Origin of the sequence: Gilliamella sp. W8128, assembly GCF_016100545.1 — a bacterium.
GTDB classification, from domain to species: Bacteria; Pseudomonadota; Gammaproteobacteria; order Enterobacterales; family Orbaceae; genus Gilliamella; species Gilliamella apis.
In genome coordinates this window covers 1-230,686 of the sequence record NZ_JACFSE010000005.1, presented here as the reverse complement: position 1 = coordinate 230,686, position 230,686 = coordinate 1, and the positions used below count along the sequence as shown (strand labels likewise).

195 protein-coding genes, 1 tRNA gene, 1 other RNA gene, 2 pseudogenes and 2 riboswitches are annotated in these 230,686 nt (G+C 34.8%); of the genes and pseudogenes, 106 read left to right on the top strand and 93 right to left on the bottom strand.

The genetic code is table 11. The features are described from left to right. The first annotated feature begins 68 nt into the window (after window positions 1–68). From H3U97_RS06900 to H3U97_RS06845, 12 genes are all read left to right on the top strand, one after another. Complete coding sequence (locus H3U97_RS06900; protein WP_065578480.1) at window positions 69–1,427, top strand: hypothetical protein; 1,359 nt, start codon at window positions 69–71, stop codon at window positions 1,425–1,427. A gap of 377 nt (window positions 1,428–1,804) precedes the next feature. Then, on the top strand, window positions 1,805–3,391 hold the full coding sequence (locus H3U97_RS06895; protein WP_065650977.1) for a PT domain-containing protein: 1,587 nt from the start codon (window positions 1,805–1,807) through the stop codon (window positions 3,389–3,391). 33 nt (window positions 3,392–3,424) lie between these two features. Next, the gene (locus H3U97_RS06890; protein WP_198196496.1) at window positions 3,425–3,928 is read left to right on the top strand and encodes a hypothetical protein; all 504 of its coding nucleotides are present in this window, start codon (window positions 3,425–3,427) and stop codon (window positions 3,926–3,928) included. A 251-nt stretch (window positions 3,929–4,179) separates the two neighbouring features. Continuing rightward, the gene (rnr, locus tag H3U97_RS06885) at window positions 4,180–6,618 is read left to right on the top strand and encodes a ribonuclease R (RefSeq protein WP_198198584.1); all 2,439 of its coding nucleotides are present in this window, start codon (window positions 4,180–4,182) and stop codon (window positions 6,616–6,618) included. Window positions 6,619–6,625: 7 nt separating this feature from the next. Beyond that, window positions 6,626–7,378: a 23S rRNA (guanosine(2251)-2'-O)-methyltransferase RlmB gene (gene rlmB / locus H3U97_RS06880; protein ID WP_065650974.1), complete on the top strand. Its 753-nt coding sequence runs from the start codon at window positions 6,626–6,628 to the stop codon at window positions 7,376–7,378. Between the two features lie 13 nt (window positions 7,379–7,391). After that, window positions 7,392–7,985, top strand: a complete 594-nt coding sequence (locus tag H3U97_RS06875; RefSeq protein ID WP_034901813.1) for a hypothetical protein — start codon at window positions 7,392–7,394, stop codon at window positions 7,983–7,985. A 278-nt stretch (window positions 7,986–8,263) separates the two neighbouring features. Next, window positions 8,264–10,360, top strand: a complete 2,097-nt coding sequence (locus tag H3U97_RS06870; protein WP_198198583.1) for a PTS sugar transporter subunit IIA — start codon at window positions 8,264–8,266, stop codon at window positions 10,358–10,360. Between the two features lie 21 nt (window positions 10,361–10,381). After that, entirely contained in the window at window positions 10,382–10,684 is a 303-nt protein-coding gene (locus H3U97_RS06865) for a PTS sugar transporter subunit IIB (protein WP_034882681.1), read from the top strand. Window positions 10,685–10,704: 20 nt separating this feature from the next. Next, window positions 10,705–11,994, top strand: a complete 1,290-nt coding sequence (locus tag H3U97_RS06860) for a PTS sugar transporter subunit IIC (RefSeq protein ID WP_086320981.1) — start codon at window positions 10,705–10,707, stop codon at window positions 11,992–11,994. 13 nt (window positions 11,995–12,007) lie between these two features. Continuing rightward, window positions 12,008–12,409, top strand: coding sequence for a hypothetical protein (locus tag H3U97_RS06855; protein WP_198198582.1), 402 nt, complete (start codon window positions 12,008–12,010; stop codon window positions 12,407–12,409). Window positions 12,410–12,420: 11 nt separating this feature from the next. Further along, window positions 12,421–13,278 carry a class II fructose-bisphosphate aldolase gene (locus H3U97_RS06850; RefSeq protein ID WP_065578474.1) on the top strand — a complete coding sequence of 286 codons (858 nt, stop codon included), beginning with the start codon at window positions 12,421–12,423 and terminating at the stop codon, window positions 13,276–13,278. Window positions 13,279–13,289: 11 nt separating this feature from the next. After that, a complete protein-coding gene (locus H3U97_RS06845) occupies window positions 13,290–13,898 on the top strand; it encodes a zeta toxin family protein (RefSeq protein ID WP_110453670.1) in 609 nt (202 codons plus the stop codon). Between the two features lie 31 nt (window positions 13,899–13,929). Here the strand turns inward: H3U97_RS06845 and H3U97_RS06840 are convergent, their stop codons facing one another. The 13 genes from H3U97_RS06840 to H3U97_RS06780 form a co-directional block, all read right to left on the bottom strand. Further along, a complete protein-coding gene (locus H3U97_RS06840) occupies window positions 13,930–14,469 on the bottom strand; it encodes a 5-formyltetrahydrofolate cyclo-ligase (RefSeq protein ID WP_198198581.1) in 540 nt (179 codons plus the stop codon). Window positions 14,470–14,498: 29 nt separating this feature from the next. Further along, window positions 14,499–14,681, bottom strand: a non-coding RNA gene (gene ssrS, locus H3U97_RS06835) — 6S RNA. 65 nt (window positions 14,682–14,746) lie between these two features. Then, entirely contained in the window at window positions 14,747–15,031 is a 285-nt protein-coding gene (gene zapA, locus H3U97_RS06830; RefSeq protein ID WP_034903801.1) for a cell division protein ZapA, read from the bottom strand. 7 nt (window positions 15,032–15,038) lie between these two features. Next, the gene (dxs, locus tag H3U97_RS06825; RefSeq protein ID WP_370545678.1) at window positions 15,039–16,904 is read right to left on the bottom strand and encodes a 1-deoxy-D-xylulose-5-phosphate synthase; all 1,866 of its coding nucleotides are present in this window, start codon (window positions 16,902–16,904) and stop codon (window positions 15,039–15,041) included. Between the two features lie 12 nt (window positions 16,905–16,916). Continuing rightward, the gene (gene ispA / locus H3U97_RS06820) at window positions 16,917–17,789 is read right to left on the bottom strand and encodes a (2E,6E)-farnesyl diphosphate synthase (RefSeq protein ID WP_370531059.1); all 873 of its coding nucleotides are present in this window, start codon (window positions 17,787–17,789) and stop codon (window positions 16,917–16,919) included. Further along, window positions 17,779–18,024, bottom strand: coding sequence for an exodeoxyribonuclease VII small subunit (gene xseB, locus H3U97_RS06815; RefSeq protein ID WP_065578470.1), 246 nt, complete (start codon window positions 18,022–18,024; stop codon window positions 17,779–17,781). Before xseB ends, ispA begins: the two co-directional genes overlap by 11 nt. Before the next feature lie 118 nt (window positions 18,025–18,142). After that, complete coding sequence (gene rmuC, locus H3U97_RS06810) at window positions 18,143–19,516, bottom strand: DNA recombination protein RmuC (protein ID WP_065650968.1); 1,374 nt, start codon at window positions 19,514–19,516, stop codon at window positions 18,143–18,145. A gap of 2 nt (window positions 19,517–19,518) precedes the next feature. Continuing rightward, on the bottom strand, window positions 19,519–20,493 hold the full coding sequence (epmA, locus tag H3U97_RS06805; protein ID WP_198198580.1) for an elongation factor P--(R)-beta-lysine ligase: 975 nt from the start codon (window positions 20,491–20,493) through the stop codon (window positions 19,519–19,521). Window positions 20,494–20,556: 63 nt separating this feature from the next. Continuing rightward, the gene (gene mdoH, locus H3U97_RS06800) at window positions 20,557–22,917 is read right to left on the bottom strand and encodes a glucans biosynthesis glucosyltransferase MdoH (RefSeq protein WP_110453666.1); all 2,361 of its coding nucleotides are present in this window, start codon (window positions 22,915–22,917) and stop codon (window positions 20,557–20,559) included. 21 nt (window positions 22,918–22,938) lie between these two features. Then, on the bottom strand, window positions 22,939–24,447 hold the full coding sequence (locus H3U97_RS06795) for a glucan biosynthesis protein G (RefSeq protein ID WP_065578513.1): 1,509 nt from the start codon (window positions 24,445–24,447) through the stop codon (window positions 22,939–22,941). A 71-nt stretch (window positions 24,448–24,518) separates the two neighbouring features. Continuing rightward, window positions 24,519–25,184 carry a hypothetical protein gene (locus tag H3U97_RS06790; protein WP_086320990.1) on the bottom strand — a complete coding sequence of 222 codons (666 nt, stop codon included), beginning with the start codon at window positions 25,182–25,184 and terminating at the stop codon, window positions 24,519–24,521. A 168-nt stretch (window positions 25,185–25,352) separates the two neighbouring features. Then, entirely contained in the window at window positions 25,353–25,595 is a 243-nt protein-coding gene (locus H3U97_RS06785; RefSeq protein ID WP_065578465.1) for a YecH family metal-binding protein, read from the bottom strand. A gap of 187 nt (window positions 25,596–25,782) precedes the next feature. Then, window positions 25,783–27,723 carry an exoribonuclease II gene (locus H3U97_RS06780; RefSeq protein WP_198198579.1) on the bottom strand — a complete coding sequence of 647 codons (1,941 nt, stop codon included), beginning with the start codon at window positions 27,721–27,723 and terminating at the stop codon, window positions 25,783–25,785. Window positions 27,724–27,844: 121 nt separating this feature from the next. Here H3U97_RS06780 and H3U97_RS06775 point away from each other — a divergent pair, with 121 nt between their 5' ends. Continuing rightward, the gene (locus tag H3U97_RS06775; protein WP_086356787.1) at window positions 27,845–28,594 is read left to right on the top strand and encodes an alpha/beta fold hydrolase; all 750 of its coding nucleotides are present in this window, start codon (window positions 27,845–27,847) and stop codon (window positions 28,592–28,594) included. Window positions 28,595–28,885: 291 nt separating this feature from the next. On the opposite strand, the gene H3U97_RS06770 is transcribed toward H3U97_RS06775, so the two are convergent. From H3U97_RS06770 to H3U97_RS06755, 4 genes are read right to left on the bottom strand one after another with little or no spacing between them, the layout of a single operon-like run. After that, window positions 28,886–29,209, bottom strand: a complete 324-nt coding sequence (locus tag H3U97_RS06770; RefSeq protein ID WP_198198578.1) for a prepilin-type N-terminal cleavage/methylation domain-containing protein — start codon at window positions 29,207–29,209, stop codon at window positions 28,886–28,888. After that, window positions 29,202–29,582: a DUF2509 family protein gene (locus H3U97_RS06765; protein ID WP_165596322.1), complete on the bottom strand. Its 381-nt coding sequence runs from the start codon at window positions 29,580–29,582 to the stop codon at window positions 29,202–29,204. The genes H3U97_RS06770 and H3U97_RS06765 overlap by 8 nt, the downstream gene beginning before the upstream one ends. A 40-nt stretch (window positions 29,583–29,622) precedes the next feature. Beyond that, complete coding sequence (locus tag H3U97_RS06760) at window positions 29,623–30,186, bottom strand: prepilin peptidase-dependent protein (RefSeq protein WP_198198577.1); 564 nt, start codon at window positions 30,184–30,186, stop codon at window positions 29,623–29,625. After that, complete coding sequence (locus tag H3U97_RS06755; RefSeq protein ID WP_110453663.1) at window positions 30,180–30,656, bottom strand: prepilin-type N-terminal cleavage/methylation domain-containing protein; 477 nt, start codon at window positions 30,654–30,656, stop codon at window positions 30,180–30,182. The genes H3U97_RS06760 and H3U97_RS06755 overlap by 7 nt, the downstream gene beginning before the upstream one ends. Window positions 30,657–30,875: 219 nt before the next feature. Between H3U97_RS06755 and dapD the strand changes: the two genes are divergently transcribed. The 7 genes from dapD (at window position 30,876) to H3U97_RS06720 (ending at window position 41,660) form a co-directional block, all read left to right on the top strand. Beyond that, the gene (gene dapD, locus H3U97_RS06750) at window positions 30,876–31,700 is read left to right on the top strand and encodes a 2,3,4,5-tetrahydropyridine-2,6-dicarboxylate N-succinyltransferase (RefSeq protein WP_065578459.1); all 825 of its coding nucleotides are present in this window, start codon (window positions 30,876–30,878) and stop codon (window positions 31,698–31,700) included. Window positions 31,701–31,803: 103 nt separating this feature from the next. Further along, window positions 31,804–32,295, top strand: coding sequence for a YajQ family cyclic di-GMP-binding protein (locus H3U97_RS06745; protein WP_034903574.1), 492 nt, complete (start codon window positions 31,804–31,806; stop codon window positions 32,293–32,295). Between the two features lie 260 nt (window positions 32,296–32,555). Beyond that, window positions 32,556–34,832 (top strand): beta-glucosidase BglX, encoded by a 2,277-nt coding sequence (gene bglX / locus H3U97_RS06740; RefSeq protein ID WP_198198576.1) that lies wholly within the window; start codon window positions 32,556–32,558, stop codon window positions 34,830–34,832. A 53-nt stretch (window positions 34,833–34,885) separates the two neighbouring features. Then, window positions 34,886–36,580 (top strand): sensor histidine kinase, encoded by a 1,695-nt coding sequence (locus H3U97_RS06735; RefSeq protein ID WP_198198575.1) that lies wholly within the window; start codon window positions 34,886–34,888, stop codon window positions 36,578–36,580. Next, window positions 36,580–37,299, top strand: a complete 720-nt coding sequence (btsR, locus tag H3U97_RS06730) for a two-component system response regulator BtsR (protein ID WP_086360527.1) — start codon at window positions 36,580–36,582, stop codon at window positions 37,297–37,299. The genes H3U97_RS06735 and btsR overlap by 1 nt, the downstream gene beginning before the upstream one ends. A gap of 286 nt (window positions 37,300–37,585) precedes the next feature. Further along, complete coding sequence (locus tag H3U97_RS06725; RefSeq protein ID WP_232343767.1) at window positions 37,586–39,733, top strand: carbon starvation CstA family protein; 2,148 nt, start codon at window positions 37,586–37,588, stop codon at window positions 39,731–39,733. 247 nt (window positions 39,734–39,980) lie between these two features. Continuing rightward, the gene (locus H3U97_RS06720; protein WP_198198574.1) at window positions 39,981–41,660 is read left to right on the top strand and encodes a bifunctional UDP-sugar hydrolase/5'-nucleotidase; all 1,680 of its coding nucleotides are present in this window, start codon (window positions 39,981–39,983) and stop codon (window positions 41,658–41,660) included. Between the two features lie 229 nt (window positions 41,661–41,889). Here the strand turns inward: H3U97_RS06720 and H3U97_RS06715 are convergent, their stop codons facing one another. Both H3U97_RS06715 and H3U97_RS06710 read right to left on the bottom strand, forming a co-directional pair. Continuing rightward, a complete protein-coding gene (locus H3U97_RS06715) occupies window positions 41,890–42,354 on the bottom strand; it encodes an NfeD family protein (protein WP_198198573.1) in 465 nt (154 codons plus the stop codon). Window positions 42,355–42,457: 103 nt separating this feature from the next. Continuing rightward, entirely contained in the window at window positions 42,458–43,366 is a 909-nt protein-coding gene (locus tag H3U97_RS06710) for an SPFH domain-containing protein (RefSeq protein ID WP_065578455.1), read from the bottom strand. Between the two features lie 403 nt (window positions 43,367–43,769). Between H3U97_RS06710 and H3U97_RS06705 the strand changes: the two genes are divergently transcribed. The 11 genes from H3U97_RS06705 to truB all read left to right on the top strand — a co-directional run bounded on the left by H3U97_RS06705 (window position 43,770) and on the right by truB (window position 56,901). Next, complete coding sequence (locus tag H3U97_RS06705) at window positions 43,770–45,332, top strand: anthranilate synthase component 1 (protein ID WP_198198572.1); 1,563 nt, start codon at window positions 43,770–43,772, stop codon at window positions 45,330–45,332. Next, entirely contained in the window at window positions 45,332–46,963 is a 1,632-nt protein-coding gene (trpD, locus tag H3U97_RS06700) for a bifunctional anthranilate synthase glutamate amidotransferase component TrpG/anthranilate phosphoribosyltransferase TrpD (protein ID WP_198198571.1), read from the top strand. The genes H3U97_RS06705 and trpD overlap by 1 nt, the downstream gene beginning before the upstream one ends. A 15-nt stretch (window positions 46,964–46,978) precedes the next feature. Beyond that, complete coding sequence (gene trpCF, locus H3U97_RS06695; RefSeq protein WP_232343766.1) at window positions 46,979–48,361, top strand: bifunctional indole-3-glycerol-phosphate synthase TrpC/phosphoribosylanthranilate isomerase TrpF; 1,383 nt, start codon at window positions 46,979–46,981, stop codon at window positions 48,359–48,361. A gap of 23 nt (window positions 48,362–48,384) precedes the next feature. Further along, window positions 48,385–49,578 (top strand): tryptophan synthase subunit beta, encoded by a 1,194-nt coding sequence (trpB, locus tag H3U97_RS06690; protein WP_232343765.1) that lies wholly within the window; start codon window positions 48,385–48,387, stop codon window positions 49,576–49,578. Next, window positions 49,575–50,384 carry a tryptophan synthase subunit alpha gene (trpA, locus tag H3U97_RS06685; RefSeq protein WP_198198569.1) on the top strand — a complete coding sequence of 270 codons (810 nt, stop codon included), beginning with the start codon at window positions 49,575–49,577 and terminating at the stop codon, window positions 50,382–50,384. Before trpB ends, trpA begins: the two co-directional genes overlap by 4 nt. A gap of 214 nt (window positions 50,385–50,598) precedes the next feature. After that, window positions 50,599–50,675: transfer RNA gene (locus H3U97_RS06680), tRNA-Met, on the top strand. A gap of 190 nt (window positions 50,676–50,865) precedes the next feature. Then, entirely contained in the window at window positions 50,866–51,327 is a 462-nt protein-coding gene (gene rimP / locus H3U97_RS06675; RefSeq protein ID WP_065578449.1) for a ribosome maturation factor RimP, read from the top strand. Between the two features lie 16 nt (window positions 51,328–51,343). Further along, on the top strand, window positions 51,344–52,819 hold the full coding sequence (gene nusA / locus H3U97_RS06670) for a transcription termination factor NusA (RefSeq protein WP_198192943.1): 1,476 nt from the start codon (window positions 51,344–51,346) through the stop codon (window positions 52,817–52,819). Between the two features lie 17 nt (window positions 52,820–52,836). Further along, on the top strand, window positions 52,837–55,488 hold the full coding sequence (infB, locus tag H3U97_RS06665; RefSeq protein WP_065650951.1) for a translation initiation factor IF-2: 2,652 nt from the start codon (window positions 52,837–52,839) through the stop codon (window positions 55,486–55,488). Between the two features lie 66 nt (window positions 55,489–55,554). Then, window positions 55,555–55,932, top strand: a complete 378-nt coding sequence (gene rbfA, locus H3U97_RS06660; RefSeq protein ID WP_034882735.1) for a 30S ribosome-binding factor RbfA — start codon at window positions 55,555–55,557, stop codon at window positions 55,930–55,932. Between the two features lie 66 nt (window positions 55,933–55,998). Beyond that, the gene (gene truB, locus H3U97_RS06655) at window positions 55,999–56,901 is read left to right on the top strand and encodes a tRNA pseudouridine(55) synthase TruB (RefSeq protein WP_198198568.1); all 903 of its coding nucleotides are present in this window, start codon (window positions 55,999–56,001) and stop codon (window positions 56,899–56,901) included. 30 nt (window positions 56,902–56,931) lie between these two features. Here truB and H3U97_RS06650 read toward each other — a convergent pair whose 3' ends face one another. Next, complete coding sequence (locus tag H3U97_RS06650; protein ID WP_198198567.1) at window positions 56,932–57,981, bottom strand: LacI family DNA-binding transcriptional regulator; 1,050 nt, start codon at window positions 57,979–57,981, stop codon at window positions 56,932–56,934. A gap of 177 nt (window positions 57,982–58,158) precedes the next feature. Here H3U97_RS06650 and H3U97_RS06645 point away from each other — a divergent pair, with 177 nt between their 5' ends. From H3U97_RS06645 to dnaB, 3 genes are read left to right on the top strand one after another with little or no spacing between them, the layout of a single operon-like run. Beyond that, window positions 58,159–59,166: an aspartate-semialdehyde dehydrogenase gene (locus H3U97_RS06645; RefSeq protein WP_198198566.1), complete on the top strand. Its 1,008-nt coding sequence runs from the start codon at window positions 58,159–58,161 to the stop codon at window positions 59,164–59,166. Then, a complete protein-coding gene (truA, locus tag H3U97_RS06640; RefSeq protein WP_198198565.1) occupies window positions 59,153–59,944 on the top strand; it encodes a tRNA pseudouridine(38-40) synthase TruA in 792 nt (263 codons plus the stop codon). The genes H3U97_RS06645 and truA overlap by 14 nt, the downstream gene beginning before the upstream one ends. A 49-nt stretch (window positions 59,945–59,993) precedes the next feature. Beyond that, window positions 59,994–61,418, top strand: a complete 1,425-nt coding sequence (gene dnaB, locus H3U97_RS06635; protein ID WP_086321043.1) for a replicative DNA helicase — start codon at window positions 59,994–59,996, stop codon at window positions 61,416–61,418. A gap of 59 nt (window positions 61,419–61,477) precedes the next feature. Here the strand turns inward: dnaB and H3U97_RS06630 are convergent, their stop codons facing one another. From H3U97_RS06630 to H3U97_RS06615, 4 genes are read right to left on the bottom strand one after another with little or no spacing between them, the layout of a single operon-like run. Continuing rightward, window positions 61,478–62,314, bottom strand: a complete 837-nt coding sequence (locus H3U97_RS06630; RefSeq protein WP_065650945.1) for a metal ABC transporter permease — start codon at window positions 62,312–62,314, stop codon at window positions 61,478–61,480. After that, window positions 62,311–63,177: a metal ABC transporter permease gene (locus H3U97_RS06625; protein WP_198198564.1), complete on the bottom strand. Its 867-nt coding sequence runs from the start codon at window positions 63,175–63,177 to the stop codon at window positions 62,311–62,313. Before H3U97_RS06625 ends, H3U97_RS06630 begins: the two co-directional genes overlap by 4 nt. Then, a complete protein-coding gene (locus tag H3U97_RS06620) occupies window positions 63,178–64,074 on the bottom strand; it encodes a manganese/iron ABC transporter ATP-binding protein (protein WP_086360513.1) in 897 nt (298 codons plus the stop codon). Continuing rightward, window positions 64,074–64,952 (bottom strand): metal ABC transporter substrate-binding protein, encoded by an 879-nt coding sequence (locus H3U97_RS06615; RefSeq protein WP_086321044.1) that lies wholly within the window; start codon window positions 64,950–64,952, stop codon window positions 64,074–64,076. Before H3U97_RS06615 ends, H3U97_RS06620 begins: the two co-directional genes overlap by 1 nt. A gap of 378 nt (window positions 64,953–65,330) precedes the next feature. Between H3U97_RS06615 and H3U97_RS06610 the strand changes: the two genes are divergently transcribed. Together H3U97_RS06610 and H3U97_RS06605 are read left to right on the top strand one after the other, a co-directional pair. After that, entirely contained in the window at window positions 65,331–66,254 is a 924-nt protein-coding gene (locus H3U97_RS06610; RefSeq protein ID WP_198198563.1) for an L-lactate dehydrogenase, read from the top strand. A 514-nt stretch (window positions 66,255–66,768) separates the two neighbouring features. After that, window positions 66,769–67,419: a hypothetical protein gene (locus H3U97_RS06605; RefSeq protein WP_086362385.1), complete on the top strand. Its 651-nt coding sequence runs from the start codon at window positions 66,769–66,771 to the stop codon at window positions 67,417–67,419. A 61-nt stretch (window positions 67,420–67,480) separates the two neighbouring features. Here the strand turns inward: H3U97_RS06605 and H3U97_RS11620 are convergent, their stop codons facing one another. Next, window positions 67,481–67,621: a CbrC family protein gene (locus H3U97_RS11620; RefSeq protein WP_081300002.1), complete on the bottom strand. Its 141-nt coding sequence runs from the start codon at window positions 67,619–67,621 to the stop codon at window positions 67,481–67,483. Window positions 67,622–68,621: 1,000 nt separating this feature from the next. Here H3U97_RS11620 and H3U97_RS06595 point away from each other — a divergent pair. Beyond that, entirely contained in the window at window positions 68,622–70,010 is a 1,389-nt protein-coding gene (locus H3U97_RS06595) for a hypothetical protein (RefSeq protein ID WP_232343763.1), read from the top strand. Window positions 70,011–71,029: 1,019 nt separating this feature from the next. Here H3U97_RS06595 and ilvA read toward each other — a convergent pair. The 5 genes from ilvA to ilvG all read right to left on the bottom strand — a co-directional run bounded on the left by ilvA (window position 71,030) and on the right by ilvG (window position 77,539). After that, window positions 71,030–72,568, bottom strand: a complete 1,539-nt coding sequence (ilvA, locus tag H3U97_RS06590) for a threonine ammonia-lyase, biosynthetic (RefSeq protein WP_370545677.1) — start codon at window positions 72,566–72,568, stop codon at window positions 71,030–71,032. A 1-nt stretch (window position 72,569) separates the two neighbouring features. After that, on the bottom strand, window positions 72,570–74,420 hold the full coding sequence (gene ilvD, locus H3U97_RS06585) for a dihydroxy-acid dehydratase (RefSeq protein WP_065578434.1): 1,851 nt from the start codon (window positions 74,418–74,420) through the stop codon (window positions 72,570–72,572). Between the two features lie 123 nt (window positions 74,421–74,543). Continuing rightward, window positions 74,544–75,473, bottom strand: a complete 930-nt coding sequence (locus tag H3U97_RS06580; RefSeq protein ID WP_198198560.1) for a branched-chain amino acid transaminase — start codon at window positions 75,471–75,473, stop codon at window positions 74,544–74,546. Between the two features lie 155 nt (window positions 75,474–75,628). Next, window positions 75,629–75,859: an acetolactate synthase 2 small subunit gene (ilvM, locus tag H3U97_RS06575; RefSeq protein WP_065578432.1), complete on the bottom strand. Its 231-nt coding sequence runs from the start codon at window positions 75,857–75,859 to the stop codon at window positions 75,629–75,631. A 3-nt stretch (window positions 75,860–75,862) separates the two neighbouring features. Beyond that, window positions 75,863–77,539 carry an acetolactate synthase 2 catalytic subunit gene (ilvG, locus tag H3U97_RS06570; protein WP_198198559.1) on the bottom strand — a complete coding sequence of 559 codons (1,677 nt, stop codon included), beginning with the start codon at window positions 77,537–77,539 and terminating at the stop codon, window positions 75,863–75,865. 492 nt (window positions 77,540–78,031) lie between these two features. On the opposite strand from ilvG, the gene H3U97_RS06565 reads away from it, so the two are divergent. From H3U97_RS06565 to H3U97_RS06555, 3 genes are all read left to right on the top strand, one after another. After that, entirely contained in the window at window positions 78,032–78,469 is a 438-nt protein-coding gene (locus H3U97_RS06565) for a hypothetical protein (RefSeq protein ID WP_198198558.1), read from the top strand. A 418-nt stretch (window positions 78,470–78,887) separates the two neighbouring features. After that, window positions 78,888–79,775: an SDR family oxidoreductase gene (locus tag H3U97_RS06560; protein ID WP_086321015.1), complete on the top strand. Its 888-nt coding sequence runs from the start codon at window positions 78,888–78,890 to the stop codon at window positions 79,773–79,775. 180 nt (window positions 79,776–79,955) lie between these two features. Further along, window positions 79,956–80,435: a hypothetical protein gene (locus H3U97_RS06555; protein WP_034901625.1), complete on the top strand. Its 480-nt coding sequence runs from the start codon at window positions 79,956–79,958 to the stop codon at window positions 80,433–80,435. 61 nt (window positions 80,436–80,496) lie between these two features. On the opposite strand, the gene H3U97_RS06550 is transcribed toward H3U97_RS06555, so the two are convergent. From H3U97_RS06550 to H3U97_RS06525, 6 genes are all read right to left on the bottom strand, one after another. Further along, a complete protein-coding gene (locus tag H3U97_RS06550) occupies window positions 80,497–81,738 on the bottom strand; it encodes an MFS transporter (RefSeq protein ID WP_065614104.1) in 1,242 nt (413 codons plus the stop codon). A gap of 290 nt (window positions 81,739–82,028) precedes the next feature. Further along, window positions 82,029–83,141, bottom strand: a complete 1,113-nt coding sequence (locus H3U97_RS06545; protein ID WP_086354087.1) for a cupin domain-containing protein — start codon at window positions 83,139–83,141, stop codon at window positions 82,029–82,031. Then, entirely contained in the window at window positions 83,134–83,916 is a 783-nt protein-coding gene (locus H3U97_RS06540; RefSeq protein ID WP_065578426.1) for a YchF/TatD family DNA exonuclease, read from the bottom strand. The genes H3U97_RS06545 and H3U97_RS06540 overlap by 8 nt, the downstream gene beginning before the upstream one ends. An 11-nt stretch (window positions 83,917–83,927) precedes the next feature. After that, entirely contained in the window at window positions 83,928–85,106 is a 1,179-nt protein-coding gene (gene lapB / locus H3U97_RS06535; protein WP_198198557.1) for a lipopolysaccharide assembly protein LapB, read from the bottom strand. An 11-nt stretch (window positions 85,107–85,117) separates the two neighbouring features. Beyond that, window positions 85,118–85,423, bottom strand: a complete 306-nt coding sequence (locus H3U97_RS06530) for a LapA family protein (RefSeq protein WP_034901614.1) — start codon at window positions 85,421–85,423, stop codon at window positions 85,118–85,120. Between the two features lie 77 nt (window positions 85,424–85,500). Further along, window positions 85,501–86,220, bottom strand: a complete 720-nt coding sequence (locus H3U97_RS06525; RefSeq protein WP_086365074.1) for a phosphatase PAP2 family protein — start codon at window positions 86,218–86,220, stop codon at window positions 85,501–85,503. A gap of 101 nt (window positions 86,221–86,321) precedes the next feature. Between H3U97_RS06525 and ribA the strand changes: the two genes are divergently transcribed. Further along, a complete protein-coding gene (ribA, locus tag H3U97_RS06520; protein ID WP_034901611.1) occupies window positions 86,322–86,927 on the top strand; it encodes a GTP cyclohydrolase II in 606 nt (201 codons plus the stop codon). A 128-nt stretch (window positions 86,928–87,055) separates the two neighbouring features. Here the strand turns inward: ribA and H3U97_RS06515 are convergent, their stop codons facing one another. The 4 genes from H3U97_RS06515 to zipA form a co-directional block, all read right to left on the bottom strand. Further along, window positions 87,056–87,244 carry a 2-hydroxymuconate tautomerase gene (locus H3U97_RS06515; RefSeq protein ID WP_034901609.1) on the bottom strand — a complete coding sequence of 63 codons (189 nt, stop codon included), beginning with the start codon at window positions 87,242–87,244 and terminating at the stop codon, window positions 87,056–87,058. Between the two features lie 9 nt (window positions 87,245–87,253). Continuing rightward, complete coding sequence (gene luxS, locus H3U97_RS06510) at window positions 87,254–87,769, bottom strand: S-ribosylhomocysteine lyase (protein ID WP_198198556.1); 516 nt, start codon at window positions 87,767–87,769, stop codon at window positions 87,254–87,256. Window positions 87,770–87,838: 69 nt separating this feature from the next. Then, a complete protein-coding gene (ligA, locus tag H3U97_RS06505) occupies window positions 87,839–89,911 on the bottom strand; it encodes an NAD-dependent DNA ligase LigA (RefSeq protein ID WP_198198555.1) in 2,073 nt (690 codons plus the stop codon). A 177-nt stretch (window positions 89,912–90,088) separates the two neighbouring features. Then, on the bottom strand, window positions 90,089–91,018 hold the full coding sequence (gene zipA, locus H3U97_RS06500) for a cell division protein ZipA (RefSeq protein ID WP_370545679.1): 930 nt from the start codon (window positions 91,016–91,018) through the stop codon (window positions 90,089–90,091). Between the two features lie 377 nt (window positions 91,019–91,395). Here zipA and H3U97_RS06495 point away from each other — a divergent pair, with 377 nt between their 5' ends. Continuing rightward, window positions 91,396–92,592: an efflux RND transporter periplasmic adaptor subunit gene (locus tag H3U97_RS06495; protein WP_065650931.1), complete on the top strand. Its 1,197-nt coding sequence runs from the start codon at window positions 91,396–91,398 to the stop codon at window positions 92,590–92,592. 19 nt (window positions 92,593–92,611) lie between these two features. Next, window positions 92,612–95,821, top strand: a complete 3,210-nt coding sequence (locus tag H3U97_RS06490) for an efflux RND transporter permease subunit (protein WP_065650930.1) — start codon at window positions 92,612–92,614, stop codon at window positions 95,819–95,821. 179 nt (window positions 95,822–96,000) lie between these two features. On the opposite strand, the gene ruvC is transcribed toward H3U97_RS06490, so the two are convergent. The 7 genes from ruvC to H3U97_RS06455 form a co-directional block, all read right to left on the bottom strand. Then, window positions 96,001–96,489, bottom strand: a complete 489-nt coding sequence (gene ruvC, locus H3U97_RS06485; RefSeq protein ID WP_034901596.1) for a crossover junction endodeoxyribonuclease RuvC — start codon at window positions 96,487–96,489, stop codon at window positions 96,001–96,003. Beyond that, complete coding sequence (locus tag H3U97_RS06480; protein ID WP_034901594.1) at window positions 96,489–97,232, bottom strand: YebC/PmpR family DNA-binding transcriptional regulator; 744 nt, start codon at window positions 97,230–97,232, stop codon at window positions 96,489–96,491. Before H3U97_RS06480 ends, ruvC begins: the two co-directional genes overlap by 1 nt. Window positions 97,233–97,520: 288 nt before the next feature. After that, on the bottom strand, window positions 97,521–97,817 hold the full coding sequence (gene fis, locus H3U97_RS06475; RefSeq protein ID WP_034883623.1) for a DNA-binding transcriptional regulator Fis: 297 nt from the start codon (window positions 97,815–97,817) through the stop codon (window positions 97,521–97,523). Between the two features lie 16 nt (window positions 97,818–97,833). Next, window positions 97,834–98,832: a tRNA dihydrouridine synthase DusB gene (gene dusB, locus H3U97_RS06470; RefSeq protein ID WP_034901591.1), complete on the bottom strand. Its 999-nt coding sequence runs from the start codon at window positions 98,830–98,832 to the stop codon at window positions 97,834–97,836. A 35-nt stretch (window positions 98,833–98,867) separates the two neighbouring features. Beyond that, the gene (gene prmA / locus H3U97_RS06465) at window positions 98,868–99,734 is read right to left on the bottom strand and encodes a 50S ribosomal protein L11 methyltransferase (RefSeq protein ID WP_198198553.1); all 867 of its coding nucleotides are present in this window, start codon (window positions 99,732–99,734) and stop codon (window positions 98,868–98,870) included. After that, window positions 99,709–101,160, bottom strand: coding sequence for a sodium/pantothenate symporter (gene panF / locus H3U97_RS06460; protein ID WP_198198552.1), 1,452 nt, complete (start codon window positions 101,158–101,160; stop codon window positions 99,709–99,711). Before panF ends, prmA begins: the two co-directional genes overlap by 26 nt. An 11-nt stretch (window positions 101,161–101,171) precedes the next feature. Continuing rightward, window positions 101,172–101,399, bottom strand: a complete 228-nt coding sequence (locus tag H3U97_RS06455) for a YhdT family protein (RefSeq protein ID WP_198198551.1) — start codon at window positions 101,397–101,399, stop codon at window positions 101,172–101,174. A gap of 177 nt (window positions 101,400–101,576) precedes the next feature. Here H3U97_RS06455 and ilvC point away from each other — a divergent pair, with 177 nt between their 5' ends. Beyond that, the gene (ilvC, locus tag H3U97_RS06450) at window positions 101,577–103,055 is read left to right on the top strand and encodes a ketol-acid reductoisomerase (protein WP_065614117.1); all 1,479 of its coding nucleotides are present in this window, start codon (window positions 101,577–101,579) and stop codon (window positions 103,053–103,055) included. 293 nt (window positions 103,056–103,348) lie between these two features. Beyond that, window positions 103,349–103,930, top strand: coding sequence for a cell division protein ZapC (locus tag H3U97_RS06445; protein ID WP_081300010.1), 582 nt, complete (start codon window positions 103,349–103,351; stop codon window positions 103,928–103,930). A gap of 227 nt (window positions 103,931–104,157) precedes the next feature. On the opposite strand, the gene H3U97_RS06440 is transcribed toward H3U97_RS06445, so the two are convergent. Together H3U97_RS06440 and greB are read right to left on the bottom strand one after the other, a co-directional pair. Then, window positions 104,158–105,258 carry a YcbX family protein gene (locus tag H3U97_RS06440; protein ID WP_198198550.1) on the bottom strand — a complete coding sequence of 367 codons (1,101 nt, stop codon included), beginning with the start codon at window positions 105,256–105,258 and terminating at the stop codon, window positions 104,158–104,160. Window positions 105,259–105,350: 92 nt separating this feature from the next. Beyond that, window positions 105,351–105,836, bottom strand: coding sequence for a transcription elongation factor GreB (gene greB, locus H3U97_RS06435; protein ID WP_198198549.1), 486 nt, complete (start codon window positions 105,834–105,836; stop codon window positions 105,351–105,353). 44 nt (window positions 105,837–105,880) lie between these two features. Between greB and H3U97_RS06430 the strand changes: the two are divergent. Together H3U97_RS06430 and H3U97_RS06425 are read left to right on the top strand one after the other, a co-directional pair. Further along, window positions 105,881–108,046 (top strand): annotated as a pseudogene (locus H3U97_RS06430) (Tex family protein); the annotation flags it as partial. Window positions 108,047–108,685: 639 nt separating this feature from the next. Beyond that, window positions 108,686–110,170, top strand: a complete 1,485-nt coding sequence (locus H3U97_RS06425; protein WP_133052212.1) for a hypothetical protein — start codon at window positions 108,686–108,688, stop codon at window positions 110,168–110,170. A gap of 212 nt (window positions 110,171–110,382) precedes the next feature. On the opposite strand, the gene H3U97_RS06420 is transcribed toward H3U97_RS06425, so the two are convergent. The 10 genes from H3U97_RS06420 to H3U97_RS06375 form a co-directional block, all read right to left on the bottom strand. Further along, a complete protein-coding gene (locus H3U97_RS06420; protein WP_198198547.1) occupies window positions 110,383–111,249 on the bottom strand; it encodes a YjjW family glycine radical enzyme activase in 867 nt (288 codons plus the stop codon). Beyond that, window positions 111,224–112,771: a YjjI family glycine radical enzyme gene (locus H3U97_RS06415; protein WP_198198546.1), complete on the bottom strand. Its 1,548-nt coding sequence runs from the start codon at window positions 112,769–112,771 to the stop codon at window positions 111,224–111,226. Before H3U97_RS06415 ends, H3U97_RS06420 begins: the two co-directional genes overlap by 26 nt. Before the next feature lie 130 nt (window positions 112,772–112,901). Further along, complete coding sequence (gene ushA / locus H3U97_RS06410) at window positions 112,902–114,587, bottom strand: bifunctional UDP-sugar hydrolase/5'-nucleotidase UshA (protein ID WP_065650921.1); 1,686 nt, start codon at window positions 114,585–114,587, stop codon at window positions 112,902–112,904. A gap of 29 nt (window positions 114,588–114,616) precedes the next feature. Then, entirely contained in the window at window positions 114,617–115,918 is a 1,302-nt protein-coding gene (locus tag H3U97_RS06405) for a pyrimidine-nucleoside phosphorylase (RefSeq protein WP_086354181.1), read from the bottom strand. Window positions 115,919–116,074: 156 nt separating this feature from the next. Then, window positions 116,075–116,470 carry a cytidine deaminase gene (locus tag H3U97_RS06400; protein WP_065614178.1) on the bottom strand — a complete coding sequence of 132 codons (396 nt, stop codon included), beginning with the start codon at window positions 116,468–116,470 and terminating at the stop codon, window positions 116,075–116,077. Window positions 116,471–116,498: 28 nt separating this feature from the next. Further along, entirely contained in the window at window positions 116,499–118,475 is a 1,977-nt protein-coding gene (locus H3U97_RS06395; RefSeq protein ID WP_198198545.1) for a bifunctional 2',3'-cyclic-nucleotide 2'-phosphodiesterase/3'-nucleotidase, read from the bottom strand. Window positions 118,476–118,501: 26 nt separating this feature from the next. Beyond that, the gene (gene add, locus H3U97_RS06390; RefSeq protein WP_081300009.1) at window positions 118,502–119,671 is read right to left on the bottom strand and encodes an adenosine deaminase; all 1,170 of its coding nucleotides are present in this window, start codon (window positions 119,669–119,671) and stop codon (window positions 118,502–118,504) included. A gap of 302 nt (window positions 119,672–119,973) precedes the next feature. Further along, window positions 119,974–121,227, bottom strand: a complete 1,254-nt coding sequence (locus H3U97_RS06385) for a nucleoside permease (RefSeq protein ID WP_065578321.1) — start codon at window positions 121,225–121,227, stop codon at window positions 119,974–119,976. 199 nt (window positions 121,228–121,426) lie between these two features. After that, window positions 121,427–122,140, bottom strand: coding sequence for a purine-nucleoside phosphorylase (gene deoD, locus H3U97_RS06380; RefSeq protein ID WP_198198544.1), 714 nt, complete (start codon window positions 122,138–122,140; stop codon window positions 121,427–121,429). Window positions 122,141–122,197: 57 nt separating this feature from the next. After that, window positions 122,198–123,427, bottom strand: a complete 1,230-nt coding sequence (locus H3U97_RS06375; protein WP_198198543.1) for a phosphopentomutase — start codon at window positions 123,425–123,427, stop codon at window positions 122,198–122,200. A 482-nt stretch (window positions 123,428–123,909) separates the two neighbouring features. Between H3U97_RS06375 and murB the strand changes: the two genes are divergently transcribed. From murB to birA, 3 genes are read left to right on the top strand one after another with little or no spacing between them, the layout of a single operon-like run. Then, window positions 123,910–124,920, top strand: a complete 1,011-nt coding sequence (gene murB, locus H3U97_RS06370; protein ID WP_065578324.1) for a UDP-N-acetylmuramate dehydrogenase — start codon at window positions 123,910–123,912, stop codon at window positions 124,918–124,920. Between the two features lie 36 nt (window positions 124,921–124,956). Further along, window positions 124,957–126,069: an MFS transporter gene (locus H3U97_RS06365; RefSeq protein WP_198198542.1), complete on the top strand. Its 1,113-nt coding sequence runs from the start codon at window positions 124,957–124,959 to the stop codon at window positions 126,067–126,069. A 7-nt stretch (window positions 126,070–126,076) separates the two neighbouring features. Further along, a complete protein-coding gene (gene birA, locus H3U97_RS06360; protein ID WP_198198541.1) occupies window positions 126,077–127,030 on the top strand; it encodes a bifunctional biotin--[acetyl-CoA-carboxylase] ligase/biotin operon repressor BirA in 954 nt (317 codons plus the stop codon). A 67-nt stretch (window positions 127,031–127,097) separates the two neighbouring features. Here birA and H3U97_RS06355 read toward each other — a convergent pair whose 3' ends face one another. After that, window positions 127,098–129,407: a zinc/cadmium/mercury/lead-transporting ATPase gene (locus tag H3U97_RS06355; protein ID WP_198198540.1), complete on the bottom strand. Its 2,310-nt coding sequence runs from the start codon at window positions 129,405–129,407 to the stop codon at window positions 127,098–127,100. Window positions 129,408–130,530: 1,123 nt separating this feature from the next. Here H3U97_RS06355 and H3U97_RS06350 point away from each other — a divergent pair. Continuing rightward, the gene (locus tag H3U97_RS06350; RefSeq protein ID WP_198198539.1) at window positions 130,531–131,712 is read left to right on the top strand and encodes a sugar efflux transporter; all 1,182 of its coding nucleotides are present in this window, start codon (window positions 130,531–130,533) and stop codon (window positions 131,710–131,712) included. An 85-nt stretch (window positions 131,713–131,797) separates the two neighbouring features. Here the strand turns inward: H3U97_RS06350 and surE are convergent, their stop codons facing one another. Together surE and H3U97_RS06340 are read right to left on the bottom strand one after the other, a co-directional pair. After that, window positions 131,798–132,577 carry a 5'/3'-nucleotidase SurE gene (gene surE, locus H3U97_RS06345; RefSeq protein WP_065650911.1) on the bottom strand — a complete coding sequence of 260 codons (780 nt, stop codon included), beginning with the start codon at window positions 132,575–132,577 and terminating at the stop codon, window positions 131,798–131,800. A gap of 22 nt (window positions 132,578–132,599) precedes the next feature. Continuing rightward, window positions 132,600–133,469 (bottom strand): neutral zinc metallopeptidase, encoded by an 870-nt coding sequence (locus H3U97_RS06340; RefSeq protein WP_198198538.1) that lies wholly within the window; start codon window positions 133,467–133,469, stop codon window positions 132,600–132,602. Between the two features lie 482 nt (window positions 133,470–133,951). On the opposite strand from H3U97_RS06340, the gene proP reads away from it, so the two are divergent. Next, on the top strand, window positions 133,952–135,460 hold the full coding sequence (gene proP, locus H3U97_RS06335) for a glycine betaine/L-proline transporter ProP (protein ID WP_198198537.1): 1,509 nt from the start codon (window positions 133,952–133,954) through the stop codon (window positions 135,458–135,460). A 127-nt stretch (window positions 135,461–135,587) separates the two neighbouring features. Here the strand turns inward: proP and H3U97_RS06330 are convergent, their stop codons facing one another. Both H3U97_RS06330 and H3U97_RS06325 read right to left on the bottom strand, forming a co-directional pair. Continuing rightward, the gene (locus tag H3U97_RS06330; RefSeq protein WP_198198536.1) at window positions 135,588–135,959 is read right to left on the bottom strand and encodes a hypothetical protein; all 372 of its coding nucleotides are present in this window, start codon (window positions 135,957–135,959) and stop codon (window positions 135,588–135,590) included. Window positions 135,960–136,125: 166 nt separating this feature from the next. Next, on the bottom strand, window positions 136,126–137,964 hold the full coding sequence (locus H3U97_RS06325) for a DUF262 domain-containing protein (RefSeq protein ID WP_198198535.1): 1,839 nt from the start codon (window positions 137,962–137,964) through the stop codon (window positions 136,126–136,128). A 231-nt stretch (window positions 137,965–138,195) separates the two neighbouring features. On the opposite strand from H3U97_RS06325, the gene H3U97_RS06320 reads away from it, so the two are divergent. Both H3U97_RS06320 and dld read left to right on the top strand, forming a co-directional pair. Further along, complete coding sequence (locus tag H3U97_RS06320) at window positions 138,196–138,576, top strand: hypothetical protein (protein ID WP_198198534.1); 381 nt, start codon at window positions 138,196–138,198, stop codon at window positions 138,574–138,576. Window positions 138,577–138,819: 243 nt separating this feature from the next. After that, window positions 138,820–140,532, top strand: coding sequence for a D-lactate dehydrogenase (gene dld, locus H3U97_RS06315; RefSeq protein WP_065650905.1), 1,713 nt, complete (start codon window positions 138,820–138,822; stop codon window positions 140,530–140,532). A gap of 83 nt (window positions 140,533–140,615) precedes the next feature. On the opposite strand, the gene mutS is transcribed toward dld, so the two are convergent. Then, on the bottom strand, window positions 140,616–143,174 hold the full coding sequence (gene mutS, locus H3U97_RS06310; protein WP_198198533.1) for a DNA mismatch repair protein MutS: 2,559 nt from the start codon (window positions 143,172–143,174) through the stop codon (window positions 140,616–140,618). 454 nt (window positions 143,175–143,628) lie between these two features. On the opposite strand from mutS, the gene gapA reads away from it, so the two are divergent. Beyond that, the gene (gapA, locus tag H3U97_RS06305; protein WP_034903096.1) at window positions 143,629–144,624 is read left to right on the top strand and encodes a glyceraldehyde-3-phosphate dehydrogenase; all 996 of its coding nucleotides are present in this window, start codon (window positions 143,629–143,631) and stop codon (window positions 144,622–144,624) included. 140 nt (window positions 144,625–144,764) lie between these two features. Here gapA and H3U97_RS06300 read toward each other — a convergent pair whose 3' ends face one another. The 3 genes from H3U97_RS06300 to yjgA all read right to left on the bottom strand — a co-directional run bounded on the left by H3U97_RS06300 (window position 144,765) and on the right by yjgA (window position 146,507). Then, the gene (locus H3U97_RS06300) at window positions 144,765–144,974 is read right to left on the bottom strand and encodes a cold shock domain-containing protein (protein WP_025315032.1); all 210 of its coding nucleotides are present in this window, start codon (window positions 144,972–144,974) and stop codon (window positions 144,765–144,767) included. Window positions 144,975–145,370: 396 nt separating this feature from the next. Further along, window positions 145,371–145,901 (bottom strand): inorganic diphosphatase, encoded by a 531-nt coding sequence (gene ppa / locus H3U97_RS06295; protein ID WP_065578025.1) that lies wholly within the window; start codon window positions 145,899–145,901, stop codon window positions 145,371–145,373. A gap of 69 nt (window positions 145,902–145,970) precedes the next feature. Beyond that, window positions 145,971–146,507, bottom strand: coding sequence for a ribosome biogenesis factor YjgA (gene yjgA, locus H3U97_RS06290; RefSeq protein ID WP_065578024.1), 537 nt, complete (start codon window positions 146,505–146,507; stop codon window positions 145,971–145,973). Window positions 146,508–146,584: 77 nt separating this feature from the next. Between yjgA and pmbA the strand changes: the two genes are divergently transcribed. The 6 genes from pmbA to recG all read left to right on the top strand — a co-directional run bounded on the left by pmbA (window position 146,585) and on the right by recG (window position 155,595). Continuing rightward, window positions 146,585–147,937, top strand: a complete 1,353-nt coding sequence (gene pmbA, locus H3U97_RS06285) for a metalloprotease PmbA (protein ID WP_198198532.1) — start codon at window positions 146,585–146,587, stop codon at window positions 147,935–147,937. Between the two features lie 6 nt (window positions 147,938–147,943). Continuing rightward, a complete protein-coding gene (locus H3U97_RS06280; protein WP_198198531.1) occupies window positions 147,944–149,680 on the top strand; it encodes a SulP family inorganic anion transporter in 1,737 nt (578 codons plus the stop codon). A 37-nt stretch (window positions 149,681–149,717) separates the two neighbouring features. Continuing rightward, window positions 149,718–150,938, top strand: coding sequence for a CinA family nicotinamide mononucleotide deamidase-related protein (locus H3U97_RS06275; RefSeq protein WP_198198530.1), 1,221 nt, complete (start codon window positions 149,718–149,720; stop codon window positions 150,936–150,938). Between the two features lie 139 nt (window positions 150,939–151,077). Continuing rightward, the gene (rpoZ, locus tag H3U97_RS06270) at window positions 151,078–151,368 is read left to right on the top strand and encodes a DNA-directed RNA polymerase subunit omega (protein WP_034903119.1); all 291 of its coding nucleotides are present in this window, start codon (window positions 151,078–151,080) and stop codon (window positions 151,366–151,368) included. Between the two features lie 19 nt (window positions 151,369–151,387). After that, complete coding sequence (gene spoT, locus H3U97_RS06265; RefSeq protein WP_065614313.1) at window positions 151,388–153,496, top strand: bifunctional GTP diphosphokinase/guanosine-3',5'-bis pyrophosphate 3'-pyrophosphohydrolase; 2,109 nt, start codon at window positions 151,388–151,390, stop codon at window positions 153,494–153,496. A gap of 5 nt (window positions 153,497–153,501) precedes the next feature. Continuing rightward, window positions 153,502–155,595, top strand: a complete 2,094-nt coding sequence (gene recG / locus H3U97_RS06260; RefSeq protein WP_198198529.1) for an ATP-dependent DNA helicase RecG — start codon at window positions 153,502–153,504, stop codon at window positions 155,593–155,595. A gap of 154 nt (window positions 155,596–155,749) precedes the next feature. Here recG and ulaG read toward each other — a convergent pair whose 3' ends face one another. Next, on the bottom strand, window positions 155,750–156,817 hold the full coding sequence (ulaG, locus tag H3U97_RS06255) for an L-ascorbate 6-phosphate lactonase (RefSeq protein ID WP_198198528.1): 1,068 nt from the start codon (window positions 156,815–156,817) through the stop codon (window positions 155,750–155,752). A gap of 26 nt (window positions 156,818–156,843) precedes the next feature. After that, window positions 156,844–157,605 (bottom strand): HTH-type transcriptional regulator UlaR, encoded by a 762-nt coding sequence (gene ulaR, locus H3U97_RS06250; RefSeq protein WP_034901429.1) that lies wholly within the window; start codon window positions 157,603–157,605, stop codon window positions 156,844–156,846. 424 nt (window positions 157,606–158,029) lie between these two features. Here ulaR and H3U97_RS06245 point away from each other — a divergent pair, with 424 nt between their 5' ends. The 12 genes from H3U97_RS06245 (at window position 158,030) to uvrD (ending at window position 170,192) form a co-directional block, all read left to right on the top strand. Further along, on the top strand, window positions 158,030–159,793 hold the full coding sequence (locus H3U97_RS06245; RefSeq protein WP_034901427.1) for a PTS ascorbate-specific subunit IIBC: 1,764 nt from the start codon (window positions 158,030–158,032) through the stop codon (window positions 159,791–159,793). Between the two features lie 25 nt (window positions 159,794–159,818). After that, the gene (locus H3U97_RS06240; RefSeq protein WP_198198527.1) at window positions 159,819–160,292 is read left to right on the top strand and encodes a PTS sugar transporter subunit IIA; all 474 of its coding nucleotides are present in this window, start codon (window positions 159,819–159,821) and stop codon (window positions 160,290–160,292) included. A gap of 3 nt (window positions 160,293–160,295) precedes the next feature. Continuing rightward, window positions 160,296–160,994 carry an L-ribulose-5-phosphate 4-epimerase gene (locus tag H3U97_RS06235; RefSeq protein ID WP_198198595.1) on the top strand — a complete coding sequence of 233 codons (699 nt, stop codon included), beginning with the start codon at window positions 160,296–160,298 and terminating at the stop codon, window positions 160,992–160,994. 14 nt (window positions 160,995–161,008) lie between these two features. After that, window positions 161,009–161,653, top strand: a complete 645-nt coding sequence (locus H3U97_RS06230) for a 3-keto-L-gulonate-6-phosphate decarboxylase UlaD (protein WP_034901424.1) — start codon at window positions 161,009–161,011, stop codon at window positions 161,651–161,653. Window positions 161,654–161,720: 67 nt separating this feature from the next. Then, window positions 161,721–162,611, top strand: a complete 891-nt coding sequence (locus H3U97_RS06225; RefSeq protein WP_086362161.1) for an L-ribulose-5-phosphate 3-epimerase — start codon at window positions 161,721–161,723, stop codon at window positions 162,609–162,611. A gap of 390 nt (window positions 162,612–163,001) precedes the next feature. Further along, window positions 163,002–163,142: a lipoprotein gene (locus H3U97_RS06220; protein ID WP_108720888.1), complete on the top strand. Its 141-nt coding sequence runs from the start codon at window positions 163,002–163,004 to the stop codon at window positions 163,140–163,142. Between the two features lie 12 nt (window positions 163,143–163,154). Further along, window positions 163,155–164,408 carry a diaminopimelate decarboxylase gene (lysA, locus tag H3U97_RS06215; protein WP_034901421.1) on the top strand — a complete coding sequence of 418 codons (1,254 nt, stop codon included), beginning with the start codon at window positions 163,155–163,157 and terminating at the stop codon, window positions 164,406–164,408. A gap of 117 nt (window positions 164,409–164,525) precedes the next feature. Beyond that, window positions 164,526–165,350, top strand: coding sequence for a diaminopimelate epimerase (gene dapF / locus H3U97_RS06210; protein WP_065650897.1), 825 nt, complete (start codon window positions 164,526–164,528; stop codon window positions 165,348–165,350). Between the two features lie 58 nt (window positions 165,351–165,408). Further along, the gene (locus tag H3U97_RS06205; RefSeq protein ID WP_086320380.1) at window positions 165,409–166,143 is read left to right on the top strand and encodes a DUF484 family protein; all 735 of its coding nucleotides are present in this window, start codon (window positions 165,409–165,411) and stop codon (window positions 166,141–166,143) included. 9 nt (window positions 166,144–166,152) lie between these two features. Beyond that, window positions 166,153–167,076, top strand: a complete 924-nt coding sequence (gene xerC, locus H3U97_RS06200) for a tyrosine recombinase XerC (protein ID WP_198198526.1) — start codon at window positions 166,153–166,155, stop codon at window positions 167,074–167,076. Then, complete coding sequence (gene yigB / locus H3U97_RS06195) at window positions 167,076–167,789, top strand: 5-amino-6-(5-phospho-D-ribitylamino)uracil phosphatase YigB (protein ID WP_065578012.1); 714 nt, start codon at window positions 167,076–167,078, stop codon at window positions 167,787–167,789. Before xerC ends, yigB begins: the two co-directional genes overlap by 1 nt. A gap of 183 nt (window positions 167,790–167,972) precedes the next feature. After that, window positions 167,973–170,192, top strand: a complete 2,220-nt coding sequence (gene uvrD / locus H3U97_RS06190; protein WP_065650895.1) for a DNA helicase II — start codon at window positions 167,973–167,975, stop codon at window positions 170,190–170,192. Between the two features lie 60 nt (window positions 170,193–170,252). Here uvrD and cyaY read toward each other — a convergent pair whose 3' ends face one another. From cyaY to H3U97_RS06160, 6 genes are all read right to left on the bottom strand, one after another. Continuing rightward, window positions 170,253–170,564: an iron donor protein CyaY gene (cyaY, locus tag H3U97_RS06185; protein WP_065578010.1), complete on the bottom strand. Its 312-nt coding sequence runs from the start codon at window positions 170,562–170,564 to the stop codon at window positions 170,253–170,255. A gap of 102 nt (window positions 170,565–170,666) precedes the next feature. Beyond that, window positions 170,667–171,182 (bottom strand): surface-adhesin E family protein, encoded by a 516-nt coding sequence (locus H3U97_RS06180; protein WP_065578009.1) that lies wholly within the window; start codon window positions 171,180–171,182, stop codon window positions 170,667–170,669. Next, the gene (locus tag H3U97_RS06175; RefSeq protein ID WP_065614304.1) at window positions 171,183–171,980 is read right to left on the bottom strand and encodes a hypothetical protein; all 798 of its coding nucleotides are present in this window, start codon (window positions 171,978–171,980) and stop codon (window positions 171,183–171,185) included. A 76-nt stretch (window positions 171,981–172,056) separates the two neighbouring features. After that, entirely contained in the window at window positions 172,057–172,686 is a 630-nt protein-coding gene (locus H3U97_RS06170; RefSeq protein WP_198198525.1) for a thiamine diphosphokinase, read from the bottom strand. 21 nt (window positions 172,687–172,707) lie between these two features. Next, window positions 172,708–173,169: a ribosomal protein S18-alanine N-acetyltransferase gene (gene rimI, locus H3U97_RS06165; RefSeq protein WP_086354204.1), complete on the bottom strand. Its 462-nt coding sequence runs from the start codon at window positions 173,167–173,169 to the stop codon at window positions 172,708–172,710. Then, a complete protein-coding gene (locus H3U97_RS06160) occupies window positions 173,144–173,545 on the bottom strand; it encodes a DNA polymerase III subunit psi (protein WP_034901402.1) in 402 nt (133 codons plus the stop codon). The genes rimI and H3U97_RS06160 overlap by 26 nt, the downstream gene beginning before the upstream one ends. A gap of 86 nt (window positions 173,546–173,631) precedes the next feature. Between H3U97_RS06160 and rsmC the strand changes: the two genes are divergently transcribed. Then, window positions 173,632–174,672: a 16S rRNA (guanine(1207)-N(2))-methyltransferase RsmC gene (rsmC, locus tag H3U97_RS06155; RefSeq protein WP_065614300.1), complete on the top strand. Its 1,041-nt coding sequence runs from the start codon at window positions 173,632–173,634 to the stop codon at window positions 174,670–174,672. A 45-nt stretch (window positions 174,673–174,717) separates the two neighbouring features. On the opposite strand, the gene hemN is transcribed toward rsmC, so the two are convergent. Both hemN and yihI read right to left on the bottom strand, forming a co-directional pair. Beyond that, the gene (gene hemN / locus H3U97_RS06150) at window positions 174,718–176,115 is read right to left on the bottom strand and encodes an oxygen-independent coproporphyrinogen III oxidase (RefSeq protein ID WP_198198524.1); all 1,398 of its coding nucleotides are present in this window, start codon (window positions 176,113–176,115) and stop codon (window positions 174,718–174,720) included. A gap of 223 nt (window positions 176,116–176,338) precedes the next feature. Next, window positions 176,339–176,839 (bottom strand): Der GTPase-activating protein YihI, encoded by a 501-nt coding sequence (gene yihI, locus H3U97_RS06145; RefSeq protein ID WP_198198523.1) that lies wholly within the window; start codon window positions 176,837–176,839, stop codon window positions 176,339–176,341. A 166-nt stretch (window positions 176,840–177,005) separates the two neighbouring features. Between yihI and coaA the strand changes: the two genes are divergently transcribed. The 8 genes from coaA (at window position 177,006) to ndk (ending at window position 188,702) form a co-directional block, all read left to right on the top strand. Continuing rightward, the gene (gene coaA, locus H3U97_RS06140) at window positions 177,006–177,941 is read left to right on the top strand and encodes a type I pantothenate kinase (RefSeq protein WP_198198522.1); all 936 of its coding nucleotides are present in this window, start codon (window positions 177,006–177,008) and stop codon (window positions 177,939–177,941) included. Window positions 177,942–177,958: 17 nt separating this feature from the next. Continuing rightward, window positions 177,959–178,414, top strand: a complete 456-nt coding sequence (locus H3U97_RS06135) for a DUF1090 domain-containing protein (protein ID WP_034901394.1) — start codon at window positions 177,959–177,961, stop codon at window positions 178,412–178,414. Window positions 178,415–178,570: 156 nt separating this feature from the next. Beyond that, a riboswitch (PreQ1 riboswitch) is annotated at window positions 178,571–178,615 on the top strand. A gap of 2 nt (window positions 178,616–178,617) precedes the next feature. Continuing rightward, window positions 178,618–179,091 (top strand): preQ(1) synthase, encoded by a 474-nt coding sequence (gene queF / locus H3U97_RS06130; protein ID WP_065578003.1) that lies wholly within the window; start codon window positions 178,618–178,620, stop codon window positions 179,089–179,091. Window positions 179,092–179,114: 23 nt separating this feature from the next. Beyond that, window positions 179,115–179,771, top strand: a complete 657-nt coding sequence (gene queC / locus H3U97_RS06125) for a 7-cyano-7-deazaguanine synthase QueC (RefSeq protein WP_198198521.1) — start codon at window positions 179,115–179,117, stop codon at window positions 179,769–179,771. Window positions 179,772–179,815: 44 nt separating this feature from the next. Continuing rightward, the gene (locus tag H3U97_RS06120; RefSeq protein WP_065578001.1) at window positions 179,816–180,487 is read left to right on the top strand and encodes a 7-cyano-7-deazaguanine/7-aminomethyl-7-deazaguanine transporter; all 672 of its coding nucleotides are present in this window, start codon (window positions 179,816–179,818) and stop codon (window positions 180,485–180,487) included. Between the two features lie 255 nt (window positions 180,488–180,742). Next, a complete protein-coding gene (locus tag H3U97_RS06115; protein ID WP_198198520.1) occupies window positions 180,743–185,869 on the top strand; it encodes an alpha-2-macroglobulin in 5,127 nt (1,708 codons plus the stop codon). A gap of 97 nt (window positions 185,870–185,966) precedes the next feature. Continuing rightward, the gene (gene pbpC / locus H3U97_RS06110) at window positions 185,967–188,264 is read left to right on the top strand and encodes a penicillin-binding protein 1C (RefSeq protein ID WP_198198519.1); all 2,298 of its coding nucleotides are present in this window, start codon (window positions 185,967–185,969) and stop codon (window positions 188,262–188,264) included. A 15-nt stretch (window positions 188,265–188,279) separates the two neighbouring features. Then, on the top strand, window positions 188,280–188,702 hold the full coding sequence (gene ndk / locus H3U97_RS06105) for a nucleoside-diphosphate kinase (RefSeq protein WP_086357045.1): 423 nt from the start codon (window positions 188,280–188,282) through the stop codon (window positions 188,700–188,702). Window positions 188,703–188,768: 66 nt separating this feature from the next. Here the strand turns inward: ndk and H3U97_RS06100 are convergent, their stop codons facing one another. From H3U97_RS06100 to H3U97_RS06090, 3 genes are read right to left on the bottom strand one after another with little or no spacing between them, the layout of a single operon-like run. Next, a complete protein-coding gene (locus tag H3U97_RS06100) occupies window positions 188,769–189,530 on the bottom strand; it encodes a DeoR/GlpR family DNA-binding transcription regulator (RefSeq protein ID WP_086357046.1) in 762 nt (253 codons plus the stop codon). Window positions 189,531–189,575: 45 nt separating this feature from the next. Continuing rightward, the gene (pdxA, locus tag H3U97_RS06095) at window positions 189,576–190,556 is read right to left on the bottom strand and encodes a 4-hydroxythreonine-4-phosphate dehydrogenase PdxA (protein WP_065577998.1); all 981 of its coding nucleotides are present in this window, start codon (window positions 190,554–190,556) and stop codon (window positions 189,576–189,578) included. A gap of 12 nt (window positions 190,557–190,568) precedes the next feature. Next, on the bottom strand, window positions 190,569–191,831 hold the full coding sequence (locus H3U97_RS06090) for a four-carbon acid sugar kinase family protein (RefSeq protein ID WP_110453606.1): 1,263 nt from the start codon (window positions 191,829–191,831) through the stop codon (window positions 190,569–190,571). Window positions 191,832–192,058: 227 nt separating this feature from the next. Here H3U97_RS06090 and H3U97_RS06085 point away from each other — a divergent pair, with 227 nt between their 5' ends. The 10 genes from H3U97_RS06085 to pmrB all read left to right on the top strand — a co-directional run bounded on the left by H3U97_RS06085 (window position 192,059) and on the right by pmrB (window position 201,412). After that, window positions 192,059–193,195: an iron-containing alcohol dehydrogenase gene (locus H3U97_RS06085; protein ID WP_198198518.1), complete on the top strand. Its 1,137-nt coding sequence runs from the start codon at window positions 192,059–192,061 to the stop codon at window positions 193,193–193,195. Window positions 193,196–193,221: 26 nt separating this feature from the next. Continuing rightward, entirely contained in the window at window positions 193,222–194,100 is an 879-nt protein-coding gene (locus tag H3U97_RS06080; RefSeq protein ID WP_065650883.1) for a dihydrodipicolinate synthase family protein, read from the top strand. 82 nt (window positions 194,101–194,182) lie between these two features. Continuing rightward, window positions 194,183–195,133 (top strand): phosphoglycerate dehydrogenase, encoded by a 951-nt coding sequence (locus H3U97_RS06075; RefSeq protein WP_198198517.1) that lies wholly within the window; start codon window positions 194,183–194,185, stop codon window positions 195,131–195,133. A gap of 32 nt (window positions 195,134–195,165) precedes the next feature. Beyond that, window positions 195,166–196,446, top strand: a complete 1,281-nt coding sequence (locus tag H3U97_RS06070) for an MFS transporter (RefSeq protein WP_065650881.1) — start codon at window positions 195,166–195,168, stop codon at window positions 196,444–196,446. 173 nt (window positions 196,447–196,619) lie between these two features. After that, on the top strand, window positions 196,620–197,447 hold the full coding sequence (locus H3U97_RS06065; protein ID WP_065577995.1) for an ABC transporter substrate-binding protein: 828 nt from the start codon (window positions 196,620–196,622) through the stop codon (window positions 197,445–197,447). A gap of 5 nt (window positions 197,448–197,452) precedes the next feature. Beyond that, the gene (locus H3U97_RS06060) at window positions 197,453–198,178 is read left to right on the top strand and encodes an amino acid ABC transporter permease (RefSeq protein ID WP_034901374.1); all 726 of its coding nucleotides are present in this window, start codon (window positions 197,453–197,455) and stop codon (window positions 198,176–198,178) included. A gap of 6 nt (window positions 198,179–198,184) precedes the next feature. Continuing rightward, window positions 198,185–198,871, top strand: coding sequence for an amino acid ABC transporter permease (locus H3U97_RS06055; RefSeq protein WP_198198516.1), 687 nt, complete (start codon window positions 198,185–198,187; stop codon window positions 198,869–198,871). Window positions 198,872–198,993: 122 nt separating this feature from the next. Further along, complete coding sequence (locus tag H3U97_RS11615; protein WP_370528020.1) at window positions 198,994–199,530, top strand: phosphatase PAP2 family protein; 537 nt, start codon at window positions 198,994–198,996, stop codon at window positions 199,528–199,530. 89 nt (window positions 199,531–199,619) lie between these two features. Beyond that, the gene (gene pmrA / locus H3U97_RS06045; protein WP_034901372.1) at window positions 199,620–200,282 is read left to right on the top strand and encodes a two-component system response regulator PmrA; all 663 of its coding nucleotides are present in this window, start codon (window positions 199,620–199,622) and stop codon (window positions 200,280–200,282) included. Window positions 200,283–200,314: 32 nt separating this feature from the next. After that, complete coding sequence (gene pmrB / locus H3U97_RS06040) at window positions 200,315–201,412, top strand: two-component system sensor histidine kinase PmrB (RefSeq protein WP_198198514.1); 1,098 nt, start codon at window positions 200,315–200,317, stop codon at window positions 201,410–201,412. On the opposite strand, the gene H3U97_RS06035 is transcribed toward pmrB, so the two are convergent. Beyond that, the gene (locus tag H3U97_RS06035) at window positions 201,384–202,004 is read right to left on the bottom strand and encodes a YrbL family protein (protein WP_065577991.1); all 621 of its coding nucleotides are present in this window, start codon (window positions 202,002–202,004) and stop codon (window positions 201,384–201,386) included. The two genes, pmrB and H3U97_RS06035, sit on opposite strands and share 29 nt — an antisense overlap. Before the next feature lie 275 nt (window positions 202,005–202,279). Here H3U97_RS06035 and rplM point away from each other — a divergent pair, with 275 nt between their 5' ends. The 8 genes from rplM to glnE all read left to right on the top strand — a co-directional run bounded on the left by rplM (window position 202,280) and on the right by glnE (window position 213,355). Further along, entirely contained in the window at window positions 202,280–202,708 is a 429-nt protein-coding gene (rplM, locus tag H3U97_RS06030; protein WP_034901369.1) for a 50S ribosomal protein L13, read from the top strand. A gap of 11 nt (window positions 202,709–202,719) precedes the next feature. Continuing rightward, a complete protein-coding gene (gene rpsI, locus H3U97_RS06025) occupies window positions 202,720–203,112 on the top strand; it encodes a 30S ribosomal protein S9 (protein WP_034901366.1) in 393 nt (130 codons plus the stop codon). 303 nt (window positions 203,113–203,415) lie between these two features. Further along, complete coding sequence (locus tag H3U97_RS06020; protein ID WP_065577990.1) at window positions 203,416–204,048, top strand: glutathione S-transferase N-terminal domain-containing protein; 633 nt, start codon at window positions 203,416–203,418, stop codon at window positions 204,046–204,048. A gap of 51 nt (window positions 204,049–204,099) precedes the next feature. Next, a complete protein-coding gene (locus H3U97_RS06015; RefSeq protein ID WP_198198513.1) occupies window positions 204,100–204,510 on the top strand; it encodes a ClpXP protease specificity-enhancing factor in 411 nt (136 codons plus the stop codon). 204 nt (window positions 204,511–204,714) lie between these two features. Beyond that, window positions 204,715–206,580, top strand: coding sequence for an ABC transporter ATP-binding protein (locus tag H3U97_RS06010; protein ID WP_198198512.1), 1,866 nt, complete (start codon window positions 204,715–204,717; stop codon window positions 206,578–206,580). Further along, window positions 206,567–208,303 (top strand): ABC transporter ATP-binding protein, encoded by a 1,737-nt coding sequence (locus tag H3U97_RS06005; RefSeq protein ID WP_370545676.1) that lies wholly within the window; start codon window positions 206,567–206,569, stop codon window positions 208,301–208,303. The genes H3U97_RS06010 and H3U97_RS06005 overlap by 14 nt, the downstream gene beginning before the upstream one ends. Before the next feature lie 67 nt (window positions 208,304–208,370). After that, complete coding sequence (locus H3U97_RS06000) at window positions 208,371–209,288, top strand: inorganic triphosphatase (protein ID WP_198198510.1); 918 nt, start codon at window positions 208,371–208,373, stop codon at window positions 209,286–209,288. 1,229 nt (window positions 209,289–210,517) lie between these two features. Beyond that, a complete protein-coding gene (gene glnE / locus H3U97_RS05995) occupies window positions 210,518–213,355 on the top strand; it encodes a bifunctional [glutamate--ammonia ligase]-adenylyl-L-tyrosine phosphorylase/[glutamate--ammonia-ligase] adenylyltransferase (RefSeq protein WP_198198509.1) in 2,838 nt (945 codons plus the stop codon). Between the two features lie 120 nt (window positions 213,356–213,475). On the opposite strand, the gene ttcA is transcribed toward glnE, so the two are convergent. Both ttcA and yeiP read right to left on the bottom strand, forming a co-directional pair. Further along, window positions 213,476–214,372, bottom strand: a complete 897-nt coding sequence (gene ttcA / locus H3U97_RS05990; protein WP_034901359.1) for a tRNA 2-thiocytidine(32) synthetase TtcA — start codon at window positions 214,370–214,372, stop codon at window positions 213,476–213,478. 14 nt (window positions 214,373–214,386) lie between these two features. Then, entirely contained in the window at window positions 214,387–214,959 is a 573-nt protein-coding gene (gene yeiP, locus H3U97_RS05985) for an elongation factor P-like protein YeiP (RefSeq protein ID WP_034884126.1), read from the bottom strand. 12 nt (window positions 214,960–214,971) lie between these two features. On the opposite strand from yeiP, the gene H3U97_RS05980 reads away from it, so the two are divergent. Beyond that, a complete protein-coding gene (locus H3U97_RS05980) occupies window positions 214,972–215,337 on the top strand; it encodes a YkgJ family cysteine cluster protein (RefSeq protein WP_217332406.1) in 366 nt (121 codons plus the stop codon). Between the two features lie 178 nt (window positions 215,338–215,515). Then, a complete protein-coding gene (locus tag H3U97_RS05975; protein WP_255548130.1) occupies window positions 215,516–216,982 on the top strand; it encodes an amino acid permease in 1,467 nt (488 codons plus the stop codon). A gap of 127 nt (window positions 216,983–217,109) precedes the next feature. On the opposite strand, the gene infA is transcribed toward H3U97_RS05975, so the two are convergent. From infA to bamD, 6 genes and pseudogenes are all read right to left on the bottom strand, one after another. Then, on the bottom strand, window positions 217,110–217,328 hold the full coding sequence (gene infA / locus H3U97_RS05970; protein WP_025315083.1) for a translation initiation factor IF-1: 219 nt from the start codon (window positions 217,326–217,328) through the stop codon (window positions 217,110–217,112). Window positions 217,329–217,563: 235 nt separating this feature from the next. Next, window positions 217,564–218,220, bottom strand: a complete 657-nt coding sequence (gene nadD, locus H3U97_RS05965; protein ID WP_034903002.1) for a nicotinate-nucleotide adenylyltransferase — start codon at window positions 218,218–218,220, stop codon at window positions 217,564–217,566. Beyond that, window positions 218,214–219,218, bottom strand: coding sequence for a DNA polymerase III subunit delta (gene holA, locus H3U97_RS05960; RefSeq protein ID WP_086354334.1), 1,005 nt, complete (start codon window positions 219,216–219,218; stop codon window positions 218,214–218,216). Before holA ends, nadD begins: the two co-directional genes overlap by 7 nt. A 9-nt stretch (window positions 219,219–219,227) precedes the next feature. Continuing rightward, window positions 219,228–219,719 (bottom strand): LPS assembly lipoprotein LptE, encoded by a 492-nt coding sequence (lptE, locus tag H3U97_RS05955; protein ID WP_065577982.1) that lies wholly within the window; start codon window positions 219,717–219,719, stop codon window positions 219,228–219,230. A gap of 38 nt (window positions 219,720–219,757) precedes the next feature. Next, the gene (leuS, locus tag H3U97_RS05950) at window positions 219,758–222,340 is read right to left on the bottom strand and encodes a leucine--tRNA ligase (protein ID WP_198198507.1); all 2,583 of its coding nucleotides are present in this window, start codon (window positions 222,338–222,340) and stop codon (window positions 219,758–219,760) included. A 255-nt stretch (window positions 222,341–222,595) separates the two neighbouring features. After that, window positions 222,596–223,318: pseudogene (gene bamD, locus H3U97_RS05945) on the bottom strand (outer membrane protein assembly factor BamD); the annotation flags it as partial. Window positions 223,319–223,411: 93 nt separating this feature from the next. Here bamD and rluD point away from each other — a divergent pair. Together rluD and pgeF are read left to right on the top strand one after the other, a co-directional pair. Beyond that, window positions 223,412–224,386, top strand: a complete 975-nt coding sequence (gene rluD / locus H3U97_RS05940; protein ID WP_198198506.1) for a 23S rRNA pseudouridine(1911/1915/1917) synthase RluD — start codon at window positions 223,412–223,414, stop codon at window positions 224,384–224,386. Between the two features lie 8 nt (window positions 224,387–224,394). Next, a complete protein-coding gene (pgeF, locus tag H3U97_RS05935) occupies window positions 224,395–225,162 on the top strand; it encodes a peptidoglycan editing factor PgeF (RefSeq protein ID WP_086320218.1) in 768 nt (255 codons plus the stop codon). Window positions 225,163–225,366: 204 nt separating this feature from the next. Here pgeF and H3U97_RS05930 read toward each other — a convergent pair whose 3' ends face one another. Both H3U97_RS05930 and queD read right to left on the bottom strand, forming a co-directional pair. After that, the gene (locus H3U97_RS05930; RefSeq protein ID WP_086354333.1) at window positions 225,367–225,981 is read right to left on the bottom strand and encodes a 7-carboxy-7-deazaguanine synthase QueE; all 615 of its coding nucleotides are present in this window, start codon (window positions 225,979–225,981) and stop codon (window positions 225,367–225,369) included. Next, the gene (queD, locus tag H3U97_RS05925; protein ID WP_034903021.1) at window positions 225,978–226,406 is read right to left on the bottom strand and encodes a 6-carboxytetrahydropterin synthase QueD; all 429 of its coding nucleotides are present in this window, start codon (window positions 226,404–226,406) and stop codon (window positions 225,978–225,980) included. The genes H3U97_RS05930 and queD overlap by 4 nt, the downstream gene beginning before the upstream one ends. 3 nt (window positions 226,407–226,409) lie before the next feature. Further along, window positions 226,410–226,455, bottom strand: a riboswitch (PreQ1 riboswitch). Between the two features lie 274 nt (window positions 226,456–226,729). On the opposite strand from queD, the gene clpB reads away from it, so the two are divergent. Next, window positions 226,730–229,300 carry an ATP-dependent chaperone ClpB gene (clpB, locus tag H3U97_RS05920; protein WP_198198505.1) on the top strand — a complete coding sequence of 857 codons (2,571 nt, stop codon included), beginning with the start codon at window positions 226,730–226,732 and terminating at the stop codon, window positions 229,298–229,300. A 285-nt stretch (window positions 229,301–229,585) separates the two neighbouring features. Here clpB and H3U97_RS05915 read toward each other — a convergent pair whose 3' ends face one another. Continuing rightward, window positions 229,586–230,191: a hypothetical protein gene (locus H3U97_RS05915; RefSeq protein ID WP_198198504.1), complete on the bottom strand. Its 606-nt coding sequence runs from the start codon at window positions 230,189–230,191 to the stop codon at window positions 229,586–229,588. A 258-nt stretch (window positions 230,192–230,449) separates the two neighbouring features. Between H3U97_RS05915 and H3U97_RS11610 the strand changes: the two genes are divergently transcribed. Beyond that, window positions 230,450–230,539, top strand: coding sequence for an HAD hydrolase family protein (locus H3U97_RS11610; protein WP_198192863.1), 90 nt, complete (start codon window positions 230,450–230,452; stop codon window positions 230,537–230,539). The last annotated feature ends 147 nt before the right edge of the window (window positions 230,540–230,686 follow it).

Here is a 230,686-nt window from a genome sequence, read left to right as displayed (position 1 = left end):
TAAGAAATTTTTTTAGTCCGATTTTAATTAAGCCAATTTTTTCGGTATTAGCACTTGTTTTATTGCTAATGTTATCATTTAGTAGTCAGTCTTTAACCGCTAGAACAACTCATATTATTCATGGTAATGCGCCATACTTAACTTTTGATGGTGGTCAGACTCGAGTTACTGATACAACTAAATTATTAGGTATTATTTTATCGGATGGAAGAACGTTTACAGCAAATAATAATTCGTCAATAACACCAATAATCTTGCCAAATCTTGGTGAAACTTTAGCTAATGTAGATATGCTGGTACCAATTGGTGCAGATTCAATTTCATTAACTTCAATTATTGGTTCGCCTTATAATTATTGGGGGGATGATGACGGTGATGGTCAGGAAAATAATGGTATCTCTGCTACAGGTTATTTAAGTTTAACTATTACTGACAAAGATAATCAAACTGTATCTCGTAATTCAACTTTAGATATTTGTAGAGCACCTTATAAAATCACATTAACCAGTAATGATGGTATACTAAGTACCCAGTATGGCGTACCTAGTAGTAGCTATTTTACAGGTAGTCATGCGACGTATTACATTAATCCCAACGAATCATCAAAAGTTTGCTTTGTTGCTCCAATATTATTTCCTGGTTCAAATACAGAGGTTAATGGTATCGATTTTCGAGGGCCACCTTCTATATGGCTTGCCAATAAGGGGTTTATTCCTCAGTCTACAACGCTATCAACTTACAATTTGAATTTTCCTACTACAGGAATGCATGATTTGTACTTTGACCTAGATATTGGAGGAGCAAGAGTTTTAACATGGGACTCGGTCGAACGGGGGGGAATTACCGCGACGTTAATCCCTGATTCAACAGGTTCACGTGTTACTGTCAAATTAACGGGGCCCAGTGCAAAAGATTTTCAATTAAATTCTGATTTACCCGGTAGTGTAGCAAAGCCTGTATTACCACAAACATTTGAGTTAGTTGGTAAAGATAGTCAAGGTAATCCTTTGATAAAATATGGTTTTCAATTAAAACAATGGTATGTCCATCGAGGTGCAAATAATTACTATACTTATCCAAGTACCTTATCATGGTGCAGTAATATTGGTTATCGTCTTCCTCAAATTAAAGATTTAACTAATGCTATTTGTGCAGGACCTTGGTGGGATGAGGAATGTCAAGGTTCGGTTAGTGCAACTCCATCTTCAAACGGTAATAACTTTCAACGTGTAATTGGCGGAGGATTCTTCTCGGAGTGGGGACAAATGGACAAATATATTAGTAGTTTTTATGATAATCACAATTACTGGACCATCGATTTTGTAGAAACAGATCGTTTAAGCCATTTTTCCGTTCACTCGAATAATGGTCACATTGCTCGGCATAAAAATGAAGTTGTACTCAGAGGTATGTGTACTACCCCTTAATTTTTTGTTAGAAAAATATAAGAGAGTACTAGCAAATTGCTAGAGAATTTCAACTATTCAGGAGATTAAAATCACATAGCCTTCAGTTTTACCTGAGGGTTTAAACAAGAAAGTTGAGGAACGGGGTTTTTTGAGCACTAAATGTCCACAAATTTTAGATTTTAATTAAAATTTTGCTAAGAAATAATGGTTTTGATATCTGATATATTATTTTTTAATTACTAAAATATTTTGAGTCAATTATTGTTTACATATCTTAACAATTTATCATTAAGCAACATTTGTCAAAATTGATAAATTTATTTATAATTTTTCAATAAGGAAATATATTTTTATTGTTATAAAATAATTGGATACATTGACAAAGGACTGAAAATATGTTAAAATACAGTTGTTTAGAGGCCAGCCAGCCAGCCAGCCAGCCAGCCAGCCAGCCAGCCAGCCAGCCAGCCAGCCAGCCAGCCAGCCAGCCAGCCAGCCAAAATAATATTGTAGCCATTTTTCAGGCTAAACAAGTTTTACAATTAAAATCTACCATAAACTTATCTTTCTATAATCTAAAAACTTATATAGCAAACATCGCGTTAAATATTCAGCAACATAAAAATAGACAAAAAGCGACAAATTTAACTAGGTATCAAACACTATTTGCACAAGTAATTTTTATTCTAAGTAGTCTGCTATTGGTAAATAATGTATGGGCTTTATCTTTATATTCGGCTCAAACAGAAAAAATGATAACCGGTAATTCGCCGTATATTTTATTAGCTGATGGCGTAACACCATTAACCGATTTACGGCAAATTATGGGGATTAATTTTCCAAATCGTAATGGACAAGGCGGTACTGAATGGATCAGTGCCTGGGATACTGATCTTACCTTGCGAGCACCTAAAGGAATGCATTTCAATGATGTTTGGGCTTTTGCTACCCCTACGGATGGAGTTGCACATAATCCATCAGCACTTAAGGTTGATGATATTGATGGTGATCAAGTTGGCGGTTATGTCACTGGAACAATTAAAGCAACTTGGTTTGAGAATGGTATTCAAATACCTAATGATAAGTTAAGTTGGGAGCTTTGGAATTGTGGCGGACCTTATAAATTACGCGTAGAAGTCTCGAATATTCAGGCCAATACTCAATATGGTTTACCTAGAAATCGTTACTATGGCAGTAGTTCGGTAGAGTATAGGATAATTCCAAATGGGCAAATATGTTATTTACGACCGAATGAAATGACTCACTTTGGTGATCATGATCCAAATGTCTTTAATAATACCTATGGTTTTTCTCGAAGTAGTGGTTTTCCAACAACTGGTTTTCAGAATGCAGCTTTTACCTTAGTCGGTAGCGGATCGGATCAAAGTCGTTATCGTTGCTATACGTCTAATGGTGGTGGCAAAATAAACTTATCGACAATTGGTGGTTTTGGTTCAAATTGTACGATAAATTACATCGCTGAGCAAAAAAGCCAATTTATTCAAAATGGAACGCCAACAATAACAATGGAATATTATAACGGTCGTTATTGGGAATGGTTCGATAATTTTACTATTCCTGTGCCTAAAAAATGGCCTAGGAAAGGAACAGGTAAGGCAATTGTGTTTAGTGATTCAAAGTATGTAAGTATGTCTAGAGGATTTAATGTATTAAGTTTTTGTAGCGGGATAAATAAAGTTACTCAAGCGCAAGCATTGAATAGCGATTTTCGGTTAAAATATTTATATACAACTTCTGAACTGACTAATAATGGTTCTCATTTTATAAGGGCAGTGGGTACATTTATGAGTGAATGGGGTATTACGAAAAACTATGGTGGAGTTTGGCGTCCTGATGGTGATTTATGGACTGCTGAGCTATTGCGAAATCAGTTAGTTTACCGAGTAAGGGGTAAGACAGGTCAAATTGATATTCAGGAGCCAAGATATCCAAGCACAACCGGTGTTTGTCGTGGTGATTAAAATATATTTATTTAATATGAAAAATCTAAATTTATGAATATAGAACAAAAATTAAAATTAAGCCAACAAACTGATTATATCTACTTTTTCCGAGAAGGTATCTTTGCTCAGCTTTATGGCGTATCCCTTTATCTCGCCGTGACTCGGTTAAATTTGGATCTTAATTTGTGCCTTTATAAATATAAAAGTTTATCTAATCAAAAAATATTACGTGCTGGGTTACCAACCAAAAAATTGGAAAGTTTGTTGCCGAATGGTTTAGCTAATTGCCAATTTGGTTATAGCTATAAAAATCTTTGGCATGTCGATAGAAATTCTTATAACCGTTGGTATAAAAAGAATACTTCAGAATTATTATCAATAAATTGCAAAAATAAGCATTCTAAAGATTTTTTAAGTAAGGAATTAATTCCATTATGGTTGACTGAAGAAGAGCGTCAATTTTTGCTTAATTGGCAAAAAGATAAATATGGACAATCAACTGAACAACAGTTTATAGATACGCTACAAAGAAAAATTGTTTCCAGTTACGCGTAGCGTACTGGGGCAATTTTTTCGCTCAAAAAATAAGCAAATAAAACTAAATAACAGGTATAAATTATATTTATACTTTATCTTGATAAAGTACCTTATCAGCATCTCCTATTTATTAATCATAAATCTTAAGAGTTAATAATTATAAACATGTTGTGAATAAAGAATTTTGCACTGCAAAAAAGTAATCTTGATTTTAAGTTATGCAACTCTATGCTATGCTTAACCTAATATTCGATCAAAGGACGTTCCATATGATAAAAGATCCATTTTATGATCGTGAGGCGCAAAAATATGATTCGCCGATCGCCAGCCGTGAGCTGATTTTGGACTATCTCACCAAAGAAGCAAAACCTGCTAATTTAGATAAAATAGCCCAAGCAGTATCAATTAAGAATGATGAACAAAAAGAAGCATTACATCGAAGATTGCGGGCGATGGAACGTGATGGCCAAGTGGTGTTTACACGTCGTAAGTGTTATGCCTTACCGGAAAAATTCGATATGGTTAAGGGTAGTGTGATTGCACATCGTGATGGCTATGGTTTTCTGCGAGTGGAAGGTAAGCCGGAAGACTATTTCTTGTCACATGAGCAGATGAAAAAAGTTTTACAAGGTGATGTTATATTGGCTCAGCCAATCAATAGCCAATACCGAGGTAAGACCGAAGCGCGCGTAGTGCGGATTTTAGAACCCCGCACTAATCAAATTGTTGGTCGTTATTTTATTGAGCAGGGCGTTGGCTTTGTGGTGCCGGATGACAGTCGTTTGAATTTTGATATTTTAATCGCAGGTAAGCCAAATCGAACTGTCAGAATGGGCTCAGTGGTAGTGGTTGAATTACAGCAACGACCTGAGCGACGTCAAAAAGCGGTCGGCGTGATTAAGGAAGTACTTGGCGAAATTATGGGAACCAATTTAGCTATCGATATTTCATTACGTAATCATGAAATCCCTTATGAATTTCCTAAAGTGGTTGAAAAAGAGGCCAGCAAATTTAGTGAGCAAGTACCAGAAAGCGCCAAAAAAGGCCGTAAAGATCTACGCGAGTTGCCGTTAGTAACCATTGATGGTGAAGATGCCCGTGATTTTGATGATGCGGTTTATTGTCAAAAAAATCGTGGCGGTGGCTATCGATTATGGGTAGCAATTGCTGATGTGAGTTATTATGTTCGCAACGGTAAAGCTTTAGATAAAGAGGCTTGCTTACGAGGTACGTCAGTCTATTTTCCATCACGAGTGGTGCCAATGTTACCAGAAGTGTTATCTAATGGCCTTTGTTCTCTCAATCCACAAGTTGATCGTTTATGTTTAGTCTGTGAAATGACAGTGTCAAATAAAGGACGTTTAACTGGTTATCAATTTTATGAAGCAGTAATGAACTCTCATGCACGCTTAACTTATACTAAGGTTGCCAAAATTTTAGAAGGTGATAAAGAGTTACGTGAGCATTATCGAGAGTTAGTACCTCATCTTGAAAATCTTTATGGCTTATATAAGGTATTAGATAATGCTCGAGTTACTCGTGGCGCGATTGGTTTTGAGTCAGAAGAGCCAAAATTCATTTTTAATGCAGATAAACGTATTGAGAGTATTGAATTAGTCCAGCGTAATGAAGCACATAAAATTATTGAGGAGTGTATGATTTTAGCCAATGTTGCTGCGGCAAAATTGGTCATTAATGCTGAAATTCCGTCTTTATTCCGCGTGCATGATAGACCGGATGAAGATCGCATGAATAATTTACGCAGTATTTTAAGTGAACTTGGTTTATCACTTGGCGGTGGTGCAAATCCAACACCTAAAGATATTGCCAAATTAATGGTTGATGTTGAAGCAAGACCCGATCATGAGATGTTACAGACTGTAATTTTACGCTCAATGAAGCAAGCAATTTATGATCCCGAAAATCGTGGTCATTTTGGCCTAGCGCTTGACGAATATGCCCATTTCACCTCGCCAATTCGTCGTTATCCTGATTTATTATTACATCGTGCTATTAAATGGGTACTGGCGAATGAACAACATAAAACCAGTAAAACTGGTGGGCATCGTTATACCACTAGCGAAATGCTTTATTTTGGTGAGCACTGTTCGATGACTGAGCGCCGTGCGGATGAAGCTGTTCGTGATGTGGTTGACTGGTTAAAATGTGATTATATGCAAGATCATGTTGGCGAGGTGTTTAATGGAACTATTTCGAGTGTGGTTAACTTCGGCTTTTTTGTTCGATTAGATGATCTGTTTATTGATGGTCTGGTACATGTTTCGTCGCTAGAAAATGATTATTATATTTATGACGCATCGCGTAATCGTTTAATTGGTGAAAATACTCGCTTTACATATCGTTTAGGTGATAAAGTTCAAGTAAAGGTCGAAAATGTTAATCCTGAAGAACGTAAAATTGATTTTTCATTGGTAGACAGTGATAATAAGCCACAACGTCAAGGTAAAACAGCAAAAGATAAAGCTAATAAAGCTGATATAAGTTTTGCTACTGATTTACCAGTAAAACGCAAAGCTAAAAGTCCACCAGATAGCAAAAAGAAAAAAGCGAACGCTAAAGTAGCAAATAAAGCAGAAGCTAAAGTGAAAAGTAAAAAACGAACAAAAGCTAAAGCAAAATCTAAAGCGGCATCTAAGACTAAATCTAAATCAGCATCGACATCAAGTAATAAGAGAAAAAAAGAGTAATTAACAGATGAGTGAAACAGTATACGGTATCCATGCGATTGAAGCTTTGTTAACGCGTGCGCCTGAAAGAATTATTGAAGTTTTTATCGCTAAAGGCCGAGAAGATAAGCGCCTAAATGCCCTTGTTCATGAGTTAGAACAGTTGGGTTTAGCGGTGAAAGTGACCAATAGACAGTACTTAGATGAAAAAACCAGAAATGGCGTGCATCAAGGTATTTTGGCAATGGTTAAACCAAACCGTGGTTATCAGGAAAATGATATCCCATTATTGATGGAACAACATCCCAATCCGGTTATTTTAATTTTAGATGGTGTGACCGATCCGCATAATTTAGGTGCCTGCATTCGTACCGCTGACGCTGCAGGCGTGAGTTTTATTATTGTGCCAAAGGATCGCTCTGCACCACTTAACTCAACCGCACAAAAAGTTGCTTGTGGAGCCGCAGAAAGTGTGCCTGTAGTTAGAGTTACCAATTTAGCTCGAACTATGCGGATGTTACAAGATGAATACCAAGTTTGGATTGTGGGCACCGCTGGCGAAGCGACAAGTACACTTTATCAAACCGATTTTTATAAAAATTCAAACGCCTTGCCACTGGCATTAGTAATGGGCGCAGAAGGTGAAGGTATGCGCCGATTAACTAAAGAGCATTGCGATGAGTTGGTGAGTATACCAATGGCGGGGATTGTTTCTTCGCTTAATGTGTCGGTTGCCACTGGCGTTTGTTTATTTGAAATAGTTAGACAAAAAAATAGATAGTAAGAGTTATAACATGTTAGGATTATTGAAAAAACAGAGTGAGCCAACGCTTTCAGAGCGAGATTTGAATGGACGTAATCATGTCGGTTATCCGACTATGCAATTATCTCGTGAAATTGATAAGTTAGTTAAAGCAAAATACGCGCCAATTAAACGGATCGTTAAATTCTACATAGCTATGCTATTTTTTAAATGGGGCCCAAGTGTTATCAATACTACGTTATCCGATGAACAGTTGGCTAACTTGTCAGGTCGCAACGTTCAAATGGTCTATTTGTTGTTGTTCCGAGACATGTTAAGACATATTTCAAGCTTAGCTAAATTAAAGCATTTTGCCGAAGATTGGCCAGAACAATTTGCTCAAGAGATATTAGAAAACTGCAACATGCTTAGCGACAGTGATGATGTCGATATTGCCAAAAAAGAGGCGTTATTCGCTAATACCCAGCTATTTGATATTGATAATACGATCGATCCTGATCACTTAGAAAACACCGTCATTCCTGATTGGACGATACCTTTGGCAGAGTTGATTATGTTAAAGCCGGCGACAATCTATCATTGTCACCGTCCTTTGATGGCGGTGATTTTGAAAAAGAAAAAATGATTTAGCCTATCATTTATTCAATTTTATTTAGTGGCAAATGCATAATTTTTTGATTCATTTGCCATAAATTTGCCTTCGATATGGCATAGTTAGTATGCCGTTATTGATATATTCTCCTGCCTTTAAATCACCTTATTGTTAAAAAAACACCGCCATCTTAACTTTAAATACCTAATCCATAATTAATTTTTGCAATGATTATTTGCAAAAATACCAACTAGGTATGTCACTATCACTCACTTATACTAAATTTATGAAGTAAATAGGTGAATGGTTTTATGCGAACAAGAACAATTGCAGTATTTAGAAAATTCATATCTATTGATTATCCATTAACTATTGATACATTGTCGGAAGAGTTTCAGATAAGTACTCGTACAATGCGAAATGAGATACGAGAAATAAATGATTTTTTACATAAAAGGGCGTTGCCGCTTATCTCCTCAATCCGTAATAAAGGTTTTATTATCAAGGGTACTAATGAACAAAAGCAATTAGTTAAGATTGCCTTACAACAATTACCCGTTTCCCCCATTTTAAGCAAAGAAGAACGTCAATTTGATCTATTGTTAGCTATTGCTTTTTCAGTTACACCTATCATTTTAAGCCAAAAAGAGAATAGTTATTATGTTTCTAAAAGTGTGTTAGACGAAGATATTCGTAAACTTAAATTGCGTTTAAAAAAATATGATATTGAGTTGGTGAGTCAACCTAAATTAGGAATGCAATTAGTTGGATTAGAACGTTCAATTCGTTTAATGATGTATGAGGTGATAAATCAATATGCTAGTAATCTCAATTATGAGCAGCCGTTAAAAGAGTTAAATTTAATTCAACAGTTGTTATTTAGTTACATTCCGCAGATGTTGATTAATAAATTATTTGAACTTGCTGAACAAACAATGAGCCAAGTTCATGATGAAATTTATAAACAGCAAATTGTTATTTTTACTGCAATTTGGGTTATTCGTAATCAACAACATCACCATCTCACTAAGATTCGATCTGATTTTATTCATAATGATTCCGGCAGTATTAGCCAATTTATTCGGTTGGTTTGTCAGCACGCAGCTTTACAAGTTAGTCGTCAAGAACAGCAATATATCATTTATATGTTAGAGACCTTTAATACTAAGGATATCAATAATTCTATCGATTGGTTAAATGCACAATTATTGGCGATTAAATTGGTCAATTATGTTGAGGAAAAGACACAAATTCCGTTTTCTATTAAACAAGAACAGTTATACGAAAATTTATGTAAGCATTTAGCCGGGTTAATTGCACGGGTGAGCAATAATATCCATATTATTAATCCGTTATTGGATAATATCAAACAGAACTATGGTGTTATCTATTCGGCTATTGCACAATTTATCCTAAATCTTGAGAGCACTTTAAGCAATAAAGTATCTGAAGACGAAGTTGCTTTTTTAACCATTCATTTTTCTGCTTTCGCCAGTGAGATCAACCAAGAGCGAAGTTACTATTTTAAAGCGGTGGTCATTTGTGATCATGGTATTGCGACCTCTAATCTTTTAGCCCAATCACTTAAAGAATTTTTCAATATCGAGATTTTGGCTATTTTGGCTCGTAATGATCAGCATTTATTGCAGCAACTTGATTTCGATTTGATTTTTTCGACTTTTCCATTATCACATTATGAACATCCTGTTTTGGTGTTAGAACCCATATTAAAAGAAAAAAATCACCCTATCATTACAGATTTTTTAGCTAAAAATCGTGATCACCAACGTATGGTTAATCACTGCACTGATGCCACTGATCTTTTTTATGCTTTAGTTAATTTAATTGAAGAGAGTGGCGGTGTGGTGTCTGCACCAATTTATAACCAATTGGAGAAGTGTTTAGCTATTAATAATCTTAAAATCAATAAAAGGAAAATCCAACCTATGTTGAAAGATATTCTTACCGATGATGACATTATATTGCAACAAACTTGCTCTAATTGGCAGCAAGCTATCACTTTTGTTGCTCAACCGCTTTTGCAGAAAAACTATATTTCAAAAAATTATGTCGATGCCATGATTAGCTCGCTTGAACAATATGGTCCGTATATCGTTATCGGCAAAAATTTGGCATTAGCGCATGCTCGGCCTGAAGATGGTGTTAATCAATTAGGACTTAGTGTGATGACCATGCGTGATCCTGTCGATTTTGGTAATCAGGATATGGGGCCAGTTAAGATTATATTTTGTCTGGCGGCTATCGATTCTTTTTCTCACCTCAATATTATGCGCAGTTTGATCGAACTGATTAATGATGAAAGTAAGCTTGAACGCTTATTAATGTGTGATTGTGTCTCGCAATTTAAAGCGATTTTATTTAATGAACCAACCCCAGCTTTAACTTAATAAGCTATAGGAGGATCCCCGATGAGTCAGTTATCTATTTTATTTGTTTGTGGTGCCGGTCTTGGTAGTAGTTTTGCTGCCCAAATGGCAACTGAAGATGTACTAAAAGCTAAAGGTATTGATGCCAAGTTAGATCATACGGATATTTCTTCTGCCGCGTCGATGAATGTCGACATTATTATTACCGCAGAAAATTTTCGTTCGCAATTTGCTAAATTTAATATTAGTGACCACACCTCGATTGTATACCTAAAAAATATCGTTTCGAAGTCGGAAATTGATGAAAAATTAAGTCCGGTCTTGCAAGAGAAAGGATTGCTTTAATTAGCAAAAAGGAGAGCATTATGAACGTAATTAACTTCATTATTGATAATATTCTAACTCAAGCATCTATCACAATTAGTTTAATTGCTATGCTTGGTCTTATTCTACAAAAAAAATCGGTAGGGCAAACCATATCAGGAACACTAAAAACCCTACTTGGTTTTCAAGTGCTCAATGCCGGATCAAGTATTATTGTTGGTAGTTTGAGTTATTTTGGTCAAATTTTTACAGCTGGCTTTGATATGCAAGGCATTATTCCTTCCATTGAGGCAATCAATGGTCAAGCCATGAATCAATTAGGTTTGGGTAGAGATATTGCCTTAACCTTTTTAATGATATTTATTTTTAATATTTTAATTGCCCGTTTTACGCGTTTTAAATATATCTTTTTAACTGGTCAGGCTATTCTTTGGATGGCAACCATGACAACCGTATTCGGTAGTTTTGCAGGTCTTTCAGGTGTGAGCTTGATTTTAGTCGGTGGTGTTATTGGTGCACTTTTTGCCGTCTTTATGCCAGCGATTGCCCAACCTATTATTCGTAAAGTTACTGGTTCGAATGATATCGCACTTGGGCATTTTTGTACTATTGGTTATCTGTTCGAAGCGGGTGTTGCTTATGTTGTTGGTGAGAAAGGGGAAAATAAACGCTCAATTGAAGATATAAAATTACCAAAATCGTTTGAGTTTTTACAAGATACCTATTTATCAGTTATGGTGGTAATGCTGCCTTTATATATTATCACCGTGCTTTTTGCGGGTGAAGAATATGCTTCGACACTATCTGGCGGTCAAAACTATATCATTTATGCATTTACTCAAGCAATCATATTTGTAGTTGGTATTTATGTGTTATTAGCCGGAGTTAGGTTATTACTGGGTGAAATCGTGCCAGCTTTTAGAGGGATCGCCATGAAGATTGTTCCTAATGCAATACCTGCGCTTGATTGTCCAGTGTTTTTCCCCTATAGCCCTAATGCTGTTATTCTTGGTTTTATTACGACCACTATTGGTACGGTAATTGCGATGTTAACTTTACCTTTCTTTGGCCTTGCGATGATTCTTCCTGGCATGCTAACTAACTTTTTTGCTGGTGGTACCGCGGGGATCTTTGGTAATGCCGTAGGTGGACGTCGTGGCGCTTTAATTGGTGGAATAGCTCATGGCATATTTATCACTTTATTACCCGCGCTGTTAGTCACTATCTTTAATCAAATGGGATTTGTTAATGCCACAGCGACTGATGTGGATACCGTTACGGTGGCCTTGCTTTATGCTTGGATTTTGAGCCCATTATTGAAGAATTTTTAATTAAGAGGTGACCATGTTTAACTTTTTTAAAAAGAATAAACCATCTGTTCAAATAGAACCATCAACTTTAAGAGAGCTTACAGCTGATGAGATTGCTCAAATTGAACATCAGATTAATGAACTCAAACAACAGCTTACCTATACCGATGATGTTCAATTATTGGCCAGTTGTAATGAACAAATAGGAATACTGTATAACCAGTTAAGGCGTGTTGATTTGGCTATGGAGTATTTAGAAACCAGCATGCAACAAAAGAGATCAATTGGTGAAGGATATAAAATCCTAATGAGTTTGTATAACCATAAACGTGCAGAGGCAGCAAAATCAGGATCAATTACCGATATCGACTTTTGGATGAATAAAATGGATGAAATGCGCAATATTGCCAAATTAGCTACAATTCAACGAAATTAAAGGAAAAAGTTATGTACACTACACTTAAAGCGGTAACCGAATTAGCGACTAAACTTAATTTTACTGTTGGCGCATTTAACACACATAATTTAGAAATGCTACCCGACATGCTTCGAGCAGCGAAAGAGGTTGGCGCACCGATTATTATCCAGACAAGTGTTGATACCGCTCGTTATATTGGTTTTAAAGTCTTGGTCAATACCATAAAAGCCATCGCTGATGAAGAAATTGTCGATGCGGTTTTGCACCTCGATCATGCTAAAAATTTTGATGATATCAAACAGGCGATTGATAGTGGGTTTACCTCGGTAATGTTTGATGGTTCATCTTTACCGTTTAAAGAGAATATACTAAAAACTCGAGCTGTGGTTGAATATGCCCATGCTCGAGGTGTGTCGGTAGAAGGCGAGCTTGGCACTATTGGTGGCACCGAAGAGGGCATTCACGTTGAAGTTAACGATAAAGTTTACACTAGACCTAGTGATGCTTTGGCCTTTGTACAGGCCACGGGAATTGATGCTTTAGCGGTAGCAATCGGGACTAATCACGGTCAGTTTAAATCGAAAACTGAAGTCAATATTCCGTTACTTAAAGAGATTCATGCAATGGTTGATATTCCATTAGTTATTCACGGTGGTACCGGTGTGAAGGAGGAAGATTACCCTGAGCTGATTAACAACGGCATTCGTAAATTCAATGTCGGTACTGAGTTGTTAGTTAATTGGACACAAGTTGCTAAAGATCAGTTTGCTCAAACTGAAGTTAATAAGTCGCTAAGGCATAATGTGATTCCTGCTAATCAAGCAGTTAAAGATATTGTCAAACATAAAATGAGTTTGTTTCTCAATGTTAATCAACGTATTAACTAAGGTAATCTTATATGCCCAAATATCTGATCTTACTTGCTGGTTGTCCTTGTACCGGAAAAACATATTTGATCCATCTATTGCAGCAACAATTCACCAACAGTTTGCTGTTGACGCCCGATGAAGCAAAGGAGTTGTATGCCGACTCCGTTGGGTTTAATTCACTTGCTGAGAAAAATGTCTTAGAACAAAAAGTTTGGCATTTTTATTACGGGGTGTTGCAGTGGTATATGGATGCTGGCAAGAAGATCATTATTTCGGAATATCCATTTAGCGATAAGCAAAAAAATCAGTTAAACGATTTTGCTAATCGCTACCATTATCAGGTAATAACCATTCGCTTGGTGGCTAATTTTGATATTCTTTGGCAACGCCGATATAAGCGTGATCGCTCTTTAGAACGTCATTTATCGCATATTATGACCCACTATCATTATGGTGACGAATTAGCTGATCGTAATCTTGCCGATGATTTGATAACCAAAGAAAAGTTTTATCAAATTTGCCATGATAGACAATATGATAAATTTGCATTAGGGACATTGTTTGAAATGAATGTAGATGATTTTAGTAAAGTAAATTATGCTGATTTATTGAATAAATTGAAAAAGATTATCACCTAATGAAATATAGAGGACGAATTACCTTTAGCCTTTAAGCATAAATTATTTCTGGCAATTTAATATCCCAAGGTTGATTATCAATCTTGGCCAATTTTTGGCAGGCAAATGCGAGCCCAATCGGTAAGATTTGCTGCTTTTGGTAATTGGCTAATGCTCGGTCATAATAGCCTCCACCCATCCCCATGCGATAACCGCGCTCGTCAAAAGCCACCAGTGGGGTAAAGACAATATCAAGTTGCTCTATCGTTATGCTACTGGTTTCATTGATTGCTGGTTCTAAAATGCCGAATTTATTTTTTATCAATGGTGTATTCGGCGAGTAATTTAAAAAGAGTAGTTGCTGTTCAGCTATCGGTACCGGTAAATAGACCGATTTGTTTTGTTGCCATAGATATTCAATAATCGGTTTAGTATCGACTTCTCCATCAAATGACAAAAAAATAGCGATGTTTTTAGCTTGATTTAAAGCTAGATGAGTTTCAATTTTTTGATAAATAATTTGCTGCGCATCACTGCGTTGTTGTGGAGATAATTCACGTCTTTTTTGACGTATCGCTTGCCGAATATTCATTAGTTATCGATTGAAAAAGAAAAGTAAAGAAGCACTCCAAGATGTCGTTAGGGTCGTAACCCTTGAACCCAAGGTTCAAGGTGAGTTGCATGTTTTAATTTTTAGGTTTCCTAAATAAATTAGGCATACACACCAATTAAAAATCATACCACTCTAAATTAAAGAATATCGGCTCAGGGGACTAACCCTTATCCCGAGCATCTCAGAGATAATTAATATAATACAAAATTTAGAAAATCATACAATAGTCTTTGTTGAATATTTACGTTTAAGCTAACTAATTGTTGGTATTTAAAGCGGAATCAAGTAACTGCTGTAGCATTTTTAATCTATTAGCGAACTCGTCGCTTTTTTCTTTCTCTTTCGTTAGTTCATAAGATATATTTAGCGCAGCAGTCATGATTAGTTGATCACTACCAACTTGTGGTGATTTTTCTCGTAAATTTGTTAAGCGTGCATCTAAATCTTTAGCCGCATTTGTGAGTGCGTCAACTTCTTCGACAGGGCAATTAAACTTTAACGTTCGCCCAAAAATCTGAACCGTGACAGCTTGAGTTTCCATATTTAACCTATAGTTTTATAAATGTATTAATTTTGTCGATTATATGTTTGGCGTTTAATCCAACTTCATCACGCATTTCTTGTTGCGATCCTTGTGGAATAAACACATCAGGCAATCCGATGTTTAAAATATCACATTTTATTTTTTTCGATAACAAAAATTCATTGACGGCGCTTCCAGCCCCACCTTTGATACTGTTCTCCTCAATGGTGACAAGTATATTATGGCTTTGACTAATGTGCAAAAGGACTTTTTCATCTAGTGGTTTTACAAAACGCATATCTATCACTGTAGCATTTATTTGATCAGCTGCTTGTAAAGCTTCAGGTAATAATGTGCCAAAATTGAGTAAAGCAATATTTTCACCTTCTCGACAGTATTTCGATTGTCCCAATGGTATTGGAGAGAGTGGTTGTAAGCTAGCACCACATCCTTCACCACGAGGATAACGTACCGCTGATGGGCCATTATGTAAATAACCTGTATAAAGCATTTGTCGACATTCGTTTTCATCACTCGGAGTCATAATAATAAGATTAGGAATACAGCGTAGAAAACTTAAATCGAAAGCGCCTTGATGGGTTTCACCATCAGCACCAACAATACCTGCTCTATCTATAGCTAACAGGACAGGTAAATTTTGGATAGCAATATCATGGATCACTTGATCATATGCACGTTGCAAAAAAGTAGAATAGATAGCTACTACCGGTTTTAATTCACTAATAGCAAAGCCAGCGGCTAACGTTACCGCATGTTGCTCGGCAATGGCCACATCGAAAAATTGATTGGGATAGCGTTTTGCAAATTCAGTCATACCAGAGCCTTCGCCCATGGCAGGAGTAATTGCCATTAAACGTTTATCATTTTCGGCCATTTCACACAGCCAATCACCGAATATCTTGGAATAGGTTGGGGCAATTTTATTGGCCTTAGGTAATACCCCTTCATTCGGATTAAATTTTGGTACACCATGCCATAAGGTTGGGTTTTGTTCGGCAGGCGCATAACCTTTACCTTTTTGGGTGATAACATGTAGTAATTGTGGCCCTTTCAGTTGTCTAACTTTTTGTAGGGTGGCAACTAATGTTCCAACATCATGTCCATCAACTGGACCAATATAGTTAAAGCCTAATTCTTCAAATAAAATAGCGGGGGTAACCAGACCTTTAAGATGCTCTTCAGTTTTTTTGAATAATTCTTTTAATGGCGGAATATTCGAAAGGACTTTTTTACCACTTTCACGAAAAGAGGTATAAGCTTTACTTGATAAAATTTGCGCTAAATGCTGATTAAGTGCGCCGGTGTTTTCAGAAATCGACATATCGTTATCATTAACAATGACTAACATATCAGGTTTTATATGACCTGCGTGATTCATTGCTTCAAATGCCATACCAGCGGTTAATGCACCATCACCAATAATTGCTGCTACTTTTTGTCCTGATTGCTTTTGTTGTTCAGCAATAGCAATACCTAGCGCAGCACTAATAGATGTTGATGAATGGCCAGTAGTTAACACATCGAATGCACTTTCCTGACGATGAGGAAAAGGGTGCAATCCACCTTTTTGGCGAATGGTTAGCATCTGATCACGTCGACCAGTAAGGATTTTATGCGGATAAGCTTGATGTCCTACATCCCATATAATTTTATCAAATGGTGTGTTATAGACGTAATGTAAAGCGACGGTTAATTCGACTACACCTAAACCTGAAGCTAAATGACCACTAGATTGACTAACACTATCTAATAAAAATTGTCGTAATTCCTGACAAATCTCTGGCAATTGTGATAGCGGATAACGTTTAAGATCCGTGGGAAAATTGATTTGCTTTAATAAAGGAAATTTATCTAAATTCATTTTTATCATCTAGTTATTAGGTTAACTATTTCGATTAATAATAAAACCAGCAAGATCTTGTAATGGTTGGCTATTATAAGGTATTTGCCGCAGACTATCGATAGCTTGCCGATATAATGTGTTTGTCATTTCAATTGCATTTTGTAAGCCAACTAATGCCGGATAAGTACTTTTTTCAAGTGCAATATCTGAACCCTGTGGTTTGCCCATTAGTTCTTGTTCACCAATAACATCTAAAATGTCATCTTGAATTTGAAATGCTAATCCAATAGCTTGAGCATAGTCATCTAAGATTTGATAATAGGGTTTGGCTACCTCACCACTAGCATAAGCTCCAAGCCTAACTGCTGCTTGAATTAAAGCACCGGTTTTATAATTATGGATATTTTGTAAATGTTCAAGGGTTACCTTTTGATGTTCTGCTTGCAAATCAAGTGATTGACCTAAGCACATACCTGTAAGTCCACTGGCGTTAGCGAGTTCGCTAATCATATTAATTTTACTTTGGTTATCAATATGTTGATTTTCGCATAATAAACTGAAAGCTAGCGATTGTAAGGCATCGCCAGCAAGAATGGCTTCTGCTTGACCGAATTGAATATGACAAGTAGGTTTTCCCCGCCTGAGGTTGTCATTATCCATGGCAGGTAGATCATCATGAATTAAAGAATAAGTATGCATTGATTCGATAGCAGCTGCAATAGGATCAAGTTTATCTAAAGGACAATTAAACATCTGCCCAGTTAGATAAACTAGAATAGGGCGGATTCGTTTGCCTCCGGCAAGCAGACTATAGCTCATCGCCTGTTGCAAGTTTGAAGGGGCAAATTGCGAAATATATGTTGTTAAATAATTATCAATACGTTCTTGTAATGGTTTTGTGCTATTCATTATTATCAATTGAAAATTCAGATAATTGAGCATCACTATTTTCAGATAACAAAATTTGGATGCGTTGTTCAGCCTCATTAAGTTGTTTTTGACCAGAACGGGCTAATTTGATGCCTTTTTCAAACTCATTTAAAGCTTCATCTAATGGTAAATCACCATTTTCAAGTTGAGTGACAATTGCTTCAAGTTGTTGGATAGTTTCTTCAAAACTTGCTTCTTTATCTTGTTTTTTTGCCATATCGTCCCCCTTTGTGTTAAATGAGTATACACGTATTTTTTCTGATGGTGAATTAAGATATTTAAGTTAAATTATTACATTAATTAAAACATCATTAACCAATGAGTTGCGATTAGTTTTATTGAGTATCGTGGCAAGATGGATAATCTTCTTGTTCACGTTCAAGTTCATCAACTGATAGTTGGGCTATATCAGGATTGATCGGTTTTTTAACTTCAATTCCTAATTCTCTGAATCGTTCTATTTGACCAATAACATTACCTCGTCCTTTAGATAGTTTGTTCATTGAATTTTGATAGGTCTGTTGTGCTTTATCTAAACAGTTACCTAGGTTTTCCATATCCTCAATAAAACCGCGAACTTTATCATATAGTTTACTTGCTCTATCAGCAATAAGTTCGGCATTACGATTTTGGTATTCAAATCGCCATAAATTATGAATAGTTCTTAACGCTACCAATAAGGTTGTTGGACTAACAATCATAATATTATTTTTTAAAGCATCATTAATTAATGACGGATCTTGATCAATTGCTGACAAAAATGCTGGTTCAACTGGAATAAACATTAATACATAATCTAATGAATTGATACCAATTAGTTTGTGATAATCTTTTTGGCTAAGCTGTTTTAGATGATTACGTACTGAAGCTAAATGATCGGCAATAGCCTTAGTTCTAATATCATCATCATCGCTGTTAAAATAACGTTCATAGGCAACTAAAGTAACTTTTGAATCAATGACAACATCACCGCCTTGAGGTAAATGAACAATTACATCTGGTTGTAATCGTTGATTATTTTCATTGGTTAAATTAACCTGAGTGTGATACTCATGTCCTAAGCGGAGTCCTGAGTTATCCAAAATTTGACTAAGAATGAACTCTCCCCAATTACCTTGAGTTTTATTATTGCCTTTTAGTGCATTAGTTAAATTAGTGGCTTCCTTAGTCATTAATTCATTAAGCTGTTGCAAATTGCGGATTTCATGGGTGAGAGTATGACGCTCTTTGGCTTCTTGTCCAAAGCTGTCTTGAACCTGCTTTTGAAAGCCTTCTAGTTGTTGTTTTAGTGGTGAAAGTAGAAAATCTAAACTTTGTTTATTTTGCTGCTCAATCTTTTTGCCACTTTGCTCAAAAATTCGATTAGCCAAATTTTCGAACTGAGTTGTTAAACGTTGCTCACTTTGTTCTAGAATGGTTTGCCGTTGGTGAGCGGCATTCATCGTCTCTTCTAAACGTGTTTGCAATTCGCTAATTTTAATATTTTGGGCGATATTTTGTTGTTGGTATTGATTTAACTCTTGTTCCAACTGTGTTATTTGATTATTTAAAACCTGATTTTCTTGTTTTTTCTGATTCAGTTGTAAATCAAATAAGGCATGTAGATTATTAGCTCTAAATTGAGTTTTTAATAAAGCGATTAATAAAGCAATGGCGATAATAGCAATTATTATCGCTATCCATTCACTTAAGTCTAAACTTCCAAACATGATCAAGCCCTTGCAAAAGTGAATGAAATGACATCATCTAAATTCATGGCATCAAGTGCTAACATAATTAAGCGGTCAAGTCCTACGGCAACACCGGCACAATCAGGCAAACCTGCTTCCATAGCCGCAATTAACTCAATATCAATATTTTGTGGTGGTAAGTTTTGATTTGCCCGATCAATATTATTTTGTTCAAAACGCATCTTTTGTTCTTGTGGATTGGTTAACTCTTTAAATCCATTAGCTAGTTCTATCCCTTTATAATAAAACTCAAAACGGCTGGCGACTCGATGGTCTTCTGGACTGATCGCTGCTAATGCTGCTTGAGATGCTGGAAAATTATATACTGCAACGGGCTTTTCTTGACCAATATGAGGTTCGACGCCAAAACTAAATAAGCATTGTAATAAAGTGTCTCGATCAAAATCATCAGTATTAAGCTCGATATTAAGCTTTTTAATCGCATCAATTAGGCTTGCTTGATCAGCTTCCAATGGGTCAATATTTAGATGACGTTGAAATGCTTTTTGATAGGAGATACGCTCGGCTGGTTCGCAATCTAGAACGTTTTGTAATAGATCGTCTACCTCATTAATCATTTGCATCATATCAAATTGGATACGATACCACTCAAGCATAGTAAATTCAGGGTTATGATAGCGACTCACTTCTTCATGATTACGAAAACATTTACAGATTTGATAAATAGGGCCACTGCCAGCCGCTAATAAACGCTTCATATGATATTCAGGGCTGGTGATTAATGACATTTTCTGCCCTTGTTGTTCATTGGTTTCACCAGGTTTTAAAAATAAGGTATGAAATGAGCTAAGATGCACATCTGTTACTGCATATTGGCTTAAGGTTGGCGTCTCGACTTCTAATATACAGCGATCAGCGAAAAACTGTCTTACTTGAGATACAATTTTAGCGCGCTTAAGTAAATTATTAATTGATGCAGTAGGTTGCCAAGTCATAAAAAATATCCATGGATTTTGATTAATTACTAAAAGAAGACATAGGGCATTAAGCCCTATCTCTTATTGCTGGCGTTCATTTTGCCATAATGAGAACAAATTGTCGTATTTTTCTTGTTGATGCCAGATGTGACAATGAAGTGCAGAAAGAATAATAGGGTCTTCTAAAATTGCTAATTGTTGTTCTTTACTGATTTTTTCTAAATCCACTTGCTGATAGTGCTCAATCAGTTGTTGGCGCAATTGCTGATTTTTTGTATTAGGTAAATGACGAGAAGTCGATAATGCACAGGCTAATGCATTATAAATAGGATCGACAAGTGCCATAACAAAGCCATGTTCCATAAAAGCAGCTTCGGTTTGCGTTAAATAGTCACCAGTGAGTTTTACTGCACGTGAAGGGTGGGTTTCTTCAGGAGTTAAAAATAACCCTGCTTGTTTAGCTTTCATACCAATACTAGATAATCCAGAAACGCGAATTACCAGTGGTGAAATAGTTAATGGGATTAAAATTGCGATATACCAATAGGTAAATTGTGGATTTAACCAAATAATCACGCATAACCACACAATCCCTAATAATGATAAAGGCCAACAAAAATAGAATGATTCCCCCCAAGTTAAGGCATCATCACTTCGTGATGGTGACTTCCATTGAATTTTGCTACCAAGCCATGCTTTAACAACGAATTTGCTATGGAAGATCATACGGATTGGTGCAAGGATCATTGACCACACCATTTCAATAAGAATTGATAAGGTTAGTTTAAATATCCCGCCTACATCTTTTGCCCCTGTTCTGGCTATAATAATTCCGTAGCTAAATAATTTAGGTGCAAACAACAATACCATCGTAGTTGAAAGTAGTTGAATAGCTAATTGTTCATCCCACCTTGGCCAGGTTGGGTAAAATTGGTTGGGTTGGAAAAAATATTGTGGTTCAGAAATATTGAACACTAATAATAATAGTGTGGAGAAAATTAAAAATATCAACCACAATAATGATGAAATATAAGCCATACCACTGGTTAAAAACATAACTCGGTGGGTTAAAGTAATGCCACTTTTGAATATTAAGCGAAGATTGATCAGATTACCCATACACCAACGATTATCTCGTTTGAGATCTTCTATCATGTTTCCTGGTAACTCTTCATAACTACCATTCATATCATACGCAATCCATACGCCATAACCAGCTCGGCGCATTAAAGTTGCTTCAACCAGATCATGCGATAAGATATGAATCGGGCCTTTACGTTTTTGCAATGGTGATAAAATACAGTGTTCAATAAAGGGTTTGAGGCGAATCATAGCATTGTGACCCCAATATTGGGCTTCACTTAGTTGCCAGAAGTGAGTGCCAGAGCAAAAAATATCGCTATAAATCTGATTGGCAAATTGTTGAATACGGCCGTATAAGGTTGTCATTCTGACCGATTTTGGTGGTGATTGTAATATACCTGCTGTCGGATTCATTTCCATCATGGCAACCATTTTTAAGATACAATCGCCAGTCATAATACTATCAGCATCAAGAATCATCATGTACTCATATTGATGTCCCCAGCGACGACAAAAGTCATCAATATTACCGCTTTTACGTTTCACACGACGTTTACGATGACGATAGAAAATATTACAACCATTATCTGCTTTTTTAGCATTAAAATCAGCCCAAGCCTTTAATTCATTAACATACAAATCAGGATCGTTTGTGTCGCTAAGAATATAAAAATCACAACATTGAGCATGTCCCGTTTCAACCAGCGATTCATAGGTAGCTTCAAGTCCTGCGAATACTCGTGAAACATCTTCATTACAAATAGGCATGACTAATGCCGTACGATGTTTTGCGTCAATATGGGATGCAGGATCGTTAGGAATAGCAATGGTATAACGGTCTTTTTTTATCACCGCTAAAATAAGGCCCATGATACTGGTCCAAAAACCGATTGAAATCCAACAAAATAATATAGCAAAGAGACCAATAATAAAACCTTGTATGATATAAGGGATGATACTATAGATAGCCAGTTCCGGATTGATTTCCCAATTTGCCATAAAACTAATCTTTTGCCAGCTTTGATACGGCAAAAGTGATGATAAATAAGTCGTACCATAGTAAGTTTGCACGGCAATAAGCGCAAACATAATTAAACGACGAATAAGTGCGATAATATTTACACGTGGTTTTGATTTAGCTGTATAGTGTTCATCCCAAATTTGTGGTTGTACTGATACACGTTCAACTTTGGGATAACTAGGTTGTTGTTGTCTTGTTTCATTAAAATATTCAGTATTGCCGACTTGATTCAATCGATATTTTAAGAATTCGACATCATTGACAAGTGAGTTATTGTTTTCCGATTTCTGACGCCAAATTTCGGCGTCAGGTAGATTTTCGAAGTAATCTTTTTTCATATTATTGGCTGATTTTTATAATTATTGAGCAGGATATTGCCCGCTCCAAGTTTCGGACAATACTTCACCCGTTTGAGAAGCGAGCTGAACTCGCAAATCGGTTGCTTTTTTGTTATCTTCAACATTAAACCGTATAATAACACGCCAACCTTTAGTCACCGAATTGTATTGAGTGTCGCAACTAACAATTGATCCGTTATTAATACTTGAAATAACTTTAACAGGCTTTTTGTCTGATAACTGAGGACCAGTAAAATCAATAACATAAGCATTAGAACCATCAAGTTTACGAATTAAATTAGCTTGTTTGATATCACCTAGCGATAAACGTGTACTTTCAGCTCTAGCGACGTTAGCTGGATAGCGATTTTGTTCGTTTAGTGTGTAGTGTAATCGATATTTAAAAGTAAGTTGATCTCCACTTTTGTATTGTTTTTCCGGAACCCAGAAGGAAACAATATTATCATTGGTTTCATCTGCAGTTGGAATTTCGACAAGTTCAACTCGTCCTTTTTGCCAATCATTTAAGATTTCAACCCAAACACTTGGTCTTAGTTCGTAATGGTCATCTAAATCTTGATAATCATCAAAACCTTTATCTCGTTGGATTAGGCCAAAGCCTTTCGGATTTTCTAAACTATATGATGAAAACGATAAACGTTTTGGATTGTTTAAAGGGCGCCAAATCCACTCATTGTTATTGGCCAAAATAGATAACCCGTTTGAGTCATGCATTGCTGGACGATAATTAAGTAGTGGTGAAGGTTGATTTGGACCATATAAGAACATACTAGTTAATGGCGCAATACCTAATTTTTTAACTGAATCACGGAAAAATACTTTAGCTTCTACAGTGACTGTTGTATCAATACTTGGTACTAAAGTAATTTTATAAGCACCTGTCACACTTTGAGAGTCGAGTAATGCATAAATGACTAAATGCTTTTGGTTTGGGTCTGGACGTTCAATCCAATATTCTTTAAATCGAGGAAATTCCTCTCCTGACATTTCACCTGTATCGATGGCAAGCCCCCTTGCAGAAAGGCCATAACGTTGATCTTTACCAACGGCACGGAAGTAACTACCACCAAGCGCGGTAAATATTTCATCATCGGTTTTCGTTGGTTTATTAATTGGATAATGAACTTTAAAACCGGCAAAACCAAGATTTTTGGTGTTTAAATTATCTAAATTGAGTTTGCTCAAGTCAAAATAATCTGGATTGTATTTTATTTCATTAACTTGATTATTGACAATTTCGTTAATTTTAACCGGCGTGTCGAAATACATACCTTCATGATAAAACTCAAGTTTAAAACGACTCTTACGATCATTCCAATAAGCTTTATCATGTTTAAAAGAAATTTTTTGATAATCAGCAAATTGTAGTGAAGATAGCTCACTAGGAATATTTTTAGATGGTTGGACATAAGACTTTTTTGATAATTTTTCTGCTTTTGCCACTACATCATTAAAAGTAAAAGCCCATGAAGAAAAACTCAAACAAGATATCGATGCTATGCATAACATCTTACAAGTTAATGTTTTACTAAATCGACTAATAGGTAATAAATTGTACATAAAAAAGACTCACTTAAGTATTATCTAAAAATATTAATGTAATTGATAATATTGTCTTTAGGACTACTTAAACAATTTTCAAGATAATCGGTTTTCATTTCGTCAAGAATACTTGGATTTTCATCAATTAAAAAATGTGAGTAATTATCTTTGAGAATTTTAGTTTGTAATGCAGCCAAATCTTGTTCTGACATTCTAAATAATGGTTGATAGCGATTAGTTATATTTTCTGTATCTTTGCTGTAAACTGCTGCAACAAAATCTGCTGACCATTGACAGTAATTGTTTAGATTATTGTCGGTTGGATTAATTTTCTTTAACTCAATTTTATGTTCGGCTTGATTTTCTTCAATCACTTTTTTGAGTTGAATATCATATTTTAACTTATAAAATTCGTTAAGATAAAAATTTAACACACAGGAAGATTCGTTACTGTCATCTTTACAGTCTAAAATACCGTGTTTTTTTATATAACTGTCAAACTGTTTATCGCCAACTAATTGAAGTAATTGATTTTTGGCATTAGATACAAACGGATTATTTTGTTCTGTTTGTTCTTGTAATATTGCTAACGAATCGACTTCAATATTTTTGCCATTATTTTTTGTTTTAGACATATTGTTTTTTACACAGCCTGTGGCAAGAATAAAGACAATGGCACATGTAAGGATATTACTTATTTTCATATATCAAATTCCATGAACATATTCTTGAGTTGAAAATTCAGGTTGAGCAACTTAACACTTTCTAGTGAAGTCGTAACGCGAAATTATATACTCTTATTCTTTTAAAAACACTAGATGATTACATTAATTTAGTAAAAAACGCACTAAATATTCTTTTGCTGATTTTGTTTAATGTCGGCACATTTTTTTTATATCAACAGTAAATTGTGAATCATCGGTTAAAGCTGGCTTAAATTTTCCTTTTGCTTTTAAAAAAGCAATAAGCTGCTCGGCATTCATATCGGAGTTAGAACAGGTATGAAATCTAGCTTCGGTACCAAACTTTTCATTGATAGCATTAAGTAAAGATGATTCGGTATAATCGTTTCCATCCATCATCTGTAGTACTTCATGACCGTGAATTGATATCATTTCCCTCTCCTAGATTGTTTTTTATCTCGCGCTAATTATTATTTTTAAGCGGTGAAAGATAGCAGATATTTTTAATAAAAAAAAGAGGTTAAATATTAAAAATATCATTAATTGTATTTAGATTAACCCTGATTATTATCAGGGCTAAATAATTAGTGTGAAAAAGGTTAAATTGATAAGATAATCTTTATTTATTTTCATCGATTTTTACAATAATCGAGTTGCTTTCAGTTTTAACCTGTTGAAGCACAACTGATATTGTATCAGCTAGTTTAAGGACAAGCTCATCTTTAATTTTAATTGAACCCTCATCAAGATTTAAGGTTATTTCATCACGAACGTTATGAATCATGGAGAGAGGTAAAAATGCGAATGCCCCTATCTCGGTCAATCGGACTCGAGCACCACCTCGGTTAATATCAATTATTTCAGCATTAAAGCGTTTTCCTTGTTTATTTGTTAGGTATTGGCTATAAAGATTTTCGGCGATATCACGTTCAGCTAAACGTAATTTTTTTCGACGATCAGACATACTTTGTAGTTGTTCTGAAGTTGGCGCAATGAATGGTTGCTCTTTAAGCGAAGCTTTAAGTAAACGATGGTTTATCATATCACCATATTTGCGAATTGGTGATGTCCAGGTTGCATAAGCTGTAAATCCTAAGCCAAAGTGTGGTTCTGGTGTTAATGAAAAATCAGCTGGAGTTTGGAATTTTCTTAACCTTGCCGATAGGAAGTCATTATCATCAATTAATCGACGTAATTTGACATATCCTGCAAATGTCATTAGTGATTCTTTATCGAAATCAGTGATGCCATTATCGGCTAATATTTTTAAGATCTGTTCAATGTATTTGCTATCAAAACCTGAATGGGTATTAAACACCCCAGTGCCTACTTTTTCTTGCAAATACATAGTTAGAGCTAAATTGGCAATAATCATCACTTCTTCAACAATGTTATTACCAATACCACGTAATTCTTTAATGATGTTTTTTACCTGGCGATTATCATCTAGTACGAATCGATAATCATTATTGGCTTTAAATACTAACGCATTTTGTTGTCGCCAATTTATACGTGCTTTTGCTAGTTCTGATAGTAATTTAAGTTGTTTTTTTATCATGGCGTCATCGATATTTAAATCACTTCGACCTTCTAAGAAATCAGAAACATTGTTGTAAGCAAGTTTAGCTTTCGATTCAATCCATGCAGGAGTGAAACTAATATCATCATTAGCAAATTGACCATTTTTATCAATGTTAATTTTACAAACCATGGCTGGTCGTTTTTCATTGGCTTTTAATGAACATAGATTGTCCGCCAACTGTGTTGATAACATAGGAATATTAAAGTCTGGTAGATAAGTGGTGAAGTTTCGAATTTTAGCGATATTATCGACTTCACTATCTTGAGGAATATACGCGGTAGGGTCGGCGATGGCGATCATTAGCTGATAGTTACCAATTTCATCTTGAGAAATGGCAATGGCATCATCCATATCTTCGGTATTTTCATTATCAACCGTGAAAAATGGTACATCAGTTAACTCTTGACGATTTTCCTGTTCAGACTCTGATATTGTGAAAGCTTCCTCTTGAGGTGCTTTATCTTCTAAATCGTAACGCGCCAAAGTTTTGAGCCATAATTGATAAATTGAATCAGAACTAGCGATAAATTTGGTTACTTCAGCAGAAAAATGATTTTTATCTTTTTCTAATGGATGTGATTGCAATGTAGCAACAACCCAATCACCTTCTTTTAATTTTTGCGCAACTTGAGGATTAACTTTACAGCGTATGGCAAAATTTGTTGGCATATTTTCTGGATAAATCACCATAGCGCGATCTAAAAAGCCGATTTTACCAATAAATTTTTGTAAGCTACTTTCAATTAATGTTTCAGGTTCAAATGACTCTTTATCATTATTGCTGATGATAGTTCCCGATACTTTATCTCCATGGCAAAGCTGCTTCATTTTGGCAACCGGAATAAAATAATTGGTTTTATTATCAACATCTAAAAAACCAAATCCTTTTTCGTGCGCTCGGACGATACCTTCAACACGCGGTTTTTGTTCGTATAATTCTTGTTTAAGTTGGGCGAGTAATGGGTTATTTTGAAACATATGGCTTAATATTAATTGAAAAATTTAGACTAAATTCTATCATAGTTATGCTTTTAGGAGTTATTGAATTGTTCATCAATGACTGGCTATTGGAGTCAGTTGCAATAAATAGAGTTAAAACATGAAATTAAATTATAAATTACAAGGCAATAAACAACCGATTTTATTAATGCATGGGCTATTTGGTAGTTTAGATAACTTAAACATGCTAGCTAAAGACCTCGTTGCAAATTATCAAACTATACAAGTTGATTTACGTAATCATGGCCAATCGCCATGGTCAAATATCATGAACTATCAAGCTATGGCGGAAGATATCGTGGAACTCTGCCATGATTTGCAATTACAAAACTTAATCTTAATTGGTCATTCGATGGGGGGGAAAGTTGCTTTGCAACTAAGCCAATTGATTCCACAACAAATTGCTAAAATCTGTGTAATTGATATTGCGCCAGTTAAATATACTCAAACAATTAATACTCCGGTCATAAAAGCATTGGCACAATGCATTGTTCAACAATTAGTTGATAGAAAGCAAATCGCTGAAGTCATGAGACAACATGGCTTAAGTGAACCAACGATTTTATTTTTGCTCAAATCCTTTAAACATGAGCGTTGGCTATTTAATGCTGATGTAATTATTAATCAGTATGACAATATTTGTGATTGGCAAATTATTTCAGCTTGTGATATTCCTACTTTATTTATTCGTGGAGGAAATTCTAACTATATTACTGATAAGGATTATCCTGCTATTTTTAGCCAATTTCCTAATGCGCAAATTGAAACAGTAGCCGGTGCTGGCCATAATGTTCATGCGGAAAAAACAGAGCAAGTATTGCAACTTTTATATCCTTGGTTAGCTGACTGATCATAATTATTTCATTAATAAAAATTAATCAGAAGCACCATTGTTTAATTGATGGTTGCTGATTTTTATTTTTTTCATTTAAACTAAAGATTGCTAGATTAAATAAGCAATAATACTAAAAAATAAGATTGTTGTTTGGTAAATTCAATCACAACCAACATGCATAGCTATTTTTATCTAAAGGAGTGAAACTCATCACGCTAGAATTAGCGCAAACGGGATGGGATATTGCCGTAGCATGGAATGAAAAAATAGAAAATAAACAGCGTGATCTATTTTTAGCAATGAACATTAATCACATAGTAAACGTTGCTGTTTAATTGTTTTATAATTAGGAGGAATAACATTAATAAAAACTATCCGACAAGATGTACTATAAGGTTGGCTATAAACTTGATATTGCCAATTATTCGGTATTATTTGCGGTACAGTATGAGGATAACTATCAAGTAAAGCAAAGGCGATTTGCTCCGCTTTAAACTGTTTTTGGAAATAGTGGTGTTGACTAATAATTGCAGTTAAATAACCACTAAAACCTAGCATAATGATGGCAAACATTAAGCATGATATCATGACTTCAATTAAGCTAAATCCAGCTATGTTTTTTCTATTCACAATCAACTAACCTTTTTTCTGGACAATAATCTAGCCAATGTCCTTTTTCAATAATCAAGTGATTATCTGCAAAATGCGTTAACATATAAAGATAATAGTCATCAGCTTGGGCGCGTACTAAGGTATAGTTATCCACTTTTAATCGTGATTTTTTTATACATGCTGTTAAATGATATTGCGCATCAGATAAGCATTGCCACTCTTCGGTCGGAAGTTGCCAGGTCTGCTGAGTTGCCCAATTTAAACTAGAGCTCGCTAGGTTAAACTGGCGATAATATTGAATCTCAATTAAATAGTTTTTTTTTAATGAATTAACTATAGCTTGAAAACCAGTTAATAAAATGAGTCCGACTATGGTTAAAATAATTACCATTATTAGCGTGCTAAAGCCATCTATCTGTGTTGTTTTTTTATTAAAATGGATTTTCATTCTTGATAATGGTTACCGTTTGATAGATTATTTTTTTGTTTTTCTTTAATTGAGCAGCAATTTTTATTACAAAATAGTTATTTTGCTGTTTTATTGAAAATTGCGTTATTTTAATGTCATGTGGATCGAATATTTTCTCCCAATTTACACCCTCACAACTTATTGAACCAACTTTATATTCCAAATTATTTTTGTAGAAACGATAAGCAAAAATGTCTGATTTACTTGGCGCATTATGATCATAAATCCAATCATTGCGAATCTCACTATCATAACGAAAAATATAACAATTGTTTGAAGTATTGATTTCAATTGGATGTTGTTTCATTTTTTCGGGGCTATTGGCAATAAAACCAGCACGTTTTAGATCTTTGGTTATACTAACTAACCCTTGATGGATATTCTTTTCTAAATGAATATGTAGATTTTTCTCCAGTAATATAGTTTGTAATTTACTATAGAATGAGGTGATACCAATAAAAATTAGACTAGAAAAAGCTATACTCAACAATATTTCAAATAATGAAAATCCATTTTGTTTTAACATCTAGGTAGTCCTGGTAAATAACTATTCTTTTTACAAAATCGAATTCGTCCACGATATGAAATGATAATTTGCGTGGTACCAATGGCGTTGTGTAATTCGATTGTACCTGTTTGCGCCATATTTTTCCGGCCCCAAAAGGAGATAGCTTTTTTATCAGTTAAATCACTTAATTCAACGGAATTGTTAGGCTTCATAAAATAGGTGGTGCCTTCTTGGCAAGTGGCTGGTTTTTCCCCTTTGCTGATACTTAAACACCAAGGCTGAAAAAAATAATATACGTGATAGTTTTCGTTAGTATTGTAAGCTCTGGCTTGAGCCTCTTCTAAAAAATAGGCTAGCTGTTTTGTGGTGGTTGCTAGTTCATTACGCAGTTGTAACTCTTGCCAATGTTGTACACCAATTGCGGCCAAAATAGCACTAATACTGATAACAAATAAAAGCTCTAATAAAGAAAATCCGCTGTTTTGCATTATTTTTTTATTAAGAAATTTAACGAGAATTAAACTTTATATCTAAATAAAATCACGCTATTAACTTTTACTAAGATTTTGTGAAAGGCATTCCAAATAATTAACTTTTTTTGAGAGATCTTAATGATACGATAAACCACTTAAAAATAGTGGCATATTATATTATACTGTTAGGCCAATTAAATTTGCTAACGGACTTAAAGTTAAAGGAAACAAGAAATGCAACAATTACAAACTATTATTGAGGCAGCATTTGAACGTCGTGCTGAAATTACTCCTTCAAATGTTGATACAGTGACGCGTGATGCGATCAACCAATGTATCGCTTTATTAGACAGCGGTAAAATGCGTGTCGCAGAAAAGATTAATGGCGATTGGGTAACTCATCAATGGTTAAAAAAAGCAGTGTTGCTTTCATTCCGTATTAATGAAAATCAACTTATTGATGGTGGCGCAACTAATTACTATGACAAAGTACCGTTGAAATTTGCTGAGTATGATGAAGCGCGTTTCCAACAAGAAGGTTTCCGTGTAGTTCCATCAGCAATTGCACGTAAAGGTGCTTATGTAGCTCGTAATACAGTATTAATGCCTTCATATGTCAACATCGGTGCTTATGTTGATGAGGGGACTATGGTTGATACATGGGTAACCGTTGGTTCATGTGCGCAAATTGGTAAAAATGTTCACTTATCAGGTGGTGTTGGAATCGGTGGCGTATTAGAGCCGTTACAAGCAAACCCAACTATTATTGAAGATAACTGTTTTATCGGCGCTCGTAGTGAAATTGTTGAAGGTGTGATTGTCGAAGAGGGCAGCGTTATCTCAATGGGTGTATTTATTGGTCAAAGTACTAAAATTTATGATCGTGCAACTGGTGAAGTTCACTATGGTCGCGTACCGGCTGGTTCTGTGGTGGTATCAGGTAACTTACCAACTAAAGATGGTAAATACAGCCTTTATTGTGCAGTAATCGTTAAAAAAGTAGATGCTAAAACGTTAGGTAAAGTCGGTATTAACGAATTACTTCGTACTATTGATTAATTTTATTAATCTATCTATTAAAGCTACCGTAAATGTTACGGTAGCAATAAAATGAGTTGTTTAAAGTAAGTTATATTTTATAACGATTAGAAGAGGAAAATTTATGCCTTCTTTTGATATTGTGTCAGAAATTCAAATGCCAGAAGTCAAAAATGGGGTCGACAATGCGACTCGTGAATTGGCAACACGTTGGGATTTCAAAAATGTCGAAGCATCATTTGAGCTTAATGAGAAAAATGAAACTATCAAAGCGACGAGCCAATCAGATTTCCAAGTACAACAGTTACTGGATATTTTACGTGATAAGTTAGCTAAGCGTGGTATTGATGGTGGTGCGCTAGAAATTCCAGAAGAGATGGAACATAGTGGTAAGTTTTATAGTATTACAGTTAAGCTTAAACAAGGTATCGATAAAGAATTAGCTAAAAAAATAGTTAAATTAATCAAAGATAGTAAAATTAAAGTCCAAGCGCAAGTACAAGGTGACCAAGTTCGCGTTACTGGAAAATCACGTGATGATTTACAAGCAACTATGGCACTAGTTAAAAATGGTGAGTTAGGTCAACCATTTCAATTTACTAATTTCCGCGACTAATCAATCATTCCAATCTTTATTATTGCCGACATTATTTTTGACAACATTTGGATAAAATTTTTCGGCAATATGTTTTTGCTTATCCACAGAATCAACTTTTAAAAATATTGAGGAAAGCACTTTTTTGCGGCTAAATTTTTAATAATATGTGCTTTTATTTTTATTTTTGGTGAGGCATTATTTCAAATAACGAGATTTTTTTAACTAAATACGTTATTCTATCACCTTGTCTATCCTCTTATATTATAACAATACTTATTATGCTGAAAAAATTAGTTTTCTTTTTTGTTTTTTTTATTTTTTCATGTCCTTTATTTGCACAAAATCCCAATGATGAAGATAAGAAAGTATTTATTGATAACTTATTATCAAAAATGACTATTAAAGAAAAAGTGGGACAATTGCGGTTAATCAGTGTCGGCGGAGATCTAACCTTAGACAAAGTACTTGATCAAATCGAAGCGGGTGAAATCGGTGGCATTTTTAATACTGTTGTGGAACCCGATCTATCCAGAATGCAGGAAAGAGCTTTAAGATCACCAAACCAAATTCCGGTTTATTTTGGTTTTGATATTGTCCATGGCCATCGTACAGTATTTCCAATTAATTTAGGTTTAGCAGCAACTTGGGATCGTAATGCCTTCGCTAAAGTGGCTGAGGTATCAGCTGATGAAGCAACGTCTGATGGACTTAACGTTACTTGGGCGCCAATGGTGGATATTACCCGTGATCCTAGATGGGGACGAGTTTCGGAAGGATTTGGAGAAGATCCTTATTTAGCTTCAGAAGCTGGGCGAATTTTTGTTGAAAAAATGCAAAAACAATCCTTAGCTGATAAAAAATCATTAGTCACAACAGTTAAACATTTCGCACTTTATGGGGCGGTTGAAGCTGGGCGTGAATATAACAGCACCGATATGAGTGAACGCAAAATGTTCCAAGAATATCTTGTGCCTTATAAAGCGGCTATTGATGCCGGCAGCCGAGCGGTTATGGTTGCTCTTGTTAGTGTAAATGGTATTCCTGCTACAGCTAATCATTGGTTATTAACTGATGTATTACGTAACCAATGGCATTTTGATGGAGTGGTTGTTAGTGACCATGGCGCTATCCGTGAATTAATTAATCACGGCGTTGCAACTGATGCAAAAGATGCAGTACGCATTGCCATCAAAGCGGGTATTGATGTGAGTATGAATGATGAATACTTTTTACAGTTTTTACCTGAATTGGTTGATGAAGGTGCTATCTCAGAAGATCTGATTAATCAAGCTTGTCGCCATGTGTTAGAGCTTAAATATGATATGGGGTTGTTTAAAAATCCCCATCGAAATTTAGATCCTAATTTTGATATTGAGACTATGTTTGCTAACGATCGCCTACATCGTACTGAAGCCAGAGATGTAGCTCGTCGTAGTATTGTATTGTTAAAAAATAAAAATAATTTATTACCGTTAGACAAAAATAAAAAAATAGCTGTCATTGGACCATTGGCTGATTCAAAACGAGATATTTTAGGTAGCTGGTCAGGTGCTGGGCGTGCTAATTTAGCGGTAACACCGTTGCAAGGCATTAAAAATGCCATCGCAAATCCCAAATTAGTGAGTTACGCATGGGGTGCGAATCTTTCGGATGATCCTAACCTTGATAAATTTTTAAATTTATATGGTGAGAGCAGCAAATTTGATAAACGACCAGCTAATAAGATGATAGCCGAAGCTGTTGCTCAAGCTAAAAAATCAGATGTTGTTGTAGTTTTTGTTGGCGAAGCACAAGGCATGGCACATGAATCATCAAGCCGAACCGATCTTAATCTTCAAGCTAGTCAAAAACGATTAATTAAAGCATTAAAAGCTACTGGTAAACCACTGATCATTGCTTTAATGAATGGCCGTCCACTTACTGTGAAAGAAGAATATCAGCAAGCTGATGCTATGCTTGAAACGTGGTTTTTAGGTACTGAAGGGGGGAATGCTGTGGCTGATGTGCTGTTTGGAGACTATAATCCATCAGCTAAATTACCGATGTCTTTCCCTGATAATGTTGGCCAAATTCCTGTTTATTATAGCCATTTAAAAACAGGTCGACCACATGGTACGGTTAATATGGGTAAATACACAACATCTTATTTTGATAGCCCTAATGAGCCTTTATTTCCATTTGGTTTTGGCTTAAGTTATACTGATTTTACTATTGATTTTTCATTATCAAAAACTGAAATGTCACCAAATGGAGAAATTGAAGTTATTGCTAATGTGGAAAATACTGGTGAAAGAGAAGGTTCACAAGTGGTGCAGTTCTATTTGCAAGATGTGACAGCATCAGTAAGCCGACCGGTAAAAGAATTAATTGGTTTTGAATCTATTACTCTTAAACCGCATGAAAAAGGTCAAGTGAAATTTGTTATCAAATATGACATGTTAAAATTCTGGAATGATAAAATGCAATATGTTGCAGAACCTGGTAAATTTAATGTGTTTGTAGGCGCTGATTCTACAACTAAAGATAAGCAAACATTTACTTTACTTGATAATTAAAGTTAGCATTCTCCGTCGACTTCGGTCGGCGGTTTTGTGCCGTGGTTCTTGTTATGTTTGAGTTTGATCTTGTACTACAGCTTTTGCAACAGATGTGCGTATATTTGGTTATAGCTTATTTGTTGAGTAAAACCCCGATTGTCATTCCTTTAATGCAAGTCACTATCCATTTACCTCATAAATTAGTCTGTTATTTTATTTTTTCATTATTTTGCATTATGGGTAGCTATTTTGGTTTACATATTGAAGATACTATTGCCAATACTCGTGCTATTGGAGCTATTTTAGGCGGGTTGCTTGGTGGTCCGGTAGTAGGGCTTTTAGTTGGTTTAACTGGCGGTATTCATCGTTATACATTAGGTGGTATTACGGCTGAAAGTTGTATGTTATCGACTATCTTGACTGGTTTAATTAGTGGATTACTTCATTATACTTTAATGAAAAAAGGCCGAATTGATTTAGTTTATAATCCCTTTTTAGTTGGGGTATTAGGTGTTCTGGTTGAATCATTAGAAATGATTCAAGTACTATTAATATCGAGACCTTTTGATGTTGTTTTACATGCAGTGCGAAGCATTGCTGCACCAATGATTGTGGCCAATAGTATTGGAGCGGCAATGTTTATGCGAATTTTACTAGATAGACGGGCGATTTTCGAACGCTATACATCGGCTTTTTCGGCCAAAGCTCTTAAAATCGCAGTGAGTACTGAAGGTCTATTGCGTGAAGGTTTCAATCAAGAAAATAGTACCAAAGTGGCAGAAATTATTTATCAACAATTAGATCTTGGTGCTGTAGCCATAACAGATCGAGAAAAAATTCTCGCTTTTATTGGTGTTGGTGATGATCATCACTTACCGGGTACTCGAATTACTTCAAATGTTACTTTAGAAGCGATTGAGCAAAATGATATTAAATATCTTGACGGTACACATCAACCTTATCAATGTTCAATCAATAAAAATTGTCGTTTAGGGGCAACTCTGGTTATTCCTCTTCGTGGTGAAAATAATAATGTAGTTGGCACCATTAAACTTTATGAAGCTAAAAATACATTATTTAGCTCAATAAATAGAACTTTAGGTGAAGGTATTGCTAGCTTATTATCTGCGCAAATATTGGCCGGGCAAAATGAGTACTACAAACAGTTATTGTCTAAAACTGAGATTAAACTATTACATGCCCAAGTAAATCCTCACTTCTTATTTAATGCCTTAAATACTTTACTGGCTATTATTAGGCGTGATAAAGAACAAGCATCGCAATTAGTGCAAAACTTATCAACTTTTTTCCGTAAAAACTTAAAACGTACTGATGAAATAGTAACGTTAAAAGATGAAATAGAGCATGTAAATGCTTACCTACAGATCGAAAAAATGCGTTTTATGGAGCAATTAAGTATAAATTTTGATATTCCTGAACAACTCGAATATGCGCAATTACCAGCATTTTCATTACAACCAATTGTTGAAAATGCCATTAAACATGGTACATCACAATTAATTAGTCAAGGAGAAGTAACGATTAGAGCCTATGCAAATGACCAGACTTTAATTTTAGAGGTTATTGATAATGCAGGTAATTATCGAGAAAATAAAAAAGATAATAAAGGACTTGGTCTTAATTTAGTGGATAAACGAATTAAGATCCGCTATGGTGAAAACTATGGTATAAAGATAATCTGTAAACCAGACGAATATACAAATGTAATGTTATCTTTGCCTTTGCTAGAGGATGTCGTAGTTTAATGTTAAATGTGATTATTGTTGATGATGAATTACTTGCTCGCGAAAATTTACGTTGTTTGCTAGAAAACGATAGCCAAATTAATATTGTCGCAGAATGTAATAATGCCATGGATGCTATACGTGAAATTCATCGATTAGCACCTGATGTCGTTTTTCTTGATATTCAAATGCCAAAAATAAATGGTCTTGAAATGTTATCAATGCTTGATCCACAAACTATGCCTCATATTGTTTTTTTAACTGCTTATAGCGAGTTTGCTGTAAAAGCTTTTGAAGAACAAGCTTTTGATTATCTATTAAAACCTATTGAACAAGATAGGCTAAATAAAACATTAAGCCGTTTGCATAAAAAATGTCCTGTAGCTGATATAAATCAATTATCAGGTATTGATCAACAGTTAAAATATATACCTTGTATTGGCCATAATCGAATCTATTTGCTATCTAATGATGATGTTTTTTATATTTCATCTAAAGTTTGTGGTATTTATGTTTTTAATCAAAATAATAATGAATATTTTACTGAACTGACACTAAAAACCTTAGAAGATAAAACCTCGCTTATTCGTTGCCATAGACAATATTTAGTTAATTTAAAAAAATTAAAAGAAATTCGCTTTAATGAAGCGGGTAGCGTTGATATTATTTTAAATAATGATGTTGCTGTACCTGTGAGTCGTCGATATTTAAAATCACTTAAAGAGATATTAGGACTATAATCATTTATCCGGGTTTATTTCATCGATTGAGATACCGCTTAACAACCATTTTTAACCACTCATATAGTCGTTTTAACCTGTAACTAAATTTCCTATACCATTCAATTAACTAAAAAATTACTATACCCTTGAGCATAAAGTAAGCTTTATCTCATGATTCAATACAACCAAATTCAAAAACAATTTGCAGTTAATATCCATCAATTTCATCAATCTTTGTAACTAAATAACAAGATTAAAAAGATTGTAAGGTGATATTAATTTTAAAGCGATAAAGAGAATTATTATGAATAATAGAATACTTAAGCATATACCTTGGATCATTTTGGCCATCGTTGGTGCTTGCTGTTTAGCAGTCATAGCACTACGCCGAGGTGAACACATTAGTGCATTGTGGATTATTGCCGCTGCGGTGTCTGTCTATCTAGTTGCTTATCGATATTATAGTTTGTATATCGCCAATAAAGTAATGCAGTTAGATCCAACACGGGCGACGCCAGCTGTGATTAACAATGATGGTTTAAATTTTGTGCCAACCAATAAATATGTCTTATTTGGACACCATTTTGCGGCAATAGCCGGTGCTGGACCACTTGTAGGCCCTGTACTTGCTGCACAAGTAGGTTATTTACCGGGTACTCTATGGTTATTGGCTGGTGTGGTATTTGCTGGTGCAGTACAAGACTTTATGGTGCTATTTTTATCATCACGCCGTAATGGTTCATCTTTAGGTGAAATGATAAAAGAAGAGATGGGACCAATTCCTGGAACAATTGCCTTATTTGGTTGTTTCTTAATCATGTTAATTATTTTAGCCGTATTAGCATTGATTGTTGTTAAAGCATTAGCTGAAAGCCCGTGGGGTGTATTTACTGTTTGTTCTACAGTGCCAATCGCCCTATTTATGGGTATTTATATGCGATACCTCAGACCAGGCCGTGTTTTAGAAGTTTCAATAATTGGTATTGTATTACTCATCTTATCTATCTGGTTTGGTGGTGTAATTGCTCATGACCCATATTGGGGACCAGCATTAACTTTCAAAGCAACCACGATTACTTTTACTTTAGTTGGTTATGCCTTAGTTTCTGCGATGTTGCCTGTATGGTTAATTTTAGCACCGCGTGATTATCTCGCCACTTTCTTAAAAATTGGTGTAATTGTTGGTTTAGCTATTGGTATTGTTATTTTAAATCCTGATTTAAAAATGCCAGATGTAACTAAATATGTGGATGGCACAGGCCCTGTTTGGAAAGGTTCTTTATTCCCATTCTTATTTATTACTATTGCTTGTGGCGCCGTTTCTGGTTTCCACGCCTTAATTTCATCAGGTACAACACCAAAATTACTTGCTAATGAAACGGATGCTCGTTTTATCGGCTATGGTGCTATGTTAATGGAGTCTTTCGTGGCTATTATGGCTTTAGTGGCTGCATCAATTATTGAGCCAGGTTTATATTTTGCTATGAATACTCCACCAGCTGCGTTAGGAATAACTATGCCTGATTTACATAAATTAGGTACTGGCGATGCGGCGATGATAATGTCTCAACTACAAGATGTGACAGCACATGCGGCGGCTACAGTTAGTTCGTGGGGATTTGTGATTTCACCTGAGCAAATTTTACAAACAGCCAAAGATATTGGCGAACCATCAGTATTAAATCGTGCCGGTGGTGCACCAACTTTAGCCGTAGGTATTGCGCATGTGTTCCATCAAATTCTTCCAGGCGCAAATATGGGCTTCTGGTATCACTTCGGTATCTTATTTGAAGCACTATTTATTCTAACAGCGCTTGATGCAGGAACTCGTTCTGGACGTTTCATGTTACAAGACTTATTAGGTAACTTTATACCATTCTTGAAAAAAACCGATTCACTTATTGCGGGCTTTATTGGTACTTTAGGATGTGTTGGTTTATGGGGATATCTACTTTACCAAGGTGTGGTTGATCCATTAGGCGGTGTTAAGAGCTTATGGCCATTATTTGGTATTTCAAACCAAATGTTAGCAGCCGTAGCATTAGTATTAGCAACTGTGGTATTAATTAAAATGAAACGAGCTCAATTTGTTTGGGTGACTATTATTCCTGCCGTTTGGTTATTGATTTGTACTACTTGGGCATTGGCACTTAAACTATTTAGTAATGATCCTAATTTAGAAGGATTCTTCTATTTAGCAAATGAGTATAATCGTCGTATTGCCGAAGGCAGCGAATTAACTGCACAACAAATTGATAATATGCATCATATTGTCATTAATAACTACACTAACGCCGGTTTAAGTATCTTGTTCTTAGTGGTTGTGTATAGCATTATCTTCTTTGGTATTAAAACTGCACTTAAAGTGCGTAATAATAAACAAAGAACTGATAAAGAAACCGCTTATGTGCCTATTCCTGAAGGTGGTGTTAAAACTACGATGTCACATTAATTAACAGTAAACAGAATGTTAAATTAAAGTAACATTCTGTCTATTTATGGAAATAACTTTCATACTCCTTATTTTGCCTAACAATAGTCACTATCGTTAGGCATTTTTTATCACTGATTAAGCATCTTGTTTTTTATAAAAACGCTTTAATTGAAAAAATAATAATTTAGAATAATAGACTGTTTTTATAAAAACGATTTAAATTAATTAGGATGTTAATTTTACATAATAGTGATAGGAGATAAGGATGTTGGTAAGCAAAAAAAGTGCTTTGTTAAGCGGTTTATTCATATTAGGTTGTGTATTTCAGGTTAATGCAAAAGAAGTTGGTGTTTCTATTTTAGCAACGTCAGATGTGCATGGGCGAATGTTGCCATGGGATTATGGTACTGACAAAGCAGACTCTTCAGGCTCTTATGCGCAGATATCTTCGTTTTTAAAGGAGTACCGTTCACTACATGAAAATGTCATAGTGGTTGATGCTGGTGATATTATTCAAGATAATCAAATTGAACGATTTTATAATGTGCAAAATCATCCGGCTATTGCGGCATTAAATGCCATGCATTATGACATTATGGTACTTGGCAATCATGAATTTAATTTTGGTATGCCGATAGTCGATAAAGTAATTTCTGAATTTAAAGGCCAATCTTTAGCAGCTAATATTTATTATAAAGATTCCGGTAAACCTTATTTACCCGCCACAACCATTATTGAGAAAGGAGGTATTAAAATTGGCTTTATTGGTGCAACTACACCTTTTGTTCCAGAATACGAGAATAAAACTGGCTATGTAAATCAAATGGAATTTACCATGCCAATACCGGAAATAAAAAAACAAATTGCTAATCTCAAACAACAATCAGTTGATGCTATTGTTTTAGTTACCCATATGGGATTAGATAATGAAAACAATAAACCTGGTACAGGTGTTGCCGATGTTGCTAATCAATTACCCGAACTTGACATAATTATTGCCGGACATAATCATCAAAATATTAGTGAAAAAGTCATTAATAATGTTGTTATTACTGAACCTCATCGCTATGGAACAGTAGTATCGGTGGTTGATCTTAAATTTGATATTGATGGCAATAAAAAAACGTTAAAAGCGAAAAAATCGCAAACATTACCAGTAAAAACTTATCCAGCTGATCCTGAAATCGAAAAAATTTATTCGCCTTATCATCAACAATTAAGAGAGATTTCTAATCAAGTTATTGGTGAAACAGATCAAGATCTTGTACCACAAGAGATAATACATGGTATACCAGCGGTTTACTTGCAAGAAAGTGGTTTAACTAATTTACTTAATTCTGTACAACTGTATTACAGTGGCGCCGATGTGACTGCTGTTTTAGTCGATAATAAAAAAGCGATATTAAATAAAGGGCCAATCGCTCGCAAAGATATTGCTAACAATTATCAATATACTGCTGGTGAAACCTCTATTTTTGAAGTTACCGGAAAGGATCTTAAAGATTATATGGAATGGTCAGCGGCATATTTTGCTCAAGTACAACCAACGGATAAAAATTATCAATATGATTCAGTGCGAGGCGCATCTAAATATATGACTTATGATATGTTTGGTGGCGTTAAATATATTATTGATTTAAGTGAACCAGTAGGGCATCGAATTAAAAATCTAACACTTTTAAATGGTAAAGTTATTACTGATGATATGAAACTCAAACTAGGTATGAATGCTTATCGTTATGAAATGTTGGTGAAAAAAGGTGGTCCATTAGAAGGGCGCCGAGTCGAGCCAATTTGGAATTCTCGTACCGCTTTAGGTGATGAAGAAGGCACCATTCGTAATATGACCATTAAATATATTACTGATGTGAAGAAAGGTAAGATTACCGATGAATCAAATAATAATTGGCAAGTTATTGGTATTGATCCTAAACAATCGAATTAGTGTTAGCATTCTTATTGGCTTATGTTTACACTAGTTTTTAGTAAAATGATAATTACTGTTATAAGCTCTTTAAATTCTATATTGGAGCTGGATTAACGGTAATTATCTTATTGTGATAATTACCAATATTTTTTACTGTAAAGGATATTTAGTAATCGATTTATCTAATTGATTATGTTTTATGATAAACAAAAAAATACGAGCCATTGACTCGTATTTAATTATTGATTTATTTATTGAGTGCCTTTACTTTCAGTATTATGCCCTCAACTGCAACAACTTCAACTGGATGACCTACTTCTAGATCTTGATTACATTTCGCTGACCATGTGCCGTCTTTTATTTTTACTCGTCCAGAACCATTAGTAATGGCATCAGTAACGATTGTCCTAATACCAATTAGTTCTTGTTGTGGTTGATTGATTTCAACTTTATTAGATTTGTTGTTATCGCGTCTTTTTAACCATACCCACCAAAGATAAGCAGATATTAACGTAAAAATAGCAAACAAAATCCATAAAACAGACCAAGACAGCGGTAAAACCCAAGCAATTAAACCAACGATAATGGCAGCAATCCCACTCCAAAGTGCATATCCACCGGTTCCTAATAACTCAGCAATCAGCAAAATACCACCTAAAGCAATAAATATCCAGTGAGGAGAATTATAAATAACCATTAAAAAATCTGTCATTGGTTGTTACCTATTATTAATTGAATTATATTTCCTATCATATTCCTAACCAATTTATTATCAGTTAGGGAATATGATTTACTTAAATTTAATTTAGTACAGCCTATTTAGTATTTTTGATTAATTCAGCAATACCACCAATGCTACCCATTAAGCTAGATGCATCAAGTGGCATCATTACCACTTTGCTGTTATCTGAAGCTCCAATTTGTTGTAACGCTTCAGTATATTTTTGCGCAACAAAGTAGTTGATGGCATTAATATTACCAGCTGCAATAGCGTCCGAAACCATTTGTGTTGCTTTAGCTTCCGCTTCGGCTGCACGTTCGCGTGCTTCAGCTTGTAAAAATGCTGCTTGTTTTTCACCTTCAGCTTTTAAAATTTCTGACTGTTTTTCACCTTCAGATCGTAAAATAGCCGCTTGACGAACACCTTCTGCTTCAAGAATTTCTGCACGTTTATTACGTTCAGCTTTCATCTGCGCATTCATGGCTGCAATTAGTTCTGCCGGTGGACGAACATCACGAATTTCAATACGGGTAATTTTTATTCCCCATGGGCTAGTTGCATCATCGACAATACTAAGTAGTTTTGAGTTAATATGGTCACGTTGTGATAACATCTCATCAAGCTCCATACTACCAAGTACAGTACGGATATTCGTCATCATTAAATTAATCACTGCACGTTCAAGTTGATTAACTTGATAAGCGGCTCTTGCTGCTTCTTGTACTTGAATAAAGCAAACAGCGTCAATTTGCACATTTGCATTATCTTTAGAAATAACTTCTTGTGATGGAATATCAAGCACTTGTTCCATCATATTAATTTTACGGCCTACACCATCCATAAAAGGAATAATAATATTTAAACCCGGTTCTAAGGTATGAGTATATTTACCGAAACGCTCGATAGTATATTGGTATCCTTGTGGAACAATAGTGATAGCTTTAAAAACTGTTACAACTGCAAGTAAAACGATTACTGCAATAAGAATAAAAAAGATTGGCATAGATCAAAATCTCTAATTTTTATTAATAATTTATCGGAGTTGCTCATTTTAAAGACTAAAATCTTGTTTGGCTAGTTTTAATTCGTTTATTAAAAAATAGAAAACTGTTTACTGTGTAAAGACATTCTGATTGGTACAGGTAGACTTAATTTAAATGTACACAAAATATTCACTTGACAACACACCAATGAACTAGTTTAATAGTACAAAATCTTTTTTAGCAGATACAATAATGATAAATCAGCAATCCATATTAACTCATTGTCAACAAACTACCGTTTTGGGTTGGTGGCGCATCACTTTTTGCGGGTGATGTGATGATGTCCTATTTTCATAATACCCGCTCAGTGCGGGTTTTTTAGTTTTGCAAAGATAAAAATAATTTTATAAAAGAGAGTCAACAATGAATAAGCCTACATTAACACAGATAATTAAAACCATTGGTTATTATCAGGATCCGACTCAGGTATTTTATCAACTTTGTGATAACAAACCGGCAACATTGTTACTGGAATCAGCCGAAATTGATAACAAGCAAGGTATTAAAAGTGTAATGATAGTTGATAGCGCTTTGACTATTTCTGCACTCAATAACCAAGTCACTTTTCAAGCTTTAACCAGTAACGGACAAAAATTATTACCTTTATTACAACAAGCTTTTCCTGATAACGTCGCTAAAACACAATTAGATGAAAATAATCTTAAATTAGTTTTTCCGGCTATTGATAATTTGCAAGATGAAGATTCTCGCTTAAAGTCATTATCAATTTTTGATGCACTAAGAACATTATTAAACATCGTTAATATCCCACAACAAGCGAGTTCTGATGCAGTGTTTGTCGGTGGTTTATTTGCTTATGATCTTGTTGCTGGCTTTGAGGATTTACCTCTGTTACCAACCGAACAACGTTGCCAAGACTTTCGCTTTTATTTAGCTGAAACATTACTGGAAATTAATCATAAAGATCGTGTTTCATTGTTAAAAGCTACGGCATTTACTTCTTGTCCTGATGAGACAAAACGCTTGAATCAACGCTTAATTGAGTTGCACAGTAAACTTAATCAACCGATGAAAGCGATTAAGACTCAATCTTTAGCAGAAATAAATGTTTCATGTAATAAGAGTGATGATGATTTCAATACCATAGTTAAAAAAATGCAGGATGCTATCCAACAAGGTGAAATTTTCCAAGCCGTTCCTTCAAGACGTTTTTCATTACCATGCCCTGAACCATTATCTGCTTACCAAGTGTTAAAAAATACCAATCCAAGTCCATATATGTTTTATATGCAAGATAGCGATTTTGTTCTGTTTGGTGCATCACCGGAAAGTGCCCTTAAATATAACAAGACCAATAATCAAGTTGAAATTTACCCTATTGCTGGTACTCGACCTCGTGGTTTAACCGCAAGTGGTGAGATTGATTATGATTTGGATAGCCGACTAGAACTTGAAATGCGCACTGATAAAAAAGAGTTGGCTGAACACTTAATGCTGGTTGATTTAGCCCGTAATGATTTAGCTCGTATTTGCCAGCCGGGCACTCGTTATACTAAAGAGTTATTAAAAGTTGACCGTTATTCGTGTGTTATGCACCTTGTTTCAAGAATAGTTGGCCAGTTACGGACTGATCTTGATGCACTACATGCTTATCAAGCAACAATGAATATGGGAACACTAACTGGTGCACCCAAAGTAAGAGCAATGCAACTAATTGCTGAATCGGAAAAAATAAAACGTGGTAGTTATGGTGGAGCAGTGGGGTATTTAACCGCTAGTGGTGATTTGGATACCTGTATTGTTATCCGTAGTGCTTATGTTGAAGATGGCATTGCCACGGTGCAAGCAGGTGGTGGGGTAGTTTTAGACTCAGAACCACAATCAGAATCGGACGAATCACGTAACAAAGCTCGTGCTGTTGTTCGCGCGATTATGGCAGCGCATAATGTAGAAGGTGTATTCTAATGGCTAATATCTTATTTATTGATAATGTTGATTCGTTTACTTATAACTTGGTTGATCAGTTACGTCATAATCAACATAACGTGACAATTTATCGCAACACTATTCCTGCCGATGTGATTATTGAAAAATTATCACAAATGCAAAATCCTATTTTAATGTTATCACCAGGGCCGGGAGCGCCAAGTGAAGCAGGTTCAATGCCGGAACTACTCAAACGTTTAAAAGGAAAATTACCGATCATTGGTATCTGTCTTGGACATCAAGCCATAGTAGAATCTTATGGCGGTATGATTGTGCCCGCTGGTGATATCTTGCATGGTAAAGCCTCATTAATTGAACATGATGAGCAAGCGATGTTTAAAGGTTTACCCAATCCATTACCAGTAGCGCGCTATCACTCATTAAAAGGTGAAAATATTCCAAAAACACTAACCGTTAATGCCATGTGTAATAATATCGTTATGGCGGTACGTAATGATGAAGATCGGGTTTGTGGTTTTCAATTTCATCCTGAATCGATTTTAACCATTCAAGGGGTAAAATTATTAGAGCAAACCATTGAATGGGCACTTAATCCAGTCCAAAAACAACCACAGGCAAGACAAGAGGCAATTGTCGATAAGCAAGAATACAATATTCAACCGATTTTAAATAAATTGTACTTAGGACAAGTATTGTCACAAGAAGAAAGCAAAATACTATTTAACTTAATTATTCAAGGTAAGATTGAACCAACAGTTTTGGCAACTGCGATTATAAGTATGAAAGTACGAGGTGAAAAACCGGATGAAATTGCTGGTGCTGCGCAAGCCTTACTTGAAAATGCTGATGCTTTTGAAGCTCCTGATTATGATTTTACCGATATTGTTGGTACCGGTGGTGATGGCACTAATAGTATTAATATATCAACAGCTAGTGCTTTTGTTACTGCAGCCTTAGGGTATAAAGTTGCTAAACATGGTAATCGAGGGGTATCAAGTAAATCAGGATCTTCCGATGTACTATCTGCTTTAGGTATCAAATTAAACATGTCAGCGGAAGCCTCACGTAAAGCGCTTGATGAATTAGGAGTATGTTTCTTATTTGCTCAACAATATCATTCAGGCTTTCGTCATGCTGCTCCAGTGCGTCAGCAATTAAAAACACGGACAATTTTTAATGTGCTAGGACCGTTGATAAATCCATCACGACCAAAACGTATTTTACTCGGTGTTTATCATCCTGATTTGATAAAACCGATTGCAGAAACATTAAAAATGTTGAACTATACCCATGCTTATGTGGTACACGGTGCCGGTATGGATGAAGTGGCTATTCATGGCGAAACCCAAGTTGCTGAAGTAAAAAACGGCGAAATTCGCTATTTCACCCTGACACCACAAGATTTTGGTTTACAACAGTATACTTTAAAAGATATTGAAGGTGGTACACCGGAAATGAATCGTGATTTGTTGTTAGCTATTTTACAAGGACATGGTAAACCAGCTCATGAAGCGGCTATCGCGGCTAATGTAGCAATGTTAATTAGCTTATTTGGTGAACCAGACTTAAAACAAAATGCTCAACGTGCAATTGAATTGATGCATAGTGGCAAGGCTTATGAGCTATTACAAAAGTTAGCAGCAAGATAATAAGTGGAGAATAACATGGCAATTGCAGCATTAACCGAAAATGTTGAAATGGCAACAGTATTAAAAAAAATTATTGCAGATAAACAACTATGGCTGGCTGAACAGCAAGCTAAAAATCCACTGGCTAACTTTAAAAGCAAAGTTGTACCGAGTGATCGTGATTTTTATCAAGCATTAACACAACCGAAAACGGTATTTATCTTAGAATGTAAAAAAGCGTCACCATCTAAAGGCTTAATTCGTGATGATTTTGATCCGGCAACTATTGCTAAAGTTTATAAAGATTATGCTTCAGCGATTTCAGTTTTAACTGATGAAAAATATTTTCGAGGTAGCTTTGAATTTTTGCCTATGGTACGTAATGAAGTCACACAACCAGTACTTTGCAAAGATTTTATTATCGATGAATATCAAATTTACTTAGCGCGATATTATCAAGCGGATGCTATCTTATTAATGTTATCAGTGGTAAATGATGATGAGTATCGCCATCTTAGCCAAATTGCTCATCAACTTAATATGGGAATTTTGACTGAAGCCAGTACGGAACAAGAAGTTGAGCGAGCCATTAATCTTGGCGCCAAAGTTATTGGTATTAATAATCGTAATCTTCGTGATCTGTCAGTAGATTTAAATCGAGTAAAAACATTATCTAAATCTATCCCTGATGATCGAATTATTATCAGTGAATCGGGTATTTACACTCATAATCAAGTTAAAGATCTTAGCCATTATGCTAACGGTTTTTTAATTGGTAGCGCGTTAATGTCTGAGTCAAATTTAAACCTAGCTATTCGTAAAGTGATGTTAGGTGAAAATAAAGTCTGTGGTTTAACCAGAGCGCAGGACGCAATAACTGTCTATCAAGCTGGCGCGATTTATGGCGGATTAATTTTTGTCTCTAATTCACCAAGATATATTACACCAACTAAAGCACGAAGTGTTATAGCAGCAGCTCCGCTAAATTGGGTGGGTGTTTTTAAAAATAGCGATATAGACGAAGTTTGCCAGATAGCGCAACAATTATCACTTTTCGCAGTGCAATTACATGGTCATGAGGATGATAATTATATTCAAACACTTCGCCAAAAATTGCCAGCAGCCTGTCAAATTTGGAAAGCATTAAGTATTAGTGATAGTATTCCGAACCATGATAATCCATTAGTCTCTCGTTATATATTTGATAATGGCGCCGGTGGAACAGGTAAAAGTTTTAATTGGTCGCTATTACGTGGCAAAGATTTAAGTAACGTCATTTTAGCTGGTGGTATTAATCCACAAAATGTAAGTGAAGCACTCGCTACTGATGTTGTTGGTGTTGACCTTAACTCGGGCGTTGAAGTTTCACCCGGAATTAAAGATAAACAAAAAATTACAGCAGTATTTGAACAAATTTAACTAATTATATTGAAGGAATGGTTATGTCTAAATTAAATCCTTATTTTGGCGAGTTTGGTGGTCAATATGTACCGCAAATATTAATGCCAGTACTAGAACAACTTGAGGATGCTTTTATATCGGCGATACACGATCCGAGTTTTCAAAAAGAATTTAATGACCTTTTGGTTAACTATGCAGGTCGCCCAACCGCATTAACATTGTGTAAAAATCTTACTGCAGGTACCAAAACAAAACTATATTTAAAACGAGAAGATTTAGTTCATGGTGGAGCCCATAAAACTAACCAAGTCCTAGGCCAAGCATTACTAGCTAAAAGAATGGGTAAAACCGAAATTATTGCCGAAACTGGTGCTGGTCAGCACGGTGTCGCTTCAGCATTAGCTTGCGCATTATTAGGTTTAAAATGCCGAATCTACATGGGTGCAAAAGATGTTCAACGCCAAGCTCCAAATGTATTTAGAATGCGATTAATGGGGGCTACCGTCATTCCAGTTGAAACGGGCTCTGCCACGTTAAAAGATGCTTGTAATGAAGCATTACGCGATTGGTCTGGTAGTTATGAAACCGCACACTATATGTTAGGTACAGCTGCTGGACCTCATCCATTTCCGACCATTGTGCGTGAATTTCAACAAATGATTAGCCGTGAAGCAAAACAACAAATTTTGGAAAAAGAAGGGCGATTACCAGATGCCGTTATTGCTTGTGTTGGTGGTGGTTCAAACGCTATTGGTATGTTTGCTAATTTTATTGATGATAAATCAGTCAGATTAATTGGTGTTGAGCCAGGTGGGCATGGTATTGAAAGTGGTGAACATGGCGCATCACTTAAACATGGCAAACTAGGCATCTACTTCGGTATGAAAACCCCAATGATGCAAACCGACGAAGGGCAAATTGAAGAGTCTTATTCGATTTCCGCAGGGCTTGATTTTCCAGCGGTAGGCCCACAACATGCATATTTAGATAGTATTGGGCGAGCAGAATATGTCTCTGCCACTGATGACGAAGCCCTTGAAGCCTTCAAAGCATTATCTCGTAGTGAAGGCATTATTCCTGCATTAGAGTCATCACATGCATTAGCTTATGCACTGAAAATGATTAAAGAAAATCCAAACAAAGAACAACTATTAATTGTCAATCTATCTGGTCGTGGTGATAAAGATATCTTTACGGTTTATGATATATTAAAAGCAAAAGGAGAAATAGAATGAGTCGTTATCAAAAACTGTTTGACCGCTTAACAGTCGAAAAACGAGGTGCATTTGTTCCTTTTGTTCCTGTTGGTGACCCAAATCCACAACTTTCAAGTCAAATTATTCAAACCATGATTGATGCAGGGGCTGATGCGTTAGAATTAGGTATTCCTTTTTCTGACCCAATGGCGGATGGACCAACAATTCAAAATGCTAATATTCGTGCTTTTAATGGTGGTATAAGCGTTGAGAAATGCTTCGAAATCTTAACTAACATTCGAACTAGTAATCCAGATATTCCTATTGGATTATTAATCTATGCCAATTTGGTTTTTAAAAATGGTATTGACAACTTTTATGCTAAATGCGCCAAAGCTGGTGTTGATTCTGTATTAGTTGCCGATTTACCGGTTGAATATGCACAAGAGTTTACTGGTGTTGCAGAAAAACATGGCATAGCTCCGATATTTATCTGTCCACCTAATGCTGATGATGAGGTGATAACAAATATTGCTAAGCATGGTAAAGGTTATACTTATTTAGTCTCACGAGCTGGGGTAACTGGTACGGAAAATCGAGCTAATAAACCACTTACACATTTACTAGAAAAATTGACAGAGTTTAAAGCACCGCCTGCGATTCAAGGATTTGGTATTTCAGAACCGGCTCAGGTCAGTGAAGCGATTAAATCGGGTGCCGCTGGCGCAATTGCCGGTTCAGCAACGGTCAAAATTATTGAAAATAACCTTAATAATCCAACCAAAATGTTGAGCGAACTAGCGAGTTTCGTTAAAACGATGAAAGCTGCAACGCAAAAACAATAACAGTAAAACTATCCGCTGATTATTCAGCGGAATTTATTACTTGAAAAAACAATAATTGTACTTATATTAACCTTAACTTGAGATTAATTGTAATTAGTTGCGACACAAAATCATAGCAATTTAGTTTTCAATAACTTTAAGGTCTTTTTGTTAATTATGCTATGATTTTCGGTTGCAATTTTTACAAAAGACAGTATAATCTTCAGCCATCTATCGCGGGGTGGAGCAGCTTGGTAGCTCGTCGGGCTCATAACCCGAAGGTCGTTGGTTCAAATCCAGCCCCCGCAACCACTTAAATTTTCATTCATATTAATCTATCCCATTTTTATTGTCTGAAAGTTCGAATCAAGTGGCTTCATTATATTAAATTTTAAATGTAGCCTCGCTTGTCGGGGTTTTTTTATATGTTATGATTTAAACGCAAGTTTAAAAGGAATGTTGGGCTTTATGCCCTTTTTTATTTTCTGCAGTGGAGGTTTGTTTGGCTAATTTAGAACAGCAATTGACCGATATCATTCAAGAACCAGTTAATGCACTTGGTTTTGAGCTAGTTGGTATTGAATATATTCGTGGTCGTTATCCCGTTTTACGCGTATATATTGATAGTGAAAATGGTATTACCGTTGATGATTGTGCTGATGTTAGTCGACAAATTAGTGCGGTACTTGATGTTGAAGACCCTATTACAGATGCCTACAATCTTGAAGTTTCATCTCCAGGTATGGATAGGCCTTTGTTTACGCTTGAACACTATCAACGTTTTGTTGGTGAAGAAGTCATCGTCAGTTTGCGTATTCCGGTTGCCAATCGCCGCAAGTGGAAAGGACAGATTAAATCCATTGAGAATGAAATGATTACGTTTAATGTAGATGGAAATGATGAAGTGTTTGCTTTTAGTAATATTCAAAAAGCAAACATTGTACCAAATTTTAACCTTAAATAGAGTACAGGTGTAAAGGATGAATAAAGAAATTTTAGCTGTTGTTGAAGCAGTATCTAATGAAAAAGCTCTTACCCGAGATAAGATTTTCGAAGCGTTAGAAACCGCATTAGCGACAGCCACTAAAAAGAAACATACTGTTGATATCGATGTTATTGTAAAAATCGATCATAAAACTGGCGATTATGATACGTTTCGTCGTTGGTTAGTAGTGAATGAAGTCACTCAACCCACTAAAGAAATAACCCTTGAAGCAGCACAGTTTGAAGATCCTGATGTAAAATTAGGTGATTATGTAGAAGAACAAATTGAGTCAGTCGCGTTTGACCGTATTACAACCCAAACCGCTAAACAAGTTATTGTCCAAAAAGTACGTGAAGCTGAGCGTGCAATGGTAATTGACATGTTTAGAAACCGTATCGGTGATATCGTGACTGGTATTGTTAAAAAGACCAATCGTGATAGTGTTATCCTTGATTTAGGTAATAACGCTGATGCAATGATGTCTCGCCATGATATGTTACCTCGTGAAAATTTCCGAATTGGTGATCGTGTACGTGGTATTTTATATCTTGTTGAACAAGATAATAAACCAGCACAACTTTGTGTTAGTCGTTCAAATCCACAAATGATGGAAGAGTTATTCCGCATTGAAGTGCCGGAAATCGGTGAAGAGATGATAGACATTAAAGGTGTATCTCGTGATCCTGGTTCCCGTGCTAAAATTGCGGTTAGCAGTAATGACCGTCGTATTGATCCTGTTGGTGCTTGTGTTGGTATGCGAGGCGCACGTGTTCAAGCGGTTTCAAATGAATTTGGTGGTGAGCGTATCGATATCGTTCTTTGGGATGATAATCCTGCACAATATGTTATCAATGCTATGGCGCCAGCCGATGTTGTGTCAATCGTGGTTGATGAAGATAAACACACTATGGATGTCGCAGTTAATGCTGAAACATTACCACAAGCTATTGGTCGTAACGGACAAAATATTCGTTTAGCATCACAACTTACTGGTTGGACGTTAAATGTCATGAGCACAGAAGATTTGCAAGAAAAACATCAAGCTGAATCTTTTGCAGCAATTAATAATCTAATGAAACATTTAGATATTGAAGAAGATCTTGCCCAGCTTTTAGTTGAAGAAGGTTTTACTTCATTAGAAGAACTAGCTTATGTACCAGTTGAAGAGTTATTAGAAATTGATGAACTTGATGAAGAGCTGGTTGAAGCATTAAGAAATCGAGCAAAAGATGCATTAACAACTATTGCTCTTGCGCATAGTGGTGATAAACGACCTGCTCAAGATTTATTAGAACTACCAGGTATGACACAAGAATTAGCCTATCAATTAGCACAACGAGATGTAGTAACTTTAGAAGATTTAGCTGAACAAGGTACAGATGATCTTGCGGATATTGAAGGCTTAACAAGCACACAAGCTGGCGATTTTATTATGGCTGCCCGTAATATTTGTTGGTTTGCAAATGAATAATTGAGGGAAAGTAATACATGACCAAAGTATCAATCGAAACACTGGCTCAAGAGATAAAAACTCCAGTGGAAACGCTTTTGCAACAGTTTGCTGATGCTGGTATGAAAAAAACCGCATCTGACACTGTGACTCAAAAGGAAAAAGAAGCTTTGCTTGCGCATTTAAAACCTCAGCAAGGCCCAACAAAATTAACTTTGCAACGTAAAACACATTCAACACTTAATGTGTCAAGTGGCGGTGGTAAAAGCAAAGAAATTAAAGTTGAAGTTCGTAAAAAACGAACTATTGTTAAACAAGATCCCGCTGAGTTAGAAAAAGCACGTCTTGAAGCGGAACAAAAAGCCAAACAAGAAGCTGAATTAAAAGCGCGTAAAGAAGTCGAACAAAAGGCAAAATTAGCTGCTGAAGAACAAAAGAAACGTGAAGAAGCAGAAGCTAAAAAGCGTAGTCAAGAACAAAAAGCTAAAGCTGCTCAAGAACAAGCCGCTGATCCAAAAGTGAAAAAAGCACAGGAAGAAAAAGCACGTTTAGAAGCTGAAGCTAACGAAATTAAACGTAAAGCTGAAGAAGAAAACCGCCGTAAACTTGAAGAAGAAGCTAAACGTATGGCGGAAGAAGCGCGCAAACTTGCTGAACAATATAACGAAACAGAAGAAACCAATAATAACAGTGATGATGAAGATTATCACGTAACTACCTCTAAATATGCTCGTGCGGCTGAAGATGATACCGATCGTGAAGTCGAAGGTGGTCGAGGTCGTGGTCGTGGTACTAAACAGACTAAACAGAAAAAAGCTAGCAAATTATCTGAAGGTAAAGCTGAACGTGAAGAAGCTCGAGCTGTAACTCGTGGTAACCACAAGAAAAAAGGCAAAAGTACTTTACAACAAGGTTTTAACAAACCAGTTCAGGCTGTTAACCGAGATGTAATTATTGGTGAAACCATCACTGTTGCCGAGCTAGCCAACAAAATGGCTGTAAAAGGCTCAGAAGTTATCAAAACCATGATGAAAATGGGGGCAATGGCAACTATTAATCAGGTTATTGACCAAGAAACAGCACAATTGGTAGCTGAAGAAATGGGACACAAAGTGGTACTTCGTCGTGAAAACGAACTTGAAGAATCACTAATGAGCGACCGTGATACAGGTGCTGAAAAAGTATCACGCGCTCCAGTTGTGACTATCATGGGACACGTTGACCATGGTAAAACATCACTTCTTGACTATATTCGTAAAGCGAAAGTTGCTTCAGGTGAAGCCGGTGGTATTACTCAGCATATTGGTGCTTACCATGTTAAAACCTCAAGTGGTGAAATCACTTTCTTAGATACTCCTGGCCATGCTGCATTTACTTCAATGCGTGCTCGTGGTGCTAAAGCAACGGATATCGTGGTACTTGTTGTTGCTGCTGATGATGGTGTAATGCCACAAACAATTGAAGCTATTCAGCATGCTAAAGCTGCGAATGTGCCAATCGTTGTTGCTGTAAATAAGATTGATAAACCAGAAGCCGATCCTGAGCGCGTGAAAGGTGAACTGGCTCAATATGGCGTTATGTCAGAAGATTGGGGTGGTGATACTCAGTTTGTTCATGTTTCAGCTAAAGCAGGTACAGGTATCGACCAACTACTTGAAGCGATCTTATTACAAGCTGAAGTACTTGAATTAACTGCCTACGAAACTGGAATGGCAAGCGGTGTTGTTATTGAGTCATTCCTTGATAAAGGTCGTGGTTCTGTTGCTACCGTACTAGTTCAATCAGGTACACTACGTAAAGGCGATATTGTACTGTGTGGTTTCGAATATGGACGTATTCGTGCGATGCGTAACGAATTAGGTAAAGAAGTTACTGAAGCTGGTCCTTCAATTCCGGTAGAGATTTTAGGTCTTTCTGGTGTACCGTCAGCTGGTGATGAAGCGACGGTTGTGCGTGATGAAAAGAAAGCTCGTGAAGTAGCCTTATATCGTCAAGGTAAATTCCGTGATGTTAAACTAGCTCGTCAACAGAAAGCTAAACTTGAAAACATGTTTACTAACATGACTGAAGGTGATGTATCTGAACTTAATATCGTCCTTAAAGCTGACGTACAAGGTTCTGTTGAAGCAATTTCTGATTCATTACTTAAACTATCTACTGATGAAGTTAAAGTTAAAATTATTGGTTCAGGTGTAGGTGGTATTACTGAAACTGACGCATCACTTGCTGCAGCATCTAATGCAATTATTTTAGGTTTCAACGTTCGTGCTGATGCATCTGCGCGTAAAGTTGTCGAAGCAGAAAACTTAGATCTCCGTTACTATTCGGTTATTTATGACCTAATTGATGAAGTTAAACAAGCAATGAGCGGTATGCTTGCCCCAGAATATAAGCAAGAAATTATTGGCCTTGCTGAAGTACGTGATGTATTTAAATCACCTAAATTTGGTGCAATCGCTGGTTGTATGGTAACTGAAGGTGTAGTTAAACGTCATAATCCAATTCGTGTATTGCGTGATAACGTGGTTATCTATGAAGGCGAACTTGAATCACTACGTCGCTTCAAAGATGACGTTAACGAAGTTCGTAACGGTATGGAATGTGGTATTGGTGTTCGTAACTATAACGATGTTCGGGTAGGTGATACTATCGAAGTCTTTGAAACTGTCGAAATCAAACGTACTATTTAATTAATACGTTAACATGTTATAAGCAAGGTTTTAGCCTTGCTTATTCACATTTTAAGGAAAATAGATATGGCAAAAGCATTTAATCGATCATCTCGAGTTGGACATGAATTACAAAAAGAGATTGCGATTATTTTACAGCGTGAAATCAAAGATCCACGCTTAGGCATGGTGACTGTTTCTGGTGTAGATATTTCACGTGATCTCTCTTATGCCAAAGTATTTGTCACTTTTTTAAATGATGATGATCCACAAGTTATTGAACAAGGATTGAATGTCTTAAATGATGCAAAAGGGTATATTCGAACGTTGATCGGTAAAGCTATGCGTTTACGAATTATTCCTGAAATTAAATTCTTTTATGATGAATCGCTTGTTAAAGGTATGCAGATGTCTAGTTTAGTCTCTGATGTGATTAAACAAGACAACGAACGTCATAAAGATTAATAATTAAAAGCACTCAATTTTTGTAAAAAATATTGAGGAGTGTTATCCGTTTCAATTTAAATATCTATGATGAATATAAAGAAAATTCGCCGTGATGTTCACGGCGTTTTGTTATTAGACAAACCACAAGGCATGACATCAAATGATGCCTTACAAAAAGTGAAAAGACTATTTAATGCTAAAAAGGCAGGTCATACTGGTGCTCTCGATCCTTTAGCAACCGGAATGCTACCGATTTGTTTTGGCGAAGCAACTAAATTTTCACAATACTTATTAGATTCTGACAAGCGTTATCGAGTAATTGCTAAATTGGGTGAGCGCACAGACACATCTGATGCTGATGGACAAATAATCTGTACTAAACCTGTTGATGTTACTCAACTTCAAATAGAGCAAGCATTAACTCATTTTCGCGGTGACATTTTACAAGTTCCAACCATGTTTTCGGCTTTAAAATATCAAGGTAAGCCGCTTTATGAATATGCTCGTCAAGGTATTGTCATTGAGCGAGAAGCCAGACCGATCAAGGTTTACGAAAACCAGTTTATTCAATACGATTCGGCTAAACAGGAATTAACGTTAGAGATCCATTGTTCAAAAGGGACTTATATCCGTACTATCATTGATGATTTAGGTGAGTTACTAGGTTGTGGAGCTCATGTGATTTATTTAAGACGTTTGCAAGTGTCAAATTATCCAATCGATAAAATGATTAGCTTGGATGAGTTAGAAAATATTACTGATAAAACACAATTACTCATGCCGGTAGATAGTCCATTACAAGATAGCCCGAAAGTGCAATTGAATGATAGCCAAGGTAGCGATATCTTATTAGGTAGAACAATTAAATTAGCTGACAGTGTAGCAGTAGAAACTTTAGTTAGAATATATCAAGATCAACAATTTATTGGTGCTGGTATTCAACTATTGGATAAATTGTCACCTAAAAGATTGATTTCAACTTCCTAACTTTTTTAACTATCTTTTATTAACAAATAATTAGTTGATAAAAAAAGCCTCGGTTTCAATAATATGGCATCGTGCTAACGATGTCATATTTTGTTTAAGTAAATCACAAAGTAAATATGCTGATTTATTGCCCATCTCATAGAGTGGTTTATTAATTCTATTCAGTTTATCCAACTCATTATATTGATATTCATTGCTATGGCTAATATAAGCAATTGACAGTGGTTTTAACAGATTTGATTGGCTTTTATTAGCTTGATGTAAGGCTCCAAATAGAGAACGATAACAAGATAAATAATTTTGTGCATGATAGCTATCTGAATCGAAGAAGGACAAACTGCTTAAATCTTCAAAAATAATAGCTGTTGGTGGTTTATTACTATTTAATAAGGTTTTAATTGCATCTCGTCCATGTTCATAAGTTAAACAGCCTTGAATGATATAGTCGGAATCAATTGGTAAATTATATCGTTGAAAGGATTGTTGATAACCTTGGAGGAAAAAAGATGAGTTAATACTTTTATCGCTATTAACAAAAATAGCGATCCGTTGGTTACCTTTTTTAATTAACTGTTGGGTTGTTTTAAAACCAATTGTGAGATGATCAAAATAGACACAAGAAAAATTATGTTTGTAATGATTTACAAATACCATTGGCGGTAATGATTTTTTATAACTATATAGATTCTCTAAATAAGGTGCTTGATTAATTATTAAAATACCAATAAAGCGATTTTGAGTAATGTAATGAACCAAATGATAAATATCACTATCGTCTTGGTAAGAAAATTGTAGATAGCAAAATTGTAATTTGACTGCATATAAAGCTTGTTCAATACCGTAATTGATTAAACTTTTTGAAATGAGTTGATTATCAATAATTAATATTCTATTACTGGTATGATCTAGTTGGTAGTCTTTCAAGTTTTCTGACAGATCAACATTTAAGGCTTTCATTGCTTGATAAACAACAGATTGGGTTTGTGACGATGTCATATTAGGTGTTCTTAGTACTCTAGATACAGATGCCACTGAGACCTTAGCTTTTTTCGCAATCGCTGATAATGTAATTTTTGCCATAATTCTTACTGAAACCGAACAAGAGATATAATTACTTTAACGAAGAACAGCGAAATTGTAATTAGCTAATATCTATTTTTTCGAGCAAGATTCCAAAGTTAGAAAACATCTTTTTGCGAAATATTTGGCAATATAGTGGTATAATTGCCACTAAATTTTTTAATTCGGGTTTATCATATGTCTGCATGGAATATTGCCATTGTTGGTGCGACAGGACAAGTGGGTTCTGCGCTAATTGAGTTATTAAATAACTCAAAAACTATTGAAATTGAAAATCTCTATTTAGTCGGTAGCGACAACAGCGCCGGTGAAGTTGTGCGCTTTACGGGTAAAAATTTAACGGTAATTGATAGTGAGCAGATGGATTGGAGCCAATGCCATTTTGCTTTTTTTGTTGCCGGCAGTAAAACCAGCGAAAAATATGCTCAAACAGCCGCACAAGCAGGTTGTATTGTTATCGATGCTAGTGGCTTTTTTGCTGATCAAGATCATATTCCATTAATTGTACCGAAAGTAAATAACAGTGTACTAACCGAATATCGCAATGAAAACATCATTGCTGTAGCTAGCCCAACGGTATCTCAATTATTGCGCTGCGTGGCGTCATTAGTTGATATCCAGTTGTTAACTAATCTACATGTAAGTAGCTTTATTCCATCATCACTATATGGCAAACCCGGTGTTGACGAACTTGCTGGGCAAAGTGCTCGGTTACTAAATGGTATGCCTGTTGATAATCAATTGTTTGACAATCAACTTGCTTTTAACTTATTACCTGTTTCCCATGAGTCTGACCACCTAAGTTTAGGTGAACACTCACAAATTAATCAAATCCGTAAAGTGATAAGCAATTATGATTTACCTATCTCTATTGAATCAGTTATTGTTCCGGTATTTTATGGATTGGCTCAAGCGGTTAATGTTTCAAGCAGTTTACCAATTGAATTAGATATGGCTCGTTTTGATGAATTTGGCGTTGAAGTAAAAAGTGAAGATTTACCAACACCGGTAACCGAAGTAAATACTGATGCTGAAAGTAATCTGACGATCAAACTCGCTAATTTACGACACAGCTATGGTAATTATGAGCAAATCCAATTTTGGTCAGTGGCGGATAATGTCCGTTATTTAGGTGGTTTAATGTTAATCGAGACGTTAGAGATCTTAATTAATGACTACCTGTAAGATTGCCTTAGGTATCGAATATGATGGTAGCGGTTATTTTGGTTGGCAACGTCAACAACATGTTGATTCAGTACAACAAAGATTAGAATCGGCTTTGTCAGTAATCGCTAATGAACCTATCGCGGTATTTTGCGCTGGGAGAACTGATGCCGGAGTTCATGCAACAGGGCAAGTCATTCATTTTGAAACCACTGCTCAGCGTGCTGAAGGAGCATGGACAATGGGTGTCAATTCCCATCTTCCTGACAATATTGCTGTACGCTGGGCAAAAAGTGTTGATGATAGTTTTCATGCTAGATTTAGCGCAACAGCTCGCCGTTATCGATATATCATTTATAATCATCGTTATCGTCCGGCTATTTTAGCTAAAGGTGTGTCACATTATTATCTGCCATTAAATGAAAAGCTTATGCATCAAGCAGCACAATATTTATTAGGTGAAAATGATTTTTCATCATTTAGAGCTGCACAATGTCAGTCACGGACTCCATGGCGTAATATTCATCATATTGAAGTTACAAGACAGGGTGAATATGTTATTGTCGATATTAAAGCTAATGCCTTTGTTCACCATATGGTGCGTAATATTGTTGGCAGTTTATTAGAAGTTGGTGCTGGTAACCAATCACCGCAATGGATCGAAGCTTTATTAGCGGCAAAAGATCGTACCCAAGCAGCAGCAACGGCAAAACCTGAAGGATTATATTTAGTTCAGGTGGATTATCCATTAGAATATCAACTTCCTAATTGCGCTTTAGGTCCATTATTTATACATTAAGCGAATTAGTTATAGGTTAAATTAATTTAAAAACACAAAGATGAATGCAATGAAAAATGATGAAACAAGTTCGAATAAAGAACTGAAAAATCAAGACGCAAAAAAATCAAAATTGCAAAATATAAAGTTGCCTCCTCATTCTATTGAGGCAGAACAAGCTGTGCTTGGTAGCCTAATGTTGGATAATCAACGTTGGGATGTTGTCGCAGAAATGATTACTGACCGTGATTTTTATTCTCGTCATCATCAATTAATATTTTCAGAAATGCATACCTTAGTCAGTCGTGGTACTCCGATTGATTTAATTACACTTTCTGAAAGTTTAGAAAGTAAGGATTTACTGATTGATGTTGGTGGATTTGCGTATTTAGCTGAACTTTCTAAAAATACTCCTAGTGCGATTAATGTGGTTGCGTATACCGATATTATTCGTCAACAAGCTATATTGCGTGAATTGATTAGTGCTTCAAATGAAATAGCCGACAACTGTTACTCAACTGAAGGTCGAGATAGTACGGAAATTTTAGACTTAGCTGAAAGCAAAATTTTCCAAATTGCCGAAAGTCGTACCAAGCAAGGTGAAGGGCCTAAAAATATTACCGATGTGCTTGAAGCTACGGTAGCAAAAATTGAAGAGCTATTCCAGCGCCCACATGATGGGGTGACTGGAGTATCGACAGGCTTCCTTGACCTAGACAAGAAAACAGCAGGTTTACAACGTTCAGATTTAATCATTATTGCGGCTCGTCCATCAATGGGTAAAACGACATTTGCCATGAATCTCTGTGAAAATGCCGCTATGATGCAAGAAAAACCAGTTCTTATTTTTAGTCTTGAGATGCCGTCAGAGCAAATTATGATGCGTATGTTAGCATCTCTATCACGTGTCGACCAAACTCGTATTCGTACAGGTCAACTACAAGATGATGACTGGGCTAGAATATCGAGCACTATGGGCTTACTCCTTGAGAAGAAAAATATCTATATCGATGACTCATCAGGATTAACACCGATGGAGTTGCGTTCACGAGCACGACGAATCTATCGTGAACATAAAGGATTAAGTATGATCATGGTCGATTATTTACAGCTTATGCGTGTACCTAATATTTCTGAAAACCGAACACTTGAGATCGCTGAAATTTCACGCTCATTAAAAGCATTAGCAAAAGAATTGCAAATCCCAGTTGTTGCACTTTCGCAGCTTAACCGTAGCTTAGAGCAACGCGCCGATAAACGACCTGTTAACTCTGACTTACGTGAATCAGGCTCTATTGAACAAGATGCTGACGTGATTATGTTTATCTATCGTGATGAAGTCTATAATGAAGCGTCGGAACATAAAGGTATTGCCGAAATCATCTTAGGTAAACAGCGTAATGGTCCAATAGGTAAAGTGAGATTAAAATTCCAAGGTCAATTTTCAAGATTTGATAATTATGCTGATGCCGGTAAATATTTAGATGATGAATAATAAACTCAACTAAATAACTAGTGTAAATGTGAAAAAACATAACATTTACACTAGATCAATTAACGTTTTATCTTATGGTTAGCATAGACTCGATAAAACTGAGCCATAACAAAGATAAAAGCCTGTAAAATCACAATACAAGCACTGGTTGAGGCATCTAGATGAAAACTGATTAATGTACCGGTTACCGTCGAAAAAGCTGATACAATCACCGCAATCACTAACATCTTTTCAAAACGTTTGGTTAACAAAAATGCAGTAATACCTGGGGCAATTAGCATTGCAATAACTAAGATAACACCTGCCGCTTTAAGTGATCCAACAATGGTTAGCGCCAAAATACTTAATAAACCGTAATGCAATAATTTAACTGGTAAACCAACCACTTTGGCTTGTACGGCATCAAAGCAGTACAACATTAAATCGCGGCGCTTAACAATCACTATAACCGAAACAATGCCCGCAATAGCAATAATCTGTATTAATTCTTGATAACTAGTACCTAATACGCTACCAAATAGAATATGGTTTAAATGTTGGGATGTTTCTACTTTAGAAAATAACACCAAGCCAAAAGCAAACATTCCCGAAAAAACAATACCCATCACGGTATCTTCTTTAATTCGACTGTTTTCCTTAATATAACCGGTAGCGACAGAACAAAATAATCCTGAAGCAAACGCACCTATCATTAGGGGGATTCCAATTAAATAAGCGAGTACAATACCAGGTAATACTGCATGAGAAATAGCATCCCCCATTAATGACCAGCCTTTTAATACTAAAAAACATGACAGCAAAGCACAAACAATCCCCGTAGCTAAGGCGGCCAGAATAGCACGTTGAACAAAAGGAATGGTTAGGGGATGATAAATAAGCTCCCATAATATAGTCATAAAGCTCCCCCTTTAATACGTCTTGCTTGCTTAATTCGACGACGGTTTGAAATCAATCCTTGTCTTGGCGCAAAGAAGAAAGCAGTCAAAAAGATTAAGGTTTGTAGTGTCACAATTACGCCACCGGTTTCACCATTTAAAAAATAACTTATCCAAGCGCCAATTGCACTAGTTGATGCACCAATAACCACTGAAATAATTAATAACCTTGTAAACCTATCAGTGAGTAAGTAAGCGGTTGCGCCTGGCGTGACCACCATAGCAATGACTAATATTGCTCCCACAGTTTGCAGAGCTGCAACCGTACAAGCACTTAAAACAGTGAAGAATAAAATCTTTAATGGTAATGGTTTTAAACCAATAGAGCGTGCATGTGTTTCATCAAAAAACACCACTAACAGATCTTTCCAGAATAAGAGTAATAAAATAAATGAAACCAGAATGATGATTTGCACTTGTCTCATATCACTATCATCAATTCCCAAAATATTCCCAAAAATAATGGTTTGGGCATTAATTGAGGTTGGATTTAATGAGATGATTAAAAGGCCAATAGCAAAAAAGGTTGAAAAGATAAAACCTATAATTGCATCTTCTTTTAAACGAGTAAAAGCACGGACAATGATTATTGATAAGGCAGCCAACAATCCTGTAAAAAACGCCCCAACCGAATAAGGATAGCCGATCGCATAGGCACCAGCCACACCTGGTACTACAGAGTGGGAAAGGGCATCACCCATTAAAGACCAGCCTTTTAACATCAAAAACGCCGATAAAAATGCACAAGCGGCGCCAACTATACTACTTACCCAAATAGCTTTTAACATAAAGCCATAGGTAAAAGGTTCTAGAAGTAGTTCCATTTAGTTTTGCCCTTTAGGTTCAATTATCGTTGGTTCGACTAATAAATCCTGATGAGATGAACTATCACTACCTTCACCGTAAAATACAGCAGCACGTTCGTCATCAGTTAAAATCGACATCTTGCGAGGATCTTCATCCTCATGCAATTGTTCACCTGATAAGCTTAAATAACGTAGAGCACCACCAAAAGTTGTCATCAAATTTTGTGGTGTAAAGGTGGTTTTTGTTTCGCCAAAAGCTAATACGGTTTGGTTAATTAACACCACTTGATCACAAAATTCAGGGACACTACCTAAATTGTGGGTAGAAACCAAAATTAAATGGCCTTCATCACGAAGATCTTTAAGCAGATCGATAATAGCATTTTCTGTTTTAACATCGACGCCGGTAAATGGCTCGTCTAACAACAATACCTTACCTTGCTGAGCCAAAGCTCTTGCTAAAAAAACACGTTTTTTTTGACCACCAGAAAGTTGACCAATCTGGCGGTGTTTAAAATCCAACATATTGACCCGTTCTAGCGCCAAATCGACTTGTCTTTTGTCCTCTTTACTTGGTATTCGCAAAAAAGACATATGACCATAGCGTCCCATCATCACCACATCAGAAACTAAAACCGGAAAATCCCAATCGACTTCCTCAGTTTGTGGAACATAGGCAATAATATTTTGCTTCAATGCTTGTTTTACCGAAATATTATTAAAAGTCACTTGTCCTTTAGTTGGTTTTATCATGCCCATAATGCTTTTAAATAGTGTTGATTTACCACTACCATTAACGCCAACCAGCGCACAGATTGTGCCACCATTTAAACGGAAGCTTGCATCATGAATTGCGGTGTGACCGTTATTATAAGTCACAGTAATATCATCAACATTTAAGCAAATTTGAGTCATTATTTTTCAAATCCTTTAGCGATTGTTTCAACAGTCACTTTTAACAAATCGATATAAGTTGGTACTGGGCCATCTTGAGTTGAAAGTGAATCAACATATAACACACCACCGTATTTAGCACCGGTTTCTTTACTGACTTGTTTAGCGGGTTTATCTGAAATGGTGCTTTCACTAAATAAGACCGGAATATTATTCGCTCGAACTAGATCAATAAGGCTTTTTACTTGTTTGGGAGTGCCTTGTTGCTCGGCATTAATTGGCCATAAGTAAGCTTCTTTAAGATTATAATCACGAGCTAAATAACTGAATGCCCCTTCACTAGTCACTAACCAACGTTGTGATTCTGGAATTTTAGCTAAACGCTCACGAAGTGGGGCATCTAGCGCTTTAATTTTAGCTACATAATCTGCGGCATTCTTATTATAGATTTCGGCATTTTTAGGATCATATTTAACAAAAGCGGCTCGAATATTTTCAATATAGGTTAAAGCTAAGGTTGGTGACATCCAAGCATGTGGATTTGGGTTACCTTTATAACTGCCTTCTTGAATTGGCATTGGATCGATTCCTTCTGTAACTACAACTGAAGGTACATCTTTAATATCCTCAAAAAAGCGTTTAAACCAAAGTTCCAAGTTTAAACCATTCCAAAGCACTAAATCAGCAGAAAGAGCTTTAGTAATATCTTTTGGGGTAGGATCGTATTCATGAATTTCGGCTCCTACCTTAGTAATGGATTCAACAATTGCAGCATCACCGGCAACGTTTTGGGCAATATCTTGAATGACGGTAAATGTGGTAACCACTTTAAATTTCTTTTCATCAGCCGATGCTGAATTAGCTAAGCCAGTTAAAACTAACAATGATGTTAATATCATGTTTAATAATGTTCTGCGGCTTTTAAAAAAATTAAATTTCATTAGCGAATCCTTATTAAATACTACCTTTTCAAGCTAGATTGAAATATAAAAATAAGTTATAGATAAAATTAGTTAGAAATGAATGAAATCCTTTTCTAAATAAACTCCTAATAACAAAACTATAATATTTAAATGCTAATGAGAATTATTATCATTTAATTAATGAAAGTCAAATTATTTTTATAACTAATTCGATTAATGTTAAATAAAGATACAAAAAAAGCGTAGATAGATACATCTATTAGATTGATAGCTAATGTAGTGTTAAACTTAGTGATAATTGTAATATCTGACAATAAAGTTCAATTACAACTTAAAAAACTAACGAGGTTAAACATGAAACTACGTAAAGTGATGATTATTGGTGTAGGTAATGTTGGTTCAACTACAGCTTATACATTGGTCAATCGTGGATTTTGTGAAGAAATTGCACTGGTTGATCTTAATAAGGATTTAGCTTACGGTCATGGTCAGGATTTGTTAGATGCTGCCGCCTATCGACAAAATATGATTAAAGTCAGTTTGCGTGAATCGACGGACTGTGCAGATATTGATATTGCCGTTATTACTGTTACCTCCGGATTAGCGCAAAAAAGCAGAGCTGAAGAACTTACTGGTACTTCTAAAATTATGGCTAATCTTATTCCTAGTATGATGAAAAGTGGCTTTAAAGGGATATTTTTAATTGCTACTAATCCGTGTGATGCGATTACTTATCAAGTTTGGAAGTTATCTGGTTTACCCCGTCATAGAGTTATTGGTACTGGTGTTTGGCTTGATACCGTGCGTTTACGACGCCTATTGGGAGAACAGATGGATATTGGCCCACAAAGTATTGATGCATTTATTGTTGGCGAGCATGGTGATTCGCAATTTCCAGTTTGGTCACACTCATCGGTTTATGGTATTAATCTCAACGATTTAGAAAGTAAAAAAATCGATTTTAATGATATTGGACTAAAAGCCAAAAACAAAGGCTTTGAAATTGTCAAATATAAGCATTGTACTGAATATGGTATAGCTAGCACTATTGCAGAGATCTGCCAACATATTTTTACCAATAGTCACCGAGCATTAGCACTTAGTTGTGTATTAGATGGCGAGTATGGGTATAAAGATTTAGCAATAGGCGTACCGGCAATCTTAGATCAACATGGTATTAAGAAAGTTATTGAACTTGATTTTAATGACAACGAAAAAAAATTATTCACCAATAGTGTCGATATTGTGAAAGGATACATTGATCATATTAGTTTGTAATTGTTAAAAAATTTGATTATAAGGGCGTTTTCAGACTTATTATCAGTTATTGATTTCGCCCAACGTTACTATAATACAAATTATTTAATTAAATTTTTAAATGAAATATCAAATATACGATTTATATTCTTTATCAAGGTAAACCTCTGTTGATATTTAGCATTTAAAATTTTGTAAACTTGATTCAATTGAACAATCACCTTCGCAATATCCTCAGTAGATAATCCTTATTATTACATTCTAATTTTTATTATTTCAACAGAATTAATTGAAGTTGGTGAATAGTTTTGATTTGCATATTTTTCAATTAATAATATTATTTTTATAACTATCATATAATTAAATACTGATTACACAATTATTACCAAAAAAGTGGTTATTTGCCTATTTGATTGGAATCATTATTATGTAATATATCGTTATATATTTTAGTTATAATCTTAACTTTAATTATTAGGAATTAAATCTAATTCAATTACCTTAATGAGATTGTTTTAATAAAAGGAATTAATACATGAAAAAAGTACTTATCTCTATAATGTCGGTGGTGTTATTAACTGGCTGTAAAGTCGAATTGACTCCAACCGTAAATTTAAGTGATATAAATAGTGAAACAGCGAAAACTATTTCATCAAAATTAATTGTGGAAGTGACCGCGTGTGCTGATTATAAAGATTCTCGTAATGAATCATCCAGCTTAATCGAAGCTAAAAAGGGGATAACCGAAGTATTTGGTGATGCCAAATATATTGAATGTTATAGAGAAAAAATGGATTCAAAAGCGTTATTTGAAATTCCTATCACTGTTGGTGGTAAAGAATTAACTGGTGATATCCAATTAGCTAATGCCGATTTTGGTGGAGGTATGGTGTTAAAAATGTCACCAACCTTAAAAACTAAAATTGACAAAGTCAGTAAGTCTGGAATGTCTAAAATACAGCCATCAGTAACAATAAAACTCAAAAATGATACTAGCGAAAATGTTGATATTGTTGCTCATGCATCATATCTAAACGATAAGCCAATGACTGTATCGACTTATACACTGTTAGCTGGAAAAGAAACTATCTTCAAATTATCTGATGTTTCAGTGTCATCTGCATTTGATTACGGTGTTTCAATTATTTATGAAGATTTAAATAATAGAATGAAATTAGAAAAATAAGAACCTAACCAAATAAAAAAACCTCATATGAGGTTTTTTTATTCTATAAATATTAATCAAATCAGTTTAGCAAACTCATCACTTGTTGTTGCCAAGATATATAATTTGGTGTTCTATATAACACTTCATCAAGTTTATCCTTAGGTATAACTTCGACACTTATATAATCATTGAATGAACCATCAAATTTTTGCGTTTCTATACCATTAACTCTTTAATAATACATTGAGAAAATATAGTGTTAACTAAAAAATTGATTCGCCTCCTGTAGGGTAATTAACATGATCTTACTTTCAATCATACACGGTAGTGTATATAATATCGTCTATCATCATTCATTGATTAATTAATTAACTAATTATGTTAGTTTGTGTGATGATCTCATAATGATTGCCATATCTTCGGCGCAAGTTGCTCATTACTAGTGCCGAATTAGTGATGGACTCTTATCAAAATGAGGGGGGTATGTACAATTAGATTAATGCTGACTTTAATAGTGTTTACCATTATTGGGCTTCTGTTTGTTCCAAAAACGAAAAGCTCTTTATAAACCTGTTTTATGGCGCTATCAATTGACATACTCAATAGACGTTTGGATTTATGTACCACTTCCTAGTGTCTAATTTTCATTTTCGGAATTGAAAAATAAAGTTAGGCTACTGGTGAATAAAATATTTGCCTCATTGAGGCAATCGATCTCACAAAGATTGTGAGATAAAGTAGTATGGTTGTTTTATCAACCAAATACCTGACACTCCTCTCCAAAAGGTACGGATCTAATTTTGGGGAAAATAGTATGTTACTCAAAAAATTGAGGGAAGTTATTTAAACTTTGAAACCTCATTTTAATACACAATTCAGTAAAAGTTCTTATAGAAGTTAACAAGTTAAATTAAAAAGACTATTTCAGTTACTACATTTTTAATACGTTTTTTAGTTAAAACAATCGAATAAAGTTTAGTTAGTTAGATTTAAAAATATTGTAAATCATTAAATTAAATTAAAGGATTGATAAAATGTATTGTAATTATCACGAAAATACATGCTTCATACTTGTTTTAAGTTCGCTTAATAGGAGTAGTAAAAATTTAGTTTTTCACTACAGTTTTATTTATCTTAAAATCGTAAGTTCTTTACTCAAAGTGTTAAGTCTATTTTATTCATTTTGGCGGATTATTTTAACGATTTTGCTTATTCTTTTATTGATAACGCCTTTTTTTAGCCACGCATTAAAATCTCAAACATCAAATACTATTCAGGGTCATGAACCTTACTTAACCTTTGACGGCGATCTTACTCGTGTTACAAATATCGACGATCTACTGTGGATTTCACTATCTGATGGGACAAAATTTACACCAATAACATATAACTCAAATGACCCTATTGAATTACCTAAAATTGGTGAAAGTTTTGCTGATATCGATATGGCCGTACCAATTGATACTGATTTAATTGGATTAAATGCACTTATTGGTTCACCTTATAATTATTGGGGGGATGATGATGGGGATGATGATGTTACAGTAACTGGTGATCTAAGGTTATCTATCGTAGATAAAAATAATGAAACTGTTGCGCGTAATGAAGTATTAATGGGAACTAAGGCGCCATATAAGTTAACATTAACTAGTACTAACGGAACATTAAGAACGCGTTATGGAAAACCTAATAGTAGTGATTTTAACTCTAGTAATGTGACTTATTACATTAATCCGAAGGCCGGGCCTTCAGTTTTGTTTGCCACACCAAACCTTATTTATAGTTCAGGCGATTTTGCAGGTCCTGAACCAATATGGGATATTAATAAAGGATTTATTACTCAAACTGCTACCTCATCATCTTATCATCGCAACTTTCCTACTACAGGCGCTAATAATTTATATTTTGATTTAAACATCATTGGTAGTAACGAGGCTTTATTATGGAAGGAAGTTACTCATGATGGTATCACTGCTACAATGACCGATGTAACAAGTACCAGTGTTCGTGTTACCTTAACTGGTCCATTCGCTACAGAAATACAACATGACTCAGATGAACCAAGTAGTTTAGGATCTATACATAAACCGGTATTGCCTATTACATTTGAGTTAGTTGGTGTAGACCCTCAAAGTAATAAAGAAGTCGTCAAATATGGTTTCCAGTTAAAACAGTGGTTTGTTAATCGTGGGAGAAACACTCAAAATAATAAAGATAAGCATATATCTTGGTGTGAGAATATAGGTTACCGTGTTCCTAATTATAAAGAGCTAACTAATGCACCGGTTTCTGATGTCGCCAGCACTACATCGCCTTCCCGAGATAATCATTTTACGCGTGCAATTGATAACGGATTTTTTGCTGAGTGGGGGTATATGGCTGGTTACAGAGGTGCTCAATTTTTGCGTGTGATACCTTATTTGGCTACCGATATCAAAATTAATAGTGGTACGAATAACGGTACTGATAGTGATAGCAATAATGGTACTGATAACGGTACCGAAAATGATGCCAATAACCATAGAATTCTTGTATATGCCTATAATGGTTCCGTAATAGCAGATTATTCAAATAACAACTCTAATCATTTAATTTGTGTTACACCTTAGTGCGTAGTTTTTACTTGTTATCCATTAGATTGAAGCTTCAATGTTGGAATATTAAATTCAATCTATTAAAGTAGTTGATTTGTAGCTTCAATCAAGCTGACGAAGTGGGTGATAAAAAGAGATTTTGTGGTGAGTACTATCCGCCCCAATTGGGACGGAGTTATTGTAGAGGAGTAGAGACTTTCAGTAAATATTTTAATCAATAAATATCGGTTAATGATATAGATAAGTATGCTGGTTCAGCTTGAATATGGAATTCTGGGAATTGATATTATTCAATCTTCAATTTAATCATCTTACGGCTAAAACTTTTCTACTATGAGGGATTTGGTATATTTTGATTTAAAGATAGTTAGTACTGTTTTTTTGAAATGACCTCCTTCCGTTTCCCAAGCAGGTATTACTGTTACTATATTGGAAGTAACAAGTACAAGCTTTCAAGTCACTCTAACTGGTCCAGTCGCTCAAGTATCGTAACGGAGTTCAGACGATCCAAGTAATGTATCTAAATCCTCTTAGCTGCAAGTATTTGAGTTAGTTGGAAGTGATGAGAACGGTAATGCAATTGTTAAATATTATTTTGAATTATAATAATTTATGTACTATACCTTTGCCTACGACTACTCGATGATTAGTAATGGCAATGACGATAAATATTTAGTTGTGGACGCGTTTACCGGAGCCTTCAATAAATTCCCTGTTTCCAACAATGGTTATCCATTTTATATTTATTCACCTTTACCTTAACTTTTTATTTTTACTAAATTGGTGAAGTAATGAAATCTGCATGGTTTTATCGTTTAGCTATGTGTAATGTAGAGATGGACGGATTAAATTAAGGAAAGCTATTTTTAAGCTTAAAAAAATTGAGGCAGTTTTTTAAGAACCCATATCTTAACAATAACACTTAACATAGTATTTTTGTTAAAAAACAGATTAAAATCATCACTATTAATCACTAAATTATGTGCTATTTATTTAGGCAAAAGTGCCCCTAATTTATTTTAGGGGCAGTTAAATTATTCATTGGTTAAGAATAATTTAAGTGATGGATTTTCAGTTTCATTATTAAAACCATAATCCAATTTGGTTAAATGTTTTGTAAAGGTTGTATGGCTAGCTTTATCTATTTCAAAAGCAGCTAATACTCGGCCATAATCGGTACCGTGACTACGATAATGGAACATTGATATATTCCAGTTAGTACCTAGCGTTTGTAAAAACTTAAGCAAAGCACCTTGTGATTCAGGAAACTCAAAACTGTAAACTTGTTCATTAAGAGGTTGACATGGTTTGCCACCAATCATATAACGAACATGTAGTTTTGCCATTTCGTCATCAGTGAGATCGACAACTTGATAACCAGCTGCGCTGAGTTCTTGCATGATTTCGTCTTTTTCATTGCTTTTGGCAATTTTAACGCCAACAAATATGCGAGCTGATTTGTCGTCATGATAGCGGTAGTTGAATTCTGTGACTGCTCGTCCACCTAATAATTGGCAAAATTTTAAAAAGCTTCCCTTTTGTTCAGGTATAGTTACCGCTAAGAGTACTTCACGTTTTTCACCCAATTCACAACGTTCAGATACATAACGTAGATTATGGAAGTTTAAGTTAGCTCCAGATAAAATGTGGGCTAAATTTTCACCACAAATGTTATTTTGTTCGACATACTTTTTAAGACCAGCTAATGCTACTGCGCCCGATGGTTCTGCAATGGCACGTACATTATCAAATAGATCTTTAACTGCCGCACAGATTTCATCGCTATCAACAGTAATGATATCGTCAATATACTGCTGACAGAGTCTAAATGTTTCATCACCAATTCGTTTAACTGCAACACCTTCAGCAAATAAACCAACCCGATCAAGATCGACTGGATGTCCTGCAACTAAAGCCGCTTTTAAGCAGGCCGCATCTTCAGGTTCAACCGCAATCACTTTTATTGATGGCATGATTTGCTTAATTAATACGGCAATGCCAGCAGCGAGTCCGCCACCACCGACAGGCACAAAAATGCGGTCAAGCTTGGCATTTTGTTGCAGCAGTTCCATAGCAATACTGCCTTGACCGGCGATAACTAGTGGATGATCAAAAGGTGGAATAAAAATCCGATTTTGTTGCTTTGCCAGTTCCATTGCTTTGGCTTTAGCTTCGTCAAAATTGGCTCCATAAAGTAATACTTCACCACCAAAGCCTTTTACGGCTTCGACTTTGATATCAGCCGTATTTAATGGCATGACAATTAGCGATTTAATCCCTAATTTAGTTGCTGAAAATGCAACACCTTGGGCATGATTACCGGCTGATGCGGCAACTACACCACATTTACGTTCTTCAGGGCTTAAGCTGGCTATCATGGCTTGGGCTCCACGAATTTTGAAACTATGGACTAATTGACGATCCTCCCGTTTAACAAAAATTTGATTTTTTAAACGAGTGGAGATTTTTTCCATATGTTCCAGTGGCGTCACTTGGGCAACATCATACACTGCACTGCATAGTGTAGCTTTTAAATAATCAGCGCCGGTTAGTTTGTTAGCTTGTTGATTCACATTAACCACCTAATTTGCTTTTATCACGTACCGCACCTTTGTCTGCACTAGTTGCTAAGCTAGCATAAGCTTTTAGTGCATATGAGACATAACGGTCACGATTATGAGGAGTAAAGGCTTTATCACCACGAGCAAGTTCTGCGACACGGCGACGTTCTAATTCATCTTCTGGTACGATGAGCTCTAATTTACGATTTGGGATGTCGATATCGATAATATCGCCATCACGAACAAGACCAATCACCCCACCATTAGCAGCTTCTGGTGAAATGTGACCAATAGATAACCCCGATGAACCACCAGAAAAACGACCATCAGTGATTAATGCACAGGCTTTACCAAGCCCCATTGATTTTAAGTAACTTGTCGGATAGAGCATCTCTTGCATACCTGGTCCACCTTTTGGTCCTTCGTAGACAATCACTACCACATCGCCTGCCACTACTTTGCCACCTAAAATTGCATCAACAGCATCTTCTTGGCTTTCATAAACTTTGGCCGGACCACGGAAGACTAGGTTTTCGGCAGCAACACTGGCGGTTTTTACAATAGCGCCATCTTGGGCGACATTACCATAAAGGGTTGCTAATCCACCATCTTGGCTATAAGCATGTGCTTTATCACGAATACAGCCATTTTCACGATCATCATCTAAGCTATCCCAATAACAATCTTGAGAGAAGGCCTTGGTGGTGCGAATGCCTGCTGGACCACTGCGATACATTTTTTTGACGGCTTCGTCAGTTGTTTGCGTAATATCATATTTGGCAAAGGTTTCTTGTAAACTTAAACCAAGTACGTTATGTACGTTACGGTTTAGTAATCCGGCTTTGTCCAATTCAGACATGATGGAGACCACCCCGCCGGCACGGTGGACATCTTCCATATGATAAATTGCGGTACTTGGCGCAACTTTACATAGATGAGGAACTTTGCGTGATAACCTGTCGATGTCAGACATGGTAAAGTCTATTTCACCTTCTTGTGCTGTGGCAAGTAAATGTAATACGGTATTTGTTGAGCCACCCATGGCGATATCAAGTGACATAGCATTTTCATAAGCAGCTTTAGTCGCAATTGAACGAGGTAAATAAGCCACATCATCATGCTCGTAATACTGCTTGGTTATTTCAACAATGCGCTTAGCCGCATTTAAGAAAAGTTGTTCACGCTGTTTGTGGGTGGCAACCAGTGAGCCATTCCCCGGTAAAGAGAGGCCTAATGCTTCGGTTAAACAGTTCATTGAGTTAGCAGTAAACATCCCCGAGCATGATCCACAAGTCGGGCAGGCTGATTGTTCAATAGCCTCGCTGTCAGCATCGCTAACAGTAGGATTAGCACTTTGGATCATAGCATCAACTAAGTCGAGTTTGATGATTTGATCTGACAGTTTAGTTTTACCTGCTTCCATTGGACCGCCAGAGACGAACACAGTTGGAATGTTTAAGCGCAGTGACGCCATTAACATCCCTGGGGTAATTTTGTCACAGTTTGAGATACAGATCATTGCGTCAGCACAGTGTGCATTAACCATATATTCAACTGAATCGGCAATGAGTTCTCGAGATGGTAATGAATAAAGCATACCACCATGGCCCATAGCGATACCATCATCAACAGCAATAGTATTAAACTCTTTGGCAATACCACCACAAGCTTCAATTTCTTTTGCCACTAGTTGACCAATATCTTTTAAGTGGACATGGCCCGGTACGAATTGTGTGAATGAATTAACCACTGCAATGATGGGTTTACCAAAGTCTTCATTTTTTACGCCTGTTGCACGCCATAAGGCGCGGGCGCCTGCCATGTTGCGACCTTCAACTGAGGTTGCCGAACGATATTTAGGCATTTGTTGCTCCCAATTTTTCCTAATGCAAGCGACCGATTTCTATCGGTACATTTTTGAGTTCTTAATAAATAGTAAAATGATGACACCGCCGAATTAATCTTAATCGGCGGTAGTTATCAATGCTTATTTAATTAGATCTAACCAACCATATTTATCTTCAGTTTTTCCATCGAACAATCCGAAGAATGTTTGTTGGATTTGTTTAGTGATTGGGCCACAGCGACCAATACCAACTTGAATACGATCAACACTTCGTACAGGTGTGATTTCGGCAGCAGTACCGGTCATAAACACTTCATCAGCAAGATATAGTGATTCACGAGAAAGAGTCTGTTCACGTACTTCAATGCCTAGATCACGAGCAAGGGTAATGATGGCATCACGAGTGATCCCTGGAAGTGCAGATGATGATAATAATGGGGTAAATAAGATACCGTCTTTAACGATAAATAAGTTTTCACCTGAACCTTCAGAAAGCTGACCGTTAACGTCTAATGCAATCCCTTCTTGGAAGCCATTAGCACGAGCTTCAGATCCGATAAGTAGTGATGATAAGTAGTTACCACCAGCTTTTGCTGCTGCTGGAATGGTATTTGGAGCAAAACGGTTCCATGATGATACCATGGCATCAATACCTTGTTCTAAGGCGTCTTCACCAAGGTAGGCACCCCATGGGAATGCGGCAATCATAACATCTGTTTGATAACCTGCTGGTGGAATAACACCCATACCAACATCACCAATAAATGCTAATGGACGAATGTATGCGCTTTTTAAATTGTTTTTCTTAATTACTTGGCGGGTTGCTTCCATGATCTCTTCAAGTGAATAAGGAACAGGAAAACGATAAATTTTAGCTGAATTCAATAGGCGCTGTGCATGTTCTTTATGACGAAAAATTGCTGGCCCTTTGTTTGTTTCATAACAACGGATACCTTCGAATACTGAAGTACCATAATGCAGGGCATGTGACATTACGTGAATTTTCGCATCTGCCCATGGAACCATTTCGCCATTTAACCAAATATAATCAGATTTTGCTGTAGTACCCATTTTTTGTTTTCCTCTTAAATTTACTTTTGTTAAGCATGCATACTGCTTTTGTTCATTTAATGGTAAGCATTATACATCACTTTTTTTTTGTTTAACTTCTATAAAAATACTCTTTTTTATTTAACCTATTGTTTGAATAAGGTTTATTGTAAGCTTTATTCAATCGCTATAACATCTTCCAATTTGCCAATTTGGCTTTGTAATGATGATAGCGATCGTTCCGTAGTTAATGTTAGATTTAAGATAAATAAATGATTATCAATTGATTGCATTTGCATCTGTTGTATATGTCCGCCACGGTGGCGAACAACCCGTAAAATGCGTTCAAGAGAACCTAATTTATCATTGGCCTTTATAGTAAATTGATGTGTCGCTAATTGATTCATCACTTACTCCTTATTACTTTTATCTAACATATTTTCATTTGCTGCCCCTGGTGGTACTAGTGGCCATACGTTTTCTAGTTCATCAATACATACATGCAGTAAGTAAGCACCGGATGAATTAAATAGATTATCAAGTGCTGGTTCGATTTCCGCTTTTTTGCTGATCATTTGTCCCGGAATATCAAATGCTTTAGCTAACATTAGAAAGTCTGGGTTATCCGATAAATTGGTTTCGCTATATCTTTCATTAAAAAAAAGCTCTTGCCATTGTCTTACCATACCTAAGCGTTGATTATCAATTAACACAATTTTCACTGGCAATTTTTTACGTTTTATTGTGGTTAATTCTTGTACATTCATCATAAAAGAACCATCACCAGATACACAAATTACCATATCTTCAGGTCTGGACATTTGTGCTCCTATTGCAGCGGGTAGACCGAAGCCCATTGTTCCTAATCCACTGGAAGTAATAAAGTTTTGTGGATGATTAAAACTCATATGTTGCGCTGTCCACATTTGGTGTTGACCGACATCAGTGGTAATTACGCTGTTGACAGGTCTTCTTTCTGAAATACGTTTTAGTAATGCCGGTGCATAGATAGCTTCCCCTGGATGATCGTAGCGGGTAGGGTGTTGCGCCTTTAATTGTTTAATTCTCTCGTGCCAATCTTTAATAGAGACAGTTTGATGAAGCATTGGTAAAACATGTTTGATATCGCCCTGTAATCCTAAATGGCTTTGACGTAATTTATTTATTTCAGACTGATCAATATCGATATGAATGACTTTAGCATGTTTAGCAAATTCATTAAGCTTACCTGTTACTCGATCGTCAAATCTAACGCCTAAAGCAATCAGTAAATCACACTCTTGTACCGCTAAATTAGCTGCTTTGGCACCATGCATACCAATTAATCCTAAGTAATAAGGATTGTTAAGATCAGCAACACCGAGTCCTTTTAATGTCGATACACTAGGTATTTGCGTTAAGTTCATAAATTCACGCATTTCTGCAATTGCATTTGATAGTCCAACGCCACCACCAATATAAAGCATTGGTTTTTCGGCTTGGCAAATCATTTGTTTAGCAAGTGCTATCTCGTCAGATGAGATTGGATATAATTGAGCATTATCAGAAGGAGTTTTTATGGTTGTCGGTGTTAAATAGGTTTGGTAATCATGTTCGGCAAGTTGGATATCTTTTGGGATGTCAATTAATATTGGTCCCGGCCTGCCCGAATTGGCTAAATTGAAAGCCTCTTGTAAGGTATTCGGCAACTGGGTGGCATCATCAATTAAATAGCTATGTTTGGTGCAAGCTAAGGATAAGCCTAAAACATCAACTTCTTGAAAGGCATCAGTGCCAATTAATGTAGTTGGAACTTGTCCGGTAATGGCTATAACGGGTACTGAATCAATTAATGCATCAGCAAGGCCTGTAATAATATTGGTTGCACCAGGGCCTGATGTTGCAATACAAACTCCAATTTTGCCGGTAGCGCGAGCATAACCAATGGCTGCCATTGCGGCACCTTGTTCATGACGGCATAGTACGTGTTCAATTCCACCATCATAAAGTGCATCGTATAGAGGCATAATTTGACCACCAGGATATCCAAAAACGGTGGTAATGCCTTTTTCTTTTAAGGTTTTTACTATCCACTGTGTTCCTAACATTTATTCCTCACTTGTTACTTTTGCTCATTTATTTTTAATGTCAAAATTGTTCATAAAAAAACCCCCGCTTTTTGGGGCGGGGGTTTTTGAAATATGGTAACCATATATTTAACTCAAAAGACGCCCCCGCGTTGGAATAATGACCACGCTGACAATAATGTTAATGAGGACGAGGATGAGTGAAAAATTCATAATTTTTTTGTAATTATTTTGTCATTTTTTAAAAATATTTAATCAAAATACTCGTTTTAAAAAAAAGTGCAACTCTTTTTTATGCTTTTTTTAAAAGCAGTTTTAATTAGTATGTTTATTGTTTGAAAAAATTATTGAGGAAAGGGGTTTTTTAAGTCTTAAAAAAGATTAATTTTGGTTTTAGTTTGGCATTTTATGGCTGGTTAGTGTATAAATATCAATCATTGAGCTTAAAAGTAAACTAACTTTTTTAACCTTGTATTGCTGATCATTATTTATTACTCATTAAGAGATACCTATATGAAAATACTTAAATTGGTTACATTTTTGCTGGTAAGTGTTTTAATGTTTGGCTGTGAGAAAGCGAAAGAAAATACCGTAGATAATGTTAATGATGAATCACTTGTTGCGGTACAAAATGCAATGATTGAACCTATCAAGAAATCTTTACCCATTGCGATTGATGAGTTAACGACTTTAATTGGTATCGATAAAGATAAAGATCGTAATATCGTCAATTATCAATATGAGGTTAAAAATACCTCTGAATATACGTTATTATTGCCAAGTACTCTTGATACTATCCGTCAAGCCTTGTTTAAGGCTTATTGTGAAAATAATGAAGAAATGCAGCAGTTAAAAACAGCATTTCCGGATGGTGCAAACTATCATTATTTTATTGATAATAAAGAGATTATCGTGGTTGAATTAACCCCAGCAGATTGTCATGGGAGTTAAGTAAAAGTAATTAGAAATAATCTTATATATAGATGGGTAAAGAGTGCTAACAGTAGTTGTGACTAATTGCCCAACTAATAAATAATTATTATTAAACTTGCATGCTAGCTTAATGTTAATTTATTTGTTACACTATTTTTGTTGTTCAATTTATCATCAGTCATGGTTTTAGCATAAGTTTCTTCTGTCCTCGCTAGGCCATTCAAGGAAGTCACTGTTACTTTATTCTCAAATTTTTTTGGTTATCAATAGTTATTATTTTTTACAGTGTGTTATCGGTTAATATAATTAATTGAATTAATTAAGTATTTTAAAGATATAAAATATGTCTGGCAATAGGATTTTGTGATTATTAATTGATTTTATTTAAGTTATATTGAATTTGTCTACAAATACATGTCTAACTTAGGAGAAAATTATGAGTAAGCAAACCTATAATCCCACAACCAAATATCATCATGACAAGTTTCCTAAACAAAAACAAACTCCTCCTGGCTTACAATATGAAATGGATCCAGTGCCTGATTGTGGCGAAAAAAGTTATCAAGGTCATCAACGGTTAGAAGGTCGAAAAATGTTGGTTACTGGTGGTGATTCAGGGATTGGTCGTGCAGCAGCTATTGCTTATGCAAAAGAAGGTGCTGATGTAGCAATTAACTATTTGCCGGCGGAACAAAAAGATGCTGAAGATGTAGCGAAAGTTATCGAATCTGTAGGGCGTAAAGCAGTGTTGATTCCAGGCGATTTAAGTGATGAGGTATTTTGCAAAAAATTAGTTGATGAAGCGCATAAAAAATTAGGTGGGCTTGATAATCTAACCTTAGTGGCTGGTAAACAAACAGCTGTAGAAGATATTATGCAATTGACTACGGAACAAATCATTAAAACCTTTGAAATCAATGTGTTTTCACTATTTTGGGTAACCAAAGCCGCATTGGGTTATTTAAAACCAGGTTCGACGATTATTACCACTTCTTCGGTGCAAGCTTACCAACCAAGTGGTAACTTATTGGATTATGCTTCAACCAAAACGGCGATTATCGCGTTCACTCGTGGCTTAGCTGCGCAATTAGGTAGTAAAGGTATTCGTGTTAATTGTGTAGCACCAGGTCCAGTATGGACACCATTACAAATTTGTGGTGGTCAACCAAGTGAAGTGATTCCAGAGTTTGGTAAACAAACACCATTAAAACGTGCGGGGCAACCGGTAGAACTAGCTGGCGTGTATGTGCATTTAGCATCAGAAGAATCAAGCTATACCACCGCCGAAGTATATGGTGTAACTGGTGGTATGCATATTAATTAATTTATAATAATTACAATATGTTAAAGGGCTATTGTAGCCCTTTTTATATATTGTATAAAAATGATTTTTTCTTTCTTCTTTACTATTAAAGTTGTGTATTTTTTTATAGTTATAATTTACAATTTAATAGTCTTCTTCATCTAATTAAGTGATTAATTAATTTTATAATAAGGAATTTATATGAAAGGTTTAAAATATTCAGCATTGATCTTTATAGCTGCTGCTCTATTTGGTTGTGATGATTCAAAATCTAAACCAGCTGATAATAGTACTAATAGTGAGCCAGCAAAAACTGCACCAGTTTCAAATGATACCCAGGCAACTAAGCCAGATCTAAGTAAAGCTCAGGATAAATATATTAGTGAAGCTAAACGTTTACTACCAGTAAAAGTGAATGAATATTCTAACCTAGTTGATCTTTATAAAGAGAATAATTCAATTAACTATAAATATGTAATGGATGTATCTAAAGATGATTTGGATATTGATCAAAGTAAAAAAGTTACTGCTGATGCATTAAAAACTCTTTATTGTTCAGATAATAGCGAAATGAAAGACTTTAAAAATGCTTTTCCCGATGGTGCGATTCACAATTATTATATTAAAGATGAAATGGTATTTAGTATACACTTAAAACCAGCTGATTGTGATGCAAAATAGTTAAAAATAATTAATATTTTTATTAGCAAAACAGGGCTTTAAGCCCTGTTTTTTTATGTAATTACTCTAATGCTTTGCCTTTGGTTTCTGGAATTAAGAAGATAAAGGCTATTGCTGATAACAAGTAAGCTCCAGAAAGTAGTGCTAATGCATAACTGATGGAGTAAACAGTCGCTAGATAGGCAATGAGTACTTGCGATACACCCGCAATACCACGACCAACGTTAAATATAATGTTTTCAGCACTTGAACGGGCATCCGTTGTATAATGTTCAGCCAACAAAGCCCCATATCCACCCATCATACCATTAACAAAAAAGCCGATAACTGAACCAAATAGTATTAAAACTAACATATCAGTTTGGTGAAAATAGAACCATATTGAAATAGCTGATATAAGTAAAAATATTATATAAGATGGGCGACGACCAAATTTATCACATAACCAACCGAAAATTAAGATTCCTAATGACATACCAATCGTGGTTGATATGGTCCAAAACATCGTATTTTTGAATGGTAGTTTTAATTCAGTCGCAATCATATTAGGCATCCAAACCATTAATCCATAAAACCCAAAATTTTGTACTGCACAAGCAATAGTTAAACCTATAGTGGTAGCTGTGATTCTAGGGGTTTTAAATAGTTTTCCGATGGCTATTTTATTTTTATTTTGATCTTTTAAGTTTTGCCAAATTTCAGGCTCTTTTAAACCTTTACGTGTCCATGCAACAAATAGTGCAGGTAATACACCCATGGCAAATGCCCAGCGCCAACCATGCACTTCACCAATAAAATTAACCGTTAGGGCGGCAAGAATTATCCCCACTTGAAAGCCTAATGCCACAATTGAAGTTGCTCTGGAACGTTTGTGTTTAGGCCAACTTTCTGATACTAATGTCATGCCTATACCAAATTCACCTCCCAAACCAAGGCCACTAAGAAAGCGAAAAATTAAAAAGCTTTCATAATTTGGTGAAATAGCACAAAGGCCTGTAAATAATGAGAAGATTAAAATTGTCCATGAAAATACTCTAACACGGCCAAATTTATCAGCAAGTACGCCGAAAAGAATTCCACCTAATACAGCCCCTAATAATGTCGCCGAAGTTAATGTACCTAGATCGGATTTGGTTAGGTTAAAAGTAGTTGCAATTAGGCTAAAACAAACACCTAAAATCATCATATCTAAACCGTCTAATGCATATCCTACTGTTGATGCAAATAAAGTACGTTTTTGATAAGGAGTTGTTTGTGCGCTTTCACTCTCAGCTTGGTTGGTCATGCTTGCATTAATATTCATGTTTACCTCAAGTCAATAAAAAGATAGTGGTTCAATCTAAGCGTTATTTTGTTTAACTCATCATTAAACGAAGGGGCTCAAAAAGCGGGGGCAAGTATATACTTAAAAATAGTAAAAAGCTAAATGAAAATCCAAAAATATCAGCTTTTATTTTATTTATTGTTGTTTTGGCAAAATTATCTGTTTAATATTGAAAAATATCTAATTTTTTAGACAAATTAGTCGATAATTTTGCCATTTTACGGATGTTAGCCGATAGCTTAGTAACCGATATTGTTAAGATGAAAATTTTACTCTTCGGCAAAATACCAATAACCAAGATTAACAAATTTTAACATGACATCTAAGGTTACATCGTCTTGTATTTGCTCATAGCAAAGTACTTCAGTTTCACATAACAAATTAATTGTTGTCATTGGTAAAGGTATTTTTTTTCCGTTGATATAGGCGGTATCACCGATTTTTAGGATACGGATACTAGGAACTCGGTAGAGTTCAGCTCCAGCTTTGAGAATTGCTTCGAATTCATCTAAATCATAAGCTGGTTCAACAGGAATGATATTTAGTTCATGCATAGGCATTGTGATATGTTTACCAAACCAATCATTAAATAAAGCTGGATTATTTATTAAATCAATCATTTGACTTTTAAGCTTTTCAATTTCATATGGTTGAATTAAATAAGGATCTTTTGGTAATTTTAACCCTGGATCTTGATAAAAAATCCCATTAGGTAAATTATCGATAATATAATCGGCAAATCCACTTAATAAGTCTTGTGATGTTTGGGTTCTAAATCCTACCGAATAACTAAGTGATTCGCCAATCGATATCCCATTATGTGGAAAACCAATTGGAATATATAAAATATCTCCAGCAGTAATTTCCTCATCAATAATAGGTTGATAATCTTCAACATGTAATAAAGCTTTATGAGCACTAAATTGTTTATAATTAGGATTACGATCACCAACTTGCCAACGACGGCGGCCTTTACCTTGAATGATAAATACATCATAATTATCAATATGAGGGCCAACGCCAGCACCTTGGGTTGCATAAGATATCATTAGGTCTTCAAATTGCCATTGTGGAATGCATTTAAACGGTTCAACTAAAGTAGCTGCTTGCTCATGCCAATGATCGACAGCTTGGACAAGTAGGCTCCAATGATCTTCACCTAAGTCACTAAAGTCAATAAATGGCCCATATTTTGCGTCCCATTTTCCATTTTTGTTAGTAACAATTCGACTTTCAATTTCTTCTTCCATGGCAAGACCAGCTAGTTCTTCAGGGGAGATAGGATCGATAAAATTACTAAAAGCATTACGTAAAATAACTGGTTTTTTTTGCCAATAATTAGTTAAAAAGTCATCCCAATTGATTGTTAATTTGTTACTCATTAATTACTCCTTTTAAATTGAATAATTGACAAAAGTTTGTTGTAGTTTGTTGTGCAATAGTATCAAGAGTTACACCTTTTAGTGCAGCTAAATAATTAGCTACCTCTTTAACATAAGCGGGCTGATTTTCTTTTCCTCGATATGGAACAGGCGCTAAATAGGGTGAATCAGTCTCAATCAAAATGCGATCTAAAGGCACAAATTTTGCTACTTCTCGCAGAGATTCGGCATTTTTAAAGGTGATAATCCCTGAAAATGAAATATAAAAACCAATGTCTAATAATGCTTTGGCCGTATCAATGTCTTCGGTGAAGCAATGTAAGACACCGGAGTGAGCTTGCTCTTCTTTTAATATTTTTAGGGTATCTTGTTTAGCGTTACGGGTGTGGACAATTATTGGTTTTTTTAATTGTTTACCTAAGTGAATGTGTTGTATAAAATTGTATTGCTGTAATTCAAGATTATCTTGTTGATAGTAATAATCAAGACCTGTTTCGCCAAGAGCGATAACATTATCTTCTTGTGCAAGACGAGCAAAACGCTCGGTGTCGTAAGGTTCATCATCTAAATTGAGTGGGTGAATACCACATGAAAACGAGCATTGTTTTTTATATGGCATTAGCATTGCTTTCATCGCTTCATAACCCGACAATGTTGTTGCAACACTTAGACAATGTTTGACATCATTATTTAATGCCTCTTGCAAAACGCTATCAAGCGTTTTATTTGTATAGTCCAAACTGTCTAAATGACAGTGCGAATCAATTAGAAACATATTAAACTCTTTTAATTATTTGAATGATGTTCGAAATCTCGAACTGGCTTTATGGTTGACCATGAACGGCAGCTTGGGCACAACCAGTAGAGGGTATTAACGGTAAATCCACATTTTTTGCACCGGTAATTGGAAACTGTTTTTATCTGTTCACCTACCATATTTCGAAGAAGTAATAGACTTTGTTTGGCTTTTCCTTGTTCAGCATCAGCTACATGGTAATCCATTAATCGGTAAAAACCTTTAAGATTTGGGTGTTTTAATAATTCACGATAAAGGTAATATTGAGCCGCATCTAGCCCATTATTTTTTTCAACAATATCGGCAAGCATAAGTTCTGCTACATTACCAGTGTCTTGTTTGACACAAATTTCTAAAAACTGTTTGAATAGTTGTGGCTGATTTATTTGTGTATAACATTCTTTTAATAGTGGTAAGGCTTCGCCAATAAAAGCTTTGTCTTGGTTTATTATTTGTTGAAAAGATTCAATTGCTTGTTCGATTTTGTCTTGAACCATTAATACTCGTCCAAGCATTAATGAAGTACGAGCACAATTAGCATCGGCAGTAGCAGACTTTTTTAATAGGCTGTATGCTTGTTCTAAATCATCATCAGCGATAGCGAGTGCAGCTAGTTCACAGTAAAATTGGGCGATTTCGATCTTATATTTTTCATTGCCAAGTTTTACCAGTCTGGTTGCGATATTAATCGCATTGTTCCATTCGCTTGTAGATTGATAAATGATAAGTAACTGTTGTAGAGCATGTTGCTGGAAGTCTTCTTCATCAATCAATTGTAAAAACATCTCTTCGGCACGGTCATAGAGCCCCGCAACCATATAGTCTCGTCCAAGTTGCTGAATTGCTAATAATCGTTGATCAAATGTTAATGATGAACTTTCCATTAATGCTTGGTGAATACGTATTGCGCGATCAACTTCGCCACGTGAACGGAATAGGTTTCCTAGTGTTAGATGCGCTTCGAGGGTACCATCATCTTCTTTAAGTAGATCAAGGAAAATATCAACAGCTTTATCTTTTTGATTAGACAAAAGAAAATTTAGACCATCTACGTATTCTCTAGATAATCGATTCGATTGATTTAAATATTTTTGTTTGGCATTTCTGTCACCCATATACCAGCCATAGGCAGCGGCTATTGGCAGTAACAGAAATAACAATTCAAACATAATTACCTATTTTAATTGGTATTGGTTAAATTCATTTTTTGATGATTTGATATGTCTTCATCATATCTTTTTTGCAATTTATTCAATTTACGTTTCGTCGATGAATGTTGGAATTTAGATTTTAAGAAATATATTCCAGTTAATATCCAGCCAACTAAAAAACCTGAACCAAATAATATTGCCAGTAATACAGATAATCTGACTTCAGTTTTAGCAATTAAATAGTTAAAAGTTACTATTTGATTATTAGCTGAACCTATAGTTATCGAAATGGCGAAAATAAGAATTATCAATAAAATTGATATTACTAATTTCATAATGCTAACCTTATTATTTTTATTAAAAAATTGATATTACCTAATTCTTTTCTTTAAAACTATTCTTTTCTTTTGCTTTATTCCATTACTATATGCCATTTTTTAACATAAAAACAGCAGATAAGTGAAATTAACCAAGCTAGCAATATCCCTAATATTAAATCATAAGCTGAATGCATGCCTAATAATAGTCGACTCGTTTCAATGAGCAATGACCAAATAGTAATGATTGATACAATAAAAAAATGTCGTTTAAAACTTAGTAGCGTTATGGCTAATAAAGCCCAAGTGGCTGCAAATAAAGTGTGCCCAGAAGGAAAAGCATAACCTGTTTCACTTTGCCAATGATTAGATAACCATGTAGGAATAATGGTTGAATTGGCTAATAATTTTTCAATATTAGCTTTACGTTCTGCTCTTGTTTGTGAATAAAATTGCTTTTCATCAAGATTAAACTCTTTATCTAACCATATAACATAAGGTCTGGATTCAGCAGTTTGTTGTTTGATGATACTCTTAACAACTTGCCCACCTAACATTGCACTGACTAAAACTAACCATAATAGTAATAATGTTTTTTTATTTTTATTAACAAGTTTTAGGTAAAAGAGTAAAAAAAACAGCCCAGATGTTATTATTGCCCACGGAAAACTAGCTGTTTCAGTTACCCAAAATAAATATTTAGATATATTATTTATTGACGTTGGTTGCCACTTCCAATTTACGGTTATAACAGATAACGGTATAATCAGAAATAAGATCAATGGCACTATTGTTTTTTTTATTACTAACCCCATTTAAAACTCAATTAAGCATAAAATTTTATTTATTTTAACATGGAAACACGATTTTCTTTTAAAAAATCTTAATCATGTTGTGATGAAACTTGGAGATAATAATGCAATTAAAACATGTTGCACAAGCTAAACTACCAACCCCGTGGGGATGTTTTACTATTGTTGGTTTTGAAGAAATTGCAACAGGTAAGGATCATGTCGCATTAGTGTTTGGTGACATTAATGATCATTCATCCATATTAACACGTGTTCATTCTGAATGTTTGACGGGCGATGCATTATTTAGTTTACGATGTGATTGTGGTTTTCAATTAGAAGCTGCATTGAAGCAGATAGCTAAAGAGGGTAAAGGTGTCTTGATTTATCATCGTCAAGAAGGGCGTAATATTGGTTTGCTAAATAAAATTAGGGCTTATGCCCTACAAGATCAGGGCTTAGATACGGTTGAGGCCAATGAACAATTAGGCTTTGCTGCTGATGAACGTGATTTCACCTTATGTGCAGATATGCTTAGGTTACTAAATGTGTCTCAAGTTCGATTATTAACTAACAATCCGGAAAAGATAAAAGTTCTTGAACAAGCGGGAATTAACGTTACTGAACGAGTGCCTTTAGAAGTGGGAGAAAATCCAAGCAATGAACATTATTTAGCGACTAAAGCTAATAAATTAGGACATATACTACATTTACACCACTGTAATCATTAACTCTTTAAAAAGAGAATTTTACGGAGTTGCTATATTTTTAATTTAGTTGTTGTAATTATTTAATCGTTTAACCTCAAAATCTATTATCGATTTTGAGGTTAATTTTTATTTACAAATAAATTAATTTATTAATCTTTGTCGCATCTTAGTACGCCACCATTAGCAATTTGGTCTTTTGAGACTTCATGCATAATAATTTGTACCGCCTCTGGTTTACAGTTAAGCGTTTCAACAATTGCATCAGTTACTCGTTTAGCCATTTCACGTTTTTGTTCAATGGTGCGTCCTTCTAAAAAATCAATAACTACATTTGGCATAAATATTTCCTAATTATTAATGGTGGCAAGTTGCTCATCAGTTAATGCAATGTCTTGATTATGACATATTTGAATTCCAGTTTGGATAATTTTTTCAGCAATCACTTTGGCTTCATCTAAAGAGTGCATGGTATAAGTCCCGCATTGATATTCATTCAGCTCCGGGATTTGCGATTGAGATTTTACATTCATAACATCATGCATAGCCTTTAACCATGCATTAACAACTAAAGATTCTTCAGGTTTACCAATTAAACTCATATAAAAACCGGTTCGGCAGCCCATTGGTGAGATGTCAATAATTTCAACTTTATCACTATTTAAATGATCACGCATAAAGCCTGCAAATAAGTGCTCTAAAGTATGAATACCTTTTTCAGGTAGTAGTGCTTTATTAGGTATAGTAAAGCGAAGATCAAATACTGTAATATCGTCACCTTTTGGGGTTGCCATGGTTTTAGCGATTCGCACAAAAGGCGCTTTCATTTTAGTATGATCAACTTTAAAACTGTCTAATAAAGGCATAATTTTCTCCTTGAGTTTGGGATTAAGCCATTTTGCTTGATTAGCTTAATATATTCCACTATTTTATATTCATTGATTTAATAAATTTATCAATTCTTGTTCATCAATCACTTTTATTCCCAGTTCTTGAGCTTTGGCTAATTTTGAACCGGCTGACTCTCCAGCAATTACTAAGTCGGTTTTTTTTGAAACACTACCCGTTACTTTAGCACCAAGTTGTTTTAATTTGGTTTTTGCTTCATCGCGCGTTAATAATGATAGAGTTCCTGTTAACACAATGGTTTTGTTAGAAAACGGAGAATCTGTTGTTAACAGTTCTACTTCTACATCTGGCCAGTGTATACCAATTTCCTCACTAATTAATTGATCAATTACCGTGCGGTTATGAGGTTCTTGAAAGAAGTCGATAATACTTTCTGCAATTACAGCACCAATATCATTTACCGATTGTAATTGTTCCAAAGATGCGTTTTCAATTGCTGTTAAATTTCCTAATTGATTAACTAAATTTTCTGCAGTTACTTCACCAACATTAGGAATACCAAGTGCAAAAATAAATCGATTTAAACTCGTATTTTTTGATTTATCTAATGCGTTCATTAAATTATTAGCTAATTTTTCACCAACTTTGTCTAATGAACATAAAATTGGTACTGTGAGTTTATAAAGATCTGCAGGTGTTTTCACATATTCTTTGTCAACCAATTGTTCAATTATTTTATCGCCAAAACCTTCGACATTCATTGCTCGGCGAGAAACAAAATGTTTTAAGGCCTCTTTACGTTGTGCCTGACAAATTAATCCTCCGGCGCAACGAGATATCGCTTCTCCTTCATCACGGACAATGATTGAACCACAAATCGGGCAGTGAGTTGGAAAAATAATTTCTTTAGTATCAGCAGGTCTTCGATCTTTAATTACTGCAACAATTTGTGGAATTACATCGCCTGCTCGACGAATGGTGACATAATCACCCTCACGAATACCTAAACGGATAATTTCATCACTGTTATGCAGTGTGGCATTGCTTACAATTACACCTGCAACTGAAACTGGCTCTAATCTTGCCACAGGCGTTATCGCACCAGTACGCCCAACTTGAAAGTCGACTTTATTTAGCTTTGTTACTTCTTCTTGTGCTGGAAATTTGAATGCGGTAGCCCAACGAGGTGCACGAGCAACGAAACCAAGTTGTTCTTGTTCAGCAATGCTATTTACTTTAATTACAACACCATCAATATCAAAATCTAATGACATTCTTTGCTCGCCAATTTGCTTAAAATAATCTAGTGCTTCTTCTGCACCATGGCGAATTTGAACTTTGTCACTTACTGGTAGACCCCAAGCTTTAAATTGCATTAGTCTTGCATAATGAGTATTCGGTAAGTCAGCTCCTTCATAAATACCAACGCCATAACAGAAAAAAGTAAGCGGTCTTTTGGCTGTAATTTTTGGATCTAACTGTCTTAATGAACCTGCCGCAGCATTCCTTGGATTCGCAAATATTTTTTCGTTGCGTTTTTCCGCCTCTGCATTCAATTTAGTAAAGCCTTTATGTGTCATAAACACTTCACCACGAACTTCTAAACGAGGTGGTATATTTTCACCTTGCAATACGAGAGGAATAGTTTTTATGGTTCGTACATTGGCGGTAATATCTTCGCCAGTTGTGCCATCACCTCGTGTAGCAGCTTGAATAAATTGGCCATTTTCATATATCAGACTTACAGCTAATCCATCAAGTTTTAGCTCGCAACAGTATTCAACGGCTTGATCTTCATCTAGCTCTAAGCGATCTTTTATTCTTTTATTAAAAGCGATAAAACTTGATTCATCAAAAACATTATCCAGAGATAACATAGGCAGTTGATGTTTGATCGAAGAAAATTGTGATAATGGGGCTCCCCCAACACGTTGAGTTGGTGAGTCAGGGGTAATGAGTTCGGGATGAGTGAGCTCTAGATTTTGTAGCTGTTTGATTAATTTATCATATTCCACATCTGGTATTTCAGGTGTATCCAGCACATAATAACAGTATTCATGATGTCTTATCAGGTTACGTAAAGTCGAGATCTGTTTTATTACATTTTGGTGAGATCCAGATTGCGATACTGAATGTTCAGTTATATTTGATTGTGGCATGATTTTAAACTCTTAAATTAACATGAAGGTTTTTAAATTTATTAATAAAATAGTATTTATAGGTATTTTAGAACAATAGATTTTAATAAAAATTGTCAATTAACTAATATAAGCCAGACTATTCCGCTAATTTTTTAGCGGAATAGTAGCAAAAATGAGGAATTTTAAACTGCTAGCTTAAATTTCATTACAAGCTTTCTTTATGCGTTCTTTATAACTATCGATTTTTTGTGGTGTCATCATGTGATGTTCATCATCTAAAACTACACCATTAACATCATCGGCGATACGTTGCGCAGTTTGTAGCATTAATTTGAAATTTTGTTGATTGTTTCCATGAGTTGGCGCAACCATAAAAATCGATACGCCAGGTGTTGTAAATTCGTGCATAGTTTCAGGATCTAGATGTCCTGGACTGATCATATTCGCCAAACTAAATAATATTGGTCCATTACCGGCAGGGTCAACATGGCGATGAAAAATACGCATATCGCCAAATTGGAATCCTGATTGCATGATGCTAGCTAATAGCATATCACCTTGTAGTTCCTTGCCATTTAAGCCAGTAACATTCAATACAATAATCTCAGTTTTAGTTTCTTCACTGTCGTTTATCGTAAGTTTTTCTTGTTTTTCAAGTTTTTCTTCCGATTGAGAATGATCAGTTATGATGTCCTCACCGACTTTAGTTGGTTTTTCATCTTCAGTATTTTCTTTAACTGGTTGAGCAGTAAAGTTATTCGATTGAAAATCGCTAGTCGATTCATTAGAAACCTTAATATCGATTTTCGGTTGTTGGTCGTCATCATCTGAAAACAGGTCGACTTGACGAGGCAGTTGTTCTTCTTCTTTTACTAATCCTTCATTAACATGGACATTAGTATCATCCTGTTTTGTTTTGCTTTTTGGCGTTAGTAAAATCACATCATCTTCATCATCATTATAGATGTCTTCATATTGCTGAGTATGTGTTGTGAATTTATCTTTTTTGCCTAACTTAAATAAAGAAGAACGTTCTTTTTTATTGATCCAAAGCCCATGAATTAATAATGCAATAATGACCAAGGATGCAACCACAATTAGAACAGTACGTAAATTATCCATAATACCCACTCAGAATTAAATTAAATATAGATTCAAATTATTCAATAATATAATTGAAAAAAAAGGATTAAAAAATACCACAATGAAATTTTTTTGCTTTTTACATTTAAGTTAAATCCATACTTACTTACTTATTACAGTGCGAAAACTATTTGTATATATTACTTTATTTCTACAAATAATCATAATTATCAATAGAATTTTTTTATAAATTCGCTTTTAAATCCAATAAGTCAGTTAATTTTTAGAACTCTGTGCTATTAAGGCGTTAAGACTCTTACAATCTATGCATATTTTTTGTAAAATCTCCGATCACTTTTGAATAATATTCATTGTTTTTATTAAAAAAATAATTATTAAGTTACCGAGGTCTTTTTTATATGAGATTTAATAAGCTATTACTTACTCTGCCAGTGGCATTAACTAGTCTATTATTATTAGCCAGTTGTGATAATAATCAATCACAAGATGGTGCTGGCCAATTACCAAAGGTAACTGTTTTTAAAGTTGAACCTTTAAACTATACCCTAAAAATAAACTTACCTGGACGGGTTGTTGCTTCCCAAATCGCTGAAATCCGACCACAGGTTAGTGGGATTGTACTAAATCGAGAATTTGAAGAAAGTTCAAATGTTAAAGCGGGTCAATCACTTTATCAAATTGATCCTGCTATTTATCAAGCTAATTATGATAGTGCAGTGGCCAGTGTAGCTAGCGCTAAAGCTAACGCTAATATAGCTCAACTAACCTTAAAACGTTATGCAGGACTTTTGAATACCAAATCAATCAGTCAACAAGAATATGATAAAGCTGCTGCTGATGCCAAACAAGCTGAGGCAAGTGTTTTAGTTGCTCAAGCAGCAGAGCACGCTGCCAAAGTTAATTTAGACTACACTAAAGTATACTCGCCAATTGATGGTTATATTGGTAAATCAAGTGTGACAGAAGGGGCATTAGTATCAGCAGGACAACCTGCTCCATTAGCTTTGGTACAACAACTTGATCCTATCTATGTTGATATGACTGAAGCTGCAACTCGTTATAATAAATATCTTCAAGATGAAAATATTATTTATGAGCCAGCTCAAGGTGACAATGTTGAGTTATTTTTTAATGATGGTTCAAAATACGCTTTACCAGGAAATATTAAATTTTCAGATATGACCGTTAATGAAACGACAGGAACTGTTACCCTACGATCGCAATTTTCTAATGCTGAAGGAAAAATCTTACCGGGGATGTTTGTAAAACCACAATTGACATTAGGTACAATTAAAAATGCGGTGTTGGTTCCGCAACAAGGCATTACTAGTAACCAAAAAGGTCAGTATACTGCTAAGATTTTAAAACCAGATAATACTGTTGAATATCGTCAAGACATTAAAATTTATACAGGTATAAGTGGTTATTGGGTTGTTACCAGTGGTATTGATGTTGGTGAACAAGTGATTACTACAGGTTTACTTAATTTAACTGCAGTAGAAAGGGGGCAACCAATGAAGGCTCAAGCGGTAGACAAACCAGCTACGCTTTCTCAAGAGCAATTAGACAATATCATCAAAAGCAGCGTGAAATAAAACAGGGGTAGAGTTAATTATGGCTAAGTTTTTTATTGATAGACCTGTTTTTGCATGGGTAATTGCTATCATGATGATGCTGGGCGGTGCTTTATGTATTAAGCTACTCGCTGTTGAACAGTATCCTGATATCGCACCACCAGCTGTTACGGTTTCTGCTGTTTATCCAGGGGCTGATGCTCAAACGATTGAGAATACAGTTACCCAATTGATTGAGCAAAACTTGACTGGTTTGGATAATTTGATCTATATGAAATCAACCAGTAGTGCCCAGGGGGTTGTACAAACAACTTTAACCTTTGCACCGGGTACTAGCCCTGATTTTGCGCAAGTTCAAGTTTTGAATAAAGTAGAGAGTATAAAATCACGCCTGCCAGAAAGTGTGCAAAAAAATGGGGTGTCGGTTGCTAAAAATAATACCAACTTCCTAAAAGTTATTGGTTTCTATTCTACCAATCCTCAAAAAACACAAGCAGATATTGCTGACTTTATTTATTCAACGGTACAAGATCAGATACGCCGTGTACAAGGGGTAGGTGATACTCAGTTATTTGGTTCTGAATATGCAATGCGTATTTGGTTAGATCCAAACAAACTTAATTATTTTAATCTATCTATTGAGGAAATTATTGCTGCGATTCAGGCGCAAAATGCGCAGGTTACTGCTGGGCAACTTGGTGCTTTACCAGCAACTGAAGGACAAGAGCTTAATGCAACCATTACAGCTCAATCACGGTTAAAAACACCTGAGCAATTTCAAAATATTTTAGTTCGAGTTAACACAGATGGTTCAAACATCTTATTAAAAGATGTCGCCAAGGTTGAAATTGGCGCGGCTGATTATAACTTTCTTTCACGTTATGACGGTAAACCATCAGCTGGTTTAGGTATTTATTTGGCGACAGGTGCAAACCAACTCGATACATCAGCAAAAGTTGACCAAAAAATTCAAGAGTTATCACAGATTTTTCCTGAGGATATCAAATTTGCCTATCCTTATGATACAACTCCGTTCGTTAAGTTATCGATTAATAACGTAGTTCATACATTAATTGAAGCAATCATATTGGTTGTTATCGTTATGTATGTCTTTTTACAAAATCTGCGTTCTACACTTATTCCAACTATCACCGTACCAGTTGTGTTGTTAGGTACGTTTGCAGTTTTATATATATGTGGATTTACTATTAATACGTTATCCATGTTTGCTATGGTGCTTGCCATCGGTCTTCTGGTCGATGATGCCATCGTGGTAATTGAGAACGTTGAACGTATTATGCATGACGAAGGACTTTCGCCTTATGATGCTACTGTTAAATCGATGGAACAAATTACTTCGGCACTAGTAGGTATCGCCGTGGTACTATCAGCGGTATTTGTACCAATGGCATTTTATGGTGGTGCAGCAGGGGGGATCTATCGTCAATTTTCAATCACAATTGTAACATCGATGGCTTTATCAGTATTGATGGCAATTGTATTAACACCAGCTCTTTGTGCGCAAATTTTAAAAGCGCCATCGAAAAATAAAGTTAAGATAACTACGCTAGGCGAAAAATTAGAAAGCATACCTCCGTTTAGCTGGCTTTCAATCGGAACTAAATGGTTTTTTAATAAGTTCAATAATTTATATAACAAGAGTTTACATGCCTATGAAAAAGGTGTGATTAAATTTATTCGTTATCCGCTAATTTCATTTGTTTGCTATGTCTTGATAGTTGTTGGCTTAGTGTTTGGCTTTAACCGTTTACCAACTGGTTTCTTACCAAATGAAGATCAGGGGGTGTTGATTGTAATGGTTGAGTTACCACCTGGTGCGACACTAGAACAAACCATGGGTGTATTGAACAAAACCTCTCAATTTTATATGAATGAAAAAGCCGATTCAGTTAAGGAAATCTTTACCGTTGCTGGTTTTAGTATGGTTGGTCGTGGACAAAACATGGGACTAGGTTTTATTCGCTTAAAAGATTGGGATGAACGGAAACGCCCGGATCAAAAAGTGGATGCATTAGTTGGTAGTGGTTGGGGATTTGCTTCTACTATTACTGAAGGTCGTGTCATTATTACTAATGTACCGGCTGTACCATCACTTGGTATGGCAAATGGTTTTTCTTACATGTTAAAAGATACCGCTGGACTTGGCCATGAGGCACTGATGGGGGCATTTTTCCAATTATTGGGTCAAGCTGCACAGAATCCTAATCTACAACAAGTTCGTCCAGGTAGTATGCTAGATGTTCCACAATATAAGATTAATGTTGATTTTGAAACGGCCCAAGCACTTGGTGTTGCAGTAAGTAGCGTAAATACCGTACTTTCAACAGCATTGGGTTCTGCTTATATTGATGATTTTGTTTATAACAATCGGGTTAAAAAAGTCTATTTACAATCTGATTCAGCTTATCGAATGTTACCTGATGATTTCAGCTTTTGGCATGTTAAAAATCAAAAAGGTGAAATGGTTCCTTATGATGCATTTGCTACTACAACTAAGAGTTATGGTTCGCCATCTTTAGTTCGTTATGATGGAGTTGCAGCGATGGGCATCAGTGGATCAGCTGCACCAGGTATGAGTTCTGGACAAGCTATGGCAATAATGGAAAAATTATCTAAAAACTTACCGAAAGGTTTCTCGTATGATTGGACAGATATTTCTTACCAAGAACGTCAAACAGGTTCGCAAACGACAACACTTTATCTTATCTCACTTATTGTAGTGTTCTTATCATTAGCTGCATTATATGAAAGTTGGACTGTACCTATTTCTATCTTATTCGTTATCCCATTAGGTATTATTGGTACTGTATATGCAACTATGTTTAGAGGCCTTGATAATGATATCTACTTTATCGTTGGTCTATTAACAACGATGGGTCTATCAGCTAAGAATGCTATTTTGATCGTAGAATTTGCTAAAGATGCACTAGAAAAAGAAGGTAAGTCATTAATTGATGCAACATTAGAAGCTTGTCGCTTACGCTTACGCCCAATTTTAATGACTTCATTTGCCTTTATCCTCGGTGTTTATCCACTGGCTACCAGTAGCGGTGCCGGTTCTGTAAGTCAGAAGGCGGTAGGTACAGGGGTTATTGGTGGTATGTTAACGGCAACGTTCTTAGCGATATTCTATGTTCCGTTATTCTTCTTATTTATAACGAAATTATTCACTAAACATAAGAATAAAGTGGTGTTGCCAGCTAACTATACTGGTAAAACAGAGAAATAGTTAATGAATAATTAATATGAACTTAAAGCACCAATAATATTGGTGCTTTTTTTTATCTAACTTTTAATTGATTGCTTATTTGAAATTTTAGTTTAACGTTTTTATTCAGTTGAAATAAAAGTTGAGGAAAGGGGTTTTTAGGCTATAAAAGCAGGACATTAATAAAGAATAGTTTCAGGTTATCTATGTGATTTGATTAATTGTTGACTCATATGGGCATGGGTAATTGCTATGGCTAGTGCATCTGCCGCATCCGCCTGAGGACTTGCTGGTAATTTCAATAGTAGTTTAACCATATGTTGAACTTGTTTTTTGTCGGCAGCCCCAGTGCCAACCACACTTTGCTTAACCAAGCGAGCAGCATATTCAAAAACAGGTAAATCATGATTGACTGCAGCAACAATTGCAGATCCTCGTGCTTGGCCTAATTTTAAAGCAGAATCGGCATTACGTGCCATAAAGACTTGTTCTATAGCAAACATGTCCGGTTGAAATTGAAGAATAATTTCACTTACACCTGCATAGACACGTTTTAATCGTGTGGGTAAATCATCGACAGCAGTGCGAATACAGCCACTGCCAAGATAGGTAAGTTGTCGTCCCGTCTGACGAATTACGCCATAACCCGTCAAACGAGAGCCTGGGTCAATACCCAGAATGATAGTCATTAGAGTGTTGCAGCAACTTCGTCTGACACTTCTCCGTTATGATAAACCTCTTGAACATCATCACAATCTTCAAGCATGTCGATAAGACGTAGTAGTTTTGGTGCAGACTCAATATCAAGATCAACTTTGGTTGCTGGAATCATTGAAACTTCAGCAGATTCAGCTACTAAACCGGCTGCATCAAGTGCATCTTTAACTTCACCGAATGATTCTGGTGTAGTAAATACATCAATTGCACCATCATCATAAGTAACCACATCATCCGCACCAGCTTCAAGCGCAGCATCCATTACTTGATCTTCATCAGTTCCAGCAGGATAAGAGATTACACCTTTTTTAGTAAATAAATAAGACACTGAACCATCAGTACCTAAGTTACCACCAGTTTTAGTAAAAGCGTGACGAACTTCAGATACAGTTCGGTTTCGGTTGTCACTTAAGCATTCAACCATTACTGCAGTACCTGCAGGTCCATAACCTTCATAGATGATAGTTTCCATATTTGTATCATCTTCACCACCGACACCACGAGCAATTGCTCTGTTCATGGTATCTCGAGTCATGTTGTTAGATAATGCTTTGTCCATAGCAGCACGTAGACGAGGGTTAGACGCTGGATCGCCACCACCAAGTTTTGCTGCGGTTACAAGTTCGCGAATAATTTTGGTAAAGATTTTACCGCGCTTAGCATCTTGAGCTGCTTTGCGATGTTTGGTATTGGCCCATTTACTATGACCTGCCATAAAATTCTCCAGATTAAATAATTTAAAAATCGTGCTATTTTAACAAACTTTTAACTAAAGTTCATTATCAATCTATTTATTGATTTTATACTTGAATATAATCAGAATTTTTCTTATTTACACTTAAAGTATGAAAATGAAATGAACTGATTTTCATCAAAAGGTAAATTTAATTTTTATTTCTTGTCAACAAAGAGAAATATAGCATAGGAAAAAAATTAACAAACAAAAAGCGCCTTATTGATTAGGCGCTTTTAAATTATCTAATAATATATGTTTAAGTATCGACTAACTCATTCCATATTGTTTTAATTTTTTGCGTAAAGTACCACGGTTGATACCAAGCATATTTGCTGCTCGAGTTTGATTGCCACGAGTATATTGCATAACCATATCAAGGAATGGGTGTTCAACTTCAGCTAACACTAATTCGTATAGATCAGTAGGATCTTCACCATTTAATTGTGATAAATAGTTTTTTAAAGCTTGTTTTACCGAATCCCGCAAAGGTTTTTGTGTTATTTGGTCTTGTGAGTTTACAGTTGTAAATTTAAGTGCTGCAGCTGTAACGCGTTGTTCTGACATAGTATATTTAACTCTTTTATTTGTTTCTAATTTGACTAAAAAATGCTTTTAGTGTTTTTACTTGCTCACTTGTATTGCTAAGTACACTAAATAAGCGCCTGAATTGATCACTGCCAGCATAGTTCTTGGTATACCAATTTACATGCTTTCTGGCAATCCGTAATCCTTTGTATTCTCCATAGAATTGATAAAGTTCTTCAAGGTGTGTTAACACTATTTGCTCAACTTCATCAATTGACTTATTTTTCTTTAACTGTCCGTGTGCTAAATAGAATGCAATTTCTTCAAATATCCAAGGTCGCCCTTGTGCCGCTCGGCCGATCATTATACCATCAGCTTGCGTATATTTAAAAACATCTTTTGCTTGTTCTGGGGTACAAATATCACCATTGGCAATTACCGGAATAGTTACCTTTTCTTTAACTGCTTTAATGGATTCATATTCGGCCTTTCCATTGAATAAGCATGCACGACTTCGCCCATGAATAGTAATGGCCTTTATGCCACAATCTTGCGCAATTTGTGCGATTTCAATGCAATTTCTATTATTTTTATCCCATCCAGTCCGAGTTTTTAATGTTACTGGTACATCAACAGCACCAACAACTTTCTGCAAAATAGTTTTTATCAGTTCTGGATACTGCATTAAAGCAGAACCAGCTAATTTTTTATTCACTTTTTTAGCCGGACATCCCATATTGATGTCAATTAACTGAGCGCCATGCTTGACGTTAAATTCAGCAGCTCTTGCCATTTCATCCGGCTCTGAGCCAACGATTTGAACTGCACGTATACCGACATCATCACTTGAAATCATTCTTAATGCTGATTTATCAGTATGCCAAACGTCAGAATTTGCTAAAAACATTTCAGAGACAGTCATCCCTGCACCAAATTTGTGACATAAGTTGCGAAACGGTTTGTCACTTATTCCTGCCATGGGGGCTGCAATCAGATTGTTTTTTAAGTTGACCTTTCCGATACTAAGCGAATTAAGGCCGGCTATATTACGCATTTTTTCTCGAAGTTAAAAGGGGTAATGTTAATTTTTTATAATTTTTTACCAGTTATACGGCACCATTCATCTTGTTCAATAACCGGATCAAGTACAAACTCAGTTTGATATGCATCACATACGCTTTGTGATTGATTAGCTAAGATACCAGATAGTCCAAGTTCTCCTGATGGTTTTACTAATTTACTAATCTGTGGTTTAAGTTCTTTCAATGGTCCAGCCAATATGTTAGCTACTACCACATCCGCTTGTAAATTATCAGGAATATCTTTTGCTAAATAAAGCTCAATCTTTTCACTTACTTTGTTACGTTCAGCATTGTCACAACTTGCTTGGATTGCTTGAGGATCAATATCAATGCCTATAACTCTTGCTGCCCCTAATTTTAACGCCGCAATGGCTAAAATACCTGAACCACATCCATAATCGATCACAATTTTGTTATTAAGATCGAGACTGTCTAGCCAAGTTAAGCATAAAGCTGTCGTAGGGTGAGTCCCTGTACCAAAAGCTAAACCAGGATCTAACATTACATTAACCGCATTGGGATCTGGTATTTCACGCCAGCTAGGGCAGATCCATAATCGTTTACCAAATTGCATTGGATGGAAATTATCCATCCATTCTCGTTCCCAGTCTTTATCTTCCAATTGTTCGATTTTATAAGAATATTGCTCAAGATTTAAAATTGCTTTTAACTCGTCAATATCTGTTTCAGCATCATATAATCCGACAACATCGGTATTCCCCCAAAGTTTTGTTTCACCAGGTAAAGGTTCAAAAACAGGGTTATCAAAAGTATCTTGAAAAGTGACTGACACTGCCCCTGATTCTTCTAATTGTTCGCTAATACTTTCAGCTAAATCACTAGTAGTGTTAATTCTGAGTTGAATCCAAGGCATAATTTTTTCCTATTTGGCCCAAATGATTGGCAATAATAAATATAACTAATCCAATAAGTAATGATGGCACTATTGGATGGAAAGCATAAATTTTAATGTTATAAACAGCAAGTAATGTGTAGCTTATAGCACCCGCAAACATCGAGCAAAAAGCACCTGTTGAATTAGCTTTTTTCCAATATAATCCTAGTACTAGAGGCCATAAGAATACTGCTTCAAGTCCACCAAAAGCTAATAAATTAAGCCATATGATCATTTCTGGTGGGTTCCATGCAGCGACAATTAATAAACCACCAAAAATAAAGGTGATGATAATTGATATGCGAGTAAGCATTTTATCACTAAATTTAGTATTTGGTCTCATGGTTAAGAACAGGTCTTTAATAATTACAGATGAAACTTGTAATAATTGTGCATTAATGGTGGACATAATTGCTGATAATGGTGCTGCCAAAAAGATTCCTGCCGCTAAAGGTGGTAAAACCTTTATAATTAATGTTGGCACAATTTGGTCTGGAATCGTTAAATCACTTATTATTGCTCTTCCAAGGGCACCAGATAAATGCATAGTTAACATGATGATTGTTACAACTGTAGTACCAATAATAATGCCTTGATGAACCGCTTTACTATCTTTATAAGCCATGCAACGAACAGCAGTATGTGGTAAACCAACAACCCCAAAGCAGACTAGAACCCAGAACGAAGCCATAAAAGGGAAGTCCATAAAATTGTCAGGGCCTTGAGGTGTTAATAAAGCAGGATCGATCCGATTTAAACGATCCATAATATTTGTAATGCCACCACCAGCATAAATAATGGCAACTAATAGCAAAATCGCGCCAATTATCATTACCAACCCTTGAAATGCATCATTTAATATGCTGGCTCTAAACCCGCCAAAGGCAGTATAAATTACTGTACCGATACCAAAAATAAGTAATCCTATATCATAGGGAATACCTACAGATGATTGTAACAATCGGGCCCCACCGACAAATTGTACGGTCATTGCACCAATAAAAGCCGCAATAAGAGCTATACTGGCAAACCATACAATTAGCTTGCTTTTATAATGAGAATAGAGCATATCACTTAGCGTTATTGCATTGTATTTACGAGCTAAAATTGCGAATTTTTTGCCAAGAATACCAAGTGATAATAATACGGTTGGCACTTGAATCATCGACAACAGAACCCAACCGAGACCATATTTATAAGCAGCCCCTGGTCCACCGATAAAAGAACTGGCACTAATATAAGTTGCAGCTAAAGTCATTGCCAGTAAAAAACCGCCCATAGTCCGATTACCAATAAAATAATCAGTAAATTGGTTCACTTTTTTTCGTTTTGCATATGCATAAATTGATAATGCAAATACAAATATAAGATAAATAACAAGAGGAAGAATAATATCTAATTGCACGGTTTAATGGCCTATTCTAGTGGAATATTTTTAAATTGTTTTTTTACTATAACAAAACACAACAAGATAAAACCCAATGGTACAAATATACAGGATAGTTCAAACCATAATGGTAAACCCAAAAATCCGGTTTGATTTTTGACAGTATATGCAGTAATTACCCATGCAGCGAAGTAAATGATAGTCAGTAGCAATGAAAGTTTTGCTTCTTTATTAGCTTGCTTGTAACGAGTATCCATATTAAATAAATGGTTAAGTGATTTGGGGTGGCTTAGAGTAAAAGAAAGTAGTTAACTTAGCAAGTATGTTGCAATTTATGCAACATAATATTTTAAATATATCAATTTCCGCAATTATGCTTTTACGGTATAGTTCTTACAACTTGATTATAAGTAACTCAACTCATGGAGAGAATAATGTCAAATTATTTTAATACACTAAATTTACGCGAAAAATTAGAACAATTAGGTCAATGTCGTTTTATGGCGCGTGATGAATTTGCATCAGAAGCTAATTTTTTAAAAGGCAAAAAAATTGTCATCGTAGGTTGTGGTGCACAAGGTCTTAACCAAGGGCTAAATATGCGTGATTCTGGTTTAGATATCGCTTATGCACTACGTAAAGAAGCTATTGATGAAAAAAGAGCATCATGGAAAAAAGCTACTGAAAATGGTTTTAAAGTAGGAACTTATGAAGAATTAATTCCAACAGCTGATTTGGTTATCAACCTTACTCCTGATAAACAACATTCTGCTGTAGTACAAGCTGTACAACCATTAATGAAAAAAGATGCGGCATTAGGTTATTCACATGGTTTTAATATCGTTGAAGTTGGTGAAAAAATCCGTCCTGATATTACTGTTGTTATGGTTGCGCCAAAATGCCCAGGAACAGAAGTTCGTGAAGAATATAAACGTGGATTTGGCGTCCCAACCTTGATTGCTGTGCATCCAGAAAATGATCCGAAAGGCGAAGGTCTAGCAATTGCTAAAGCATGGGCGGCTGCAACAGGTGGTCATCGTGCCGGTGTTTTACAATCCTCTTTTGTTGCTGAAGTTAAATCAGATCTAATGGGTGAACAAACTATTTTATGTGGAATGTTACAAACTGGATCATTACTTTGCTTCGATAAATTGGTCGCTGATGGCGTAGATCCTGCATATGCGTGTAAATTATTGCAATTTGGTTGGGAAACGATCACTGAAGCATTAAAACAAGGTGGTATTACCTTAATGATGGATCGTTTATCAAATCCAGCTAAATTACGTGCTAATGCATTAGCTAAAGAATTAAAAGTGATCATGACTGATCTTTATCGTAAACATATGGATGACATCATTTCTGGTGAGTTTTCATCTACTATGATGAAAGATTGGGCTAATGATGATGTTAATTTATTGAAATGGCGTAAAGAAACTGGTGAAACTGCATTTGAAAAAGCGGCAGAATATCAAGGTAAGATTGATGAACAAGCTTATTTCGATCAAGGTGTTGTAATGGTTGCTATGGTTAAAGCTGGTGTTGAACTTGCCTTTGAAACAATGCTTGAATCTGGCATTTTACCTGAATCAGCTTATTATGAATCATTACATGAGTTACCACTTATTGCAAATACTATTGCCCGTAAACGACTATATGAAATGAATGTTGTTATTTCAGATACCGCTGAATATGGTAACTATTTATTTGCCAATGCTGCTGTACCATTATTAAAAGAGAAATTTATGCCAATGTTACAAGCAGGTGATTTAGGAAAAGCAATTCCTGAAGGCAGTGTTGATAATGCGCAATTACGTGATGTTAACGAGGCTATTCGTCATCATCCAATCGAAGTTATTGGACGTAAACTTCGTAGCTATATGACTGATATGAAACGTATTAATGTTGCAAGTTAATTTTATCAACTGATTACTAAAAGGTGCTAAATAGCACCTTTTTTTATGCTAAAAATTTGTTAATTACAATTATATGAACTTACTATTTCTGTGCAAATTAAATTTGATCCGAAAGGATCATTAAGATCTATATTTGGATCTAACTTAGATCATTTGGATCTTTGATGAATTGCAATAAAATTTTTAAAAATTAAATAATTAAAATTTTTTTATTTTAAATTTTTATTTATTTTTTATATAAATTATGGTATATTTTGTTCAAATTTAGTTCAATTTGAAAGGATGAAATATCAATGAAAATGGCTTTTCGACCAACAGATAGCTGGCGTTGGTATTTTGATAATGAATATGACAGTTTAATGCTTGAAATTTCATCTGAAATGCTATTTCGTTGTAATTATGCTAGCAAAATATTAATCCCAGATGTATTTAATGAGTTTTCTTTTTCAGTTGATGATGCAACGGCTTACTACCAGTTTTATGATAGCTGTCAATCATTGGCGTTAACTGACTCACAAAAAATTGAATTATCCATTAATGCAATTGTTGCCGCAAACTTTTTAAAGCCACAAATGCCTAAAAGCTGGTATTTTTCTCAACAGCCAATGCTCTACCAGCCTAAAGTGGCAGATATTGTTACTGTAAATATGCAAGAAACTGGCCAACAAATATGTTTATTGGTGGTTGAAGCGGGTGAGAACGCCTCACTTTGTATTATTGCTCAACCAACGTTTATAGCGATGAACAAAACCTTTTACTTTTCAGAAGCAATCAAAGTGATGAATGACAGATTAGCTTTAGTTAACACACTAGTAGAAACAGAAAATTCAATAGGTTCTGAGCATGAACAATTAGAATTAAAAGCTATTTCTTAATTAAAATAATTTTATTTTAAATGAGTAGCTACCTCTACTCATTTATTCATTTGTAACATGGTAATCTTAGTATCAATTTAATATTATTGAAAAAAGCTTAAATCGCATTTTATAATGATTCAAAGAAAGTACAGTTGTAGAGTGCGAACACAGAAATATAAATAAAAAAATAACTTTCTAAACATCCATAATAACCTTTTATCTATATTTTAATTTTAATAAATTTCTCATTTTGCTAGTTCTATAGTGATATCACCTTTTGGTATACAACTACAAGCAAGAATACGTTTATTTTGTTTTACCGCTGATTGAGTTAATGATTCTACATTGCCTTTTTTTAATAATACTGAGCAGCGGCCACAAACTCCGGCTCGACAAGAATTAGGTAGTGAAATATGATGTTGTTCGAGTTGTTCTAAAATTGTTTGCTGATTATTACCAACAATTTTTTTATCTTCGAATGTAATTGTACACGGTTGAGAGTCTTTTGTTGCTTGTCTAGGGAAGTTTTTTATGTAATTTTTAGCTGGTTGCCGCTCAATTATCTCAATTTTATCACCAATAGATACAGTGCCATGATTGCGAGCAATCATATTCATGCCGAAATCGATTTTACCTTCTCGATCCGCTCTAAAGTAACTTAAAGTTCTCAATGGTTCATTATTAGGTAATGCTTTGGCTGAATTGATATTGAATGTGGTTAATACACAACGAGTACAAGGTTTAACAATATCAAAAATTACTTCGCCTATTTTAATCGTTTTCCAGCCATCTTCAGCAAACGGAATAGCTCCATCAATAATAATATTGCCACGAAATTGGCGAATATCTAATTTTTCCGAGCACTGTTGTTCCAGATAATTGAATGAAGCTTGATTTAATAATAAATAAGGATAACCATCAGCAAAGCTTACCGGTACATCAGGATAGCGTTTAGTTTTTCTGGTTAGATGTTTACCTATCCAGCGTATTTGTACATCTTTTTCGAGAATATTACTAAAAAATTGATTAACTTTTATTGGTGCAATATGGGAAGTGAAGTGATTTCCCCAGACCTCTGTGGCTTCATTGCTTAATGAAAACTCATCAAAATCAATAATTATTGATTCGTTAGTTGGCAGCGAAACCGCTATCTGATTGTTGTGTAATGTGGTTTTTAGTTTCAACAGTTCTGGATATTGTCTAGCCGTAATAAAAGTGCCATCAGGTTCACTTAACATCAAAACGCGGTCATGTTCAAAACCACCATTAATACTATTGGCTACTGTTAATGCAATACCTTGCATTGATTTAATCGGATAGATAAATAGTTGGTTAACTTTGATCATTATGTTTAAAAATTTAAATTTATTATTAAATAAAATTATATAGCCAATTTCTCATAGTAGCAGAATAAATATGGTAAATTATTTTAATTTACTTAATCATCTAATTTTTGATAACTGATATCAACAATAACGTAATACGTTTTACCATTAGGTGTTACAACTGATATTTCATCGTCAATTTTATGACCTATTAACGCTCTAGCAACAGGACTATTAATTGATATCCAATTTTTTTTCGGATCAAATTCATCAGCACCAACAATACGATAAATGTGCAATTCTCCAAATTCATCTTCTAATTTGACCCATGCGCCAAAAAAAACCTTACCCTCTTGACGCGGATCAGGATCGACAATTTTTAAGATCTCTAAGCGTTTAGTCAAGAATCGTACACGTCTATCAATTTCTCTTAGTCGTCTTTTTCCATAGATATATTCGGCATTCTCACTACGATCGCCGAGTGCGGCCGCATCAGATACCGCTTGGGTAACTCTTGGTCTTTCTTCTTTCCATAAATATTTCAGTTCACGATCGAGTGCCAAGTAGCCCTCTCTTGTTATATAATTAGCTTTTTGCATGATGAATATAAATTCCGTTAATCGACAAGATATACAGAGATACCATGATAAATAATCAAATAAGCCATATTATAGCGGGTGAATTAACCGTAAAACCAGAACAAGTTTTAGCAGCCATTCAATTATTAGACGATGGAAGCACCGTGCCATTTATTGCTCGGTATCGTAAAGAGGTAACGGGAGGATTAGATGATACCCAGTTACGTACTTTAGATAGTCGTTTAAGTTATTTGCGAGAACTTGAAGATCGTAAACTAACGATTTTAAAATCAATTGAGGAACAAGGTAAATTAACCTCTGAATTAAGCCAAAAAATTACCAATACCCTTAGTAAGACCGAATTAGAAGATCTCTATCTCCCTTATAAGCCAAAACGTCGTACTCGTGGGCAAATTGCAATCGAAGCAGGTCTTGAACCACTTGCTGATGATTTATGGCAACGCCCAGATCTCAATCCAGAAGCAGAAGCAGAAAAATATATTAATACTGATAAAGGTATTACTGATACTAAATCTGCATTAGATGGTGCGCGTTATATTTTAATGGAGCGTTTTGCTGAAGATGCAACTTTACTAGCTAAGGTTCGTCATTATCTTTGGAATAATGCCCACCTTGTTTCTCAAGTTATTGCCGGTAAAGAAGAAGAGGGCGCTAAATTTAGAGATTATTTTGCTCAAAGTGAACTTATTTCAAAAGTGCCTTCACATCGGGCCTTAGCCATGTTTCGTGGTCGAAATGAAGGATTTTTACAACTTTCTTTAAATGCAGATCCTCAATATGAAGAAGCACCTAAAGAAAGCTATTGTGAGCAGATTATCACCGAACATTTAGGCATTAGATTTAATGATCAATTAGCCGACAAATGGCGAAAAGCTGTGATCAATTGGACATGGCGCATTAAAATCTTAATGCACATGGAAACTGAACTTATGACTACGCTGCGAGAACGAGCCGAAGAAGAAGCTATTAATGTTTTCGCCGCTAATCTACACGATATGTTAATGGCGGCACCGGCGGGCATGAAAGTCACCATGGGGATGGATCCAGGTTTGCGAACTGGTGTTAAAATTGCCGTTGTTGATGCCACCGGAAAATTAGTCGCAACAGAAACTATCTATCCTCATACCGGTCAGGCGGATAAAGCGGCAATGGTTGTTGCTGCGTTATGTATAAAATATCAAGTTGAACTTGTCGCAATCGGTAATGGTACTGCTTCACGAGAGACTGAACGTTTTTATCTTGATGTGCAGAAAAAATATCCAGAAGTAAAAGGTCAGAAAGTGATTGTCAGTGAAGCCGGGGCTTCAGTTTATTCGGCTTCAGAACTTGCGGCACAAGAGTTTCCTGATTTAGATGTATCAATTCGGGGGGCGGTTTCCATTGCGCGACGTTTGCAAGATCCATTAGCTGAATTAGTGAAAATTGATCCAAAATCGATAGGTGTTGGTCAATATCAACATGATGTAAGTCAAACTCAACTTGCGAAAAAACTTGATGCGGTGGTTGAAGATGGGGTTAATGCGGTAGGGGTTAACTTAAATACCGCTTCAATGATGCTACTTGCACGTATTGCCGGCCTTAATAAAGTAATTGCTCAAAATATTGTCGATTGGCGTAACGAAAACGGTAAATTTGCCGATAGAAAACAATTATTAAAAGTGCCACGATTAGGTCCCAAAGCTTTTGAACAATGTGCTGGCTTTTTAAGAATTATGGAAGGTGCAAATCCGCTTGATGCATCAGCCGTTCATCCGGAAGCCTATCCTGTTGTTGAAAGGATTTTAGAAAAAAATCATAAAGCCTTAAAAGACATTTTAGGTGATTCGAATTATCTTAAATCACTAAAAGCTATCGATTATGTGGATGACCATTTTGGTGTACCGACAGTAACGGATATTATTAAAGAATTAGATAAACCAGGGCGCGATCCTCGGCCAGAATTTAAAACCGCACAATTTGCCGATAATATTGAAACAATGGAAGATTTAAAAATTGGCATGATTATGGAAGGAGCGGTAACTAATGTAACTAATTTTGGCGCTTTTGTGGATATCGGTGTGCATCAAGATGGTCTAGTTCATATTTCAGCATTATCAGATCGATTTGTTGATGATCCGCGAAGCATAGTAAAAGCAGGCGATATTGTTAAAGTGAAAGTAATAGAAGTTGATATTGCCCGAAAACGTATTGCTTTATCAATGCGTTTAGATGATACAGCTACGCCGAAACTTGATAGTAGCAGATCGGCTAACAATAAGGTATCTAATAAAAATCAATCTGCTGCCACGCTGACTAACAGTGCTATGGGGAATGCATTTGCTGCGGCATTTAAAAAAGGCAAGTAATTATATATCAAAATAAAAAGAGGGGATTTATCCCCTTTTTGATTATTGAGATATAACTTAATTAGTATCTTTAATTTTAAATTCTTCAATGAATTAGTATTAATAAACGGAAAATAATTTTTTTTACTATTCCCTTATCAAAGTATAATCATATATAATAATGCTACTACTGAATTTGAATTAATTATTAACTGTTTTCAAATTCAGTTTCTTTATTGAGTCTTACCTTTTTAGCTTTTCCAAATTTTGTCTGATGTTCTTATTTTACAAGTTTTAAAATTTAGGATGTTACGATTTAAGTCTTAAACAACAATCAAATTGTTGTAGTCAAATTATTTTGTTCGAGCCGTGTATTAGATATGGATGAATTTCTGTTAGAAAAATAACGATTTTAATTGTCTTAGCTCTGATATTAACGGGTAACAATTTTTGAACAACTTATAAAAATTGTTAATTCACTAATGCTTCAAATCAATAATCTTATTCGGATAGGCGGAGAAGTTTATGAGTAGAGGAGTAGCGATGAATAATTGTACTGTTGTTTTAAAAAAAATTTCTTTGAAATTATTTTTCAAAAAGAGATTATTTCTATTAATGTTATTGATTTTTTCCAATAATCTATTTGCAATTTTATCATTCTCCGTGACTACGCAAATGTATATTCATGGTAATGCTCCTGAGATTCAAGTGTCAGGTGGTACAAAAGCGCTTAATGGTATTCAACTAAAATTGCAGGTACCAAACAGTGATCCTCTAGTTATTACTCCTGGTTCATCTAATCAAATATCAGTTGCCTTTGATACTTCACCAAGTATGTATTCGTTTGATGTTGATTTTTCGACTATGACTAATGATGATATTATTGATATTGACGGTGATTATTTGGGAAGTAGCAATAATTTTAAAGTGGATAGTGTAACAGCTGAATGGCGTGATAGTAATAATAATATAATTCCTTCTGATTCAACAGCTCCATTAGGTAGTAATATTTGTAATTCAGCTACTTATAAAGGTGATTCAACACTAAAACTTACTTTTAGTATTTCTGCTAAAACTCAGTATGGTAATCCCGCCGAATCTCAGCCTAAAGAAATTTCAAAAACATTTACCGTAAAAGCTAACGATGGTATTTGTTATATTAGACCAGGGGTATTAGCCATAATTGCAAAAGGTGGTTGGAGCGAAACGGATAATTGGTTGTCGTACGGTGCAGATACTATCAATCGTACAGATGCTTACAATCCAGATCAATTTGTTTTACATTCAGGATTTAAAGCTTCAGCTACTGATTCAACAGGTCATCATTTCCCTACTACTGCATTTCCTGAAGCAAGATTTAGAATTGTACCCGTAAATGCAATATCTAATTATACTTATACATTAGTTAAAAATCCTAATGGTGCTTTAATAAGTACTGCAAGGAGTTCAAATCCAGATTCAAAAAGTGAATTTAAATTTACTGACAATGCTCCCGCAAAAGATGATCAATTTATAATATTGGTAAAGAATAATCAGACTAAAGCTCAGTTTTATTATCGTTTTTCATTAAATCATTGGATGTATATATACCAACAACAGTTAAATTGGGTAGATTATAATACCGCTGAAAGGTTGTGCACTGCTAATAACGACCGATTACCATCTAGAGCCGAATTAACCAATTCATTTTTAGCTACTGGTGTAACAAATAATGAAAATTGGTATATACCTCAAAACGGTTATAAAAGAGCTATCGGTGAAGGATTAATATCCGAGTGGGGAAAACTGTATCCATATGCGCCTAATGGTATTGATAATTCAGGAAGAGATATGATGGCAGATATAACGGATTCTTTAAAACACTTTGTTGCTTATGACTTTTATTTCACTTACGAATTGTCGCAATTAAAAGATAACAATGGTTGGACAAGGCGTTATAGTATTGGTTCTGTTGAAGGTAATGTTATTGTAGAGCCAGATTCCGCTTTTACTATGTGTGTTAAGTACTGATAATTTTGCGATATTTTATGTTTCATTACAAAATTGCTAATATTTTGTAATGAAACTTCTTTTGATGCGTTTTAGTTAAATAAATTTATTACTCTAATATATTCTTAATATTATAGCCAAACGAAAAACTTCAATTTTTTGAGCTTGTAGACCTTTTAAGGTAGATAGCTATTGCCACTAGTCGCTTCGTTTATGATCTTGTTTTCAAAATATTACAAATATACACTCGGCAAAATAATATTCTGTAATCCATAATGTTTTAATTTAGCAGCAAAAGATTCGATTTGCTGTTGTGTAGCCGCTGGCCATGTTTTGGCTATGCCATGTACACCATGATTATGAAAAGCATTAATTCTGACTTTAATTTGTGGATTGAGTCTTATTAGAAAATCAGCAAGTTGTTTAGCACTGTTTTGCAAATCAGTATGCGCAGGAATCACTAAAAACCGGACTTCATGCAGTTTTTCTATTTGGGCAAGATATTCAATGGTCTGTTTGACGCGATCATTATCCCGACCAGTAAGTTTTTTATGCACTTGAGTATCCCAAGCTTTCAGATCGATCATCGCACCATCCATGACTCTTTCAACTTTTTGCCAGCCAGTTTTTGCTAAGTAACCATTACTATCAATAAAACAAGTCAGGTGTTTTAAATCATCTGCTTGTTTAATTGCTTGAAATAATTTTTTAATAAAAGGTAATTGTAATGTCGCTTCACCACCGCTAATTGTAATGCCATTTAGAAAAGGTAAGTATTTACGAATTTCGAGTAGAATATCTTCAACATTGTAGTTATAGGTCATTGGTGTGGATTGATAATTACAGGTATTAATACAGGTATCACATTGCTGGCAATTTGAAGATCGCCAAATCACTTTGTTATTGATAAATGTTAACGCTTGATGTGGACAGGTAGTAACGCAATCACCACAATCCTTACACCGTGAAATGGTATAAGGATTGTGGCAATTTAAACATTTGAAATTACAGCCTTGTAAAAAGATGACTAACCGGTTTCCCGGTCCATCAACACAAGAAAAGGGTAACAGTTTATTAACGATTGCCCATGACTTGTTCATGACTGATTACCCGAGGTGTTCGGCATAGGTAGCTGTTATTTTCAGTATCTTCGGCCGCTTCACTACCTAAAAAGGTGGTATTAATTCGCGATCCCTCTTGTTTGTATTTTTTGATATCTGATAATCTCACCATATAGCCAGTTACACGTACCAGATCATTACCACTGATATTAGCGGTAAATTCACGAAAACCAAATTTAAATGCCGCCTTACAAATCTGTACTAAGGCTAATGGGTTATTTTTAATCGTTTCATCAATGGTTAAAATATCACTAATGCCAGAAGTATAATATTTATGGTGTTTAAATAGTGCCATAATATGAGTAACTGGATCCGGTTCATGTCCATAAGGAATACGTAAACCTGGCGTAGCGCCTCTATCTGAACTGATGCCAGATTGAGCATGTAACATTGCTTTACCTTGCCATGCATGCTTAATTTTATGGTTATCAATAAAGTCGGCTAATTGTTGAGAAATAGTGGTGGCCAGTTGATTAGCATCTTCATCGACGCCATAACGACCGGCTAAGTTAGATTTTTCTTGGAGAATATTGACTGCTTCAGCCATGGCATAAATACCGAACATTGGTGCAAATCGGGTAGCGTCAATTAATCCTTCCTTCACTAAAAAACTATTTTGGAAGAAATTAGATTTTTCATAAAGAAATTCTGATCTTGCTTTGATCAAATTTAATTGCAATTGGCAATAATAAGGTAAAGTATTTTGTAAAAAGTCAGTGATGCTTTTACTTTTTAACGCAACCTCTTTTAAATTGATTCTTGATAAAGTGCTACCACCACCAGCAACAGGAAGAGAGTTATAACAACTCACAACACCATAACCTTTTTCATCAAAATCCTTTTTAATCATCATATTATTAGCAATATGTGGTTTGGCTGTGTGGCAAATGTTCTCAATTGCGGTGTTAAGTAAAGATTCTGGTGTGATATTTTCGTCATAAATAAAGGTTAAATTAGGTGCAACTTGTTTAAGTTCACGATCGACACGTAATATCACTCGGCAGATCACATTATCAGTTGGACCAATGTTGGCATGCATAAAGGCGTCAGGAAGATTACGATCTAACATAATCCAAAAACGTTTTAATCGCGGATAGAGTTCTTCTTCTGTTAAATTGCCAACATAAGGAAGTAATACTTGATCTAAACAGCCTAAATAAACCGGCATACCAGTGACAGAAGGAACATGATGATAAGCAATGGTTAACATATTTAATGCATCATCAAAGTTTTTTGCTGGTTCAAGTTCTAAATATTCCGATCCTTGCTTAAGAAATTTTGCATAATCCGGTAATACATAACGAGGTTTATACGGTGCATGTCCTTCGTACATATCACAAATTACCCGTTCATTGAGCGCATTTTGTGTTTCACTATCTAAATCAACATAAGGTAAATTATTTTCTGCGGCTAATGCGAGAAGGTTCGCTTTTTGTTTAGGTGACAAATTGGCATCGGTCACTATATCGTAACAATTCTTTTGAAATTCTGTCATGTTCATAAATACCTCTATATTACCTATATGCTGAGAGCAAAAATTAAATCTTTATGACTAATCATTTAATTATTAGCACTGAGAATTATGATTATCAGTGCTATTAGTTTTTATATTTCTGTTTTAAACCGTAAAATTATTTTTCTAAAATAAGGTTAGACGGTTGATAATCGGCTGCATTAATTGGTGAATGTGCTTCAAAATATTGTTTTACTGCATCGGCATCTCGATAACCTGTATCTACATAAGTTGGCGAGTTGTTGACGATAGGGTAACCATCTCCACCAGCGGCTAAAAAGTCTAATGTTGCAATTCGATATGATTTTTGCAAATCAATTGGTTCATTATTAATTTTGATGTCGCTGATAGTATCGCCAGTTTTAGTTAGGCTAATATTTTTTAAATGAGTATAACCACCTGAACCCTGTTTTTTGCCTAATGCAACTTTAAGATAATCGATTAATTCACTGCCGGTTAATTCAAAGTAAACAACACTATTACCAAAAGGCTCAACTTTCAAAATATCACGATAAGTAATATCGCCTTCTATAAGTGAGTCACGAATCATACCACCAGACATAATACCAATATCGGCATTCGTCTTTTCAATAAAGGCACTAAGTAATAATTGCCCCATATTACTTTGTTGATATCTAACTACGTTACGGTCGCCCTCTAAACGGCCGGTTAACTCACCACTTTTAATGAGTAATTGTTGTTTACCTTGTTCTTGATAAGGTTTTAGTGTTTCCAACAGTTTTTTATCCTGTTCGATTTCACTGGTGTAATATTCAAGACGCTTGGTATCGTTACCGTTATCAACTTCTTTTTTCAAATTAATTGGAATTAACTGATAATTTTTGAGGGTAATTTTACCGTTTAAGAATACGAAGTCAGCACGACCAACATATTTTCCCCATTCATGAGCTTGAACAATCCACGTACCATTTTGTTGATCTGGAGCACAAGGTGTTCCTGGGACATATTCGGTAATACGTTTGTTAGGGCTAGCCATACATACTGGGTTTTGCGAGTGGCCACCGACAATCATATCTAGTTCACCAGCTTTTAATCCTCGGGCTAGTTCAACATCACCTGGAGCCATTGAACCATGCTCACCATTTTCATAATGCCCCATATGAGTAACCGCAATAATCATATCTGGACGTTCATTGCTTTTAATTTGGCTAATGACTTTCTCCGCTTCTGGTAGTGTTTTACGAAATTCAACACCATCGGTATTTTTAGGCGAAGCAAGGAAAATAGTGTCATCAGTGGTTAAACCAAATACTGCAACTTTAATACCATTTAAATCAAATATTTTATAGGCATCAAAAACACGATTATCGGTATTTTTGAAGTAAGTATTTGCTGATAAAAATGGAAAATGAGCCCATTTTTGTTGTTCACGAATAATTGCTAACGGATGATCAAATTCGTGGTTACCTACTGCCATTGCATCATAGCCAACCTCATTCATACCGACAAAATCGGGTTTTGCTTGTAACACATCAGATTCAGGAACACCAGTATTAATGTCACCGCCAGAAAGTAAAAGTAATTTTCCGCCTTTTTCTGCTACTTCTTTTCTTATTTGGTCAACAACAGTTTTTTGTGCTGCTAAACCATATTCACCAATATCATTTTGCCAAAAACGGCCATGATGATCGTTAGTATGTAAAATAGTAAAAGAGTAGGACTTGTCTTTTTCCCAAGCAGGTGCTGTAGACTGTTTGGTAGCAACAGCTGCGAATGAATTGACTGAAAACAGACTTAAAATAACAAGTAGTGACAGTTTTTTGTTTAATTTTAAACGATGCATGATGCCTCCTGAATCCGTATTTATTAAAGCTATTCCGTAATTACTTTAAAAATTAATTGTGGCTGTTCAGCGCTATCACTAATAGTAATATTGTCATACAGTTTTTGTTTTATTGTATCAATACGATCACTACTTGCGTGAATAGTTAACAGTGCTTCACCTACTTCAACTTTATCGCCGACTTTTTTATGTAGTACGATACCAACCGCAGGATCGATAACATCTTCTTTAGTTGCTCGACCTGCCCCCAGTTGCATCGCAGCAATACCAATTTGGTCTGCAATAATCCGTGATACATAACCTGCTTTTTGCGCTGGTAAATCAATTTGGTAAGGAGCATTAGCTAATTTTTCCGGATGATCAACCACCGAACTATCACCACCTTGAGCCTCAATTAGCGTTTTAAATTTTTCAATAGCCTTACCATTTTTAATCACTTCTTGTAGTTTTTCTCTTGCTTCATCTAATGTTTTAGCTTTATTGGCTAATACCACCATTTGACTGCCAAGCGTTAAAACGAGTTCAGTTAAATCAGCAGGGCCATGGCCATTTAAAGTATCTATGGCTTCTTTAACTTCTAATGCATTACCAATAGCATAGCCTAACGGTTGAGACATATCAGAGATAATCGCCATAGTCCTACGACCAATTTGATTACCAATATTGACCATTTCATGAGCTAATTTTTCTGAGTCTTCCATGCTTTTCATTAAAGCACCGTCACCAGTTTTAACATCTAAAACAATAGCATCTGCACCAGCTGCAAGTTTTTTACTCATAATTGAGCTAGCAATAAGAGGAATAGAGTTAACCGTACCTGTTACGTCACGTAATGAATAAAGTTTTTTATCAGCAGGGGTTAAGTTGCCAGATTGACCAATGACAGCGACACCTTTTTGATTAACTTGATCGATAAATTCTTGTTTATCTAATTCAATTTTAAAACCAGGTACGGTTTCAAATTTATCTGTCGTTCCGCCAGTATGGCCTAATCCACGACCGGACATTTTAGCTACTGGAATATCTAATGCTGCAACTAATGGTGCTAATACTAAGGTAGTTGTATCGCCCACACCACCTGTTGAATGCTTATCGACTTTAATACCTTTAATTGAGGATAGGTCAACGGTATCACCTGAATACATCATCGCACTAGTTAAGTCAGCACACTCTTTTGAAGTCATACCTTGATAATAAATCGCCATCAGTAGGGCACTGACTTGATAATCAGGAATAGAACCATTGGTATAGTTGGTTATAAAAAATTGAATCTCTTCGGTTGTTAGAGCATTGCCATCACGTTTTTTTTCAATAATATCTACAAATCTCATTACACATCTCTCTTAATATCTATAAAGCAAATTAGGATTATATTCTTCTCATCCAAAATTTGGATTGATGATTGTGCTAATCTTGGTTAATTATCATCAATCGCTTTTTTTATTTTTCAATATTGCTAAATTACATAGTTCAATAATAAATCTAATCTAATCTAAATCACTCGGTGAAAATGACCAAGGTAACAATTCTCCAACAGTGGTTTCTTGGATTTTGCCTTGCATATTGGTCAAAATAACTGGCATATCTTTAGCACAAAACTCACTGATTACTTGACGACAAGCACCACAAGGTGAGATAGGCCCTTCAGTATCACCAATCACAACCAATTTTTTGAATTTTTTCTTTCCTTCTGATACTGCCTTAAAAATCGCTGTTCTTTCAGCACAGTTAGCAAGTCCATAGGAAGCATTTTCAATATTACAACCTAAAATTGCTTCATCATCTTCGGTAATTAATACCGCACCTACTTGAAATTTAGAATAGGGTACATAAGCTTTAGAACGTGCTGTTTTTGCTAGTTCGATTAATTTTTCAATTTGCATAGTCATAATCCTTGTCGTCATCAAGATGTTATTGGTTTTTAGGCTGTAAATTTGTTGGTGCTTGTAAATTAAGTTGATAGACACCAAAGCCTAAATTATCTTTTTCAACAAACTTAGTTGGATATAATGAATGTGTTTCAATATAAGTTTTAGCTTCATCAGTTGGTGAAGATTCAAAACGAATATCCAAATTAGTTTGGCTGGTAATTGGTGCAATTCGCCAGTTATTATCAACAGTTACATTAACTTGTCCATGCTTTTTAGTGTGATTAGTTATGTAAGCTGAAAGAATAACTCTTAAATCATCAGGTGAATTAAATTTAACATTTTTTCCACCGGTACCAGGAAATGCGCCGGTATAAGCACGATAGTTATTGGTAGCAATTAAAAATGCTTGATTTGGATCAATTGGTTTTTGTTGATAGGTTAAATTTACAATACGTTCTGATTCAGGGTTAATTAATTGACAACTACCATCGTAACGGGCTGGTTTAGTGATATCAATTTCATAACTTACGCCATCAATAGTATCAAAATTATAAGTTCTAAACTTATCCCAATTGATTAAATATTGTGGTGTTGATGAATTAATGTCAATTTGATTATAAACACCTGCTGAACATTCCAACCACTCTTTAACCTCTTTTCCAGTAATTTTTACGGCAGATAAAATATTTGGATAAAGATAGATATCGGCTGCATTCCTAAATGTCAAATCTCCTTTTTTTACCTCAACATAAGCTGTCGGATCATTTTTGCGACCGCCAGCTTTAAATGGTGCAATAGCCGATAAAATTGGTAATCCATCTAGATCAGGATCACCTTGCACAAATTGTTTTACATAATCAATTTGCGCATCGCTAATAATCTGTAAAGCTGAGGTATCTTCGACTAAGGCTAAATAACTATTGATATCGGTTGATACCTTACCAATTGGTTTACCAACAAATTCACGGGTACCTTCATGATCATCTTTTAATACTTTGGTAATATTTTTATTGGCATCAACAAGTGCTTTTTTATTTTTACTATCGAAGATAGGGCGGGCTTCTGATTTACCAGAAACAACTTTCCAGTTAGATTTGTCTCCTTCAATCACTAAATCGACTACACCTAAATGACTACCCCATTGTCCTGGCATAACAGCAGGAATATGGTTAATATTTCCGGTATTAATATCGGTATTAGGTAGTGATTTAAAATCATCACTTGGGAATACGCCATGAGAATGGCCAAACATAATGGCATTAATACCTTCAACTTGACTTAAATAATAAACTGAGTTTTCAGCTAATGCCTTATAAGGTTCCGCAGAAACACCTGAATGAGGAATAGCAACAATGATATCCGCACCTTGCTTTTTCATTTCTGGTACTAATTTTTTGGCTGTTTCAGTGATATCTTTAACAATCACTTTACCTTCCAAATTAAGCTTATCCCATTGCATAATTTGTGGTGGTACAAAACCAATATAACCGATTTTAATAATGTGTTGTTTACCGTCTCTATCAACAACCGGTTTATCTAGAATAATATATTGTCTGAAGAAAGGTTTATTCGTTTTGGCATCATATACGTTGGCATTAACATAAGGAAAATTTGCCCCAGCCTGACTTTTTTGTAAAAAATCCAAACCAAAATTAAATTCATGATTACCGATATTACCAACTACATAATCAAGGGTATTCAGAGCTTTATAAACCGGATGGATATCACCTTTGTTTAGTCCCTTATTCAAGGCATAATCAGCCATAGGACTGCCTTGAATCAGATCACCATTATCAACTAATACGCTATTTTTTACCTCTTCCCTCGCTTGATGAATTAAATTGGCTGTTTTAGCTAAACCAAAGGTATCAATATACTGATCTTTAAAATAATCGTAATTCATCATATTACCGTGCAGATCAGTCGTTTCAATAATTCTTAAATCAACCGTTGCTGCTTGCAGTGTTCCAGAAATTAATAGGGTAAGTAGGCCTAGGGTTAGTCGAGTTTTATTCATATTCATTTCCTATTTTTCTGATACGGTTATCCATTAACATGTTGTAATAATAAATCTTGGTATTTTTTAAATCTGGCAATAATAGCCGGATGATACTGGTTAGTATTAATTGCTTGTTGTAAAGATCGTTTATCATTGTTGTTAAAACAAGATAAAACTTCGTTTAATAAACGTGTTTTTTCATTAGACTCAACGAATGCGGCATCAATTCCACAAAGGGTAATATCAAATAATTCCAAACGTGAAAAATGAAACGCTTGCTCGGCTAGCTGATACTCTTTTTCGATATCGGTACCAAAAATACCAGCATCGTCGGTATTAAGGGTAATTCTTACCCCTTTATCATAAAGTTGTCGAATTGGGTGATTATGAATATCACCATGTAAATTATTGACTAAAATACGATTACTGGTGAGAGCTATTTCTAACGTGATTTCGTTATCAACTAATTGTTTAATCAAGCTATCATCTTCAATTGCTGCGATACCGTGCCCGATACGATTTGCACCATGTTTTAAAGCTTGAATAATACTTTCAGCCGAATCAATTTCACCTGCATGGTAGGATTTTTTTAAATTTAATTTTTCAGCAAGTTGATGAGCTTTTTCAAAATCATCAAAATGCCCAGCTTTTTCATTGCCGGCAATATTAAATCCAGTAATAAATGGATGCGGATTATTTTCGATAAAATGCAATGTATCGTATACTACTTCGGCGCCAAGATGGCGTACGCCAATAACATGATATCGTACCGTTATATTATGCTCTTTTTGGACATCGATAATCGCTTTATCCATTTGATTTAGTGTTTGTTGAAATCTTGCTTGATCCCAAACAACTTTACCTTGGTTTTCTGTTGCACAAATATGATAAGGTGACAGAAATAATTCGCAATAAATTAACCCTTGTTTAGCATTTCTACTTAAAAAATCGTAGGTAATTAAGTAATAATCGTCAGGATTTTTCACAAAATTAGAAACAGTATCATAGGTTTGGATAAATGAAACAAAGTCAGATTCATCATAATTATATCGACCATTTTTATACTCGATCTCATTATAATCGCCGATTTGATAACACAATGAATCAGGAAAAGGTAGATGATTTTTATCGGCTAGTTTTTTAGCCATAAAGGGAGTAATACTGCCTTCTACATGCTCATGAAGTATAACTTTTGGGATTATTTGCTTATTCATCTAATTCTAATCTGTTCAATTATGCTTATAGGGCACTTGTAATAGTCATATTTCAGCAATTGATTAGAGTAACAAAAGCCGAATTGACACTCTTTTTACAAGCATTTTATTCTACCTTGATAAGACACTTATTTTCCATACATTTTGTGTGACTTATCGAATTTATGTGAGGCTGGTAACATTTTAGCCTAGTTAAGAATTAGGCAACAATTTAACGGTTGCCTAATTATTGATGTTATTAAGTTACTAGCTAATAACCTGATTCAACTATTTATTTTAATATTAATTGAATTTTATTTTAGTTAGTTTCTAACGGTTGCAGTTTTTTGCTCAGTAGTATCATTTTGGAAAATTAAAACAAAAATAATTGCAAGCACTAATGAATAACCTGCAAAGACAAGCCATACATTATGCCAATCAATACCCGCTTCTGAAGTATAGTGATCAACAACAATACCACTAATCATTGAACCTAAATAAGCACCAATACCGTTAGTCATTGTCATAAATAAACCTTGAGCACTGTTACGGATGTTAGGTGATACTGTTTTTTCAACATACATTGAGCCTGAAATATTATAGAAATCAAAGGCACAACCATAAACAATCATCGATAACAGTAACAGTACAAAGCCGAATGGTGATGGATCGCCGTAAGCAAAAAGACCAAAGCGAGCAACCCATGCCAACATACTTATTAACATCACGTATTTAATACCAAGTTTTTTCATAAAAAATGGTACAAATAAGATAAATACGACTTCTGAAATTTGTGAAATAGATAATAAAACTGATGGGAATTTAACCACTAAACTATCTGCATATTCTGGTACTTTATCGAAGTCATGTAGAAACGGATTACCAAAAGTATTAGTAATTTGTAAAATCCCACCTAATAACACAGCAAATAAAAAGAAGATAGCCAATCTAGGTTGTTTTAATAATATAAATGCATCTAAACCTAATGAACTTATAATAGACTTTTCTTTGCCATCATTTTTTGCAACTTCAATTAAAGGTAAGGTTAATGAATAAAGACTCAATAAAACTGAACTACCAGCTGCAATATAAAGTTGCATATTACTGAGTTCTAACTGCATAAAGCTAACCATCCACATTGCTACGATAAAACCGATAGTGCCGAAGATTCGAATAGCAGGGAACTGTTCGATAACGTCTAGTCCTTGTGATTCTAAGCAAGAGTAAGAAATTGAATTAGAAATTGCAATGGTTGGCATAAATGCAAGACAATGGATAAGCATCACACTCATCATTAAAAATGGCGATGTGATAGATGCAGCGATAAATAAGGTTACTGCACCAATCAAATGGCAAAGCACATATAAGCGGTTAGCAGGTATCCATCTATCAGCTACGATACCAAGCAGACTAGGCATAAATACTGAAGCAATACCCATGGTGCCATATACGGCGCCAACTTCAATACCAGTAAATTTTAATTTAATCATCATATAGGAGCCTAAGGTAATTAGCCAACTCCCCCAGATAAAAAATTGTAAAAATAATATAACTTTCAGTTGTAGCTTGGTATTCATTTTGATTCCTTATTAAATGAGATCTTTCTAACCTATTAGATAAAAATTAATGAATAAAGATAAAATTTTGTTATTACTATTAATAATCTAGTTATAACGCTCAACAACATTTACCGTTAATAATAACGTCAATGTTAAAATTCTTGGTTCCTCTTTTTTGAGTAACCAAAAAAAATGGCAGATATTCTGCCATTATTTATTATGAATTAACTAATACCGACTCTAAAGCGACTGTAATCATCTCTTTAAAACCCAGCTGGCGCTGTTCAGATGACATAGCTTCGCCTTTGCGAATATGATCTGAAACTGTACAGATCGCTAATGCTTTAGCTCCGTATTCTGCGGCTACACCATAAATACCAGCGGCTTCCATTTCGACACCTAGAATATTATATTTTTCCATAATATCGAAAAGATCAGGCTCGACGCTATAAAATAGATCAGCAGAAAAAAGATTACCCACTTTAACATTCACATTTAATTGTTTCGCTGCATTAACAGCATTACAAATTAAACCGAAATCAGCAATGGCGGCAAAATCATGATCTTTAAAACGTAACCGATTGACTTTTGAATCAGTGCAGGCACCCATGCCAATAACCACATCACCAAGATTGACATCGGGGCTGATGGCGCCACATGAACCGATGCGAATGATGTTTTTAACACCATAAAATTTAATCAGTTCAGTTGTGTATATAGAACAAGATGGAATGCCCATACCATGCGCCATAACAGATATTTTCTTTCCTTTATAGTCACCGGTAAAACCTAGCATTCCTCTAACATTGGTAACTTCTTTAGCATTCTCTAAAAAAGTTTCGGCAATAAACTTAGCTCGTAATGGATCGCCCGGCATCAAAACCGTTTGAGCGAAAGCGTCATCGGCGGCGTTAATATGTGGGGTAGACATTTAAATCTCCTGATTTATTACTAAAAAAACGTTACTACACTAACAAAAAACAGCTTACTATTTGCGAATAAATGATTCACCATAATCCATTGGTGATAAATCAAAATAATCGGCAACACTTTGTCCTATATCAGCAAATGTTTTACGATGACCTAATGACCCAGCAGGAACGCTATCACCGTAAACTAAAACTGGAATATGTTCACGAGTATGATCTGTTCCCGGCCAAGTAGGATCACAACCATGATCGGCACTAATAATTAAAAGATCGCCCGGCTCAATAAGCGCTAACATCTCAGGCAAACGTTTATCAAAATATTCTAACGCTGCTGCGTAACCAGCAACGTCACGTCGATGACCATAAGATGAATCAAAATCAACAAAATTGGTAAACACAATCGTGTTATCTTTCGCTTGTCTGATTTCTTTTAGTGAAGCATCAAATAACGCTTCAATACCTGTTGCTTTAACTTTTTTTGTAATACCCACTTCGGCATAAATATCGGCAATTTTACCGATCGACACAACATTACCTTGTTTTTCATCAACCAATTTTTTTATCATTGTTGGCGCCGGTGGTTCGACAGCTAAATCATGGCGATTACCGGTACGGACAAATTCACCAGGCTTATTACCTAAAAATGGTCGAGCAATAACGCGGCCGATATTATAATCGCCTTTATTAAGCTCATCACGCGCAATCTCACAAACTTCATAAAGCTTATCTAGACCAAAAGTCTCTTCGTGGCAGGCAATTTGAAAAACAGAATCAGCAGAGGTATAAAAAATAGGTTTACCGCTCGACATATGCTCAAGGCCAAGCTCATCAAGAATCACGGTACCCGATGAATGGCAATTACCCAAATAGCCCGGCAAATTAGCACGTTTAACAATCTTATCTAATAATTCTTGCGGAAAGCTGTTAGTAGTATTAGTAAAATAACCCCAATCAAACAGCACAGGCACACCGGCGATCTCCCAGTGACCAGATGGCGTATCTTTACCAGATGAAATTTCACTGGCATAACCATAAGCACCAATTACATCACCTTTGGTAGCCATTCCTTTAGGGTATGCACCAGTAGATTCATAAGCGGCCTCGATCAAACCTAATTTTCCTAAATTAGGTAATTTTAATGGGCCTTGTCGACCATGATCTGATTTACCTAAAGCACAAGCTTCGGCAATATGACCTAAAGTATCCGAACCTTCATCGCCATACTTTTTGGCATCTTCAGCACCGCCGATCCCGAAGGAATCGAGGATCATAATAAAAACTCTTTTCATAATTTCCTCTAAATCTCAACTACCATAAAACAGAGCTACCATCTTGAAGCATAACTTCATTTAAAACCGTGATCGATAACTTATTTCTCGAATTTTATAAAATAATAATAACGTTTACCATAAGGCTGAGTAAAATAGATTATAACTAAATTTATAAAAAAGATCGTTTGGTTAGCTATAATACATGATAAAAAAAAACAAAAAAGGGATTAGCTCATATTCATTGATTATTTGGCTAATCTTTTGACATTTTTATCAATAAATAAAAAGTCAAGATAAGTAAAAAAATAGTTTAATCCATAAAAGATCGTTTTGCATTGTGTTAAGATAGCAAATAAATAAACAATGATTAAATAAAGTGTTTTATCAAAAATTGATAACGCATTGATTGATTAATTCTAAATACTGAATGTCTATCAAAAGCGTCAAATAAAATTGGTTTAATCGAATTTAAAAGTATTTTTTATAAAAGGTAGTCATTAATGAACCAAAAAATTCCTAATACATTTGCTCTAGATGTTTATGCCAACCGGGTCGAAACAGTCACAACTGTTGAACAACTAATGCAAGTTTGGAAAAACAATCTCGATAATCAACCTTTTATAATTATTGGACAAGGCAGTAATACATTATTTACTGAAAATTTTGCTGGTACAATCATAGTTAATCGAATTAAAGGATTAACCATAACCGAAACCGCGACTCACTGGCATTTAAAAGTGGGGGCCGGCGAATATTGGCATGATTTAGTTTCTAACACTATTAACCAGAACATCCCTGGCCTTGAAAACTTGGCTTTAATACCCGGTTGTGTTGGTTCTGCACCCATCCAAAATATTGGCGCATATGGGGTTGAATTTCAAAAAGTCGCGGATTATGTTGAATTACTTGAATTTGCAACCGGTAAAATTATTACTGTCACTGATGGTCAATATGGCTATCGTGAAAGCATCTTCAAACAAAAATATGCCAATGATTATGCCGTTGTCTATGTTGGTATCAAATTACCAAAACAGTGGAATCCAGTACTAACTTATGGTGAATTAAGAAATTTTGATGCAAATAGCGTCACGCCGAAAATGATCTTTGATAAAGTGTGTGAAATCCGTCGAAGCAAATTGCCTGATCCTAATGTACTAGGTAATGGTGGAAGCTTCTTTAAAAATCCGATAGTCGATAAAAAACTTGCGGATAAACTACTTGAAAAATATCCAACAATGCCTATATATCCACAAACAGCAGATCAAATAAAATTAGCTGCCGGTTGGTTAATTGATCAGTGTGGTCTAAAAGGATACCAAATTGGTGGTGCAGCAGTCCATCAACAACAAGCTCTGGTATTAGTCAATAAAGATAATGCGACCGCGCAAGATGTTGTCGCATTAGCGCGTTATATCATCAATGCAGTATTGCAAAAGTTTTCGGTGCACCTATCGCCTGAAATTCGATTTATGGGAGCGACAGGTGAAATTGACGTGGATAAATTTTTATAAATACGTCCTAAAAACAACAAAATTACTTACAAACTTATGAAACATTCGTATTCATTTCCTATTTTATTAACGAGTCTACTATTTGTTACCATCGCTTTATCGGCACTCAATACCCAAGTGCCGCTTTGGTTAGTCCGTGAAAATTTTTCGCTTGGACAGATAGGTTTAGTTGGTTCAAGCTATTTTACTGGTAACTTAGTAGGTACCATCATGGCAAATTGGTTTATTAGCCGATTTAATGCCAGATTTACTTACACCTACAGTTGTATCATCTTTGCAATTGCGACTATCGGTTTAAGCTTCTCAATGGATTTTTACAGCTGGGCTATCTGGCGATTTTTCATTGGGATCGCTTGTGCTGTTACTTGGGTGGTGATTGAAAGTTGTATCTTAGTTACCGGTACGGTGCGTACCCGCGGCAAAATGTTGGCGGTCTATCTCACTACCTACTATTTAGGCACCGTATTAGGGCAAGCTTTGCTGCAATATTTTCCGCAAGAGGTTCTCTATTTTGGTTTAGTGATTGCCGTATTAATGGGATTAGCCATCTTATTTATATTGTTAACCCATTACAAATTACCGAAGAAGAAAAAAAGCAGTTTCAACATTATGCCAATGATAATGTATAAACCTTCTCGCGTTGGCTTAATTGGTTGTGCCATTGCCGGTATGTTAATTGGTTCACTCTATTCGTTAATGCCTGCCTACTATTCACATCTGGGCTACAGTGATAACCAAGTCGCCAATTGGATGGTACTACTAATACTTTCTGGTGTGATTGCCCAAATGCCGGCTAACTGGTGTGCAGATAGGTTTGGTCGCCGTATTGTATTGTTAGTTGAATCAATTTTCATGATGATCGCCTGTGGCTTGCTGATATTTAATGTTTGTGGTGTATTAGCCATTATTTTATTAGGCGCAACCATTTATACCATTTATCCAATATCTATGGCATGGGCTTGTTCGTGTGTACGCAAACAAGAAATTGTATCGATGAACCAAGCCATGTTATTAACCAATACACTCGGAAGTCTAGTTGCTCCGGCTGTGATAGCTTTTATAATGGACACATTAAGCAATACTTACTTATTTATTAGTTTTGCTATAATTTCACTCTATTTTGTTGTTTTATTATTGCTCAAAAAGTGAGGATTGAATGCGCAGTAACCAAAATCCATTGAAATTAATCAATATATTAGCTGATGGACAGTTTCATTCAGGCGAAGAGTTAGCTAATCTATTTGGTATTACCCGTGCGGGAATCAACAAATATATCAAAGTACTACGAGATTGGGGCATCACCTTATCATCCGTACAAGGTAAAGGTTACTGTTTAGCATCACCAATTGACTTACTCGATAAAGTCAAAATCGACGAAAATTATGGTGAGGATAGTCATGTAGAGGTGTTGCCGATCATCGACTCGACCAACCAATATCTATTAAATAATATTGAAAAATTACAAACAGGTGACAGTTGTGTAGCCGAGTTTCAATCTAAAGCTCGAGGCAGACGAGGGCGACAATGGTTCGCACCGTTTGGCAGTAATCTTTACTTTTCGATGTATTGGCGACTTGATCAAGGTATTGCAGCTGCTATGGGACTAAGTTTAGTGGTTGGTATTGTGATGGCTGATACATTACGGGAAATCTCTAATCAAGATATCAAAGTTAAATGGCCTAATGATTTGTATCTTGATGATCAAAAACTTGCAGGCATATTAGTCGAACTTGCGGGTAAAACCGGTGATTGCGCGCATGTTGTTATTGGTGTGGGGGTCAACTTAATGATGACCAACCCCGATCCCAACATCGTCAACCAAAAATGGGCTAATTTAGGTAAAGTTGATCGCAATTTACTGGTAGCAAAGGTAGCTAAAAACCTCAAAACCAAACTTCGTGACTTTGAACAACACGGTCTAACACCATTTCTTAATGATTGGCAACGACTTGACAATTTTGTTAATCGCCCGGTTAAATTATTAATTGGTGACAATGTGATCCGAGGTGTTGCTAAAGGTATAAATGAGCAGGGTGCATTACTTTTAGAACAAAATGGCGAAACCAAGGCGTTTATCGGTGGCGAAATTTCATTAAGGAGTGATGAATAAATAGTCAATAGTCGCTGTCACAAAATTGCCCCATTTAAGCATAAATGGGGCATGATAAAATTATTACCTATTTTTTAATTCTTAATAACCGCAAAGCATTAGCGGTAACGATTGCCGTGGTACCAGAATCAGCTAACACTGCTAACCAAAGCCCTGTCACGCCAAATAAACTAGTGATTAAAAATATCAACTTAATTCCCAAGGCAATGGTAATATTTTGCTTAATATTTCGATTCGCCAAGCGAGTTAAGCGAATCAACATTGGCAAACTTAACAAATTGTTTTTAGTCAACGCCGCATCCGCCGTTTCGAGTGCAACATCAGTCCCGCTGCCCATGGCAATTCCGACTGTGGCGGCTTTCATTGCTGGGGAATCATTAATGCCATCACCAATCATCGCAATCGGAGTCTGCCGACCAATCTCTTCGATTTTGGCCAACTTATCTGCCGGTAATAGCTCCGCACGATACTCCATACCTAATTGACCTGCAATTGCTTTTGCGGCGCGTTGATTATCGCCAGTTAACATCAAGGTTTGCAAACCAAGTTGCTTAAGTTCAGTGATAGCCGGTAAAGCATCACTACGCAGTACATCTTGCAAAGCAATAATCCCTAGCAACTGATGACTGGTGGTAACGACTACAACCGTCTTACCACCATCTTCAAGCTGAGTAATCGTATGAGCATCCTCGGCATTAAGCGCAGTTGACACTGTCTCGATCTTATTTGGCGACACAACAAAATAGGTTTGCTGATTTAATTCACCTTGGATCCCAACACCAGCAATTGCTTTACGATTATTTGCTTCAGCAAACTCGATCGGCTGTTGCTTAACATAATCGACTAATGCTTTAGCTAAAGGATGGTGTGAGCCGCTTTCAACCGCCGCAACAATCGCTAGCAGCTCCTCGTTAGAACAGTGTCGATTAATGACATCAGTCACTTGTGGCTTACCTTCGGTTAATGTTCCTGTCTTATCAAACGCCAACATTTTAATTGAACCAATACGCTCAAGTGCAGCACCGCCCTTAATTAATACCCCGTATTTAGCCGCGCTAGACAAGGCCGAGGTAATCACCGCTGGAGTTGATATTACTAACGCACAAGGACAACCAATTAACAACAACGTCAACCCTCGATATATCCAAGTATACCAATCAGCGCCGGTAAACAATGGTGGAATTAGGATCACTAAAAACGCAAATAATGTAATCGCCGGCGTATAATAACGGCTAAACTTATCGATAAACCGCTCTATTGGCGCTTTACGATCCTCGGCATCTTCAATCAGCTGTAAAATACGATCGACAGCATTTTGTCCCGATTCTGAAATCACCTTAAGTTGAATGGTATTATCGACCACTAACGACCCGGCTAAAATTTTATCGCCACTTAAATAATTAACCGGAATGGACTCACCGGTTAGCGCACTTTCATCAATGCTGGCTTGTTCGCTAACCAAAATAACATCAGCTGGTAATCGACCACCGGATGAAATTTCAATAATATCATCTGGTTTTAAGGTATGACTAGCAACTGTTTTCCTTTTACCATCAATAATAATCACCGTCTCATCAGGCATTAACTCGGCCAGTGATGAGATACCTTTTTTCGCCTTACTGGTTGCAAAGCCTTCCAGCATCTCGCCTATCATAAACAGAAAGATCACCATGGTGGCTTCTTCGGCTGCACCAATAAACAGTGCACCCATTGCCGAAATACTCATTAGTGTTTCAATCGCAAACGGCGTTCCACTACGGGTTAAAACAATGGCCTCTTTCAAAATTGGGATAATCCCAACTACAGCTGTCACAATAAATGCATATTCACCTGCGGTTTTATTCACCAACAAAATGAGATAACTAACCACAATCAATGCACCTAAAACCGCTAATGGAATAAATGCCTTTTTATCAAAACTATGTGAATGTTCATGGTGATGAGCAGGGCTCGACTCAAAAATCGGTGTATAGCCTAGTTCTGTAACCTTATCTTCAATCATCTTGATTACTGCATCATCATGCTTAGGAACAAAAACGATTAATTTTTCGGTTGAGAATATGATTTTGGTTTGATTAATATTAGGCAGTGTTTTAACACCGTTTTCGATTTTGCTTGCGCAATGGGCGCAATCCATACCTTGAATTTTCCAAGTTAACTTAACGCCTTGGCTACTCCGCTCTGGGTCTTCGGGGGGATCTTCAATCTCACATTTTTGTGATGAGCTATTATCATGCCCATCACAGCATGCGGTGTGACTAGCTTCATGAGAATGGTGAGAATCATGTACATGATTATGAGCAATATTATGACAATCTCCATGACAATGCTCGTGATTATCATGGTGAGATTGGGTCGATTTGTTATTATATAACATAACGTTACCTCTTTTTGTGGATGATTTTGATTGTACACTCAAAAAAACAAAAAGAAATCTTTTTTAACTAAATAAGTAAAAAATAGTAATGAAAAGAAAATAGTAATCTTAGAATTTATTTACATATCTTAACAATTTTTTTAAAAACTTAAATTGTAAAAAAAAATAAATTATTTATACTAATTATCGCAAAAAAATGTATTTTTTTGTTAATCAACAAGGATGTTTCCTAACCTAAGATTGGAATAATCATAAATTTTTGTCATTATCGAGATTTTTTCTGTTTTAGTTTAATATGAATTCATTTAGTGTTTATCTATCATATTGATTCAAATCAATTTACCAAGTTTATATATTATTTTAGTTTTACTAAACCATGTCACTTATCTATTTGCTTCTTCATTAATAACTAAGATATCAAAACTTTTTTGGCTCAAATTTTTGCATAAGAATGATGTTTAAAAATTTTGAGGAAAGGGGTTTTTGGATAATTAAAAATATTAAATTTTTGTCTTTTTTCGAATTAAAATTAAGAAATCTTCTTAAAAAACTCATTTGTTATCCTCTATTACTACTAATATTTAATCATCAAATAAAGAGTTCTTTCTATATTAGAAAAGAGATCTAAAACTACGTCACGAGGATTACAAATTATTGGCAATCTTAACATAAATGTTTATTTAACTTGACGAAGCTTAATAGTACAAAATTCTAATACTATTGATAATTTACTTAAGCAATTTGATTTAGTTAATAAATTTTATCTTCCTTGCGAACAATTTACTTTTTTATTAATTCGGTAATCACCTAAGCAAGGTTTACCTAAAGATAACTAATTTATTACTGTATTAAGTTATTTCTTTAATAATATTGTATAAAAATCAAAGAAAGTTGGTTAAGTAATGAATTGGGAAAATCGATTAAAAGAATAACGTTGAAATAAGATTTTTGTTTCAAACTAGAATGATTAATTTAATGGTGAAAAAATGATTAGCACAAATTTATTTTATTATTAAAATTAACTATTGCTTGAATAATTAGCTAATGATCTAACTAAAGCCTATATTCGCACTACTTTTAGGGATATAATTGTTACACATTATCATATTGTTAAGTTCCTATTATGACTTCATCATCTCTTCGAAAATCGAGCGTAATTTTTGGCGCTTTTTTAGTAACTACATTTATTATTGGTGTTGCAGGTGCATTGCAATCACCTACCTTAAGTCGTTTCTTATCATTTGAAGTGGGTGCTGATCCTCGTTTAGTAGGTTTATTTTTCTCAATTAATGCATTAGCCAGTATTATTGGTAGTTATTTGCTAGCTAAATATTCAGACAACAAAGGTGACAGACGTAAGATTGTTATTTTTTGTTGCTTGATGGGGTTAGCAAATAGTCTGATTTTTGCTTATTCGCGTAACTATTATGTATTAATTACATTAGGCGTATTTTTTGCAGCGTTAGCTTCGGCTGCCATGCCACAAGTTTTTGCTATGGCGCGCGAATATGCTGAAAAAAGTGGCAGAAATGCCGTTGCCTTTAATTCATTGATTAGAGCACAATTATCATTGGCATGGGTTATTGGTCCGCCATTATCATTTGGTTTAGCTATCCATTATGGTTTTACCTCAATGTATTTATGTGCGATGTCGATGTTTATTATATCCATGTTTGTAGTGGCAGTTTTTTTACCACCAGTAGAAAAAAAGTCAATCAGTTCACTTAGTCCTAGTCAGTTAGCTACCGCTAATCAATCAATTTTTACTAATCGTAATGTGATGTGTTTGCTACTTTCTACTATTTTTATGTGGACTGCTAATATGATGTATATTATCGATATGCCAATTTATGTTGAAAAGGTATTGCATCTTTCTGATTCATTACCTGGTGCGTTAATGGGGTTGGCTGCAGGGATTGAGATTCCAGTAATGATAATTGCAGGGTATATGGTACCAGCATTAGGTAAGCGCAATCTGTTTTTTATCGCTATCATTTGCGGAATTTTATTTTATGTTGGTATGATTTTATTTACTGACCCAATCATGTTATATGTATTGCAGCTTTTTAACGCACTATTTATTGGCATCGTTGCCAATATTGGTATTATCTATTTCCAAGATTTGTTACCAACTCGAATGGGGGTTGCTTCAACTTTATTTAATAATGGCATTATTTGTAGTATTATTTTGGCTGGGATTATTCAAGGTTTTGCATCACAAGCATATGGTCATGAAATAATTTATTGGATTGGCTTAGTGATGGTTACTATTTCTTTTGTCTTTTGTGCATTGGTTAAGAAATAATTTCAAAAGCTTTATATTTATATTTTACGTCTTCCTGATTTTTTAGCTAATCAAGGAAGACGCATTAATTCCATCAAACAAAAAGTTAAACGTTAAATGTAGCTTTTATTTGTTGATAAAAGTCGTAATCAGTACGTTCATAATGTAATGGTGTAATCGCGATATAGCCATTATTGGCTGCATCGAGCTCTTTATCATCATCAAGCACATTTTGATTGCGTTGTGCTCTAAACCAAAAATATTCATGTCCTTCAGGATCTTGTGTTTCAGCAACCACAAATTTGCTAACATCAGCAGTCCCTTGTTTGGTGATTTTAATTCCTTTTATTTGCTCTGCTCGGCAATTAGGAAAATTAATATTAAAACAAGTATTCTTTGGTGTCGTTAGGGATAGCAATTGTCTTATCACTGACTCAGCAAGATGAGTTGAACAATGCCAATCTGTTGGTATATTGTCTTCACTACTCACTTGACTCAATGCGATTGCTGGCACACCGAGTGTCATAGCCATCATTGCGGCGCCAACCGTTCCTGATAATACAGTTTCAAAGCCTAAATTTGAACCATTGTTAATCCCAGATAGAACCAAATCAGGCAATTGTTTCGCCATTAATGATTTGATGGCAAATAATGAACAGTCAGCTGGTGTACCATAAACTGCATATTCTGTTTGGTTACGCTTTTGTACGCGAAATGGTGATTTCAAACTAACTGAACAAGAAACACCACTTTGATCGACAACTGGTGCGACTATCCAAACTTCGTTGGCGATCTTTTCAGCAATACTTTTTAAAATTCGGATCCCAGGTGCATCAATTCCATCATCATTAACTAATAAAACTCGGTTGACTAATTTTTTCGACATACTTATTTCCTTTTTAATTTCCTTATTGAATAAATGTATTGCACTGATTAATTGCTCCACTATCAAAACCACGTTTAAACCAGTTATAACGTTGTTTTGATGAACCATGGGTAAAACTATCAGGAATTATATAACCATTATTTTGCTGTTGTAAGCGATCATCGCCAATTGCTTGTACGGTATTTAAGGCTTGTTCGATATCACCCATCTCTAAAATATTCTGTTTTTGCATAGCATTTCCCCATAATCCAGCATAACAATCGGCTTGTAGTTCAAGCTTGACTGATAACTGGTTACTGGTTTCATTAGATTGATTTAGCCTTAATTGTTCAACCCTAGCCAAAATTTCAAGTAAGTTTTGTACATGATGTCCTACTTCGTGGGCAATCACATAGCCTTGAGCAAAATCACCACCGCCACCAAGGCGTTGTTTCATCTCTTGATAAAATGATAGATCAAGGTAAATCGTTTGATCAAGATTACAATAAAATGGCCCCATCATTGCTTGACCTGTGCCACATGCAGTTCGAGTTGCACCACTATAAAGTACTAATTTAGGTGCAATATAGGTTTTACCTAATTGTTGAAACTCTTGACTCCAATAATCTTCAGTACTGGCCAAGATAGTTGAGGTAAATTTAGTTGCATTATTATTTATAGAACTATTATCAACAGGCGATGTTGATGATATGGATGTGGTATCGTCTAAATCAATCAGATTGCTATTCAGTAAGCCAGTTAAATCAACGCCGTAATAACCAGCAACTAACACAACAATAAATAAAACAATTTTACCTTTACCACCAATTGGAATCCTTGTTCCAATATCACTTCCTGATTGTGAGCGGCGATCTTCAATGTTATCACTCTCTCTTTGGTTTCTCCAACGCATAGGGAATACCTCATCAGTTTAAGTAATATCATTTTAAAGGATTATAGATAAGGTTACTAGCAATAGACCTCATTACATGATCAAAAAAAGGAGATGATAAAATGATGTGATAAAAGCGTTTTTTTTGCTGATTTTAGGTATATAATTTTGGTTATACTCTTTGGTGTATTATTCGTATAAACAAAACTAAATTTGCAATTATATGTGATTAAAGTTTTAACTTAATTCTTTATCTAGTCACTTAGATAACTCTAATTATTTGTTAGTGTTACTTTTTATACAGTTTTATAACTTTATGATTTTATCTTTTTACTATATCAATCATTGTGATATGACCTTCTATTAATAATAATTGTACACTTTCAACAGAAAAGTACATCAAGTCTGGTAATGATAATTACTTTTGTTTGGCATAGTAGCTGATTAAAGTTAATTATTTGGATTTAAATCTTAATATTGATTAATTTAAAAGGCGGTATTTAATGGCAAAAGTGAATAAAATTAAGAAAATTAAGAAAAAACCGTTAGATATTACTGATATTCCCATTATTGATGATAATCAATTAAAAAAAGCGACTTGGGCATCGGCTTTTAGTAATGCTATTGAATGGTATGATTTTGGGGTATACAGCTTTTTGGCTTATATTATCGGACAGATATTTTTTCCTCATATATCTCCTAGTGTACAAATTATTGCTGCGCTATCAACTTTTTCGATTCCCTTTTTCATTCGTCCATTAGGTGGCATTATTTTTGGCTTAATTGGGGACAATATTGGCCGTCAAAAAGTGTTATCGATTAGTTTAGTAATTATGTCATTAAGTACGTTTTGTATTGGCCTTATTCCCACTTATGAAACGATTGGTGTTACCTCACCTGTTCTGTTATTTATTGTTAAATTAGCTCAAGGCTTTTCAATCGGAGGCGAATATTCTGGTTCAGCAACGGTAGTTGCTGAATATTCTCCTGATCGTAAACGTGGTTTTATTGGTGGCTGGCTTGATTTTGGTTCAATGGTTGGATTTATTTTAGGGGCAGGGCTAGTGGTATTTTTGTCTATGCTACTTAGTCAGTCGGCATTGTACAATTGGGGTTGGCGTATCCCATTTTTAATCGCTTTACCTTTAGGTATTATTAGCTTTATATTGCACCATATTTCAGAAGAAACCCCAACTTTTCAACAACACCTCGATGCCAGACAATCAGAGAACATAGCTGAAACTTCATCAACTACTGCACTAAAGCAAATTATTAGCCAATATTGGCGACATATTTTAATTTGTGCCGGATTGATAATTGTGACTAATGTATCTTTTTACCTATTATTAACTTATATGCCAAGCTATTTAGCACATAACCTCAATTATGATACTGAGCACGGCTTACTAATTATTATTGCTATTATGGTTGGGATGTTAATTATTCAACCCATAGTTGGCTTATTAAGTGACAAAATAGGTCGAAAGTCCTTTATATTGATTGGTAGTATAGGCTTACTGCTTTTGTCTTATCCAGCATTTGTGTTAATTAATAGCCAGCATATTCCTCTCGTCTTTTTAGGGGTGTTTATTTTAGCGTTATTCATAAACTGTTTCACTGGAATTATTACTTCAATATTGCCGGCAATGTTTCCAACTAATATTCGTTATAGTGCCATTGCCAGTATTTTTAATATTGTGATTATCGTTGCTGGGTTAACACCAACACTAGTGGCATGGTTAGTTGAAGCAACCGGCAATTTATTTATGCCAGCTTATTACTTAATGATGATAGGTTTTATTGGTGTTATTACTGGTCTTGCAATGCACGAAACAGCTAAAAAACCATTGCACAATACGACTCCAACTGCGGCTAATCGCCATGAGGCCAAAGCACTCTTATCTGAACATTTTGATTCTATCGAGGGTGAAGTTGAAGATATTGATCAACAAATCGAAGAACTACAAAATAAAAGGCAAGAATTGGTTGATCAGCATCCTAAATTGGATTAAAGAATGCTATTTCAAATAGATAATAAAATTATTAATATAGTCGCGGGTAACTAAAAAATAGTTTGCTCAAATCGTTTTATTAAATTTTAGATAGTGTTGTTATTGGTGGCAAACTATTTTTAACAGATTAAAACAGCAGATCTTTATCCCAAATATAATGGTCTATAGGCAACCATTGCTCTTTTTGTAAATGATACCAAACTGTTAAATTTTCTTTAGCATTAATTTGCCAAGTTATTTCTTTTATTTTAATTTTCCCCTGCTTAATTTCGTCTGGTTTGAAAATATTAAGCAGGCCTATCCTAAATTCTGTTATTAGACCTTCATTAGTTCCTAAAATATATGTTTCTTTTTTATAGGAAGGAAATTTCTTTAGCGCATCATCCATGGATAAATTTTTTATCAGGTCATAAGAAGTGTATTGAAACTGAGTATTTATTTTTGTCACTATTGATGCTTCCTTAATAGGATTTACCTCAATAGCTTTTTCTTCGGCCATTGCAGAGTTACTTCTGTAAAATGGTAATAAGAAAATAATCAGTAAATAAAATTTTTTCATCATATCAATTAAGATAAAATTTAGTTATTGTATTCCCAATACTTTTTAATATTTGTCTAAATTTTAAGATATTAACTAGTTAAATATACAAAGAATTAAATCAGAGTTAATCTTCTAGTTCTTTATGTTTACCCATTGCCTCTTCAATCAACGAAAATAATTTTTTTTGTCGATCTTCCATAAACCCATTAAAATCATCAGCTCTTAATAATTTAGGATCTATACAATGTGATTCTAAATATCCATCTAATATGCTAGGCGAAATTTGAGGTGAGTCTGCATTACCATTTTCTAATGTTAGTAAATATTGTGAAGGTGCAACACCACCTATTTTACGATTAGTTTTATAGCTAAGTGGCGTTTTGTTAATAATTGAGTCATAGATTTCTGATTTAATTCCTTGCTTATTACACCAGATTCTAGGGAATATATGATGTATATCAACTGCATCACCAAAAAATACTGTATCATCAAATTTTTGACCAGATCTAAAATCTTGTGCACCTTGTTTCATTAGTAAGGCATTAACACCTTTATAAGCTGCAGATAAACGAGATTTCATCGTTTTTAACCTATCTGGTCTAAATTGAGCTTCGCTAATAGTTAAAGGTACTTCTCCGCCTTTTAACCAATCTGGTACTTGTAGAAAATCACGAGCATTGAGCGAGTCTACCGCAGAACCATATAGCTCACCAAATACACCACTCCAATACCATTGTTCTAATTTTCGTCGAATAGTTCCATGTTCCCAATCATCTTGTTTTATATCAGCTAATATTGCTGCTAAAGGGACAACTTGTGATTGGTATGGTAGATCATAAATCTCATAAATATTTAATAAATGGAGGAATTTTGCTGCTTTTTGAAAACCTTCTTCTGCTTGTTTTTCATATTTTTTATAGGCAGATAATGGTAGATTTAGCAAAGCTTGACGATTTCCAGATACTGCTGGTAATTCTTTACCCTGTTTTCCTGCTTGTTCTGCTTGTCGTCTTTTTTCTCTTGTATAAAAAAGTGAAATGACCTGCAAGAAATCTGTGTTTGAAACATTGCCGATAATACCTTGTTTTCGTCCTGATAAACGATAAGTATTAGCAAAACGTTTTTGTCGACCCGAATAAGTTTGATCACCATACCAATCTTTTCGTAATTCATGTCCATCAGCAGCATAAATTGCAGTTACTAATTCAAAAGCATCAAGTGCTTTTCCTTTGGTGTTTACTTTTTCAAATACAACACAGACTGCCTCTTTGCTCGTTTCTCTATCTAAAGCTATAACAGGAACTCTATAAGATTTAAAGTTTTCTAAAATTTCTTTTTTAAACTGTCTAAACAGCTCTCGGTTGGATTTATTTATATCACCGGACCAATAGCTATCAAAACCGTCTTGCCATTCATCCCAATCAAAAACTTCAGTCATTGGAAAGACAAAATTACCATATTCTTTTTCAGCAGATGATATATCTAACTCAATTTCCCTTCCAAAATTAGTTGTCAATTTTTTATCTTCAGGAATACTTAGAATTGCTTCCTCTCTATCTATATTAGAATCTAAGGCCTTTTTTATATCAATATAAAACCAGCGTTTAACGTTTTTATTTTTAGCTGTTATTGTTTCAACAACTTGTTTTCGAATTGTTACTTGATACATTGAAGTTATTCGTTGTTGACCGTCTAATAGTAATGAAAGTGGCGATTCATATTTTGCTTTTTCAGGTGCTCCTTCAATTATTCGGGGTTTGAATTCAACTTGTCCACCAGTATATAAGGTCATTAATGCACCAATAGGAAATGAACGTGATATTGAAGCGATTAAACTTTTTATCCTATCTTCATCCCATACCCAGCTTCGTTGAAAATCAGGTAATTGTAATTTTCCTGTATGGCATTCATTAAGTAAAGTTGAAAGATCAATAGGATTAGTTTGAAATGTTGGTCCGGCCATTAATAAAATCCATTAAATTATATTTTTTTAATTATGACTTTATGAAATCTATAATGCAACAATGTTTAGGTTATCTAAATAATTTAATACCTAAATTACTTAAGTAGTATAATTGCAAAAATTAAAGGATTTCTTACTGAAAAAAATTTAAAATTGTTTAATTTATCTGTAAATTTTATATTTTTGGTATAGTTCTTTTCAGTCATTATTTAAGAAAATATTGATAAACAAATGTTAAATTTGAAAAGTGTTTTTTTATTTCTCATTCTATTTTTGCTAAGTATCACAGATGCCAATGCTGCTGTAGCATTTACAAGATTTTATACTACTAGCGGCAATAGTGAACAGGTATTTTCCTTTGTTTTTTCTGAATTTTTAATTATATTATTTGTTGTTATGGTTAGTATTGTTGGCGCTATAGAGAATCGAATAAAAAATAAAAATATTAGCAAGCCAAAGAAACCGAAAAAAATATCCAAAACAGATGTACCATTAATAAAATCAATCCAAGAATTTAAAAAACTAAAAAAGAATAATTTCAAACACCGTATATTTAATTTTTTGTGGAAGTATTTTTATAGGTTAAAAGAGTTTTTTAGGAAAAAAAGTTGAGGAAAGGGGTTTTTAAAATTCAAAATTGTAGATCTTGTTCGATAAAACTTTAATCTTCATTCTTAACCTTTCAATAATACTAATGATTATCTTTTATTTTTGATTCTTTTTAGCTTTTTGTGTCAGTTTTGTTCTTTCTCTCTATAAAGTGTAAAGCGCTCTTTTCAATAAATTTAATTGGTTATAATATAATCAAAATGAATTTGATATTTGTCTAATTCCAATCTAAATAAGGGAACCAAAATGACTGTAAATAATACATCAGATCTTGTTGCGAAGTTAAAAAGTATTGTTGGTGATAAATATACCTTAACTGAACCTAGTCGTACTTTACTTTATCGCCAAGGTGCGCGTTTTGGAGTAGGGGATGCATTAGCGGTGGTTATACCTGGCACACTATTAGAACAATGGCAAGTTTTAAAAGCTTGTGTTGAAGCTGATGTTATTGTAATAACCCAATCTGCTAATACTGGTTTAACGGGTGGTTCCACACCAGATGGTAATGATTATGATAGACCGATAGTTATTGTAAGCACTCGTCGATTAGATGGAATTCAAGTCATTGAAAATGGCGATCAGGTCGTTTGTTTGCCCGGTAGTACATTATTTCATTTAGAAAAAGAACTAAAAAAATATCATCGAGGACCACATTCTGTAATTGGTTCGTCATGTATTGGTGCTTCAGTGTTAGGTGGGATTTGTAATAATTCGGGTGGTGCGTTAATTCAAAGGGGGCCGGCTTATACTCAAATGTCAGTATTTGCTCAGTTGGATGAGCAAGGGCAGTTACATTTGATTAATCATTTAGGTATTGAATTAGGTGATACGCCCGAGGAAATATTACAAAATCTACAAAATCGTGTTTATACCGATAAAGATGTTAACCCAAATGCTGGGTTAGGGCATGATCACCATTATTGCGATCATGTGCGACAGATAGATGCTGATACACCGGCTCGATATAATGCCGATCCAGCTCGTCACTATGAGGCATCTGGTAGTGCTGGGCGTTTAATGGTATTTGCGGTACGGTTAGATACGTTTCCATTAGAAGAAAACACTGCGGTGTTTTATATCGGCACGAATAATACTCGTGAACTTGATGATATTCGTCGTCATATTTTAGGTAATTTTAAGAATCTACCAATTTCTGGTGAGTATATTCATCGTGATGCGTTTGATATTGCGGCGGTATATGGTAAGCATCTTTTCCTAGCAATTAAGAAGTTAGGGACAGATATGATTCCTCGTTTGTATGCGTTTAAGAATTTGGTTGATCGTATTGTGAAAAAAACACCTTTTTTTTCTGGCAGTTTTTCCGATTGGTTTGCGGTAAATGTGTGTAAGTTGTTACCCAACCATTTACCTAAATCAATGCGTGATTATCGTGACAGTTATGAACACCATTTAATTTTGAAAATGTCTGACGATGGTATCGCCGAAGCTGAGGCATTTTTAAAGGATTATTTTGCCAATAGTCCAACAAATAAGCGTAATGGAAGCTATTTTCGTTGTAATGATAAGGAAGCCGAAGCAGCAATGTTGCACCGTTTTGCCGTTGCTGGTGCTGCGACAGTTTATCGTAATGTGCATACTAAAACAGTTGAGGATTTAGTCGCGTTAGATATCGCTTTGCGACGCAATGATAAAGATTGGTTTGAAACCTTGCCCGAAAGTATTAGTCAGCATTTTATTCATAAATTATATTATGGTCATTTTTTCTGTTCGGTTTTCCATCAAGACTATTTAGCTAAAAAAGGTACTGACTGTTCAAAAGTGGAAGAAGAGATGTTGGTGATACTCGATCAGCGTGGAGCGCAATATCCAGCTGAACATAATGTTGGCCATTTGTATCATGCTAATTCAGATTTAAAAAACTTTTACCATGAGTTAGATCCAACTAATAGTTTCAATCCGGGTATTGGTAAAACCTCCAAAAAGAAATTTTGGAAATAAACCAAACCAAAATTCTAAAATTATCACCGCCATTATTGATTTAATGGCGGTTTTTTTATTAATTTACTATTATTGTTGATTAGTTAAAGTAATTTTTTTAATTGGTAAATGGTTTCTAACGCTTGTTTTGGCGTTAGTGCATCAGGATCGATCTGTTGTAGGGCTAGTTCGACTTCTGATGGTTCTGCATCGCCAATAAAGGTAAGTTGTGAGCTTTCAATATGGCTATTAGCGGATTGTTTAGAGATGACTTCTAGCTCTTTTAGTTTTTGTTTAGCGCGTTTTAAGATGGTTTTCGGTACACCTGCAAGTCCTGCTACTGCTATACCAAAACTCTTACTAGCTGCACCTTCTGAGACTTCATGGATAAAAGCGACGGTATTGTCGTGTTCTATGGCATCAAAATGGATGTTATAAACACCTAGCATTTGTTCTGGCAATTGAGTTAGTTCAAAATAGTGGGTAGCAAATAGAGTCATCGCTTTGATTTGGTTAGCCAAATTTTCAGCACATGCCCATGCTAGTGACAGACCATCATAAGTTGACGTTCCACGCCCAATTTCGTCCATTAAAACTAAACTATTTGGTGTCGCATTATGCATAATATTAGCGGTTTCAGTCATTTCCACCATAAAGGTTGAACGACCAGAAGCTAAGTCATCTGATGCCCCTATTCGAGTAAATATACGATCAACAGGGCCAATTGTCGCTTTAGACGCTGGAACAAAGCTGCCAATGTAAGCGAGTAAGACGATCAATGCTGCTTGACGCATATAAGTACTTTTTCCGCCCATATTTGGGCCAGTAATAATCAGCATTCGTCTATCTGATGAGAGAGATAGTGAATTGGCGATAAATGGTTTTTGTAATACTTGTTCTATCACAATGTGTCGCCCATCTTTGATTTCAATGCCTGTTTGATTGGTTAATGTTGGGCAATGATAGTTGAGTGTTAGGGCTCGTTCAGCAAGATTAGTCAGTACATCAAGTTCGGCGATAGCATCTGCACTGGTTTGCATATTGGCTAATTCTGGTATCAGTTGATCGAACAGTTGTTCATAAAGCTGTTTTTCAAGTGCCAATGCACGGCCTTTTGAGGTTAAGACCTTATCTTCATACTCTTTTAACTCAGGAATAATATAGCGTTCGACATTTTTTAGTGTTTGTCTTCGGGTATAATGGATTGGTGCTAAATGACTTTGGCCACGGCTAATTTGGATATAATAACCATGAACCGCATTAAAACCAACTTTCAATGTATCAATGCCTAAAGTTTCACGCTCGCGAATTTCGAGCTGTTCTAAATAGTTGGTTGCACCATCTGCTAAATTACGCAGTTCGTCCAGCTCTTGATTATAACCGTTAGCAATGACACCTCCATCACGAATAATTACCGGAGGTGCTTCAATAATTGCTCGATTTAACAGATCGGCAATTTGATCAAATTGATTAATTTTGGCGCGTAATGCAATAAGTGATGGTGCATTAAATTGCGCTAACTGTTGTTGGAGTTGTGGTAATAGGTTATAGGCATCACGTAACCGAGCAAAATCGCGTGGCCGAGCACTTCGTAGTGCTAATCTTGCCAAAATTCGTTCAAGATCACCAATTTGCTTTAATAGCGGTTGAAGGTCGGTGACATCATTTTGTAACTCTTTAATGGCTTGTTGTCGATTTTCTAAAATGGCCAAATTACGAATTGGCGAGTGTAACCAACGTTTAAGCATTCGACTACCCATAGCGGTTTGGGTTTTATCTAAAATGTCGGCCACAGTATGTTCAGTACCACCTGATAGGTTTTCGGTGATCTCTAAGTTTCTACGAGTGGCGGCATCTAACACCACAAAATCAACTGAAGATTCTTTAACTATTGAGCGAATATGTGGCATGGCTGTGCGTTGGGTATCTTTGACATATTGCAATAAACAGCCAGCTGCACATAAGGCATAATGGCAATCTTCCACCCCATAACCGACTAAATCATTGGTACCAAATTGTAAATTAAGTTGCTGTTTGGCGGTTTCCAGATCAAAGTCCCAAATTGGGCGTCGTCTTAATCCGTGACGATTTTCGATTAAATACATTGATGGAAAGTCTTCAGGGTAGAGTAACTCAACTGGGCTGGTTCGCTGTAATTCAGCTTGCATTGCTTCCGGATTATTACATTCAAATACAAAAAAGCGACCTGAACTTATGTCTAAAGTGGCATAGCCAAAGTGCTGTTTTTGTTGCCATATGCAGGCAAGTAAGTTGTCTTTACGATCTTCTAATAATAATTCATCGCTTACAGTGCCGGGAGTAACAATACGAACAATTTTACGTTCAACCGGCCCTTTACTTGTAGCGGGATCGCCGATTTGTTCACAAATTGCGACTGATTCACCAAGTGAAATGAGTTTAGCTAAGTAACTTTCAACCGCATGATAAGGTACTCCTGCCATCGGGATAGGTTGACCATTAGACGAGCCTCGTTTGGTTAGCGAAATATCTAAGAGTTGTGAAGCACGTTTGGCATCTTCATAAAACATCTCATAAAAATCACCCATACGATAAAACAATAAAATATCTGGGTTTTCAGCTTTCAACTTTAGATACTGGCGCATCATTGGTGTGTGGTCGGTAAAATCTTGGTTATCTGTCATAGTGTGTTAGTTCTTTAATCTTTTAAATTCAATGTATCAAATCTATCGCAGATTCTCATAGTCGGACTGCCAACAAATAGCTTATGATAGTAAAAATTTGTAACTAAAATAAGCTAGCATATATTATTGCTAGGATAATATATATTAGGTTTATGGTCGATAAAATCTTCGCTATATAATTGTTACTTAATTTAAAGATGTACCATGCTAATAATCTATTATTATAACGAATTATTTTTACTTAATGCAGTGGTTATTTTTATGCTGAGAGTAAAATTTTTAATTATATTAAATGATTGATTTTATTGATTATTAGTTGTGATTTCTTTTATGGTTAAAAACTATTTGATTAATTCGTGCCTAATTATGTGTAATGGTCTTGAATAAGACCCCAAAATTTGATAGTTTACTGTAAGTTATTTTTATCATTTAAAACAAAAAGAAGGTAATTGTTATGACAATCAAAGTAGGTATTAATGGTTTTGGCCGTATCGGTCGTATTGTTTTCCGTGCTGCACAAAAACGCTCTGACATTGAAATCGTTGCTATCAATGATTTATTAGACGTTGATTATATGGCTTATATGCTTAAATATGATTCAACTCATGGTCGTTTTGACGGTACTGTTGAAGTTAAAGACGGTAAATTAATCGTTAATGGTAAAACAATCCGCGTTACTGCTGAAAGAGATCCTGCGAACTTAAAATGGAATGAAGTAGGTGTTGATGTTGTAGCTGAAGCAACAGGTTTATTCTTAACTGATGAAACTGCTCGTAAACACATCCAAGCTGGTGCTAAAAAAGTTGTTTTAACTGGCCCATCTAAAGACAATACTCCAATGTTTGTTATGGGTGTTAATGATAAAGAATATGCAGGTCAAGATATCGTTTCTAATGCTTCTTGTACTACTAACTGTTTAGCTCCTTTAGCTAAAGTAGTTAATGATAACTTCGGTATCGTTGAAGCGTTAATGACTACTGTTCACGCAACTACAGCAACTCAAAAAACTGTTGATGGTCCATCTCACAAAGATTGGCGTGGTGGTCGTGGTGCTGCTCAAAACATCATCCCTTCATCAACTGGTGCTGCTAAAGCTGTAGGTAAAGTTATTCCTGAATTAAATGGTAAATTAACTGGTATGGCTTTCCGTGTTCCAACTCCAGACGTTTCTGTTGTTGACTTAACTGCACGTTTAGCAAAACCAGCTAAATACGAAGACATCTGTAAAGCTATCAAAGCAGCTGCAGAAGGCCCAATGAAAGGCGTTCTTGGTTATACTGAAGATGACGTTGTGTCTACAGATTTCTTAGGTGAAGTTTGTACTTCTGTATTTGATGCTAAAGCTGGTATCCAATTAAGTGATAACTTTGTTAAATTAGTTTCTTGGTACGATAACGAAGTTGGTTACTCAAACAAAGTATTAGACTTAATTGCAGTTGTTGCTAAATAATTAGAAGCAGTTGTAATTGCAAAAAAGCGGCCTTGGGTCGCTTTTTTAGTTCTAGTAAAGGGATTAAAATGATACCCTTATAAAAAAACGCCTATTTCGAGAAATAGGCGTTTTGCTTTTATTATTTAATTAAATTTTAATTAGATAACAACTACTTCAGCCGCTGCTGGTCCACGAGGGCTATCTTGGATAGCAAATTCGACTTGTTGTCCTTCAGCTAAGGTTTTAAATCCATCACCTGAGATTGCAGAGAAATGTACGAATACATCTTTGCTGCCATCGGCTGGAGTTATAAAACCGAAACCTTTACTTTCGTTGAACCATTTTACTTGGCCTGTTTTTTTATTCATTTACTAGACATCCTAACAATAATTAATAATTTGCCTTATCGGCTGTTTAGGCATTAACTAACATTAATACACCAACTCATAAACTAATCTAACTAGTCTGGAACTAAATTAAAAAGTTAATCGTTTTCATAAAAATGCTTCTTGTTGTTAGCCCATTACTATTACCTCACAATTTAAAATCGAAAGCAAGATTTTAATGACAATTTTTTCATCTTAGTGTACGGTTTTATATAAAATTTTTATATTAATTTGTTTAATTTGATAAATGACAAATTGTTACAACGCTAAGTCATTGAAGTTATTTCGAAAGTAAAAAAAAGTTTAAAGATTGAGTCATAAAAATTATTTTTTATGACTCAGTAGAAATGATTACTTTTTTGAATAATTTAGGTAGGATTACTTCTGTTTTGCTCTTTCAAAAGATTCAATAATTTCTTTACGAGCAGCTTCGGCATTATCCCAACCATCAACTTTTACCCATTTGCCTTTTTCAAGTGCTTTGTATTGCTCAAAGAAGTGCTTGATTTGAGATTTTAATAACTCAGGTAAATCGTCTACATCTTTTATATGGTCATATTCTTTTGATAATTTAGTATGCGGTACAGCAACTAGTTTAGCATCAGAACCTGCTTCATCAGTCATTTTTAAGACACCAACTGGACGACAACGAATTACAGAACCAGGTTGTAATGGATATGGAGTTGGAACTAATACGTCAACCGGATCTCCATCAAGTGATAAAGTGTGATTAATATAACCGTAATTACATGGATAAAACATTGCAGTTGCCATAAATCTATCAACAAATACTGCACCAGTATCTTTATCGACTTCATATTTAATTGGGTCAGCATTCGCTGGAATTTCAATCACGACATAGATGTCATCAGGTAATTCTTTACCGGCTGGTACGTTTAATAGTCCCATTTTTGTATCCTCTATCTTTTATTAGTAAGTAGTGTTTAATCATAAATATAAAACGAACATTATAAAAATTTACTCTGTTTCGCTCAATTCTTTTAAATATTGAAAAATTTGTCTGGCTGTTTTTGGCGGTTTATTTGCAGTCAGTTCTTTTCTAGCTGAACGTGCAAGTGTACGTAATTGCTGTCTATCTGCGGTAGGAAATAGCTCCATAATTGATTCTGCATCGCCAGTTTCAATTAACTCATCACGTAATTTCTCTAAACGGTGAAACATGGCAACTTGCTGGTTATGGCGATTTTTGAGTTTATCCAATGCTTGTGTAATCGGTTCAATATCACGATTTCTAAGCAATTTACCTATGTATTGAATTTGTCTGCGATAGCCTTCTTTTTTTATTTTTTGAGCTAATTCAATAGCATATAATAAATCTTCATCAAGTGGAATTTTACTTATTTCATTTTTGCTTAAATTGACAAGTTCGACACCTAATTTTTTAAGCACCTCGGCATCTCTTTTGATTTCACTTTTACTAACGTAAATAATTTCATCATCTTCTTGATTTATATTGAAGTCGGGTTCTAGATTTGGCTCTTGATTGTTATTCATGCTATTTCTTTTGTTAACTAAAATTAAATTCTGGCATATTATAACGTATCACTAGCAGAATTGTAGAAAATAATAAAATGAGTATTGAACAAATTAAAAAAGATGCGATAAGCCAACAACAACATCTATCCGCTATTGTTGCCGATGCTATTAAACAAGCACAAGCTCGGGTCGATTCAGTAGAGGTGTCGATTAATCAATCTACTGGTATTAGTGTCAGTACAAGAGAAGGTGATACTGAAAATGTTGAATTTAATAGTGATGGAGCATTAGGTATAACCGTTTATCAAAATCAACGTAAAGGTAGCGCATCTACCAGTGACTTATCTCCACAGGCGATCAGCCAAACTGTGGATATGGCAATTAATATTATGCAATATACTTCGCCTGATTCATGTTCAGGTTTAGGCGATCGTGAGTTAATGGCATTTGATAATGCCGATTTAGATCTTTTTCATCCAAGTGATTTAAATGTTGATAATGCAATAGAACAAGCAAAACAGGCGGAACTAACAGCGCTTGCTGAATCTTCATTAATAAGTTGTGATGGTGGTTACTTTAATAGCCGTTATGGTGTTTATGTTTATGGTAATAGTTTAGGAATGTTACAAGGCTACTGTGCCAGTTCACATTCACTTTCTTGCTCGGTGATTGCTGAGCAAAATGGACAAATGGAGCGAAATTACGCCTATACTTCTTCTCGGGATATTAATGAACTGCAATCACCAGTTTGGGTCGGAAAACAAGCTGCTGAGAAAGCTGTTGCTCATTTAGGTGCTAAACAAATTCCAACCATGCAAGTACCTGTCCTTTTTTGTTCGGAAGTTGCTGTCGGTTTAATAAGGCATTTAGTTTCTGCAATTAGTGGTGGTTCGATTTACCGAAAGTCTTCTTTTTTGTTGGATAGTGTAGGAAAAGCAGTTTTCCCTGCTTGGCTGACAATTTTGGAAGATCCATACATTTTAAAAGGAGTAGGTTCTTCACCATTTGACAGTGAAGGGACGAGAACTGTTAAGCGTAATATTATTGAACAAGGTATTTTGCAAACTTATTTATTAAGTAATTATTCAGCCAAAAAATTAGGTTTGAAATCTACCGGACATGCAGGTGGTATATATAATTGGTTAGTCTCACCAAGCCAAACTGATGCTGATTTCACTGCAATGTTAAGAAAACTAGATAAAGGTGTGGTTATAACGTCATTAATGGGACAAGGTGTTAACAATGTAACCGGTGATTATTCGCGTGGAGCTACGGGTTTTTGGGTTGAAAATGGTAAAATCCAATATCCTATTAATGAAATTACAGTAGCTGGTAATCTTAAAGATATGTATCAAAATATTGTAGCAATAGGTAATGATATTGAAACAAGAAGTAATATTCAATGTGGTTCAATATTGATTGAGAAAATGAGTATAGCAGGAAAGTAATTATACATGGGAAAGTTTACCAATAGTGCATTATTCCAAAAAATCATTTTTTGGATGCCAGGGCTGACGAGTTTATTGCATTATAAGCGAGAGTATCTTGGTTTTGATATTAAAGCTGGATTGTCAGTAGCAGCTGTATCGTTACCTGTTTCAATAGCATATGCTGAACTCACCGGCGTAGGAGCAATTGCTGGTTTATATTCGACAATCTTGCCACTGATTGTGTATGCACTATTTGGTTCTTCTAAGCAATTAATCGTTGGGCCAGATACAGCAACTTGCGCAGTTGTAGCCGCTGTAGTTTTCCCTTTAGCGGCTAATGATCCCGTTTTACGTTGGCAATTAGTTGTATTATTAACCATTATGATTGGTATTTGGTGTCTAATTGCCGGTAAACTTCACCTAGGGGCTTTAGCTGATTTATTAAGCCAACCGATTCTAATTGGTCTTTTAAATGGTATTTCAATTACGATTATGGTTGATCAGCTAGCCAAAACATTGGGATTTAAGTATGACTACTCTTATTTGATTGAGCGCATTGTTTATTTTCCTTTAAAGATATCGCAGATTCATGTATTAACTGCGTTAGTATCATTTTTTACTTTAGTGATATTGGTGGCTTTAAAAAAATTCAAACCTCGTTATCCGGCACCGCTGTTCGCCGTCATAATTATGACTTTTTTTTCATGGCTGTTTAATTTTGAACAATATAACGTACGGATTATTGGTAGTGTGACCAGTGATTTCATCCCAGCAGAGTCATGGTTAGATTTTGATAAAGGCTTAATGCGAAATTTAGTCGTTCCTTCTCTTAATATTGCCGTTATCTGTTTTGTTAGTATGATGATAACGGTACGTAGTTTTGCTTCTAAAAATAATTATGAAACCAATGCCGATATAGAATTTAAAGCATTGGGTATGGCCAACATAGTTGCCGGGTTATCTCAAGGATTTGTTGTTAGTGGTACCTCATCTCGAACAGCTGTTAATGATGCTAATGGCGGTAAAACCCAGTTAGTGTCAATCATAGCAGCTGTTTTAATTGGCTTTGTGGTGTTGTTCTTTTTATCTCCATTACAATACATTCCTACTTGTGTATTAGGCGTGATTCTAATTTATTCTTCGTTATCACTGATTAATTTTCAAACTATTATTCGGTTTTTTAAATTTGATCGCGATGCATTCTATTTAAGTTTAACTACACTCATTTCGGTTTTAGTTATTGGTATTATTCCGGGGATGGCGCTAGCAGTTTTATTGGGATTATTTTTATTTTTGCGTCGTGTTTTTAGACCGAATGATCAGTTATTAGGTGTTGATGATAGTGGTCGAATTCATTCAATTGGTTCTGACGTCAAACCATTGAGTAATACTATGATTTATAGATTTAATTCACCACTTACCTATTTTAACATTGCCTATTTTAAACGTAGAATTATCAATTATATTGATGATTCTGCCGAACAAATCAATTATGTTATTGTTGATGCGATACCTTGTTTTACTTATAAAGATGTTAGTGTGTTGACGGGTATTGATGAATTGGTGAATTCATTAAAAGTTAGAAATGTCGTGCTAATTTTGGCTGGTCGACGCAAAACACTAAAAAATTGGTTTAAACAGATGAATCTTAAATTAGATAGTGATTATATTGAATTTGCTTATGACCTCTATTTTGCTGTGCGATTAGTGCAAAGTAAGGAGCATATGGACAATAAAATGGATGAAGAAGTTATTAACTAAATGTTGAATAATCATTTTTAATTAACTAAGGGTAATTATGAGTAACATCAAAGATCGTATTAAAATTGAAATGATTAGTACCGGTGATGAAGTTTTATATGGTCAAATTATTGATACTAATGCTGCATGGTTATCTGATTTTCTGTTTCAAGAGGGTATTACTATTACCTCTCGTCATACGATAGGAGATAATTTATCAACGCTGATTGAAACTTTAAAAGAGCGTAGTTTGCAAAATGATATTTTAATTGTCAATGGTGGATTAGGGCCGACTAGTGATGATCTTAGTGCCCAAGCAGCTGCACTGGCCAATAATGAATCGCTAGTTTTACACGAAGAATGGCTCAAGTCACTTGAGCGTTATTTTCTTAATCGTGGTAGAACGATGCCTGCAAGTAATATTAAACAAGCCATGCTACCTCAAAGTGCGACGTTAATTGATAATCCTATTGGTACCGCATGCGGTTTTAAAATCAAGCTGAATAATTGTCTATTATTCTTTACTCCCGGTGTGCCTTCTGAATTTAAACAAATGATTAAAAATGAGATTATTCCTGAGATCAAGTTGAATTATCCACTGGCAGAGAGCAAACTTTGTTATCGATTAACAACAATGGGCCGAACTGAAAGCGATTTAGCACAAGAAATTGACTCCACATTGGATATACCGGAAAATATCACGATTGGTTATCGTGCCGCAATGCCTATTATTGAATTAAAATTAACGGGTCCAGAAAACCAAAAAAGTGAAATGGATAAGTTGTGGCAACAAATTAAATCGGTTGTTAATGCTAATTTGCTTTATGAAGGTGTATTAAGTGAATCAGGTGAGACAGGATTAGCTCATATAGTATCAAAATTATTACACGATACTAATCAATCTATTGTTATTATTGAACAACAATCAGCGGGGATGATTAGTTATCAATTGTTCGAAGCTGATGCTCCTGTCGTCAAATCAGAGATTGTACCTTTATTATTGGATGAACCGAGCAGTTATTTCACAGAATTATTAAAAGCACAAGGTGCTAATATAGCGATCGGTATTATTAATTTTCAAGAAAAGAATAGCCAATTTACTTTAATTATTGCAACATTAAAACAAGTATTACACTTTAATTTAAAGTATACCGGACGAAGTCAAAGTAAAAGAACACAGCAACAAGTCTTAGCAGCAATTGCATTGGATGGCTTACGACGTTACCTTTTAAATATGCCTATAATAGGTGCTAATATTTGGTTAGAGGTAATGGAATAGATATTTATTATTTCAATTCATCTAAAATAATGGATTTTACATAACATAGTAATATTAGTTATGGACAATTCGCTACAAAATTAAGTAGAATAGCGGATCTTTCAATTGAAGCATATAAGTTAAAATATTAGAGGTAAAAATGGCTCGTGTAACTGTCCAAGATGCAGTAGAAAAAATTGGTAATCGCTTTGATCTCGTTTTAGTTGCAGCAAGACGTGCTCGTCAATTACAAGTCGAAAATAAATCGCCACTAATTCCAGAAGAAAACGATAAAGAAACTGTGGTTGCTTTACGCGAAATTGAAGATGGGCTTGTCAATAAACAAATTCTTGATACTGCTGAATTCCAAGCTCGTCAAGATGAAGAATCAGAAGTGCGTACAGCTCTTCATGAAACGGTACTTTTAGAAAATACTCCTTCATACGAATAAACATTGCTGAGAATTGCCCATGCAATATTTTGAGAGCTTAAAAGAGGTAGTTGCATCTTATCTTCCTGTCAAGCAAGTTGAATTGATCCAAGCTGCATATCTCTTTGCTAAGCAAGCACATGAAGGGCAATTCCGATGTAGTGGTGAACCATATGTAACCCATCCGGTTGCTGTTGCAACCATTTTAGCCGATATGCGGCTAGATTATGAAACCATCATCGCTGCACTTTTGCATGATACTATCGAAGATACCCCGGTCACCTTCCAAGACATTACGCAAAAATTTGGTAAGCATGTTGCAGTTTTAGTGGAAGGGGTTTCAAAACTTGATAAGTTAAAATTTAGAAATCGCCAAGAAGCTCAAGCTGAAAATTTTCGGAAAATGGTTTTAGCCATGACCGAAGATGTGCGAGTAATTTTAATTAAATTAGCTGATAGAACGCATAACATGCGTACTCTTGGTGCTTTAAGGCCAGATAAACGTCGCCGTATTGCTAAAGAAACTTTAGAGATTTATGCGCCATTGGCTCATCGTTTAGGCATTCATCATATTAAAACCGAACTTGAAATACTTGGTTTTACAGCTATGCATCCTAATCGAGCTAAGGTTCTTAAAAAAGTGGTTAAAATTGCTCGAGGGACCAGAAAAGAACTAATCCAGCAAATTCTTTCTGAAATAAGAGGTCGTCTAGCAGATGCAGGTATTGATGCTCAAGTAGAAGCGCTTGAAAAGAATATCTATGCGATTTATCAGAAGATGCAACTGCGTGAGCAACATTTTCATTCAATTATGGATATTTATATTTTCCGAATTGTAGTGGAAGATGTTGACGCTTGCTATCGTGCGCTTGGTTTAGTGCATAATTTATATAAACCGCGTCTTAATCGTTTTAAAGATTATATTGCTATTCCTAAAGCTAATGGTTACCAATCGTTGCATTCATCATTAATTGGTCCGCATGGTACCCCGGTAGAGGTTCAAATACGAACTGAAGATATGGAACAAATGGCGGAAATGGGCGTTGCTGCGCATTGGATTTATAATGAAAATGATGAGTTAAACAATACCACCACTCAGATTAAAGCCCAACGTTGGATGCAAAGTTTGCTAGAACTTCAGCAAAGTGTTGGTAATTCATTTGAATTTATTGAAAATGTTAAATCAGACCTTTTTCCAAAAGAGATTTATGTTTTTACTCCAAAAGGTCGTATCGTCCAATTACCTGAAGGCTCAACAGCAGTTGATTTAGCTTATGCAGTGCATTCTGATATTGGTTTCCAATGTATTGGTGCGTTAGTAGATCGTAAACCTTATCCGCTTTCTCAACCTTTAAGTAATGGCCAAACTGTCGAAATAATAACTTCGCCAGAAAGTCGTCCTAATGCAAGCTGGCTAAATTTTGTTGTTAGTGCTAAAGCACGCTCTCGTATTCGCCAAGCATTAAAAACGTTAAAAAGAGAAGATGCAATTGAGTTAGGGCGTCGTCTACTCAATTTAGCGTTAATTAAATCAGGCGGTATTGAGTCATTAACACTGAAACAGAAAGATCGTATTGTTGGGTTAACCAAGTTAACATGCTTCGATGATGTATTAGCCGAAATTGGTCTTGGTAACATCATGAGCCATTTTATTGTTAAAGGTTTAGAACATAAAGCGCTTTTATCTAATCAATCTGATACCAATAAAACTTTAGTTATTACCGGTAGTGAAGGGGTTTTAGTGACCTTTTCGAAATGTTGTCATCCTATTCCTAATGATCCGATTGTTGGCCATGTTAGCCCTGAAAAAGGTTTAACCGTTCATCATGAATCGTGTCGCAATATTAGTGGTTATCAGAATAACCCAGAAAAATATATTGCACTTAAGTGGGCACCAAATATCGATCAACTATTTGTTGCAGAGATTTGGGTAGATATTCTTAATAGTCAAGGCACTTTAGGTCATATTCTTTCGATTATTAATGACGAAAAAGCTCATATTCAATGGCTAAATACCGAAGAAAAAGATAGGCAAATTTATACAATTATTTTGCAGCTTGAAGTTAAAAACTCACAACAATTAAATGATTTAATTAGAAAATTATCACTACAACAAGATGTAGTGAGTGTGATACGTAATATTAATTAATTATCATGTCTGATCGTTTACTAAACCATATACCACTAATCAAATTAGCTGGTATTGGTGCTAGTTTAGAAAGTAAATTCCATGCACTAGGCATTAAAACCATTCAAGATTTATTATTACATTTTCCTCTACGTTATGAAGACCGAAGTTCTTCTTGCGCTATAGGTGATGCTACAATTGGCGAATATACCACTATTGAAGGGCGCATAATTAAAACAGAGATTATTTTTAAGCGTCGCCAAATGCTGTTATGTTATATTCAAGATGATTCTGGAATCGCTATTTTACGTTTTATGCATTTTAATGCAGGTATGAAAGCGTCGATGATAGTAGGAAAATGGATAAGTGCATATGGTGAAATAAAAAGCGGTAAAACTAATTTAGAAATTATTCATCCGCAATTTAACATCAAAGCGAATAAAGATGAACGAGCATCGCTAAGCGATTTAAATGAAGAGCGATTTACACCTATTTATCCTTCTACATATGGATTGACACAAAATGTAATCCGTAAAATGATAAAATCGGCATTAATTTTACTAAAAAACAATTTACCAAATGAAATATTACCTGATTCATTAAGTCAAAATTATTTACCTATTTTAGATGCATTGAACATCATTCATAATCCTTCTATTACGACTGATATTGATCAGTTATTAGTTGGTGAACACCCAGCTATAAAACGTTTTGTATTTGAAGAGTTACTTGCCTATCATTTAAGCATGTTAATGATTAAAAGAGATAATCAAAAGCAACATGCTTATTCAATGCACAGTAATCAGCGATTGACTCTACCTTTTCTAGGTTCATTACCATTTAATCCAACTCACGCTCAACAAAGAGTTGTACAAGATATCTATCAAGATATGACAAAGCATATTCCAATGATGCGACTAGTACAAGGTGATGTAGGCTCAGGTAAAACTTTAGTTGCAGCTATGGCCGCCTTAAATGCGATAGAGAATGGTCATCAAGTTGTTTTAATGGCGCCAACCGAAATATTGGCAGAGCAACATTTTAATAATTTTAAACAATGGTTTGAACCATTAGGCATTACTGTAGATTGGTTATCTGGTCGATTAACAGCTAAAAATAAGCAGCAGCGATATGAAGCTTTAAAGCAAGGTGAAATCACGATGTTAGTTGGTACCCATGCGGTGTTTGTTGATAAAGTTGAATTTTCCAATTTGGGGCTAGTTATTATTGACGAACAACATCGATTTGGTGTGAATCAACGGTTAAGTTTGTGGGAAAAGGGTATTAAAAATGCCATACACCCACATCAATTAATCATGACAGCAACACCAATACCAAGAACGTTGGCAATGACAGTTTATGCAGATTTGGATGTCTCAATAATTGATGAATTACCTCCAGGACGAACCCCAGTAACCACTATTGTTATTCCTAATTCCCGTCGAGAAGAAATTATCGACAAGGTTAATCAAGCTTGTTTAAGTCATCGTCAGGTTTATTGGGTTTGTACTTTAGTGGAAGAATCAGAAACTCTAGATGCTCAAGCCGCTGAAATGTTAGTTGAGGAATTGAAAGAAAGGTTACCACACTTAAATATAGCACTTGTCCATGGCAAAATGAAATCTGATGAAAAGCAATCTGTTATGCAGGCTTTCAAAGCGGGAGAGGTTCAACTTTTAGTTGCGACAACGGTTATTGAAGTTGGGGTCGATGTGCCCAATGCAAGCTTAATGATCATTGAAAATGCTGAACGTTTAGGACTTGCTCAGCTACATCAATTACGTGGTAGGGTAGGACGAGGCAGTGCAATTTCACATTGTGTGTTAATGTATCAAGCTCCATTAAGTAAAATTGCTCAGGCTCGGATGAAAGTAATGCGTGATAGCAATGATGGTTTTGTTATTGCCCAAAAAGATCTTGAAATTAGAGGTAGTGGTGAAATTTTAGGAACTAGGCAAATGGGGGAAGCAAATTTTAAAATTGTTGATTTAATCCGTGATCAGCATTTAATTAGCGAGGTGCAAAAAGCATCATATCTTATCTTAAGCGAGTCTCCGGAGTGTGCTAAACAACTTGTTGATTGTTGGCTTCCGGAACGGCAAAAATATATCAATGCTTAATCTTGTTCTTATTGATAAATTGCTTTTAGTTTTGAATATTAGTGATTATTGTTTTGTTGAAATCTCTTTTCTCACTAGAATATAACAAAATAGAAAAAACAATAAAAAAGTGGACTTAGAAAGTTGTTCTAGTCCACATTAGTTAGCTTTTTAATTATAAAAATGAACGGTATGGCAGTTCAGGTTCATCGGTAAAGATATCTCTAAATCCACGATAGTGTTGATAGTGCATTTTGTTTTTATCGGTTGGATAAGTATATTTACCACCAACTTGCCAGAAGAAAGGCGTAAATTGATACTCCAGACGATCCTTTTTCATTTGCCAAAGTACTTCAATTTCACGCGGGTCACTTTGGAAATTCGCCCATATATCGTGGTGAAATGGAATCACTACTTTAGTATTTAATGATTCCGCCGCCCGTAAAATGTCTGATGAGGTCATTTTATCGGTTACGCCGCGCGGGTTCTCTCCATAAGATAACAAAGCAACATCAATTTTATGATCATTACCATGTTTGGCATAATAATTAGAGTAGTGAGAATCGCCAGAATGATAAAGTGATCCGCCTGAGGTTTCGAATAAATAGTTAACGGCACGATCATCCATACCATCTAATATGGATTTATCGGTGGATGAAACACCTTTCGGTAGAGTGACTAATGAAGTTCTATCAAAAGAGTCTAAAACGCGAATAGTAATATCACCAACTTGGATAGTTTCACCTACTTTGGCAACGATACAGCGATCTTCAGGAACCCCCCAACTTTTCCATAATTCAACACATGCTTTAGGACCAATAAATTTGACTTTTGGTGAGCAGTTTTGCATGACTGCTGCTGCAACATTGACATCAATATGATCAGCATGGTCATGGGTTGCCATTACCGCATCAATCTCTTTGATTGCAAAAGGATCAAGAACAAATGGGCTAGTTCTAAGATTTGGTTGTAATTCACGTACTCCACCCATTCGCATCATTTGATGTTGTTTGTTCATTAATGGATTTGCGTGAGTTTTTTTACCTGTACCACACCAAAAATCGACAGAGATATTAGTATTACCTGCTGATTTCAACCAAATCCCTGTACAAGCAAGCCACCACATCGTAAACGTATTAGGTTTAACTTCTGTTGTTTCTATTTCTTCATTAAGCCAAGTTCCCCATTCAGGAAAGGTGTTTAATATCCAAGATTCTCTGGTAATTTCGTTTACTTTACTCATACTTTGTTCCTTTTACAATTTAATTATTAAACTAAAATCACTTCTGTGCCCTGTTCCTTTATGCTTTCAATTACTTCCTTATTTGCTTGTTTGCCAGTTATTAAAATATCAATTTTAGTAACCGGGCAAAAAAGCATGCCAGAATTTGCTTTGGTATTTATTTTAGAACTATCAACAACGACTACTAATTTTTCAATTTTTTCAAGTATTTGTTGTTCAGCTACCGCTCCCAGTATTTCATTCTTATACAGCCCATTTGGTGTTAATGTTTTACCACTTGTAAACATCCATTTTCCTGCATAAGAATCAGTTATATTTGCTATAGGATTTAGAATAATGTTTTGTGTTTTGTTATATAATCCTCCCATAATGATGACGTTTTCGTGATCATGTTCAATCAAGTAACAAGCTAAAGGAAAATAGTTGGTAATGATCGAAACATTTTTACCACATAATTCACGACCTAATAAAAATGCCGTTGAGCCACAGTTAATAACTATATTTTCATCACTTCCACACAACTTCGCCGCTCTTATGGCAATACGTGCTTTTTCATGATAATGATCGGTATTATTATTTCCTATCGGTGCCCAAATTGGTTTTTGTACTTCTATTCGCATAATGCCATTACGAACTTTTTTTACTTTTCCGTCCTGATCTAGTTTTGTAATATCCCGACGGGCTGTCGCTGGTGATATTGCAAAATAAGAAACCAATTCAGTAACTCTTACCATCCCTTTTTCATTAACCATTGCCACTATTTGGGTGTGGCGTGATATTTCGTTCATTGTACCCTCTTATTAATTTAATATGATTAAATTTGATTAAAAATGATGTTAGTTATCATTTTGTATTTTGTCAATTATTTAAATATTAATATCAATAATCATAAGTTCAATTTATTGATAATAATAGTTATATTTTTAATTTTTGCTTCTGTTTTTTAAAGATAATGTGATGGATGTCACAATTGCTAAGTCAATAAATTTAGAAAAGTGATCAACATCAAAATAATCACAAACAATCATTGAATGATTGTTTGTGATTGTAGAATATAACAAATGTTATTCAGCGAACTGAATAATATTAAATAGGTTGAAGTTCCATCTATGAGTTTTGCGATAGGTAATTATAAAAAAGACATTTGAAGGTTATAGATACCTAAACAATAACGTTAACGTTAGAAATGTCGATAACCAATGAGAGGGACATATGGAAGTAATTTATAACATTTTTTATATCTTTTATAGTCAAGTTATGACGAAGGCACCATTATTACTGGGCCTAGTTACCTTGCTAGGTTATTGTCTTTTAAAAAAAGATATCACCACAATTTTAAAAGGCACGATTAAAACCATTGTTGGTTTTATGCTGTTACAAGTTGGTTCAGGTGTTTTAGTTTCAACATTTAAACCCGTTATTGCTAAACTTTCCGAATATCATGGTATAACCGGATCGATTATCGATACTTATGCCTCAATGGTGGCTGTCGAAAAGGGGATGGGTGAACAATATTCATGGGTTGGTTATGCAGTATTGCTTGCATTAGCGATTAATATTTTACTGGTCATCTTTAGACGTTTCACCGGAATTAGAACCATCATGTTGACCGGTCATATCATGTTTCAACAAGTTGGTTTAATTACACTTTTCTACTTCCTATTCGGTTATGGTATGTGGGAAACCATCATCTACTCAGCAATAATTACGGCATTATATTGGGGAATTTTTTCAAATATGATGTTTAAACCGACTGAAGCGGTAACTGGCGGCGCAGGTTTTTCTATTGGTCATCAACAACAGCTAGGTTCATGGATTGCGGTGAAATTAGCGCCAAAATTGGGCGATAAAGATGATTCAGTAGATAATTTAAAATTACCAAAATGGTTACATATTTTCCACGATAGTATTGCTGCCACAACGATAGTGATGACAATCTTCTTCGGCATTATCCTTCTTTCATTTGGTTTGGATAATTTACAAACAATGGCAGGGTCAACTCATTGGACTATCTACATTTTCGAAACCGGACTTAAATTTGCCGTAGCCATCCAAGTTATTGTTGGTGGTGTAAGAATGTTTGTAGCTGAGTTATCTGAAGCATTTAAGGGCATTTCTGAAAAATTAATACCAAATGCAGTGTTGGCTATCGATTGTGCGGCTATCTATGCTTTTTCACCTAACGCCATGGTATTTGGTTTTATTTGGGGGGCATTAGGTCAATTTTTAGCAATAGCGCTTTTACTGGTATTTAAATCGCCAATCATGATTATTCCTGGTTTTATTCCTATGTTTTTCTCTAATGCCACCATTGGCGTATTTGCCAATCATTATGGTGGATGGAAAGCGGTAATGAAACTCTGTTTTGTTATGGGAATGGTTGAGGTTCTAGGCTCTGCTTGGGTAATTAATATTTTCGCCCAAAATGGTACGCCAATTGATTCTTGGATGGGAATGGCTGATTGGGCAATTTTATTCCCACCGATTTTACAAGGTTTATCTTTCTCTCATCTATTTATCTATGTCTTGATTGCGTTATCTCTGGTCTATATGTTCTTTGCGGCTAAATCACTACGAGCTGAAGAAGCCCTACAAAAACAACAACCAACCAATGATATTCATGATGATGTTAATGAAGCAGTAGTTGAAAAAATGGACGAAGTGGCAATTAGTGAAGGTCAACCGATTCGTATTCTTGCTGTTTGTGGTAGTGGTCAGGGATCATCAATGATGATGAAGATGAAAATTGCCAATTATTTAGATAAAAAAGGTATCGCAAATGTCATGGATTCATGCGCAGTCACGGATTACAAATCAAAACTACCTAATGTCGACATTATCGTTGCTTCTAAACATTTGATTCATGAAATCGAGGTTAATGAAGGACAACATGCATTAGGTGTCCAAAACATGTTAAATCCTCAAACTTTCGGCGATGAACTTATTGAGCTTATCAATAAAGTGAATGGTAAATAGGCAGAATATTTAAAGGAGTTCAACAATGGCTTTCAAAGAATCATTAATTGAAAATAACTCTATTTTACTCAAAGCAGAAGCTACAAGTTGGCAAGAAGCTGTTAAGTTAGGAACAGATATGCTGGTTGCGTCTAAAGCGATTGAGCCTCGTTATTATGATGCCATCATTCAATGCGTTAAAACCATGGGGCCTTATATCATTATTGCCCCTAATTTGGCCATGCCACATGCGAGACCAGAAGATGGCGTAAACCGTACGGCTTTTGCATTAGTAACTTTGAAAAAACCTGTTTATTTTGAGGGAGAGATCGATCCTGTTGATGTACTAGTTACCCTCGCCGGCAGTACTTCTGATCAGCATATGGAAGGATTAATGGAAGTGACTCAAATTTTAGATGATGAAAATAGTGAGACAGGTGTTGATCTGGATAAATTAAGACGTTGTAACAGCAAAGAAGATGTTTATGCGGTTATCGATCGCGCGCTAAATGGAGGCTAAATGATGTTTCAAGCATTAAAAGAACGCGTACTACAGGCTAATTTATTGCTACCACAATATAATTTAGTCACCTTTACATGGGGAAATGTATCAGAAGTGGATCGTGCAAAGGGAGTCATGGCCATCAAACCATCAGGGGTTGAGTACTGTGATATGACCATAGATGATATTGTTGTGGTTTCATTAACCGGCGAAATTGTCGAAGGCAAACTAAATCCTTCTAGTGATACCGCAACTCATCTCGAACTCTATAAGGCCTTTGCAAATATTGGCGGAATTGTGCATACCCATTCTCGTTATGCAACCGTTTGGGCACAGGCAGAATTGGATATTCCTGCATTAGGTACCACTCATGCTGACTATTTTTATGGTGATGTACCTTGTAGTCGCAGACTAACTGATAGTGAAATCGCCACAGATTACGAAAAAAATACCGGACTCGTTATTATCGAGGAATTTAAACATCGCGGTATTGATCCTATGGCGATGCCTGGCGTTATTGTCTCTGGTCATGCGCCATTTTGTTGGGGTAAAAATGCCTTAAATGCGGTACACAATGCTGTGGTACTTGAAGAAGTCGCAATGATGGCAATTTCAACTCGGCAACTCAATCAAACCATCAAAATTCAACAAACATTATCCGATAAGCACTATTTTCGCAAACATGGTGCTAATGCTTATTATGGTCAAAAATCAAATTAGATAAGGAAACCGACATGACAACACCAAAATTACAAATTGCTTTAGATCAAACAGAACTAACCTCAGCATTGGAGGTGGCAAAAAATGTTTCAGGATTTGTTGATATTATCGAAGTTGGCACTATTCTCGCCTTTGGTGCAGGAATAGAAAGCGTTAAAAATCTAAGAAAATTATATCCTAATCATATATTAGTCTGTGATTTAAAAACGACTGATGGTGGAGCGATATTAGCTAAAATGGCTTTCTCAGCTGGGGCTAACTGGTTAACGGTTTCGGCTGCAGCGCATATCGCTACCATTGAAGCATGTAAAAAAGTGGCTGACGAATTTAATGGCGAAATTCAGATCGAATTATATGGTCATTGGACACTAGAAGATGCCAAAGCATGGCGAAAATTGGGGATTAAACAGGCTATTTATCATCGTTCTCGTGATGCTGAATTAGCTGGTATTGGTTGGGGAGAGGATGATTTGGTTAGAATGCGACAATTGTCAGATTTAGGTCTTGAACTTTCCATAACGGGCGGAATTATTCCTGAGGATATTCACCTATTTGCAGGAATTAAAACCAAAGCCTTTATTGCTGGTCGAGCTCTTGCTAGTGAAAATGGTAAACAAACTGCTCAAGCTTTAAGAGAGCAAATTGCTAAATATTGGTAATAGATGCGATGCAGTCAGTAAAATGACTGCATATTTGATGTTCAAATAAATATTATTAGGTTTTATTATGGCAAAATTTGCAATTAATCCGACCAATCAATCTAATTATATTGGTATTTATGAAAAGGCATTACCTAATGAACTTACTTGGCAAGAAAAACTGCACGAGGCGAAAACATTAGGATTTAATTTTATCGAGATATCAATTGATGAATCAGAACAGCGAAGAGCAAGACTTGATTGGTCAGATGATGAGATTTATCGATTAAAGCGATTATGTGAACAATATGGACTACCATTGCATTCTATGTGTTTAAGTGCTCATCGTAAATTTCCATTTGGATCTGCCGATAAAAGTATACGTCAGCAAGCCAAAGTTATTATGAATAAAGCACTGATGCTCGCCTATAAACTAGGAATAAGGGTAATTCAATTAGCTGGATATGATGTTTATTATGAACCAGCCAATTTACAGACTCACCAGCGATTTATTGCGGGAATGCAGTGGTCAGCGAAACAAGCTGAAAAAATGGGGATAATGCTTGCCGTTGAAATCATGGATACTAGTTATCTCAATTCACTCAGTAAGTTTGAAATTCTAAAAAAAGAGGTCAATTCTCCTTATTTTATGGCTTATCCAGATGTAGGGAATATTTCTGGTTGGAATTATGATGTCTGTACAGAGCTTATGTTAAGTCGAGAGCACATTGTTCAAATACATCTAAAAGATACTTATAAGGTTAAAGCTAATTATTCTGGTCAGTTTAGAGATTTAACTATTGGCGAAGGGGAGGTTGATTTTCTTGCTATATTTAAAATACTAAAACAGATAAATTATACTGCTCCGCTTGTTATTGAAATGTGGGCAAAAGATCATAAATGGAGAGAAAACATTATAACAGCTCAAAAACGACTCAAAACCATAGCCGAGAATGCCGAATTTGTTCTGTTTAATTGATTTCTATCTAATCATGAATTATCAATGTTCCATGTTTCATGAATTCTAAAAATGGAGCATTGATATACTTTATAAATCATTTGAAGATATATAGTTAATCCAATTATGGTAACTTTAGATTTATTAGTTGCTATTATAATTTTATTTTTAGAGTCTCTGATTATCAATAATAAAATAATTATGATTAATTGAACTAAATTTCAGCAATACTATGATGTAAGCGTTGTAATTTATATTCAATTTTTATATAACTTTTTATTATCAATAGCATAAAATTATTCAAATTTTTTTGTATCTTGCTTAGAAAACTTAATGATTTGTTCTTTGCACGAATATGGCTATCGTGTAATATAGTCTTCATTATAAATCTGATTAAATTGCGAATATTTTATGAAATCCGCTCTAAAACTCTTTTCTCTTTTTTTAGTTATTTTCACATTATTAGGCTGTGGTTTAAAAGGTCCACTTTATTATCCTGCAGATCAGTCAAATGCAATTATTGAATCTAATGATACAAATAAATTGGCTTAAAGGAATAATATAATGGACTTTTTACATTATCAAAATGGCCATTTATTGGCGGATAACGTTGCTATTTGTGATTTAGCTAATCAATATGGTACCCCTTTATATGTTTATTCTGCTGATCATATAACTAAGCAATTTCTTTCTTATCAAGATTCTTTAAAAAATAAGAAGCATTTGATTTGTTATGCAGCAAAAGCGAATAGCAATTTATCTGTTTTAAACTTATTAGCTAAACTTGGTGCAGGTTTTGATATTGTTTCACAAGGTGAATTAGAAAGAGCTTTAAAAGCTGGCGCCGACCCTAAAAAAATTGTATTTTCAGGGGTAGCAAAATCTGTTGTTGAAATTAGACGTGCGCTTGAAGTAGGAATTAAATGTTTTAATGTTGAATCAGAACCTGAATTATATCGTATCAATGATATTGCTCATCAATTAGGGAAAATAGCTAGTATTTCTTTACGGATTAATCCTGATGTAGATGCAAAAACACATCCGTATATTTCAACAGGATTGCGTGAAAACAAATTTGGTATAAGTTATCAATTAGCTTTAGATACTTATCGTAAAGCAGCATCATTAAAAAATATTAAAATAATTGGTATTGATTGTCATATTGGCTCTCAATTAACCGAGTTATCGCCTTTTCTTGACGCGGCTGATCGTATATTGGCATTAGTTGACCAACTAGCAGCAGAAAATATTCATCTTGAGCATATTGATTTAGGTGGAGGGTTAGGTATTTGTTATCATGATGAACAGCCACCATCAGCGACATTACTGGTATCAAAACTAATTGAAAAGTTAAAAAATTATCCTGAACTTGAAATTGTTTTCGAACCAGGTAGATCAATCGTTGCCAATGCTGGATTATTAATTACTAAAGTTGAATATACTAAGCATCAAGATGGTAATCACTTTGCGATTGTTGATGCCGGGATGAATGATTTAATACGACCAGCTCTTTATCAAGCGTGGATGCAAGTCCTACCTGTTAAAGAATCAACAGATTCGAATATCCAAAAGATTTATAATATTGTTGGGCCAATTTGCGAATCTAGTGATGTATTAGCTTATCAACGTGAACTTTCAGTTGAACAAGATGATCTGTTAGTTATTTGTAGTGCAGGTGCTTATGGCTTTAGTATGGCGTCTAATTATAATAGTCATCCTCGACCGGCAGAAGTCATGCTTGAAAATGGTAATCAGCATAAATTGATTCGAGAGCGTGAAACTTTTGATGATTTATGGCGCGGTGAATTAGTATTATAATTCATTATAAAGCTGATAAATATGTTTTCTAAATTTTGCTTGATGACTCCATTTAATCAAACAAATATGATGAAAAAGTAAAAAATACTGATGATTTACAATAAAAGGTAACTAGAGATGAACTTTTCAAAAATGCATGGACTGGGTAATGATTTTATGGTTATTGATGCAGTAACGCAAAATGTTCATCTTTCAAGTGAAATGATCAAACGTATGTCAGACCGATATACAGGGATTGGGTTTGATCAGCTACTTATTGTTGAGCCACCTTATTCTCCTGAAAGTGATTTTCATTACCGTATATTTAATGCTGATGGTTCTGAGGTTGAGCAATGTGGTAATGGCGCTCGTTGCTTTGCTCGCTTTGTGCGATTAAAAGGATTGACTAAAAAAAGAGTGTTAAAAGTCAGCACTATGAAAGGTAATATTGTTTTGACGGTGAATGATGATGAAACCGTTCGGGTTAATATGGGAACACCAATTTTTGAGCCTAATAAAATTCCTTTCAAAGCCATTAAAGAAGAAAAAACTTATATTATTCGAGCACAAGAACAAACAGTTTTATGTGGTGTCGCCTCTATGGGGAACCCGCATTGTGTAATTCAAGTTGAAGATGTGCTAACTGCTCAAGTATTAACTTTAGGTCCGCTATTAGAGCAACATGAACGCTTTCCTGAAAAAGCGAATATTGGTTTTATGCATATTATTGATCGAGATAATATTAATTTGCGTGTTTATGAAAGAGGCGTGGGTGAAACTCAAGCTTGTGGAACAGGAGCTTGCGCCGCTGTTGCTGTTGGCATTAATCAAGGATTATTAAACCAGCGGGTGAATGTTAATCTACCCGGAGGAAAATTAATAATAGATTGGAAAGGTAATCAGTCGCCGCTTTATATGACTGGACCAGCTACACATGTATATGATGGTTATATTGCTATTTAATTGCGCTAAACTTTATGAATTTTATTAACCTGATTACATAAAGACAATGAAATAAATTATGGTCGTAAAAAAAACACAAACATTGAAGTTGAAACAGCCGCGACGAAAAAAATCATTTGTTAAATTAAATGATGAAATGGTTAGCCAATATATTATTGATAACCCAGATTTTTTTATTCGAAATGCTACTCATATTGAACGCATGCGCGTACCACACCCTGTGCGAGGTATGATTTCACTACCTGAATGGCATATGGCAAGGCAACGTAATAAAATTAGTCAACTTGAGTCGGAAATCACATTACTGATGGAGCACGCAAGTGCTAACGAATTACTCTTTAATCAGTTAATAAAATTGCAATTTCAATTAATAAAAGCAAAAGATATAAACGAATTATTAGATTCTTTAAAAATTTGGGCCAAAGATTTAGGACTTAGTGGTGCCTATTTATATTTATTTGATGATAAATGGTTACTTAGTGCACCATCAAATTATCATTATTTAGCTTTAAACTCCTCGCAGTTTGATTTTATTCGTGTAAGACATTTACAGTATAGCCAATTTTATTTGGGGTCATTAAATACAACTGAATTAGATTTTTTATTACCTAAACATGGTTATGTTGGCTCTGTAGCTTTATCACTATTGGGGCAATTTGGTGATCTTGGTTTATTAATGTTTACGAGTACAGATCCTCAGCATTATCAGACTGGACAAGGAACCTTGTTGTTAGAAAAGATCAGTGAAATATTGCCAATTCTTATTGAAAAATGGATTATGCGAAAAAAGTAAGGAAATATGATGGTTAAAATTAATCCTAATTACTCTTCTTTTTTAACCGGGCCTGTTGAGCATTTTTTAAATTATTTGAAATCTGAAAAACAACTTAGTATAAATACTCAAATTAACTATCGTCGTCAACTTTATGCGCTTATTGATTTAACTGAAGGCTTAGATATTACTAAATGGCAGGATATTGATTCATCTGCTGTGAGGTTACTTATTAGTCGCAGTCGACAAACCGGCCTACAAGCTCGTAGTTTATCAATAAGATTATCTGCATTACGCAGTTTTTTTGATTGGATGGTTAAAAACGATCAAATCTCAGCCAATCCAGCCCGTGGTGTATTAAACCCTAAATTGGGTCAACATCTTCCAAAAAATATTGATATCGATGAGATCAATCAACTACTTGATATTGAGTATAGTGATCCGCTTTCTGTACGTGATAGAGCAATGTTAGAAGTTATGTATGGCTCAGGATTACGACTTTCTGAATTAGTGAGTCTCAATTGCCGAGAATTAAATTTAACTGAAGGTGAAGTCCGAGTAACAGGAAAGGGTAATAAAGAGCGAAAATTACCTTTAGGCCGAGAGTCAATTAAATGGATTGAGCACTGGTTAACTATGCGAAATGATTTAAAGCCACAAGATGATGCCGTTTTTATCTCTAAACTGGGTAAGCGTATATCACCACGAAATGTTGAAAAACGGTTTGCACAATGGGGTGTAAAGCAGGGATTAAGTTCACATATTCATCCGCATAAACTGCGCCATTCATTTGCTACTCATATGCTTGAATCGAGCGGTGATTTACGGGCAGTACAAGAATTACTAGGTCATGCGGATTTATCCACCACCCAAGTTTATACCCATTTAGATTTTTCGCATTTATCAGAAGTTTATGATTCGGCTCATCCAAGAGCTAAAAGAGGAAGAAAATAATGCACTTTTATCGTTCAATTAACTGCATTAAAGCAATCACATTCGATCTTGACGACACTTTATATGACAATAGTACGATTGTTGATAAAGCTGAAGAGGAAGTGATAAAAAACTTACAACAATATGAGCCATTACAGTATCTAACCTTAGATTTGTATTATCAAGAAAAAAAGTTGGTCCTTGCTGTAAATCCAGAAATATATCATGATGTTATAGATTGGCGAGTTGAGACAATCAAATCGTTATTAAATAAAACCAATATCCCTTTAAATGAATATAGCAAGATTATTGATGAGGCTATTGATTGTTTTAATTTTTGGCGTCATAAAATGGTTGTTCCTAAATCAACACATATATTACTAACTAAATTAGCCAATAAATACCCATTAGGTGTGATTACTAATGGTAATGTTGATATAAACAGAATCGGTTTAGGTGACTATTTTAAATTTTCGCTAAGAGGTGGTCCTGATGGTCGCTCAAAACCATTTCCCGAAATTTTTGCTTTAGCCGCTCAGAAATTAGCTATTCCTAATAATTATATTTTGCATGTTGGTGATAATTTGGAGACAGACGTCAATGGTGCGATCAATAATGGTTTTTTAGCTTGTTGGATTAATATTTTTGGTAAGGATATTTATCATCTTTCAGATGCTAGATGTTTACCACATATTGAAATAACACAATTGCCAGAATTAGATAATCTGTTATAATTCAGTGCATATATGTATAAAAAGACAGGCATTAAATGTTTATTACATTTAATGCCTGTCTTTGTTCTTTTTTATACCTACTTATAATAATTATAAATACAATGAAAAAATTAAAAACTTTTACAACATTTACAACATTAATACTAATTAATGTTTGCTATAATTGCGATGGGTTAACACATCATGGAAAATAAACAGTCATTATTAATCGACCTAAACACTGAACAAAAAAATGCTGTTACAACTGATAGCCAATACACCATTGTTCTTGCTGGTGCGGGAAGTGGTAAAACACGTGTATTAGTTCATAGAATTACTTGGTTGTGTGTTGAAAAAAATTATTCACCAAACTCAATTTTTGCCGTTACCTTTACCAATAAAGCGGCGGCTGAAATGCAAGAGCGTATACAAGCTTTAGTTGGTGAAGGATACTTAAATGGTATGTGGGTAGGAACTTTTCATGGTTTAACCCACCGTTTGTTGCGTATGTTTTCTCAACAAGCTAAATTACCTGAGAATTTTCAACTTATTGATAGTGAAGATCAGATCCGCCTTATCAAACGAATTTTTCGTGAACTTAAAATTGATGAAAAGGAATGGTCACCAAAAGAGTGTGCTAACTTTATCTCCACGCAAAAAGAAAAAGGACTTAGGGCAGATAATCTAAAACCAGAAGATTCGAAACAAGCAATGTGGCAAACAATTTATCGTGATTATCAAGCAATTTGTGATAGAGTTGGTTATGTTGATTTCTCAGAGTTAATTTTGAGAGCATATGAATTGCTTTGTAGTAATGAAACTGTTTTAAATTATTGTCGCCATCGTTTTTCAAATATATTAATAGATGAATTTCAAGATACTAATAAAATTCAATATTGGTTGGTGAAAAAATTAGCTGGAGACACAGCAAACGTAATGATTGTTGGTGATGATGACCAGTCAATTTATAGTTGGCGTGGAGCTAATGCTGATAATTTACAAATGTTCATCGATGATTATCCAGAAACTGAAATCATTCGTTTAGAGCAAAATTATCGATCGACAGGCATTATTTTAGACTCTGCAAATAAGTTGATTGCTAATAACCGCAATCGTTTGGGTAAAAATTTATGGACCGACAGTGGTGACGGAGAAAAGATTTCACTATATATTGGTTTCAATGATATTGATGAAGCACGATTTGTTGTAGGTCAAATAAAAAAATATCATGCTGATAATCATAATTATGCTAGCTGTGCCATTTTATATCGTAATAATGTGCAATCACGTATTTTTGAAGATACCTTATTACAAGCCGGTATACCTTATCAAATTTATGGTTCAATAAGATTCTATGAAAGGCAAGAGGTTAAATTAGCTTTAGCTTATTTACGATTATTGCATGACCATGATAATGATATGGCATTTGAAACTACGGTAAATACCCCAACTCGTGGCATAGGCAGTGTCACTTTAGATAAAGTTAGATTATGTGCTAAGCAGAATAATATTTCGTTATGGGATGCATGTTTAATGCTGATCGAAAAAAATGCTTTAGCTGAAAGACAACGCTCAGGTATTAGTCGTTTTTTAGAATTAATGGAATCTATTCATGTCGAAGTTAATGAATTACCATTTTATAAACAATTAGATGCAATTATTAAATTATCTGGCGTATTGCAAATGTATGAACAAGAACCAGGTATTAAAGGACAAGCTAGATTAGATAATCTAGAGGAACTTGTTTCATCTGCAGAGCAATTTTTTAGAGTTAACCAAGACAATGTAATTCAAGACAATGAAACTGGCAAAACCTTGACTGTTTTAGAATCATTTTTAGCATTTACCTCTCTTGAAAGCCGTGACGTAGTAAATCAACAAGATTCGGTGCAATTAATGACGTTACATTCAGCGAAAGGTTTAGAGTTTGACAATGTCTTTATTGTTGGTTTAGAGGAAGGTCTTTTTCCTGCACTACGCTCTCAAGAACGAGAAAAAATGGAAGAAGAAAGACGCTTAGCTTATGTTGGTATTACCCGAGCTCGTAAGTTTTTAACTCTCTCTTTGTCTGAATCAAGGCGACTTTATGGCCGTGAGGAGCGTAATTTGCCATCACGTTTTTTAGCTGAATTACCAACTGAAAATTTGCAAGAAATCAGTTCTCGAGCTAATTTAACATCATATAATAATGATTCTTCCAATAAAAATGAGCAGTTCTACCAAGATCGTAAAAAGTCATATATTAAGAAGAAAAAAGAAAGCGATGGATACACATTAGGTAGGAAAGTTAAGCATAATCGTTTTGGTGAAGGTACCATTGTTAATTTAGATGGTGAAGGTGAGCATAGACGAGTGCAAATTGCTTTCATTCATGAAGGGGTTAAATGGCTAGTAGTGAAGCTGGCAAATCTTACCTTAATGTAAATGATAGATTCTAAATAATTAAAGGATGCTAAGTTTTAGCTTAGTATCCTTTTTGGATTATTATTGCTCTGATTGCTCTTGTACTGATAAAGCAAATATCTCTTCAAATGGTTGATCTGTTCGATTACATATCCATTTGTCATCAATCAAATCAAAATGATAACCTTGCTTTTGTGTTGCTAACCAAACTTGAAAAAGTGGTTCTTGAGTATTAACGATAATTTTACTATTGTTTGGAAAACTAATGGTAATAACGTTGCCGTTAGTTTCATAATCGAGGTCTATATCATGTTCGTCAGCGTATTTATCTAGATATAATTCAATTTGATAAAAAAGTTGATCCGTTAAAGCATGGAATTGCGTGATATTCATATTGATGTGATTACAATTTTGTAGTTAATAAATTGATATTAGCACAAAAAAAAATACTCTGCCACCGCTAGGTGGCGAGTGTAAAAACGAATGAAAATGGAACTAACTGTTTAATGGTAAGGAACAAGCAATAACCATTAATTTATGCTTTTCATCGCCTTTTTCTGCTCTCATCCATCGACTAGGAATATCAATAGTGTTTATCAATTTACCTTCGGCAAAATAGTTCTCGATAAGTTCAATTTTACCTTTTGCAATTTCTTTTTTATCACAATTAGCATAATAATTAATAACTACAGTATGATATGGTGTTTTTACATTATCAATATTTTGAACTAATGCTGGAACATAATTAGAAACTTCTTTAAAAATACGAATTTTATTGTTATAAGGATGTAACTTTATAGAATTTTTATCAAGATAAGAATAACCAATAGTGTTGTCCTCATCAGTTTTAGATAGAGGTGTAAATTGTGCACCAATTTTAGGATTACTTAGCATTACCTCTACCTCTTTAGCTTGAGAGGCTAATTCAGCTTCAGTAAGTGGTTTCTTTTCTTCTGCATGAGTGATAGCGGTAAAAGAAAAGAGCATTAAAAATAAACATAATTTTTTCATTTAAATTTTATCTCCCTCTTTTGAGCTATTTTCAATTGGTTTATTTTGTTGAGTTTGAGACTGTTTTTCTTGAGCTTCTTTTTGTTCTTTTTCTTGTTGTTTTTTCAATTTATAAGCTTTGATCTTTTCTTGACGCACTTTATCCATCTGTTCATCAAGTGGTTTCATATCAGGGCGATCTTTATAAAGAATGTCTTTCTTAATATCTCCTTGAATAGAACAGAGTATACGGTTTTGATTATCAGTAAAAGTTTCTAAATAAAGAGATTTTTCAATGGTACCAAGTTTGGGGACAACACCATCAATCGAGTAGGGATTATCTTGCCATACTGGTGATTTTGCATTTCGATCATAAATTTTGGCATTGGCAATATAAACATTGTTATTATATTGTAACCATTTTAAATTATTAAGTGTTTTAGTAATTTCCTCTTGGCTATTATCGAAGATAAAGCCCCAATAGTAATATTGTCCCGATAAATTGGTTGGAATATAGATGTTTTGATAGCCAGTTATCGTTAATCCGTGGTATTTAAGAGGTTTTTTGAAATTAACTTTATCTTTATTTTGTTGATAAATTGATTCTACAGGAATATAAGTAACATTATCTGTTGTTGTTAAATCAACATATTCGCTGAATAATTGTTTATTTTCAGCCAATTGTTCAAAAAAATGGTTATCACAAGCGAGAAAACTATCTACTATCTTATCTGTAATGCTTACGGTATCGTTCTGCGCCAGAGCCATGCAAGAAACGAAAGAAGAACAAACAAGCACAGTAAGTTTTTTTATTATCATAAAGCGGTTCCTTTCACCAAAATCACGCTAATTGTTTGTAATAGTATTGTAAAGTAATGTAAATATTTGTGTCAATCTAATTCAAATTATTTTGAACTAAAATTAGTAAGTTACCGTTTTTAAAAGAGATTTCTACTTTATCATTAATGGCTTTGTTACGTAAACTAATGCAGCCGCCAAGAACTAATGTTTGATCTTTTAAGGGGTATTCAAAGCCAGTTATAGTCAAATTAGTTACCGTCGACAATGGCATTAACGAAATAATATGATTTTTTACGTGGTCAATAATCTGATGATGATCAGCAAAGAAAAAATAGCAATAATTATCATAAAACAACATTTTGAACTGGTGATAGTATTGCATAGCTGTAGACAAGTTACCTAAGAAATGATCACTAGCTCCGCCTGATGCACCATATATTGTAAATTTTGTAACACCTTTACTATTTAAAAATAGTAATGCTTTTTCGAAATCAGGCTTAGATTGATCTGGAGTATGAATAATTTGTGTTTTTGACGGAATTGCCCTAGTTGAGTCAATGCTATCTAAATCTCCGATAATAAAATCAGGTTCAACGGCTGATTTAAATAAATAGCTATGATATGCACCATCAGTACAGGCAATATAAGTATAATCTTTTATATTACTAGGAATATCTTTTGGAGGTTCACCATTGACAAATAGTAGTGCTGTTTTTTGGGGCATGATTATTCCCATTAAATTAATTTATAGTGTTAATGTATAAGCCATAATAATTGCATCTTCTTGATGGCCATCAACAGTTGGATAATAATTTTTTCTGACTGTTATTTGATTAAAGCCAATTGAATGATATAACTCAATTGCTGGCGTGTTAGATTCTCTAACTTCTAACCATAGAGTTGAAATAACCTGTGGTGAGTTTATGGCTGTTAAATTATCAATTAAATGATTTAATAATGCTTTAGCTAATCCCTGTTGTCTATAGGCAGGATGTATTGCAATATTAAATAAAGTTGCTTCATCGGCAACTTGTTGGCAAATACAAAAGCCGACCAGTTTATTATCAACGGTTATTTTAAGATTAATATAACGTTCACCTTGATTTGAAAAAAAAGTTTCTTTAGACCAAGGGATAGGGTGGCATATGAGCTCTAACTCATAAGCTGCCGTTAAATCATGTTCATTCAGGATGGAAATTGTTTTCATATTCACATAACTGCTGCCAAAGTTTACGTTTTTGTTGTGGATCTTTCGCTAGCGAATCTAAATCACTGGTATTTATGGTTAAATTATTTTGCCATGGTTCATTGCTAAGCACATCTATAAACCATGTCACTATTTTCACTTCATCCGCCGAAATAATTAATTGCGAAGGGGTAAGAAATAATACTTGTTCTTCTGTTAAACGGATGGCTTTTAAAATATCGTAATATATTTTTTGTGTTGGTTTTTGTTTAGCAACGACAATTAAACGAATTTTTTCGTCTATATGAGTCGCAAGTTCTCCCTGGAATACGGTCGAATTGCGTAAAACATATTGAGTAATATTACATTGCTTAAGATACCAATCAGTTTGTGTCATTGTCAGATTACGGTTTTACTAGGGATTAAAGAAAGTTAATTGTATAATCTTCGCTTCAATTTATAAAGGTTTTTCATTGAGGCATTATGGCAACATCTGTTTTTACTCCAGCTAGCCAAGTACTTGAACGTCATCAGTCATTTTTTGATGATAAAAATATTCTTATTGCTGGTGATATTCAAGACAATTATCCTGCGATTATTGCAGCAAATATCGTCAAGATTCATTGTTCCCAATATCATACTTTTTTAAGCTTTAAAAATAGTAAACGAGCTAATAACACTATATTTTCGCTCTATCCTGATACATCTTTTTATAGTGATATAAATACCCTCATTTATTATTGGCCTAAAACCAAGAGTGAAGCACAATTTCAGTTATCATATTTATTGAACAATATGCCTAAAGATAGTGATATTTTTATCATTGGTGAAAATCGTTCTGGGGTAAAAAGTGTGGAAGGGCTGTTAAGTGACTTTGGTTCTATCCAAAAAATAGATAGTGCAAGACGATGTGGTTTATATCATTTTCGAGCTGATAGTCGTTTGGCTTTTGAAGTAAAAGACTGGTGGTTGAGTTATCACTTAACGATTGAAAATCAGGATATCGAAATTAAAAGCTTACCAGGTGTCTTCAGCCAGAAAGCCTTAGATGCAGGAAGTGAGCTGTTATTAAATGCACTTATGGATCATAGTGATATTATCAAAGGAAATATCCTTGATGTCGGTTGCGGCTCGGGCATATTATCAACAGTAATAGGTAAACTAAATCAAGATATAAGCTTAACATTAACTGATGTAAGTAGTGCTGCATTAGAATCAAGTAAAGAGACTTTAGCTGCTAATAACATTGTTGCACGTGTTATTGCTAGTGACGTGTTTTCAGATATAAGCGATAAATATCATTTAATTATCTCTAATCCACCTTTTCACGATGGCAAAGAAACAAGTTATACCGCAGTTAATAAGTTGATTAAGGAAGCAAAAAAACACTTAAAACTAAATGGTTATCTTTGTATTGTGGCAAATTCATTTTTACCATATCAATCGATCTTGGATGAAACATTTAAAAGTGTTGAAATTATTGCTCAAACGACTAAATTTAAGGTTTATTTAGCCAGTCATTAACATTTAAATCAGTATCATTAAATAGTCATGCGTGAATTTATTTAATTAAATCACGCGTGAAAACTGTTGTTGTCGCACCAATCGACGCATATAAATATCAAAACACATGCAAATATTACGAATTAAAAGCTGGCCTTTAGATTGAACATTGATGCTATCTTGATTAACGACAACTAATCCATCTTGTTCTAGTGGTGCAAGTAGTTTTAAATCTTCAGCAAAATAGTCATCAAATTGGATATGGTAATGTTGTTCAATCTGTTTTTTATCAAGCTGAAAATGGCAAATAAGTTGTTTAATAACATCTCGACGTATTTTATCATCACGATTTAAGGTAAATCCTTTCCATAAACCATATCCTTTTTGTTCGACTTGATCTTGGTAACTTCTTAAATCTTTTTGGTTTTGGGCATAACTGTCTCCCAACATACTTATTGCTGATACACCAAGACCAAGTAAATCGGCATCTCCCTTAGTGGTATAACCTTGAAAGTTGCGATGTAACTTGTTTTGTTGTTGTGCGATAGCTAACTCATCAGTAGGTTTTGCAAAATGATCCATACCTATAAATTGGTAACCAGCGAGAGTCAATTTTTCAATACTGGTTTGTAAGATTTTCAATTTCTGACTTGCATTAGGTAAATCATTATCTTTGATCTTACGTTGGGCAGCAAATCGACTAGGTAAATGTGCGTAATTAAAAACACTTAATCTATCAGGCGAAATATCAATCACTTTATTTAATGTTTCGGTGAAACTTTCAACAGTTTGCTTAGGTAATCCGTAAATTAAATCTAGACTAATAGAACGAAAGTTATTTTTTCTTGCTTGGGTAATTAGTGAACGGATCAAGTTTTCATCTTGCTCGCGATTAATTAAATTTTGAATTTCATGATTGAAATCTTGGATCCCCATACTTAACCGATTAAAGCCAACATTAGCTAGATGATCAATCGTTTGTGGACTTATTTCTCTTGGATCTATTTCAATGGATAGTTCGGCATCTTGAGCAAAGTTAAAGTGTTTTTTGATCGATGAGAGCAAGCGGCTAATTTCAGCATCAGTTAAAAAAGTAGGGGTGCCGCCCCCCCAATGCATTTGTGTTACAGTCCGGTTTTTAAATAATGCGGACTGTTTAGCGATCTCGATATCTAATACATCAAGGTATTTAGTGACTTTGTGGGTTTGTCGTGTAATCAGTTTGTTACAACCACAAAAGTAACAAAGTTTATGGCAAAACGGAATATGTACATACAGCGATAATGGTCGTTCAGGATAAAGGTTGGTCGCTAAAATGAAATCTTGTTCAGTAAACTGTTCGTTAAATTCAAGTGCTGTTGGATAAGAGGTATATCTTGGACCTGAATAGTTATATTTTTCAATTAACGCTTGATCCCATAACTGGGTTTGAATCACATTTTTATTTAATCCTGCGTTTGACATTGTCATTTCCATAACGTTTTGCTGTATTACGTTGTTTTGCTCTTATTTGTGTTTTTAATTTAATGTAATTAGTTTTTTTTAAATATAATAATGTGCAAATAAATAATCCTAAATATAAACCTAGCATAATCAATAGTAGCATGGTGGTATATGACTCTTTATCGTGGTTATTTTGTATATAAGATTATTGATGGTTTATAATGCATATTTAACTAAAACTAACTTAATTACGTTTAAGTAAACTGACGATATCTTCTTTGGTTTCTTCTTGCTCATCCTCGAAATCTTCATCTTCATAACCTAATATTTGCATAAGTTTGTCTATACGGTTTAGTTTATTATCAAGATAAGTTTTTTGCTCGTCAGTTAAGATTTTACCTTGCTCTACTAAATCTAGTAATTGATCCAGTTTAGTATCATTTTCAAGTTGTTCTAATTCTTGTTGTGGTGTTAACTTGGCTTTAGTTATTTTGGGTTGATTAATTTTATCTATATTTTTAATAGATGAATTATCATCTATTACCAATGAAATTGGTTTTTTACTGCCAACACGAGGATCTTTTATTGTTTTTGTCGCTTTGTTATTTTGATTGTTATCTTGACCATTAAAACGTGAACCACTCGGTAAGCCTTTATGTTTACGTTTGCGCTTTAACTCACGAGATTCTTCATTAATCTCTTGGCGGGTTTTTTTAGGTTTTTGTTTTGATTTATTTTTTAACATACAATCTCAATTTAATATCTGATAATTAACTCACTAAACGTATTTTACCAGTAAGTCATCAATATAGCTATGAGCATGAGATAATACCAATTTATGATTGTAAAAAAATAGATTTAGTATAATCTGAGCCAAATTATTTATATCAGCTAGCAATAGAGAATAAAATATGACAAATCATTTGAGCCCTTACATGCAATTTACCCGACAAGAATGGGCGAGCTTGCGTAATGCGGTACCAATGACTTTAACGCCAGAAGAATTGACTTCATTACAAGGTATTAATGAAGATTTATCCATGGATGAGGTAAGTGAAATTTACTTGCCTTTATCTCGATTACTCAATTATTATATAAGCAACAGTTTTAGCCGCCAGGCAGTGTTATCAAAATTTTTAGGGAAAAGTCAAAAAATACCTTATATTATTGGTATTGCAGGTAGTGTAGCTGTTGGTAAAAGCACTACCGCCCGTGTCCTACAAGCATTGTTGACTCGTTGGCCAGAGCATCGGAAAGTTGCATTGGTGACAACCGATGGTTTTTTATATCCTAACCGTTATCTTGAAGAACGTGGTATCATGAATAAAAAAGGATTTCCACAATCCTATGATATCAAAAAATTACTTAATTTTGTTGCTGATGTAAAGTCAGGACAAGCAGAAGTTAAGGCGCCCGTTTATTCTCATTTAGTTTACGATATTGTTGAAGATGAACATATTGTTGTTGATAGTCCAGATATTTTAATTCTTGAAGGATTAAATGTTTTACAAGGCAGCATAAACTATACTCAAGCTAATAATCGTGTATTTGTTTCTGATTATGTCGATTTTTCGATCTATGTCGATGCACAATTACCGCTATTACACGATTGGTATGTTAACCGATTTTTAAAATTTAGAGCTGGGGCATTTAGTGATCCTAACTCTTACTTTAACCATTATTCAAAGCTTCCAGAGGAAGAGGCCGTGAATATTGCTAACCGCCTTTGGCGAGATATCAATGAATTAAATTTGATTGAAAATATCCTACCAACACGGGAACGAGCAAGTTTAATTTTAACCAAAGGTAAAGATCATAAAGTAGATTGTGTTCAATTAAGAAAATAAACTTAAGGGGAATCAATATGAAATCAGCAATAAGGTTATTAAGTAAGTTAAGCATTATCACTTTAGTTACTGCATTTTCGGTAAATAGTTATGCATCAAGCAATGACGAAAACCAAGGCTTAAATTGTGATGCTAAAAAGCAAGCAATTGAAACGAAAATAGAACAAGCCAAAAAAGCGAATAATACCAATGAAGTGACAGGTCTTGAAAAAGCATTGCAAGAAGTTAATACCAATTGTACTGATGAAACCTTAGAACAAAAATATAAAAGATTAGTAGTTGAAAAAACTAAAGATGTTACAGATAAAACCAAAGAATTAGCTGAAAAAACTAAAGAGTATGCAAAAGATAAAGTTAATGCTCATCAAGATACAATCGATGCATTAAAAGCGAAATTAAATGATGCCGAAAAAGAATTAGCTGATGCTAAAGATAAACTTGCTGATTATTACAAACAATTGACCAGCAAATAATTTATATTTGACTTAAAAAAGTGCTTTCCTCACACTTTTTACCTAAGTTCTCAATAAATAAGCACCATTGATCTAGTATTAATGGTGCTTTTTGTTAAGACACGCAACGTTGCTTAAACTGGACTTTTTTATTTAAAAAGAGTATGGTGGGCGCCTAATTACGTGGTTCGTGAACCTCCCACGCTAAAAAACTAAGGAAAAAAATGAGTAATATAACACTACTTGGCGATCAATCCGTTCGCTATCCTACTGACTATTGTCCAGAAATTTTAGAAACATTCGATAATAAACATCCAGAAAATGATTATTTTGTAAAATTTAATTGTCCTGAATTTACCAGTCTTTGTCCGATAACAGGACAACCTGATTTTGCCACTATTTATATTTCGTATGTGCCAAATATTAAAATGGTTGAAAGTAAATCGCTTAAGCTTTACCTATTCAGCTTCCGCAATCATGGTGATTATCATGAAGATTGTATTAATATCATCATGAAAGATCTAATTAAATTGATGGATCCGAAATATATAGAAGTGTGGGGTAAATTTACTCCCCGAGGTGGAATATCTATCGATCCTTATGTTAATTATGGAAAAGCAGGTACTGATTGGCAACAAATAGCTTTGAATCGCTTGGCTAATCATGACCTTTATCCTGAAAAAATCGATAATCGTTAATCTTTCTACTGGATTCGTTAAAAATGCAAAATCGTAAAGCTCTTGTTATCTTTTCAGGTGGCCAAGATTCTACTACTTGTTTATTGCAAGCCATTGCTGATTATGGTCGTGAAAATGTCGAAACCATTAGTTTTCAATATGGTCAACGTCATGCAATTGAACTCGAAAAAGCTAAATGGATTGCTGAAGATCTTGGCGTTAAACAAACGGTGATCGATACTTCGGTGATTAAACAGACCACTAATAATGCTTTGATTGATGACTCGCAAGAAATTAAAGCGGCCAAAGAAGGAGATTACCCGAATACTTTTGTTGACGGTCGTAATATGCTGTTTTTACTTCTAGCAGGTTGTTATGCCAAGCAACAAGGTATACGTAATATTATTATTGGTGTCTGTGAAACCGATTTTAGTGGCTATCCTGATTGTCGTGATATTTTTATTAAATCAATGAATGTATCGATGAATCTGGCTATGGATTATAACTTTAATCTTATTACACCACTAATGTATCTCACTAAAGCTCAAACATGGGAGATGGCCGATAAACTTGGTTATTTGGATTATGTCCGAAAATACACCCATACTTGTTATTATGGCGTTGATGGTGGTTGTGGTAAATGTCCTAGCTGTATTCTTCGCGAAAAAGGTTTAAACGAATATCTTAATCATTCAAATTAATTGTAACACTGGGTTCACTTACCCCATTAAAAAAGGAAAAATTTATGTATCTGAACACTAATTCAGAACAAACTAGCCAATTTACTCACGCACAACAAATGAAAGCCCTTGGGTGGCTTTCGTTTTTTCATATTTTGGTTATTGCTTCAAGCAATTATCTGGTACAAATCCCTTTTGATATTTTTGGTTTCCATACCACTTGGGGAGCGTTTACCTTTCCATTTATCTTTTTGACTACCGATTTAACTATTCGGGTCTTTGGCGCGAGTTTAGCGAGGAAGATTATTTTTGTGGTGATGATTCCCGCTTTACTATTTTCTTATTCTATCTCAGTACTGTTTTTTGAAACCCATTGGATGGGATTTTCCGCGTTAGCCGAGTTTAATAGCTTTGTTTTCCGGATTGCTTTAGCGAGTTTTGCCGCTTACTTAGTAGGTCAATTGATGGATATTACCGTGTTTAATTATTTACGTAAAAATAGAGCATGGTGGGTAGCACCTTCAGCATCAGCAATATTAGGTAATGGTATTGATACCATCGTCTTTTTTGCGATCGCCTTTTATAAAACAAATGATGAATTTATGGCTACGCATTGGGTTGAAATTGCTACTATCGATTATAGCTTTAAAATTATTATCTGTGGATTATTCTTTTTACCGTTATACGGAATTATTTTAAACTTTATCTTAAAAAAATTGCTTATCAAATCTCAGTAACTTGACTTTAAGTTTACCTACAATTTATTACTTATTCGCTAGTTAGAGTTTATTGACAATATAGTAAATTCTAACTGCCTATTTTTCTTTCTCAAAAAGGCCGTTCCTCAAAATTTTTAACAAAATTCATAACTTAATTATAAAAAAAATTATAAATCTGATTAAAGAAGTTTTGCTAAACTTTGTCTGAAAGTGCATAATATCGATAAAAAAAAACAGTACATTCATTGTAACAGTAAGGGATTAGGTGAAATAATGAGATTGATAAAACACTTAGCGGTGTTAAGTTTATTTTTGATGCTATGCGCTTGTGATAATCAGAAAGATAAAACAGTAGATTCACTACAGGCTGATAAAACTGAGGTAGCAACAGATGTCATTGACAATAAAACCAATGCTGTTGCAACAGAAACTTTAACTGAAGCTGAGGCTGGATCTCATAATGCCTTTAATCCAACACCAGAATTAATTGAAAAGTACAAAGGTAAACAATTAACCGTCATTGATAGCTCTGAAGTTATTATTGATGGTTCAAGTACTTTAGTAGTGACTTTTTCGGTACCTCTTAATCCTAAGTTGAATTTTTCTAATTTACTCAGATTAGTTGATAGAAAAACAGGTAATGTTGATGGGGCATGGGAATTATCTGATAATGGTTTAGAGCTAAAACATCGTTATCTTCAACCAGATCGACAACTGGTTTTAACCATTGATAAATTATTATCAGCTATCAACGACAGTCATTTAGAATCTGTTTACCAAAAAGAAATTACGACTCAAGACCGCCAACCTACAGTAGGTTTTGCAAGCTCGGGTATATTACTACCAAGTAAATCTATGAGCGGATTACCTGTCACAACGCTGAATGTAAATAAAATTGATATTAACTTTTTTAAAATTAAACCAGAAAAATTATCTAAATTAGTGGATGATTTTGGTTTTATTGATTTGCTTTCGATTTGGCGTTCAAAAGAATTGACTAAATATGCTGATTTAGTTTATTCATCAAGATTCGATCTTCATCCAAAACCTAATGCACAAGAAACAGTTTTAGTAAACCTTGCTAATATTGCTGAACTTAATCAAGAAGGTGTTTATATTGCTGTGATGAATGAAGCAGGTATTTATAACGAATCGAATCCAGCAACTTTGTTTTCAATTAGTAATATTGGTGTGTCAGTTCATCGTTATAAAAATGCTAAGATAGCAGTAATGACTCATGGTTTAGATAATGGTAAACCATTAGCAAATATTGATTTATCATTAATGTGTCGTAAAGATGAAAATAGAAAAAAATGTCATACAATTTCAGCAGTAACAGATAAAGATGGTTATGCTGAATTTGACCTAGGTAATAATTATGACTATTCGTTATTAACAGCCAGTGATGGCCAGCAAACTTCGTTTGTTAATATTGATCGTAATGCGCTTAATTTGACTGATTTCAATTTGTCCGGTAGTCCTTTTTATCAAAAACAATTGTTTGTTTTCGGACCTCGTGATCTTTATCGTCCAGAAGAAACCGTCTATTTTAATGCATTATTACGTAATGCTGATGGGCAATCATTACCAGATCAACCTATCATTGTTGATATTCTTTCTCCTGATAGTCGAGTGATTAAAAATTACCAATTAAAAAGTAATGCTGATTTAAATGGGTTATATCAGCAAACGTTTGATATTCCTTATGATGCCGCAACAGGTAAATGGGCAATTCGTTTTAATTTAGGCGATGATGATTATCGTTACTGGAGCTTTAAAGTTGAAGAGTTTTTGCCTGAGCGTATGGCAATGGAAATCAAAAGCACTACAAACGGGGCGGTTCTTAATAACGAAGATATTAACTTTAATGTTAAAGGTTGGTATTTATATGGTGAACCAGCAATAGGTAACAGTTTAGAAGCTAATCTCTATTTAAAGACCGTCGATTCAGTTACTGGCCTAGCTGATTTCAAAATTGGAAAAGTGACAGACGAAAGCCTATATCGTGAGCTTGATTCTCTTGAAGTTGAGTTGGATGATGATGGTTTAACTCAAATTGAGGTTAGCAAAGATAATTGGTCTGGATTACAGTCTCCTGCTAAATTGGTTTTACAAGCAAGTCTACTTGATTCAGGAGGTCGACCGGTTACACGTTATGCGACACAAACCATATGGCCGGCAGATAAATTACCTGCAATTCGAGCACTATTTGAAGATTCACCATATTATGATTGGAATCAGGATGAATATTATGATCGTCCTACCGTTGACATTGACCATAATGCCGAATTTGAAATTGCTTATATCAATCTTGAAGGTGAAAAGTTAGCTACAAATTCACTAAAAGCTCGGTTGATTCGCGAACGTCGTAATTATTATTGGACTTGGTCAGATGAGGATGGTTGGCGAGTAAACTATAATTCTAGTGAATATATGGTTTCAGAAAATCAATTATCTATTGATGCAGGTAGTACAACAAAAATAAGTTTCCAACCAACTGATTATGGCTCTTATCGCGTTGAAGTTGTTGATCCTCAAACTAATGTTGTGACAAGTTTCCGTTTTTGGGCTGGTTATGATTGGGAAGATAATACTCGTGGCACAAAATCTGTACGGCCAGATCAAGTTAAGTTAACTATTGATAAACCATCTTATAAAGTTGGCGATATAGCCAGAGTGAATGTGCAGGCACCAGTTGCTGGCTCCGGTTATATCTCTTTAGAAAGTAATGGTGGTACCATTTGGAAAAAATCAATAACTATTGATGAAAATGGTTTAGATGTTGATATTCCAATTGAAAATTGGGGACGACATGACATTTATATTAGTACTATGATAGTTCGTCCATCGACAGATGCTGCTGTACAAACAGTTAAACGAGCAATTGGGTTATTATATTTACCAATTGACACAACAGACCGTCAGTTAAATGTTGCAATCAATGCACCAGCTCAAGTTGAACCAGAAACTACTGTGCCAATAAAAATCAAAATGGATAAAGAATTTATTCAAAAGGATAAAAAAGTCACAGTTTTGGTTTCTGCAGTTGATTCCGGTGTGTTAAATATAACTGATTTTGTTACACCAGATCCATATACAGGATTTTTAGGTCGTAAACGCTATGATACCAGTATTTACGATGTTTATGGTAAATTGATTGAAGCTTCAGGTCGTAATGTTAACATGAGCTTTGGTGGTGATGCGATGGGTGCTGGTGGTAAAAAACCATTAAATGACGTCCTAATTGTAGCACAACAACTTGAAACTATTCAGTTAAATGATGAAGGCGAAGGGATAATTAACTTACCATTGCCTGATTTTAATGGTGAACTACGAATTATGGCGCAAGCATGGGATACCAATCGTTTTGGTAGAGCTGAAAAAACGATGAAAGTTGCTGCTCCTGTTATTGCTGAATTAACAACACCTCGATTCTTATCTGGCGGTGATCAGGCGATTTTAGCGTTAGATTTGCATAATTTGACTGGTAGTACGCAAAACATGCAAGTTGAGGTATCAACTAGTGGTTTGCTTCATCAAAATGAAACAAAATCGGTTACTGTAAAACTAGATAGTAAACAGAAAGATATTATTAAGATTCCTGTTGCTGCCGATTACGGTTATGGTAAAGGAACAATAAAGATAGATGTAAAAGGCATTTTGCTTGAAGATAATTCTGATTTCAATATAAGTCGTTCTTGGACAATTGGTATAAGACCTGCATATGCCGCAACTTCAAGATCTTATGTCTCAGCAGTAGATGCAAATGAAAGCTGGCAATTATCAGACCAAGCTTTAACTGGTTTAATCGAAAATACTGTTGAAGGACAGTTAGTGGTCTCTAATCAACCTCCGTTAAATATTGCACAATATATTAAAAGATTATTTGCTTACCCATATGGCTGTTTAGAGCAAACTACGAGTGGCTTATTCCCATCTTTATATGCTAACAGTGAACAACTGGCGCAGTTAGGCATTAAAACTGATTCTGATGAAAAGCGCCGAGAAAAAGTTCAAACAGGTATTTCACGCATTTTATCAATGCAACGTAGTAATGGCAGCTTTGGTTTATGGAGTAACTATAGTGAAGAAGAACATTGGCTAACAGTCTATGCCACAGACTTTTTATTGCAAGCTAAAGAGCGCGGATATCAGGTTAATGATAAAGCGCTTGATGCTGCAATGACGCGTATTGGTCAATATATTTATGATGCCTCTGCATTTAATAATCTTAGTTATTACGGTGATTTAGACGTGCTTGAGTTTAATAAATTATCTATTAAAGCCTATGCGTTGATGATACTTTCTAAACAAGAGAAAATCACTGCAGCAATGCGTAATGAAATTAATTATTTAACCGATAAAATAATGAGCAGTGATACATCATTTATCTACTCACCATTACCATTAGCTCATTTAGCGGTAACAGCAAAATTAAATGGTTATCAGGCAACCTATGACAAATTACTGCCGTTAGTTTTTACTACTCCATATACATATAATGATAGGTGGTTAGGTAATTATGGTAGTACAGTTCGTGATCAGTCATTAATTCTTTCTTTATTGATAGAAAATAATATGGCGCAGAATAATCAAGCAAATTATCTATATAATTTGTCAGATTTATTAAATGATCAACGTTATTTCTCAACACAGGAATTAAATGCGTTATTTATTGCTGGTTGGACATTAGAACAACATAAAAGTGGTAATCAATTCAAAGTTTCAATAAATGGCAAAATTGATGATGTTGATTCAGTTGTTTCTCACTCCTATGATTTTGATGGATTAGCACAAGGATTATCTATTAATAATTCTGCTCATGATGAGCCGCTTTATATTAAATTTTCTGTTACAGGCTATGAAAAAACACCTCCAGCACCAACATCGCAAGATGGTTTTTTAACTATTAAGCGTACCTATTATGATTTACAAGGTAAAGAGATAATACCATCGAATATAGAAGTAGGTTCAATGATGGTTGTCGTTTTAGATGTAACAGCTCAAAAAGCTGTGCATGATGCCTTAATTGTTGATTTCTTACCTGCAGGTTTGGAGCTAGAAAATCAAAATCTTGCTAATAGCAGTGTAAATTTATCAACAATTCCATGGGTTGCTGATTTATTAAAAAATGAGGATATTAACGAGATTAAATATCAGGAATTTAGAGATGATAGATATGTTGCTGCGGTGAATATCAATACCTATGTCAATGAAAATAAATATCGTAAACGCGTTGCTTATTTAGTTAGAGCAGTGACTACTGGTGATTACATGATTCCTTATCCTTATGTTGAGTCTATGTATCGACCAGATCGGTTTGCTATAGGACAATCACTTGATTTGATGACAATATCCAGTCCTAGTAAAAAGGATAACAATGAAGAAGGTGATAAGTAATTTCACCATTACATTTTATAAAATGATTATTCCGCCAATATAGTTGGCGGAATTTTTTATTTCTAAATAAATTTAGCTGGATAATATAATAACGATAATGAAAAAGTGCTTTTATAAACTATTTAAATTCTTATTGATATTACTAGTTTTATTCGTTGGCAGCTTTTTTGTTGCTGATTATCTTTTTCCATTATCTGTTTCACAAAATAAAACTACGCAGACTGTTATCGCTGAAGATGAAACGCCATTATGGCGATTTGCTGATAAAAATGGTATTTGGCGTTATTCAGTTAGTCTTGATGAAGTTCCTGACTATTATCTAGACGTTTTATTAAATTATGAAGATCGTTATTTTTACGATCATATTGGTATTAACCCAATTTCTTTACTACGTGCTGCTTGGCAAAATATAACAAATGATAAAATTATTTCTGGTGGCAGCACTATTTCAATGCAAGTGGCTCGGTTATTATATCCTCATGATCGAACACTGCTTGGTAAGTTAAAACAGATTTTTCGTACTTTTCAATTAGAATTACATTATAGTAAAAAAGAAATTCTAACTTTATATATTAATCATGCACCTTATGGTGGCACGATCGAAGGCATAGGGGCTGCAAGCTGGTCTTATTTTGGTAAACAACCCAAAGCATTAACCCGTAGTGAAGCTGTTTTATTAGCCGTTTTACCTCAAGCTCCTAGTCGATTACGACCTGATCGGTTTCCTGAAAGAGCTAAGCAAGCGCGTAACAAAGTCCTAGATAGATTGGCTGAATATCAAGTATGGTCAAATGATTTGATTGAACAAGTCCGACGAGATGAGGTTTGGGTTTATCCACGAAAGACTCCGCAGTTGGCTCCATTATTAGCTTATCGACTAAAACAGCAATATCCTAATGAGGATATTATACATTCAACCATTGATGTGTCTATCCAGTATAATTTAGAAGATTTAGCGATTAACCGTAAAAAACAGTTACCTCCTAAAACATCACTGGCTATTTTAGTTGTTGACCATACGGATATGACTGTAAAAGGCTATGTAGGTTCTGCTGATTTTAATGATAAAGAACGTTTTGGCCAGATTGATATGATTAGTTCATTACGTTCTCCTGGTTCTACATTAAAACCGTTTATTTATGCCTTTGCTATTGATGAGGGTATGATTCATTCTGAATCTTTATTGCAAGATGTTCCTCGTATAACGTCAGATTATCGACCAACTAATTTTGATGAAGGTTTTTATGGCCCTGTTAGCGCATCAGAGGCATTAAGTAAATCACTGAATCTACCAGCAGTTCAGTTAATTGAATTATATGGTCCAAAGCGATTTACCGCCAAACTGGCTGGTATTGGTTTACCCTTATCCTCTATTGCTAATGAACCAAATATTTCTTATATATTAGGTGGCGCTTCGTTAAAAATGGATAATCTTGTTAGTGCTTACAGTGCCTTTGCTCGGCATGGTGAGGTGAGTCCGTTACGATTTACTCAAAAAGAACCTTTAATAAATAAACCACTTATTTCTGATGGTAGCGCTTGGATAACAAGACAAATGCTAATTAATAGTAATTTATTAGCATATAAAACTGGTACCAGTTATGGTTATCGGGATGCTTGGGCAATTGGAATCAATCCAAGGTACTTAATCGGTGTTTGGGTAGGGCGACCAGACGGTACTCCTGTTCCTGGACAATATGGTTCAATGTCAGCAATGCCAATTTTACAGCAAGTGAATTCAATATTATTAAACAGAGAAACTCGTTTGAATCGACCTATTATTGATAATGAAATGCCTAAATCAGTTTCTTCTATGAAAATCTGCTGGCCATTAGGACAACCTCTTCCAGAATCGGATGCGAATTGTCATCGGCAAAAAACAGCATGGGTATTGGATAAAATGGTACCACCAACATTAAGTACTTATAGCGAATTGAAAAACAACATTTACCGTTCTGGTTGGATAAATATTTGGGTAAATGAACGAGGTGAACGTGTCGCAGCTGATTGTTTAGGTGCACAAAAAAAACAGGTAGCATTATGGCCTGTTTCATTAGAAAATTGGTTGCTAACTAAAGAACGAAGGAAATCAATATTACCTCCAATAGATAAAACATGTCCTGTAATGGGTAAGGATATCTTTTCTTCTCTCAATATTGTTGGGCTACGTGATAAACAACTGATTAGAGCTTTACCAGGATTTAATCAAGTGACTGTTGATCTAATTCCAGAAGGTGGTTATGGTGAAAAATGGTGGTTTTTAGATGGGGATTTAGTAGCTAATTCCCATAATAATGAAAAAATTGCTTTAACAGTGACCAAAAAGGGGATACATCGTTTATTATTATTAGATGAAAGTAGTCAAATTGTTCGATTAACTTTTATATCAGATTAATAAAGGAATTCTCATATGGCTATACAACGCACATTATCAATCATTAAGCCCAATGCAGTTAACAAACAAGTCATAGGTGAGATTGAAACTCGAATATCAAAAGCAAAACTCAAAATCATTGCTATGAAAATGATTAAGCTGACAAAGTCTCAAGCTGAAGGCTTTTATGCTGAACATCAAAATAAGCCTTTTTTTGATAAATTAGTTAATTTTATGATTTCTGGTCCAATAGTTGTACAAGTGCTTGAAGGTGAAGATGCCATCTACCAATATCGCCAATTAATGGGACCTACCGATTTAAGTAACGCTGAGCGAGGAACATTAAGAGCTGATTTTGCCGATAACACCACAGAAAATGCAGTACATGGTTCAGACTCTATTTCATCCGCCGAAAGAGAAATTGCCTATTTTTTTGTAGATAGTGAAATAGTTGGATAATTGTAGAATAAGGCAAATATCACAGATAAATGAATTTTATTTTTATTGATTTATCTGTGAAATATATTAACTGGCAATATGTAACTTAAATGGTTGGCTTTGAAGATTTTGTACTGTTTCAGTATCTAAATGGTTATCGGTAATAATATCGGTAAAACGATTGAGTGGTATAGAGGTAAATAAAGAATAAGAATTGTATTTACTGCTATCTGCGACAAGTACTACTTTATCCGCCTTTTGAGCAAATCCTGCTTTAATTAATGCTTTGTCTTCAGTTGGTGCAGTTACACCTTTACTTAAACTCCATGAATTACAACTTACAAATGCAATATCAGGATTAATTTGTAGTAGCAATGAACGTCCATGTTCACCGATGCATGATTGACTACTATCATCAATTTTACCGCCAATGATGGTCACTTCAATCTGTTTAAACTCAGATAAAAAAAGAGCAATATGCAAATCTGATGTAATAACTCTCACAGGCATTTGGGTAATTCTTTTAGCAATTTCCAAAGTTGTTGTCCCTGCATCAAGCGCTATTGAGTCTCCAGCTTTTATTAGTTCGGCTGCAACATCTGCAATAAGCTGTTTTTCATTAAAATTTTTATGAATTTTTTCAGATGTAGTTGGTTGACTAGGAATAAAACGATTTAGAGTAACACCCCCATGAGTTCGACTAATTACTCCTTGTTGATCTAATTTAATTAAATCACGACGAATTGTGGCAGGAGAGGCTTCAGTAGCTATAACTAACTCTTCGACTGTGACTAAGTTATGAATCTTAAGATAATCCATGATTTGATCAAGTCGATTGTATTTACCCACTGAAAATTCTCCTTTTTGTTTTGCTATGTTTATTAATATTGTTCACTATGATAACAGTTCCGCTAATCGGATTGATTCTATCATACTATCGGCTTTTGCAATACCTTGCCATGCAATATCAAATGCGGTGCCATGATCGGCTGATGTTCTAATAAATGGTAGTCCGGCTGCGATATTTACCCCATCATAAAAGCCTAATAATTTAAGTGGGATATGACCTTGGTCATGGTACATTGCGACAACCATATCAAATTTACCTTGATGGGCTTGTAAAAATACTGTATCAGGTGCACATGGACCAATAGCATCAATGCCACAAAGCCGCATTTTTTCAATAGCAGGTGTAACAAATTTTATTTCTTCATCACCAAATAGGCCATGTTCTCCTGCATGGGGGTTAACACCAGCTACAGCAATTTTGGGATCAGAAATTCCTACTTTTTTAAGAAAGTCATCAGCAATTTTAATAACTTTTTCAATTCTATCACTACTTAATTTATCTAAAAAGTTTCGTAGTGAAACGTGAGTGGTAACATGAATCACTTTTAGTGAATCAGTATAAAGTACCATAGCGACATCTTTACTATTAGTGAGTTTAGCTAATAACTCAGTATGTCCTGGATACATGTGTCCTGCCGAGTGTAGTGCCTCTTTGTTTAGTGGTGCTGTTGCAATTGCCGTAACTTCGCCCGCAAGAGCTAATTCTGTTGCTTTTTTTACACATCGATAAGCTAGATCTCCCGCTTGTGGTTGAATTTTTCCTGGTTGCAATGAATCGATATCTTCCAATTTTATATCAATTATATTAATCACATTTTTTGAGAAATCTGCTTCGCTAACGCTATTGATTATATTAAGATTAATGTTCTTAAATAATCCCATTTTTAATTGTTTTTTTAATAAATCAGCCGAACCAATTACAACCGAATTTATATTTTTTACAATATCTGATTGTAGTGCTTTGACAATAATTTCCGGCCCAATTCCTGCTGGATCTCCCATAGTTATCGCTATGATTTTTGACACAATTTATCTCCTTTAAATAAATCTTAATGATTTTAAAAAAATATCCTTTGTTCCAAATCCACCAGCTTTAGTAAATACACGATAATCTAAATTTTCATGGCTTAATAATCTACCATAAGGAACACCTTCACAAACTTGTCCTTCGATTATAAAGCCTATTGCTCCTAACGATTTAGCAACGGAAATAGCTACATCCCCACCAGTTAAAAATAAATTACTAAACTTTAAATTTTTAACTAATAATCCTAAACCACTACAGATTTTTTCACCTAATTCGGTTCTTGATAATTGATATTGTTGGCAGTATAAATCGATTTTTTCTCGTTCTTGTTTATTGGTACTGGTTCTGACAATACAATGTTGATTATCGTTAAGTATTTCTTGAATTTTATTCTTATATGTTACTAATGTAGTTGCTGATAGTTCTGGTAATAAATCCGATATTTTTAGATCAACGATATTCCATTTGTTATCATTTTGAATGGTATAATTTATTTGTAGTTGAGTAATTTCGCTCATTGATCCAGCAATGACTAACATTGGCTTTATGCTTAATCTTTCAATTTTTGGTGTTTTTTCTGTTATAGATGGCGAAAGAAAATCAACCAATCCTGCCGAGCCAACTAGTAAAATATTATCTAGTAATCCCTGAATTTCCTCAATAATTGTTTCTAAGTCATGATTTGTTTCTGCATCGATGACGATGATCTTAGTTCCTTGAGTTACAAAGTTTTCAATACGTTTTGTTACTTGATGCGTTCTTACTTCATTTAGATTGATTTCTTCACATGGGTAATCTGTTTGCTGTTTTATAATTGTTTTAATATGAGATGAACAAATAGGTGTTTTAGGATCAGTAGCAAATTCGGTATCGATTAATTCAATACCGTTAACGTAGCATTTCCCATTCTTAGTTATACGATTCATATTAGGAAAAGCAGGTATAACTAAAGCAAATTTAACTTGAGTCGTCGCTAGTAATGTTTCTATTTCCCCACCTATATTACCACGTAGAGTTGAATCAATTTTTTTATAAATAGGTCGTAAGTGTGGATTATTTGAAATAACTTGTTTAATTCTATCTTGGGCCTCGTGATATTCGATTGCTCTACTTTCAGTATTAACAACCGTAATTTTCTTATCATTAAGATGAGTTTTTAAAGGCTGTTTAGATCGCCAATCAAAAACAACATCTACAATAAACCCTTTGTTAACAAGTTGTACACCAGCGTCATTAGAACCAGTGAAATCGTCTGCAATTATTAATTTTATCATTGATTAATTTTACTCAAAAAAAACTATTTTTAGGATTATACCGATTATTTAATCAAAAAAACAACTAAAATGATTAAAATAAATCATTTTAATCATAATGTGATCTGGATCATAGTTTTATAATATTAAAATTGATCAACACGCGAACTTAAAATAACATTAAATGATTAAATTAAATCAATATGATTTTTAATACTCATTTATATTGCAATCGATTGGAGTTAACTATGCACATTAACAGTACTGTCTTAAGTGGACAAGGTGTATTAAATGATCTTAATTTTCTATTTAAACAACATCGTCATATCATATTTATGACGGATAAAAATATTATTAATTTACCAGTGGTAACTAAATTAGTAAAAACAATTGTAGATACAGTTCCTCATTTCACTCTCATTGATGATATTCCGCCAGAACCTAGTCATCATGATGTCACAAATTTATTAAACCGAATGAAAATAGCTAATGCTGATCTAGTTGTTGGTGTCGGTGGAGGCAGTGTTCTTGATGTTGCCAAATTAATTTCAGTGTTATGTGCTAAAGAGAATCAATTGACTCTTGAACAATTATTGTTAGGTGTGAAACCAGTTAAAAGATGTACCTCTATCCTTATCCCAACTACAGCTGGAACAGGTTCAGAAGCAACTCCAAATGCTATTTTGGCTATTCCTGAGAAATCTACTAAACAAGGCATCATTTCACCAGTTATGTTGCCTGATTATGTGTGTTTGATTCCAGAATTAACTATTTCAATGCCAAATCATATTGCTGCTTCTACAGGTATTGATGCTTTGTGTCATTTAATTGAATGCTTTACAGCTAGTATAGCCAATCCTGTTGGTGATAATTATGCCTTAATTGGTATGGATAAATTATTTAAGTTTCTTGAGAGATCAGTAAATGACGAAACTGATTTAGAAGCAAAACTGAATATGCTTTGGGCTTCATACTATGGTGGTGCTGCGATTGCTCATTCTGGTACACATCTAGTTCACGCTATGTCATATCCTCTAGGCGGTAAATACCATATTCCTCATGGTGTGGCAAATGCCATTTTACTTGTTCCTTGCATGGAGTTTGTACGTGATGCGGTGGTTGAAAAATTTGCTCAAGCTTATGACTTATTACCAGATGCAAACCTAAATTTAACTGATGAAGACAAATCGCATGCACTGGTCAGTTATTTTAAAGAATTAGTAAAGCGTTTAGCCCTACCTACAAAATTACAAGAACTTAATATTTCGCCAGAACATTTACCATATCTTGTTGAATCTGCTTTAGACGTAAAACGCCTCATGAATAACGTTCCTAAACAAGTCTCTAAACAAGATGTTCTAGCTATTTATCAATCTCTGTTCTAAGAAACCTATCCTAAAGGAGTAAACATATGAGTAAGAAAATTGAAGGAATTTTAACCGCCATTGTCACAACGTTTGATGAAAATGGTGATTTTTGCCCAAAAAGAATGCGCAAACAGGTTCAACGCCAATTAAATAATGGTAATAGTGTTTTTTGTAATGGTACGAATGGTGAATTTTTTGTTTTAACACAGCAAGAAAAGATCAAAGTTACCGAAGTTTGTGTAGATGAAATATCTGGACGATCTCCAGTAATGGCTCACATTGGTGAAATTTCAACACGAGAAACAATAAAACTTGGCAAAGAAATAGCAAAATTAGGTGTTGATGCGGTATCAGTAATTGCGCCATATTTCATCCCATTGAAACAAGAAGAGCTAATCTATCATTATTCAACAATTGCTGATGCACTAACTGTTCCTGTTTATCTATATAACATTCCTGCCAGAACAGGTAACACTATTTTACCTGAAACCGCCGCCAAACTTGCTGAACATCCTAACATAGCTGGTATCAAAGATAGCGCAGGAAGTGCTGAAAGTTTGCAAGCATTTCTTGATGTTGCAAATAGTTTAGATAACTTTGATGTGTTAACTGGTCCTGATTCATTGATATATCAAGGGTTTGTTGGTGGTGCAGTTGGTTCAATTTCAGGGCTTGCTAATGTTGCACCTGGCTATATCAATGCAATCTGGAAAAATTTTAAAGCAGGTGATCTTGATAAATCTAAAGCAGCTCAAGATGCTGTAGGCGATTTAAGGAAAAATTTATATGCAACAGTATTTTCTCCTGCGGCTGTAAAAAAAGCGCTAACTTTAATGGGAGAAGAAGTTGGCGTTAGTCGCTATCCGATTGAGTTTACGGATGAACACATTAACGCTATCAAAGAGATTGTTAGCAAATTGTAATCTTTGCAATTAAAAGCTGTCATTTTTAGAGAAATAACAGCTTTTACTTTCAAGTATTGAAGTATTAATAAGGATATTTAGTATGAAAGTTATTTCTACATCGCCTTCATTTGCCAAGTATGATTCTACGCCGATAGATAATCTTAAAAAAAATGGCTTTGAATTTTTGGCTTTTCCTGCAGATGTTACTTTGGAAGATTTAAAACCTCATTTAAAAGATACAGTAGCAATGATTGTTGCGTTCACACAAATCGATGAAGAGCTACTATCATTGGCGCCTAACTTAAAAATTGTTTGTAAACATGGGGTTGGTGTTGACAATATCGATTTACAAGCAACTAAAAGAAGAAATATTTGGGCAGTTAATGTTCCCAATGCAAATAAACATGCTGTTGCTGATTTTGCTTTCACTCTTCTACTTGGTGCCGCTCGTCAATTACCTCAAGCAGTGAGTAAAACAGTAAAAGGTGAGTGGCCTAGAATATTTGCTACCGATGCTTATGGAAAGACAATAGGTATTTTGGGATTAGGTAATATTGGCAAGCAAGTAGCGTTAAGGGCCAAGGGATTTAATATGAATATATTAGCTTATGATCCTTATCCTGATGAAAATTTCGCCAAGGGAAATGGTGTTAAATATGTCAGTTTAGATGAGCTTGTACAACAAAGTGATTTTATTTCAATTCATATGCCTTTAATCGAATCCACCAATAATTTATTTAATCTTTCACTTATTCGCAAAATGAAATCAAGTGCTTTTCTCTTAAATTTATCACGTGGCGGAATTGTTAATGAGGATGATCTCTATACTGCATTGTCTGAAAATATTATTGCAGGCGCAGCATCCGATGTATTCGTTCAAGAACCTTTAATTACACACCCATTATTTTCACTCGAAAACTTTATTGGAACCGCTCATATAGCCGGTTATACCGATGGTGCAGTAAGTGAAATAGGGAAAAGTTGTGTCGAAAATATTATTAATTCTATTGTTCATGGTCAAAGACCAGTAAATATAGTTAATGAGCTTTAAGTCTATATTTTAAAAATATAGTGAGGTCTATTATGGATTTAGTACCACAAAAAAAATCAAATATTCGTTGGATTATTGCTGGGTTAATGTGGGCTGCGATTGCAGTAAATTATTTAGATAGAGCAATTATAGCAGCTGCAAGTCCCCATTTAATTAAGGAGTTTAGTTTAACACCAAGTGAAATGGGATGGATTATGTCAGCATTTTTCTGGACCTATGCTCTTTTACAAATTCCTGCTGGTTGGCTAGCGGACAAAGTAGGACAAAAGAAAACATTAGGATGGGCTGTAGGTTGGTGGTCTGTAGCAACTATGTGTATGGGTGTTGCTACAGGCTTTAAATCATTGTTATGTATGCGTTTTATTTTAGGTGCTGGAGAAGCTGCTGCATATCCAAGTAACGCGGGTATCGCATCTAGATGGTTTCCAGATAAAGAACGTTCATTTGTGTCAGCATTATTTGATAGTGCATCAAAATTTGGTGGTGCGGTAGCTATGCCACTAATTGTTTGGTTAATGTACTTATTTGATTGGAGAATTACATTTTGTATTTTTGGTAGTATCGGTATTATTTGGGCTTTATTTTGGATGATTTATTATTCAGATTCACCAGAAAAACATCGAATGATTAATCAAGCTGAAATCAATTATATTCGTGAAGGTCAAGCTCAAAAACACGGCATTGAGCAAGGTGCTGCGATGAAGTGGTATCAATTACTTAGATACAAACCAATTTGGGCAATGTGTTTAGGATTCTTTACTATTAACTATACTTCATATTTCTTTATCACTTGGTTACCAACTTATTTAGTACAAGAAAAAGGTATGGGATTAATTAAAATGGGATTTGTTGCTACACTTCCATTGCTTTGTGGTATGGCCGCTGAAATGACAGCTGGATGGATTTCGGATCGTATGCATAGTAGTAAAAAGTTTTCATTATCTTTTACTCGTAAATCAATTTTATTGATTGGTATGTGTATGGCTTTATGTGTTGGTTTTGCTCCATTAACAGATTCTGTTGTTCTGACTGTGGTATTGTTGTGTATAGCTAGATCAGGTACAGCTGTAGCTGCTTCACAAGTTTGGTCTTTACCTGGCGATGTGGCGCCTAAAAATATGGTTTCTACTGTTGCCGGTTTACAAAATACTATTTCAAATTTTGGTGGAGCATTTGGTCCAATTATTACGGGAGCTCTTGTTGCAGCAACAGGTTCTTTTACCTGGGCACTAATTTTTTCAGCAGGCCTACTCATATTAGGAATGTTTAACTATATTTTCTTATTAGGTAAAGTAAAACCTATAGATTCGTAATTTTGCTTTTCATTTATTTAGATGTCTATTGCCCCTTCTTGGGGCTTTTTTAATATAAATTTAAGAATCTATATAACCAATAGTTATATAGATGTAAATATTTGTTATTTATCCTAAAGACTATTTATTGTTAGACTTTTTATGTAAATACCTCTCTTATTAAGGATGTTGTCATGAAATTTCTAACTAAATCATTAACAGCTGTAGCTTTGATTAGCACACTATTAGGCGTGAACACTGCTTATGCAGATCGTTTAGACGATATTGAAAAACGAGGTGAGATTAAGATTGCTGTATTTGATAGTAATCCTCCGTTTGGATTTATTGATGAAAAAACCAATAAAATTGCCGGGCTAGATGTTGATTATGCTAATGAAATAGCTAAAGCATTAAATGTAAAAGTGGAACTTGTTCCAACTAATCCAGCTAATCGTATTCCATTACTTACCTCGCAAAAAGCGGATTTGATCGTTGCCAACTTTACGGTTACTGATGAGCGAGCTAAAACAGTTGATTTTAGTTTGCCTTATTTTGCCACTGGTCAGAAGTTTGTGGCTAAAAAAGGATTGTTAAAAACAGCTGATGATCTTAAAAATCTTCGTATAGGGGCTGATAAAGGGACTGTAATGGAAATTACGTTACGTGAAAAGTTCCCAACCGCTAAAGTGATTTCTTATGATGATACGCCTTTTGCTTTTGCCGCATTACGTAATGGAGTGGTACAAGCTATTACTCAAGATGATGCTAAGTTAATTGGTTTACTTGCAAATGTCCCAGAAGAACAACGTGCTGTTTTTGAAATTTCACCATTTAGTATTACTGAAGAATATCAAGCTGTTGGTGTTCCAAAAGGTGAAACTCGTTTAAAAGAAAAAGTTAATCAAATATTGTTAAAACTTGAAAATGATGGTGAAGCATTGACTATTTATAACCGCTGGTTTGGTCCAGATACAAATTCTGCGATGCCTCGTGGTGATTTCAAAATAGGTAAAGGTCAATAAATTATATGTATGAGCAATTACTAGAGCCACGTTATTTGTGGTGGTTGTGGGATGGTTTTTTAGTCACTATGGCTATCTCTTTTTTAACAATTATCTTTTCTACCACATTAGGATTTTTATTAGTTATTGCTCAGCAAAGTCATATTAAAATTATCAAAGGCGTTGTTATTGGATATAACGCCATTTTTCGTTATTCGCCATTACTACCGCAACTTTTTTTCTGGTATTTTGGTATTGGTAATTTGTTACCGATTGAGTTTAAATTATGGTTATTTGATGAACCAGAAATTCAACTGTTTTTGTTCACTCTAAAAATGCCATCTTTTGAATTTATTATTGGTTTAATTGGTTTAACATGTTATTCCAGTGCTTTTATTGCTGAAGAATTCCGGGCTGGTATTATGGGGGTGAGTAATGGACAAGAACAAGCCTCATTAGCGTTAGGTCTCACTCGTTGGCAGAGTATGCGATTTATTATTTTACCGCAAAGCTTTCGTATCGCTTTTCCTCCATTGATCGGTCAATATATGAATATTATCAAAAACTCATCGCTAACCATGGCAATAGGTGTGTTAGAACTATCTTATGTTTCTCGTCAAGTAGAAACCGAATCGTTAAAAACATTTCAGGATTTTGCAGTAGCAACTTTTTTATATATTTTCGCTATTGTTATTGTGGGTACCCTAGGCAATATTTATCAATCAAAATATTTACAAATAGGCAAGGTCTAATACGTTATGGATTTTAAGGGTTTTGAAATTATTTGGCATAATCTCGATTATCTTATTTTTGGTAATTTCCCTGGTGGCATAATATTAACATTGTTAATGAGTTTTGCTGCTATTGTTTTTTCGACCATTTTGGGTATTTTCGCGGGAGTCGGTTTAACGGTTTGTGACGGATTTTTACGTAAACTTTTAGTTATTGTATTAGGTTTTTTAAGAGCGATTCCCGTTATTATGCTCATATTTTGGACTTATTTTTTATTGCCAGTTTTATTAAATATTGATGTGCCAGCTATCACTACTGTGATTTTTGCTTTATCATTAATTGGTGGTGCATACATTGGTCATTCTGTTCATGCAGGAATGGTAGCTATTGGCAAAGAACAATGGCAAGCAGCTTTTTCATTAGGTTTCACGAAAACCCAAGTCATTATTTTTATTATCTTGCCACAAGCATTAAAAATGATGTTACCTTCCTTTGTTAATCAGTGGGTATCATTAATTAAAGATACCTCTCTAGCTTATATCGTTGGTGTTGCAGAGTTTACCTTTATTGCTACCCAAATTAATAATCGTAGTATGGTTTATCCTACAGAGATTTTTTTGTTTGTTATTATGGTTTATTTTATTATTTGTGCCACACTTGATTTTACAGTATCAGTATTACCAAAATATCATTTATTTTCTCGCAAAAAATAGCTAGATGGTTTGTTTTAATAGTATTGAGCAAAACATCTCTAAAAAAGTCAAAAAGGTTATTAAGGTTCTTTTAAGCTTTGTTTGCTAAATTATAAGTAAATATTATCAATATTGGTTTTGATATGTTACTTAATATGAACACTCATCTTTTTTTATTAATCAATGCTCAAGAACACGCTTCGAAGTTATTTATTCTTTTTGCTGTGTTTTGTGCTAATTACTTAATATTGCTACCTATTGGCTTATTAGCAATATACTGTATATACAAACCAGTATATAGAACATTGGTGATAAAAATTTTAATAAGTTTAGCATTGGTGCTAACTGTTACTTTTATTATGAGGCATCTATTTTATTCGCCACGGCCATTTGTACTTAATGTTGGTACTAATTTTTTAACTCATGATAAAACCAGTTCGTTACCGAGTCAGCATGCTGTTTTTATTTGGACTATCTGTTTTTCTATTTATTTAAATTATAAAAAGCAATTTAAATCGTTTGCTTATTTATCTACTGTAGTTGCTTTGCTTGTTTGTTGGAGTCGTATCTACTTAGGGGTTCATTGGCCACTAGATATTCTAGTTGGTATGTTATTAAGTTTTATATCAGTTTATTTAATTAAAAAATTTTGGTTTCTATATTCCAAAATTTATAAATGATTAAAAATTTAAGTTGTTTAAGGTTAGGCATATACTAGTTAACTATGCTAGCTAGGGTATTTTTCAAATCTACTTAAGGTTGAACTATAATGAAAATACTTATAGTCGAAGATGATAGTTTATTACAAAAAGGGTTATACGATGGTATAACGTCTGATGGCTATGTTTGTGAAGTGGCATCTAATGGTAAGCAAGCGGAAGAACATATAGAGTTTTCGCAATTCAGTTTAATTATTCTTGATTTGGGACTGCCAGATTGCGATGGTTTAGATTTACTCACTCGTTGGCGTAAAAAACAAATTGAGGTTCCTGTTCTTATTTTAACTGCCCGCGATACTATTGAAGATAGAGTAGAAGGTTTAGATCTTGGTGCTGATGATTATTTAATTAAGCCTTTTGCTTTAACTGAATTACTAGCAAGAGTCAGGGCATTGATTCGTCGAAATCAAGGAACAGCTGATAATGTTATTAATTATGGCCCGATTAGCATTGATATTAAACGACAAACAGCGACATTAAATGGACAAGAAGTTATATTAACACCTAAAGAGTTTATTTTATTGTCTAGATTAATGTTAAAAGCTGGAGAAAAAGTACATCGTAATTTATTGCAAAATGATTTATATGATTGGCAAAGTGATCCTAGTTCAAATGTGCTTGAGGTTTATATTCATGCGTTACGAAATAAATTAGGTAAACATTTAATCAAAACTGTACGTGGATATGGTTATCAACTCAATATTGATAATTAGCTATTATTCTATATTTAGTGAATGATAAATTTATGATTGAAAAATCCTTGACTAAGATACGTCATAGTATTCGTTGGAATCTCTTTTTTACTTTAGGCGCTATTATGTTAATTTGCCAAATTATTACGGTATTTTGGTTATGGCATGAAAGTAAAGAGCAAATTGATGTTCTAGTTAATTTAACTTTAAGTAAAAATAAAATCGACGAAGTAGTTGAGCATGAGGAATTAGAGGCCATTTTTGCTCTGTTTTGTTCAGCTTTTTCTATGATGGCTGTGACATTATTTTTAGCTTATAAAGCTATTAAATGGATTACTAAACCTTTAGAGATTCTGGAAAAGGATCTAAATCAAAGAACCGCGGATAATCTTAAGCCGATAAAGCCAATTAGTAATATGCGTGAAATCAAATCGATTACGTTGGTATTAAATAATTTATTTGAGAGACTCAATAATACTCTTTCGCAAGAACGTCTATTCACTGCCGATGTTGCTCATGAAATGCGAACACCATTGGCTGGTATTCGTCTGCATTTAGAATTACTTGAAGCAAAAAATAAAATCGATTGTCGTGAATTAATTGAACGTATAGATCGTTTAGTCAATACCGTAGAACAACTTTTAATGCTTGCTAGGGCTAGTCAAAAATTTACGTTAGGTCAGTATCAAAAAATTAATTTTTATGATGATATTCAAATACCACTTTTTGATGAATTAACCGAACTAACAGAACAAAAACAACAAACAATTGAATGGCAAATTACTAATAAGATTACTTTTAGTGGCGATGCTACTCTGATTCGTTTACTGATTCGCAATCTGGTTGAAAACAGTTATCGATATAGTCCAAATAACAGTAAAATTACGATATGTTTTTATAAAGACCTTCAAGATATTATTATTGCAGTTAAAGATGAAGGCTGTGGTATTGATGAATCAAAGACTGAAAATTTAACCCAAGCCTTTTTCCGAATGGATCGTAAATATAATGGAATAGGGCTTGGCTTAAGTATCGTTAATCGCATCACTAAATTACATCATGGGCAATTTACATTAAGAAATCGGCAGGACCGTCAAACAGGTACTATTGCCGAAGTTAGACTTAATGATTCACTTCATCAATTAACTTAGTTATTAAATTGTTATATTGATTTTCTTTAATAAGTGATGACAAAAAACGTTGCCAAGTGCGTTCTATTTTTGCTTTGGCAAAAAATCCGACATAATTAGCAATCGGAATAAAGGTTGAATTACCTATATTATCAATAATGATTAAGCGATTGTTTTCAGATGACAAATGTTGAAATAAAATATTTTTACTCTTGATTGTCATGGTAATAATTCGATCTTTTAATAACGCTGTTTTTAATGCTTTAAGTGATACAACTAACTCACTATAATATTGTTGAGTTAATTGTTCGTGAAAGAGATATTTTTCTAACGGTGTAGCAATTTTCCCATCATAGTCCCTAATTAATTCAAAAACATGTCCTTGTCCAAGATTAGTTGTTACTGGGCCATAATATTTTGCCAAAACATCCCACGATATTTTGCGTTTTATAAGATGTTTATAATAAGCAATTTCACGGTTTGTTTCCTCTTCGGCACCATCATTATAATTCACTTTGATACATTTATTCGGATCATCTGGATGGTGGTAGCACTTTCTATGTAGTCCTTTGCTTATATAATCTTTTTCGGTAAGTTGAATTAATTTTTTCATCAATTGATATCGTGTAATTAAAGGTTAGCTAAAAGTGTAGCAGTTAGTGTTTTTTATCGCTATGGTTTTTTTATTATAAGTTCTAGCGCTTTTATAATATTTCTGTATAATATTGCCACCCACGTTACAACAGTGTTCTTCCCAACACTGTTTTCGATTGTCAAAATTAGTATAGCAACTCGAAGGGGTTAGTTAGTTAATAGTAGCAATCAAAAAGTGTAAATAAATCAAATGATTTATTAACGTGAGATTAATTAAAATTTGGATAAATACGAATGAGTACTTTTTCAGCTAAACCAGAAACAGTTAAACGCGACTGGTATGTTGTTGATGCAGCAGGTAAAACGTTAGGTCGTTTAGCTACTGAAATCGCAAGCCGTTTGCGTGGTAAACACAAAGCAGAATATACACCACATGTTGATACAGGTGACTATATTATCGTTATCAATGCAGAAAAAGTTGCTGTAACAGGCAAAAAACGCACTGATAAGATCTATTATCGTCATACTGGTTACATCGGTGGACTTAAAGAAGCGACTTTTAAAGAAATGATTGAACGTCATCCTGAACAAGTCATCGAAATTGCTGTAAAAGGCATGTTACCGAAAGGTCCTCTTGGTCGTGCAATGTACCGTAAACTAAAAGTTTATGCAGGTAGTGAGCACAATCATGCGGCACAACAACCGCAAGTATTAGATATTTAAGGGGATAGAAGATGGCTGATAATCAATATTACGGTACAGGTCGCCGCAAAAGTTCCGCTGCTCGAGTGTTTATCAAACCAGGTAGTGGAAATATCGTTATTAATAAACGTTCATTAGAGCAATACTTCGGTCGTGATACAGCTCGTATGGTTGTTATGCAACCGCTTGAGTTAGTTGAAATGACTGACAAACTTGATCTTTATATCACTGTTAAAGGTGGTGGTATTTCAGGTCAAGCTGGTGCAATTCGTCACGGTATTACTCGTGCATTAATGGAATATGATGAAACTTTACGTTCTTCATTACGTCAAGCGGGCTTTGTTACTCGTGATGCACGTCAAGTTGAACGTAAAAAAGTGGGTCTACGCAAAGCTCGTCGTCGTCCACAATTCAGCAAACGTTAATTGCTACGTTACAAATTTGTTTCAAAAACCCAGCGCAAGCTGGGTTTTTTTTCTGTTTTATTTATTACTATATAAATTTAGATAACAACCACCTAAATAAAAATAATTTATTATTATTCAATATAATATATTATAAATCTTTTATTCTCCTCAAAAAATATAATCTGTTTATAAGATGAAAAGAATACAAATCTGAGAAAAAACAAAAAGAAAATTCATTTTTTTTAACAAATTTGTTATCCAATTTGTTAGAATAGTCATTAATATAAACTTATTTAAACTTTTTGCATATTTGGAGTGAACATGGTTGTTGCTGTTAATAAACGTTCTGTAATGACATTATTTTGTGATACAACAGATATTTATGGCCATCAGATTCGTTTTGTGTTGGCAGAAAAAGGGGTAACAGCTGAGATCGAGTTTGTTACAGCAGATAATCTACCTCAAGAATTATTGGATTTAAATCCCTACGGTTCAATTCCAACACTAATTGATCGTGACCTTACCTTATATGAACCACATATTGCATTAGAATATTTAGATGAACGTTTTCCTCATCCACCGCTAATGCCTGTTTACCCAATTGTAAGAGCGAATTCTCGATTAACCATGTATCGCATTAAGAAAGAATGGTATAGCGCTTACGAAACAATTTTAGCTAATCCGGACAGTGAAGCTGCTAAACAAGCACGTAAAAATTTACTTGATGATCTAGTATCAATCTCCATAATGTTTAAAGAAAAAGATTACTTTATGAGTGATGATTTTACATTATGTGATTGTTATTTTGCTCCTCTACTTTGGCGTTTACCTATGATTGGTATTGAGTTGCCAAAAATAGCCGAGAAGAATTATCTTGCTTATATGGCTCGCATTTTTGAACGTCCAGCTTTTATAAGCTCTTTAACTGAAGATGAAAAGAAAATTAGAGCGTAATAGTTTATTTTTTATCTAACGACAGATTAGCAATTAAATAAGGTAGCCGTTATGGAAATTGATAACATGACTCCTCGTCGCCCTTATATCTTTCGGGCTTTTTATGACTGGATATTAGATAACGAATTAACTCCGTATATTGTGGTTGATACATCTGTATATGGTGTATTAGTACCGCAAGAGTTTATAAAAGATAATCAAATCGTACTTAATATTGCCCCGCAATCGGTCGGCCAGTATTTAGTTAATAATGAACAAATCGAATTTAATGCTAGGTTTTCTGGTGTACCTCAACATATTGTTGTACCCATGGCGGCTATTGAAGCTATTTATGCTCGTGAAAATGGTGTTGGTATGGGATTTGAGGATGAACCATATTATAAAGCTCTCAGAGAAGGTGCGAATAAACCAGCAGAAAATGTTAAACCGAAGCCAGTTAATCCTTTCCGAGTTGTCAAATAATTATTCTTAATTACAAGAATAATCAAATTTTTCACTATCTTATTTACAATATTATTATTTAGTCATAAATAGGATAGTCTTTTTTTGTCTGTAATATCTATAATAGTAATAGCCAATATAAATCAAAGTAGGGGCGAAAGTAATTGTTATTTTAAATTTTATAATTGATAATGATTATTATTACCATAATAGAGTGTTTATTTTATGAAAACGTGTAATAACAATCCTACTTCTCGTCTTTGGCAACTTGCTTTTCGATATAAAGTACTCATCATTTTATCTTGTTTATTTTCAATCTTAAGCGTCGCTACTGCTTTTATTCCTTTTATTTCAGTATATTACATTGTTTATGAAATTATTATCAGTCTAACCAACAACACAACATTAAATAATCAACTTATTATCGATTATGGGTGGGTAGCTTTTATTGCTGCGGCATCATCTATATTTTTAAATTTTGTTGCACTTTGTCTCTCGCATATTGCTGCGTTTAAAACTCTTTATCATTTAAAATACAATTTTATTCGATACTTATCATGTTTACCTCTCGGATTTTATACTAAACATTCAAGTGGCGAATTACGAAAAATTGTTGATGATGATATTGAAAAAATAGAGATTTTTATTGCACACCAATTGCCTGATATGATTGGCTCATTTGCTACTCCAATTATTATTTTTATTATTTTAGCCATTTTCGACTGGCGTTTAGGCTTGGCAACATTGGTACCAATCATTTTAGCTTATATTGTTTTGAAAAGCGGTTATCGTCGTAAAGAAATTAAAAACAATATGCAAGAGTTCCAAACCCGATTAATTGATATGAGTAATGCATCAGTTGAATATATTCGTGGTATAACAGTGGTTAAAGCTTTTAATCAAACTTTCTTTTCTTTTAAACGCTTTTATGAATCGATCAAAGCTTATCAACAATATTGCCTTAAGTTTATAGATTGTTTTAAATATCATATGGCACTATTTTTGCTCATATTAAATAATATCTATCTTTTTATTATTCCAGTAATGATTTTATTACTAGGTACAACAGAAAATTATGCCAATTTTATTTTGTCATCTATTTTCTATTTAATTTTCTCATTAGCTTTACCTGCGCCTTTTTTCAAACTTTTATATGTATCACAAGGTTTTCAAAGAGCAGTTAAAAGTGTTGAAAATATGGATAATGTCCTCAATATAAAATCATTGGCTGAACCTGAATCAGGTCTTGAAGTTGATAATTATGACATTTGTTTTAATGATGTTACATTCTCTTATAATGAGAATAAAGATAATGATTCTTTAGAAAGTAATGCCCTCAATCACATCTCTTTTACTGCCAAACAGGGAACAACGACCGCATTAGTTGGGCTTTCTGGTAGTGGCAAAAGTACCATTTCATTACTTATTCCGCGCTTTTTTGATCCTGGAGAAGGATCAATAACCATTGGTGGTGTAGATATCAAACAAATGAGTAGTGAATATTTATTGTCATTAGTTAGCTTTGTGTTTCAAGATGTTTTTCTCTTTAAACAAACAATTTTAGATAATATTAAAATAGGCAAACCTGACGCCGATCTAGACGAAGTTATTGCCGCGTCTAAAGCTGCTCAGTGTCATGATTTTATTGAAAAATTACCAGATGGCTATCAGTCTGTAATAGGCTCTAAAGGATTGCATTTGTCTGGTGGAGAAATGCAACGATTAGCAATTGCTCGAGCATTACTAAAAAACTCACCTATATTGATTCTTGATGAGGCTACATCTTTTGCTGATCCTGAAAATGAATACAAAATTCAACTTGCCTTAAAAGTATTAATGGAAGGTAAAACCGTTATTATGATTGCTCATCGTCTATCAACAATAAAAGATGCCGATCAAATTGTGGTATTAGATAAAGGAAGTATTGTTGAAAAAGGAACCCACCAACAACTTATTGATAAACAAAATACCTATTACAAAATGTGGCAATATTACAGACAAACATTAGATTGGCAAATGGATCAGTCAAATTCAGCTAAAAATTGTCATTCAGATCACTCTTGTCATAATGATGGAGTTGCACATGTTTAAAAAAATATTGATGTTGTCAGATATAGAAAGTAAAAATCTTAATCAAGCTATCATTGCTTGTACCTTATCCAATTTGACATTAATGTTACCCTTTGTAATTTTATTACAGGTAATCATGTTGTTAATTGAGCCTTTAACTAATCAAATACCAGTGAATGTTTATTATCTTTGGATAATGGCAGGCTTAGGCGTGTTATCGGCAATTTTGTTCTTAATCTGTTATAAAAGAGAATATAAAAAGACTTACGCTAATGCTTTTGGTCAAGCGGCCAATACTAGAATTGCGGTTGCTGAAAAACTTCGCAAATTACCACTAAGCTTTTTTAATCGAAAAGATCTTTCTGAACTTACTGCAAATATTATGGGTGATTGTGCGGTTATTGAAAATATGCTTAGTCACGTTATACCGCAATTAATAGGATATTCCGTTAGTAGTCTAATAACTTGTTGCTTATTAGCATTCTATGATTGGCGGATGTCTGCAGCTATTTTTTGTACTCTGCCGATTGCTATTATTATTGTTGTTGCCGGTAAAAGACTTGAACAAAAATTGGGTGAAAAACATGTTCAAGCTAAATTAGCCGTTTCCGATGAGGTTCAAGAATATCTCGATGGTATAAAAATCATAAAAGGTTTTGGTTTAAGTGGTAAAAAATTCCAACGCTTAGATAAAGCACTGAAAAATATGATGTGGGCATCGATTAAGTTTGAAGGAATAGGTGGAATTATTGTTACTTTGTCTACTATGACATTACAAGTGGGTTTAGGTATTGTTGTTTTACTCGGGGTAACCTTAATGGTTTCTGGAAGTTTGGATCCAATTACTTTTATTGCCTTTGTAATTATTAGCTCACGAATTTATAGTCCTTTAATTTCAGTTTTAACATTATTACCTGAACTGTTCTATATGCTGGTTTCTATCGATAGAATGAAGAGTCTGCAAAATGAGACTATTATGGAAGGTAAAGATGATGTGACTTTTACTAATTATAATATCAATATTGATCAGATTAATTTTTCCTATAACCAGACAAGTGTTATTAATAATGTAAGTTGCACTATACCTGAAGGAAAAATGACAGCACTAGTTGGACCATCTGGTAGTGGTAAAAGTACTTTATTACAGTTGATTGCACGTTTCTGGGATGTAACTTCAGGAAAAATTACTATAGATAATCAAGATATTAAGCAAATAGATCCGGAAACATTAATGCATTCAATGGCTTTTGTTTTCCAGCAGGTGGTATTGTTTGATGATACTATCATGAATAATATTCGAATTGGTAGGCATAATGCTACTGATGAAGAGGTAAAACTAGCGGCTAAAATTGCTAGATGTGACGAACTAGTAGCTCGATTACCAGATGGTTGGAATACATTAATTGGTGAAAACGGTAGTAAACTTTCTGGTGGTGAACGACAACGTATCTCAATTGCGAGGGCATTATTAAAAAATGCACCTATTATTTTGCTTGATGAAGCTACCGCTTCTTTGGATCCAGAAAATGAAGTTTATATTCAAGAAGCCATTGCTAATCTAGTAAAAGATAGAACTGTCATTGTTATTGCTCATCGCTTAAAAACCATCATTGGCGCTGATAATATTATTGTCTTAGATAAAGGCTCAATTGTAGAACAAGGCAATTATCAGCAATTAATGGCTAAAAATGGCTTATTTACTAAGCTTTATAGCCTACAAAAACAGACATTGTCTATTAATTAGTGATTGGCTATATTTCTGGAAATAATCAGTATATCATATAACAAAATAACTGATAAAAAACAGACAAATGAGTAACGAAATTGAATTAAAGTTTCAAATCAATCAAAGTGATATAGAGCAGTTACAAAATTACTTAAATCAATGGGTTTGTTGTGATGAAGCTGAGTTTTCATCGCAACAACATTTGGTTAGTCAATTAAATCTGATTAACACTTATTACGATACTGAAGATCATTTTTTACGACTTAATGGTTGTGGTCTCCGAATTCGAACTACAGAAACTGAGCAAAGTAAGTGTTTTGAAATTACCTTAAAATCAAAAGGTAATTCTGTAGGTGGGTTACATGAACGCATTGAAATTAATCAACCTTTACCTAATGATAAGCTCGATTTAAGTGTCCTACCGAAAGAGGCATTACCTAATGGATTAACGCAGTTAAGGCCTCTTTTTACCACCAATTTTAAACGGCAAACTTGGCTGATTTCATTTGCCAATAGCGAAATTGAAGTTGCTTTAGATTTGGGGCAAATTACCTCAAATGGTCAATCTATGCCAATACAAGAGGTAGAGTTAGAAATCAAACAAGGCAATAAGCAAGATTTGCTCAACTTTGCGATCGAATTAAGTCGCTTTAACTTACATCTATTTTCTCAAAGTAAGGCTTCTCGGGGCTATCGTTTATTAGATAACTTAACCTTAACTCCTACTGTTCTTTGTTCACAAATTGAGCAAATTTTAGCCGGTCTACTAAACTTTTGGCAACAAAATGAAGAATATGCTTTAGCAAATAATGATTTAATTTTTTATAAACAGCTACTTATTCAAATAAACGAGATACTTATTAACCAAAATCTGCAAATTGAGCCTGAATTTAAACAGTGGCAAATGGCGATACCATTTATTGACTCGATTAAACAGTTTGCTTATTGCGAGGTGAATAACAAGTTCAAGTTGTTGTTAATGGCTGAAATAAATAAAAAATAGGTATACGAATTAAAATGAAAACAACCCTCTTCAAACTACCACTATTATTAGTGGTATTTTATTGGTTATTATATAGTGTTTTTACCGTTATTTATCTTACCAAATTTGATAACGATTTTATATCGTTATATGTTGGGACTGACCAAATTGCCTTGAAAATTGTTAAGCAAGTTTTAATAAGTTTTTTTCTTCAAATACCTAATTCAGTAGTTCTTTTTACTATTTCCACAATAGCATTTAATCAGTATTCCATTTCCATAATTAATCGGAAAAACATTATTAATACCTTCTTAGTTGCCATATCTATTGTATTAAGCGATATGGTTTTTCGCTTGAGTTACTACTCTTATAGTTATGATTGGATTGTGTCTAAACTAAGATTTTTAAATATTAATGATGGAGATAATTTTTCGGCATATATATTTCATCTCGCAGAGTATCTCATTTTCTATTTTTTTATAACACTTTGTACTTATCTTAGTATTAAATTATGCAAAGAAAATTATATCTGTAACCAAATCATATTAACCGAAACAGAAAGTCAGAAGTTACATATGGTGTTATTCATCTGTTTTTATAACTGTTTCTTTATAACCATGTCATATTTGTTGCTTTTCGATGGTATGTATTACAGTTTAAGTAACCTGATTTTCTCTATAGTCTTATTGGCGATATTTTTATCAATAGTAAATTTAATTGGTTATTTCTTGCTAAGAAAATGCTTTACAGCGGTAACAGAAATTTTGGCTTTAAAAAAGGTAATTTTTAGTTCGCTTATTACCTTTATATTAAACTGCCTTTTATTAATACTTATTCTATACATTTACAACTATATCTATAATTTCCTACCATTCGATATTATCTCTAATACTTTTAAATTGTTCTACTTATGGATGTTTTTAATTACTTTGTTGATTTCAAGTTGTTTATTGGTAAGAAAGATGACAAAGTTGTTTTTTGATAAACATTAACCCGCTATTCGAATCAAAGAATATAACATTGTTATTGGCCGTTACGTTATAACCAATAACAATGATAAGGTAAACAAGCAATATAAGACCTAACGATAGTCAGCAGTTATAGTTTTATCGGTGAACAGATTGCGAAAAAGTATCAATACTGTTTTTCACGATTTGTTTAATAAAAAGATAGGTGAACTTAAAAAGTCATTTATAATATTTAATTAGGTGATTTTATGTATATATAAATATTTTAAGTGAGTGCTAATTATGTCCCAGCCAAGCTCGTTAGTTTCACCATTAATTGTTGAGCAAAAACAAAAGATTATATCCCAATTGTCAAAATGTGATGCAAAAGAGGTGCTCGATAACCTTGATATTTTGCTGCAAAGTGATTTTCTGGTTGATGCTTTTTATCGATTTCCCGAGTGGCTGACAGATATTATTACTTACCCCCCTCAAGCTGATGAAAGATGTTTCTATCAACAATGGTTAAATGAAAGACTAGTATCAGTATTTGATGAATTAGCTCTAATGAAAGTATTAAGATTATTTAGGCGTTATATTCTGATAAGGCTTGAATGGTCACAATTAACCCGCACAAGTAGTGATGAGCAGATTTTATTACAACTCTCGCAGTTAGCTGAGGTGATTATTGTCACTGCACGTGATTGGCTTTATGAGCTTAGTTGTAAAGAATGGGGAACGCCATGTAATTTACAAGGACAAGCACAACCTTTACTTATCTTAGGTATGGGAAAATTAGGTGGTGGCGAACTGAATTTTTCCTCCGATATTGATCTTATTTTTACCTACCCTGAACATGGTCAAACCCAAGGTGGGAGACGAGAATTAGATAATGCGGTGTTTTTTACCCGTTTAGGGCAACGCTTAATTAAAACACTAGACCAAATTACCGAAGATGGTTTTGTTTACAGAGTTGACATGCGTTTACGTCCACTTGGCGATGGCGGTCCGCTGGTTTTAAGTTTTTCTGCTATGGAAGATTATTATCAAGAGCAGGGGAGAGACTGGGAACGTTATGCCATGGTAAAAGCTAAAATACTTGGTGATCAGCAAGATCCTTACACCAAAGAGCTTTACCAAATGTTAAAACCATTTGTTTACCGCCGTTACATTGATTTCAGTGTATTGCAGTCATTACGAAATATGAAAAGTATGATAGAGCGTGAAGTTCGGCGTCGAGGTTTGACTAACAATATCAAACTTGGTGCAGGTGGTATTCGTGAAATTGAATTTATTGTACAAGTTTTTCAACTTATACGAGGTGGACGTGTTGTAGGTCTACAAACTCGCTCATTATTAAATGCCTTACAAGTAATAGAACAAGAATCGTTACTTAGTGTTAATGAAGTAGATACTTTACGAGAAAACTACTTCTTCTTACGTCGCTGTGAAAATCTATTACAAGCGATACATGATGAGCAAACGCAAACTCTACCAGAAGATGAATTAGACCAAATACGTTTAGCAATCGGCATGAATTTTAGTAACTGGAACGAATTTGTAACGGAACTCACTCGAAGAATGCAATTTACTCGACAAATATTCAATCAGCTTATCGGTGATGAATCAACAGAAACAGTTCATAACGTAAACAACGACCAATATGCTGATCTTTGGGTACCAGATTTACAATTAAGTGACGTTACTTCGGTATTAACCAACTATGCACATGATGATGCTGAAAAGCTCTATCAGATGCTTTGCCAATTTCGTGATGATATCGGTAAAAGGACGATTGGTGTTCGCGGCCGAGAAATCCTTGATCAGCTAATGCCAAGATTATTGGAGTCGGTTTGTAATGATAAGCATGCGCTAATCGTATTGTCGCGGATTTTACCGCTATTAGTGAATATTGTTAGTCGAACAACGTATTTAGAATTACTGCTTGAATACCCAACCGCATTGAAGCAACTAATTCGATTATGTAGTGCTTCGCCAATGATTAGTGAGCAACTTGCTCATTATCCAATCTTATTAGATGAACTAATAGATATTAATTCTCTTTATCAAACTGTTGCACCTAATGAATACAAAAGTGAACTTTATCAATACTTACTTCGTATTGAGGTTGATGATGAAGAACAACAACTTGAAGCTTTAAGACAATTTAAGCAAATGCAATTACTGCATATAGCTGCTGCTGATGTTGAACAAGTATTAAATACTATGAAAGTAAGCGATCATTTGACCTATGTTGCAGAATCACTAATTGATTTTGTTGTGCAAATGGCATGGAATCAAATGGTTGCTCGTTATGGAAAACCCACACATTTAACTGATAATCAAAAAGGATTGGTTATTATCGCTTATGGCAAATTAGGTGGTTGGGAATTGGGTTATGGTTCAGATTTAGATCTGGTATTTCTTCATGATTGTCCTGTAGATAGCATGACTAATGGAGATAAGCAAATTGATAGTCGTCAATTTTATTTACGATTAGTACAACGGATCATTCATCTATTTAATGTTCGCACCAGCTTTGGAATTCTCTATGAAGTTGATGTTCGTTTACGTCCACAAGGTGATGCTGGTTTATTAGCTTGTAGTTTAAATGCATTTTATGACTATCAAATGCATGAAGCTTGGACATGGGAGCATCAAGCACTGGTTCGAGCAAGAGCTGTTTATGGTGAAATAGACCTTATTAAACGCTTTAACCAAATCAGACATGATGTTCTATGTAAAAAACGTGAGGAAAATATATTAAAAACCGAAGTCCGAGAGATGCGTGAAAAGATGCGAGCCCATTTAGGTACTACTGAATCTCATCGGTTTAATTTGAAAATTGATGAAGGCGGTATTGGTGATATTGAATTCTTATCTCAATATCTGGTACTAAACTATGCACATCAATACCCTAAAATGACCACATGGAGTGATAACGTACGGATTTTAGAATTAGCGGCAAATTATCAAATTATGGATAGCCAAGAAGCTGAACAATTAACTAAAGCATATATTGATATGCGTAATGAAATTCATCAATTATCATTACAACTTTTACCGAGTACAGTTGATGATTCATGCTTCAAATTAGAAAAACAGATTGTAAATCAAAGTTGGTTGAAATGGCTTAAATAATAATTAGCCTGAATATAGTTATGATTAATTAAGATCGTTAATAAATATAAATTTTAGGTGATTTATCGGCGATATAGATTATCACCGATAAAAAGATAATTTATAGAGAATAGCTAATTGCTAGTTAGCCTCTTTCCACAGAATTAGATCTTGATCGTCGAGTTCTGACGCATCAAATCCGACCATGGCTGGCAATTCTTCACGGTCAAAGGCTAAATCGCCACCATTGATATCAATATCACCTTTCTTAATCCCTTTGAAATCGTAAAGATTGGTATCACATAAATGCGAAAGGGTGATATTTTGTGTAGCACGAAACATGGTTTCGATACGGCCAGGATATTTCTTATCCCAATCATTTAACATCTCTTTGATCACTTGCCGTTGTAAATTAGGCTGTGAACCACAAAGATTACAAGGAATGATAGGAAACTGTTTTATTTCAGCATATTTTGCAATATCTTTCTCTTTGCAATAGGCAAGAGGTCGAATAATAATATGCTCACCTGAATCATTCATCAATTTAGGTGGCATAGCCTTAAGTTTGCCGCCATAAAACATATTTAAAAACAAGGTTTCCAAAATGTCATCACGATGATGTCCAAGCGCTATTTTGGTTGCACCAAGTTCAGTTGCAGTGCGATATAAAATACCACGTCGAAGCCGAGAACAGAGTGAACATGTAGTTTTGCCTTCAGGGATTTTTTCTTTAACAATACCATAAGTATTTTCTTGAACAATTTTATATTCAATACCTAAGGATTCTAGGTATTGAGGTAAAACATGCTCTGGAAATCCTGGCTGTTTCTGATCTAAATTAACGGCAACTAATTCAAATTGCACTGGAGCACTGATTTTTAAATTAATAAGAATGTCTAGCAATGTATAACTATCTTTACCGCCTGATAAACAGACCATTATACGATCGCCTTCTTCAATCATATTAAAATCAGCGATTGCTTCGCCAGTAAGACGGCGTAAGCGTTTATGTAATTTATTTTGATTGTATGTATTCATCACGATTTAATTGATTATTCCGCTCGGCTCATATATCGGCGTTCAGCAATATGAATTTTAACTTTTTCGTGGTTATCAATATATTCAGGTACTTGAATAACAAGACCAGTAGAGAGTGTAGCCGGTTTAGTGCGTGCACTTGCCGACGCACCTTTAATACTTGGCGAAGTTTCAATGATTTCAAGTTCAACTGTTTGTGGTAATTCTAAAGCCACCACTTCGCTTTCAGCCATTAAAACTTGAATGCCATCCATACCACCTTCAGGAATAAATAGCAGCTCTTCTTCAATTTGATCTTTCTTAAAAATAAACGGCGTATAGTCTTCATTATCCATAAACACATATTCATCACCGTCAATATAAGAAAAGCTAACAGGGCGTCGAAATAATTCGATAGTATCTAAAATATCATCACCTTTAAAACGTTCTTCAACTTTACCGCCAGATTTCACATCGGTAAAACGCATTTTATAAAGGGTACTAGCACCACGTGCACTAGGACTTTGAACATCAATCTCTTTCACCAATAATAGTTTGCCATTATAGGTGACCGCATCACCACGTTTTATTTCATTTGCTTTAGCCATAATACTTTCTTCATGTTTAATAGAGTTAAAAATTTAGCTCGCTATTTTACCCTTAACTTGCTATTGTCACCATTAAAATTTATAAAACAACCACAAATTCCTTTAAACCCAATGACTGATTCATTTAAATGTCGTAAAAATTGCGGTGCATGCTGTATTGCGCCATCAATTTCATCTACTATACCTAGTATGCCTAATGGTAAACCAGCTGGGATTGCCTGTTTTCATTTAGATGAGAATTTTCAATGTAAATTATTTGGTAATGCTAGTAGACCTCTAGTCTGTAGTCGTTTAAAACCTTGTTTTGAAATGTGTGGAACAAATCGCGATCAAGCGATGGATTATTTAACTCAATTAGAACAGTTAACTAGCAACTAAGTATTGCGAATATTTAACATATCAGTTGTATTATTAGAATTATTTATCTCGCAAAGAAATTTTTTTGATACACTTCAACGCAATTTATCAGCTAATGATAAATATCGGAATAAATTATTTTAAATCAGTTATTAACCTAGATATAAAGTATAAGGTAGTAACTAAGTATATTTAGAATCTGTTTAATAAGAAGAAGATTGATATGACAAAAAAATTAAAGCGTGATTTAAAAGCCCGTCATTTAGCGATGATAGCCATTGGTGGCTCCATCGGTACCGGGTTATTTGTCGCTTCAGGCGCTACTGTTGCACAAGCAGGTCCTGGTGGTGCACTACTTTCTTATGCCATTATCGGCATAATGGTTTATTTTTTAATGACTAGTTTGGGTGAGCTTGCCGCTTATCTTCCGGTTTCTGGGACATTTGCGACCTATGGATCACGCTATGTAGATGAAGCTTTTGGTTTCGCTATTGGTTGGAACTACTGGTATAACTGGGCGATTACCGTTGCCGTTGACTTAGTTGCGGCACAATTAGTGATCTCCTATTGGTTTGATGCCGGTGCTTATAGTTGGTTATGGAGTTTATTGTTCCTAAGCATCATCTTCTGCTTAAACTATGTTTCTGTAAAAGGTTTTGGTGAAGCAGAATTTTGGTTTTCATTAATTAAAGTCGTCACTGTGATTTTATTTATTGTAGTTGGTTTATTAATGATTATTGGCATTTTAAAAGGTGCTGAAACTGCTGGTTGGCAAAACTGGCAAGTTGGCGATGCTCCATTTGTTGGCGGTTTTTCCTCAATGATTGGTGTTGCGATGGTAGTTGGTTTCTCATTCCAAGGTACTGAACTAATTGGTATAGCAGCAGGAGAATCAAAAGATCCAGAAAAAAATATTCCCAAAGCAATGAAACAAGTATTTTGGCGGATATTATTATTTTATATTTTGGCAATTTTAGTTATTAGTTTAATCATCCCATATACTGATCCTAACTTACTACGTAATGATGAAACTGATATCAGCGTTAGTCCATTTACTTTAGTTTTTCAGCATGCTGGATTATTATCTGCAGCAGCTATTATGAATGCGGTGATTTTAACTTCAGTACTTTCTGCCGGTAACTCAGGGTTATACGCTTCAACCCGTATGCTATATGCTTTAGCTAAAGAAGGTAAAGCACCGAAGATCTTCGGAAGATTATCTTCATCAGGTGTACCTGATATGGCATTATTTGCGACAACATTAGTGGCTATGCTTTGCTTCTTAACCTCACTATACAAAGATCAGGAAGTTTATTTATGGTTACTTAATATGTCAGGTATGACAGGGTTTATTGCTTGGCTTGGTATTGCTATTAGCCATTATCGTTTTAGAAAAGGCTACATAGCACAAGGACATGATCTAAATAAATTACCATATCGTTCGAGTTGTTTCCCATTTGGCCCTATTTTTGCCTTTATACTTTGTTTGACGATAACATTAGGTCAAAATTATGAAGCATTTTTACAAGAGACCATTGATTGGAACGGTGTCATTGCCACTTACATTGGTATTCCATTATTTCTTTCGATTTATTTTGGTTATAAAATCGTTAAAAAGACTAAATGGATAAAGTATGAGCAAATGGATTTTTCTCAAATGGATTAATTAGATAGTAACCTAAATTATAACCTGCATTTCCGTCGACTTTAGTCGACGGAATTGTATTAAAAAAGAGAAAATAACTAATCAACTTATTAGTTAATAATGTAAAACAACAAGCGTGATAACGATATTAACGACTACGGAATATGATACGTGCTTTTGAAAGATCGTAAGGTGTCATTTCTACCGTTACTTTATCGCCAGTTAGAATTCGAATATAGTTCTTTCTCATCTTTCCAGAAATGTGTGCAGTAACAACATGACCGTTTTCAAGTTCAACACGAAACATCGTGTTCGGAAGAGTATCAAGAATAGTACCTTGCATTTCAATGTTATCTTCTTTTGCCATTGGGGCCTCTTAATATTAAATACAAATTAAATACACTCAAATTAAAAAACATCATTCTCATTTTCTTTGCGATTAACTAGAAAAGCGAATTAATCAAACTCAACTAAATTACCAAAATGTTTTTTGATCAAGATAAAGTGATTGATTTGAGTATAAACACAGAACAGCTACATCCAAATTATCTAAATATAGCGGCGAAATAATGCCGAAAAAACTCTCAGATGTAAAGTCATTTCTAACATTTCTTTGCATTATAGAGCCTATTTTCATGTATATATTGCCAAACTTTAGGCGATAATAACTTTTCACAGCTTTGTTGATTATCAATATTTTGTCGGATTTCTGTTGCTGAAATTGCTTCAAGCGGAGTATTAGCAAAGTAAATATAGCCATTAGGACATTGATGTAATGTTTGACTAACTTGGGTTTGGTGTTGATAAATCCATTGTTGTAACTTGGTATCACAAGAGGTTTGAGCATAACCAGGCCGCTTACATATTAGCAAATGACAATAATCAAGTAATTTTTGCCATTCTTTCCATGTTGGTAAACTAAGCAAAGAATCTTGCCCCATTATAAAAGCTAAACTTTGCTGAGTACCATTTTGCTGACGCCATGATTTGAGAGTATCAATGGTAAAAGAGGGCTGATTGATTAGCGTTGGTTCTAATTCTCGAGTATCAATTGAAAATAGAGAATAATCAGCTATAGCCAGCTCCAACATAGCTAAACGTTGCTCAGTATTGGCCTCAGGTTGTGGTTTATGAGGTGGAATACGGTTAGGTAACAGATTAATTTTAGTTAATCCTACCTCTTTGGCTAAGGCTAAAGCTGGGCGTATATGTCCATAATGGATTGGATCAAAGGTTCCACCAAATAACGCAGTTAGCACTTATTTAGCCCCATAAACTGCATAGTTAAACTCAACAGCGCATCCCAGATAGGTAAATCATTATTATGTTTTAGACTAATTTCAATGTCGGTTAAAGTCGCTAGTAGGGCGAATAATGCTTTGATATCAAAACGATTCAAATAATAGCTATACATGGTTCTTCTATTTTGCCAGACTCGGTATTCGTCAAAAACTTGACGGGGTGATTTTTCGGCCAAAGCTAATTTTAAATTAATCAACAAAATCAATTCACGTTGAATAATCCGCATCAATATTAATGGCTCAAAGTCATTCATTTTTAGCTGTTGTAAAACATGTGTTGCACGTTTTGCTTTATGGGAAAGCATTGCATCAATCCAATGAAAAGGCGTAAATATTGCTGAATCATTAATATTTGATTCAACTTGCTCATAAGAAATAGTTTGATTGGGATAGAGTAAATTTAATTGTTCAATAAGCTGTGTCAACGCCAACAAATTACCTTCATAATAATAGCTAAGTAACTCAATCGCAGGAGATTCAATAACTATTTGCATTTGTTGCAAATAGCTTTTGATCCATTGTGGTAATTGTGCTGCTTCAGGTGTTGAACAATTCACTACCACTAATTTGTCAGATAAAGCCTTATACCATGATGCATTTTCTTGGTTCTTAGTGATCTTAACTAGACTAATTATCAAGCCAATATCAGGCGTCAACATTTCACATAATGTATTTAATCTTGCCGCGACCGAAACATTTAACACACCTTCTCCAATATCTATACAGAGTAAAGTCTTGCTTGAAAATAGATTCATTGCTTGGCAACTATCATACATTGCCGACCAATCTGTTTGGCTATTTATGGTAAAAGAAAGTTGCTCGTCATATTGAGCTTGCTTAAAAGCATAACGTAATTGAGTTTGTACATAATGTTGCAGATAAGGATCGCTACCTAAAATTAAATAATAAGGCGATCCTAATTGCTGGTTTATTTTTTCAGCACTAATTTTTATCATAACAAGTCGTTAGTTTGCTGCATCAACTGCTTTCAATTTACGGATGATGTCTTTAGCTGCTTGCTTATACATTTCATCTTCAATCAAATTTTGTTCTACAGTCTTAGCCAATGCAGCTGCTGGATTATCGAAGAAGGTACGGAATATACGAACGGTAATTGGATGAATTTGTTCGCCAGCGATGACTACTTGAGCTTGAATAGCCAATACTAACTGATATTCCGCAGCTTTACCATCTTGATAGATTGATATAGTGCTTCTATCCAATGAATCACTGACTATGCGTAATGATGGATATTTAGCTTTATTATTGGTATCAGCTAATGTAACCCCATTATCGCGTAGCAACTCTTTAATATCCCTTGACAATCGGCCGTATGGATCACCACTCTCATAAGACAGTGTCTTAAAGCGAGCAGGAACTTCGGGTTCATATTGCAAATGAAAACCGCATCCAGACAACAATATTGTCAATAACATCAAAGCCAAATATTTTTTCATTGGTATCATCACCTATATCTTAGTTATATCCAACATTATTAACTTACAACCAAATTCAATAATTTGCCTGGCACATAAATAACCTTACGAATAGTTGTATCAGCTAAATATTTTTGAATGTTTGGTTCTTGCTTCGCTTGCTCTACTACAAAATCTTGTTCGGCATCCGCAGGAACGGTAAATTTACCACGCACTTTACCATTGATTTGTACCACAATTAATTTTTCATCTTCGACCATTGCCGATTCATCAGCAGTAGGCCATGACGCATTATCAATGGTTTCACTATTACCTAATGCTTGCCACATAATAAAACAAGCGTGAGGCATCATAGGATAAAGTAATCTAACAACTGCATTTAATGATTCATCCATTAACGCACGGTCTTGATCTGTATCTTGTGGCGCTTTTTGTAGGCGATTCATAAATTCCATTACTGCTGCGATTGCGGTATTGAAGGTTTGGCGGCGACCAATATCATCGCTGACTTTAGCAATCGTTTTATGTAGTTCACGACGTAAAGCTTTTTGATCGGCAGTCAATTTAGATAGATCAAGAGTTGTTGTTTTACCTAGTTGAGCATGTTCATATACCAAACGCCATACACGTTTAATAAATCGATTAGCACCTTCCACACCAGATTCTTGCCATTCAAGTGTCATGTCAGCTGGAGAGGCAAACATCATAAATAATCTAACGGTATCTGCACCATATTTTTCAACCATCTCTTGCGGGTCGATACCATTATTTTTCGATTTAGACATTTTTGTCATACCAGCATGAACAAGTTCATTACCTTTGCTATCTGTGGCTTTAGCAATACGACCTTTGTCATCACGTTCAATAGTGACTTCAGTTGGTGAAACCCAAATTCGTTCATTGGTAGGGCTGGTGTAATAGAACGCATCAGCTAAAACCATACCTTGGCATAACAAGCGTTTAGCTGGTTCGTCTGATTTTACTAAACCAAAATCACGCATTAATTTATGGAAGAATCTAAAATAGAGTAAATGCATAATTGCATGTTCAATACCACCAACATATTGATCAACAGGCAACCAATAATTTGCTGCATTTTCATCTAACATACCTTTGTCATAATGAGGGCAGGTATAGCGTGCATAGTACCAAGACGACTCCATAAACGTATCAAAAGTATCCGTTTCACGTAGTGCTGGTTGACCATTAACTGTTGTTTTTGCCCAATTTGGATCTGCTTTAATTGGACTAGTAATACCATTCATTTCAACATTTTCTGGTAAAATGACTGGCAGTTGATCTTCTGGAGTTGGGATTGTTGTGCCATCTTCAAGTGTCACCATAGGAATAGGTGCACCCCAATAACGTTGACGAGAGACTCCCCAATCACGTAAACGATAATTTACTTTACGATTACCAATACCTAATGCGATAAGTTTATCTGCGATGGCATTAAAGGCTTGTTCAAAATTAAGACCGTCAAACTCACCAGAATTAAATAATTTACCATGTTCAGTATAAGCTTGTTGTGATAGATCGGGCACTTGATCATCTTGTGTTAAAATAACAGGTTTAATTGGTAGATTATATTTTGATGCAAACTCATAATCACGTTCATCGTGACCAGGAACCGCCATTACGGCACCTGTGCCGTATTCAATTAATACAAAGTTAGCAATCCAAACCGGAACTTTTGCGCCGGTTAATGGATGGATAGCAAAAAATCCTGTTGCCATACCTTTCTTTTCCATTGTTGCCATGTCGGCTTCAGCGGTTTTAGTCGTCTTGCATTCAGCAATAAATTCAGCAATTTTTGGATTATTTTGTGCAGCTAACTGAGCGAGTGGATGTTCCGCAGCTACCGAAACAAAACTCACACCCATTAGCGTGTCAGGACGAGTAGTATAAACACGCAACTTGTCGCTATAGTTTTCAACGGCAAAATCAAACTCTACCCCTTCAGAACGACCAATCCAATTTCGTTGCATTGTCTTGACTTGTTCCGGCCAGCTTTCAAGAGTATCTAAGTCATTCAATAATTCATCAGCATATTCAGTGATTTTGATAAACCATTGAGGAATTTCTTTACGCTCAACTGGAGTATTACAACGCCAACAACAACCTTCAACTACTTGCTCGTTAGCTAATACAGTCTGGTCGTTTGGACACCAGTTAACAGCTGAAGTTTTTTTATAAACTAAACCTTTTTCAAATAGCTTAGTAAAGAACCATTGTTCCCATTTGTAATACTCAGGACGGCAAGTTGTCACTTCACGATCCCAATCATAACCAAAACCAAGTAGCTGTAATTGCTTCTTCATGTAAGCAATATTTTCATAAGTCCATTTGGCTGGCGCTGTATTATTTTTAACTGCTGCACCTTCGGCGGGTAAACCAAATGCATCCCAACCGATTGGTTGTAATACATTCTTACCATTCAAACGCTGATAACGTGAAATAGTGTCACCGATTGTATAATTTCGTACATGACCAAGATGTAAACGACCAGATGGGTATGGAAGCATCGATAAACAGTAATACTTCTCTTTAGATGGATCTTCAGTAACGTGGAATGTTTTGTCTTCTTGCCAATGTTTTTGTACTTTGGCTTCAATTTCATCTGGGCGATATTGTTCTTGCATGACGAATTAATGTCCTATCTATTATTGCTAATAAAAATAATTTGCTAATTGTATTGGTTATTGAGGTGTTTTACAAACGTTATGTGAATTGTAAGATTGATTTATTAAGAATTAAAAGATGTAATTTGGATATTGTGCATTAGTAAAAGCATAAAAAGCGGGCTATGCCCGCTTAGTAAATAATTAGCCACCATTGAATACACTAGTAAACTTGGAGAAGAATGATTTTTGTTCTTCTTTTGGTATATTTTCCAAATTGGCCTGAATAAGTTGATCAACTTTTTGGCTCTCATCAACTAAACCTAATTCATTGTAAGCATTACGCATCAATAACAGTGCGCTCTTAGTTGAATCAGTATCAGGGAATAAAGCCAACATTTGGGTAACCCGATTAATCACTGCAACATATGCACCACGTTTAGTATAATATTGCGATACTTTTAATTCATGACGAGCAATACGGTTTTTCAAAAATACTAAACGCTTTTTGGCATCTGCGGCATAACTACTATTTGGAAAACTAGTTACCAAATAAGTAAAATCTTTGAATGCAGCCATAGCAAACTCAGGATCTCGGTCTGAACGATCGACATTAAACCACCCCTGAATTGTATTGTCATTTTGCGCCATATTTGAAATTCCGCGCATGTAAATCACCCAATCAATATTTGGGTGCGTTGGGTTTAATTTTAAAAAGCGGTCAATTGATGCAATGGCCAGTGGATAATCCGCTGTTTTATAGTAGGCATAAATCAAATCTAATTGAACTTGTTGTGAATAAGGTCCAAATGGATAATTTTTGTCTATAGCCTCTAAAACACTAATACTGGATTTGATATTTCCACTCTCAAGCTCTGTTTTAGCTTTATTGTGGAGCTCAATCTCTGGCACATTTTCAACATCATGCTTTGTACTTGTACAGCCAATTAGCATGCTACTTAAAGCGATAGCTAACAAAGTTTGTAAACGCAATTTCATTCAGTTTTCAATCCAAAATATAATTAAACATTAAAGGCGATGATTAGTATATAATACTCTAAAACATAACAGCTTAAAATAGATAAATTACACATGCATAAGTTAAAACTGTCATCTGAAATCGAACAAACCCAGCTTGGAATGCGTTTGGATCAGGCTTTGTCCGAGCTTTTCCCTGATTACTCAAGGTCAAGAATTAAAGAATGGATCGTAAATAATAAAGTACTAGTTAACAATAATATTGTAAATAAACCCAAAGATAAAGTACTTGGTGGCGAAAAAATAATTATTGAAGTTGAAATTGAAGAAGAAACTTATCACCAACCAGAAGATATAAAACTTAATATCGTTTATGAAGATGATCATATCTTGGTTATTAATAAACCTCGAGATTTAGTGGTTCATCCAGGTGCTGGAAATCCAAATGGTACCGTATTAAACGCATTACTTTATCACTATCCAGATATCTCACGAGTACCAAGAGCAGGCATTGTCCATCGTCTAGATAAAGATACCACAGGATTAATGGTGGTTGCTAAAACCATTGAAGCACAAACTCATTTAGTAGAATCATTACAATTACGAGAAATAACTCGTGAGTATGAAGCGATTGCTATGGGGATCATTACCGCTGGAGGTAGCGTAGATCAACCCATTACTCGCCATCCAACTAAACGGACCCATATGGCGGTTTTTCCAACCGGAAAGCCTGCAGTAACCCATTATCGTGTTATGGAAAAATATCGGTTACATACCCGATTACGTTTAAGACTTGAAACAGGGCGTACCCATCAAATTCGTGTACATATGGCACATATTGCCCATCCATTAGTCGGTGATCCTCTTTATGGTGGTCGACCAAGACCACCGAAAGGTGCTAGCGAATCATTTATCCAAACTTTACGTGATTTTGATCGTCAAGCTTTACATGCCACTATGTTACGTTTATATCATCCAATTACTGGCGAGCTAATGGAATGGCATGCACCAATACCTGATGATATGCAAAAACTAATTCAAGAATTACAATTAGATACTGAACTTCACAAAGATGAACTTGATTGGTAATAGTTATGATTAAATCAATTTATCCCTATTGGCCTGCACCGACAAATATTCGTGCTTTTACTACAACTCGCATCGGTGGTGTGAGTTCTGCACCATTTGATAGCCTAAATTTAGGTAGTCGTACTGGTGATGATTTGAATGATGTTGTTGAAAATCGTCGTCTTATCATTAGTGCTGAAAAAATCCCTAGCGAACCTTATTGGTTAAATCAAACCCATAGCACAACTGTACTTGATATTTCAGAAATTCAACTACAACCAGCACATGGATTGATTGGTAATAGTGAACGTTTTGAAGCTGATGGATCATATACCCGGCAAGCAAATCAAGTTAGTGTCGTGTTAACGGCTGATTGTATGCCAGTACTATTTTGTTCAGTAGACGGAAATCAAGTCGCCGCTGCCCATGCAGGTTGGCGTGGACTTTGTCATGGTATTTTAGAAGAAACGGCAAAGAAATTTTACTGTAAGGCTACTGATATCATAGTTTGGCTTGGTCCAGCAATTGGCGCTACAAAATTTGAAGTAGGTGGCGAAGTGAAAAAACAGTTTGAAGCTTACGATGCAAACGCGCATCATGCATTTAAACTAATAGATGCCAAACAACAAAAATATTTAGCGGATCTTTATATGATTGCCAAACAGCGATTAAATTCAATTGGTATAAACCAGATTTATGGTGGTAACTATTGCACCCATACCGAGCGAGACTTGTTTTACTCCTACCGTCGAGAAAATAAGACAGGAAGGATGGCAACAATGATTTGGTTTGAATAAAACCACTAAACAAGGCTTCGAATAATCTATTAATCATGATAAAAACAGATCTAGATGATTTGTTTTATCCTTTCTGTCATACCGATAACTAGGTAAAAATCCTTATTCCCTTAATAATGAATCATCATAACTGAAGGTATTTTATCGTATAGGATAATAGTCTATTTTATTTTTATAACCTATAGTGAAAGTTTGCCAATCTAACTATTCAATATTGGCAAACTTATGTGTTTGTAGGCTTAGCATCCATTTATTATCAATACGATTGTGATTAATCTTACCCAACAACTCAATGGTATCAAACATATTCATCTCACCATTGACTTCGCAAGGTGACAAATAATAACGCTTAGCTTGAATATGCTGCTCAATATAGTAACAAAAATCGATAAATCCCGTTTGTTTCTCTGCGACAATTCTTACTTCACTGGCTGTTGATTGCAAAATTTTTTGATAACGATGGTGATAACAAAATTTAGGACTCAGTGCAATATAATCAATCAGCGGATCGACTTTACCTAGTCCATTACTCTCAATTGCAATATAGTAACCAGCTTGTTTTAGATGTGTTAATAATAAAGATAACTCTTTAACCATTGTGGGCTCACCACCGGTAATAATAATATTGCTACTTTTATATTGTTTAACTTTTGTCAGTATTTGCTCTAACGTAAAACGTTGGAATTTGCGGAAATTAGTATCACACCAACTACAGTTTAAATTACAACCGGCAAAACGAATAAAAATAGCTGGCATACCAGTGTTATAACCTTCGCCTTGTAAAGATTCGAAGATTTCAACAATACGATATTCGATCATTTTTCGCTCCGATGATACTCACAATAAGAAGTAGGGGTTTCCCAAAGCTTAATCATCGACACAGGTAGAAATTGTGATAAGCGGTCAAAAATAAATTTACTCATTCCTTCTGCAGTAGTGCGACAAGGAAAAGCAAAAATTTTACGTTGCATTTGCTGTAAAAGCTCTGCTATTTGGCTTTCATTAGCATTATTTTGATTATAAAGATAAGCATGATCGAGTTGGTCGATAATTTGCTGTTTTACAACTGATTTTATGTCAGCATAATCCATTACCATATCAGCACTTGAACCGCTGGTAATAAGTTCATTGCTGATTTCGACTAACAAACGGTAGGTATGACCATGTAGGTTATGACATTTTCCATTGTGCCCATCTAACATATGACAAGCATCAAACTGGAACTCTTTAGCAATTTTAAACATATTTCTTTCCTAGTTTTTTTTCGTGGGATGGATTACGAACCACGGTTAGCTAACCTAACAAAATAAAGCGGCTAATATAAAGGATAACAGCTTAAGTGTCATCCAAATTTACTAAACATTTTTGCTTAAGTGCTGGTTTTTCAAACTACTTTATCTTTTATAAAGACGCGGGTAAAATATAAACGATTTTATTGCAAAAAATCGTCAAAAATATTGTTAATCAGCTCTTGAAATTTATTCTTCCACACTCATTTAGTGATTATGCAAATGGATTGAATGTGTTACACATTTAAACCAAATTTATTGCTTAGGAGATAAATAATATGAGGTTAGATAAACTCACTAACAAATTTCAACAAGCTTTAGCTGATGCGCAATCAATCGCATTAGGTAAAGACAATCAATATATAGAGCCCATCCATGTATTATCTGCCATGCTCAATCAAGAAGGCAGTGGGATTAATCCATTACTGGTGGCGTCAGGCGCAAATATTGCGACATTACAACAAGAATTAAATCAAGCAATTGAACGTTTACCCCAAGTTCAAGGCATTGGTGGTGAAGTTATTCCATCACAAGAATTAGTAAGAATTTTGAATCTATGTGACAAACTAGCGCAAAAAAATGGCGATAGCTATATTTCATCTGAACTATTCATACTAGCTGCGTTAGATGAAAAAGGTAATTTAACTGATATTTTAAAAAGAGCTGGTGTCAGCAAAGACAAATTTAGCCAAGCAGTTAACCAAGTAAGAGGGAGTGATAACGTGAACGATCCTAATGCTGAAGATCAACGTGGTGCATTGAAAAAATATACCATTGATTTAACCGAAAGAGCCGAACAAGGCAAGCTTGACCCAGTCATTGGTCGTGATGAAGAGATTCGTCGTACAATACAAGTATTACAACGTCGAACCAAAAACAACCCAGTGCTTATTGGTGAACCAGGCGTAGGTAAAACAGCTATCGTTGAAGGATTAGCACAACGTATTGTTAATCGTGAAGTGCCAGAGGGTTTACGTAACAAACGCGTATTATCATTAGATATGGGGGCATTAATTGCCGGTGCTAAATATCGTGGTGAATTTGAAGAACGCTTAAAGGCTGTATTAAAAGATATTGCCAAAGCCGAAGGTAGTATTATTCTCTTTATTGATGAAATACATACTATGGTCGGTGCCGGTAAAAGTGATGGTGCAATGGATGCTGGTAATATGTTAAAACCAGCTTTAGCTCGAGGTGAGTTACACTGTGTTGGTGCTACCACTCTTGATGAATATCGCCAATATATCGAAAAAGATCCGGCATTAGAACGTCGTTTCCAAAAAGTTTATGTGGCAGAACCATCTGTTGAAGATACCATCGCAATATTGCGCGGTTTAAAAGAACGTTATGAACTGCATCATCATGTGCAAATTACCGATCCAGCAATTGTTGCAGCTGCAACTTTATCGCATCGTTATATCTCTGATCGTATGTTACCAGACAAAGCGATCGACTTAATTGATGAAGCAGCATCAAGTATCCGTATGCAAATGGACTCAAAACCAGAGTCATTGGATCGCCTTGAACGACGTATTATTCAGCTCAAACTTGAACAACAAGCACTCAAGAAAGAGTCTGATGATGCAAGTAAAAAACGACTTGAGATGTTAAATGATGAACTTGCTGAAAAAGAAAAGGCTTATGCATCACTTGAAGAAGAGTGGAAATCAGAGAAGGCTGCACTTTCGGGTACTCAAAATATCAAGGCCGAGTTGGAAAAAGCACGTACTGAAATAGAACAGGCACGCCGAATGGGTGACTTAAACAAGATGTCCGAACTACAGTATGGCAAAATCCCCGAATTAGAGAAGAAACTAGCTACATCCACACAGCTAGAAGGTAAAACCATGAAGTTATTGCGTAACAAAGTCACCGATAACGAAATTGCTGAAGTTTTATCGAAAGCAACAGGTATTCCTGTATCGAGAATGCTAGAGAGTGAAAAAGAAAAACTGTTACATATGGAAGATGCCTTACATAAACGCGTTATTGGTCAAAATGAAGCGGTGGTTGCTGTGGCCAATGCTATTCGTCGTAGTCGAGCAGGGCTTTCTGATCCGAATAAACCGATTGGTTCATTCTTATTCTTAGGACCAACCGGGGTTGGTAAAACTGAACTTTGTAAAGCATTGGCTAACTTTATGTTTGACAGTGAAGATGCTATGGTGCGTATCGACATGTCTGAGTTTATGGAAAAACATTCTGTGGCTCGATTGATCGGTGCACCTCCTGGTTATGTTGGTTATGAAGAAGGTGGTTATTTAACTGAAGCTGTGAGACGACGACCATACTCTGTCATCTTACTCGATGAAGTCGAAAAAGCTCATCCAGATGTCTTTAACATCTTATTACAAGTATTGGATGATGGACGATTAACTGATGGACAAGGTCGAACTGTGGATTTTCGCAATACCGTAATCATCATGACATCTAACTTAGGTTCTGATCTAATTCAAGGTCAAGTTGAACTCAGTTACGACGAAATGAAAGCCCTAGTCATGACAGTGGTAACCAAACACTTCAGACCGGAGTTTATTAATCGTATTGATGAAACAGTGGTATTCCATCCATTAGGACAAGAAAACATCAAAGCAATTGCGAAAATTCAATTAGCTCATGTTGAAAAACGTCTTGATGAGCGTGGATATGAAATGGATATCTCTGATGCTGCACTAGAACAACTTGCTAAAGTTGGCTTTGACCCAATTTATGGTGCAAGACCATTAAAACGTGCAATACAACAAGAGATTGAAAACCCATTAGCTCAACAGATTCTATCTGGAAAATTAGTTCCAGGTAAAACGATTCATCTAGATTTGGATGAAGGTAATATTGTTGCCAAACAGTAAAGCTACTTATTGATTGGTTGTCGAAAATACAACAATATTAAAAAAGCCAAAAAGCCTGAAAATTAATTTCAGGCTTTTTTTTATCTATAGCATTAGTATTCTTGATTATAAAAAAATCAAATTTATCTAGTTTGACAAAAAAATTGAGGAAAGGGGTTTTTGACGGTTTATTAAAATTGAGTTATAGATAGATTTGGAAAGGTTAACTCATTTGACAATCAGAATATAAAAAGCCTGAAAATTGCTTTTCAGGCTTATTTTTAGTTATCTAAAAAAGGCTTTACTTTACAATGGATTTACATCGGAAAATCTAAAAATATACTCAGGTTCTGTTAACTTACCATCCAAACTTAAACTTGACTCATAGATGCAGGTCTCGTTATCTTTAAAAAAGTTACCTGAAAACTTAACTTTTTGACCTTTTTTCATATTAGCAATTTTATCGAATAAAGGCGTATCAGGTTTAAGTAATGTTTTATGGAACGAATCTGATAATGCATTATTCCAAGTTTTAACATATATTTTTCTGGCAATTTCAATTTCTAATACACCGTAACCATCAGAATTTGAATCAATCTTCTTAATAGTTCCTACCCAATCTTTAACTGACAAATTAGTGATACCGTTACAAATTGCCTTGCTTCTCTCTCTAAGGGCACTGCCTTTTTGCATATCGTTATCAGCTTTTATAGCTTTATCCATAGCAGTTTTACTTGCTTCAATTAATGTAGTTTGATCTTGAGGATATTGGATTTCAGGCGTTGCTTCTTTCTTAGTTTCATCATTCTTACTATTCCCAAAAATAGCTACAATGACTACTAAAATTATAACGGCAATCAAAATTTTCTTAATTATAGAACTTTTCTTTTTTGGGGTGGTTTCATTAGTCATAAGTCATCCTTTTAATAATGCAAAAAACTCATTCTAATTAAAAATGATTAAATTTCAAATAAATATTTATATTAATCTCGACCTGATATTTCAAATACAATATATTGTGTGTCTAAAAATAATTAAGCACAATAAACATCAAGATGATCAAATCCCCCCAAAGGAAGCAGACATGATAAAGTTAATTATCACTGATTTAGATGGAACATTTTTAAATGATCAAGGCGATTATGATCGGGATTCAACTATAGCTTTGCTATGCGAAACGCCTTTGATGATATCAAAGCAGTAGCTAAATTTATTACTGGATCAAATAACGAAAGTGCTGTGATGAAAACTATCGAGTGAGGTTAGCATGGCAAACAGGGATGTTTGCCAAGGAGCGTTAAAAGCGAACGAAGGCGGAAGGTAGTCACATCGTGACCACTTGCGTGGTCGCCGCGGGAGATTGTAAAGAGGGTTCGCGCCAACCCTCTTAACTCGGACGTAATCACC

Bases quoted from the DNA above. Each gene is read 5' to 3' on its own strand.
- yjgA (WP_065578024.1), bottom strand. From the start codon at position 146,507: ATGAATAACAATCAAGAGCCAAATCTAGAACCCGACTTCAATATAAAT.
- H3U97_RS06420 (WP_198198547.1), bottom strand. From the start codon at position 111,249: ATGAACAAGTCATGGGCAATCGTTAATAAACTGTTACCCTTTTCTTGT.
- H3U97_RS06650 (WP_198198567.1), bottom strand. From the start codon at position 57,981: ATGGCAAAAATTACATTATCAGCGATTGCGAAAAAAGCTAAGGTCTCA.
- pmrB (WP_198198514.1), top strand. From the start codon at position 200,315: ATGATTGAAAAATCCTTGACTAAGATACGTCATAGTATTCGTTGGAAT.
- ribA (WP_034901611.1), top strand. From the start codon at position 86,322: ATGCAATTAAAACATGTTGCACAAGCTAAACTACCAACCCCGTGGGGA.
- H3U97_RS06400 (WP_065614178.1), bottom strand. From the start codon at position 116,470: ATGCAAATTGAAAAATTAATCGAACTAGCAAAAACAGCACGTTCTAAA.
- H3U97_RS06225 (WP_086362161.1), top strand. From the start codon at position 161,721: ATGGCAAAATTTGCAATTAATCCGACCAATCAATCTAATTATATTGGT.
- murB (WP_065578324.1), top strand. From the start codon at position 123,910: ATGAACCAAAAAATTCCTAATACATTTGCTCTAGATGTTTATGCCAAC.
- spoT (WP_065614313.1), top strand. From the start codon at position 151,388: ATGCAATATTTTGAGAGCTTAAAAGAGGTAGTTGCATCTTATCTTCCT.
- H3U97_RS06010 (WP_198198512.1), top strand. From the start codon at position 204,715: ATGAAAACGTGTAATAACAATCCTACTTCTCGTCTTTGGCAACTTGCT.
- leuS (WP_198198507.1), bottom strand. From the start codon at position 222,340: ATGCAAGAACAATATCGCCCAGATGAAATTGAAGCCAAAGTACAAAAA.
- pmrA (WP_034901372.1), top strand. From the start codon at position 199,620: ATGAAAATACTTATAGTCGAAGATGATAGTTTATTACAAAAAGGGTTA.
- H3U97_RS06645 (WP_198198566.1), top strand. From the start codon at position 58,159: ATGTCTGCATGGAATATTGCCATTGTTGGTGCGACAGGACAAGTGGGT.
- lapB (WP_198198557.1), bottom strand. From the start codon at position 85,106: ATGTTTGAATTGTTATTTCTGTTACTGCCAATAGCCGCTGCCTATGGC.
- trpCF (WP_232343766.1), top strand. From the start codon at position 46,979: ATGGCAATTGCAGCATTAACCGAAAATGTTGAAATGGCAACAGTATTA.
- H3U97_RS06895 (WP_065650977.1), top strand. From the start codon at position 1,805: ATGTTAAAATACAGTTGTTTAGAGGCCAGCCAGCCAGCCAGCCAGCCA.
- rpsI (WP_034901366.1), top strand. From the start codon at position 202,720: ATGGCTGATAATCAATATTACGGTACAGGTCGCCGCAAAAGTTCCGCT.
- H3U97_RS06455 (WP_198198551.1), bottom strand. From the start codon at position 101,399: ATGGATACTCGTTACAAGCAAGCTAATAAAGAAGCAAAACTTTCATTG.
- H3U97_RS06365 (WP_198198542.1), top strand. From the start codon at position 124,957: ATGAAACATTCGTATTCATTTCCTATTTTATTAACGAGTCTACTATTT.
- H3U97_RS06900 (WP_065578480.1), top strand. From the start codon at position 69: ATGTTATCATTTAGTAGTCAGTCTTTAACCGCTAGAACAACTCATATT.
- truB (WP_198198568.1), top strand. From the start codon at position 55,999: ATGATGAATATAAAGAAAATTCGCCGTGATGTTCACGGCGTTTTGTTA.
- deoD (WP_198198544.1), bottom strand. From the start codon at position 122,140: ATGTCTACCCCACATATTAACGCCGCCGATGACGCTTTCGCTCAAACG.
- H3U97_RS06135 (WP_034901394.1), top strand. From the start codon at position 177,959: ATGAAATCAGCAATAAGGTTATTAAGTAAGTTAAGCATTATCACTTTA.
- H3U97_RS06625 (WP_198198564.1), bottom strand. From the start codon at position 63,177: ATGGAACTACTTCTAGAACCTTTTACCTATGGCTTTATGTTAAAAGCT.
- yigB (WP_065578012.1), top strand. From the start codon at position 167,076: ATGCACTTTTATCGTTCAATTAACTGCATTAAAGCAATCACATTCGAT.
- H3U97_RS06480 (WP_034901594.1), bottom strand. From the start codon at position 97,232: ATGGCAGGTCATAGTAAATGGGCCAATACCAAACATCGCAAAGCAGCT.
- H3U97_RS06080 (WP_065650883.1), top strand. From the start codon at position 193,222: ATGAGTAAGAAAATTGAAGGAATTTTAACCGCCATTGTCACAACGTTT.
- H3U97_RS06715 (WP_198198573.1), bottom strand. From the start codon at position 42,354: ATGACAGATTTTTTAATGGTTATTTATAATTCTCCTCACTGGATATTT.
- luxS (WP_198198556.1), bottom strand. From the start codon at position 87,769: ATGCCTTTATTAGACAGTTTTAAAGTTGATCATACTAAAATGAAAGCG.
- H3U97_RS06725 (WP_232343767.1), top strand. From the start codon at position 37,586: ATGAATAATAGAATACTTAAGCATATACCTTGGATCATTTTGGCCATC.
- ppa (WP_065578025.1), bottom strand. From the start codon at position 145,901: ATGGGACTATTAAACGTACCAGCCGGTAAAGAATTACCTGATGACATC.
- mdoH (WP_110453666.1), bottom strand. From the start codon at position 22,917: ATGAAAAAAGATTACTTCGAAAATCTACCTGACGCCGAAATTTGGCGT.
- H3U97_RS06620 (WP_086360513.1), bottom strand. From the start codon at position 64,074: ATGACTCAAATTTGCTTAAATGTTGATGATATTACTGTGACTTATAAT.
- ilvC (WP_065614117.1), top strand. From the start codon at position 101,577: ATGTCAAATTATTTTAATACACTAAATTTACGCGAAAAATTAGAACAA.
- coaA (WP_198198522.1), top strand. From the start codon at position 177,006: ATGACAAATCATTTGAGCCCTTACATGCAATTTACCCGACAAGAATGG.
- H3U97_RS11610 (WP_198192863.1), top strand. From the start codon at position 230,450: ATGCGAAACGCCTTTGATGATATCAAAGCAGTAGCTAAATTTATTACT.
- H3U97_RS06865 (WP_034882681.1), top strand. From the start codon at position 10,382: ATGAGTCAGTTATCTATTTTATTTGTTTGTGGTGCCGGTCTTGGTAGT.
- ilvM (WP_065578432.1), bottom strand. From the start codon at position 75,859: ATGAATCAATTAGCGACACATCAATTTACTATAAAGGCCAATGATAAA.
- trpA (WP_198198569.1), top strand. From the start codon at position 49,575: ATGAGTCGTTATCAAAAACTGTTTGACCGCTTAACAGTCGAAAAACGA.
- uvrD (WP_065650895.1), top strand. From the start codon at position 167,973: ATGGAAAATAAACAGTCATTATTAATCGACCTAAACACTGAACAAAAA.
- recG (WP_198198529.1), top strand. From the start codon at position 153,502: ATGTCTGATCGTTTACTAAACCATATACCACTAATCAAATTAGCTGGT.
- H3U97_RS06160 (WP_034901402.1), bottom strand. From the start codon at position 173,545: ATGACACAAACTGATTGGTATCTTAAGCAATGTAATATTACTCAATAT.
- hemN (WP_198198524.1), bottom strand. From the start codon at position 176,115: ATGTCAAACGCAGGATTAAATAAAAATGTGATTCAAACCCAGTTATGG.
- H3U97_RS06875 (WP_034901813.1), top strand. From the start codon at position 7,392: ATGTTAGGATTATTGAAAAAACAGAGTGAGCCAACGCTTTCAGAGCGA.
- H3U97_RS06175 (WP_065614304.1), bottom strand. From the start codon at position 171,980: ATGATAATAAAAAAACTTACTGTGCTTGTTTGTTCTTCTTTCGTTTCT.
- ushA (WP_065650921.1), bottom strand. From the start codon at position 114,587: ATGCATCGTTTAAAATTAAACAAAAAACTGTCACTACTTGTTATTTTA.
- H3U97_RS06615 (WP_086321044.1), bottom strand. From the start codon at position 64,952: ATGATATTAACATCATTGTTAGTTTTAACTGGCTTAGCTAATTCAGCA.
- queF (WP_065578003.1), top strand. From the start codon at position 178,618: ATGAGTAATATAACACTACTTGGCGATCAATCCGTTCGCTATCCTACT.
- surE (WP_065650911.1), bottom strand. From the start codon at position 132,577: ATGTCGAAAAAATTAGTCAACCGAGTTTTATTAGTTAATGATGATGGA.
- btsR (WP_086360527.1), top strand. From the start codon at position 36,580: ATGTTAAATGTGATTATTGTTGATGATGAATTACTTGCTCGCGAAAAT.
- fis (WP_034883623.1), bottom strand. From the start codon at position 97,817: ATGTCAGAACAACGCGTTACAGCTGCAGCACTTAAATTTACAACTGTA.
- rsmC (WP_065614300.1), top strand. From the start codon at position 173,632: ATGGCAACATCTGTTTTTACTCCAGCTAGCCAAGTACTTGAACGTCAT.
- infA (WP_025315083.1), bottom strand. From the start codon at position 217,328: ATGGCAAAAGAAGATAACATTGAAATGCAAGGTACTATTCTTGATACT.
- dxs (WP_370545678.1), bottom strand. From the start codon at position 16,904: ATGATAAAAATGAATTTAGATAAATTTCCTTTATTAAAGCAAATCAAT.
- H3U97_RS06320 (WP_198198534.1), top strand. From the start codon at position 138,196: ATGTTAAATTTGAAAAGTGTTTTTTTATTTCTCATTCTATTTTTGCTA.
- zapA (WP_034903801.1), bottom strand. From the start codon at position 15,031: ATGGAAACTCAAGCTGTCACGGTTCAGATTTTTGGGCGAACGTTAAAG.
- bglX (WP_198198576.1), top strand. From the start codon at position 32,556: ATGCTGAAAAAATTAGTTTTCTTTTTTGTTTTTTTTATTTTTTCATGT.
- H3U97_RS06115 (WP_198198520.1), top strand. From the start codon at position 180,743: ATGAGATTGATAAAACACTTAGCGGTGTTAAGTTTATTTTTGATGCTA.
- H3U97_RS06395 (WP_198198545.1), bottom strand. From the start codon at position 118,475: ATGAATAAAACTCGACTAACCCTAGGCCTACTTACCCTATTAATTTCT.
- H3U97_RS06440 (WP_198198550.1), bottom strand. From the start codon at position 105,258: ATGATCAAAGTTAACCAACTATTTATCTATCCGATTAAATCAATGCAA.
- glnE (WP_198198509.1), top strand. From the start codon at position 210,518: ATGTCCCAGCCAAGCTCGTTAGTTTCACCATTAATTGTTGAGCAAAAA.
- birA (WP_198198541.1), top strand. From the start codon at position 126,077: ATGCGCAGTAACCAAAATCCATTGAAATTAATCAATATATTAGCTGAT.
- H3U97_RS06610 (WP_198198563.1), top strand. From the start codon at position 65,331: ATGAAACTACGTAAAGTGATGATTATTGGTGTAGGTAATGTTGGTTCA.
- H3U97_RS06425 (WP_133052212.1), top strand. From the start codon at position 108,686: ATGAGTAGAGGAGTAGCGATGAATAATTGTACTGTTGTTTTAAAAAAA.
- H3U97_RS06530 (WP_034901614.1), bottom strand. From the start codon at position 85,423: ATGAAATTAGTAATATCAATTTTATTGATAATTCTTATTTTCGCCATT.
- H3U97_RS06415 (WP_198198546.1), bottom strand. From the start codon at position 112,771: ATGAACATGACAGAATTTCAAAAGAATTGTTACGATATAGTGACCGAT.
- H3U97_RS06230 (WP_034901424.1), top strand. From the start codon at position 161,009: ATGACAACACCAAAATTACAAATTGCTTTAGATCAAACAGAACTAACC.
- H3U97_RS06405 (WP_086354181.1), bottom strand. From the start codon at position 115,918: ATGAGATTTGTAGATATTATTGAAAAAAAACGTGATGGCAATGCTCTA.
- H3U97_RS06720 (WP_198198574.1), top strand. From the start codon at position 39,981: ATGTTGGTAAGCAAAAAAAGTGCTTTGTTAAGCGGTTTATTCATATTA.
- H3U97_RS06710 (WP_065578455.1), bottom strand. From the start codon at position 43,366: ATGCCAATCTTTTTTATTCTTATTGCAGTAATCGTTTTACTTGCAGTT.
- ttcA (WP_034901359.1), bottom strand. From the start codon at position 214,372: ATGAATACATACAATCAAAATAAATTACATAAACGCTTACGCCGTCTT.
- H3U97_RS06055 (WP_198198516.1), top strand. From the start codon at position 198,185: ATGGATTTTAAGGGTTTTGAAATTATTTGGCATAATCTCGATTATCTT.
- nusA (WP_198192943.1), top strand. From the start codon at position 51,344: ATGAATAAAGAAATTTTAGCTGTTGTTGAAGCAGTATCTAATGAAAAA.
- H3U97_RS06860 (WP_086320981.1), top strand. From the start codon at position 10,705: ATGAACGTAATTAACTTCATTATTGATAATATTCTAACTCAAGCATCT.
- pmbA (WP_198198532.1), top strand. From the start codon at position 146,585: ATGAGTATTGAACAAATTAAAAAAGATGCGATAAGCCAACAACAACAT.
- ulaR (WP_034901429.1), bottom strand. From the start codon at position 157,605: ATGAACGAAATATCACGCCACACCCAAATAGTGGCAATGGTTAATGAA.
- trpD (WP_198198571.1), top strand. From the start codon at position 45,332: ATGGCTAATATCTTATTTATTGATAATGTTGATTCGTTTACTTATAAC.
- trpB (WP_232343765.1), top strand. From the start codon at position 48,385: ATGTCTAAATTAAATCCTTATTTTGGCGAGTTTGGTGGTCAATATGTA.
- H3U97_RS06245 (WP_034901427.1), top strand. From the start codon at position 158,030: ATGGAAGTAATTTATAACATTTTTTATATCTTTTATAGTCAAGTTATG.
- H3U97_RS06555 (WP_034901625.1), top strand. From the start codon at position 79,956: ATGAAAGGTTTAAAATATTCAGCATTGATCTTTATAGCTGCTGCTCTA.
- H3U97_RS06375 (WP_198198543.1), bottom strand. From the start codon at position 123,427: ATGAAAAGAGTTTTTATTATGATCCTCGATTCCTTCGGGATCGGCGGT.
- H3U97_RS06170 (WP_198198525.1), bottom strand. From the start codon at position 172,686: ATGCCCCAAAAAACAGCACTACTATTTGTCAATGGTGAACCTCCAAAA.
- dapD (WP_065578459.1), top strand. From the start codon at position 30,876: ATGCAACAATTACAAACTATTATTGAGGCAGCATTTGAACGTCGTGCT.
- H3U97_RS06180 (WP_065578009.1), bottom strand. From the start codon at position 171,182: ATGAAAAAATTATGTTTATTTTTAATGCTCTTTTCTTTTACCGCTATC.
- H3U97_RS06790 (WP_086320990.1), bottom strand. From the start codon at position 25,184: ATGAAAATAAGTAATATCCTTACATGTGCCATTGTCTTTATTCTTGCC.
- H3U97_RS06035 (WP_065577991.1), bottom strand. From the start codon at position 202,004: ATGAAAAAATTAATTCAACTTACCGAAAAAGATTATATAAGCAAAGGA.
- rlmB (WP_065650974.1), top strand. From the start codon at position 6,626: ATGAGTGAAACAGTATACGGTATCCATGCGATTGAAGCTTTGTTAACG.
- dapF (WP_065650897.1), top strand. From the start codon at position 164,526: ATGAACTTTTCAAAAATGCATGGACTGGGTAATGATTTTATGGTTATT.
- H3U97_RS06755 (WP_110453663.1), bottom strand. From the start codon at position 30,656: ATGCAAAACAGCGGATTTTCTTTATTAGAGCTTTTATTTGTTATCAGT.
- dld (WP_065650905.1), top strand. From the start codon at position 138,820: ATGACTGTAAATAATACATCAGATCTTGTTGCGAAGTTAAAAAGTATT.
- cyaY (WP_065578010.1), bottom strand. From the start codon at position 170,564: ATGAATATCACGCAATTCCATGCTTTAACGGATCAACTTTTTTATCAA.
- H3U97_RS06355 (WP_198198540.1), bottom strand. From the start codon at position 129,407: ATGTTATATAATAACAAATCGACCCAATCTCACCATGATAATCACGAG.
- H3U97_RS06760 (WP_198198577.1), bottom strand. From the start codon at position 30,186: ATGTTAAAACAAAATGGATTTTCATTATTTGAAATATTGTTGAGTATA.
- lptE (WP_065577982.1), bottom strand. From the start codon at position 219,719: ATGAAAAAATATTTGGCTTTGATGTTATTGACAATATTGTTGTCTGGA.
- clpB (WP_198198505.1), top strand. From the start codon at position 226,730: ATGAGGTTAGATAAACTCACTAACAAATTTCAACAAGCTTTAGCTGAT.
- ilvG (WP_198198559.1), bottom strand. From the start codon at position 77,539: ATGTTAGGAACACAGTGGATAGTAAAAACCTTAAAAGAAAAAGGCATT.
- H3U97_RS06330 (WP_198198536.1), bottom strand. From the start codon at position 135,959: ATGGCCGAAGAAAAAGCTATTGAGGTAAATCCTATTAAGGAAGCATCA.
- H3U97_RS06745 (WP_034903574.1), top strand. From the start codon at position 31,804: ATGCCTTCTTTTGATATTGTGTCAGAAATTCAAATGCCAGAAGTCAAA.
- H3U97_RS06795 (WP_065578513.1), bottom strand. From the start codon at position 24,447: ATGTTATGCATAGCATCGATATCTTGTTTGAGTTTTTCTTCATGGGCT.
- pbpC (WP_198198519.1), top strand. From the start codon at position 185,967: ATGAAAAAGTGCTTTTATAAACTATTTAAATTCTTATTGATATTACTA.
- H3U97_RS06765 (WP_165596322.1), bottom strand. From the start codon at position 29,582: ATGGTAATTATTTTAACCATAGTCGGACTCATTTTATTAACTGGTTTT.
- H3U97_RS06840 (WP_198198581.1), bottom strand. From the start codon at position 14,469: ATGAATATTCGGCAAGCGATACGTCAAAAAAGACGTGAATTATCTCCA.
- H3U97_RS06540 (WP_065578426.1), bottom strand. From the start codon at position 83,916: ATGTTTCTAATTGATTCGCACTGTCATTTAGACAGTTTGGACTATACA.
- H3U97_RS06350 (WP_198198539.1), top strand. From the start codon at position 130,531: ATGACTTCATCATCTCTTCGAAAATCGAGCGTAATTTTTGGCGCTTTT.
- H3U97_RS06205 (WP_086320380.1), top strand. From the start codon at position 165,409: ATGGTCGTAAAAAAAACACAAACATTGAAGTTGAAACAGCCGCGACGA.
- H3U97_RS06065 (WP_065577995.1), top strand. From the start codon at position 196,620: ATGAAATTTCTAACTAAATCATTAACAGCTGTAGCTTTGATTAGCACA.
- ligA (WP_198198555.1), bottom strand. From the start codon at position 89,911: ATGCCACAATCAAATATAACTGAACATTCAGTATCGCAATCTGGATCT.
- ulaG (WP_198198528.1), bottom strand. From the start codon at position 156,817: ATGAGTAAAGTAAACGAAATTACCAGAGAATCTTGGATATTAAACACC.
- rmuC (WP_065650968.1), bottom strand. From the start codon at position 19,516: ATGTTTGGAAGTTTAGACTTAAGTGAATGGATAGCGATAATAATTGCT.
- H3U97_RS06220 (WP_108720888.1), top strand. From the start codon at position 163,002: ATGAAATCCGCTCTAAAACTCTTTTCTCTTTTTTTAGTTATTTTCACA.
- prmA (WP_198198553.1), bottom strand. From the start codon at position 99,734: ATGCCTTGGATTCAACTCAGAATTAACACTACTAGTGATTTAGCTGAA.
- dusB (WP_034901591.1), bottom strand. From the start codon at position 98,832: ATGCGTAATATAGCCGGCCTTAATTCGCTTAGTATCGGAAAGGTCAAC.
- mutS (WP_198198533.1), bottom strand. From the start codon at position 143,174: ATGACAGATAACCAAGATTTTACCGACCACACACCAATGATGCGCCAG.
- H3U97_RS06845 (WP_110453670.1), top strand. From the start codon at position 13,290: ATGCCCAAATATCTGATCTTACTTGCTGGTTGTCCTTGTACCGGAAAA.
- yihI (WP_198198523.1), bottom strand. From the start codon at position 176,839: ATGTTAAAAAATAAATCAAAACAAAAACCTAAAAAAACCCGCCAAGAG.
- H3U97_RS06605 (WP_086362385.1), top strand. From the start codon at position 66,769: ATGAAAAAAGTACTTATCTCTATAATGTCGGTGGTGTTATTAACTGGC.
- H3U97_RS06630 (WP_065650945.1), bottom strand. From the start codon at position 62,314: ATGACTATATTATGGGAGCTTATTTATCATCCCCTAACCATTCCTTTT.
- ilvD (WP_065578434.1), bottom strand. From the start codon at position 74,420: ATGCCTAAATATCGTTCGGCAACCTCAGTTGAAGGTCGCAACATGGCA.
- rnr (WP_198198584.1), top strand. From the start codon at position 4,180: ATGATAAAAGATCCATTTTATGATCGTGAGGCGCAAAAATATGATTCG.
- H3U97_RS06020 (WP_065577990.1), top strand. From the start codon at position 203,416: ATGGTTGTTGCTGTTAATAAACGTTCTGTAATGACATTATTTTGTGAT.
- H3U97_RS06780 (WP_198198579.1), bottom strand. From the start codon at position 27,723: ATGTTTCAAAATAACCCATTACTCGCCCAACTTAAACAAGAATTATAC.
- H3U97_RS05930 (WP_086354333.1), bottom strand. From the start codon at position 225,981: ATGATCGAATATCGTATTGTTGAAATCTTCGAATCTTTACAAGGCGAA.
- H3U97_RS06785 (WP_065578465.1), bottom strand. From the start codon at position 25,595: ATGATATCAATTCACGGTCATGAAGTACTACAGATGATGGATGGAAAC.
- H3U97_RS06890 (WP_198196496.1), top strand. From the start codon at position 3,425: ATGAATATAGAACAAAAATTAAAATTAAGCCAACAAACTGATTATATC.
- H3U97_RS06085 (WP_198198518.1), top strand. From the start codon at position 192,059: ATGCACATTAACAGTACTGTCTTAAGTGGACAAGGTGTATTAAATGAT.
- gapA (WP_034903096.1), top strand. From the start codon at position 143,629: ATGACAATCAAAGTAGGTATTAATGGTTTTGGCCGTATCGGTCGTATT.
- H3U97_RS06560 (WP_086321015.1), top strand. From the start codon at position 78,888: ATGAGTAAGCAAACCTATAATCCCACAACCAAATATCATCATGACAAG.
- H3U97_RS06325 (WP_198198535.1), bottom strand. From the start codon at position 137,964: ATGGCCGGACCAACATTTCAAACTAATCCTATTGATCTTTCAACTTTA.
- rbfA (WP_034882735.1), top strand. From the start codon at position 55,555: ATGGCAAAAGCATTTAATCGATCATCTCGAGTTGGACATGAATTACAA.
- H3U97_RS06495 (WP_065650931.1), top strand. From the start codon at position 91,396: ATGAGATTTAATAAGCTATTACTTACTCTGCCAGTGGCATTAACTAGT.
- H3U97_RS06855 (WP_198198582.1), top strand. From the start codon at position 12,008: ATGTTTAACTTTTTTAAAAAGAATAAACCATCTGTTCAAATAGAACCA.
- lysA (WP_034901421.1), top strand. From the start codon at position 163,155: ATGGACTTTTTACATTATCAAAATGGCCATTTATTGGCGGATAACGTT.
- H3U97_RS06550 (WP_065614104.1), bottom strand. From the start codon at position 81,738: ATGAATATTAATGCAAGCATGACCAACCAAGCTGAGAGTGAAAGCGCA.
- rpoZ (WP_034903119.1), top strand. From the start codon at position 151,078: ATGGCTCGTGTAACTGTCCAAGATGCAGTAGAAAAAATTGGTAATCGC.
- H3U97_RS06000 (WP_198198510.1), top strand. From the start codon at position 208,371: ATGAGTAACGAAATTGAATTAAAGTTTCAAATCAATCAAAGTGATATA.
- infB (WP_065650951.1), top strand. From the start codon at position 52,837: ATGACCAAAGTATCAATCGAAACACTGGCTCAAGAGATAAAAACTCCA.
- H3U97_RS06300 (WP_025315032.1), bottom strand. From the start codon at position 144,974: ATGAATAAAAAAACAGGCCAAGTAAAATGGTTCAACGAAAGTAAAGGT.
- queD (WP_034903021.1), bottom strand. From the start codon at position 226,406: ATGTTTAAAATTGCTAAAGAGTTCCAGTTTGATGCTTGTCATATGTTA.
- proP (WP_198198537.1), top strand. From the start codon at position 133,952: ATGGCAAAAGTGAATAAAATTAAGAAAATTAAGAAAAAACCGTTAGAT.
- H3U97_RS06735 (WP_198198575.1), top strand. From the start codon at position 34,886: ATGTTTGAGTTTGATCTTGTACTACAGCTTTTGCAACAGATGTGCGTA.
- greB (WP_198198549.1), bottom strand. From the start codon at position 105,836: ATGCAAAAAGCTAATTATATAACAAGAGAGGGCTACTTGGCACTCGAT.
- ndk (WP_086357045.1), top strand. From the start codon at position 188,280: ATGGCTATACAACGCACATTATCAATCATTAAGCCCAATGCAGTTAAC.
- dnaB (WP_086321043.1), top strand. From the start codon at position 59,994: ATGAAAAATGATGAAACAAGTTCGAATAAAGAACTGAAAAATCAAGAC.
- queC (WP_198198521.1), top strand. From the start codon at position 179,115: ATGCAAAATCGTAAAGCTCTTGTTATCTTTTCAGGTGGCCAAGATTCT.
- H3U97_RS06490 (WP_065650930.1), top strand. From the start codon at position 92,612: ATGGCTAAGTTTTTTATTGATAGACCTGTTTTTGCATGGGTAATTGCT.
- H3U97_RS05980 (WP_217332406.1), top strand. From the start codon at position 214,972: ATGTTTAATAGAGTTAAAAATTTAGCTCGCTATTTTACCCTTAACTTG.
- add (WP_081300009.1), bottom strand. From the start codon at position 119,671: ATGAATAAGCAAATAATCCCAAAAGTTATACTTCATGAGCATGTAGAA.
- rluD (WP_198198506.1), top strand. From the start codon at position 223,412: ATGCATAAGTTAAAACTGTCATCTGAAATCGAACAAACCCAGCTTGGA.
- yeiP (WP_034884126.1), bottom strand. From the start codon at position 214,959: ATGGCTAAAGCAAATGAAATAAAACGTGGTGATGCGGTCACCTATAAT.
- H3U97_RS06385 (WP_065578321.1), bottom strand. From the start codon at position 121,227: ATGAATACCAAGCTACAACTGAAAGTTATATTATTTTTACAATTTTTT.
- H3U97_RS06545 (WP_086354087.1), bottom strand. From the start codon at position 83,141: ATGAGTAACAAATTAACAATCAATTGGGATGACTTTTTAACTAATTAT.
- holA (WP_086354334.1), bottom strand. From the start codon at position 219,218: ATGATAAAAATTAGTGCTGAAAAAATAAACCAGCAATTAGGATCGCCT.
- H3U97_RS06075 (WP_198198517.1), top strand. From the start codon at position 194,183: ATGAAAGTTATTTCTACATCGCCTTCATTTGCCAAGTATGATTCTACG.
- H3U97_RS06280 (WP_198198531.1), top strand. From the start codon at position 147,944: ATGGGAAAGTTTACCAATAGTGCATTATTCCAAAAAATCATTTTTTGG.
- epmA (WP_198198580.1), bottom strand. From the start codon at position 20,493: ATGACTTGGCAACCTACTGCATCAATTAATAATTTACTTAAGCGCGCT.
- ruvC (WP_034901596.1), bottom strand. From the start codon at position 96,489: ATGACTATCATTCTGGGTATTGACCCAGGCTCTCGTTTGACGGGTTAT.
- H3U97_RS06525 (WP_086365074.1), bottom strand. From the start codon at position 86,220: ATGGGGTTAGTAATAAAAAAAACAATAGTGCCATTGATCTTATTTCTG.
- rplM (WP_034901369.1), top strand. From the start codon at position 202,280: ATGAGTACTTTTTCAGCTAAACCAGAAACAGTTAAACGCGACTGGTAT.
- H3U97_RS06870 (WP_198198583.1), top strand. From the start codon at position 8,264: ATGCGAACAAGAACAATTGCAGTATTTAGAAAATTCATATCTATTGAT.
- H3U97_RS06240 (WP_198198527.1), top strand. From the start codon at position 159,819: ATGGCTTTCAAAGAATCATTAATTGAAAATAACTCTATTTTACTCAAA.
- H3U97_RS11615 (WP_370528020.1), top strand. From the start codon at position 198,994: ATGTTACTTAATATGAACACTCATCTTTTTTTATTAATCAATGCTCAA.
- H3U97_RS06445 (WP_081300010.1), top strand. From the start codon at position 103,349: ATGAAAATGGCTTTTCGACCAACAGATAGCTGGCGTTGGTATTTTGAT.
- H3U97_RS06565 (WP_198198558.1), top strand. From the start codon at position 78,032: ATGAAAATACTTAAATTGGTTACATTTTTGCTGGTAAGTGTTTTAATG.
- H3U97_RS06015 (WP_198198513.1), top strand. From the start codon at position 204,100: ATGGAAATTGATAACATGACTCCTCGTCGCCCTTATATCTTTCGGGCT.
- H3U97_RS05915 (WP_198198504.1), bottom strand. From the start codon at position 230,191: ATGACTAATGAAACCACCCCAAAAAAGAAAAGTTCTATAATTAAGAAA.
- H3U97_RS06070 (WP_065650881.1), top strand. From the start codon at position 195,166: ATGGATTTAGTACCACAAAAAAAATCAAATATTCGTTGGATTATTGCT.
- xerC (WP_198198526.1), top strand. From the start codon at position 166,153: ATGGTTAAAATTAATCCTAATTACTCTTCTTTTTTAACCGGGCCTGTT.
- xseB (WP_065578470.1), bottom strand. From the start codon at position 18,024: ATGGCAAAAAAACAAGATAAAGAAGCAAGTTTTGAAGAAACTATCCAA.
- H3U97_RS06515 (WP_034901609.1), bottom strand. From the start codon at position 87,244: ATGCCAAATGTAGTTATTGATTTTTTAGAAGGACGCACCATTGAACAA.
- H3U97_RS06580 (WP_198198560.1), bottom strand. From the start codon at position 75,473: ATGGGTACTACAGCAAAATCTGATTATATTTGGTTAAATGGCGAAATG.
- H3U97_RS06850 (WP_065578474.1), top strand. From the start codon at position 12,421: ATGTACACTACACTTAAAGCGGTAACCGAATTAGCGACTAAACTTAAT.
- H3U97_RS06705 (WP_198198572.1), top strand. From the start codon at position 43,770: ATGAATAAGCCTACATTAACACAGATAATTAAAACCATTGGTTATTAT.
- H3U97_RS06340 (WP_198198538.1), bottom strand. From the start codon at position 133,469: ATGCGTTGGAGAAACCAAAGAGAGAGTGATAACATTGAAGATCGCCGC.
- H3U97_RS06060 (WP_034901374.1), top strand. From the start codon at position 197,453: ATGTATGAGCAATTACTAGAGCCACGTTATTTGTGGTGGTTGTGGGAT.
- H3U97_RS06775 (WP_086356787.1), top strand. From the start codon at position 27,845: ATGAAATTAAATTATAAATTACAAGGCAATAAACAACCGATTTTATTA.
- H3U97_RS06235 (WP_198198595.1), top strand. From the start codon at position 160,296: ATGTTTCAAGCATTAAAAGAACGCGTACTACAGGCTAATTTATTGCTA.
- rimI (WP_086354204.1), bottom strand. From the start codon at position 173,169: ATGAAAACAATTTCCATCCTGAATGAACATGATTTAACGGCAGCTTAT.
- H3U97_RS06120 (WP_065578001.1), top strand. From the start codon at position 179,816: ATGTATCTGAACACTAATTCAGAACAAACTAGCCAATTTACTCACGCA.
- H3U97_RS06275 (WP_198198530.1), top strand. From the start codon at position 149,718: ATGAGTAACATCAAAGATCGTATTAAAATTGAAATGATTAGTACCGGT.
- H3U97_RS06090 (WP_110453606.1), bottom strand. From the start codon at position 191,831: ATGATAAAATTAATAATTGCAGACGATTTCACTGGTTCTAATGACGCT.
- truA (WP_198198565.1), top strand. From the start codon at position 59,153: ATGACTACCTGTAAGATTGCCTTAGGTATCGAATATGATGGTAGCGGT.